Source organism: Variovorax sp. LjRoot175 (assembly GCF_964253805.1).
Taxonomy (GTDB): Bacteria; Pseudomonadota; Gammaproteobacteria; order Burkholderiales; family Burkholderiaceae_C; genus Variovorax.
In genome coordinates this window covers 1,527,514-1,744,018 of sequence record NZ_CAXURY020000001.1, presented here as the reverse complement: position 1 = coordinate 1,744,018, position 216,505 = coordinate 1,527,514, and the positions used below count along the sequence as shown (strand labels likewise).

At 67.0% G+C, this 216,505-nt stretch carries 227 protein-coding genes, 3 tRNA genes and 2 pseudogenes (2 of these 232 running past the window's edge); 98 read left to right on the top strand and 134 right to left on the bottom strand.

Annotation, left to right across the window (positions count from 1 at the left end):
* Nucleotides 1-469 carry the 3' end of a class 1 fructose-bisphosphatase gene (locus tag ACSQ89_RS08785; protein ID WP_436290766.1) on the top strand. The gene continues 545 nt to the left of window position 1, outside the view, so 469 of the gene's 1,014 nt are visible here — the last part of the coding sequence; the start codon falls outside the window, past its left edge; the stop codon is at nt 467-469.
* Nucleotides 470-480: 11 nt separating this feature from the next.
* Nucleotides 481-556 (top strand) — tRNA-Thr (locus tag ACSQ89_RS08780).
* Nucleotides 557-668: 112 nt separating this feature from the next.
* On the opposite strand, the gene ACSQ89_RS08775 is transcribed toward ACSQ89_RS08780, so the two are convergent.
* Complete coding sequence (locus ACSQ89_RS08775) at nt 669-935, bottom strand: hypothetical protein (protein WP_436290767.1); 267 nt, start codon at nt 933-935, stop codon at nt 669-671.
* 496 nt (nt 936-1,431) lie between these two features.
* On the opposite strand from ACSQ89_RS08775, the gene ACSQ89_RS08770 reads away from it, so the two are divergent.
* From ACSQ89_RS08770 to ACSQ89_RS08760, 3 genes are all read left to right on the top strand, one after another.
* Entirely contained in the window at nt 1,432-2,289 is an 858-nt protein-coding gene (locus tag ACSQ89_RS08770; RefSeq protein ID WP_436290768.1) for an SIR2 family NAD-dependent protein deacylase, read from the top strand.
* Between the two features lie 67 nt (nt 2,290-2,356).
* A complete protein-coding gene (locus tag ACSQ89_RS08765; RefSeq protein WP_436290769.1) occupies nt 2,357-3,169 on the top strand; it encodes an NYN domain-containing protein in 813 nt (270 codons plus the stop codon).
* Nucleotides 3,170-3,306: 137 nt separating this feature from the next.
* Entirely contained in the window at nt 3,307-3,618 is a 312-nt protein-coding gene (locus ACSQ89_RS08760) for a hypothetical protein (RefSeq protein ID WP_436290770.1), read from the top strand.
* A 40-nt stretch (nt 3,619-3,658) separates the two neighbouring features.
* On the opposite strand, the gene ACSQ89_RS08755 is transcribed toward ACSQ89_RS08760, so the two are convergent.
* Complete coding sequence (locus tag ACSQ89_RS08755) at nt 3,659-4,078, bottom strand: nuclear transport factor 2 family protein (protein ID WP_093102081.1); 420 nt, start codon at nt 4,076-4,078, stop codon at nt 3,659-3,661.
* 91 nt (nt 4,079-4,169) lie between these two features.
* Here ACSQ89_RS08755 and ACSQ89_RS08750 point away from each other — a divergent pair, with 91 nt between their 5' ends.
* Genes ACSQ89_RS08750 through ACSQ89_RS08740 form a run of 3 tightly spaced genes read left to right on the top strand, consistent with a single transcriptional unit; the run spans nt 4,170 to nt 5,645 of the window.
* The gene (locus ACSQ89_RS08750) at nt 4,170-5,108 is read left to right on the top strand and encodes a LysR family transcriptional regulator (protein WP_436290771.1); all 939 of its coding nucleotides are present in this window, start codon (nt 4,170-4,172) and stop codon (nt 5,106-5,108) included.
* 25 nt (nt 5,109-5,133) lie between these two features.
* The gene (locus ACSQ89_RS08745) at nt 5,134-5,358 is read left to right on the top strand and encodes a hypothetical protein (RefSeq protein WP_436290772.1); all 225 of its coding nucleotides are present in this window, start codon (nt 5,134-5,136) and stop codon (nt 5,356-5,358) included.
* A gap of 20 nt (nt 5,359-5,378) precedes the next feature.
* On the top strand, nt 5,379-5,645 hold the full coding sequence (locus ACSQ89_RS08740) for a glycine zipper domain-containing protein (RefSeq protein ID WP_093102660.1): 267 nt from the start codon (nt 5,379-5,381) through the stop codon (nt 5,643-5,645).
* 63 nt (nt 5,646-5,708) lie between these two features.
* Here the strand turns inward: ACSQ89_RS08740 and ACSQ89_RS08735 are convergent, their stop codons facing one another.
* The 3 genes from ACSQ89_RS08735 to ACSQ89_RS08725 form a co-directional block, all read right to left on the bottom strand.
* Nucleotides 5,709-5,867 carry a DUF3309 family protein gene (locus ACSQ89_RS08735; RefSeq protein ID WP_436290773.1) on the bottom strand — a complete coding sequence of 53 codons (159 nt, stop codon included), beginning with the start codon at nt 5,865-5,867 and terminating at the stop codon, nt 5,709-5,711.
* Nucleotides 5,864-7,063 carry a DesA family fatty acid desaturase gene (locus ACSQ89_RS08730; RefSeq protein WP_436290828.1) on the bottom strand — a complete coding sequence of 400 codons (1,200 nt, stop codon included), beginning with the start codon at nt 7,061-7,063 and terminating at the stop codon, nt 5,864-5,866. The genes ACSQ89_RS08735 and ACSQ89_RS08730 overlap by 4 nt, the downstream gene beginning before the upstream one ends.
* 103 nt (nt 7,064-7,166) lie before the next feature.
* A complete protein-coding gene (locus ACSQ89_RS08725; protein ID WP_436290774.1) occupies nt 7,167-7,841 on the bottom strand; it encodes a Crp/Fnr family transcriptional regulator in 675 nt (224 codons plus the stop codon).
* Between the two features lie 216 nt (nt 7,842-8,057).
* Between ACSQ89_RS08725 and ACSQ89_RS08720 the strand changes: the two genes are divergently transcribed.
* From ACSQ89_RS08720 to ACSQ89_RS08695, 6 genes are all read left to right on the top strand, one after another.
* Nucleotides 8,058-8,729: a protein-L-isoaspartate(D-aspartate) O-methyltransferase gene (locus ACSQ89_RS08720; RefSeq protein WP_093102073.1), complete on the top strand. Its 672-nt coding sequence runs from the start codon at nt 8,058-8,060 to the stop codon at nt 8,727-8,729.
* Between the two features lie 192 nt (nt 8,730-8,921).
* Nucleotides 8,922-9,383 (top strand): (2Fe-2S)-binding protein, encoded by a 462-nt coding sequence (locus tag ACSQ89_RS08715; protein WP_093102072.1) that lies wholly within the window; start codon nt 8,922-8,924, stop codon nt 9,381-9,383.
* Nucleotides 9,384-9,386: 3 nt separating this feature from the next.
* The gene (locus ACSQ89_RS08710) at nt 9,387-11,576 is read left to right on the top strand and encodes a molybdopterin cofactor-binding domain-containing protein (RefSeq protein ID WP_436290775.1); all 2,190 of its coding nucleotides are present in this window, start codon (nt 9,387-9,389) and stop codon (nt 11,574-11,576) included.
* Nucleotides 11,576-12,181, top strand: a complete 606-nt coding sequence (locus ACSQ89_RS08705; RefSeq protein WP_212733603.1) for an Isoquinoline 1-oxidoreductase subunit — start codon at nt 11,576-11,578, stop codon at nt 12,179-12,181. Before ACSQ89_RS08710 ends, ACSQ89_RS08705 begins: the two co-directional genes overlap by 1 nt.
* A 198-nt stretch (nt 12,182-12,379) precedes the next feature.
* On the top strand, nt 12,380-12,922 hold the full coding sequence (locus ACSQ89_RS08700; RefSeq protein WP_139191606.1) for a hypothetical protein: 543 nt from the start codon (nt 12,380-12,382) through the stop codon (nt 12,920-12,922).
* A gap of 31 nt (nt 12,923-12,953) precedes the next feature.
* Complete coding sequence (locus ACSQ89_RS08695; protein WP_436290776.1) at nt 12,954-13,325, top strand: hypothetical protein; 372 nt, start codon at nt 12,954-12,956, stop codon at nt 13,323-13,325.
* Between the two features lie 33 nt (nt 13,326-13,358).
* Here the strand turns inward: ACSQ89_RS08695 and ACSQ89_RS08690 are convergent, their stop codons facing one another.
* Entirely contained in the window at nt 13,359-15,047 is a 1,689-nt protein-coding gene (locus tag ACSQ89_RS08690) for a winged helix-turn-helix domain-containing protein (RefSeq protein WP_436296170.1), read from the bottom strand.
* Nucleotides 15,048-15,169: 122 nt separating this feature from the next.
* Here ACSQ89_RS08690 and ACSQ89_RS08685 point away from each other — a divergent pair, with 122 nt between their 5' ends.
* Entirely contained in the window at nt 15,170-15,556 is a 387-nt protein-coding gene (locus ACSQ89_RS08685; RefSeq protein ID WP_436290778.1) for a hypothetical protein, read from the top strand.
* A 140-nt stretch (nt 15,557-15,696) separates the two neighbouring features.
* Complete coding sequence (locus ACSQ89_RS08680; RefSeq protein ID WP_436290779.1) at nt 15,697-16,200, top strand: CDGSH iron-sulfur domain-containing protein; 504 nt, start codon at nt 15,697-15,699, stop codon at nt 16,198-16,200.
* 39 nt (nt 16,201-16,239) lie between these two features.
* Here ACSQ89_RS08680 and ACSQ89_RS08675 read toward each other — a convergent pair whose 3' ends face one another.
* The 4 genes from ACSQ89_RS08675 to ACSQ89_RS08660 all read right to left on the bottom strand — a co-directional run bounded on the left by ACSQ89_RS08675 (nt 16,240) and on the right by ACSQ89_RS08660 (nt 19,304).
* On the bottom strand, nt 16,240-16,581 hold the full coding sequence (locus ACSQ89_RS08675) for a hypothetical protein (protein ID WP_436290780.1): 342 nt from the start codon (nt 16,579-16,581) through the stop codon (nt 16,240-16,242).
* Nucleotides 16,582-16,789: 208 nt separating this feature from the next.
* Nucleotides 16,790-17,218, bottom strand: a complete 429-nt coding sequence (locus ACSQ89_RS08670) for an FHA domain-containing protein (RefSeq protein WP_436290781.1) — start codon at nt 17,216-17,218, stop codon at nt 16,790-16,792.
* A gap of 119 nt (nt 17,219-17,337) precedes the next feature.
* Entirely contained in the window at nt 17,338-18,132 is a 795-nt protein-coding gene (locus ACSQ89_RS08665; protein WP_170855456.1) for an alpha/beta hydrolase family protein, read from the bottom strand.
* Nucleotides 18,132-19,304, bottom strand: coding sequence for a DUF3182 family protein (locus ACSQ89_RS08660; RefSeq protein ID WP_436290782.1), 1,173 nt, complete (start codon nt 19,302-19,304; stop codon nt 18,132-18,134). Before ACSQ89_RS08660 ends, ACSQ89_RS08665 begins: the two co-directional genes overlap by 1 nt.
* A gap of 152 nt (nt 19,305-19,456) precedes the next feature.
* Here ACSQ89_RS08660 and ACSQ89_RS08655 point away from each other — a divergent pair, with 152 nt between their 5' ends.
* The gene (locus ACSQ89_RS08655; RefSeq protein ID WP_093102057.1) at nt 19,457-19,636 is read left to right on the top strand and encodes a hypothetical protein; all 180 of its coding nucleotides are present in this window, start codon (nt 19,457-19,459) and stop codon (nt 19,634-19,636) included.
* A gap of 3 nt (nt 19,637-19,639) precedes the next feature.
* On the opposite strand, the gene ACSQ89_RS08650 is transcribed toward ACSQ89_RS08655, so the two are convergent.
* The 24 genes from ACSQ89_RS08650 to fliE all read right to left on the bottom strand — a co-directional run bounded on the left by ACSQ89_RS08650 (nt 19,640) and on the right by fliE (nt 43,589).
* Nucleotides 19,640-20,374 (bottom strand): RNA polymerase sigma factor FliA, encoded by a 735-nt coding sequence (locus ACSQ89_RS08650; RefSeq protein ID WP_436290783.1) that lies wholly within the window; start codon nt 20,372-20,374, stop codon nt 19,640-19,642.
* A gap of 34 nt (nt 20,375-20,408) precedes the next feature.
* Nucleotides 20,409-21,248: a MinD/ParA family ATP-binding protein gene (locus tag ACSQ89_RS08645; RefSeq protein ID WP_244503694.1), complete on the bottom strand. Its 840-nt coding sequence runs from the start codon at nt 21,246-21,248 to the stop codon at nt 20,409-20,411.
* Nucleotides 21,245-23,647 (bottom strand): flagellar biosynthesis protein FlhF, encoded by a 2,403-nt coding sequence (flhF, locus tag ACSQ89_RS08640; RefSeq protein WP_436290785.1) that lies wholly within the window; start codon nt 23,645-23,647, stop codon nt 21,245-21,247. The genes ACSQ89_RS08645 and flhF overlap by 4 nt, the downstream gene beginning before the upstream one ends.
* Complete coding sequence (flhA, locus tag ACSQ89_RS08635; RefSeq protein ID WP_436290786.1) at nt 23,644-25,740, bottom strand: flagellar biosynthesis protein FlhA; 2,097 nt, start codon at nt 25,738-25,740, stop codon at nt 23,644-23,646. Before flhA ends, flhF begins: the two co-directional genes overlap by 4 nt.
* On the bottom strand, nt 25,737-26,879 hold the full coding sequence (flhB, locus tag ACSQ89_RS08630; RefSeq protein ID WP_093102050.1) for a flagellar biosynthesis protein FlhB: 1,143 nt from the start codon (nt 26,877-26,879) through the stop codon (nt 25,737-25,739). Before flhB ends, flhA begins: the two co-directional genes overlap by 4 nt.
* Nucleotides 26,880-26,990: 111 nt before the next feature.
* Nucleotides 26,991-27,644, bottom strand: a complete 654-nt coding sequence (cheZ, locus tag ACSQ89_RS08625; RefSeq protein ID WP_093102048.1) for a protein phosphatase CheZ — start codon at nt 27,642-27,644, stop codon at nt 26,991-26,993.
* 1 nt (nt 27,645) lies between these two features.
* Nucleotides 27,646-28,041, bottom strand: a complete 396-nt coding sequence (cheY, locus tag ACSQ89_RS08620) for a chemotaxis response regulator CheY (protein WP_170855469.1) — start codon at nt 28,039-28,041, stop codon at nt 27,646-27,648.
* Between the two features lie 31 nt (nt 28,042-28,072).
* A complete protein-coding gene (locus tag ACSQ89_RS08615; protein WP_436290787.1) occupies nt 28,073-29,158 on the bottom strand; it encodes a protein-glutamate methylesterase/protein-glutamine glutaminase in 1,086 nt (361 codons plus the stop codon).
* A complete protein-coding gene (cheD, locus tag ACSQ89_RS08610; protein WP_436290788.1) occupies nt 29,155-29,763 on the bottom strand; it encodes a chemoreceptor glutamine deamidase CheD in 609 nt (202 codons plus the stop codon). Before cheD ends, ACSQ89_RS08615 begins: the two co-directional genes overlap by 4 nt.
* Nucleotides 29,760-30,581, bottom strand: a complete 822-nt coding sequence (locus ACSQ89_RS08605) for a CheR family methyltransferase (RefSeq protein WP_093102041.1) — start codon at nt 30,579-30,581, stop codon at nt 29,760-29,762. Before ACSQ89_RS08605 ends, cheD begins: the two co-directional genes overlap by 4 nt.
* A gap of 99 nt (nt 30,582-30,680) precedes the next feature.
* Complete coding sequence (locus ACSQ89_RS08600) at nt 30,681-32,009, bottom strand: EAL and HDOD domain-containing protein (protein WP_436290789.1); 1,329 nt, start codon at nt 32,007-32,009, stop codon at nt 30,681-30,683.
* A gap of 25 nt (nt 32,010-32,034) precedes the next feature.
* Entirely contained in the window at nt 32,035-34,080 is a 2,046-nt protein-coding gene (cheA, locus tag ACSQ89_RS08595; protein ID WP_436290790.1) for a chemotaxis protein CheA, read from the bottom strand.
* Nucleotides 34,081-34,110: 30 nt separating this feature from the next.
* On the bottom strand, nt 34,111-35,049 hold the full coding sequence (gene motB, locus ACSQ89_RS08590) for a flagellar motor protein MotB (RefSeq protein WP_436290791.1): 939 nt from the start codon (nt 35,047-35,049) through the stop codon (nt 34,111-34,113).
* 19 nt (nt 35,050-35,068) lie between these two features.
* Entirely contained in the window at nt 35,069-35,929 is an 861-nt protein-coding gene (motA, locus tag ACSQ89_RS08585) for a flagellar motor stator protein MotA (protein ID WP_093102034.1), read from the bottom strand.
* Between the two features lie 81 nt (nt 35,930-36,010).
* Nucleotides 36,011-36,619: a flagellar transcriptional regulator FlhC gene (flhC, locus tag ACSQ89_RS08580; RefSeq protein WP_093102032.1), complete on the bottom strand. Its 609-nt coding sequence runs from the start codon at nt 36,617-36,619 to the stop codon at nt 36,011-36,013.
* A gap of 55 nt (nt 36,620-36,674) precedes the next feature.
* Nucleotides 36,675-37,028, bottom strand: coding sequence for a flagellar transcriptional regulator FlhD (gene flhD / locus ACSQ89_RS08575; RefSeq protein ID WP_093102030.1), 354 nt, complete (start codon nt 37,026-37,028; stop codon nt 36,675-36,677).
* Between the two features lie 257 nt (nt 37,029-37,285).
* On the bottom strand, nt 37,286-37,579 hold the full coding sequence (locus tag ACSQ89_RS08570; protein WP_436290793.1) for an EscU/YscU/HrcU family type III secretion system export apparatus switch protein: 294 nt from the start codon (nt 37,577-37,579) through the stop codon (nt 37,286-37,288).
* Between the two features lie 58 nt (nt 37,580-37,637).
* Nucleotides 37,638-38,879 carry a flagellar hook-length control protein FliK gene (gene fliK / locus ACSQ89_RS08565; RefSeq protein WP_436290794.1) on the bottom strand — a complete coding sequence of 414 codons (1,242 nt, stop codon included), beginning with the start codon at nt 38,877-38,879 and terminating at the stop codon, nt 37,638-37,640.
* 16 nt (nt 38,880-38,895) lie between these two features.
* Nucleotides 38,896-39,228, bottom strand: a complete 333-nt coding sequence (locus tag ACSQ89_RS08560) for a flagellar protein FliT (protein ID WP_093102025.1) — start codon at nt 39,226-39,228, stop codon at nt 38,896-38,898.
* A gap of 24 nt (nt 39,229-39,252) precedes the next feature.
* Nucleotides 39,253-39,675: a flagellar export chaperone FliS gene (fliS, locus tag ACSQ89_RS08555; RefSeq protein ID WP_093102023.1), complete on the bottom strand. Its 423-nt coding sequence runs from the start codon at nt 39,673-39,675 to the stop codon at nt 39,253-39,255.
* A 19-nt stretch (nt 39,676-39,694) separates the two neighbouring features.
* The gene (gene fliD / locus ACSQ89_RS08550; protein WP_436290795.1) at nt 39,695-41,140 is read right to left on the bottom strand and encodes a flagellar filament capping protein FliD; all 1,446 of its coding nucleotides are present in this window, start codon (nt 41,138-41,140) and stop codon (nt 39,695-39,697) included.
* A gap of 188 nt (nt 41,141-41,328) precedes the next feature.
* Nucleotides 41,329-41,688, bottom strand: a complete 360-nt coding sequence (locus tag ACSQ89_RS08545) for a flagellar protein FlaG (protein ID WP_436290796.1) — start codon at nt 41,686-41,688, stop codon at nt 41,329-41,331.
* Between the two features lie 121 nt (nt 41,689-41,809).
* Nucleotides 41,810-43,099, bottom strand: coding sequence for a FliC/FljB family flagellin (locus tag ACSQ89_RS08540; protein ID WP_093102020.1), 1,290 nt, complete (start codon nt 43,097-43,099; stop codon nt 41,810-41,812).
* A gap of 172 nt (nt 43,100-43,271) precedes the next feature.
* The gene (gene fliE, locus ACSQ89_RS08535) at nt 43,272-43,589 is read right to left on the bottom strand and encodes a flagellar hook-basal body complex protein FliE (protein ID WP_093102018.1); all 318 of its coding nucleotides are present in this window, start codon (nt 43,587-43,589) and stop codon (nt 43,272-43,274) included.
* A gap of 284 nt (nt 43,590-43,873) precedes the next feature.
* On the opposite strand from fliE, the gene fliF reads away from it, so the two are divergent.
* The 13 genes from fliF (at nt 43,874) to fliR (ending at nt 54,868) form a co-directional block, all read left to right on the top strand.
* A complete protein-coding gene (gene fliF, locus ACSQ89_RS08530) occupies nt 43,874-45,571 on the top strand; it encodes a flagellar basal-body MS-ring/collar protein FliF (protein ID WP_436290797.1) in 1,698 nt (565 codons plus the stop codon).
* The gene (gene fliG, locus ACSQ89_RS08525) at nt 45,568-46,569 is read left to right on the top strand and encodes a flagellar motor switch protein FliG (protein ID WP_093102016.1); all 1,002 of its coding nucleotides are present in this window, start codon (nt 45,568-45,570) and stop codon (nt 46,567-46,569) included. The genes fliF and fliG overlap by 4 nt, the downstream gene beginning before the upstream one ends.
* The gene (gene fliH, locus ACSQ89_RS08520; protein WP_436290798.1) at nt 46,556-47,317 is read left to right on the top strand and encodes a flagellar assembly protein FliH; all 762 of its coding nucleotides are present in this window, start codon (nt 46,556-46,558) and stop codon (nt 47,315-47,317) included. Before fliG ends, fliH begins: the two co-directional genes overlap by 14 nt.
* Complete coding sequence (gene fliI / locus ACSQ89_RS08515; RefSeq protein ID WP_093102013.1) at nt 47,317-48,726, top strand: flagellar protein export ATPase FliI; 1,410 nt, start codon at nt 47,317-47,319, stop codon at nt 48,724-48,726. The genes fliH and fliI overlap by 1 nt, the downstream gene beginning before the upstream one ends.
* A gap of 8 nt (nt 48,727-48,734) precedes the next feature.
* A complete protein-coding gene (fliJ, locus tag ACSQ89_RS08510) occupies nt 48,735-49,190 on the top strand; it encodes a flagellar export protein FliJ (protein WP_093102012.1) in 456 nt (151 codons plus the stop codon).
* Nucleotides 49,191-49,211: 21 nt separating this feature from the next.
* The gene (locus ACSQ89_RS08505) at nt 49,212-50,522 is read left to right on the top strand and encodes a flagellar hook-length control protein FliK (protein ID WP_436296169.1); all 1,311 of its coding nucleotides are present in this window, start codon (nt 49,212-49,214) and stop codon (nt 50,520-50,522) included.
* A 99-nt stretch (nt 50,523-50,621) separates the two neighbouring features.
* Nucleotides 50,622-51,104, top strand: coding sequence for a flagellar basal body-associated protein FliL (gene fliL, locus ACSQ89_RS08500; protein ID WP_436290800.1), 483 nt, complete (start codon nt 50,622-50,624; stop codon nt 51,102-51,104).
* 12 nt (nt 51,105-51,116) lie between these two features.
* Entirely contained in the window at nt 51,117-52,118 is a 1,002-nt protein-coding gene (gene fliM, locus ACSQ89_RS08495) for a flagellar motor switch protein FliM (RefSeq protein ID WP_093102008.1), read from the top strand.
* On the top strand, nt 52,111-52,554 hold the full coding sequence (gene fliN / locus ACSQ89_RS08490) for a flagellar motor switch protein FliN (protein WP_093102006.1): 444 nt from the start codon (nt 52,111-52,113) through the stop codon (nt 52,552-52,554). Before fliM ends, fliN begins: the two co-directional genes overlap by 8 nt.
* An 83-nt stretch (nt 52,555-52,637) precedes the next feature.
* On the top strand, nt 52,638-53,036 hold the full coding sequence (fliO, locus tag ACSQ89_RS08485; RefSeq protein ID WP_436290801.1) for a flagellar biosynthetic protein FliO: 399 nt from the start codon (nt 52,638-52,640) through the stop codon (nt 53,034-53,036).
* Entirely contained in the window at nt 53,033-53,800 is a 768-nt protein-coding gene (gene fliP / locus ACSQ89_RS08480) for a flagellar type III secretion system pore protein FliP (RefSeq protein WP_436290802.1), read from the top strand. Before fliO ends, fliP begins: the two co-directional genes overlap by 4 nt.
* Nucleotides 53,797-54,066, top strand: coding sequence for a flagellar biosynthesis protein FliQ (gene fliQ / locus ACSQ89_RS08475; RefSeq protein ID WP_093102001.1), 270 nt, complete (start codon nt 53,797-53,799; stop codon nt 54,064-54,066). Before fliP ends, fliQ begins: the two co-directional genes overlap by 4 nt.
* Before the next feature lie 7 nt (nt 54,067-54,073).
* Entirely contained in the window at nt 54,074-54,868 is a 795-nt protein-coding gene (gene fliR / locus ACSQ89_RS08470; RefSeq protein ID WP_093102000.1) for a flagellar biosynthetic protein FliR, read from the top strand.
* A gap of 18 nt (nt 54,869-54,886) precedes the next feature.
* Here the strand turns inward: fliR and deoA are convergent, their stop codons facing one another.
* The 9 genes from deoA to ACSQ89_RS08425 all read right to left on the bottom strand — a co-directional run bounded on the left by deoA (nt 54,887) and on the right by ACSQ89_RS08425 (nt 64,607).
* Nucleotides 54,887-56,227: a thymidine phosphorylase gene (gene deoA, locus ACSQ89_RS08465; RefSeq protein WP_436290803.1), complete on the bottom strand. Its 1,341-nt coding sequence runs from the start codon at nt 56,225-56,227 to the stop codon at nt 54,887-54,889.
* Entirely contained in the window at nt 56,227-56,988 is a 762-nt protein-coding gene (gene deoC / locus ACSQ89_RS08460; RefSeq protein ID WP_436290804.1) for a deoxyribose-phosphate aldolase, read from the bottom strand. Before deoC ends, deoA begins: the two co-directional genes overlap by 1 nt.
* A gap of 13 nt (nt 56,989-57,001) precedes the next feature.
* The gene (gene ushA / locus ACSQ89_RS08455; RefSeq protein ID WP_436290805.1) at nt 57,002-58,609 is read right to left on the bottom strand and encodes a bifunctional UDP-sugar hydrolase/5'-nucleotidase UshA; all 1,608 of its coding nucleotides are present in this window, start codon (nt 58,607-58,609) and stop codon (nt 57,002-57,004) included.
* Between the two features lie 22 nt (nt 58,610-58,631).
* Nucleotides 58,632-59,429 (bottom strand): purine-nucleoside phosphorylase, encoded by a 798-nt coding sequence (locus ACSQ89_RS08450; RefSeq protein WP_436290806.1) that lies wholly within the window; start codon nt 59,427-59,429, stop codon nt 58,632-58,634.
* Nucleotides 59,426-59,842 carry a cytidine deaminase gene (locus ACSQ89_RS08445; RefSeq protein WP_436290807.1) on the bottom strand — a complete coding sequence of 139 codons (417 nt, stop codon included), beginning with the start codon at nt 59,840-59,842 and terminating at the stop codon, nt 59,426-59,428. Before ACSQ89_RS08445 ends, ACSQ89_RS08450 begins: the two co-directional genes overlap by 4 nt.
* A complete protein-coding gene (locus ACSQ89_RS08440; protein WP_093101993.1) occupies nt 59,842-60,810 on the bottom strand; it encodes an ABC transporter permease in 969 nt (322 codons plus the stop codon). Before ACSQ89_RS08440 ends, ACSQ89_RS08445 begins: the two co-directional genes overlap by 1 nt.
* Nucleotides 60,803-61,945, bottom strand: a complete 1,143-nt coding sequence (locus tag ACSQ89_RS08435; RefSeq protein ID WP_436290808.1) for an ABC transporter permease — start codon at nt 61,943-61,945, stop codon at nt 60,803-60,805. The genes ACSQ89_RS08440 and ACSQ89_RS08435 overlap by 8 nt, the downstream gene beginning before the upstream one ends.
* The gene (locus ACSQ89_RS08430) at nt 61,942-63,492 is read right to left on the bottom strand and encodes an ABC transporter ATP-binding protein (RefSeq protein WP_093101990.1); all 1,551 of its coding nucleotides are present in this window, start codon (nt 63,490-63,492) and stop codon (nt 61,942-61,944) included. The genes ACSQ89_RS08435 and ACSQ89_RS08430 overlap by 4 nt, the downstream gene beginning before the upstream one ends.
* A 143-nt stretch (nt 63,493-63,635) precedes the next feature.
* The gene (locus ACSQ89_RS08425; RefSeq protein WP_093102651.1) at nt 63,636-64,607 is read right to left on the bottom strand and encodes a BMP family lipoprotein; all 972 of its coding nucleotides are present in this window, start codon (nt 64,605-64,607) and stop codon (nt 63,636-63,638) included.
* Between the two features lie 137 nt (nt 64,608-64,744).
* On the opposite strand from ACSQ89_RS08425, the gene ACSQ89_RS08420 reads away from it, so the two are divergent.
* From ACSQ89_RS08420 to ACSQ89_RS08395, 6 genes are read left to right on the top strand one after another with little or no spacing between them, the layout of a single operon-like run.
* Nucleotides 64,745-65,803 carry an adenosine deaminase family protein gene (locus ACSQ89_RS08420; protein WP_436290809.1) on the top strand — a complete coding sequence of 353 codons (1,059 nt, stop codon included), beginning with the start codon at nt 64,745-64,747 and terminating at the stop codon, nt 65,801-65,803.
* A 56-nt stretch (nt 65,804-65,859) separates the two neighbouring features.
* Nucleotides 65,860-66,498, top strand: a complete 639-nt coding sequence (locus ACSQ89_RS08415) for a LysE family translocator (protein ID WP_436290810.1) — start codon at nt 65,860-65,862, stop codon at nt 66,496-66,498.
* Nucleotides 66,499-66,505: 7 nt separating this feature from the next.
* On the top strand, nt 66,506-66,970 hold the full coding sequence (locus ACSQ89_RS08410; protein ID WP_093101986.1) for an EVE domain-containing protein: 465 nt from the start codon (nt 66,506-66,508) through the stop codon (nt 66,968-66,970).
* Nucleotides 66,971-67,007: 37 nt separating this feature from the next.
* Nucleotides 67,008-67,208: a hypothetical protein gene (locus ACSQ89_RS08405; RefSeq protein WP_093101984.1), complete on the top strand. Its 201-nt coding sequence runs from the start codon at nt 67,008-67,010 to the stop codon at nt 67,206-67,208.
* Complete coding sequence (locus ACSQ89_RS08400) at nt 67,205-67,471, top strand: hypothetical protein (protein WP_436290811.1); 267 nt, start codon at nt 67,205-67,207, stop codon at nt 67,469-67,471. Before ACSQ89_RS08405 ends, ACSQ89_RS08400 begins: the two co-directional genes overlap by 4 nt.
* Nucleotides 67,431-68,546 (top strand): cupin-like domain-containing protein, encoded by a 1,116-nt coding sequence (locus tag ACSQ89_RS08395; RefSeq protein WP_436290812.1) that lies wholly within the window; start codon nt 67,431-67,433, stop codon nt 68,544-68,546. The genes ACSQ89_RS08400 and ACSQ89_RS08395 overlap by 41 nt, the downstream gene beginning before the upstream one ends.
* Nucleotides 68,547-68,638: 92 nt before the next feature.
* Here the strand turns inward: ACSQ89_RS08395 and ACSQ89_RS08390 are convergent, their stop codons facing one another.
* On the bottom strand, nt 68,639-71,803 hold the full coding sequence (locus ACSQ89_RS08390; RefSeq protein WP_436296168.1) for a galactose oxidase-like domain-containing protein: 3,165 nt from the start codon (nt 71,801-71,803) through the stop codon (nt 68,639-68,641).
* A 203-nt stretch (nt 71,804-72,006) separates the two neighbouring features.
* On the opposite strand from ACSQ89_RS08390, the gene ACSQ89_RS08385 reads away from it, so the two are divergent.
* The 7 genes from ACSQ89_RS08385 to ACSQ89_RS08355 all read left to right on the top strand — a co-directional run bounded on the left by ACSQ89_RS08385 (nt 72,007) and on the right by ACSQ89_RS08355 (nt 78,824).
* Entirely contained in the window at nt 72,007-72,750 is a 744-nt protein-coding gene (locus ACSQ89_RS08385) for a protein-L-isoaspartate(D-aspartate) O-methyltransferase (protein ID WP_170855455.1), read from the top strand.
* A gap of 7 nt (nt 72,751-72,757) precedes the next feature.
* The gene (locus tag ACSQ89_RS08380; protein WP_436296167.1) at nt 72,758-75,157 is read left to right on the top strand and encodes a spermidine synthase; all 2,400 of its coding nucleotides are present in this window, start codon (nt 72,758-72,760) and stop codon (nt 75,155-75,157) included.
* Between the two features lie 12 nt (nt 75,158-75,169).
* Nucleotides 75,170-76,111 (top strand): aldo/keto reductase, encoded by a 942-nt coding sequence (locus ACSQ89_RS08375; protein ID WP_436290815.1) that lies wholly within the window; start codon nt 75,170-75,172, stop codon nt 76,109-76,111.
* On the top strand, nt 76,111-76,758 hold the full coding sequence (locus ACSQ89_RS08370; RefSeq protein ID WP_436290816.1) for a DUF6064 family protein: 648 nt from the start codon (nt 76,111-76,113) through the stop codon (nt 76,756-76,758). The genes ACSQ89_RS08375 and ACSQ89_RS08370 overlap by 1 nt, the downstream gene beginning before the upstream one ends.
* A 30-nt stretch (nt 76,759-76,788) precedes the next feature.
* Nucleotides 76,789-77,703, top strand: a complete 915-nt coding sequence (locus tag ACSQ89_RS08365; protein ID WP_436290817.1) for a protein NO VEIN domain-containing protein — start codon at nt 76,789-76,791, stop codon at nt 77,701-77,703.
* A gap of 377 nt (nt 77,704-78,080) precedes the next feature.
* Complete coding sequence (locus tag ACSQ89_RS08360) at nt 78,081-78,290, top strand: hypothetical protein (protein ID WP_139191603.1); 210 nt, start codon at nt 78,081-78,083, stop codon at nt 78,288-78,290.
* A gap of 51 nt (nt 78,291-78,341) precedes the next feature.
* A complete protein-coding gene (locus tag ACSQ89_RS08355; RefSeq protein ID WP_093101974.1) occupies nt 78,342-78,824 on the top strand; it encodes an adenosine-specific kinase in 483 nt (160 codons plus the stop codon).
* A 23-nt stretch (nt 78,825-78,847) separates the two neighbouring features.
* Here the strand turns inward: ACSQ89_RS08355 and ACSQ89_RS08350 are convergent, their stop codons facing one another.
* Nucleotides 78,848-79,633 carry a DUF899 domain-containing protein gene (locus tag ACSQ89_RS08350; RefSeq protein WP_436290818.1) on the bottom strand — a complete coding sequence of 262 codons (786 nt, stop codon included), beginning with the start codon at nt 79,631-79,633 and terminating at the stop codon, nt 78,848-78,850.
* A 231-nt stretch (nt 79,634-79,864) separates the two neighbouring features.
* Between ACSQ89_RS08350 and gcvA the strand changes: the two genes are divergently transcribed.
* Nucleotides 79,865-80,764 (top strand): transcriptional regulator GcvA, encoded by a 900-nt coding sequence (gcvA, locus tag ACSQ89_RS08345; protein ID WP_436290819.1) that lies wholly within the window; start codon nt 79,865-79,867, stop codon nt 80,762-80,764.
* On the opposite strand, the gene ACSQ89_RS08340 is transcribed toward gcvA, so the two are convergent.
* The 8 genes from ACSQ89_RS08340 to ACSQ89_RS08305 all read right to left on the bottom strand — a co-directional run bounded on the left by ACSQ89_RS08340 (nt 80,761) and on the right by ACSQ89_RS08305 (nt 87,427).
* Nucleotides 80,761-81,963, bottom strand: a complete 1,203-nt coding sequence (locus ACSQ89_RS08340) for a CaiB/BaiF CoA transferase family protein (RefSeq protein ID WP_436295810.1) — start codon at nt 81,961-81,963, stop codon at nt 80,761-80,763. The genes gcvA and ACSQ89_RS08340 overlap by 4 nt on opposite strands.
* A 20-nt stretch (nt 81,964-81,983) precedes the next feature.
* Complete coding sequence (locus ACSQ89_RS08335; protein WP_436295809.1) at nt 81,984-82,385, bottom strand: PaaI family thioesterase; 402 nt, start codon at nt 82,383-82,385, stop codon at nt 81,984-81,986.
* The gene (locus ACSQ89_RS08330; protein WP_093101967.1) at nt 82,382-83,377 is read right to left on the bottom strand and encodes a tripartite tricarboxylate transporter substrate binding protein; all 996 of its coding nucleotides are present in this window, start codon (nt 83,375-83,377) and stop codon (nt 82,382-82,384) included. The genes ACSQ89_RS08335 and ACSQ89_RS08330 overlap by 4 nt, the downstream gene beginning before the upstream one ends.
* A gap of 22 nt (nt 83,378-83,399) precedes the next feature.
* Nucleotides 83,400-84,206 (bottom strand): enoyl-CoA hydratase/isomerase family protein, encoded by an 807-nt coding sequence (locus ACSQ89_RS08325; protein ID WP_093101965.1) that lies wholly within the window; start codon nt 84,204-84,206, stop codon nt 83,400-83,402.
* A 9-nt stretch (nt 84,207-84,215) separates the two neighbouring features.
* Nucleotides 84,216-84,980 carry an SDR family NAD(P)-dependent oxidoreductase gene (locus ACSQ89_RS08320; RefSeq protein ID WP_436295808.1) on the bottom strand — a complete coding sequence of 255 codons (765 nt, stop codon included), beginning with the start codon at nt 84,978-84,980 and terminating at the stop codon, nt 84,216-84,218.
* 1 nt (nt 84,981) lies between these two features.
* The gene (locus ACSQ89_RS08315; protein WP_093101963.1) at nt 84,982-86,127 is read right to left on the bottom strand and encodes a thiolase family protein; all 1,146 of its coding nucleotides are present in this window, start codon (nt 86,125-86,127) and stop codon (nt 84,982-84,984) included.
* Nucleotides 86,124-86,486 (bottom strand): Zn-ribbon domain-containing OB-fold protein, encoded by a 363-nt coding sequence (locus tag ACSQ89_RS08310; protein WP_436295807.1) that lies wholly within the window; start codon nt 86,484-86,486, stop codon nt 86,124-86,126. Before ACSQ89_RS08310 ends, ACSQ89_RS08315 begins: the two co-directional genes overlap by 4 nt.
* A gap of 140 nt (nt 86,487-86,626) precedes the next feature.
* On the bottom strand, nt 86,627-87,427 hold the full coding sequence (locus tag ACSQ89_RS08305) for an alpha/beta hydrolase (protein ID WP_436295806.1): 801 nt from the start codon (nt 87,425-87,427) through the stop codon (nt 86,627-86,629).
* A gap of 163 nt (nt 87,428-87,590) precedes the next feature.
* Between ACSQ89_RS08305 and ACSQ89_RS08300 the strand changes: the two genes are divergently transcribed.
* Both ACSQ89_RS08300 and ACSQ89_RS08295 read left to right on the top strand, forming a co-directional pair.
* On the top strand, nt 87,591-87,788 hold the full coding sequence (locus ACSQ89_RS08300; protein ID WP_436295805.1) for a hypothetical protein: 198 nt from the start codon (nt 87,591-87,593) through the stop codon (nt 87,786-87,788).
* A 31-nt stretch (nt 87,789-87,819) separates the two neighbouring features.
* Nucleotides 87,820-90,021 (top strand): phosphocholine-specific phospholipase C, encoded by a 2,202-nt coding sequence (locus ACSQ89_RS08295; protein WP_436295804.1) that lies wholly within the window; start codon nt 87,820-87,822, stop codon nt 90,019-90,021.
* Nucleotides 90,022-90,081: 60 nt separating this feature from the next.
* Here the strand turns inward: ACSQ89_RS08295 and ACSQ89_RS08290 are convergent.
* Nucleotides 90,082-91,040: pseudogene (locus ACSQ89_RS08290) on the bottom strand (VC_2705 family sodium/solute symporter); the annotation flags it as partial.
* A gap of 63 nt (nt 91,041-91,103) precedes the next feature.
* Here ACSQ89_RS08290 and ACSQ89_RS08285 point away from each other — a divergent pair.
* The 3 genes from ACSQ89_RS08285 (at nt 91,104) to ACSQ89_RS08275 (ending at nt 92,426) form a co-directional block, all read left to right on the top strand.
* The gene (locus tag ACSQ89_RS08285; protein WP_436295803.1) at nt 91,104-91,388 is read left to right on the top strand and encodes an MJ0042-type zinc finger domain-containing protein; all 285 of its coding nucleotides are present in this window, start codon (nt 91,104-91,106) and stop codon (nt 91,386-91,388) included.
* 249 nt (nt 91,389-91,637) lie between these two features.
* Nucleotides 91,638-92,024 (top strand): hypothetical protein, encoded by a 387-nt coding sequence (locus ACSQ89_RS08280; protein ID WP_436295802.1) that lies wholly within the window; start codon nt 91,638-91,640, stop codon nt 92,022-92,024.
* A gap of 48 nt (nt 92,025-92,072) precedes the next feature.
* Nucleotides 92,073-92,426, top strand: a complete 354-nt coding sequence (locus ACSQ89_RS08275) for a DUF1161 domain-containing protein (RefSeq protein WP_436295801.1) — start codon at nt 92,073-92,075, stop codon at nt 92,424-92,426.
* A gap of 2 nt (nt 92,427-92,428) precedes the next feature.
* Here ACSQ89_RS08275 and ACSQ89_RS08270 read toward each other — a convergent pair whose 3' ends face one another.
* Complete coding sequence (locus tag ACSQ89_RS08270) at nt 92,429-92,839, bottom strand: VOC family protein (RefSeq protein WP_436295800.1); 411 nt, start codon at nt 92,837-92,839, stop codon at nt 92,429-92,431.
* Nucleotides 92,840-93,006: 167 nt separating this feature from the next.
* Here ACSQ89_RS08270 and ACSQ89_RS08265 point away from each other — a divergent pair, with 167 nt between their 5' ends.
* The 3 genes from ACSQ89_RS08265 to ACSQ89_RS08255 all read left to right on the top strand — a co-directional run bounded on the left by ACSQ89_RS08265 (nt 93,007) and on the right by ACSQ89_RS08255 (nt 94,741).
* Nucleotides 93,007-93,966 (top strand): LysR family transcriptional regulator, encoded by a 960-nt coding sequence (locus ACSQ89_RS08265; protein WP_436295799.1) that lies wholly within the window; start codon nt 93,007-93,009, stop codon nt 93,964-93,966.
* A 154-nt stretch (nt 93,967-94,120) separates the two neighbouring features.
* A complete protein-coding gene (locus ACSQ89_RS08260; RefSeq protein WP_436295798.1) occupies nt 94,121-94,246 on the top strand; it encodes a hypothetical protein in 126 nt (41 codons plus the stop codon).
* Between the two features lie 78 nt (nt 94,247-94,324).
* Nucleotides 94,325-94,741, top strand: a complete 417-nt coding sequence (locus ACSQ89_RS08255; protein ID WP_436295797.1) for a DUF6006 family protein — start codon at nt 94,325-94,327, stop codon at nt 94,739-94,741.
* 36 nt (nt 94,742-94,777) lie between these two features.
* Here ACSQ89_RS08255 and flgL read toward each other — a convergent pair whose 3' ends face one another.
* The 17 genes from flgL to flgB all read right to left on the bottom strand — a co-directional run bounded on the left by flgL (nt 94,778) and on the right by flgB (nt 113,305).
* Nucleotides 94,778-95,989 carry a flagellar hook-associated protein FlgL gene (gene flgL, locus ACSQ89_RS08250; RefSeq protein WP_436295796.1) on the bottom strand — a complete coding sequence of 404 codons (1,212 nt, stop codon included), beginning with the start codon at nt 95,987-95,989 and terminating at the stop codon, nt 94,778-94,780.
* Nucleotides 95,990-96,006: 17 nt separating this feature from the next.
* The gene (gene flgK, locus ACSQ89_RS08245) at nt 96,007-97,965 is read right to left on the bottom strand and encodes a flagellar hook-associated protein FlgK (protein ID WP_436295795.1); all 1,959 of its coding nucleotides are present in this window, start codon (nt 97,963-97,965) and stop codon (nt 96,007-96,009) included.
* 58 nt (nt 97,966-98,023) lie between these two features.
* Nucleotides 98,024-99,601 carry a methyl-accepting chemotaxis protein gene (locus tag ACSQ89_RS08240; RefSeq protein ID WP_436295794.1) on the bottom strand — a complete coding sequence of 526 codons (1,578 nt, stop codon included), beginning with the start codon at nt 99,599-99,601 and terminating at the stop codon, nt 98,024-98,026.
* A gap of 90 nt (nt 99,602-99,691) precedes the next feature.
* Nucleotides 99,692-101,428: a methyl-accepting chemotaxis protein gene (locus tag ACSQ89_RS08235; protein WP_436295793.1), complete on the bottom strand. Its 1,737-nt coding sequence runs from the start codon at nt 101,426-101,428 to the stop codon at nt 99,692-99,694.
* Nucleotides 101,429-101,431: 3 nt separating this feature from the next.
* Nucleotides 101,432-101,917: a chemotaxis protein CheW gene (locus ACSQ89_RS08230; protein WP_436296166.1), complete on the bottom strand. Its 486-nt coding sequence runs from the start codon at nt 101,915-101,917 to the stop codon at nt 101,432-101,434.
* A gap of 10 nt (nt 101,918-101,927) precedes the next feature.
* The gene (locus ACSQ89_RS08225) at nt 101,928-103,532 is read right to left on the bottom strand and encodes a methyl-accepting chemotaxis protein (protein WP_436296165.1); all 1,605 of its coding nucleotides are present in this window, start codon (nt 103,530-103,532) and stop codon (nt 101,928-101,930) included.
* Between the two features lie 37 nt (nt 103,533-103,569).
* Nucleotides 103,570-105,606: a methyl-accepting chemotaxis protein gene (locus ACSQ89_RS08220; RefSeq protein WP_436296164.1), complete on the bottom strand. Its 2,037-nt coding sequence runs from the start codon at nt 105,604-105,606 to the stop codon at nt 103,570-103,572.
* 15 nt (nt 105,607-105,621) lie between these two features.
* A complete protein-coding gene (locus tag ACSQ89_RS08215; protein ID WP_436296163.1) occupies nt 105,622-106,131 on the bottom strand; it encodes a chemotaxis protein CheW in 510 nt (169 codons plus the stop codon).
* Nucleotides 106,132-106,142: 11 nt separating this feature from the next.
* Nucleotides 106,143-107,111: a flagellar assembly peptidoglycan hydrolase FlgJ gene (gene flgJ / locus ACSQ89_RS08210; protein WP_093106190.1), complete on the bottom strand. Its 969-nt coding sequence runs from the start codon at nt 107,109-107,111 to the stop codon at nt 106,143-106,145.
* 1 nt (nt 107,112) lies between these two features.
* Complete coding sequence (locus ACSQ89_RS08205; RefSeq protein ID WP_436295948.1) at nt 107,113-108,222, bottom strand: flagellar basal body P-ring protein FlgI; 1,110 nt, start codon at nt 108,220-108,222, stop codon at nt 107,113-107,115.
* Nucleotides 108,223-108,224: 2 nt separating this feature from the next.
* A complete protein-coding gene (locus ACSQ89_RS08200) occupies nt 108,225-108,908 on the bottom strand; it encodes a flagellar basal body L-ring protein FlgH (protein WP_436295947.1) in 684 nt (227 codons plus the stop codon).
* Nucleotides 108,908-109,690 carry a flagellar basal-body rod protein FlgG gene (gene flgG / locus ACSQ89_RS08195; protein ID WP_436295946.1) on the bottom strand — a complete coding sequence of 261 codons (783 nt, stop codon included), beginning with the start codon at nt 109,688-109,690 and terminating at the stop codon, nt 108,908-108,910. The genes ACSQ89_RS08200 and flgG overlap by 1 nt, the downstream gene beginning before the upstream one ends.
* A gap of 28 nt (nt 109,691-109,718) precedes the next feature.
* On the bottom strand, nt 109,719-110,462 hold the full coding sequence (locus ACSQ89_RS08190; RefSeq protein WP_436295945.1) for a flagellar basal body rod protein FlgF: 744 nt from the start codon (nt 110,460-110,462) through the stop codon (nt 109,719-109,721).
* Between the two features lie 7 nt (nt 110,463-110,469).
* Nucleotides 110,470-111,684: a flagellar hook protein FlgE gene (gene flgE, locus ACSQ89_RS08185; RefSeq protein ID WP_436295944.1), complete on the bottom strand. Its 1,215-nt coding sequence runs from the start codon at nt 111,682-111,684 to the stop codon at nt 110,470-110,472.
* Between the two features lie 80 nt (nt 111,685-111,764).
* Nucleotides 111,765-112,451, bottom strand: a complete 687-nt coding sequence (locus tag ACSQ89_RS08180) for a flagellar hook assembly protein FlgD (protein WP_436295943.1) — start codon at nt 112,449-112,451, stop codon at nt 111,765-111,767.
* A 24-nt stretch (nt 112,452-112,475) separates the two neighbouring features.
* Nucleotides 112,476-112,871 carry a flagellar basal body rod protein FlgC gene (gene flgC / locus ACSQ89_RS08175; RefSeq protein WP_436295949.1) on the bottom strand — a complete coding sequence of 132 codons (396 nt, stop codon included), beginning with the start codon at nt 112,869-112,871 and terminating at the stop codon, nt 112,476-112,478.
* A 29-nt stretch (nt 112,872-112,900) separates the two neighbouring features.
* A complete protein-coding gene (flgB, locus tag ACSQ89_RS08170) occupies nt 112,901-113,305 on the bottom strand; it encodes a flagellar basal body rod protein FlgB (protein ID WP_093106211.1) in 405 nt (134 codons plus the stop codon).
* Between the two features lie 165 nt (nt 113,306-113,470).
* On the opposite strand from flgB, the gene flgA reads away from it, so the two are divergent.
* From flgA to ACSQ89_RS08150, 4 genes are all read left to right on the top strand, one after another.
* A complete protein-coding gene (flgA, locus tag ACSQ89_RS08165) occupies nt 113,471-114,160 on the top strand; it encodes a flagellar basal body P-ring formation chaperone FlgA (RefSeq protein ID WP_436296162.1) in 690 nt (229 codons plus the stop codon).
* A gap of 59 nt (nt 114,161-114,219) precedes the next feature.
* Nucleotides 114,220-114,516, top strand: a complete 297-nt coding sequence (gene flgM / locus ACSQ89_RS08160) for a flagellar biosynthesis anti-sigma factor FlgM (protein WP_436295941.1) — start codon at nt 114,220-114,222, stop codon at nt 114,514-114,516.
* Nucleotides 114,513-114,971 (top strand): flagella synthesis protein FlgN, encoded by a 459-nt coding sequence (locus ACSQ89_RS08155; RefSeq protein WP_436295940.1) that lies wholly within the window; start codon nt 114,513-114,515, stop codon nt 114,969-114,971. The genes flgM and ACSQ89_RS08155 overlap by 4 nt, the downstream gene beginning before the upstream one ends.
* Before the next feature lie 62 nt (nt 114,972-115,033).
* Nucleotides 115,034-115,267, top strand: a complete 234-nt coding sequence (locus ACSQ89_RS08150) for a ribbon-helix-helix domain-containing protein (RefSeq protein ID WP_436295939.1) — start codon at nt 115,034-115,036, stop codon at nt 115,265-115,267.
* 59 nt (nt 115,268-115,326) lie between these two features.
* Here the strand turns inward: ACSQ89_RS08150 and ACSQ89_RS08145 are convergent, their stop codons facing one another.
* Entirely contained in the window at nt 115,327-116,469 is a 1,143-nt protein-coding gene (locus ACSQ89_RS08145; RefSeq protein WP_436295938.1) for a zinc-binding dehydrogenase, read from the bottom strand.
* A gap of 226 nt (nt 116,470-116,695) precedes the next feature.
* On the opposite strand from ACSQ89_RS08145, the gene ACSQ89_RS08140 reads away from it, so the two are divergent.
* Both ACSQ89_RS08140 and ACSQ89_RS08135 read left to right on the top strand, forming a co-directional pair.
* Nucleotides 116,696-118,381 (top strand): sensor histidine kinase, encoded by a 1,686-nt coding sequence (locus tag ACSQ89_RS08140; RefSeq protein WP_436295937.1) that lies wholly within the window; start codon nt 116,696-116,698, stop codon nt 118,379-118,381.
* 10 nt (nt 118,382-118,391) lie between these two features.
* Nucleotides 118,392-119,078: a response regulator gene (locus ACSQ89_RS08135; protein ID WP_436296161.1), complete on the top strand. Its 687-nt coding sequence runs from the start codon at nt 118,392-118,394 to the stop codon at nt 119,076-119,078.
* Nucleotides 119,079-119,167: 89 nt separating this feature from the next.
* Here the strand turns inward: ACSQ89_RS08135 and ACSQ89_RS08130 are convergent, their stop codons facing one another.
* Entirely contained in the window at nt 119,168-120,202 is a 1,035-nt protein-coding gene (locus ACSQ89_RS08130) for an IS3 family transposase (protein WP_436296160.1), read from the bottom strand.
* A gap of 783 nt (nt 120,203-120,985) precedes the next feature.
* Here ACSQ89_RS08130 and istA point away from each other — a divergent pair.
* From istA to ACSQ89_RS08115, 3 genes are read left to right on the top strand one after another with little or no spacing between them, the layout of a single operon-like run.
* Nucleotides 120,986-122,491 carry an IS21 family transposase gene (gene istA, locus ACSQ89_RS08125; RefSeq protein ID WP_436296159.1) on the top strand — a complete coding sequence of 502 codons (1,506 nt, stop codon included), beginning with the start codon at nt 120,986-120,988 and terminating at the stop codon, nt 122,489-122,491.
* The gene (gene istB / locus ACSQ89_RS08120) at nt 122,484-123,311 is read left to right on the top strand and encodes an IS21-like element helper ATPase IstB (RefSeq protein WP_436296158.1); all 828 of its coding nucleotides are present in this window, start codon (nt 122,484-122,486) and stop codon (nt 123,309-123,311) included. The genes istA and istB overlap by 8 nt, the downstream gene beginning before the upstream one ends.
* Nucleotides 123,304-123,555 (top strand): hypothetical protein, encoded by a 252-nt coding sequence (locus ACSQ89_RS08115; protein WP_436296157.1) that lies wholly within the window; start codon nt 123,304-123,306, stop codon nt 123,553-123,555. Before istB ends, ACSQ89_RS08115 begins: the two co-directional genes overlap by 8 nt.
* 140 nt (nt 123,556-123,695) lie before the next feature.
* Here ACSQ89_RS08115 and ACSQ89_RS08110 read toward each other — a convergent pair.
* From ACSQ89_RS08110 to ACSQ89_RS08020, 19 genes and pseudogenes are all read right to left on the bottom strand, one after another.
* Nucleotides 123,696-124,323, bottom strand: a pseudogene (locus ACSQ89_RS08110) (IS3-like element ISAzo10 family transposase); the annotation flags it as partial.
* A 974-nt stretch (nt 124,324-125,297) separates the two neighbouring features.
* On the bottom strand, nt 125,298-125,912 hold the full coding sequence (locus ACSQ89_RS08105) for a methyltransferase family protein (protein WP_436292684.1): 615 nt from the start codon (nt 125,910-125,912) through the stop codon (nt 125,298-125,300).
* A gap of 116 nt (nt 125,913-126,028) precedes the next feature.
* Nucleotides 126,029-126,940: a type II secretion system F family protein gene (locus tag ACSQ89_RS08100; RefSeq protein WP_436292683.1), complete on the bottom strand. Its 912-nt coding sequence runs from the start codon at nt 126,938-126,940 to the stop codon at nt 126,029-126,031.
* A gap of 9 nt (nt 126,941-126,949) precedes the next feature.
* The gene (locus ACSQ89_RS08095) at nt 126,950-127,942 is read right to left on the bottom strand and encodes a type II secretion system F family protein (RefSeq protein ID WP_436292682.1); all 993 of its coding nucleotides are present in this window, start codon (nt 127,940-127,942) and stop codon (nt 126,950-126,952) included.
* Nucleotides 127,943-127,951: 9 nt separating this feature from the next.
* Nucleotides 127,952-129,322, bottom strand: coding sequence for a CpaF family protein (locus ACSQ89_RS08090; RefSeq protein WP_436292681.1), 1,371 nt, complete (start codon nt 129,320-129,322; stop codon nt 127,952-127,954).
* Between the two features lie 15 nt (nt 129,323-129,337).
* A complete protein-coding gene (locus tag ACSQ89_RS08085) occupies nt 129,338-130,489 on the bottom strand; it encodes an AAA family ATPase (RefSeq protein WP_436292680.1) in 1,152 nt (383 codons plus the stop codon).
* A gap of 16 nt (nt 130,490-130,505) precedes the next feature.
* Entirely contained in the window at nt 130,506-130,964 is a 459-nt protein-coding gene (locus ACSQ89_RS08080; protein ID WP_436292679.1) for a TadE/TadG family type IV pilus assembly protein, read from the bottom strand.
* Complete coding sequence (locus ACSQ89_RS08075; RefSeq protein ID WP_436292678.1) at nt 130,961-131,413, bottom strand: TadE/TadG family type IV pilus assembly protein; 453 nt, start codon at nt 131,411-131,413, stop codon at nt 130,961-130,963. The genes ACSQ89_RS08080 and ACSQ89_RS08075 overlap by 4 nt, the downstream gene beginning before the upstream one ends.
* A gap of 13 nt (nt 131,414-131,426) precedes the next feature.
* Nucleotides 131,427-132,698 (bottom strand): pilus assembly protein TadG-related protein, encoded by a 1,272-nt coding sequence (locus ACSQ89_RS08070; RefSeq protein WP_436292677.1) that lies wholly within the window; start codon nt 132,696-132,698, stop codon nt 131,427-131,429.
* Between the two features lie 72 nt (nt 132,699-132,770).
* The gene (locus ACSQ89_RS08065) at nt 132,771-132,980 is read right to left on the bottom strand and encodes a Flp family type IVb pilin (protein ID WP_436292676.1); all 210 of its coding nucleotides are present in this window, start codon (nt 132,978-132,980) and stop codon (nt 132,771-132,773) included.
* Nucleotides 132,981-133,093: 113 nt separating this feature from the next.
* Nucleotides 133,094-133,369, bottom strand: coding sequence for a hypothetical protein (locus ACSQ89_RS08060; protein ID WP_436292675.1), 276 nt, complete (start codon nt 133,367-133,369; stop codon nt 133,094-133,096).
* Between the two features lie 21 nt (nt 133,370-133,390).
* Nucleotides 133,391-134,902 carry a type II and III secretion system protein family protein gene (locus ACSQ89_RS08055; RefSeq protein WP_436296156.1) on the bottom strand — a complete coding sequence of 504 codons (1,512 nt, stop codon included), beginning with the start codon at nt 134,900-134,902 and terminating at the stop codon, nt 133,391-133,393.
* 26 nt (nt 134,903-134,928) lie between these two features.
* Complete coding sequence (cpaB, locus tag ACSQ89_RS08050) at nt 134,929-135,774, bottom strand: Flp pilus assembly protein CpaB (protein ID WP_436292674.1); 846 nt, start codon at nt 135,772-135,774, stop codon at nt 134,929-134,931.
* A gap of 44 nt (nt 135,775-135,818) precedes the next feature.
* A complete protein-coding gene (locus tag ACSQ89_RS08045) occupies nt 135,819-136,403 on the bottom strand; it encodes an A24 family peptidase (RefSeq protein ID WP_436292673.1) in 585 nt (194 codons plus the stop codon).
* Nucleotides 136,404-136,931: 528 nt separating this feature from the next.
* Nucleotides 136,932-137,120: a hypothetical protein gene (locus tag ACSQ89_RS08040; RefSeq protein ID WP_436292672.1), complete on the bottom strand. Its 189-nt coding sequence runs from the start codon at nt 137,118-137,120 to the stop codon at nt 136,932-136,934.
* Nucleotides 137,121-137,297: 177 nt separating this feature from the next.
* A complete protein-coding gene (locus ACSQ89_RS08035) occupies nt 137,298-138,983 on the bottom strand; it encodes an FxLYD domain-containing protein (RefSeq protein ID WP_436292671.1) in 1,686 nt (561 codons plus the stop codon).
* Nucleotides 138,984-139,009: 26 nt separating this feature from the next.
* Entirely contained in the window at nt 139,010-139,213 is a 204-nt protein-coding gene (locus ACSQ89_RS08030; RefSeq protein WP_436292670.1) for a 4-oxalocrotonate tautomerase, read from the bottom strand.
* 29 nt (nt 139,214-139,242) lie between these two features.
* Nucleotides 139,243-140,007: a class II aldolase/adducin family protein gene (locus ACSQ89_RS08025; RefSeq protein WP_436292669.1), complete on the bottom strand. Its 765-nt coding sequence runs from the start codon at nt 140,005-140,007 to the stop codon at nt 139,243-139,245.
* Between the two features lie 26 nt (nt 140,008-140,033).
* Nucleotides 140,034-141,245: a lanthionine synthetase C family protein gene (locus ACSQ89_RS08020; RefSeq protein WP_436296155.1), complete on the bottom strand. Its 1,212-nt coding sequence runs from the start codon at nt 141,243-141,245 to the stop codon at nt 140,034-140,036.
* Between the two features lie 48 nt (nt 141,246-141,293).
* Here ACSQ89_RS08020 and ACSQ89_RS08015 point away from each other — a divergent pair, with 48 nt between their 5' ends.
* From ACSQ89_RS08015 to ACSQ89_RS08005, 3 genes are all read left to right on the top strand, one after another.
* Complete coding sequence (locus ACSQ89_RS08015) at nt 141,294-142,061, top strand: class I SAM-dependent methyltransferase (RefSeq protein WP_436292667.1); 768 nt, start codon at nt 141,294-141,296, stop codon at nt 142,059-142,061.
* A 19-nt stretch (nt 142,062-142,080) separates the two neighbouring features.
* On the top strand, nt 142,081-142,935 hold the full coding sequence (locus ACSQ89_RS08010) for a methylglyoxal synthase (RefSeq protein WP_436292666.1): 855 nt from the start codon (nt 142,081-142,083) through the stop codon (nt 142,933-142,935).
* A gap of 65 nt (nt 142,936-143,000) precedes the next feature.
* Nucleotides 143,001-143,705 (top strand): glutathione S-transferase N-terminal domain-containing protein, encoded by a 705-nt coding sequence (locus ACSQ89_RS08005; protein WP_436292665.1) that lies wholly within the window; start codon nt 143,001-143,003, stop codon nt 143,703-143,705.
* 6 nt (nt 143,706-143,711) lie between these two features.
* Here ACSQ89_RS08005 and ACSQ89_RS08000 read toward each other — a convergent pair whose 3' ends face one another.
* Together ACSQ89_RS08000 and ACSQ89_RS07995 are read right to left on the bottom strand one after the other, a co-directional pair.
* A complete protein-coding gene (locus tag ACSQ89_RS08000) occupies nt 143,712-146,609 on the bottom strand; it encodes an adenosylcobalamin-dependent ribonucleoside-diphosphate reductase (protein ID WP_436292664.1) in 2,898 nt (965 codons plus the stop codon).
* A gap of 50 nt (nt 146,610-146,659) precedes the next feature.
* On the bottom strand, nt 146,660-147,631 hold the full coding sequence (locus ACSQ89_RS07995; protein WP_436292663.1) for a DHHA1 domain-containing protein: 972 nt from the start codon (nt 147,629-147,631) through the stop codon (nt 146,660-146,662).
* A 132-nt stretch (nt 147,632-147,763) separates the two neighbouring features.
* Between ACSQ89_RS07995 and ACSQ89_RS07990 the strand changes: the two genes are divergently transcribed.
* Complete coding sequence (locus tag ACSQ89_RS07990; RefSeq protein WP_436292662.1) at nt 147,764-148,186, top strand: Hsp20/alpha crystallin family protein; 423 nt, start codon at nt 147,764-147,766, stop codon at nt 148,184-148,186.
* 36 nt (nt 148,187-148,222) lie between these two features.
* Here the strand turns inward: ACSQ89_RS07990 and ACSQ89_RS07985 are convergent, their stop codons facing one another.
* Both ACSQ89_RS07985 and ACSQ89_RS07980 read right to left on the bottom strand, forming a co-directional pair.
* Nucleotides 148,223-148,885, bottom strand: a complete 663-nt coding sequence (locus ACSQ89_RS07985; RefSeq protein ID WP_139191675.1) for a hypothetical protein — start codon at nt 148,883-148,885, stop codon at nt 148,223-148,225.
* 249 nt (nt 148,886-149,134) lie between these two features.
* Nucleotides 149,135-150,448, bottom strand: coding sequence for a hemolysin family protein (locus ACSQ89_RS07980; RefSeq protein ID WP_436292661.1), 1,314 nt, complete (start codon nt 150,446-150,448; stop codon nt 149,135-149,137).
* A 22-nt stretch (nt 150,449-150,470) separates the two neighbouring features.
* On the opposite strand from ACSQ89_RS07980, the gene ACSQ89_RS07975 reads away from it, so the two are divergent.
* Nucleotides 150,471-151,313: a symmetrical bis(5'-nucleosyl)-tetraphosphatase gene (locus ACSQ89_RS07975; protein WP_093106288.1), complete on the top strand. Its 843-nt coding sequence runs from the start codon at nt 150,471-150,473 to the stop codon at nt 151,311-151,313.
* A 4-nt stretch (nt 151,314-151,317) separates the two neighbouring features.
* Here ACSQ89_RS07975 and ACSQ89_RS07970 read toward each other — a convergent pair whose 3' ends face one another.
* The 5 genes from ACSQ89_RS07970 to ACSQ89_RS07950 form a co-directional block, all read right to left on the bottom strand.
* Nucleotides 151,318-152,778: a DEAD/DEAH box helicase gene (locus ACSQ89_RS07970; protein ID WP_436292660.1), complete on the bottom strand. Its 1,461-nt coding sequence runs from the start codon at nt 152,776-152,778 to the stop codon at nt 151,318-151,320.
* A gap of 119 nt (nt 152,779-152,897) precedes the next feature.
* Nucleotides 152,898-153,782, bottom strand: a complete 885-nt coding sequence (ypfJ, locus tag ACSQ89_RS07965; RefSeq protein WP_436292659.1) for a KPN_02809 family neutral zinc metallopeptidase — start codon at nt 153,780-153,782, stop codon at nt 152,898-152,900.
* 13 nt (nt 153,783-153,795) lie between these two features.
* Nucleotides 153,796-154,362, bottom strand: a complete 567-nt coding sequence (gene dcd / locus ACSQ89_RS07960; RefSeq protein WP_093106295.1) for a dCTP deaminase — start codon at nt 154,360-154,362, stop codon at nt 153,796-153,798.
* Nucleotides 154,363-154,369: 7 nt separating this feature from the next.
* Nucleotides 154,370-155,026, bottom strand: coding sequence for a TetR/AcrR family transcriptional regulator (locus ACSQ89_RS07955; protein ID WP_093106297.1), 657 nt, complete (start codon nt 155,024-155,026; stop codon nt 154,370-154,372).
* Nucleotides 155,027-155,056: 30 nt separating this feature from the next.
* Nucleotides 155,057-156,349 carry an SUMF1/EgtB/PvdO family nonheme iron enzyme gene (locus tag ACSQ89_RS07950; protein ID WP_093106300.1) on the bottom strand — a complete coding sequence of 431 codons (1,293 nt, stop codon included), beginning with the start codon at nt 156,347-156,349 and terminating at the stop codon, nt 155,057-155,059.
* A 165-nt stretch (nt 156,350-156,514) separates the two neighbouring features.
* Here ACSQ89_RS07950 and ACSQ89_RS07945 point away from each other — a divergent pair, with 165 nt between their 5' ends.
* Genes ACSQ89_RS07945 through ACSQ89_RS07935 form a run of 3 tightly spaced genes read left to right on the top strand, consistent with a single transcriptional unit; the run spans nt 156,515 to nt 159,107 of the window.
* Complete coding sequence (locus ACSQ89_RS07945; RefSeq protein ID WP_093106303.1) at nt 156,515-157,054, top strand: TRAP transporter small permease subunit; 540 nt, start codon at nt 156,515-156,517, stop codon at nt 157,052-157,054.
* Between the two features lie 53 nt (nt 157,055-157,107).
* Nucleotides 157,108-158,649 (top strand): TRAP transporter large permease, encoded by a 1,542-nt coding sequence (locus ACSQ89_RS07940; RefSeq protein ID WP_436292658.1) that lies wholly within the window; start codon nt 157,108-157,110, stop codon nt 158,647-158,649.
* Nucleotides 158,646-159,107, top strand: a complete 462-nt coding sequence (locus ACSQ89_RS07935; RefSeq protein ID WP_436292657.1) for a hypothetical protein — start codon at nt 158,646-158,648, stop codon at nt 159,105-159,107. Before ACSQ89_RS07940 ends, ACSQ89_RS07935 begins: the two co-directional genes overlap by 4 nt.
* Before the next feature lie 34 nt (nt 159,108-159,141).
* Here ACSQ89_RS07935 and ACSQ89_RS07930 read toward each other — a convergent pair whose 3' ends face one another.
* The 4 genes from ACSQ89_RS07930 to xseB form a co-directional block, all read right to left on the bottom strand.
* Complete coding sequence (locus ACSQ89_RS07930; RefSeq protein WP_436292656.1) at nt 159,142-160,221, bottom strand: TRAP transporter substrate-binding protein; 1,080 nt, start codon at nt 160,219-160,221, stop codon at nt 159,142-159,144.
* Between the two features lie 89 nt (nt 160,222-160,310).
* Complete coding sequence (gene dxs, locus ACSQ89_RS07925) at nt 160,311-162,194, bottom strand: 1-deoxy-D-xylulose-5-phosphate synthase (RefSeq protein WP_436292655.1); 1,884 nt, start codon at nt 162,192-162,194, stop codon at nt 160,311-160,313.
* A 15-nt stretch (nt 162,195-162,209) separates the two neighbouring features.
* Nucleotides 162,210-163,127, bottom strand: a complete 918-nt coding sequence (locus ACSQ89_RS07920; protein ID WP_093106315.1) for a polyprenyl synthetase family protein — start codon at nt 163,125-163,127, stop codon at nt 162,210-162,212.
* Nucleotides 163,124-163,390: an exodeoxyribonuclease VII small subunit gene (gene xseB, locus ACSQ89_RS07915; protein ID WP_093106838.1), complete on the bottom strand. Its 267-nt coding sequence runs from the start codon at nt 163,388-163,390 to the stop codon at nt 163,124-163,126. Before xseB ends, ACSQ89_RS07920 begins: the two co-directional genes overlap by 4 nt.
* 182 nt (nt 163,391-163,572) lie before the next feature.
* On the opposite strand from xseB, the gene ACSQ89_RS07910 reads away from it, so the two are divergent.
* The 9 genes from ACSQ89_RS07910 to ACSQ89_RS07870 all read left to right on the top strand — a co-directional run bounded on the left by ACSQ89_RS07910 (nt 163,573) and on the right by ACSQ89_RS07870 (nt 170,617).
* Nucleotides 163,573-164,709, top strand: a complete 1,137-nt coding sequence (locus ACSQ89_RS07910; RefSeq protein ID WP_436292654.1) for an aromatic ring-hydroxylating oxygenase subunit alpha — start codon at nt 163,573-163,575, stop codon at nt 164,707-164,709.
* Between the two features lie 9 nt (nt 164,710-164,718).
* A complete protein-coding gene (locus tag ACSQ89_RS07905; protein WP_436292653.1) occupies nt 164,719-165,651 on the top strand; it encodes a DMT family transporter in 933 nt (310 codons plus the stop codon).
* 10 nt (nt 165,652-165,661) lie between these two features.
* Nucleotides 165,662-166,573, top strand: coding sequence for a sulfurtransferase (locus tag ACSQ89_RS07900; RefSeq protein WP_436292652.1), 912 nt, complete (start codon nt 165,662-165,664; stop codon nt 166,571-166,573).
* Nucleotides 166,570-167,124, top strand: coding sequence for a DUF2796 domain-containing protein (locus ACSQ89_RS07895; RefSeq protein ID WP_436292651.1), 555 nt, complete (start codon nt 166,570-166,572; stop codon nt 167,122-167,124). The genes ACSQ89_RS07900 and ACSQ89_RS07895 overlap by 4 nt, the downstream gene beginning before the upstream one ends.
* On the top strand, nt 167,121-167,828 hold the full coding sequence (locus ACSQ89_RS07890) for an ABC transporter ATP-binding protein (RefSeq protein ID WP_093106325.1): 708 nt from the start codon (nt 167,121-167,123) through the stop codon (nt 167,826-167,828). Before ACSQ89_RS07895 ends, ACSQ89_RS07890 begins: the two co-directional genes overlap by 4 nt.
* Nucleotides 167,825-169,087: an ABC transporter permease gene (locus ACSQ89_RS07885; RefSeq protein WP_436292650.1), complete on the top strand. Its 1,263-nt coding sequence runs from the start codon at nt 167,825-167,827 to the stop codon at nt 169,085-169,087. Before ACSQ89_RS07890 ends, ACSQ89_RS07885 begins: the two co-directional genes overlap by 4 nt.
* Nucleotides 169,088-169,089: 2 nt before the next feature.
* Complete coding sequence (locus ACSQ89_RS07880) at nt 169,090-169,695, top strand: DUF3299 domain-containing protein (RefSeq protein WP_436292649.1); 606 nt, start codon at nt 169,090-169,092, stop codon at nt 169,693-169,695.
* Nucleotides 169,696-169,858: 163 nt separating this feature from the next.
* Nucleotides 169,859-170,341: a hemerythrin domain-containing protein gene (locus ACSQ89_RS07875; RefSeq protein ID WP_093106333.1), complete on the top strand. Its 483-nt coding sequence runs from the start codon at nt 169,859-169,861 to the stop codon at nt 170,339-170,341.
* A 66-nt stretch (nt 170,342-170,407) separates the two neighbouring features.
* Nucleotides 170,408-170,617 (top strand): dodecin, encoded by a 210-nt coding sequence (locus tag ACSQ89_RS07870; RefSeq protein ID WP_093106336.1) that lies wholly within the window; start codon nt 170,408-170,410, stop codon nt 170,615-170,617.
* Nucleotides 170,618-170,632: 15 nt separating this feature from the next.
* Here the strand turns inward: ACSQ89_RS07870 and ACSQ89_RS07865 are convergent, their stop codons facing one another.
* From ACSQ89_RS07865 to ACSQ89_RS07845, 5 genes are all read right to left on the bottom strand, one after another.
* Nucleotides 170,633-171,181: a DUF421 domain-containing protein gene (locus ACSQ89_RS07865; RefSeq protein WP_093106338.1), complete on the bottom strand. Its 549-nt coding sequence runs from the start codon at nt 171,179-171,181 to the stop codon at nt 170,633-170,635.
* A gap of 22 nt (nt 171,182-171,203) precedes the next feature.
* Nucleotides 171,204-171,440 (bottom strand): hypothetical protein, encoded by a 237-nt coding sequence (locus ACSQ89_RS07860; protein ID WP_093106340.1) that lies wholly within the window; start codon nt 171,438-171,440, stop codon nt 171,204-171,206.
* A 129-nt stretch (nt 171,441-171,569) separates the two neighbouring features.
* Nucleotides 171,570-172,457 (bottom strand): ZIP family metal transporter, encoded by an 888-nt coding sequence (locus ACSQ89_RS07855; RefSeq protein WP_436292648.1) that lies wholly within the window; start codon nt 172,455-172,457, stop codon nt 171,570-171,572.
* A 72-nt stretch (nt 172,458-172,529) separates the two neighbouring features.
* Complete coding sequence (locus ACSQ89_RS07850; protein ID WP_436296154.1) at nt 172,530-173,438, bottom strand: dienelactone hydrolase family protein; 909 nt, start codon at nt 173,436-173,438, stop codon at nt 172,530-172,532.
* A 129-nt stretch (nt 173,439-173,567) separates the two neighbouring features.
* The gene (locus ACSQ89_RS07845; RefSeq protein WP_093106348.1) at nt 173,568-174,452 is read right to left on the bottom strand and encodes a transporter substrate-binding domain-containing protein; all 885 of its coding nucleotides are present in this window, start codon (nt 174,450-174,452) and stop codon (nt 173,568-173,570) included.
* Between the two features lie 224 nt (nt 174,453-174,676).
* On the opposite strand from ACSQ89_RS07845, the gene ACSQ89_RS07840 reads away from it, so the two are divergent.
* Nucleotides 174,677-175,885, top strand: a complete 1,209-nt coding sequence (locus ACSQ89_RS07840; protein ID WP_436292646.1) for a D-amino acid dehydrogenase — start codon at nt 174,677-174,679, stop codon at nt 175,883-175,885.
* Here ACSQ89_RS07840 and ACSQ89_RS07835 read toward each other — a convergent pair.
* The 3 genes from ACSQ89_RS07835 to polA are packed head-to-tail and all read right to left on the bottom strand — an operon-like array spanning nt 175,882 to nt 180,911.
* Nucleotides 175,882-176,784 (bottom strand): LysR family transcriptional regulator, encoded by a 903-nt coding sequence (locus ACSQ89_RS07835; RefSeq protein WP_093106353.1) that lies wholly within the window; start codon nt 176,782-176,784, stop codon nt 175,882-175,884. The two genes, ACSQ89_RS07840 and ACSQ89_RS07835, sit on opposite strands and share 4 nt — an antisense overlap.
* Before the next feature lie 22 nt (nt 176,785-176,806).
* On the bottom strand, nt 176,807-178,093 hold the full coding sequence (locus ACSQ89_RS07830; RefSeq protein WP_436292645.1) for a M20/M25/M40 family metallo-hydrolase: 1,287 nt from the start codon (nt 178,091-178,093) through the stop codon (nt 176,807-176,809).
* A 25-nt stretch (nt 178,094-178,118) separates the two neighbouring features.
* Complete coding sequence (gene polA, locus ACSQ89_RS07825) at nt 178,119-180,911, bottom strand: DNA polymerase I (protein ID WP_436292644.1); 2,793 nt, start codon at nt 180,909-180,911, stop codon at nt 178,119-178,121.
* Between the two features lie 97 nt (nt 180,912-181,008).
* Here polA and ACSQ89_RS07820 point away from each other — a divergent pair, with 97 nt between their 5' ends.
* The 3 genes from ACSQ89_RS07820 to ACSQ89_RS07810 are packed head-to-tail and all read left to right on the top strand — an operon-like array spanning nt 181,009 to nt 183,266.
* A complete protein-coding gene (locus ACSQ89_RS07820; protein WP_093106361.1) occupies nt 181,009-181,368 on the top strand; it encodes a hypothetical protein in 360 nt (119 codons plus the stop codon).
* Nucleotides 181,369-181,377: 9 nt separating this feature from the next.
* A complete protein-coding gene (locus tag ACSQ89_RS07815; protein ID WP_093106363.1) occupies nt 181,378-182,436 on the top strand; it encodes a homoserine kinase in 1,059 nt (352 codons plus the stop codon).
* A gap of 26 nt (nt 182,437-182,462) precedes the next feature.
* Nucleotides 182,463-183,266 (top strand): BPSS1780 family membrane protein, encoded by an 804-nt coding sequence (locus ACSQ89_RS07810; RefSeq protein ID WP_093106366.1) that lies wholly within the window; start codon nt 182,463-182,465, stop codon nt 183,264-183,266.
* 6 nt (nt 183,267-183,272) lie between these two features.
* Here ACSQ89_RS07810 and ACSQ89_RS07805 read toward each other — a convergent pair whose 3' ends face one another.
* Nucleotides 183,273-185,642, bottom strand: a complete 2,370-nt coding sequence (locus ACSQ89_RS07805) for a UvrD-helicase domain-containing protein (protein WP_093106369.1) — start codon at nt 185,640-185,642, stop codon at nt 183,273-183,275.
* A gap of 258 nt (nt 185,643-185,900) precedes the next feature.
* On the opposite strand from ACSQ89_RS07805, the gene ACSQ89_RS07800 reads away from it, so the two are divergent.
* On the top strand, nt 185,901-186,878 hold the full coding sequence (locus tag ACSQ89_RS07800) for a GMP reductase (protein WP_093106371.1): 978 nt from the start codon (nt 185,901-185,903) through the stop codon (nt 186,876-186,878).
* A gap of 21 nt (nt 186,879-186,899) precedes the next feature.
* Here the strand turns inward: ACSQ89_RS07800 and ACSQ89_RS07795 are convergent, their stop codons facing one another.
* Nucleotides 186,900-187,766: an alpha/beta hydrolase gene (locus ACSQ89_RS07795; RefSeq protein WP_436292643.1), complete on the bottom strand. Its 867-nt coding sequence runs from the start codon at nt 187,764-187,766 to the stop codon at nt 186,900-186,902.
* 58 nt (nt 187,767-187,824) lie between these two features.
* Here ACSQ89_RS07795 and ACSQ89_RS07790 point away from each other — a divergent pair.
* Nucleotides 187,825-187,900, top strand: a tRNA-Ala gene (locus ACSQ89_RS07790).
* A 44-nt stretch (nt 187,901-187,944) separates the two neighbouring features.
* On the opposite strand, the gene ACSQ89_RS07785 is transcribed toward ACSQ89_RS07790, so the two are convergent.
* Nucleotides 187,945-188,652 carry an SDR family NAD(P)-dependent oxidoreductase gene (locus ACSQ89_RS07785; protein ID WP_093106376.1) on the bottom strand — a complete coding sequence of 236 codons (708 nt, stop codon included), beginning with the start codon at nt 188,650-188,652 and terminating at the stop codon, nt 187,945-187,947.
* A 101-nt stretch (nt 188,653-188,753) separates the two neighbouring features.
* Between ACSQ89_RS07785 and bktB the strand changes: the two genes are divergently transcribed.
* From bktB to ACSQ89_RS07770, 3 genes are all read left to right on the top strand, one after another.
* Entirely contained in the window at nt 188,754-189,935 is a 1,182-nt protein-coding gene (gene bktB, locus ACSQ89_RS07780; protein WP_436292642.1) for a beta-ketothiolase BktB, read from the top strand.
* 64 nt (nt 189,936-189,999) lie between these two features.
* Nucleotides 190,000-190,075 (top strand) — tRNA-Lys (locus tag ACSQ89_RS07775).
* 164 nt (nt 190,076-190,239) lie between these two features.
* Nucleotides 190,240-191,289: an aldo/keto reductase gene (locus ACSQ89_RS07770; protein WP_436292641.1), complete on the top strand. Its 1,050-nt coding sequence runs from the start codon at nt 190,240-190,242 to the stop codon at nt 191,287-191,289.
* Between the two features lie 6 nt (nt 191,290-191,295).
* Here ACSQ89_RS07770 and ACSQ89_RS07765 read toward each other — a convergent pair whose 3' ends face one another.
* Together ACSQ89_RS07765 and ilvB are read right to left on the bottom strand one after the other, a co-directional pair.
* A complete protein-coding gene (locus ACSQ89_RS07765; protein ID WP_436292640.1) occupies nt 191,296-192,741 on the bottom strand; it encodes an NAD-dependent succinate-semialdehyde dehydrogenase in 1,446 nt (481 codons plus the stop codon).
* Between the two features lie 102 nt (nt 192,742-192,843).
* The gene (gene ilvB / locus ACSQ89_RS07760) at nt 192,844-194,598 is read right to left on the bottom strand and encodes a biosynthetic-type acetolactate synthase large subunit (protein WP_436292639.1); all 1,755 of its coding nucleotides are present in this window, start codon (nt 194,596-194,598) and stop codon (nt 192,844-192,846) included.
* Between the two features lie 64 nt (nt 194,599-194,662).
* On the opposite strand from ilvB, the gene ACSQ89_RS07755 reads away from it, so the two are divergent.
* Entirely contained in the window at nt 194,663-195,157 is a 495-nt protein-coding gene (locus ACSQ89_RS07755) for an Lrp/AsnC family transcriptional regulator (RefSeq protein ID WP_436292638.1), read from the top strand.
* Between the two features lie 58 nt (nt 195,158-195,215).
* Here ACSQ89_RS07755 and ACSQ89_RS07750 read toward each other — a convergent pair whose 3' ends face one another.
* The gene (locus tag ACSQ89_RS07750) at nt 195,216-197,006 is read right to left on the bottom strand and encodes a DEAD/DEAH box helicase (protein ID WP_093106387.1); all 1,791 of its coding nucleotides are present in this window, start codon (nt 197,004-197,006) and stop codon (nt 195,216-195,218) included.
* 212 nt (nt 197,007-197,218) lie between these two features.
* A complete protein-coding gene (orn, locus tag ACSQ89_RS07745; RefSeq protein WP_093106390.1) occupies nt 197,219-197,815 on the bottom strand; it encodes an oligoribonuclease in 597 nt (198 codons plus the stop codon).
* Nucleotides 197,816-197,879: 64 nt separating this feature from the next.
* Between orn and ACSQ89_RS07740 the strand changes: the two genes are divergently transcribed.
* The 4 genes from ACSQ89_RS07740 to ACSQ89_RS07725 are packed head-to-tail and all read left to right on the top strand — an operon-like array spanning nt 197,880 to nt 201,576.
* Nucleotides 197,880-199,139 carry a M48 family metallopeptidase gene (locus ACSQ89_RS07740; RefSeq protein ID WP_436292637.1) on the top strand — a complete coding sequence of 420 codons (1,260 nt, stop codon included), beginning with the start codon at nt 197,880-197,882 and terminating at the stop codon, nt 199,137-199,139.
* A gap of 17 nt (nt 199,140-199,156) precedes the next feature.
* Complete coding sequence (locus tag ACSQ89_RS07735; protein ID WP_093106395.1) at nt 199,157-199,498, top strand: 4a-hydroxytetrahydrobiopterin dehydratase; 342 nt, start codon at nt 199,157-199,159, stop codon at nt 199,496-199,498.
* 18 nt (nt 199,499-199,516) lie between these two features.
* Entirely contained in the window at nt 199,517-200,458 is a 942-nt protein-coding gene (gene rsgA / locus ACSQ89_RS07730) for a ribosome small subunit-dependent GTPase A (protein WP_436292636.1), read from the top strand.
* Nucleotides 200,455-201,576, top strand: coding sequence for a glycosyltransferase family 4 protein (locus ACSQ89_RS07725; protein WP_436292635.1), 1,122 nt, complete (start codon nt 200,455-200,457; stop codon nt 201,574-201,576). The genes rsgA and ACSQ89_RS07725 overlap by 4 nt, the downstream gene beginning before the upstream one ends.
* A 6-nt stretch (nt 201,577-201,582) precedes the next feature.
* On the opposite strand, the gene hisC is transcribed toward ACSQ89_RS07725, so the two are convergent.
* The 7 genes from hisC to rpsP all read right to left on the bottom strand — a co-directional run bounded on the left by hisC (nt 201,583) and on the right by rpsP (nt 206,699).
* Entirely contained in the window at nt 201,583-202,662 is a 1,080-nt protein-coding gene (gene hisC, locus ACSQ89_RS07720) for a histidinol-phosphate transaminase (protein ID WP_436292634.1), read from the bottom strand.
* 16 nt (nt 202,663-202,678) lie between these two features.
* A complete protein-coding gene (locus tag ACSQ89_RS07715; protein WP_093106405.1) occupies nt 202,679-203,680 on the bottom strand; it encodes a CobD/CbiB family protein in 1,002 nt (333 codons plus the stop codon).
* Between the two features lie 52 nt (nt 203,681-203,732).
* Nucleotides 203,733-204,449: a CoA pyrophosphatase gene (locus ACSQ89_RS07710; protein WP_436292633.1), complete on the bottom strand. Its 717-nt coding sequence runs from the start codon at nt 204,447-204,449 to the stop codon at nt 203,733-203,735.
* 168 nt (nt 204,450-204,617) lie between these two features.
* Nucleotides 204,618-204,998 carry a 50S ribosomal protein L19 gene (gene rplS, locus ACSQ89_RS07705; RefSeq protein ID WP_093106411.1) on the bottom strand — a complete coding sequence of 127 codons (381 nt, stop codon included), beginning with the start codon at nt 204,996-204,998 and terminating at the stop codon, nt 204,618-204,620.
* A gap of 98 nt (nt 204,999-205,096) precedes the next feature.
* Nucleotides 205,097-205,843, bottom strand: coding sequence for a tRNA (guanosine(37)-N1)-methyltransferase TrmD (gene trmD / locus ACSQ89_RS07700; RefSeq protein ID WP_093106413.1), 747 nt, complete (start codon nt 205,841-205,843; stop codon nt 205,097-205,099).
* A gap of 22 nt (nt 205,844-205,865) precedes the next feature.
* Nucleotides 205,866-206,420 (bottom strand): ribosome maturation factor RimM, encoded by a 555-nt coding sequence (gene rimM, locus ACSQ89_RS07695; protein ID WP_093106416.1) that lies wholly within the window; start codon nt 206,418-206,420, stop codon nt 205,866-205,868.
* 15 nt (nt 206,421-206,435) lie between these two features.
* Nucleotides 206,436-206,699, bottom strand: coding sequence for a 30S ribosomal protein S16 (gene rpsP, locus ACSQ89_RS07690; protein WP_093106418.1), 264 nt, complete (start codon nt 206,697-206,699; stop codon nt 206,436-206,438).
* A 166-nt stretch (nt 206,700-206,865) separates the two neighbouring features.
* Between rpsP and ACSQ89_RS07685 the strand changes: the two genes are divergently transcribed.
* Both ACSQ89_RS07685 and ACSQ89_RS07680 read left to right on the top strand, forming a co-directional pair.
* Nucleotides 206,866-207,387 (top strand): GNAT family N-acetyltransferase, encoded by a 522-nt coding sequence (locus ACSQ89_RS07685; RefSeq protein ID WP_093106421.1) that lies wholly within the window; start codon nt 206,866-206,868, stop codon nt 207,385-207,387.
* Nucleotides 207,384-207,830 carry a hypothetical protein gene (locus tag ACSQ89_RS07680; RefSeq protein ID WP_093106423.1) on the top strand — a complete coding sequence of 149 codons (447 nt, stop codon included), beginning with the start codon at nt 207,384-207,386 and terminating at the stop codon, nt 207,828-207,830. The genes ACSQ89_RS07685 and ACSQ89_RS07680 overlap by 4 nt, the downstream gene beginning before the upstream one ends.
* A 157-nt stretch (nt 207,831-207,987) precedes the next feature.
* Here ACSQ89_RS07680 and ACSQ89_RS07675 read toward each other — a convergent pair whose 3' ends face one another.
* From ACSQ89_RS07675 to hda, 5 genes are all read right to left on the bottom strand, one after another.
* The gene (locus tag ACSQ89_RS07675) at nt 207,988-208,998 is read right to left on the bottom strand and encodes an anion permease (protein ID WP_436292632.1); all 1,011 of its coding nucleotides are present in this window, start codon (nt 208,996-208,998) and stop codon (nt 207,988-207,990) included.
* A gap of 13 nt (nt 208,999-209,011) precedes the next feature.
* Nucleotides 209,012-209,656 carry a DUF47 domain-containing protein gene (locus ACSQ89_RS07670; protein ID WP_093106846.1) on the bottom strand — a complete coding sequence of 215 codons (645 nt, stop codon included), beginning with the start codon at nt 209,654-209,656 and terminating at the stop codon, nt 209,012-209,014.
* A 90-nt stretch (nt 209,657-209,746) separates the two neighbouring features.
* Nucleotides 209,747-210,208: a 2-amino-4-hydroxy-6-hydroxymethyldihydropteridine diphosphokinase gene (gene folK / locus ACSQ89_RS07665; RefSeq protein ID WP_436292631.1), complete on the bottom strand. Its 462-nt coding sequence runs from the start codon at nt 210,206-210,208 to the stop codon at nt 209,747-209,749.
* Nucleotides 210,205-211,761 carry a polynucleotide adenylyltransferase PcnB gene (gene pcnB / locus ACSQ89_RS07660; protein ID WP_093106431.1) on the bottom strand — a complete coding sequence of 519 codons (1,557 nt, stop codon included), beginning with the start codon at nt 211,759-211,761 and terminating at the stop codon, nt 210,205-210,207. Before pcnB ends, folK begins: the two co-directional genes overlap by 4 nt.
* Before the next feature lie 27 nt (nt 211,762-211,788).
* The gene (gene hda, locus ACSQ89_RS07655) at nt 211,789-212,475 is read right to left on the bottom strand and encodes a DnaA regulatory inactivator Hda (protein ID WP_093106434.1); all 687 of its coding nucleotides are present in this window, start codon (nt 212,473-212,475) and stop codon (nt 211,789-211,791) included.
* 173 nt (nt 212,476-212,648) lie between these two features.
* On the opposite strand from hda, the gene purM reads away from it, so the two are divergent.
* The 4 genes from purM (at nt 212,649) to ACSQ89_RS07635 (ending at nt 216,470) form a co-directional block, all read left to right on the top strand.
* Complete coding sequence (purM, locus tag ACSQ89_RS07650) at nt 212,649-213,713, top strand: phosphoribosylformylglycinamidine cyclo-ligase (RefSeq protein ID WP_093106437.1); 1,065 nt, start codon at nt 212,649-212,651, stop codon at nt 213,711-213,713.
* Nucleotides 213,714-213,811: 98 nt separating this feature from the next.
* A complete protein-coding gene (locus ACSQ89_RS07645; protein ID WP_139191678.1) occupies nt 213,812-214,786 on the top strand; it encodes an AI-2E family transporter in 975 nt (324 codons plus the stop codon).
* Nucleotides 214,787-214,894: 108 nt separating this feature from the next.
* Nucleotides 214,895-215,467 (top strand): isochorismatase family protein, encoded by a 573-nt coding sequence (locus tag ACSQ89_RS07640; protein WP_093106440.1) that lies wholly within the window; start codon nt 214,895-214,897, stop codon nt 215,465-215,467.
* Nucleotides 215,468-215,480: 13 nt separating this feature from the next.
* Nucleotides 215,481-216,470, top strand: coding sequence for a GlxA family transcriptional regulator (locus ACSQ89_RS07635; protein WP_093106442.1), 990 nt, complete (start codon nt 215,481-215,483; stop codon nt 216,468-216,470).
* Here the strand turns inward: ACSQ89_RS07635 and yccS are convergent.
* Nucleotides 216,459-216,505, bottom strand: partial view of a YccS family putative transporter gene (yccS, locus tag ACSQ89_RS07630; protein WP_436292629.1) — the 3' end only. The gene runs 2,209 nt beyond the window's last position; the window shows 47 of its 2,256 coding nt (coding positions 2,210-2,256); the start codon falls outside the window, past its right edge; its stop codon occupies nt 216,459-216,461. The two genes, ACSQ89_RS07635 and yccS, sit on opposite strands and share 12 nt — an antisense overlap.

Here is a 216,505-nt window from a genome sequence, read left to right as displayed (position 1 = left end):
GTTCACGCTCGACCGCGAACAGGGCTCCTTCATGCTCACGCAGGAGGACATCCAGATCCCGGCCGACACCAAGGAATTTGCCGTCAACATGAGCAACATGCGCCACTGGGACGCCCCGGTGAAGCGCTACATCGACGAATGCCTGGCCGGCAAGGAAGGCCCGCGCGGCAAGGACTTCAACATGCGCTGGATTGCCAGCATGGTGGCCGACGTGCACCGCATCCTGATGCGCGGCGGCGTCTTCATGTACCCCTGGGACAAGCGCGAGCCCGAGAAGGCCGGCAAGCTGCGCCTCATGTACGAGGCCAACCCGATGAGCTGGCTGGTCGAACAGGCCGGCGGCGCCGCCACCAATGGCAAGAAGCGCATCCTCGACCTGGAGCCCACCAAGCTGCACGAGCGCGTGGCTGTTGTGTTGGGGTCAAAGAACGAGGTCGAGCGGCTGACCGGGTATCACGAACCGCTATAATCGCGGGCTTAGCCGGTGTAGCTCAGTCGGTAGAGCAGCTCATTCGTAATGAGAAGGTCGGGTGTTCGATTCATCTCTCCGGCACCAATACAGATAAGGCCTCGTTGCTATCAGCTCGATAGCAACGAGGCCTTTTCCGTGGGCGGCCGACCTAAGAGGATTTCGAGCGGCGGGGCTTGTACAAACCCAGGCTCGTAGATCAGTTGGAAAGCATCGCTTGGTACGCCGCCCAGGCCTTGAACCCCACAGGATTGGCGTCCTCCCATTCCTTCTTGTATCGAACGCGTGATTCGAACTTTTTCTGCAGGCTCATAAAGCCATGCGTGAGGCGCTCTACCTCGCCGACAAGACGCCTGAAGTCCTCCAAAGCGACCTTGACCGCAGGTTTCATCTTGGCGGGATCGCTCTCCCAAGACAGTTCCACAAACTCGAGTGCAACTGCTGATGCTCTGCTGGTATTCAGCACACACCGTAGTTCTTCCGCCCACTCGCCGTGATCGTGTAAGTACCCCCGCGCGGACCGACGTAGCAGGTCGGTCCTTCGCTTGAGCGCGTCGTCGCACTGGTCGCGGGCGCATAGCGACTGGGGGCTGCGGGAGGCGGCACCGCATATGCCGGTTGCGACTTGTTGGACACACCGCCGTACGACCCGCTCGAGTCCGAGCGCACCCCGTTCGCCGCGCGCAAACATTCCAGGCGTTTGCTTGCCGGCTCCATCGCATTGCAGGCCTCGAGCAAGATGGCCGGCGTCTGAGCAATCGCAGGCCAGCAGAAGGCTGACAGCAACGCCGTCAGCAGCAGAAGTCTCTTCATGTCCCCGGTCCGATCAACCGCGAGCGTCCACGCTCATCTGTTGGTCTCCCCGTGGGATTGTGGAAGCTCAGGGTTGATAGGCCTCGTGACTATTTCACGCGCAGACCCGCTATCGTCTGCTGACCGCGGACATTCGCGTCATAACACCGATGACTCAGCCCTTCCCCAGCGAAACGCCAGCCGACCGCGCCGCCGCCTTGCTCGATCGAGCCGGCGCCCTCGTCATCGCAGCAGGCGCCGGCATGGGCGTCGACTCCGGCCTTCCCGACTTCCGCGGCACGGCCGGTTTCTGGAACGCCTACCCTGCGCTCGCCCGCGCACAGATCGACTTCCACCGCATTGCCTCACCCTCCGCGTTCGAGGCCCAGTCGACGCTGGCCTGGGGCTTCTACGGCCATCGCCTGAACCTGTACCGCCGCACCACGCCGCACGCCGGCTTCGCGCTGCTCAAGCATTGGGGCGAGAAGATGGCTCACGGCTACGCCGTCTTCACCAGCAATGTCGACGGGCAGTTCCAGAAGGCGGGCTTCGATCCGGCGCTGATCCACGAATGCCATGGGTCCATCCACCACCTGCAGTGCCTGGCTCCGTGCAGCGATGACATCTGGAGCGCGGACGGCTTCACGCCGGACGTGGACGAATACGCATGTCGGCTGCGCGATGCGCCGCCCGTGTGTCCTCGTTGCGGCGGCCTTGCGCGGCCGAACGTGCTGATGTTCGGCGACTACGAGTGGATCGAAGCGCGCGAGCAGGCGCAGGCTGAGCGCCTCGAACGGTGGCTATCGTCGGTGAGCCGGCCGGTGGTGATCGAGATCGGCGCGGGCACGGCGATCCCTTCGGTGCGCTACTTCGGCCAGCGCGTCGTCCAGCAGTTCGGCGGTCGGCTGATTCGCATCAACCCCCGCGAGCCCGAAGTGCGGAGCTCGCACGACGTGGGGCTGGCCATGGGAGCCGTCGAAGGCTTGAACGCAATCGCCGACGTGCTGGGCGCCGACTGGCTGTTGTAGCCCAACGCCCGAAGTAGCATCCGCCTCGTACGCACGACGCTGACGAACCAACCTCCAGGAGTTGCCGATGAGCCGAAACGACAATGAAGAAAACAGCTCGGTCGCCCTCTACTGGGACTTCGAGAACCTGCACGCGAGCCTCTGCGAAGCGAAGTTCGGCGAGGGCAGCTACAGCAAACCGGACGCTCGCTTCAAGGTGCAGGAGCCGCTGATCGATGTCCAGGCCATCGTCGAACTGGCATCGTCGTTCGGCCCCATCGCGATCAACCGCGCGTACTGCAACTGGCAGTACTACGGCCGCTATCGTGATGCGCTGCTTCAGAGTGCGGTCGAGTTGATCCAGCTCTTCCCGCCGGGCGCATCCGCCAAGAACGGCGCAGACATCAAGCTGTGCCTGGACGCCACGGAAGACATCGCCCGTTTCTCGCACCTCGGCACGATCATCATCGTCGGCGGCGACAGCGATTTCATGCCGGTCGCGCAGAAGATCAAGGCCGCGGGCCGGACGCTCATCGGCTTGGGCACGCGCAAGTCGACCAATCGGCACTGGGCCAAGAGCTGCCACGAGTTCCGCTACTACGAGAACCTGGCCGAAGAGCCTGCGGTACCTGAAGATCAACCCGATGAAGCGGCGCCGATCGAGGCACCGCCTGTGAATCCTGCCGCCGATGTCCTCAAACGCGCCATCAAACTCCTTGCCGAAACCAAGGGCGACCCGTGGGTCAACAAAGGCTCGATCTGGCACATGATCAAGCGGCTCGACCCGACCTTCGACACCAAGGAATACGGCTACCCCAACTTCCCCGCGATGGTGAAGGCGCTGGACGACATCGTCGAGGTCAGGAAGGGTGATTCGGACCAGGTGGTGCGCCTGCGTTGAAGGGGCCCCTGCCCTCACCCTGGCCCTCTCCCGGAGGGAGAGGGGACAAGACCGGGCCCGTACCCACGGCCGCAGTAGGCAGACTGACAAGAGCAGCAGCCGCAGCCATACTGGGCTCTCCACAAACGGAGGTCACCATGGCCCAGCACGCAATCACCGCTGTTCACTACGGGGGCGGGAAGATCGATCTCGTCGCGCTTCACCCGGTTGTGGACAAGGAATTCGGTTCGACAGAACTGGCGCTCGGCGCGGCACGGCGCGTCAAGGTCGGCGAATGCGTCAATCTGCTTGCCGCCGGCGAGGAGGTCTGCATCGCGCGGCGCACCGAAGACCATGCCTGGGAGATCGTTTGCGACGTCAAGGCGCTGACGGGCGGCAACGGCATCACCGGCGTCGACATCGTCGACCAGCCCAACGACGCTTTGCAGAACCTTCCAAAGTGGGACTAGTGCGGGGCGCTCATGCTGACCTTGCTGTCCGCCGCCCCGCTCAGCCGTTCAACACAGGGTTTGGCGCGTACTTGTCACCCACGCCCTCGCGCAGCGGATGCGTGTCGTAGACGATGTGCATGCTATCGATGCGGTCGCTGTCCGGGCGGAAGCCGAACACGTCCACGCAGGTGAAGTCGACCAGCCTTCCGTCGCTCAGCGTCCAGTCATAGCGGAAGTAGGCCGCCACGCGTACCGTGGCGTCTACAGGCTGTACCGACGCGAACAGATCGATCAGCGTGATCACACTCTGGCGCGATGCCTGCGCCAACCTGGGGAAGAAGTCGCGCGCCTTCATGGTGCCGAGAAACGGGGAATGCACGACGCCGTTGTTCTCGAAAGTGGAAATCAACCCCGCCGTATCGCTTGCGTGCAGGTATTGCAGGTAGCTGCGCACCGTATCCAGTTGGCTTTGACTCATGTGTGGGCTCCTTGTCGGTTAACGGCTGAATCGTTCCAGACACGGCGCTCGCCGACAAGTCAGAATGGCCGTCAATCCATAAGAGTCGTTTATGAATTTGCGCTACCTGCAGTACCTCAGGCTGGTGATCGAACATGGCAGCTTCGCTGCTGCGGCGCGGGCCGGTGGTGTGTCGCAGCCGGCGATCAGTCACGGCATGAGGCAGCTGCAGCGACAGTTCGACACACCGCTTTTCGTTGCGTCCGGGCGCAGGCTGCTGCCCACCGAGGCAGCGTTGCAAGCGGCGTTGAAGAGCACGGATCTCGCAGAGCGGATCGAAGCACTTGGAATGGCGAGTGCCACTCCGGCCCATCGCGACACGCTGCGCGTTGGGGTGACGCCATCCGCCGCGCTGGTCTGCGGCCCGGCCTTGCACTTCGGTTGGTGTCATGGCCACCCTCGCCGTCGCCTCGACATGTCGAGCGCCGACGAAGGCCGCATGCTTGCGAAGTTGCAGGGCGGCGAACTTGACCTCGTGATTTCACCGCTGCCTCGTGGGTACCCTGCCGCCGGCCTGGCCTGTCAGCCGCTGTACCAGCTCACGCCGCTGGCCTACGCCAGCCGCGCGCACCCCTTGGCCAAAGTGCAATCACTGGAGGAACTGCAGGGAGCGTCATGGGCGATCGTCGGGCCCAGCGTGAGCGGGCCCGTAGACGTGCTGCATGAGGCATTTGCCGTCCGCCGGATGCGGGCGCCACGTGTGGTGGCGTCGTGCCCCGACTACGCCAGCCTTCTGCATCTGATGGCCGACAGCGACTTGCTGGGCGTGCTCCCTCACCCGGCGCTGCTGGAGAGTGCAGCGAAGGGCCAGGTTGTGCCGCTGCGTCTGCGTGAGGCCCTTCCGCGCTACGAGATGCATCTGTTCACGCCGACGCGATCGCGCCGACTGCTGGGGCCTGTCATCGCGAGTTTGCGGCAGCGTGCACACACACCACCTATGCGCGACGCCGTACAGACGGAGTACGCGCATCCGGTCACAGTGACCGGATGACCCCTCCGAATTCACTGCCGACGCCATGGTTCGTGTCTACCTGCGTGGACGTACCTTGCCAGAAGTCTTGCACGCTGCGGTTGTGTGGGTGGCCGAAGCACGGCTGAGCAGCGGCAGGATGCCGGTGCTCGACCAGACCCTGCGCACAGACATCGACAACCAGGCCATCGCGCCGCCGACAGGCATCGGAGTCGCCGCGGCGGCTGAGCGGCCGGCCGTGTGTGCCTTGCTCCAACCAGCTCCTGCATAACTCACTGAAAGGTGGACATCATGAAAACAACATCCTGGATGACGGCAGCGGCCATCAGTTCGCTCCTGACTTTGGCCGGATGCGCGACCGGTCCCAACCAGCAGCTCGGTATCGCCGGTGGCGCCGTCGGCGGAGCGGTGCTTGGCAACGCGATCGGCGGCAACGCGGCTTCTACAGTGGGAGGGGCCGCCATCGGCGGCCTGATCGGCAACGAAGTGGGGCGGAACGCGGACCAGCGCAACTACAACAACCGTGGCTACTACCCCTACAACGGCCCCCGCTACTGAGCGCTCCCGCTTTCACAGACGTGCCATGAGGCACGTTTTTTTTGCCCCGTTCGAGGCAACTCGCTATATCTTGCCGGCCAACAGCAGAACCACCAGGACCACCAGCACCAGCCCGATGCCACCGCTGGGACCGTAGCCCCATCCCCGACTGTGGGGCCAGCTTGGAATCGCGCCGATGAGCAGCAGGACCACGATGATCAACAGAATTGTTCCCAATGTCATGGCATGTCTCCTATCAGTGAGTCGTAGCGGCGCAGCGCTCGAGAAAACTCGCGCAGCGCACCAATCCCGCTTTCCTCGGCGCGCCGGCACCAGTCTTCCAGCTGTTTCACCAGCTGCTCCTTCGAGGCTGCGGATCGGCTCCATACGGCAGTGAGATCCTGCCGCATCGAGTAAATGGTGCTCAGCACCGTGCTGGAATGCAGAGCCTGTTGCAGGACTGCGCGCTCCTTCTCCGGCAATTCCCTCGCATCCCTTTGCAGCAGGTAGTTGACCGGCTCCAGCGCCTTGGTGTCCCTCGAGCCCGGGATCGCGCCGGCCCGCAGGCTGAGGATCTCCGCCACGGCAGTCGGGCGCACGGACCTGGCGAACTTGGCCAGCACGTCGTAGCGGTGAGTAATGACAGCCTGCAGGGTCCCCACGTCGCAACGGGTCTTGGATGTGTTGTAGCGAATCCTGGGCGCAACCTTGCGCACCTTCGCCAGGTGAATCATTTCCAGGATGCGGATGTACATCCAGCCGATGTCGAATTCCCACCACTTGCTGGACAGCCTGGCAGAAGTGACATAGGCGTGATGGTTGTTGTGCAGCTCTTCGCCGCCGATCAGGATGCCCCACGGCACGACATTGCTGGAGCTGTCGTTCGGCGCGAAATTGCGGTAGCCCCAATAGTGGCCGACGCCGTTGATGACGCCCGCGGCGAAGAACGGAATCCACAGCATCTGAACCGCCCACATGCTGAGTCCGATCGGGCCGAACAGGACGATGTCGATGCCCAGCACGAGGCCGATGCCTAGTCGGGTGTGCCTCGCGTACAGCTTGCGCTCGATCCAGTCGTCAGGGGTGCCGTGGCCGTATTTTTCGAGCGTTGCGGCGTTTCTGGCTTCCATGCGATAGAGCTCGGTGCCTTCGAACAGCACTTTCCTGATGCCATGGATCTGCGGGCTGTGGGGGTCTTCGGAGCTTTCGCAGTTGGCGTGGTGCTTGCGGTGGATCGCCGTCCATTCCCTGGTCACCATTCCGGTGGTGAGCCACAACCAGAAACGGAATAAGTGGCTGGCGACGGGATGCAGTTCCAGCGCGCGATGCGCCTGATGCCGATGCAGAAAAATGGTGACCGCGGCGATGGTGACGTGGGTCGAGCCCAGCGTGACCAGCACAAGACCCCACCAGGGCAGATCGAGCAGGTTAAGTTGCATCACAAGGTCCGTTGCGGGGCTGCGCAATGCCCCCACTTGCAATGCTAGTCAAACGAAGGCGATCGTCTGTACGCTACCGCACGGTGAAGCCGATGTCGCCGGATCAGGTCGCTGTTTCATGGGGCAGCAAGCGATCGGTCTCGCGCTTTACCACTTCATAGCATTCGCACACGTGCCGTTCGAGACCTGGACGGTCCAGCACCGTGATGTGACCCCGGGCATACTGGATCAGGTTCAGGCGCTGCAGCTTGCCGGCCGCCTCCGTCACGCCTTCGCGCCGCACGCCGAGCATGTTGGCGATCAGCTCCTGCGTCATCACCAGGTCGCTGCCCGGCAGCCTGTCGAGGCTCAGCAGGAGCCAGCGACACAGCTGTTGCTCGAGCGAATGGTGTCGATTGCATACGGCCGTCTGCGACATCTGCGTGATGAGCGCCTGGGTATAGCGCAGCAGGAGATGGAGCAACGGCCCTCCCTGCTCGACCAATTGTTTGATATGGCTGGCGCCCAGCCGAAACGCATGCCCTGCGCTTTGCACCACCGCGCGGTTCGGCGTGCTGCCTCCGCCCATCAGGAGCGAGACGCCGACCATGCCCTCGAACCCGACGACCGCGATCTCGGCGGATTGCCCGTTCTCGAGCACATACAGCAGCGAAACGATGCAGTCGGTCGGGAAGTACACGTGCTCCTGAACTACCCCCGACTCGTAAAGAACATCGCCCAAGTTGAGCGTAACCAGTTCGAGAAGCGGCTCCAAGCCGACCCGCACATCCAGGGGCATCACCTCCAGGAGGTCGTTGTGCGCTGAAGCAGAGCGCGGTGAAGTCGCAGTCGATGCCATGACGAGCCGAAGTCCCGAAATTGAACACCACGTGCGGGGAATGTAGCGCCGTTTTTGCGCTGTTGCAGCGGTTTGTCAGCGGCTGATTCGGCTCTTGCTTTCATCCGGAAAGCGTAGGATGGTTGGCGTCTCAGTCCCCGCCTTCGAGCAGCCACCATGAGCGACCCGGACTTCACGGCCCTGCAGCAGCACATGCTCGCGGAAATCGCTGCGAAGACGATTTTCTCGACCTCGTACCTGGGCAAAGCTGCGCTCGATCCGCGGGTCATGGATGCCATGGCCAAGGTGCCGCGCCATGAGTTCGTGCCGCTCGAGCTGCGGCCCTTTGCCTACGTCGACACGCCCTTGCCCATCGGCTACGGCAAGACGATCTCACAGCCTTTCATCGTCGCCGTGATGACCGATCTGCTCGACGTGCAGCCGACCGACACGGTGCTGGAAATCGGCACCGGGCTGGGCTACCAGTCGGCGATCCTGGCGGAGCTCGCGCTGCGGGTCTTCAGCATCGAGCTGATCGAAGAGCTGGCCACGCGGGCGATGCACCGGCTGGCGCGGCAGGGCCATCTCAACGTCGACATCAAGATCGGCAACGGCTGCCATGGCTGGCCCGAATACGCGCCCTTCGACAAGGTGATCGTGACGGCGGCGCCCGAGTTGATTCCGCCGGCGCTCATTTACCAGTTGAAACCCGGCGGCAAGATGGTGATCCCCGCCGGCCTGCCCGAGTCGCAGCAGCTCATGCTGGCTGAGAAGGATCTCGACGGTTCGGTATCGACGAAGGACATCTTTCCGGTGCTGTTCTCTTCGCTCGAGGACGAAGACGCCTAATCTGGCTGAGCGCGATGGCGAAGGCCCATGCCCTCACCCTAGCCCTCTCCCGGAGGGAGAGGGAACAAGATCGTGTCGGCCGGCGCCTCTATCTTCAGGCCAACGATCGCGCTACATTGATTCCGCAGTCGTAGTTCACCCATGAAGCGCCCACCCGGCGCTTTTTCCATTCAGCCACCCTGAGGGGAAGCCATGATTTACGTCATCAAAGTGAACGGCAAGGAACGGCGCGTCGACGCCGACGACGACACCCCCCTCCTGTGGGCCCTGCGTGACAACCTGAAACTGACCGGCACCAAGTTCGGCTGCGGCATCGCGCAGTGCGGGGCCTGCACCGTCTACATGGAAGGCCAGCCACTGCGCTCCTGTTCGATCCCGATCGCGGCGGTCGGCAAGCGGGCCATCACGACCATCGAAGGTCTCACGGGCCGCGAAGCCAAGGCGGTGCAGGCCGCGTGGGTGGCGCGCGACGTGCCGCAGTGCGGCTACTGCCAGTCGGGCCAGGTGATGAGCGCGGTGGCGCTGCTCAGACAGATCAAGAAGCCGACAGACCGCGACATCGACCTGGCGATGAACGGCAACATCTGCCGCTGTGCGACCTACGACCGCATCCGCGCCGCCATCCACGACGCGGCGCGCACGCTGGGAGCCTGAGCCATGGAAAGCACAGCCACATCGAAGCTCTCGCGCCGCACGGTGCTGAAGAGCACGACCGGCCTGTTCGTCGCCGCCTACCTCGCGCCCTTCGCCGGCAGCGCGCTGGCGGCCACCAAGGCCAAGGCGGCCCAGAGCGTCTTCGCGCCCAACGCCTTCATTCGCGTGGGCACCGACAGCACGGTCACGGTGCTGGTCAAGCACATCGAGTTCGGCCAGGGGCCCTTCACCGGTCTCGCGACGATCGTGGCCGAGGAGATGGATGCCGACTGGGCGCAGATGCGCGCCGAGCATGCGCCGGCCGATGCCAAGCTCTACAACAACCTCGCTTTCGGTCCGGTGCAGGGCACGGGCGGCTCGACGGCGATTGCCAATTCCTACGACCAGCTGCGCCAGGCTGGCGCCACCGCGCGGGCGCTGCTGGTGCAGGCGGCGGCCAACAGCTGGCGCGTGCCGGCAAAGGACATCACGGTCGAACGCGGCGTGTTGCGGCATGCGGCGTCGGGCAAGCAGGGCCGCTTCGGCGAATTCGCGCTCGCCGCATCGCGATTGCCCGCACCCGCGCCCACCGAAGTGCGGCTGAAAGACCCCTCCGAGTTCCGCCTGATCGGGCGCGAAGGCGCGGTGCGCAAGCTCGACGTGCCGGCCAAGACCAACGGCACGGCGCAGTTCACCATCGACATCCACGAGCCGAACATGCTCACCGTGGTGGTCGCGCATCCGCCGCTCTTCGGCGCCAAGGTCGCTTCTTTCGACGCGATCGAGGCGCTGGCGGTCAAGGGCGTGGTGGAGGTGAAGCAGGTGCCGACCGGCGTGGCCGTCTACGCGGAGAGCACCTGGCCGGCCATCAAGGGGCGCGAGAAGCTGCGCATCACCTGGGACGAGTCGGCGGCCGAGAAGCGCGGCAGCGAACAGATCCTCGCCGAATACCGCGCCGCCGCCCGCTCGCCGGGTGCCGTCGCCGACGCGCACGGCAATGTCGACACGAGCCTGGCCTCGGCCGAGCGGGTGATCGAAACCGAGTACGCCTTCCCCTACCTGGCCCATTCGCCGATGGAGCCGCTGGACGGCTTCCTGCGCTGGAACGACAAGGGCGCCACCGCGCGCTTCGGCTCGCAGATCCAGACCCTCGACCAGGCCGTCATCGCCGGCGTGCTGGGGCTCAAGCCCGAACAGGTGGCGGTCGAGACCATGCTGGCCGGCGGCAGCTTCGGCCGCCGCGGCGAGATGGGCTCTGACTTCGCAGCCGAGCTGGCCCAGGTCGCCAAGGCCATCGGCCCCGCGCGCCCCGTCAAGCTGATGTGGACGCGCGACGACGACGTGCAGGGCGGGCGCTACCGGCCGCTCTTCGTGCACCGCATGCGCGGGGGCTTGCGCGGCGGCAAGGTCGTGGCCTGGTCCGACACCATCGTGGGCCAGTCCTTCATCCAGGGCACGATGTTCGAATCCATGCTGTTCAAGAACGGCATCGACGCCACCATGGTCGAAGGCGCGAACGAGATCCCCTACAAGATCGAGAACTTCCGCTGCGACCTGCACATCCAGAAGGTCGGCGTGCCCACGCTGTCGTGGCGCTCGGTGGGCTCCACGCACACCGGCTACGCGGTGGAGTGCTTCGTCGACCAGCTGCTGCAGACCGCGGGGCAGGACCCGGTCGAAGGCCGCATGGCCCTCTTCGGCGACGACCCGCGCTTCAAGGCCACGCTGCGCGCCGTGGCCGATCTCGCGAAGTGGTCAGGGCCGGCCGCGGGCAGCGGGCGCGCACGCGGCGTCTCGATCGTCAAGGCCTTCGGCACCTATGTCGCGCACATCGCCGAGGTGTCGATGGGCGAGAACGGCGAGCCGCGCGTGCACAAGGTGTGGTGCGCGGTGGACTGCGGCCGCGTGGTCAACCCCGACATCGTGCGCGCGCAGATGGAAGGCGGCATCGGCTTCGGCCTGGGCCACATCCTCTACGGCGAGATCCGGCTCGAAGGCGGGCGCCGCGTGCAGCGCAACTTCGACACCTACCGTTCGCTGCGCATCCACGAGATGCCGGCGATCGAAGTGAAGATCGTCGACTCGACCGAGAAGCCGACGGGCGTCGGCGAACCGGGCGTTCCGCCGATCGGGCCGGCGGTGGCCAATGCGCTCGCGCGGCTCGCGGGCGGCGAACGGCCGCGGCAGTTGCCCATGGTCAGGGAGGCCGCGTGATGATGATGAATAAGAAGCTCTTTCTTGCCGCCCTGCTCGCCCTCGGTGGCATCGCGGCCGCGCAGCAGCAGGGCAGCAACAACACGCTCAAGCCCGTGTCCGAGTTCGACAAGATCGCCGACAAGCAGGAGCGCGCCATCGCCCTCTTCACCGAGGCCGGCAAGGTCATCAACAGCCCACGCTGCCTCAACTGCCATCCGTCGGGCGACCGGCCGACGCAGAGCAATGCGCTGAATCCGCACCAGCCCTGGGTGGTGCGCGGCGCCGACGGCTTCGGCGCGGCGGCGATGCGCTGCGCCACCTGCCACCAGGCCGCCAACTACGACAACGCGCGCATGCCGGGCCATCCCAAGTGGCACCTGGCGCCGGCCTCGATGGCCTGGCAGGGCCGCACGCTGGGCCAGATCTGCGAGCAGATCAAGGACAAGTCGCGCAACGACAACATGGACATGGCCAAGCTGGTGCACCACATGGCCGAAGACTCGCTGGTCGGCTGGGCCTGGAACCCGGGCGCGTGGCGCACGCCGGCGCCGGGAACGCAGAAGGAGTTCGGGGCGCTGATCAAGGCCTGGGCCGAGGCCGGGGCTTTCTGCCCGCGCTCCTGAGCTGTTCGGCTGAGCTCTGGGTAGCCGACGGCGCGACGCCGCTCTCGCTCAGCAACGATAGGCCATTCGTTGTATGGAGAAAGGTCTCTTTGGGGCGTACAACAATTGCGCCCGATGGGCCTGTGCGTCCGTTTGTTCATCCTGAAGTGAATGCTTTGGCCCTGGTATCACCGCCCGTGGCGGGGCAAAGGGAAGATCATGAACAGACCTTGCGGTAAAGCCGTGCTCTGCGGTGCCGCGGCAGCGGCGGCGATGATGGTTGGCTCGGCTTGGGCTCATGAACCCGGCCGGATGACCGGTGGCGGAAGCTTTTTCTGCAGCGAACTCGCTACTGGGCAGCAGAGGGTGACGCACGGGTTCGAGTTGCACTGCGGACAGGGCACTCAATTCGAAGGATCCGACCCCGCGGAGCCGAACAATCTGGAAATCAATTTTTCCGGTGGCGACAATTTCCATCTGACCACTTTGTCGAAGGGCCTGTGCACCAACGACCCGAATATCGAACCACAACCTCCGACTGCGCCCTTCGACACCTTCGAGGGAGCGGGCACCGGCACGTTCAATGGTCAGCCTGCGTCGATAACATTCACGTTCACCGACGGCGGAGAGCCTGGCACCAAAGACACTGCCCTGGTCATCATCACCCTGGCGGGGTCGGCGACTCCCGCGCTCAAGTGCGATACGGCCACGCCGCTGACCTTCGGCAATCATCAGGCGCACAAGGCGACTGGCAGCAACTAGTAACGGCGGTCTCGGCAAACCGAAGTGCACCGTGTCGAAAAACAAACGTGGAATATGCCGGGCGTTGGCAGGCTTTTGCCTGGCAGCGCTGTCGGCGCTCCCAGGTGAACTGCTGTTGGCAGCCGAAGCTGAAAAGGCCTCCTCCATCAAAGCTGGCGTGATCGAGCAATCAGCGGGTGTTGATGTTCAAGACGATGGATCTGGCCCGGAAAGCCTCGGCGGGGCGCTCTATAGCCCGTTCAGCACCGCTTTCGACACGGCTGCGGCGAAACCCTACGCCTACGCCACGCCGGCGCAGCAAAAAGAGGACGACGGAACGTCTGGCCTGGTGACGACGACCGTCGCAGCGTTCATCGCTGCGGGGTTCCTCGTCGTTCTTGTCCGCGTTCTCATTGCGGGTTAGAGGGGCCCACGAGCCGCCCGTGGGCGTGCAATGTCACGACTCGGGCAACCCGGCTTTCCTCAACCCCTCGTCGAACCGTTCCCTGCCAGCCTGAAGCCGGGGATGCACCGGCGCGGTCCCGATTCGCCACAAGTGGATGGTCCAGTACGGCCGCAGGCGAAGTACCTGAGCGGCATGTTGCCGAGCCTCTTGTCCCCGCCCGTGCAGCGCATCGAGCGAGGCCAGCCAGAGGAACGCGGCGTATTGCGCCGGATGCGGGCCGACCGCGGCTGACTGGCGCATGCGCTCGTAGGCCGCGTCCTCGCGGCCGAGGTAGTACTCGGCGGCGCCGGCATGGAAGTGGCTATAGCCGACCAGCGAAGTCTCGAACGGGCTCAGCCGCATCGCTGCGTCGGTATGGGCCGCAACCTCCTCGGCTCGGCCGAGGCGCAGCTTCATCGCGCCGATGCGTGCATGGCTCCATGCCTCGCTGGGATTGGCGGCCACGACTTTCTGGTACACCCGCAGCGCGCCTTCCGGGTCGCCTCGCTCGCGCAGCACGTGACCCGTGAGGCATTGCGCCGGCAAATAGTCCGGAGCCGCCGCCAGCGCCCGGGCGATCGCCTGTTCGGCGAGTGCGACCGACTGGACGCCGAGGCCCAGCCCGGCTTCCATTTCGCTCAGGTACGACTGCGCCAATCCGGTCAGTGCAATGGCGGAGTCGGACTCGATGGCCAACGCATTCTCGAAATGCGCGCGGGCCCGCAGCAGATCGGCGCGGCCGACAAAATTGCGCAAAGCGTGCTGCCCCTGGAGCGTCGCATCGATCGCGTCGAGCCGCTTGCCGCTGTGCGCTGCCGACTGGCCTGCGGCTGCCGCCGTCATCCGCACGTCGAGCACGCGCGCGATGCGAGTGCCGATGTCGCGTTGCCATGCCCAGTCAGCGAGATCGGGATATTCGAAGCGCTCAGACCATAGCACTGCACCGTTGTCGCTCGAGGCGAACTGCACGTTGATCTGCACCACGGCGCCGTCGCGCCGCACGCTGCCATTGAGCACATGGCGCACGCGGAGCTCGCGCCCGATCCTCACGATGTCGGCCTCGCGCACAGCAACCGCGGCGGCGGAAGCCCGTGCCACCACCAGCGTGTCGGGCAGCTTGGCGAGGTCGGTGATCAGATCTTCGGTGATCGCTTCGGCGAAATAGCCGCGGCCGTCGGTGCCGAGCTCGCTGAATGGCATCACCGCGATCGAGCGGCGCGCCTTGAGTGCCTGGTCGACGCCAACCGGAGGATCGGTCCGTTGCACGGCGAGCGTCAATCCGGCGAGCAGCACCGCGCCGGCAATCGCCCATCCTGCCCGGTGGCGGTCGTGCTGCGGCGAGGCGGCGTCTGCCACCGGTGGCGCCGGCGCCTCGACGGCCGTGTCGAACAGATAGCCGCGACGCGCGACGGTCCTGATCAGCTGCTGCCCCTCGTCGCCCAGCGCGGCGCGCAATTCGCGCACGCACTGCGACAGCGACTCTTCATTGACGACGACGCCGGGCCAGACCGCTGCCAGCAACTCGTCCTTGCCGACCACGCGGCCGGGATGTGCGGCCAAGTACGACAGCTGCGCAAAGGTCTTCGGACGCAAGGCCACGCGTGCGCCGCCACGGGTCAGCGCCGCCCGGCCCGCGTCCAGCGCGAACGGCCCAAACAGTGACACCGAACCGGGCTCGATGCCCACAGAGCTCGCCAACATCGCCTGCCCTCCTGCTCGGTGGGCTCTTGCGGCGAAGCTTCGACGAAGGTTCGGCCGAGTTTCGACGCGAGGCCGCAGCGGGTCGCCTAGATTACTCCGGAACCCCTCACGGAGGCATCCCCATGAAATCGGAACATCGACGCAGTTCGACCGCCATGGCCTGCGCGCTGCTGTCCGCGGCGGCGCTTGGCCAGAACCTGCCCGGAGCGCCCGCGCCGGGTGATCGCGAACGCCTCCTGGCGCATTTCGAGCGCGTCGCCGAGGCCGATCTCAAGGCGCTGTATCTGCTCTGCGCCCGCGTATCGAGCCACCGCATGCTCGCTTTTGATGAAGCCGCCCATTGCTCGATCGCGGCCGACGTTCTGAAAGCGCGCAGTTTCGCCGGCGACTTTGACGCCCTGCTCGCATGGTGGCGGCTGCACCGCGATGACCGGCTCACCGATTCGAGGGATAGCTCGGTCCACCGGGATCTCTTGCCTGCCGGTCGTGAGTCGTCGTCGCCTCGCTGACCAAGGCCCGCGCGCGGCGGTCGCCAGGCAGGCGAGCTTCGTCTTCAAGGGGCCGAAGCTTTTTCATCGCTCATCAGGTGTACGCTCGGCTGGCGTTCGCTCATATTTGCCGCAAGCGTTGGGCTCGAAGGAGTTGCAAGATGAAGCAGGAACCAGTCGCGCCGTTCTCGCATGCAGTCGTGGGTCAATCCCCTCCAGACAAGCAAAGACCTCGCATCAGGCTGTCGCGCAATGGCCCCTATCTGGTCACCGTCGATGATCTGACAAACTCAAAGGGCGAGCGGCTCCAGGGGTGGAACGGCGTCGCGTTGTGTCGCTGCGGCGCGTCGCACAGGAAGCCGTTTTGTGACAGCTCCCATATTCGGATCGGGTTTTCGGACGACCCGCGCCCGGACCGCACGCCTTGCGAGGTCGTGGACGATCGGGGCGCCGCCCAACCCGGATCCAGCGACCAGACTGCTCCGAGCATTCGCATCGCACGAAACGGCCCCTATGAGGTTCAGGGCTTCGATCTCGACACCGACAACTGGAGCGAAGGCGCCTCGCGCGAGCGCTATTCCCTCTGTCGGTGCGGCGGATCGAAGAACAAGCCGTTTTGCGATGGCACGCACCGGAGCATCAACTTTCAGGACGACAACAACTGAATCACAGGACGGGCGACACGCACGCGCGCAACACGTCCTTCAGTTGCAGTCGAAAAGTACTGGATCTCCCAGCGCCCTACTCATGCGCTGAACAATGCCTTTGGCGTCTTGCAGGCTTCCATCGCTCGTGGCAATGAACACGGCAGTCGCGCCGTCGGCATTGCAAGGTCCCGCACGCGGCAATCGCACGCATCGAATGGTGCCGCGGACCGAAGCCGTCGTCCCGCCGGCACCCTCCGCATCCTTGTTGGCCTCGCGCAATCCGGCCTTCTTGACAGCCTCGAACGCCGCACCAGCACAATGCCCCATCGGGATGCGCAACTGCTTTCTGTCCAACCAAAGCGCCGGAAAGGCATTGGCGGTTTCAAACGGAACGGTCATGCCCGTGCAATGCCTGCAACGGCGAGGACGATTGCCAGCTTGCTCATCGAATTGCTCCTTCGAGGTGTTGCGTCATCGGTTTCTGCCGACCGAACAACTGTGTCCCCTTCGAGCAGGTAGCGCATCCTCAAATCCGACGAGATGCTGGAGGGTCACGGTCAACAGCCATGACTCCTCGCATCCCATCGCGCACCCGCGAGTTCCACCCTCAGCGCAGCCTGGCCGACACGCTGCTTTCGCTGCGGCGGAAGAAGGCAGCCCAGTCGCTCTTCGCGCGCGCGGCGTCGATGTCGATCGGTTCGTCGGACTGCGTCACCAGGCGCAGCGCGTCTTCGCTCGGCAGCGCCTTCGAGGTGTAGAGAAAGCGCAGCTGGCACGCCCCCATCGTGATCGCGTCGCCGTTCTTCAGCGCATGTTCGAAGATGCGGTGCCGGTTGACGAAGGTGCCGTTGAAGCTCGCCATGTCGGTCAGCACGAAGCGGTCGCCCGTCCAGTGGATGGTGGCATGGCGGCGGCTGACGCCGATGCTGTCGATCTGCACCTCGCAAGCCTGGTCGCGGCCGATGGTCGTGATCGGCCCGGTGATGTTGAACTGCCTGACGCTGCCATGTCGGGCGAGAACGATGAGTCTGGACATTTTCTTTCTGCTCGCTGTTTGAATTGCACCTGCATGACATTTCGGCGTCCGGGTGCAATTTCTGAAGTCGCAAGCACTACAAGTGCGGTAATTTTTTGCACTTCCGTCTACTAAGGTGACTAAGGTTCGACCCAAGACTCATAGCGCTTTGGATGCTGCGGTGGTAGGGCTTTTTCTTCGGTCTTCGCAGACCGCCTCACGTCGTTCATCCAGGCCAGGAGGATCTGCGTGTACTCCTGCCGCCAAGCCTTCTTCGAGAGCGCGTGGTCGGCGCCCATCTGCACGCGGTAGGTCATCGAGCGCACGTGCTTGAAGGCGGCCAGGTAGTTCTCGATGACCGGGTGCGGCACGATGGTGTCGTGCTCGGACTCGACGACCAGCACGTCGCCGATGAAGTCCTCGCAGGCGGCCAGCGCACGGTTCTTCTCGGGCTCGATCGCGGTCTGGCGGTAGAGCGTGAGGTCGTCGCCGTTGAGGCGCCGCTTCGGGTGCTCCCAGTTCTCGTCGCGGTAGATGGCCGGCACGCGCAGCGCCAGCCATCGCACGGGGCGCAGCGAGCTCAGCACCGCCGCCAGGTAGCCGCCGTAGCTGGCACCGACGACGGCGACCGCGCTCGGGTCCACAGCCGGATGGCCCACCAGCACGTCGTAGGCGGCCAGCACGTCGCGCAGGTTGTCTTCGCGCGTGACGGCCTCGCGCTGCGCCAGGTGCCGCGCATGGCCGCGCAGGTCGAAGGTCAGGCAGATGCAGCCCAGCGCCGCGAGCTCGTGGGCGCGCGTGATGTCCTGCTGCTGGCTGCCGTCCCAGCCGTGCACCAGCAGCACGCCCGGCACCACGGTCGATGGTGCGATGAGCGTTCCGGCGATGTGCACGCCGTCGACCGGGATGTCGATGAGGGCATGACGGGTGGGCATCAGGGCTCGGCCACGGTGTACTTCGTGAGCGGGCCGGCGATTGCATCGACGCCGCTGAAATACACGGTGGCGTTCGGCGGCGGCACCACGTCCTCGCCGTAGACCTCGAAGCACGACGCATTGACCACGGCGCGCTCGGGCTGCTCTTCGAAGATTTCGAGCGCGGCGATCTCGGCGCCGCTCGCCCCGCCGACGCGCCACGACTGCTCGAGCACGCCCGAGCACCACCGGCCGGCGCTGTTGGGCCCCTGCGCCACGTCGTAGTTGATGCGCGAGGCGAAGAAGCCGGGGAACGAAGCCTCGACGGCGCGATGGAAAACACGCGCCTGCTCGACGGCCAGCCTGATCTCGGCGGGAAAGCTCAAGGCCAGCAGCGCATCGAAGCCGCCTTGCGCTACCGTGAGGTCCGAGCCGCCGTAGACCTGGTGGCCATGGTTGTCGGACGTGAGCCGCTGCCAGCCGTAGTAGCTGGCGATCATCCGGCCCACGTGCACCTGGCCGACGCTGATGGTGACCGGCTGCTGGAGGTTCTCCTCCAGCACCAGGCCATGGGCCGCGATCTCGGCGGCATCCATGTCGTCCAGGCAGCGCGCCAATGCGCGCTTGTCGCGCACGACCTGCTGGCCGCGGCCGCCGGTCGCACGCACCGGTTTGATGCGCACCGCGCCGTGCTCCAGCAGGCGCAGGCCGGCGCGATCGGCGTCGTCGCGCCGGAAGACCGCGATGCCCTCCAGCACCGCACTGGCCACCCGACGGGCGAAACCGGGCTTCCAGCCCTCGGGCGCGGCGGCGCCGGTGTCGATCAGCGGATGGGTGATCACCTTGGTCAGCACGAAGGGATGCGGCACAACCCCGCCGAACAGGCCGTGGTGGCTGGCGATGCCCAAGGCGCCGATCAGCTCGTCGCCGACCAGCGTGTCGCTCGGGACGAAATAGACCGGCGCGGCATAGCTGCGGGACTTGTCGTACTCGCCCTGGAAGCTGGACTTCTTGAGCCGCGCGAGCCGCCATGCGATCTGCGTGCGGGTCGCGCGCTCATGCTCGCTGCAGTAGGCGTGGTGGTCCGCGGTCAGCGCGACCACGGTGCCCTCCAGCCCCGGCTCGACGAGCACGGCCTGGTCGCCGGGAAGCATCTCGGAAGTGCCTGGCAGCGCGCTGATGAGCATGTCCATGGCTGGCAATGTGGGCGATTGCGCAGCGGAGATCAACCATTGCCACGATGCTCGCGACGTTTTCCTACACGCGGGGCCGGCACCGGTCCGGTGCAAGCGGAAATCGCCTGGGGCTACATGGGCTCATGTCCATGCAGAAGCAAGGAGCTGCCATGTCGAATTCGCAGAACGATCGCAAGGGCCACACCGAACACAACAAGGGCGGCCACCAGCCCGTGACGCAGAGGAACGAACCGAAGCGCACGCCCGAAAGCCGGCACGACCGCGAGAGCCAGGTCGGCGGCAGCAACCAGACACAGGTACGCAAGGGCGCGACACCCACGGGGCATTGAACGCTACAGAATCTCTTTCAGCGCCACCCGCAGCCGCGTGATCGCCTGGCTGTGGAGCTGGCACACACGCGACTGGCTCACTTCGAGGATGGCGCCGATCTCGCGCAGGTTGAGCTCTTCCTCGTAGTAGAGGTTGAGCAGCAGCTGGTCGCGCTCGGGCAGCGTTCCGATGGCATCCACCAGCTGGTGGCGAAAACCGCTCTCGAGCAGTTGCTCCAGCGGGTCGTCGCTGCCGCCGCGCTCGCTGCGCGCACCGCGCGCGTTCTGGTCGAGAAAGGGGCTGTCGCTTTCGCCCTGCGTGAAGTCCTCGACGTACAGCAGCTGGCAGCCCTGGATCTCCTGCAGCTGGGCCTGGTAGGCGTCCAGGCTCATCTTCAGTTCCTTGGCGATCTCGCCTTCGGAAGGCGCGCGGCCCAGCCGGTGCTCGAGCGCATGGATGGCCGCCTCCACCTTGCGCGCCGACTGGCGCAGCCCGCGCGAGCCCCAGTCGTTGGCGCGCAGCTCGTCGAGCATGGCGCCGCGGATGCGCTGGCTGGCAAAGGTCTCAAACTGCGCGCCGCGGTTGTCCTCGTAGCGGCTCGACGCGTCCAGGAGGCCGATCATGCCGGCCTGGATCAGGTCGTCGAGCTCGACGCTGGCGGGCAGCTTGGCGATCATCTGCAGCGCCATGCGGCGCACCATCGGCTGGTGTTGCTTCAGCAGATGGGACTTCTCGATGGTTCCCTGTGCGGTGTACACGGCCGTTCTTTTCCTTCTCCAAGTTGCCGCGGCCTCAGGAGGCCGCGGCGATGTTCGAGCCCAGCGTCTCGCGCGCGGGCGGCACGGCGAGGCTGGCGCCCGGGCGCCAGGGCCACTGCCCCATGTCGGCCGCGATGCGCCGGAAATCCACCGCCGCCGGGCTGGCCGGAAAGGCTTCGACCACGGTGCGGCAGAGGCGCCTGGCGTCGCGCAGGTGCGGATCGGCACGCACCCATCCGGCCGGCTGCAGCGACACGGCCAGGTAGCGGCTGCCGGTCTGGACCAGGTTGGCCATGATCTGCTGCGCCGCCTCGGGATCGGCGACGCCGTTGACCAGCAAACGCAGCTGCTTCAGCGCATGCGCGTAGTGCAGCCGCTTGATGCCCGAGTAGGTGGAGGTGATGGACGCCGCATGGGGCTGCAGCACCAGCACCAGTTCGTCGGCCATCTGCGCCAGCTCCGACAGCCGGCCCTCACCGTCGAACACGGCGTCGATCAGGATCACGTCGCCCTGCCACAGCCGGCGCGGGTCCGCGCTCGGGTCCTGCGCGCCGGGCAGTGCCGGCAGCACGCTGACGCCGCAGCTCGCGCGCGCAGCGGCGCCTTCGCAGGTCAGCCGCCGCAAGGCCACGTCGGCCAGCGTGCCGAGCGGATCGAGCGACCAAAGGGCGCAGGCGGAGTCCACCGCCATCCCGTGCTCGTCGAGCAGCAGCACGTCCTTGCCCTGCAGCACCAGGGCCGCCCCCAGGTTCATCGCCGCCGTGGTGGCGCCCAGTTCGCGCGCCATGCCGGCCACGGCGACGACGCGCGTCGGCGTGTGCGCCAGCAGGCGCCGCAGGCCGTCGGCTTGATCGGCAACCATCTTGTTGCTCACGTGCCCAGGGCTTCCAGCAGCAGGAACAGCTTGCCCACGCCGACGTAGAGCGCATTGCCCGAGGGCGCGCGGTCGGGCCGTGCCGGCCGGCCGGTCAATTGGTTCAGCAGCGCGCGCGTGCGCTCGGTCCAGTCGCCGCGCGCATGCAGCAGGCGCCAGACGGTGGTCGTCACCTGGCCTGCGACGAGGAGCCGCTTCATCATGTGCGGATCGCCGAGCTCGCCCATGCCGCCGAGCAGCTGCAAACCCTGGCGGATCAGCCGGAAGCAGGGCTCGGCCTCCGCGGCCCAGGCCTGCCACTGCGCGAGCTGCCGCACCGTGACCTCGCTGCCGACGTTTGCGAGCGCATAGCTCTGCGCGAGGATCTTGCGCGTCTTCGCATCCGTCACGCGCGTCGCGACGCAGCGCAGCGGCGGCAGATCTCCGTCGCCGCGCAGCAGCACGTCGGCATGCGCCTCGGATTGCAGCGCCGCCTTGCCCTTGAAGCGCACGGGCCGCGTTTCGCCGAACACGAGCGCCAGTCGCGCCAGGGTGCCGGCCTTGCCGGAGCGCGGATCGCTCACCGCCGTGGAGCCCGGCGCGCGCGCCAGCCAGAGCTGGCCCTGCGCCATGAATTCGCTGCCGGGCAGCCGGGGCAGCACGTGCACCACCGTCTTGCCGAAATCCTGCTGGCGCAGCCACTGGGCCTGACGCATGCCGGGCTTGCGCGCGGCATCGCCGGCGCCGCCAGCGCCTCGCAATGCCGCGGTCGACAACCACTGGTTCGGCGCCGCCAGCGGCAGGCCGCTCCTGTCGGACAAGAGCAGGCTGCTCTGGCATTCGTAGGCGTCGCCGCCTTCGTTCGACTTGAGGCCGACCTGGCCGCTGAGCGCAAGCACGTGGGTGTCGCAGCCGGCGGCGATCTCGCTCTTCGCATGCGTCATGAGCGACTGCAGCACCGCCTTGTGGAGCACGTCCTCGCCGACGGCCTGGCGCCAGAGCTCGCGCGCATGTTCGAAGCCCAGCTCGGCGCCGGTGAGCGCCGTGGCGGCCGCAGCGACTTCCTGCGCATCGTGGGCCATGGCCTGGATCAGCCGCTGGTACTGCATGCGCAGCCGGTCGGTCTCGGCCTGCGCCTGCTCGACTTCCGCTCCGGCGGGCTTATCCTGCAGATCGCTTTCGCCGGGCACGAAGAGCGCGCTGTGGCTCCTGGCCTGGAACACACTGTCCACCAGCTGGGCGCGCTCGGCCGGCATCAGGTTCTCCGGCACCTTCTGGCCGCTGGAGATGTAGTGCACCGCCAGCCGATGGCGGATCACGGTGTCGATCAGCGCGCCCGGATGGGTGGCCTCGTCGACCTTGGTGAAGATGCAGCCGGCCAGCTCGTTGCCGGCGCCGCCGTGGCGGTAGGCATGCACAACTTCGTTGAGGGTGTCGCCATGGCTGGCGGCGTTGAGCAGCAGCAGCCGCTTCACCGGCCGGTGGCTGCTGCACAGCATCGCGATCTGGTCGGACACCGCGCGGTCGCGCTGGCTCATGCCGACGGTGTCGATCAGCACCATGTGCTTGTCGCGCAGGTCTTCCAGCACCAGGTGCAGATCGGCCGCGTCCTTCACCGCATAGACCGGCACATTGAGGATCTGGCCGTAGATGCGCAGCTGCTCGTAGGCGCCGATCCGGTAGCTGTCGGTGGTCACCAGCGCCAGCTTGTCGGCGCCGAAGCGCATCACGCAGCGCGCCGCGAGCTTGGCGGTGGTGGTGGTCTTGCCGACGCCGGTCGGCCCCATCAGCGCATAGACGCCGCCCTGGGCCAAGAGCGCGTCTTCGTTCTCGAGAATGGGCAGCGTGCGCATCAGCTCGGAGCGCACGAAGGCCATGCCCTGCGCGTAGCTCTGGTTCGCGGGGAGATGCTCCAGCATCGCCTTCGAAAGCCGCGCGCTGAAGCCGGCGCCGAGCAGGGTGCGCAGGAGGCGGCCGCGCATCGGATCGCGGCGCTGCTTGTCGTTCCAGACCACGCTGGCGAGCTGCTCTTCGATCATGCCGCGCATCGAATGCAATTCGCTGAGCACGCTGTCGGTGGGGGCCGCTGGCGCGGGTGCCGGCTGGGGCGCGGGGGTGGGCACAGGCGCGGCGACCGGGGCCGCGGGCTGCTCGCGCATCGCGGGCATTTCAGGCGCGGGAGGCAAGGCCGGTGCAACCGGCGCAAGCGATGCGACAGGCGCCTCGGGCGCGGCCTGCTCCAGCACCTGCTCCACTTCGTCCGGCGCCATGGCGACGATCTCGACGCCGTCGGCCAGCACGCGGTTGGTCAGCACCATCGCCTCGCTGCCCAGGGCTTCGCGCGCCAGGCGCAGCGCTTCGCGGCTGGTGGTGGCAATGAACTTACGTGCGGTGGTCCGCACATCCGTGATGATGTTCAAACTCTTCCTCCAATGGTGGCGGTGATCTTGATGTGGCGGGAATCAGGAATCTCGGCGTGCGAGAGAACCTTGAGCTGCGGCAGGCTGCGCCGCAGGAAGCGCGAGAGCAGCACGCGCAATGCGTGCTGCACGACCAGTACCGGCGCCAGGCCCATCTGCTCCTGGCGCGCGATGGCGGCCTGGGCCTGCGTCAGCAGGCTGTCGGCCAGGCCCGGCTCGATGCCGCTGTTGCTGGTGAGGGCCTGCTGCAGCACGCCGTCGAGCGTGCCGTCGAGGCCGATCACCTGCATCTCCGTGTCGCCCGGGAACAGCTGCTGCACGATCGCGCGGCCCAGGGCCAGGCGCGTCAGCGTGGTCAGCTCGGTCGCGTCCTTGATGGTCGGCGCATGCTCGGCCATCACGTCGAGGATGGTGCGCATATCGCGGATCGGCACCTCTTCCTCCAGCAGGTTCTGCAGCACCTTGTGCAGCGTGCTCAGCGTCAGCACCTTGGGCACCAGGTCCTCGGTCAGTTTCGGCGCGGTCTTGCCGACCTGGTCGAGCAGCTGCTGCACTTCCTGGCGGCCCAGCAGCTCGGCGGCGTGGGTCTGGATCAGGTGGTTGAGATGGGTGGCCATCACCGTGCAGGCATCGACCACCGTGTAGCCGAAGACCTGCGCCTGCTGGCGCTGGCTGGCGTCGATCCAGACCGCGGGCAGGCCGAAGGCCGGGTCCTGCGTCGGCGTGCCGGGCAGCGTGCCCGTCACCTGCCCCGGGTTGATCGCCATCCACTGGTTGGGGAAGGCTTCGCCGCGGCCGATCTCGACGCCCTTGAGGCTGATGATGTAGGTGTTGGGCTGGATCTCGAGGTTGTCGCGGATGTGCACCACCGGCACCAGGAAGCCGAGCTCCTGCGCGATCTTCTTGCGGATGCTCTTGATACGGCCCAAGAGCTCGCCGTTCTGCGACTGGTCCACCAGCGGAATCAGGCGGTAGCCCACTTCCATGCCCAGCGGGTCGACCAGCGCCACGTCGTCCCAGGTCGCTTCGGCCGATTCGGCCGCCGGCATCGCCGTCGCCTGCGCCGCCGCGGCGGCCTGTTCGGCGGCCTTCTGCGGTGCGCGCAGCAGCAGGCGCCGGCCGAGCCAGACCAGGCCGCCCGCGATCAGCAGGAAGGCCACGTTCGGCATGCCGGGGATCATCCCCATCAGGCCGATGATGGCCGCCGTCAGGAACAGCACCTGCGGGTTCGAGAACAGCTGGCCGGTCAGCTGGCGGCCGACGTCTTCCTCGGTGGTCACGCGCGAGACGATCACGCCGGCTGCGGTCGAGATCACGAGCGCCGGGATCTGCGCCACCAGGCCGTCACCGATGGCCAGCAGCGTGTAGGTCTTGCCGGCGGTGGAGAAGTCCAGCCCGTGCTGCACCATGCCGACCACCAGGCCGCCGATGATGTTGATGACCATGATGAGCAGGCCGGCCACGGCGTCGCCGCGCACGAACTTGCTGGCGCCGTCCATCGAGCCGTAGAAGTCGGCTTCCTGCGCCACCTCGGTACGGCGCTTGCGCGCCACGTCCTCGCCGATCAGCCCGGCGTTGAGATCGGCGTCGATCGCCATCTGCTTGCCGGGCATGGCGTCGAGCATGAAGCGCGCGCCGACCTCGGCGATGCGGCCCGCGCCCTTGGTGATGACCATGAAGTTGATCAGCACCAGGATGATGAACACCATCACGCCGACCGCGAAGTTGCCGCCGACCAGGAAGTGGCCGAAGGCCTCGATCACCTTGCCCGCCGCATCGGTCCCAGTGTGGCCCTGCATCAGCACCACACGCGTCGAGGCCACGTTGAGCGACAGGCGCAGCAGCGTGGAGAACAGCAGCACCGCCGGGAAGGCCGCGAAGTCCAGCGCCTTCATGGTGTACATGCTCACCAGCAGCACCATCACCGACATCGCGATGTTGAAGGTGAACAGCAGGTCCAGTAGGAAGGGCGGCAGCGGCAGCACCATCATGCTCAAAATCATGATGATGAGGATCGGGCCGGCCAGTCCCTTGAACTGGCTGCCGGAAAAGAGCTGCGCCGGTTGACGCATCAGGCTTGCGAGGGCGTTCATGCAGCTTTCACGTTGTATGCGAGGGCCTCGGGAACCGGCAGGTCGGCCGGCGTGCGCGGCGCTTCGCCGCCTTCGCTTTGCCAGCGCTTCAGCTGGTAGACCCAGGCCAGCACCTCGGCCACGGCGGTGTAGAGGCCGGTGGGAATCTCGTCCCCCAGCCTGGTGTGCTTGTAGAGCGCGCGCGTGAGCGGCGGCGCCTCGAGGATCGCGACCTTGTTCTCGCGCGCGATCTCGCGGATGCGCTCGGCCACGGCGTCCACGCCCTTGGCCACCACGCGCGGCGCGCGCATGTCGTTGTCGACGTACTTGAGCGCGACGGCGAAGTGCGTCGGGTTGGTGACCACGATGTCGGCCTTGGGCACCTCGGACATCATGCGGCGGCGCGCCATCTGCTGCTGCTGCCGGCGGATCTGCGCCTTGATGTGCGGATCGCCTTCGCTTTCCTTGTGCTCCTGGCGCAGGTCCTCGCGCGACATGCGCAGCTTGCGGTAGTAGCTCCAGAGCTGGAAGGGCACGTCGACCAGCGCGATGAGCAGCAGCGCGGCCGTGATCAGCGCGCAGTTGCGCCCCACCAGCCGAATCGTCTGCGGCAGCGCGGCGCGCTCCGACTGCGCCATCAGCGCCGTGACCTCGTCCATGTTGTCCATGATCACCAGCCAGGCGACGCCGCCGATCAGGAGCGACTTGGCCAGCGCCTTCAGCAGCTCGGCCAGCGACTGCGCGGAGAACAGGCGCTTCACGCCGGCGATCGGATCGAGCTTGTCGAACTTGGGGCCGATGGCCTTGGCAGAGAACAGCCAGCCGCCGAGCATCAGCGGCGCGACCAGCGCGGCGAGCACGATCATGCCGGCGAGCGGCGCCAGCGCGATCAGCGACTGCATCGCCATCAGCCCGGTCTGGGCCAGCATGTAGGAGGGATCGAAGGCGGCCGTGCGATCGAAGTGCAGGCCGTGGCGCAGCGCGCCGCGCATGGTGTTGCCGACCGATTCCGCCGTGAGCCACAGGCCGGCGACGGCGGTGGCGAGCAGAACGAAAGTGACCAGTTCGCGCGAACGGGCCACATTGCCTTCTTCGCGCGCCTTCTCCAGGCGCCGCGGCGAGGCAGGTTCCGTTTTCTCGAGATCGCTTTCTTCAGCCATTCATGCTCCGAAAGAGCATCGGCGAAGACCTCAGCTCATGGCTGAATTATTGGATTCGGTGCCTTGGAACAATCGTTCGATCAAGGCCCGGATTGCCCTCCAACTCGGGCCTTAGAACCCCAGGCTTTCCAGCAAATCGTCGACTTGTGCCTGGTCGGTCACCGCCTCGGGATTGGCGGTGTTGATCTGCGGGCCGTTGAGCAGGTTGTTCTGCGCGCTCGGTGCCGGCTCGTGGCGCTTCTCCATCGGCGTGTTGTCGATCAGCACCTGCAACAGCTGCGTCTCGACGTCGTTGACCACTTCCATCATCTTCTTGATGACCTGGCCGGTCAGGTCCTGGAAATCCTGCGCCATCATGATTTCCATCAACTGCGTGTTGATGGCGCTTGCCTGCTGCGGCACGTGTTGCAGATAGCCGCGCGTGTCCATCACGAGCTCGCGCGCATGGTCCAGTTCGATCGGGTTCTCGAACCACTGGTCCCAGCGCTTCGTGAGGCCCTTGGCCCGGTCGGCCAGTTCCTCCTGCAGCGGCTGCGCGAGCTCGATCGCGTTGAGCGCCCGGTGCGCCGCCCGCTCGGTCATGCTGGCGACGTAGTTGAGGCGGTCGCGCGCGTCGGGAATGGCTTGCGCGGCGCGGGCGACCTGCTTGTCCAGGCCCAGCTCGCGCAGGCCCTCGCGCAGCTGTCGCGTCAACTGCCCGATGCGTCCCAGCAGTTCCTCGTGAGTGTTGGTCTGCCCACCGGCATCGGGCACGTTGTGCGTCATGTCATGCCCCTTCTTTCTGGAGCTTCTCGAAAATCTTGACGATCTTTTCCTCGAGCGTCGCAGCCGTGAAGGGCTTGACCACGTAGCCGTTGGCGCCGGCCTGTGCGGCGGCGATGATGTTTTCCTTCTTGGCTTCGGCGGTGACCATCAGCACCGGCAGCTTGGCCAGTTCCGGGTCGGCGCGGATGGTCTGCAGCATGGTCAGGCCGTCCATGTTGGGCATGTTCCAGTCCGAGACCACGAAGCCGAAGTTGCCGCCGCGCAGCTTCTCGATGCCGGCCGCGCCGTCCTCGGCCTCGTCGACGTTGAGGAACTCCAGCTCCTTCAACAGATTGCGCACGATGCGGCGCATGGTCGGGAAGTCGTCCACGACCAAAATTTTGATGCTCTTATCGATCACGATTTCTCCACTGACAGTTCAAAAAGGTTCAAACCCGGTTCGCGCGCTCGCCGAAGGTGCGCAGGTGCGCCAGCACGCGGCGGCTGATCTCGTTCAACGGCGACACCTCGTCCACCGCGCCCAGCGCGACCGCCTCGCGCGGCATGCCGTAGACCACGCAGCTCGCCTCGTCCTGCGCCAGGGTGTGGGCGCCGGCCCGCTTCATGCGCAGCAGGCCTTCGGCGCCGTCCTTGCCCATGCCGGTGAGGATCATTCCGATCGCGTTCTTGCCGGCGTGCTTGGCCGCCGAATCGAACAGCACGTCGATCGAAGGCCGATGCCGGTTCACCAGCGGCTCCTGGTCCAGATGCGCGACGTAGTTGGCACCGCTGCGGGCAAGCGACAGGTGGTAGCCGCCGGGCGCGATGTAGGCATAGCCCGGCAGCACGCGCTCGCCGTGCTCGGCCTCCTTCACGTGGATGCGGCACAGGCCGTCCAGCCGCTGGGCGAAGGAGCGCGTGAAGCCGGGCGGCATGTGCTGGGCGATCAGCACCGCCGGCGCGTCGGGCGGCAGCGGCTGCAGCACCTCGCGGATCGCTTCAGTCCCGCCGGTCGAGGCGCCGATGATGATGAGCTTCTCGGTGGAGAGCAGCGGGCTGCGCAGCAGCGGCTCCTGCGCATGATCCGCCGCGGGCCGCTGCGCGCTCGCATGCCGGCTCGGCAGCAGGCGCGCGCTGGCGGCGACGCGGATCTTGCCGGCGATGAGCTCGGTGTAGTTGAGCAGGCCGTCGCGCACGCCGAGCCGCGGCTTGGTGACGAAATCGATCGCGCCGAGCTCCAGCGCGCGCAGCGCGATCTCGGAGCCGCGCTCGGTCAGCGAGGACACCATGACCACCGGCATGGGCCGCAGGCGCATGAGCTTCTCGAGGAACTCCAGCCCGTCCATGCGCGGCATCTCGACGTCGAGCGTGAGCACGTCGGGGTTGGTCTGCTTGATGAGGTCGCGCGCCACCAGAGGGTCCGCCGCCGTGCCGACCACGCTCATGTCGCTCTGGCTGTTGATGATCTCGGTCATCACGCTGCGGATCAGCGCCGAATCGTCGACGCAGAGCACCTTGATCTTGTTGCCGCTCATGCCACCCAACTCCCTTTGTCATTGGCGACGGAGAGCCGGCACAGCAGCTCGCCCTCCTCGCGCTGAATCGACTGCACGTCGATCCGCGTGCGCAGCTTGCGCACCACGGCCTTGCCGCTGCGCGGCAGCAGGCACACGCGGCGCGCATGCTGGCCGCGCAGGTCCTGCGCCGCGACGGCGATGCGCTCGGCCTTCAGGTAGCGCAGCACGAAGTCGGCATTGCGGTCGCCGATGTTGAGCGTGGTCATGTTGGCGAGCACCGCGGCGCCGCCGAAGACCTTGGCCTGCAGCCGATCGCGGCGCGCGCCGGCGCGCAGCATCTCGCCGATCAGCACCTCCATCGCATAGGCGCCGTAGCGCATCGACTCGACCTGGCCGCGCGTTCCGGGCTCGCCGTCTTCCGGCAGCATGAAGTGGTTCATGCCCGCGACGCCGGCGTCCAGGTCCACGATGCAGGCCGCCACGCAGGAGCCCAGCACCGTGGTCAGCGCGATGTCGGTGGTGGTGACGTAGTACTCGGAAGGCAGCAGCTTGACCGCCATGCAGTCGAGGTCGCGGTCGAAGTAGTGATGGCTGGCCACCGAGCCCGGGACCGCTGCGCTCATGACTTGCCCTTGCTGAGCTCGTACACGGTCTGACCCACGGCCTTGAAGCTCGGGCTGACCAGCGAGGCGTTCTCCGAATGGCCGGCGAACAGCAGGCCCTCGGGCTTGAGCAGCGGCGCGAAGCGGTCGAGCACCTTCTTCTGCGTCGGCTTGTCGAAATAGATCATCACGTTGCGGCAGAAGATCGCGTCCACCGGCTCCTTCACAGGCCAGGTCGGATCGAGCAGGTTGAGCCGCCCGAACTTGACCATTGCTGCGACTTCGGGACGCACGCGCACCTTGCCGGCGTTGCTGCCGGTGCCCTTGCTGAAGAAGCGCCGCAGCCGCTCGGTGGACAGCCGGTTGACCTGCTCCAGCGTGAAGACGCCGGCCGAAGCCTTGGCCAGCACCGCGGTGTCGATGTCGGTGGCGATCACGCGGGCCGTGCTCGCGCGCTCGCCGAGCGCCTCGATCAGGGTGATGGCGATCGAATAGGGTTCCTCGCCGGTAGATGCGGCCGCGCACCAGATCGTGACCGGCTGCTTGCTCTTGCGCACGTGCGCGGCGAGCACCGGGAAATGGTGCGCCTCACGAAAGAAGGACGTGAGGTTGGTGGTCAGCGAGTTGATGAAGGCCTGCCACTCCTCGCCGTCGCGGCTGGCTTCGAGCAGCTCCAGGTAGGTCGAGAACTCGGGCAGGCGCAGCTCGCGCAGGCGGCGCGAAAGCCGGCTGTAGACCATCTGGCGCTTCTGCTCGCCCAGGGCGATGCCGGCGCGGTGATGGATCAGCGTCCGGATCCTGGAAAAGTCGCTATCGGTAAAGAGGAATTCGGAGTTCACAGTCAGCGCCGGTACATGACTTTCAATGTACACAGCACTCACCTTTTCCTATGGCCCGATCAAGGGTGCAAAAGTCCTGCATCTCGGGCCACGCCTTCATCAGTACGTCGCTTCGGCGGGGCTCACGTCCTGCGCCCAGACGAGCGCGGAGAGATGCGCTGCATTGACTTGTTCGGTGCTCATGAACAGCGCCTCCGACAGCTGCGCGGCCCGGACACCGTCCTCGTCGCAGCTCTCCGCGAGCGCGAGGAAGGGGCCGTACATGCCCTCGCGCGCGAGGATGGCCTGCTGCACCGATTCGCTGAGCTGCACCTTGCCCAGCACCTCCTGCATGGTGACGCCCAGCAGCTGGTCGATCATCGAGAACATGCCGACCACGAACAGGTTGTCGGCCTCGCCGGACGGCAGCATCCCCTCGCCCATCAACTCGACGAAGCGGCCGCGGATGATCGCCTTCTTCATCAGGAAGGGCGGGCTGGCCCTGGCGTTGCTGGTCGCCAACAGCAGCGACAGCCAGCGGAACAGGGGCGAGTAGCCGAGCATCGTCACCGCGTGGCGCAGCGAATGGATCTCCACCCCCACGCCGATGGCGGGCGAATTCATGTGGCGCAGGAGCCTGTAGGTCAGCGCGGCGTCGTGCTTGAGGGCCGCCTCGATCTCGCGCAGGTCCTCGTTGCGCTGGATCATCTGCATCAGCCGCACGATCAGCATCGACTCGGGCTGCAGGGTGCGGCCGGCCTCCTCCTTCTCCGGCTGCATGCCGGTCCCGTCCAGGAACACATCGACGCGGCGCGCCGCGCAGGCGTCGAAATCCTTCCAGGTGGCGATGCGCGTGGCGATGAGGTGCAGCGGCTCGCCCGGCGGCTCCTCGCGCCGCAGCTTGGCCACCAGGTCGAGATGGCCGGTGCCGACATCGAAGTGGGTGACGAGGCCGCGCAGCTCGGGATCTTCAGGCAGCGCCTCGGCGCCGCACAGCATGAAACGAAAGCCCTGCTCGCGCAGGAACAGCAGGATGGGCCGCACGTCCGCATCCATGAGCGCATCTGGCCCCAGGCACAGCACCACGTTGTCCGGCGGCAGCCCCTGCAGCTCGCTGGCCGCCAGCGTCTCGGCCGTCACGTCGAAGAAGAGCACGGTATGGCCGAGCCGCCATCCGGTCTTGGGCGGATTGAGGTGCCTGGCCACGCAGCTCACGAAGGCCTTGAACAGCTCGGCCGCGCCCGCGGCGTTGTATTGCGCCGCCGGTTGCCATGCGAGCCTGTAGCCCGCAACGCGCTTCTGCGTGTCCAGCAGCAGGGCGTAGGTCAGATAGCCGTCGACGCTGCGCTCCTGCGCAGCCGGCAGTTGCGCGGCGGAGGCCTCTTCCGTCGCTGCGTCACCGACCGAAGCGTTGTCGGAATCGTGACGCCGGAAAAAATCGAAGCGCATGTTCTTGTCTCCGTCTGTGTCTCGCTCAGTGGGCGGTGGCGGCGGCGTCGATCCTGGAGGCACCGGCCAGCGCGGCGGCGCTTGCCGCCTGCGCACGCTGGATGCGCGGCATGGCGCCGACGTCGATGATGAAGGCCACGCTGCCGTCGCCCAGGATGGTCGCGGCCGAGATGCCTGGCACCTTGCGGTAGTTGGTCTCGAGGTTCTTGACCACGACCTGGTGCTGTCCGAGCAGCTCGTCGACCAGCAGCGCGAAGCGCGCATCGTCGGCCTGCACGATCACCAGGATGCCCTGCGTCGGTTGCGTCTGCGCACCGGCCACGTCGAAGACGCGGTGCAGTTCGATCAGCGGCAGGTACTCGCCGCGCACCTTGATGACGTGGCCGTCGGCGGTGATCGAATGCAGATGCTCCGGCAGCGGCTGCAGCGACTCGATCACATAGCTGAGCGGCAGGATGTAGGCCTCCTCGCCGACCTTGACCGACATGCCGTTCAGGATGGCCAGCGTCAGCGGCAGCACGATGCGCGTGGTGGTGCCGCGGCCTTCGCGCGAGCTGATCTCCACATGGCCGCCCATCTCCTGGATGTTGCGCTTGACCACGTCCATGCCCACGCCGCGCCCGGAGATGTCGGTGACCTGTTCCGCCGTCGAGAAGCCGGGCGCGAAGATCAGCTGCCACACCTCCTCGTCGGGCATCGCGTCGCTCACGGCCAGCCCTTGCTGCTGCGCCTTGGCGAGGATCTTCTCGCGGTTGAGACCGGCGCCGTCGTCGCTGACCTCGATCACGATGTTGCCGCCATGGTGCTGGGCCGACAGCAGCAGCTGGCCGGTGGCCTCCTTGCCCTTGGCGAGGCGCTGCTCGGGCGTCTCGATGCCGTGGTCCAGGCTGTTGCGCACCAGGTGCGTGAGCGGATCCACGATGCGTTCGATGAGCCCCTTGTCGAGCTCGGTTTCGCGGCCGTAGGTGTCGAGGCGAACCTGCTTGCCGAGTTTGGCGCTGACATCGCGGATCACGCGCGGGAAGCGGCTGAACACGTAGTCCATCGGCATCATGCGGATCGACATCACGGACTCCTGCAGATCGCGCGCATTGCGTTCGAGGTGGCCGAGGCCGCTCAGGAAGCGCTCGTAGGCCACCGGGTCGAGCATCGTCGCCGCCTGCGTCAGCATCGACTGCGTGATCACCAGCTCGCCCACCAGGTTGATGAGCTGGTCGACCTTCTCCACGTCGACGCGGATCGAGCTGGACTCCTTGGCGTTCGCGGCTGCAGCCACCGGTGCGGCGGATGCGCTCGCCGGCTTCGGCGCAGCGACGGCCGGGCTCGCTGCCGCCGGCGCCGCTTCCGGCGCGATCGCTGCTGCCGCCTCCTCGGGCTGCGCCGCCTCGCGCGTGATCTCGATCTGCGATTCGTCGATGACGAAGCAGCACACGGCGACGATGTCGTCGGGCGCGCAGGTGGTCTCGAGCATCACGGTCAACTGGTCATTGCTGCGCGTGCGCGAGAGCACGCGGCCGAGGTTGCCCAGTTCGTCGGCGAGCAGATCGCACTCGCTGTCGGAGAGACGCGCGAAGCGGATGCGCAGCGCGCCCTCCGCTGCTGGGGCGGCCGCCGCAACCGGCGCGGCAACCACCGGGGCGGGCGCGGGCGCAGCCGGCAGTGACGCCGGAGCGGCCTCGGCGGCGCCGTTTTCGCGCGCCAGCTGCTGCAGCACCGCACAGATGTGCGCGACCGTTTCGGTTTCAGGCTCTTTGCCCGCCTGGTAAGCAGTGAGTTGTTCTTGCAAGGCGTCCTTCGTTTCCAAAAAGGCGTCGATCATCGGACCGCTCAGGCTCAGCTGGCCATGGCGTGCCCGGTCCAAAAGGGTCTCCAGCAGGTGCGTCGTATCCGTCAGCGCCGTGAAGCCGAAAGTGGCCGCGCCGCCCTTGATCGAATGCGCGGCGCGGAAGATGGCGTTGAGCTGCTCGCTGTCCGGCGACTCGACGTCGAGTTCGAGAAGCAGCTGCTCCATCTCCGCCAGAAGCTCGATGGCTTCGACGAAAAAGGCCTGGGTAAACTGACTGAGGTCCATCGTTGCTCCGAAACCGGATTTCTTTTTTCGCTAGGGGTGTGCAGGTGTTGGCGGCCTGTAGGCCGTCACCTTGACGTTGTCGACCGGGAGAATGCGCACCGGCGGCTTGCCGGCCCGCGTGGGCGCGGCACCGTCGCCGCTGTTCTCGCGCTCGATCTGCTGCTGCGTGCGGTGATTGAGCAGGATGATGCTGATGCGGCGGTTGATCGGGTTGCGCGGCTCGGCCTTGTCCAGGTGCATGCTGTCGGCCAGGCCGACGACGCGCAGCACCTTGTCTTCGGCCATGCCTCCCATCACCACCTCGCGCCGCGAAGCGTTGGCCCGGTCGGCCGACAGCTCCCAGTTGCCGTAGGACTTGTCGCCGTTGGTGTAGACGATCGCATCGGTGTGGCCCGAGAGCGTGATCTTGTTCGGCAGCTCGTTGAGCGCCGGTCCGATCTCGCGCAGGATGGCGCGCATGTGCGGCACCAGCCGCGCGCTGGCCAGGTCGAACATGGGACGGTTCTCGTTGTCCACGATCTGCAGGCGCAGCCCCTCGGTCGTGATGTCGATCAGGATCTGCGAGCGGAACTGCTTGAAGACCGGGCTGTTCTCGATCAGCGCGTCGAGCCGCTTCTTCATGCTCTCCAGGCGGTTCGCATCGGCTTCGTCGTCGGCATCGGCGTTGACGCGCCGCATCTCGCCGTCGATGTTCGACGTCGGGTCGGTGCCGCCGCCCGGAATCACGCTGTCGCTGGTGCTGCTCTTCTCGCCGCCGTTGATGGCCACCTTCAGCGGCATGCGGAAGTGTTCCGCGATGCCTTCGCGCTGCTTCGGGCTCGCATTGGAGAGCAGCCACATCACGAGGAAGAAGGCCATCATGGCCGTCATGAAGTCGGCATAGGCGATCTTCCACCCGCCGCCGCCGTGCCCGCCGCCGCCGGCCGCGGCAACGCGTCTGACGACGATCCGGCCCTTTTCTGCGCTCATGGTGCTGCTCTCGTCCGGATCACCGGGCCTTGACTTCGCGGACGTGGCTGTCCAGCTCGGTGAAGGAGGGCCGCTCCGTGGAGAACAAAACCTTGCGGCCGAACTCCACCGCCAGCTGCGGCGCATAGCCGTTGAGGCTGGCGAGCAGGGTCACCTTGGCGCACTGGTACAGCTTCATGCCGTCCGACACCTTCTGCTCGATCAGCGAGGCCAGCGGCGAGACGAAGCCGTAGGCCAGCAGCACGCCGAGGAAGGTGCCGACCATGGCGTGCGCGATCAGCGCGCCCATCTCGGAGGGCGGCAGGTCGGCCGAGCCGAGCGCATGGACCACGCCCATCACGGCCGCGACGATGCCCAGCGCGGGCAGCGCATCGCTGACCCGCGTCAGGCTGTGCACCGGCATCTCGGCCTCGTGCTTGATGGTCTCGATCTCGTGGTCCATCAGCGCCTCGATCTCGAAGGCGTCGGTGTTGCCGCTGATCACCAGCCGCAGGTAGTCGCAGAGGAACTCCATGACGCTGGCGTCGGCCAGGATGGTGGGATAGCGCGTGAAGATCTGGCTCTGGGCCGGGTCCTCGACGTCGGTCTCCAGCTTCATCATCCCTTCCTTGCGCGCCTTGGCCAGCAGCTCGTAGAGCAGCGCCAGCAGGTCCATGTAGAGCTGGCGGTTGTGCTTGGACGAGCGCAGCAGGAGCGGCAGCTCCTTGAGCGTGGCCTTGATGGTCTTGCCGTTGTTGCCCGCCACGAAGGCGCCCACCGCGGCGCCGCCGATCATCAACAGCTCCACCGGCTGGAACAGGACGCCGAAGTGCCCGCCCATCAGGGCGTAGCCGCCGAACACGGCCCCCAGGACCACCAGATAACCAACCAGAACGAGCACGCGCTTCCCCTAATGCCGCTTCCGGCGTCGAATCAAAAAACCTCGCCTCCCAAACCGAACGCCGGGGAATCAAGGACCCTTTCAGTGCAATCCGCCGGCCTCCAGCGTCGATTCCACGGCAAACCCAGCGTGTCCCACTGCGAGCGCCTCGGCCGGGTGTTCGCCGGCGCGCTTCGCGCCGCGCACCTTGCCCGCGCGCGAAGGCGGCCGGCACAGAACGCACACGTAGCCGTTCTTGCTGTCGTGCGCGTGCGCCACGAACTTGCCGCCGCACCGGCAACACGCACTCAACTGCAGCATGTCGCTGTCGAAAAATCGCACCATCGTGTAGGCGCGTGTGAAATCCAGCACAATTTCGCCGCCCTGCGATTCAATTTGCTCCAGATATAGCCGGTAGCTTTTGATCAGTGCCTGCAAACCGTTCTCGTTTGCGTGCGTCAACATGAATTGATACATGTTGTAAAACATCGACGAATGGATATTGGCCAGCCAGGTCATGTACCAGTCCGTCGAAAAGGGCAGCAAACCCTTGGGCGGCGAAACGCCCTTGAGCTCCTTGTAGAGACGGATCAGGCGCTCGCGGCTCAAGCTCACCTCGGCCTCGAGGAACTGGAGGCGTGCGCCGAGCCCAATCAGCTCGATCGCGAGCTGGACCTCGCGCACTTCTCCGAGGACGCTTTTAGTCGTCATTCGGCAACCTCCGCGCTGCGCGCTGCGGTATTCGCCTTGGGAACGGCCCTGCGGCTCATGCAGCCACGCCTTCAAGCATCGACAGCCGTCGCGCCGACATCAGGATCGACATGTGCGCCTGCTGCAGGGTCGTGTCCTTCCCCTCGCCGACCACGGCCGACATCGACGGATGGTCGTCGAGGCGGAAGCTGCACAGCAGGAAGTTCGATGCCGCCAGTTTGAGGATCTGGGCCAGCGACATGTTGGCGAGCATGTCCGCCAGTTCGCGGCTCACCCCGAGCCTGAACATGGCGGCCGCGCGGTCCTGTTTGACGAGCTTCTGGGCCAGCAGCATGTAGGCGAGGTTGAGGTCGCCGATTTCCTTGGAAATCTCGCCGCTCGCGGCGTTCTTCACGTTATCCGGTTCCACTTTTGCACTCCGTTCAATCAAGGCTTCAGTCTATCCAGAGTTATTTACAAATGTAACTTCTTCAGATTTATGTATCTGAAAGTGAGAAATAAATTACGCCTTGTCTCCGCCCTCCGTGCGATACCCGGTTTTGTGTGATTTATTTCGTAGACCAAATTCATTCACTTTAATAACGATCAGCCTCGCTTAATTCGGAAGAAAAAAGTTCTAATTCACCAAGACAAAAATATGCCAATGAATATGAATAATAAAAAGTATTAATTTCCATGCCCTGAACCTCCGGACTCGGTCTCCTCCAGCCGGTGGATCCAGGCCATGACTTCGGCCACCGCCAGGTACAGCTGCGGCGGGATCTGCTGGTCGAGATCGACCTGCATCAGCAGCTTGTTCAGGGCCGGCGAGGCATGGACGTAGAGGCCGTTCTCGCGCGCCTCGCGCATGATCGATTCCGCCGCCACGCCGTAGCCCTTGGCCACGACCACGGGGGCCCGGGTCTTGTCCAGATAGGACAGGGCCACCGCGCTCTGGCGTTCGTCGGTGCCGGGAGTCATTGAGCAACCTCCGCGCGATGCGCTGCGGTGCTATTCGACTTGGGAGCGGCCCGGCGTCTCATGCCTTGTCCTTCGCGGCGATCTGCAGTTCCTGCAGCCGCAGGCCCGCGGCCTCGAAACGCTGCACCAGCCGGTTGCTGTCGGCGCGCAGGCGCGCTGCGGTGCTCGCCTCGCCGGCCGCCAACTGCGCCTGGATCTGGGAGCCGGTGAGGCTCAGGCGCAAGTCCACGGCGCCCAGCCGGGGCAAGCCCAGCGAGACCGTGGTGGTCCAGCTTCGCGCAGCGGGTTCATGAGGCGCATCGCCCTGCGGCTTTGCATCCTCTTCCTGGATCGACCACGTCATCGGGACCTCCGGCCACGCCTGACCGCTCCAGCGGAACACCGCCGTGGCCAGCAGGTCGAGCTGCTGGTGCACCACGGTCGCGGCTTGCGGGTGGATCACTTCGCCGGCAGGCAGCGCCTGAACCGGTGCCGCGGCGGCATGGCGCAGCGTCGCCTCTTCCGCACGCGGCACAGGCGGCGCCTCCGGTGGTGCGGCGGACGGTGCCGCCTCGCCCCGGCGATAGGCCGCCTGCACGCGCGCGGCATCGGCCGCAGGCGCGACGGTCTCGGCGTGAACCTGAGGCGCCGGTGCGCGCGGCGGCAGCGCACCATCGCTCGCGCCGGCCTCGGCGGGCGAGCGCGACGCACCGGGCGCGCCGGCCGCCGGCAGCACCGGCTTCAGCGTCTCGGCCGCGATGGCTGTGGCGGTAGCAAGGGGTTGGGCGGCGGTCTCGGGCCCCGCGCTCCTTACAGGCGCCCAGCGCGCTTGCGGCTCCTGCGCCAGCTGCGCCAGCGTGCGGGTGCCGACTGCGAACTCGCGCAAATGCGATTCGTAGAACAGGCCGCTCGCGTTCACGGTCTGCGCCAGCGTGCCGGCGAGCGCGGCGGCCGAAGGCTGCTGCTGCGAGGACGGCCACATCGGCGATGCCCCCCGCAGCGGGCCGGCGTCGGCAAACTCCGCCAGCAAGGCGCCGATGACGCGCGCCGCCACCGACAACCGCGCGGCGGCCGGCCCGGCCGCATCGGGCTGGCCTGGAGCGGACTGGCCTGGCACTGCCGCTGCGCCCGCGGTCGGCGCGTGCCGGCCCAGGGCCATCTCGGGCGGCAGGCGAATGTCGTTGACGACCTCCCGCACCCCCACCACGGGCCCCGTGGCCGCATCCGTCCCGACCTGGCTCTGCTGCAGCGCGAGCAGTTCCAGCCGCGGCGCGAGCTTTGCGCTCAGCAGCGTATCGACCAGGCCGGAAAGTCTGTTCATGGCAGCGATATACCGTTCAGCGCGGCAGCCCGTAGGCTTTGTCAAGCTCGCCCTGCTTCTGCAGCCGGGCCATCGTGGCGACGAGGCGTTCGAGCTGCGGCTTGACCAGCCGACGCACTTCATCCTGGTCGGCGCGGATGCGCTCCATCAGGCGCTGCGCCTGGTCGAGCTGCGCGGGTTCCAGCGCTTCCGTGGGGCCGATCTGCTTCAATCGCTCGACCACCGTCGCGCACTGCTCTTCCAGGGCCGGAAGGCGGTCCCACTCCTTGGCCCGCGCCAGCGCCGCCATCAGCGACGTGGTCGAGGCGAGTTGCACGTAGCAATGGACGATTTCACTGCGGGCGGCCATGTCTCTTCTTTCTTCGATTCGTATTCAGTGGCCGGCGGCAACGCCATCGATCTCGCGCCATGCGGAGGCGATGTTCTCGAGCAGCGCCTCGGCTTCGTCGAGCGCTTGCGCATCGTTGTGCAGGTTGGCCTGCAGCAGGCGCCGGATGACGTAGTCGTAGAGCGCCGACAGATTGGCGACCAGGCCCTCGCCGGCCGCCCCGGCCGCCTTGGCGTCGAGGCTGGCCTTGAGGCCGTTGTCGACGATGCCGACCGCCTTGGAGATCGCGTTGCCCTTGGCCGCGACATCGCCGCTCGCCATGTGGTGCCGCGCCATGCCGATGGCCGTGACGGCGCCGTCGAACAACATGCAGATGAGCTGGTGCGGCGACGCGCTCATCGCTTGCGTTTCCACGCCGAGGCGTGCATAGGCGTTGGCGCCGGTTCTGAAGGTGTGGGGTGTGTACATGCGCTGCTCCGCGTGGGGCTTAGTTGTCGCTGCTCATGCTCGCGAACTGCTGCGTGAGGTAGCTGCTGGTGCTGTTCATCTTGCTGACCAGCAGATCCAGTTGGGTGAACTGCGCGCGGTAGTACTCGACCTTGGCATCCACGCGCGCCTGCATGTCGGTGTACTGCTCGTCGAGCTGCTTGAGCGAGGTGTTGATGCCGTCGGTCGCCACCTTGAGCACGCCGCCGGTGGAAGTGGCCTTGGTCACCAGCGCGTCGAGCTGCTTGCCGTAGCCGGTGGTGCTGCTGGTCGCGCTCGAGAAGAGCTTGGAGACGCCGTCCAGGTTGGTGGCGAGCGCGCTCTTGAGCTTGTCCGAGTCGACGCTCATGGTGCCGTCCTTCTGGAAGCTCACGCCGATCTGCGACAGCATCGTCAGGTCGCCCGTACCGCCGGCCTGCGGCGAGGTGAGCGTGTTGCGGATGCTGGTCTGGAGATTGCGCAAGGTCGAATCGCCGACCAATGCTGCGGCCGTCTTCTTGTCGGTGTCGAAGGTGGTCAGCGTGCTGGCCGTGCTCTGCAGGGCGTTGTAGGCCTTGACGAAATCGTTGATCGCCGTCTCGACCGAGGCCGTGTCGCGCGCCACGCTCAGCGTGCTGGTGCCGGTCTTCAGCACGGTCAGCGTCGTGCCCTGGATCGACTCCTTCACGGTGTTGCTCGCGCTCGTGACGGCGATGCCGTTGACCGTGAGCTCGGCGTTCTGCGCCTGCACCGTCTGCTGCAGGTTCTGCGTGCCTGCCGGATCATGGTTCAGCAGGTTCGCCAGCGCCGCGTCGCCGGCCACGGAGACGCGCATGCTCGAGGCCTTGCCGGTCTCGGTCGATGTCAGCACCAGCCGGTTGGGCGTGCCGCTGCCGTCGTTCACGATGCTCGCCGTCACGCCGGCCTTGGCGGCGTTGACCGCGTCGCGGATGCCCTCGAGCGTGTTGTGCGCCGCATCGATGGTGATCGGCACTGCCGTGCGGCTCGCGTCCGGCGTGAAGCCCGCGCCCGTGTACTTGCCGCTCGCCGCGTCGTAGCTGCCGCCGGCGATGGTGCCGAAGTCGATCGTGATGGTGCCGGTGCCGATGGCCGTCTTGGCGCTCGCCTGCCCGGCCGCCACCACCGACTGCGCCTGCGCGAGCTGGGTGACGTTGATGTTGTAGATGCCGGCCGCTGCCGTGTTGCCGGCACTCGCGGACATCACGTCAGTGGCGCTGGAGGTGGCTTTCACGCCCAGGAAGAAGGCCGGGTCCGACAGCTTCTTGGCCGCCGTCTGCAGCGTGCCGAGCGCGCTCTGCAGCTGGCCGTAGGCCGACAGCTTGCTCGTGTAGCTGACCTGGCGCTGCTGCAGCAGCACCAGCGGCTGGCTCTCCGCCGTTTCGAGGTTGGTGAGCAGGCTGCTCAGTTCGAGGTTGGAGCCGATGCCGAGACTGCTGATCGATGCCATGAATGAATTCCTGTTTCTAGTGAGTGCGACAAACGCATGCCTGTGGCCCACGATGGCCGAACCCGCGGCCGGCGAAGCCAGGCCCCTTCGGGGAACACCGCGGAACCGGCTTTGCCGGGCCGCTGGTGTTGCCCCCGGTGAGGGGGTTGGAGGCCACACGAAGTGGGCAAGCCTGGGGGTGGTTCATATCAAGCCGACTGGCTCACCAGCAGGCCGGGCGCCTTGCCCAGCGCCTTGGCGATGCGCACCACTTCCTCGGTCGGGATCTGGCGAATGACTTCGCCGCTCGCCCGGTCGACCACCTTGACGATGACCTTGTCGGTGTCCTGGTCCACCTCGAACTGCAGGCCGACCGAGCGGCTCTGCAGCGAGGCATTGACCTCGCGCACCGCCTGTTCGACCTGCGTCGGCGTCGCGGCCTCCACGGCATCGGCCGCGGTGGTCGCGCCCTCCGGCGATGCCGCTGCGCCCGCGCCGATCGGCCGGCCCGAGAGCATCTGCACCCACCACTGGCCGTTGTCTGCTGCCGGAGCTACGGGGATCGACATGGTCTTCACCTTTGGTTGCTTGCTTCGCTGTCGTCTGCGGCCTGGCCAGGACCAGGCCGCAGAGAGCAGCGCAGGCGCTGTCGGGCTTTCGCCCGGACGCCTGCGATGGTTCCTTCTTCGATTAACGCAGGAGGGACAGCACGTTTTGCGTGGTCTGGTTGGCCTGGGCCAGCACCGAGGTACCGGCTTGCTGGAGGATCTGCGCGCGGGTCATGTTCGACACTTCGGTCGCGTAGTCGGCGTCTTCGATGCGCGAACGCGAAGAAGACAGGTTGGTCACCGTGGTGCCGAGGTTGGCGATCGTCGAGTCGAAACGGTTCTGCACCGCACCCAGCGAGCTGCGCAGGTCGTCGACCATCTTGAGCGCTGCGTCGAGCTTCTTCATCGGGTCGACCGAAGCCGCACCCGTGAATTCGGCCGTGGCGCCGGCGCCGCTCAGCACGATGTCGGTGGCGGTGTTGTCGAAGTCGGTCCCGCCTGCACCGCCGTTGGCCAGCGCGCCTGCGCCGACGCTGAAGTTCTTGCCTTGCACGGCCACGTAGGCGGTGGTGGCGCCGGTGGAATCGACACCGACCTTGACGAGCTGGTCGGCCAGCGTCACGGCAGCGGTCACGCCGTTGGACGGATCGGTGAAGTCGATGTCGGCGACGTTCAGCGTCACGGCGCCGGTGGCGTCGGCGACCGAGGCGGCATAGAAGCTGTCACCCGACTTGACCACGAAGTTGGCCGTGGCGGCGCCGGTGGCGTCCTTCACGTTGTGCAGGCTCAACGAGCTCGCAGCGACGCCCAGGGACGTGGCAGCAGCGCTCAGATCGACAGCGGCAGGCGTGGCAGCCAGGTTGGTCTGCGTGATGGCCTCGCTCACGGGGAGAGCGTTGTTGCTCACCGAGAAGCCGCCGAGGCCGAGCGTCGTCGAGTCGATCTGCTTGAGGTCGATCTTGATGGTTTCGCCGTCGTTGGCACCGACTTGCACGGTCAGCGGCTTCGCGCCGGCCGACAGAACCTTCACGCCGTTGAAATCGGTCTGTGCCGAGACACGGTCGATTTCGCTCATGCGCTGGGTGATTTCGTCCTGGATCGACTTCAGGTCGCTGGCCGAGTTGCTGCCGTTGGCGGCTTGCACGGCGAGTTCGCGAACGCGCTGCAGGTTGTTGTTCACTTCCTTCAGTGCGCCTTCCGTCGTTTGCGCCAGCGAGATGCCGTCGTTGGCATTGCGCTGGGCTTGCGACAGGCCCTTGATGTTCGCCGTGAAGCGGTTGGCGATCGCCTGGCCGGCCGCGTCGTCCTTGGCACCGTTGATCCGCAGGCCCGAAGACAGGCGCTGGATCGCGGTGTTCAACGACGACTGCGACGCGTTGAGGTTGTTCTGCGTGAGCAGCGAGAGACTATTGGTGTTGATGACTTGCGCCATGTTCGACTCCTGTAGACAAAGGTTGTGGACTTCGGCCAATGGCCGCAACGCTGGACCCGCTTCCCACCGTGAGACTCAAGCCATCGTTGGATTAGTTATCGGCAGGGCTTTCCAAACATTTAGGCCGGTGCGCCAAAAAGATGCGCGCGGCCCTTTCCACAACCTTCAGGGCTCAAGCGGGCAGGTTCATCACTTCCTGATAGGCGGCCACCAGCCGGTTGCGCACCTGCAGCCCGGTCTGGAAAGCCACGTTGGCCTTCTGCAGGTCGACCATGACATCGTTGAGCGCCACGCCCGGACGCCCCAGCTCGAAGGCCTCGGCCTGGCCGTAAGCCTTGGTCTGCGCCGTGCTGATGTTGTCGAGCGAGCGCCGGAGTTCGGCTGCGAAGCCGCCCGGCTGGGCCGCCTCGGCGGCGGGCGGCGTGAAGCCGGACTGGAGCGCGGTGACCCGCATCTGCTGCAGGACGGACTCGATGGCGGCAATCGACATGAGCAAACCTTTTCTCTTCTAGAACTTCCGTATTGACAAAGAAAGCGCCAAGGCACTCCCGCGTGTTTTCAGCGTATCAGCCAAGGCTGCCGGCAGATGCGCCCAACTGACGGCAAAACCCGCGGTTGTTCGACCAATCGAATCCGCACCGGCTGCCGAGAATCGACTGCGAACAAGAAAGCCTGCTGACGACATCAACGGCCCTGCGGCATGACTCCTCCACATCGACGACTCTCTTTCCTCTCCATGAATCCGGCGCGGCCGGCCGCGCCGGAGGCGCGCACATGAGTGCGACGGCGCCCGCGGGCGCCGCGCCAACGGCGCCGGCCCTCCCGCCTCTCATGGAACGGATGCGCGCGCAGCCGAAGCTGCCGCTGATCGTCGGCGCCGCCGCGGTGGTCGCGGCCGCCGCGGCCTTCATGCTCTGGAGCCGCGCACCCGACTACAAGGTGCTCTACACCAACGTCTCGGACCGCGACGGCGGCGCGATCATCGCGTCGCTCACGCAGATGAACGTGCCCTACAAGTTCGCCGAAGGCGGCGGCGCGATCCTGATCGCCGGCGACAAGGTGCCTGAAGTGCGCCTCAAGCTCGCGGCCCAGGGCCTGCCCAAGGGCGGCGGCGTCGGCTTCGAACTGATGGACAACCAGAAGTTCGGCACCAGCCAGTTCGCCGAACAGGTCAACTACCAGCGCGGGCTCGAAGGCGAGCTCGCGCGCTCGATCGAGTCGATAGCCACGGTCGAGTCGGCGCGCGTGCACCTGGCGCTGCCCAAGCCCTCGCTCTTCGTGCGCGACCAGAAGAAGCCTTCCGCCTCGGTGGTGCTTAGCCTGCACCGCGGCCGCAGCATCGACGAAGGCCAGGTCAGCGCCATCGTCCACATGATCTCCAGCAGCGTGCCTGAGCTCGACGCCAAGAGTGTGACGGTGGTCGACCAGCGCGGCAACCTGCTGTCGGCGGCCAATGCCGGCGCGCGCGGCCTGGACGTGAGCCAGCTCAAGTACGCGCAGGAGATCGAGCAGGGCTACATCCGCCGCATCGAGGCCATCCTGCAGCCCATCGTCGGCGCGAGCAATGTGCGGGCGCAGGTCGCGGCCGACATCGACTTCTCGGTGGTCGAACGCACCGACGAGAAATACAGCCCCAACCAGGATCCGCGCAATGCCGCGGTCCGCAGCCAGCAATCGAGCGAATCGAGCCAGCACGGCGCGACGCCCCCGGGCGGCGTGCCGGGCGCGCTGTCGAACCAGCCGCCGACTACGCCGAACGCGCCGATCACAGCGCCGCGGCCCGGCATCGCCGCGACGCCGCCCGCGGCCGCATCGACGACCACGACGGCCACCAGCACGGCGCCCGGCGCGCCCTCCAGCCTGCGCAAGGACACGACGACCAACTACGAGCTCGACCGCTCGATCCGCCATGTGCAGCAGGGCGCGGGCGCGGTCAAGCGCCTGTCGGTGGCGGTGGTCGTGAACAACCGCGAGGGCGCGGACGGCAAGGCCGGCGCGCGCGCGCTCGCGCCGGCAGAGATCGAGCAGATCCGCAACCTGGTCAAGGAAGCCATGGGCTACAGCCACGAGCGCGGCGACTCGCTCAACGTGGTCAACAGCGCCTTCGCCCGCGAGGGCCACGATGAAGCGGCACGGGACGTGCCGAACTGGCGCGACCCCGAGAACATCGAGCTCGCCAAGACCGTCGGGCAGTACCTGCTGCTCGCCGCCCTCGCCCTCTTCGCCTGGTTCGCCGTGCTGCGGCCGCTGCTGCGCAAGCACCTGGCACCGCCGGCAGCGCCCGCTTCCGCCGAACCGGCACAGAAGGCCATGGCCGCCGGCGGCGATCCCGACGACGCCGGCTCCGCGCAGGAAAGCGCACGCCAGCGCGAAGCCGAGCGCCAGAAGGCCGACCTCGACTACGCCCACCAGACCGCCGACAGCGATCCGCGGCTGGTGGCCACGCTGATCAAGCATTGGATGAACCCATGAGCAATATCAACTTGGGAACCCGCAAGGCCGCGATCCTGCTGATGTCGCTGGGCGAGGACCGTGCCGCCGCCACGCTGCACCACCTGCCCACCACCGAGGTACAGGCGCTGGGCGTCGCGATGGCCAAGCTGAGCCAGGTGTCCAAGGAAGAGCTGGCGGCCGTGCTGTCCGAGTTCCGCATGGAGACCGAGCAGCTCTCGGCCCTGCACCTGGGTTCGGGCAGCTACATCCGCGCAGTGCTGCGCAAGGCGCTGGGCGACGACCGCGCCAGCAACCTGCTCGAAGACATCCTGCAGCCCGACGAGCCGCACGGCGGCATCGAACGGCTCAACGATCTCGAGGCCGGCGAAGTGGTGGAACTGATCCGCGACGAGCATCCGCAGATCCTCGCCACGCTCTTGGTGCACCTGGACCGCAAGAAAGCTTCGGAAGTGCTGGAGAAGCTGCCCGTGCGCCTGCGCCACGACGTGATCATGCGCGTGGCCACCTTCGGCGGCGTGCAGCCGGCGGCGCTGGCCGAGCTGACCGACGTGCTGACCGAGATGCTCTCCGGCGAAGGCCTGAAGCGCAGCCGCCTTGGCGGTGTGCGCACCGCCGCCGAGATCGTCAACCTCATGAACAGCGCGCAGGAAGACGAGGCCATCGCCCACGTGCGCGAGCACGACGAGGCCCTCGCGCAGCGCATCCTCGAAGAGATGTTCGTGTTCGAGAACCTGCTCGATCTCGAGGACCGCTTCATCCAGCGCCTGCTCAAGGACATCGAATCCGATTCGCTCATCGTCGCGCTCAAGGGCTCGGCGCAGGAGCTGCGCGACAAGTTCCTGCGGAACATGTCGCAGCGCGCCGCCGAGACGCTGCGCGAGGACATCGAGCTGCGCGGCCCGGTGCGGGTCTCGCAGGTCGAAGCCGAGCAGAAGGCCATCCTGCAGGTGGTGCGCCGCCTCGCCGATTCGGGCGAGATCACAGTCGCTGCGCCGGGAACCGATGACTTCGTCTAGCCACTCCTCCTTCGGCGCCCGTGCACGGCTGTCCGCAGCCTATGCGCCAACGCGGCCGGCCACGCCGTCCAAGCCGGTGCTCTCCGCCTGGCAGCGCTGGGAAATGGGCACGCTGGATGAAGACGCTGCGCCGCCGCAGCACGTTGTCGAAGCCGCCAACGCGCAGCGCATCGATCCCGCGGCGCTGGCGCGCGACGCCGAACTCGAACGCCTGCGCCTCGAAGCGCGCGCCGCGGGCGAAGCCGAAGGCCGCCGCGAAGGCTGGGCACAGGGCCATGCCGAGGGCCGCACTGCCGGCCTGGCCTCGGGCCTGGCCGCCGCCAGCGCGCATGCCGAGCAGCTGCGCGCGCTGGCCGCCACGCTGCCGGACGCACTGCGCCGCGCCGAGAGCGAACTGGCCGATGCCATTCTCACGCTCGCGCTCGACGTGGCCCGCCAGGTGGTGCACCGCACCTTGCGCGCCGAGCCCGAATGGGTGCTGCCGCTGGTGCAGGACCTGCTGCATGCCGAGCCTGCGCTGCAGGGCGAGCCGCGCCTGCTGCTGCATCCCGAGGACGTGGCGCTGGTCAAGAACAGCCTGGGCAACGAACTGCAGATCGCCGGCTGGCAGGTGCGCGCCGACGACACGCTGGCGCGCGGCGGCTGCCGCGTCCAGTCCGCCAGCGGCGAGATGGATGCCAGCCTCGAAACCCGCTGGAAGAGCGTGACTGCCGCATTGCACCGCGATGTGGATGCGCTGGACATCTGATGTCGACGCTCGCACCCAACCCCCATCTGCAATCCTGGCGCGGCATGCTGGCCCAGGCTCGCAGCGAGGTCAGCCACTGCACGACCACCACCCACTCGGGCCGACTGACCCGCGCGGTGGGCCTGGTGCTCGAAGCCGTGGGCCTGCAGCTGCCCGTGGGCAGCGACTGCCTAATCGAGCTGCCGCCCGGCTATCCGCAGCGCCATGCCGAAGCCGAGGTGGTGGGCTTCGCCGGCGATCGCCTGTTCCTGATGCCGCAGAGCGAAGTGGCGGGCCTCTTGCCCGGTGCGCGCGTCTTCGCGCGGCCCGGCACGGGCGGGCCCGGCGCCGGCGGCGATTCGCACACCAAGCGGCTGCCGGTCGGCGAAGGCATGCTCGGCCGCGTGGTCGATGCGGCCGGTCGCCCGCTCGACGGGCTCGGCCCGCTCGACATCGCCCGCAAGGTGCCGCTCTCCTCGCCGCCGGTCAATCCGCTCTCGCGCGCGCCCATCGACTCGGTGCTCGACGTCGGCGTGCGCGCCATCAACGCCATGCTCACCGTCGGCCGCGGCCAGCGCATGGGCCTGTTCGCGGGCTCCGGTGTGGGCAAGAGCGTGCTGCTCGGGATGATGGCGCGCTACACCAGCGCCGAGGTGATCGTGGTCGGCCTGATCGGCGAACGCGGCCGCGAGGTGAAGGACTTCATCGAGAACACGCTGGGCGAGGAAGGCCTGGCCCGCGCGGTGGTGGTCGCCGCGCCGGCCGACAACTCGCCGCTCTTGCGCCTGCAGGGCGCGGCCTATGCGACCTGCCTGGCCGAGTACTTCCGCGACCAGGGCAAGGACGTGCTCTTGATCATGGATTCGCTCACCCGCTACGCGATGGCGCAGCGCGAGATCGCGCTGGCCGTGGGCGAGCCGCCGGCCACCAAGGGCTACCCGCCTTCGGTGTTCGCGAAGCTGCCTGCGCTGGTGGAGCGTGCCGGCAACGGCGCGCGCGATGCACAAGGCCGCGGCGGATCCATCACCGCCTTCTACACCGTGCTGTCCGAAGGCGACGACCAGCAGGACCCGATCGCCGATTCGGCGCGCGCCATCCTCGACGGCCACGTGGTGCTCTCGCGCACGCTGGCCGAGGCCGGCCACTACCCGGCCATCGACATCGAGGCTTCCATCAGCCGCGCGATGACCGCGCTGATTCCGCCCTCGCAGTTCGAGACCGTGCGCCGCTTCAAGCAGATGCTCTCGCGCTACCAGCGCAACCGCGACCTGATCAGCGTCGGCGCCTATGCGGCCGGCCACGACCTGCAGCTGGACCAGGCGATCGCGATGTATCCCAAGATCGAAGCCTTCCTGCAGCAGGCGATGCACGAGCGCGCCGACTACGCGGGCTCGATCGCGCACATCACCGGTTTGTTCGAAAGCAAATAGGACCTGTTATGTCCAAGAAGCTCCCCCTCGACACCCTGACCGAACTGGCCCGCACGCAGAAGGAAGAGGCCGCGCGGCGCCTGGGTGCCTTGCAGAGCGCGCAGGTCAGCGCGCACCAGAAGCTGGACCTGCTGCTGCAATACCGCCAGGACTACAGCCACCAGCTTCAGCTGCTGATGGAGAGCGGCCTGCCCGCCTCGCAGTGGCGCAACTACCGCAACTTCCTCAGCACGCTCGACGGCGCCATCGAGCAGCAACGCGCCATCGCCGTCCAGACGAATGTCCGGCTCGACCATGGCCGCGGCGACTGGCAGCACCATGCGCGCCGCCTCAACTCCTTCGACACCCTGGCCGACCGCCTGCGTCGCCAGGAAGCGATGGTGCAGGCCAAGCGCGAACAGCGCGACAGCGACGAGCGCGCGGCGCGCAAGTTCATCGACCGCGCGGCGCATTCGAGCCCCTGATCTCATCTACCTGGAACCGCCATGTCCACCTTCATCGCTCCCTCTGCCGGCCCGGCCGCGCCCAGCCAGCCGCTCACATCCTCCGGCCCGCGCGGCCGCCCGGCCGACGAGCCGCAGGGACAGCGCTTCGGCGAGGTGCTCGAGCGCTCGCGCGCCGCCGGTGCGCGGAAGTCCGAGGCATCGCCGGACGCAGCGCCTGCCGAGGCGGCCGCTGCGCTTCCGAAGCCGGAGCGCGGCGCGGACAAGAAGGACGAGCTCGTCTCCGATCTGCTGGCCTTCGCGCTGTTCGCGCCCGCGCCGGTCGCGGCTCAACCGACGGCCGTGGCGACGCCCGCCGCCGGCCTGCCGAGCGAAGCCAAGGCAGAGGTGTCGATGGCAACGGATGTTGCCCAAGACCCCTTGCTTGCGCAGACGCCGCCGGCGACCGCCCTGACCGAAGCCGGCACCGAAGCAGCAGCCAAGACCCTCCCCGCAACGCAAGACGCAGGCCCGGAGGCGAAAACGCTTCCTGCACAAGCGGCTGCGGCACAGGCCAACACCGCCAAGTCGGTGCCCGTGGCAGCGGATGCGAGCGTTGCCGACGCCGCCGCGCCGGCAGCCGTCGCTGCAACACCGCCGCCGCAGGCCGCAAGCGCCCTCCCCTCGGCGAAAGCCCCGGCCGCCGGCACGGCCGCGCAACAGCAGGCCAAGGCATCGCCCGCGCTGCCCTCCATCGACGAGACGAAGACGGTGCCGGCTGCCGCGACGAGCACCGAGCGTGCCGATGCAGCCGCAGCGCAGAGCCCGGCGTCCCCGACTGTGGTCCCCACATCGACGTCTTTCATGCCGCAGGCGGTGGAGCGCGCCAGCGCACCCGCCAGCCCCACACCCGTGTTGACCGTCGCACCGCCGGTCGGCAGCGACGAATGGGGCCCGGCCATCGGCCAGCAGATGCTGCGCATGAGCACCGGCGGCCATCAGGTGGCCGAGCTCAACCTCAACCCGGCCGGCCTCGGCCCGCTCAAGGTCACGCTCAGTCTCGGCGACAACCAGGCGCAGGCCATGTTCGTGTCGGCCCATGAATCCGTTCGCAAGGCCGTCGAGGCCGCGCTGCCGCAATTGCGCAGCACGCTCGCCGAGCAGGGCATCAGCCTGGGCCAGACCTCGGTCGGTGCCGAGTCGCGGCCCTGGGCCGGACAAGGCGACGGCTTCGGCCAGCCGCAGCAGCAGCCCTCGTCCTCGCGGCAGGCGGCGTATCCCGGGCGCGCGGACACGGGCACCGATGCCGTTGCGCCTCGCATGCCTGTGGCCGCGCGCAGTACCGGCAGCGCCGGACTCGATACCTTCGCCTGAAACGCGAGATCTGAGGCCCTTTCCCCCGCTTGATCGGCGCTTCGCTTGCGCGTGCGCCGGCCAAGAATAGACCGAATCGTTTTGCAGCAGCTCCCACCCATGGCCACCAGTCCCTCACTCACCCAAGTCGCTCCCTCCGCGCCGCGCTCGTCGAAGCTGCTGATCGGGCTGCTGATCGCCGTCGGCCTGTGCGCCCTCGGCGGCGGCGGTTATGCCTTGAGCCGCAGCAACCTCTTCGCACGCGAAGCCGCCGCGCCGGTGCCGCAGAAGCCCATCTTCGTCACGCTCGAACCGCTGACCGTCAACGTGCAGTCCGAAGGCCGCGGGCGCTTCCTGCACATCGGCATGGCGCTCAAGGTGCGCGACGAGCAGGCCAAGACGCAGATCGTCGAATCCATGCCCGAGCTGCGCAGCCGGCTGCTGCTGCTGCTGTCGAACCGCCAGCCCGAATCGCTGCTGTCCACGCAGGACAAGGCCCGGCTGGCCGAAGAGATCCGCGCCGAGCTCAACAAGCCGCTCGGTCCCAACCTGCCCGCGCAGGACATCTCCAGCGTTTCCTTCAACACCTTCGTGGTGCAGTAAGGGTCTCCTGGCATGGCCTATGAACAGGTGCTCTCGCAGGACGAGGTCGATGCGCTGCTGCAAGGCGTCACCGGCGGAGCCGTCGACCAGACCCGCGCGCCCACGCCGGCCACCGACGGCCTGCCGGCCTACGACCTCGGTGCGCCCGACCGCGTGGTGCGCAGCCGCATGCACACGCTGGAGGTCATCAACGAGCGTTTCGCGCGCCATCTGCGCAGCTCCTTGCTGAACTTCATGCGGCGCAGCGCCGACATCTCGGTCGGGCCGGTGCAGATCCAGCAGTACGGCGAGTTCGTGCGCCACCTGCCGGTGCCGACCAACATCAACATGCTGCACTTCAAGCCGCTGCGCGGCACGGCACTGATCGTGTTCGATCCGAAGCTGGTGTTCCTGGTGGTGGACAACCTGTTCGGCAGCGATGGCCGCTACCACGTGCGCGTGGAAGGGCGCGACTTCACGCGCACCGAGCAGCGCATCATCAAGCGCCTGCTGAACCTCACGCTGCAGTGCTACGGCGACGCCTGGCAGCCGGTATTTCCGCTCGCCTTCGACTACGTGCGCGCCGAGATGCACGGCAAGCTGGCCAACATCGTCGCGCCCAACGAGGTGGTGATCACCACCACGCTGCAGGTCGAGTTCGGCCCGGTCGGCGGCTTCGTGCACGTGTGCATCCCCTACTCGATGATCGAGCCGATCCGCGACCTGCTGTCCAACCCGGTGCAGGACGAGATCGAGGTCGACAAGCGCTGGGTCAAGCAGATGTCGCAGCAGATGCAGAGCGCCGACGTCGAGCTCAGCGCCGACTTCGTGACCATCCCCTCGACCATCGGCGAGCTGATGAAGCTGCAGGTCGGCGACGTGCTGCCGATCGAGCTGCCGAGCTCTGTCGTCGCGCGCGTCGACGGCATTCCGGTGATGGAGTGCGGCTTCGGCGTCTCGAATGAACGCTATGCGCTGCGCGTGCAACAGATGATCTCCCACCAAGACAGCGATCTGAAGAACGACCATGACTGACAACACTCCTTCCAGCAGCGATGCGGACGACTGGGCCAGCGCGCTGGCCGAGCAGACCGCGGCCTCCGCGCCCGCGCCCCTGCAGGCCGCCGCACCCGCACCCGTGGCGGCGCCGGCCGGCGCACAGGTCTTCCAGCCGATCCAGAACGCGCCGACGGCCCACAGCTCGCCGGTCGACATCGAACGCATCCTCGATGTGCCGGTGCAGCTCACGGCCGAGATCGGCCGCACGCGCATCACCATCAAGAACCTGCTGCAGCTCTCGCAGGGTTCGGTGGTCGAGCTCGACGGCCTGGCCGGCCAGCCGCTGGACGTGCTGATCAACGGCTACCTGATCGCGCAGGGCGAGGTGGTGGTGGTGAACGAGAAGTACGGCATCCGTCTGACCGACATCGTCACGCCCTCCGAGCGCATGCAGAAGCTCAGCCGCTCATGATTCCTTGCAGGCGACCGCTGCGGGCCGCGGCCTCTCTTCTTGCGTGGGCATGCACGCTGCCGGCGCGCGCGGCGCTGCCCACCGTGCCGACACCCGCCGCCGAGGCCGCGCCGGCAGTCGGCACCTCCGGCCTGCTGCAGGCCGGCTTCGGCATGCTGGTGGTGCTCGCGCTGATTTTTGCGTGCGCATGGATGGCACGCCGCTTCGGCCTGCAGCGCTTCGGCGGCGGCAATCTCGTGAAGGTGGTGTCGAGCTCCATGGTCGGCCAGCGCGAGCGCGTGGTGGTGGTGGAAGTGGGTGCGACCTGGCTCGTGCTGGGCGTCACGGCCAGCCAGATCAACACCCTGCACACGCTGCCGGCGCAAGCCGTGGCCTCGGCGCCGGCGGCCACGCCGCTGGATGCGAGAACCTCCCAGGCGCTCGGCCTGTTCGCGCAGAAGCTGCGCGAATCGCTCGGCGTCAGGCCGCGGCCGGGCGAATGATGCAGGGCCACCGTCGTCGCTGCCTGCGCCGCGCGGGCCTGCTGCTGGCGCTCGTGCTGCCTGCACTGCCGATCGCCGCCTGGGCGCAGGGCCTGCCCGGCCTCGTGAGCACGCCCGGCCCGGGCGGCAGCCAGACCTGGTCGCTGAGCGTGCAGACGCTGGTGCTGCTGACCTCGCTGTCCTTCCTGCCGGCGCTCTTGCTGTGCATGACCAGCTTCACGCGCATCCTCATCGTGCTGGGCTTGCTGCGCACCGCCATCGGCACGCAATCGTCGCCGCCCAACCAGATCCTGGTGGGCCTGTCGCTCTTCCTGACCTTCTTCGTGATGTCGCCGGTCTTCGACAAGGTCTACAACGAGGCCTACAAGCCCTTCTCCGAAAACAAGATCAGCGCCGAGCGCGCGCTCGAACGCGGCATCGGCCCCTTCAAGACCTTCATGCTGAAGCAGACCCGCGAGAACGACCTCGCGCTCTTCGCGCAGCTGGCCAAGGTGCCGGCGATGGAAGGGCCTGAGGAAGTGCCGCTGCGCATCCTCTTGCCCTCCTTCGTGATCAGCGAGCTGAAGACCGCGTTCCAGATCGGCTTCACCATCTTCATCCCCTTCCTCATCATCGACCTCGTGGTGGCCAGCGTGCTGATGTCGATGGGCATGATGATGGTGCCACCCGCCTCCATCGCGCTGCCCTTCAAGCTGATGCTCTTCGTCATGGCCGACGGCTGGCAGTTGCTGATCGGTGCGCTGGCCGAGAGTTTCTATCTATGACGCCCGAATCCGTCATGGCCATCGGCAGCCAGGCGATCCATGTGTCGCTGCTGCTCGGCGCGCCGCTGCTGCTGGTGGCGCTGGTGGTCGGCCTGGTCATCAGCATCTTCCAGGCCGCCACGCAGATCAACGAAGCCACGCTGTCCTTCATCCCGAAGCTGCTGGCGGTGTTCGCTGTGCTGGTGATCGCCGGGCCCTGGATGCTGGGCCAGATCGTGGACTACATGCGCACGCTGTTCTCGAGCATTCCGCAGCTCGTGACCTAGAGGCGCAATGCCACCGGTCTTTTCGGTCACCTCGGGGGAACTCAACGCCTGGATGGTGGCCTTCCTCTGGCCCTTCGTGCGCATGCTGGCGCTGGTCAGCACCGCGCCGATCTTCGGGGAGCCGGGCGTGCCGCGGCAGATCAAGGTCGCGATCGCGGCCCTGCTCGCGGTGGCCGTCGCGCCCACCATCGGGCCGATGCCGCCGGTGCCGGTGGTGTCCGCGGGCGGCGTCTGGATCCTGGTGCAGCAGGTGCTCATCGGCGGCGCCATCGGCTTCGCGATGCGGCTGGTGTTCGCCGCCGTGCTGGCGGCGGGCGAGTACATCGGCCTGCAGATGGGCCTGTCCTTCGCGTCCTTCTTCGATCCGATGAGCGGCGGCGCCACCATGGTGGTCGCGCGCCTGCTGCACATGCTGGCGATGCTGATCTTCCTCGCGCTCGACGGCCACCTGCTGCTGATCGCCGCGCTCGCCGAGAGCTTCCAGACCCTGCCGATTGCCGACGCGCCGCTGGCCGCGCGCGGCTGGATGTTCCTCGTCGCGGGCGCCGGCCAGATCTTCGCCAACGGCCTGATGCTGGCGCTGCCGCTGGTCACGGCGCTGCTCACGCTCAACCTGGCGATGGGCATCCTGAACCGCGCCTCGCCGCAGTTCAGCATCTTCGCGGTGGGCTTTCCGCTGACGCTGCTCGCGGGCATCGGCATGCTGCAACTGCTGATACCGCAGATGGGCGCCTTCCTCGCGCCGCGCATCGCGGCGGGCTTGTCGTCGGTGATGGAGTTGACGCAGGCTTTGCGGCCTTGAGTCCAGGCATGGGGCGCGCTACGGCGCCCGCGTGATCTCCGCGCAGATCACCGGGGCCGGCACATCAGACGCTGCCGACCCTTGCGTGCCGTCTTCTTCGATGCGCATGGCCGCCTGCAGCGCCGCGATCGCCGCTTCGGCATCGGCCTGGCTGGCCGCATGCACGCGCGCCAGCGGCTCGCCCTTGCGTACCTTGCTGCCCAGCGGCAGCACCTGCGTGAGCCCGACGCGCGGATCGATGCGGTCTTCGGCGCGGCGCCGGCCGCCGCCCAGGGCAACGATGGCCAGGCCGATGGCGCGCACGTCCGCCGCCACCAGTACGCCGTCTTGCGGTGCCGGCAGATCGCATTGCACCGGCGCCTCCGGCAGTTGGCGCACTGCTTGCCCGAGGTCGCTCGCACCACCCAGGCCCGACACCATGCGCGCGAAACGCTCGGCGGCCGCGCCGCTGTCGAGCGCGCGCATGGCGTGGGCCCTGGCCTCGGGCAGGTCGGCCGCGAGGCCGCCCAGGCGCAGCAGCCGCGCCGCGAGCGCCAGGGTCACTTCGAGCAGCCGCGGCTCGCGCTCGTCGCCCATCAGGAAATCAATCGCTTCGCGCACTTCGAGCGCATTGCCCGCGCTGCGGCCCAGCACCTGGTTCATGTCGGTGATCAGCGCCTCCGCGCGCAAGCCGGCGCCGGCCGCCACGTCGACCAGGCTCTTGGCCAGCGCCCGCGCGCCGTCCAGGCGCGGCATGAAGGCGCCGTTGCCCACCTTCACGTCGAGCACCAGTCCCTCGAGCCCGGCCGCGAGCTTCTTGGAGAGGATGCTGGCGGTGATCAAGGGCAGCGATTCGACCGTGGCCGTCACGTCGCGAATCGCGTAGAGCCGCTTGTCGGCGGGTGCCAGCGTGGGGCCGGCGCCGACGATGGCGCAGCCGGCATCGCGCAGAACGGCGAGCAGCGCATCAAGCGACGGCTCGACGCGGTAGCCCGCCAGCGATTCGAGCTTGTCCAGCGTGCCGCCGGTGTGGCCCAGGCCGCGGCCGGAGATCATCGGCACCACGCCGCCGCAGGCCGCGACGATCGGCGCCAGCATGAGGCTCACCTTGTCGCCCACACCGCCGGTGGAATGCTTGTCGAGCACCGGGCCCGGCACATCTGGCCATTGCAGCACTTCGCCGGAATGCGTCATGCCGCGGGTCAGTGCCACGCATTCGCCATCGTCCATGCCGTTGAGCAGGATCGCCATCGCCAGCGCGGCGATCTGGCCTTCGCTCCAGCTGCCGTCGGTGAGGCCGCGCACGAAAGCTTCGATCTGCGCCGGCGAGAGCGCATGGCGATCGCGCTTGGCGCGGATGACCTCGGCCGGCAGCAGCATCAATAGTCTCCGGGAACGGATGGCTTGCCGGCGCCTTTCTGCAACAACACCGACTCGATGTCGGCCAGCAGGCCGCTGGCGCCGAAGCGCAGCCGCTTCGGTCCGATGGCCGACTCGCCCAGCATCTCGCGCGCCAGCGCGATGTAGATCGCCGCATCGGCCACCGTGCGCACGCCGCCCGAGGCCTTGAAGCCGACCTCATCTTTTCGCGCGTGGCCGGCGATGGTCTCGAGCATCGCGCGCGCGGCATCGGGCGTCGCGCCCGTGGCCGTCTTGCCGGTGCTGGTCTTGAGGAAGTCAACTCCGGCATCGAGCCCGATGCGGCAGGCCTGGCGGATCAGTTCTGGCGACTGAAGTTCGCCGGATTCGATGATGAGCTTGAGCGTCTTGCCCGCGCAGGCCGCGCGCACCTGCGCGACCAGGGCCGCCGCGCTGTCCGCATTACCCGCGGCGAGAGCGCGCCAGGGTAGGACCAGGTCCACTTCGTCGCCGCCGGCCGCGAGGATGGCCTGCGTCTCGCGCAAGGCGCGTTCGCTGTCGAGCGCGCCGTCGGGGAAGTTGGCCACGGCCGCGACGCGGATCGATGCCGGCAGCGCGGCCCTGGCCTGCGCCACGAAGCGCGGCCACACGCACAGCGCCGCCGGCGGGCCGGCCGGCCCTTGCGCCTTGGCGCACAAGGCATCGATGGCGGCCGCGTCGTCGCCGTCGTTGAGGCTGGTCAGGTCCAGGCAGGCCAGCGCAATGCGCGCGTCGCGTGTCATGTCGGTTTCCACATCATCTCCTTAACACCTCGTCGCCCGGTGCGTAGTCGGCGGCCTTGAGCGGGCTGCGGCCGGCGATGTAGGCGCGCAGCACCTCGGCATCGACGAAGCCGGTGTTGAGGTAGCCCGGATGCGTCGCCAGCTTGGGATAGCCGTCGCCGCCGGTGGCAGTGAAGTTGTTGATCGCCAGCCGGTACGCGCGCCGCGGGTCGATGGGCTGGCCGTTGACCTTGGCATCCTTCAGCTGTCCGCCTTCGATCAGCATCTGCACGCCCGCCGTCTGCGGGAAGCCGCCCGAGCCCGGTGTCATCCTGGCCGCGGCTTCGAGGTAGCCCAGCAGCTCGGCGCCCGTGAGCTGTACCACGGTCACCTGATTGCCGAAAGGCTGGACCTTGAGCACGTCGCGGTAGGTGATGCGGCCGTCGGGCAGCGAATCGCGCACCCCGCCCGAATTCATGAGCGCGACATCGGCGTCCGTCTTGTCGCGCATGGCCTGGGCGATCAGCCGGCCGAGATTGGTGGCTTGCCTGCGCACCCGTTCGCGATCACCGTCGAACACGCCGGCCGCTTCGCCCACCGGCACCGTCAGCTGCGCCTGCCCGTTGTCCTGGAAGGGCCGCAGGAAGGCGCGCACGCCGGCGTCCTCGGGAATGGTCTCTTCATACGCGACCTTCTTGCCGTCCACAGTGCGCTTGAGGTTGACCGGAATCAGCTGGTACTTGATCAACTCGATCCGGCCCGGGCGCACCTCGAAGTCGGCCCGGCCCACGTACTTGCCCCATTCGTGCGCCTGCACGATCCAGGTGCCGTTCTGACGGTCGGGCGCGCAGGGCGTGCCGGGCACGTAGGCGTCGTTGCGCAGGTTTTCCTGCAGCATGCAGACCGGGTTCTGGCTGTGGCCGCCGACGATCAGGTCGAGCCCGCGGGTGGCGCGCGCCATCTCCACATCGCCCGGCGCGTTGACGCCGCGCCGGCCGTCGGTGTAGTGGCCCATGTGGGTGGCGGCGATCACCATGTCGGCCTTGGCGCGCAGCTCGGGCAGCAGTTGGGCCGCCTCGTCGATGGGCTTGCGGAATTCGATGCCCGCGATGTTGGCGGGCATCACCATCCTGGCCGTGTCGTCGGTGGTCAGGCCCAGCACCGCGATCCGCAAGCCGCCGCGCTCGAACACGCGGTAGGGCTCGAACATGCGCTGGCCGTTCTTGTAGATGTTGGCCGAGAGCAGCGGAAAGCCGGCCCACTGGCGCTGCTTGTCCAGCACCGCGGGCGGCTTGTCGAACTCGTGGTTGCCGACCGCCGAGGCGTCGTAGCCGAGCAGCTTCATTCCCTTGAAGTCGGGCTCGGCGTCCTGCAGGTCGGACTCGGGCACGCCGGTGTTGATGTCGCCGCCGTCGAGCAGCAGCGTGTAGCCGCCGCTGGCCCGCACCTCGGCGCGCAGGCGGTCGATGAGCGTCTTGCGCGCGGCCATGCCGTATTCGCCGTCGGCATTGGTCCAGAAGCGGCCGTGGTGGTCGTTGGTGTGCAGCACGGTCAGCTTGATCGGCGCGCGCTCGCCCGGCGCCGTGGCGCAGCCGGCCAGCAGGGCCAGCGCGGCGGCGACGACGATGAATGGCATGCGCATGGGTCGAATCCTCTAGAGCAGATCAGATCGCTGCAATGACCGCTGCGAGCAGGCGCGATGCGTCCTGGTCGGCGGCGCGCGCGTTGCGCAGGGTGTGGGCGTGGCTCAGGCTTTCATCGGAGAGCCCCGCAGCCATGTTGGTGAGCATCGAGAAGGCCAGCACCTTCAGGCCCGCGTGGCGGGCCAGGATGGCTTCGGGCACGGTGCTCATGCCCACGGCCTGCGCGCCCAGCAGGCGCAGCATGCGGATCTCGGCCGGGGTCTCGAACTGCGGGCCCAGCACCCAGGCATAGACGCCTTCGTGCAGCGCGATGCCCGCCTGCGCGGCCGCGGCGCGGACCTGCGCGCGCAAGGCCGGATCGTAGGCATCGCTCATGTCGACGAAGCGGTCCGAGCCGGGCTCGTCGTGCAGCGGCGTGCGCTGGGCCATGTTGAGATGATCGGCGATCAGCATCAGCGAGCCCGGGCCCATGTTCGCGTCCAGGCTGCCGGCGGCATTGGTCAGCACGAGGATGCGGCAGCCGGCGGCGGCCAGGCTGCGGATTGGGCCCTTCATGGCCGCCGCGTCGCCGCTTTCGTAGACGTGCTTGCGGCCGCGCAAGAGCGCGACCGCGCGGCCGCCGATGCGGCCCAGCCGCAGGATGCCGGCATGGCCGGCGACGTTCAGCGCCGGGAAGGCGGGCAGCTCGGGATAGGGGATGTCTTCCGGCGCCTCGACGAGTTCGGCCGCGCGGTCCCAGCCGGAGCCGAGCACGACGGCCAGCTCGGGCGCGAGGCCCTTGGCGCGGATGCGCGCAGCACTGGCTTCGATGGCGTTCATGGCGACGGAAGATGCGCCGGACCAAAGCTCGCCGGCAGCAGTTCGCCCAGCGTGTAGCGGCCGCGCACCTCGCGCAGGTCGGCACACCATACCGGCGTGTCGTCGTCGGCGAACTCGCGCAGCTTCTGGCGACAGCCGCCGCACGGCGTGACGGGCGCCTTGGCCACACCGACCACCACCGCCGCCAGCACCCGCGTGCCGCCGGCCAGCACCAGGTGCGCGAGCGCCGAGGCCTCGGCGCACTGGCCCTGCGGATAGGCGGCGTTCTCGATGTTGCAACCCGCATGGACCTGGCCGCGTTCGTCGAGCAGCGCGGCGCCGACCGCGAACTTCGAATAGGGTGCATAGGCGCGCTCGCGGGCGGCGCGGGCGGCATCGATCAACTGCGTCATCTGGGTCTGCGAAACGGCCATCATCGCTCCTTCACGTACGGGATGCCGAGCGCCTTGGGCGCACGCGCCTTGCCCACGAAGCCGGCCAACAGCACCACCGTCATCAGGTAGGGCAAGGCCTGGACCGCCTGCACCGGCACGGCGCCGACCAAGGGCAGCACCGTGCCCTGCAAGCGGATCGACACCGCATCGAGAAAGCCGAACAACAGGCAGGCGAAAAAGGCGCCGACCGGATGCCACTTGCCGAAGATCATGGCGGCCAGGGCCATGTAGCCGCGGCCGGCCGTCATGTTCGGCATGAACGACGGATTCTGCGCCAGCACCAGGTAGCTGCCGGCCAGGGAGCACAGCACGCCGTTGAGCATGAGCGCCCGGTAGCGCAGCGCGGTGATGGAAACGCCCGCCGCATCCACCATGGCCGGGTTCTCGCCGGTGGCGCGCAGGCGCAGGCCGAAGCGGGTGCGAAACAGCAGCCACCAGACGGCCGGCACCAGCGCGATGGCGAGATACACCAGCGCGTTGTGGCCGAACAGGCCCAGCCCCAGCACCGTGCCCACCCAGGGCAGCGCGCGCAGCGCCTCGCCGGCGCCCGCCCCCCACGGCGCGAGGCGCACCGTGTCGGGCAGCGGGGGCGTCTGGCCGCCCTGCTGGAACCACGCGATGCCCAGCACCACCGTCAGCCCGGCGGCCGTCATGGTGATGGCCATGCCCATCACCACCTGGTCGCCGCGATGGGTCACGCAGCCGAAGCCCTGCAGCAGCGAGAGCGCGACGCCGACGATGAGCGACACGGCCAGGGCCAGGGCCAAGGAGCCGCTCAGCGCAGCGACGCTGCCGGCGGCGAAAGCGCAGGACAGCATCTTGCCTTCGAGGCCCAGATCGATCACGCCCGAGCGCTCGGCCAGCGCACCGGCCAGCGCGCACAGGATCAGCGGCGTCGCCACGCGCAGGGTCGAGGCCAGCAAGGTGCCGAGCGCGACTTCATCCATCGACGGTGCTCCCTGCTGCCGCCGCGGCGCGCGGCGCACGGCGCGTCGCGCGCCACAGCCGTGCCAGCGTCGGCGCCGCCACATGCGCCAGCGCGCCGGAGAACAGCACGATCAGGCCCTGCAGCGTGTACACCATGTCGCGGCTGAAACCGGGAATCTCGAAGGCCAGTTCGGAGCCGCCCTGGTACAGCGCGCCGAAGAGCAGCGCTGCCAGCACGATGCCCACCGGGTGGTTGCGCCCGATCAGCGAGACTGCGATGCCGGCGAAGCCGGCGCCCACCACATACTCGAGCAGCAAGCGCCCGTGCACGCCCGCGATCTCGTTGATGCCCACCAGCCCGGCCAGCGCGCCGGACAACGCCATCGACACCATGATCTGCACGCGCGGCCGCATGCCACCGTAGTGCGCCGCCTCCGGCGCATGGCCGACCGCGCGGATGGCGTAGCCCGGCTGCGAGCGCCACAGCAGCAGGTACACGGCCACGGCCGCGGCCAGCGCCAGCAGCACGCTCAGGTTGAGCGGCGAGGCCGGCCATTCGATGCCGAGGCCGGCGAGCGCTTCGTGCACGCCGGGCAGGTGCGCCGACGGCGCGAAGGCGCGGCTCTCCACCGTCATGTTGCCGGGCTCCTTGAGCACGTCGACCAGCAGATAGGCCAGGAGCGCCGAGGCGATGAAGTTGAACATGATGGTGGTGATCACCACATGGCTGCCGCGCCAGGCCTGCAGCGCCGCCGGCACCGCGGCCCAGCACATGCCGAACAGCATGGCGGCGCCGATCATCAGCGGCAGCATGGCCCAGCGCGGCAGGTGTTCGCCCAGCGCCAGGGCCGCCAGCGCGGTGCCCAGCCCGCCCATCATGGCCTGGCCTTCGCCGCCGATGTTGAACAGGCCCGCATGGAAAGCGACCGCCACCGCCAGGCCGGTGAAGACGAAGGTGGTGGCGTAGTACAGCGTGTAGCTCAGGCCCATGCGGCTGCCGAAGGCACCCTGGATCAGCAGCGTGAGCACCTGCCAGGGGTTGTGGCCGACCACGGCGACGACGATGCCGCAGGCCAGGAGGGCCAGCGCGAGGTTGACGAGCGGCAGGACCAAGAGGTCGATCCATCGCGGCAGATCGGTGCCTTGAGGATTCACGACTTCGCGACCTCGTCGCCCGCGCCGCACATCAGGCGGCCCAGCGTGGTCTCGTCGCACTGGGCAACCGGGCGCTCGCCGACGATGCGTCCGCCGGCCATCACGAGCACGCGGTCGGCCAGCGCCAGGATCTCGTCGAGCTCGGACGAGACGACGAGCACCGCACCGCCGCCGGCCGCCATCGCGCGCAGGCGACCGTGGATGAACTCGATGGCGCCGATATCGACCCCGCGCGTCGGCTGGCCCACCAGCAGCACCCGCGGCTTCGGCGCGGCTTCGCGCGCCAGCACCAGCTTCTGCTGGTTGCCGCCGGAGAACTTGGCGCTCGTCAGGCGCACATTGCGCGGCCTCACGTCGTACTCGTCCATCATCCGCGCGGTGTCGGCCTGCATGGCCGACTGCCTCATCCAGCCGTGCCGGCTGTAGCGCGGGCGCCGCTGATAGCCGAGCACGGCCGATTCCCAGGCCGCGAAGGGCAGCACCAGGCCGCGCCGGTGCCGATCTTCCGGCACATGGGCGAGCCCTGCTTCGCGCGCGGCTTCAGGGTCGAGCCAATGCTCGCGCGTGAAGGAGCGCGAGCCCAGCGTGAGCGTGCCGGCCTGCGGCGCCAGCATGCCCGAGAGCACCTCCAGCAGCTCGCTCTGGCCGTTGCCCGAGACGCCCGCGATGCCGACGATCTCGCCCGCACGCAACTGCAGCGACACGTCGACCAGGCGCGGCGTGCCCTGCGCGTCGCGCCAGTTCAGGCCGCGCGCTTCGAGCAGCGGCGCGGCGCTCGCGGCGCGCGCGGCGCTGTCCACGCGCCCCATCTGCACGCGGCGTCCGACCATGGCCTGCGCGAGCGCGTCGACGCTGGTGTCGGCCGTGGCGCAGGCCAGCACCACGGCGCCCGCGCGCATCACCGTCACCGCGTCGCACAGCGCCATGATTTCCTTGAGCTTGTGCGTGATCAGCAGCACCGTGGTGCCGCGCGCGCGCAAGGCCCGCAGCGTGTCGAACAGCTGCTCGGTCTCCTGCGGCGTGAGCACCGCCGTCGGCTCGTCGAGGATCAGGATGCGCGCGCCGCGAAACAGCGCCTTGAGGATCTCCAAGCGCTGGCGTTCGCCAACCGGCAGCTGTTCGACCGGCAGGTCCAGGCGCACTTGCAGGCCGCTGTCGCGCATCAGCGCCTCGAGGCGCGTGCGCACCTGCGCGCGCGCGTTCGGCAGCCGCCAGTGCGGCTCGGCGCCGAGCAGGATGTTGTCGAGCGCGGAAAACGTCTCGACCAGCATGAAGTGCTGGTGCACCATGCCGATGCCCAGGGCAATGGCTTCGTGCGCGCCGCGAATCTGCGCAGCCTTGCCTTCGATCTCGATCTCGCCGCTGTCGGCCTGGTAGAAGCCGTACAGGATCGACATCAGCGTGCTCTTGCCGGCGCCGTTCTCGCCCACCACGCCATGCACCGTGCCGGCCGGCACCGTGAGCGTGACTTCGCGATTCGCGTGGACGGCGCCGAAGTGCTTGTCGATGCGCGTCATGCGCACCGCGGGCGCGGGGCTCTCGTTCATGGAATTTCAGCGCGCCCCACGCAAGGCGAATGCCCCCACGCGATACCAGGAACACCGCGGAACCGGCTTTGCCGGGCCGCTGGTGTTGCCCCCGGTGAGGGGGTTGGCGTAGCGACACGAAGTGCGCGAAGCCTGGGGGAGAGTCACAGTTTGCAGGCGTTGTCGGCCATGTAGTCGGCCACCTTGATCTTGCCCGCAATGATGTCGGCCTTGGCCGCGTCGACCTTCGCCTTCATGTCGGCGCTCACCAGCTTGGCGTTGTGCTCGTCCAGCGCGTAGTCGACCCCGCCTTCCTTCAGGCCCAGCGAGGTGACGCCCGGGGTCGGCTTCTTCGCGGCGTTGAGCACCGCCACGTCGACGCGCTTGACCATCGAGGTCAGCATGGTGCCCGGCTGCAGGTGGTTCTGGTTGCTGTCGACGCCGATGGCCAGCTTGCCCGCATCCTTGGCGGCCTGGTAGACGCCCGAGCCGGTGCCGCCGGCGGCGGCGAACACCACGTCGACACCCTTGGCGAACTGCGCCTTGGCGAGTTCGCTGCCGCGCGTCGGGTCGCTCCAGGCGGCGGGCGTGGTGCCGGTCATGACCGAGCTCACCTCGACCTTCGGGTTGGCGTACTTGGCGCCCTGCTCGTAGCCGCACTGGAACTTGCGGATCAACGGAATGTCCATGCCGCCGACGAAGCCGACCTTGCCGCTCTTGCTGGCCAGCGCCGCCATCATGCCGACCAGGAAGCTTCCCTCCTGCTCCTTGAACACGATCGATTCGACATTGGGCAGCTTGACCACCGAGTCGATGATCGCGAAGTTGAGCTTGGGGAATTCCTTGGCCACCTTCTCGATGCTGCTGCCCTGCGAGAAGCCGATGCCGATCACCGGGTTGGCGCCGCGCGCGGCCATGCGGCGCATGGCCTGCTCCCGCTGCGCCTCGTTGGCGATCTCGAAGTCGAGGTAGGGCTTGCCGCTTTCCTTCTTCCACATCTCTGCGCCGCGGTAGGCCGCTTCGTTGAAGGACTTGTCGAACTTGCCGCCCATGTCGTAGACGATGGCCGGCTCGGCACCTGCCACCAGCGTGGCGCCGGCGGCGAAAGCGAGGACGAGGGCCTTGTTGAGTTTCATGTGCGCATCCTTGGTGTTGGCGATCCGGCTGTAAGACTTCTTGCTGCGTTGCAGGGCTTGCGAGAGCCTCGGGTCAGGATAGCAAGACTTGCGCCGCATCAACCCCGGGGCACCACTAGCTCCACTACCATGCCGCGATGGCCGCTCCGCTCTCTCTCGCGCTCGCGCAACACCTGCAGGCGTTGCCGAAGGTGCTGCTGCACGAGCATCTCGATGGCGGCCTGCGACCGGCCACCCTGCTCGAACTGCTGCGCGCACGCGGCCTGGCCGCGCCGGCGCCGAACGCCGCAGCGCTGGCGGCCTGGTTCGACGCGCGCGCCCATGCCGGCAGCCTCGCCGAGTACCTGCGCGGCTTCGCCCTCACGGTCGCGGCCATGGCCAGCCCCGCCGCGCTCGCGCGCGTGGCCTTCGAGGCGGCCGAGGACGCGCGGCTCGACGGCTGCGTGCTGGCCGAGTTCCGCATCGCGCCGCTGCTGTTCGAGCCGATGGGCGTGCCGCCCGAGGCCGCGGTCGAGGCGCTCTTGGCCGGCTTGCGCCAGAGCCCGCTCCCGAGCGGGCTGATCCTGTGCGCCATGCGCGAGCAGCCCAGCGCGCACAGCGAGCGCGTGATGCGCCTGGCGCTGCGCTACCGCGCCGAGGGCGTGATCGGCTTCGACCTGGCGGGCGCCGAACGGGGCCATCCGCCGTCGCGCCATGCCGCCGCCTTCGCCATTGCGCGCGAGGCCGGCCTGCCGATCACCTGCCATGCTGGCGAGGCCGACGCGGCCGAGCGCGTGCTGGAAGCGGCGCGCCTGGGTGCGCGCCGCATCGGGCACGGCGTGCGGCTGGCCGATGCGCTGGACGCGGAGGCCGGCAGCGCGGCCCGCGCGATGCTCGACGAAGTGCGCGCCAGCGGCGTGCACCTGGAGCTGTGCCCCACCAGCAACGTCCACACCGGCGCTGCCGCATCGCTGGCGGCCCACCCGATCCGGCGACTCTGGCAGGCCGGCCTGAGCCTGTCCTTCCATACCGACAACCGGCTGATCTCGATGGTCAGCATGAGCGGAGAAGCGATGGGCCTGGTGCGCGACAACGGCCTGGGCCTGCGCGACCTCGCGGCGATGGGCCTGCAAGCGGCCGAGCATTCCTTCCTTCCCGCGCCGGCGCGCCTGCAGGCGCAGGCTGCGCTGCAAGCCTGGCAGGACCGCACCGGGTGAGTTGCAATCAGCGATGGTGCGGGGATACTTGCCGGTCTGAGAATTCTGGAGTTCACATGCTTCCCGACACGCCCCTCCTCCTGGCTTTCGTGGCCGCAAGCCTGGTGCTTGCCCTCACGCCCGGCCCCGCCGTCGTCTACATCGTCGCCCGCACTCTGGCGCAGGGCCGCGCCTGCGGCCTGGCTTCCGTGCTGGGCGTGGCACTTGGCAACCTCGCCAACGCCGTGGGCGCCGCGCTCGGCCTGGCTGCCTTGTTCGCCGTGTCGTCGACCGCTTTCACCGTGGTCAAGTGGGCCGGCGCCGCCTACCTCGTGTATCTCGGCATCCGGATGTGGCGGACGGCGCCGGCCATCGCAATCACCACGCCGCAGGCGCCGCGCAAGCCCTTGCGGCGCGTCTTCCGCGACGGCTTCGTGGTGGCGCTGCTGAACCCGAAGACCACCCTGTTCTTCGCCGCCTTCCTGCCGCAGTTCATGGACGCGCACGCCAGCCCGCTGATGCAGACCCTGGCGCTGGGCGGCGTCTTCATAGCCGTCGCCGGCTGCACCGACCTGGTCTATGTGCTGACGGCCAGTCTCGTCGCACCGCGCCTCGGCCGCGCGGCGCGGCATGCGGTCTGGGGCAACCGGCTCGCAGGCACCTCCTTCATCGGCCTGGGCGTGCTCACGGCCATGGGCACGCGGCCCACGCGCTGAGCCTGCGATGTCTCGCCACTGGCTGATGAAATCCGAGCCCGACGAGTGCTCGATCGACGACGCGTTGGCCGCGCCCGATGCGACCGTGCCATGGACCGGCGTGCGCGGTTGGCAGGCGCGCAACCTCATGCGCAGCGAGATGCAGATCGGCGACGGCGTGCTGTTCTACCACTCGAGCTGCCCCCAACCGGGCATCGTGGGCATCGCTCGCGTGGCTTCCGGCACACGGCCCGATCCGACGCAGTTCGATGCGAAGTCGCCCTACTACGACCCGGCCTCCAAGCCGGAACACCCGCGCTGGCTGCTGCTGGACGTGCAGGCGCTGCGCAAGACCCGGCTGCTGGGCCTGCCCGAGATGCGTGCGACGCCCGCGCTGGCCGACATGGTGGTGCTGCGCAAGGGCAATCGCCTGTCGATCACACCCGTCGATGCCACGCACTGGCACCTCATCGTCGACAAGATGCTGGCTTGAAAAAAACCGGTCCCTACAGACCTCACACAAGAATCGAATGAACTTGCGCACCCTGCTCCCGCTCGTCCTGGCCATCGCCGGCTGCTCCACGCCCAACGAGGTCGTCCGCGTTCGCGAAGGCGTGCTACGCGCCCCCACATCCGCCGACGCATCGAACTACTGCCGAGAAAAAGCCTCGACCGCGCGGATGCTCGGCAAGGCCCAGGCCGAAGCCGGCATTCTGTTTCGTTGCGAGTGACGGCTCAGGCCACCCTGCACGATTTCACCACCTACGGCGCCGGGTCGGTGCCAAAGCAGGCGTTGGTGCATTGGGCCGTGCCGGTGACGGTCTTTTCCACCCAGCGCGTATCGGCACCGTCCCTCACCAGGGTCGGGCTCGAGACGGTGAAGCTCTGTCCGGCCACTATCTCGGCCGGGTTCGGCACACAATGGACAGGCAGAGAACGCAGGAGATCGCCGCATGAATCCAGCTATGCCGCCTGCTCCGCCGCGGCCGCCTGAGAGTCAGGCCGAGAGCCAGGCCGAGAAGGCATCCCCGGCTCCAGCGGGCGGACCGCTGACCCCCGAGTGGGTGCGCTGGGTCACCGAGCAGCTGCTGCGCGGCTGCACGCCGGAATCGATGCTGGCGGTCATGACCGCTGCCGGCGTCGACGCGCGAGCCAGCGCGGAGCTGATCGAGCTGGTGCCCGCCAACGCGGTCTACATCGCGGCCGAGGGTCGGGCGCAGCAACTTCGCAAGCTCGAGTCGACGCTGGCCAACCTGCAGCTGCTCTGGGAGATCGACCCGATGTACGGCATCGTGGACAAGCGCGTGTCGGTCAGCGAGGACGAATTCATCGATCGCTACGTGCGGGGCTGCCGGCCCCTGGTGCTCACGGGCCATACGCGGGACTGGCCGGCGATGCGGCGGTGGTCGCCGGCCGACCTGAAGATGCGGTTCGGCCATGTCGATGTCGAGGTCCAGGCCGAACGCCAGGCGAATCCACGCTACGAAGAAGACAAGGCCTCGCATCGGCGGACTCTCCGCCTGGGCGATTTCGTCGACCAGGTGCTCGCCGGCGGCGAAAGCAACGACTACTACCTCACCGCCAACAACGAAGCGTTGCGGCGGCCCGACTTCGCGCCGCTGCTGGATGACATCGGCAGCCTGCCGCCGTGCTGCGATCGCGCGGAACTGGCCGGGCGTTCCTCGTTCTGGTTCGGGCCGGGAGGCACCGTCACCCCCTTGCACCACGACACGATCATGCTGTTCCACACGCAGGTCGTCGGGCGCAAGCGCTGGCGCCTCGTCTCGCCGCTGCAGGGGCAGCGCCTGTACAACACGAACGGCGTCTTCAGCCCCATCGACCTGGATGCGGTCGACCTGAGACAGTTTCCCTTGTTCGAGGGCGTGCGCGTGCTCGAAGTCGTGGTCTGGCCGGGCGAGACCATGTTCCTGCCGCTGGGCTGGTGGCACCAGGTGCGCGCGCTGGACGTCAGCGTGTCTTTCTCGTACTCGAATCTGGCCTTGCCGATCCCGAACCAGTTCACCTACTTCGACCCGGTGCCGCGTGCCGTCCCGTCCACGGATGTTTGATGAAGCACGCGCCCTGCCGTGTGCTCGGCGCTGTTCCGCCGCACGCCCTGCGGCTGGCGCAGGGCGTGCGCTTCGACGTCTGAAGCCTCGGCTCAGGCGACGCGGCAGGACTTGACGACGAAGGGCGCCGGGTCGGTGCCGAAGAACGCGTTGGTGCAGGGCACCGTGCCGTTGACCGTCTTCTCCACCCAGCGCGTATCGGCGCCATACCTCACCACGGTCGGCGCCGACACGGTGAAGCTTTGTCCCTCGTTGGCCAGGAATGCGCCCGAGGGTGGCGGCGCTGGCGCTGGCGCTGGCGCTGGGGCCGGTGCCGGTGCAGGTGCAGGTGCAGGTGCAGGTGCAGGTGCAGGCGCAGGCGCAGGCGCAGGCGCAGGCGCAGGCGCAGGTGCGGGTGCGGGTGCGGGTGCGGGTGCAGGTGCAGGCGCGGGTGCGGGCGCAGGCGGTGGCGGCGGCGGGGACGCGGTCACCAGCCTGCAGGACTTCACCACGAAGGGCGCCGGGTCGGTGCCGAAGAACTGGTTGGTGCAAGGCACCGTGCCGCTGACGGTCTTCTGCACCCAGCGCGTGTCGGCGCCATAGGCCACCAGCGTCGGGCTCGACACCGTGAAGGTGCCGCCCTCCATGGCCAGCGTCGCCCCGGACGGCGGCGGCGCAGGCGCAGGCGCAGGTGCGGGCGCAGGCGCAGGCGCAGGTGCGGGCGCAGGTGCGGGCGCAGGTGCGGGCGCAGGTGCGGGCGCAGGCGCAGGCGCAGGCGCAGGCGCAGGCGCAGGCGCAGGCGCAGGCGCAGGCGCAGGTGCAGGTGCAGGCGCAGGCGCAGGCGCAGGCGCAGGCGCAGGTGCAGGCGCAGGTGCAGGCGGCGGCGGGGCCGTGGCCGTCACGCAGGACTTCACCACGAAGGGCGCCGGGTCAGTGCCGAAGAACTCGTTGGTGCAGGGCACCGTGCCGTTGACCGTCTTCTCCACCCAACGCGTGTCGGCGCCATAGCGCACCAGGGTCGGGCTCGACACGGTGAAGGTGCCGCCTTCGGTGGCCAGCGTCGTCCCCGATGGCGGCGGCGCTGGTGGCGGCGGTGGCGGCGGTGGCGGTGGCGGTGGCGGTGGCGGGGGTGGCGGCGGGGGCGATCCCGTGACGCCCGAATCCGCCACGCAGGACTTCGCCACCGACGGCGCCGGGTCGCTGCCGAAGAAGGAGACGGTGCAGGTGGCGGCGCCGGTCACGACCTTGTGCACCCAGCGGTTGTCGGCGCCGTAGCTCACCAGCGTCGCGCTCGACATGTTGAAGCTGCCGCCTTGCGCGGCGACGGTGCGGTCGGTGGTCGTCTGCGTGCTGCCCAGGGTCACGCCGGAGGCCTTGGTCGTGAGCACGTGGCAGCTCTTCGTGACGGTGGGGGAAGGATTGATGCCGAAGAAATCGCTCTTGCAGCTGACGTTGCCGGTGACGGTCTTCGGGGTCCAGTTCCCGCCCACGCCGAACTGCACGACGGTGGGCGCAGGCAGGGTGAAGGTCTGGCCCTGGTCGGCGACCTTCGTCACGCTGCCATCCACCTTGAGGATCTTCCCGATCGAGGGCACGCCCGCGTCGTCGATCACGTACAGCAGGTAGTGCCCGATGGGCACGACGTTCGGGCTCTCGTTGAAGGTGATATCGACGTTCGCGCTTCCCGTGGCCTGGGTGAAGGGCAGCTCGAGGAAGCGCTGCCCGAAATCGGTGGAATGCGTGACCGCGCCGGTGCGAATCAGCGTGACGCGCCCGATCGGCCGCGAGGACGCGACGGTGACGCGGAAGTCGGTGCCGAGCGTCAGCTGGGCCGGTGTCTGGTCGATGATGGGGCGTGGCCGGCGCTGGCCGTTGCTGTCGAACAGGTAGGGCGGCGAGTAGATCTCGGCATTGAGGTTCACCACCGGCCCGGGCGAGCCGCCGCCGGCCGACAGCACCGTGCCGTCCGGCAGCAGCATCGCCGTCGAGTGGTAGAGGCGTGCCTTCGTCGCCGCCGCACCGGTGGTCCACTGCCCGTTCGCCGGGTTCCAGATCATCGCGGTGAAGGCGGTGTCGACCAGCTCGTTGTAGCTCGCCGAGCCGCCGGTGACCAGCACCTTGCCGTCCGCCATCACGGTCGCCGTGGCCCAGATGCGGTCGGCCCCGGGCCCCGGGATGGAGGTCACGACGGGGGTGGCACCATTGAAATCCACCACCATCGCGCTGCCGTCCTCGGCGATCAGCAGGACCTTGCCGCGGTCGAACATGGTCCAGGGCATGGCCCAATTCGCCGTCTTGGGCAGCGTCCCGATCTGCATGATGAACGGGGCCTCGGTGTTCATGCTGAACAGGCGGTTGCCGCTGGTCACCAGCACGCGCCCGTTGGGCGCTAGCACGGCGCGTGGGTAGAACCAGTCGGCCGGCCAGTCCTGCATGTTGAGGGTCTGCCAGCCGAGCGTGGGCCGGTAGATCTCGGGCACCCCGGAGCCCGCACCCCCGCCGTCGATGCCGGCCAGGACGAGCTGGCGCCCGTCGGCCAGCGGCACCAGCGTGCCGTACCAGCGCGCATAGGCCATCGGCGGCCCCGGCGAGATGGTGGCCGCGGCCGGGTCGTACAGGTTGACGTCGCGCACGCCCCCGTTGACCTGATTCGGCGTCACCCCGCGCGTGTCGCCGCCGGCCAGCAGCACGAGCCCGGAGGGCAGCGTGGACTGGGCGGTGCAGAAGAGATCAGTGCGCGTGGTGTGCTGCAGCAGGCTGTGGGCGTTGGTGGCGGGCGTCCACACGTCGTAGTAGAGCTGGGCGCCCTGGGCGCCGCTCGGGTCGGTGCCGTAGCTCATGACCTTGCCGTCGGGCGTCAGCACGGCGTGGATGGCATTGATCGGCCAGGTGATCGGGGCGGCCCATTGACCGCCCGTGCTGGGCGCCACCGGGGCTGCTGCCGGTGCCGCAGCGGCGGCGGCGATGGTCTGGTCGGGCGCGCCCGGGCCACGGTCGATGGGCGCGGTGCGATCCCGCTCCAGCTGCCGCAGCCGGGCGATGTCGTCCAGCGATCTGACGGCCTTGCTGATGGGCGAGGGTGGAGACGGCGGCTTGGGCATCGCTCCAGCGGCCGGCGCTGGCGCTGGTGCCGGTGCATCGCCGGCACCGGTGGGCATGCCGGCGATGCCGGTGCCTGCACTGTCCCCGCCGCCACCGCAAGCGGTGATCACGAACGGGGCGCACAAGGCGATCCATGCGAAGCCCGAAGCACGCGGATCCGGCGAGGCAGTTGCCATATCCCTCCCCAGAAGTGAGAACTTTGCGGTTATACATCGGCCGTTCTCGGACCGCGTCCTCCAATCTGGGTAGAGCCAAAGACCTAAGGCAAAGCCCTAGGCCGGCACCGAAGAGGCGCCATGCAAGCCCAGCGGCAGGGCACGGGGCAGCACGGCCTGGAGGGGTGGACCTCACTCCCGCGCAGGGCCATGATCGGCAAACGATGGCCGCACTCACCGTCCGCCTCGTTGTCGTTGCCGCCGCGCTCCTGTTGGCCGTGACAGGGGGCCGGTCCGCCGCGGCCGACGCGTTCGCGGCCGAGCGCCAGCGCATGGCGCAACAGATCGCGGCACACGCGCGCGAGACCCACGCCGACACCGGCAAGCGCGCCTTCGACGCGCGCGTGATGGAGGTCATGGCGAAGGTGCCGCGGCATGCCTTCGTTCCCGCCGACCAGCTTCCCTACGCCTACCTGAACCGGCCGCTGCCGATCGGCCACGGACAGACCATCTCGCAGCCCTACATCGTCGCCTTGATGACCGACCTGGCCCGCGCGGAGCCCGGCCACAAGGTGCTCGAGGTCGGCACCGGCTCCGGCTACCAGGCCGCGGTGATGGCGCAGCTGGCCGGCGCGGTCTACAGCATCGAGATCGTCGAGCCGCTCGGTCTGGCGGCCAGGGAGCGGCTGCAGGCGCTGGGCTATCGCAATGTCGAGGTGCGCCTGGGCGACGGCTACCACGGGTGGGAAGAGCATGCGCCCTACGACGCCATCCTCGTCACCGCCGCGGCCAGCCACATCCCGCCGCCGCTCATCCGCCAGCTCAGGGCCGGCGGCCGGATGGTGATTCCGGTGGGCGCGGCCTTCATGGTCCAGCAACTGATGCTGGTCGAGAAGAACGCGGACGGGACGGTCTCGACGCGGCAGATCCTGCCGGTGGCCTTCGTGCCGCTGACCGGCAAGCGTTGAGCCGGCCATGGCCGCGACACGCGCGCCGCTGATCGCCGTGGCGCTGATCTCGGCCGCCGCGCTGGCCTACGAGATCGTGCTGATGCGGCTGTTCTCGATCATGCTGTGGCATCACTTCGCCTACATGATCATCAGCCTCGCGCTGCTGGGCTGGGGCGCCAGCGGCGCCGTGCTGACGCTGGCGCAGCATGCGGTGCAGCGGCACTTCGCGCCGCTGTTCTGCGCATCCGCCGCGGCTTTCGGGGCCGGCGCCGTCGGCTGCTTCCTGCTCGCGCAGCGCGTGCCCTTCAATCCGCTGGAACTGCTCTGGGATCCGCGCCAGCCCGCGAACCTGCTGGCGATCTACCTGCTGCTCCTGCTGCCCTTCCTGTGCGCCGGCGCCTGCGTGTGCATGGCCCTGTCGCGCTTTCGCGGCAAGCTGGCGCGCATCTACAGTTTCGACATCCTGGGTGCGGGGGCGGGCAGCCTGGGCATCGTGGCCTTGCTGTTCGTGCTCTCGCCGGCCGAGGCCTTGAAGCTGATCGGCGCGCTGGGATTCGCTGCCGCGGCGGTGGCATGGCTCGAATGCGGCCGTCCCAGGCGTTGGCCGGCGCTGCTGCCGATGCTGCCGGCTGCCTTGCTCCTGCTGCTGCCCGCAGTCTGGATCGCGCCCGCCATGTCGCCGTACAAGGAGCTGTCGCAGACCTTGCGCATTCCCGAAGCCCGCGTGATCGAGGAGCGATCGAGCCCCCTCGGGCTGGTCAGCGTGCTCGAGAGCCCGCGCATTCCGCTGCGGCACGCGCCGGGCTTGAGCCTCAACGCGACGGCGGAACCGCCGCCGCAGCTCGCGGTCTTCGTCGACGGCGAGGGACTCAACGCGCTGACCCGATTCGACGGGCGGCGCGAGAGCCTGGCCCATCTGGACCAGATCAGCTCGGCACTGCCCTACCACCTGCTGCGCCGTCCGCACGTGCTGGTGCTGGGGGCCGGCGCCGGGGCCGACGTGCTGCAGGCCCACTACCACGGCGCGAGCCGGATCGACGCGGTGGAGCTCAATCCGCAAGTGGTCGAGCTGGTGCGGGACCGCTTCGCGGAGCATGCGGGCGGCCTCTACGGGCACATCGCGCGCGTGCATGTGGCCGAAGCGCGTGCCTTCGTCGCGGCCAGCGACGAACGCTACGACCTGATCCAGGTGGCGCTGCTCGATTCCTTCAGCGCTTCGTCGGCCGGCCTCTACGCGCTGGCCGAGAACCATCTCTACACGGTCGAAGCGCTGCAGGACCAGTTGCGGCACCTGCAGCCCGGCGGCCTGCTCGCGATCACGCGCTGGGTCACGCTGCCGCCGCGCGATGCGTTGAAGCTCTTCGCCGCCGCCGTGGCGGCGCTGGAGCGCTCGGGCGCCACCGATCCCGGATCGCAACTCGCGCTGGTGCGCAGCTGGAAGACCAGCACGCTGCTGGTGAAGAACGGCGTGTTCGGCAGCGAGGACATCGCGTCGATCAAGGCCTTCTGCGCCGCCCGCTCCTTCGACCTCGGCTTCTATCCCGGCATGCGCCCGGAGGAGGCGAACCGCTACAACGTGGTCGAAGGTCCCGACCTATTCGATGGCGCGACGGCGCTGCTCGGTCCGGGCCGGGACGCGTTTCTCGAGGACTACAAGTTCCACATCGCGCCGGCAACCGACGACAGGCCGCACTTCTTCCACTTCTTCAAGTGGCGCTCGCTGCCCGAACTGCTGTCGCTCAAGGAGCAAGGCGGCCTGCCGCTTCTGGAATGGGGCTACCCGGTGCTCGTGGCGACGCTCGCTCAAGCGGCGATCGCGAGCCTGCTTCTCATCGGCCTGCCGCTGGCCTGGGTCGGCATCCGGCAGAGCGCCAGGCGCATGCCACCGCTCGCCGGATCGCGCGGCCGCGTGTTGGTCTACTTCATGGCGATCGGCTTCGGCTTCATGTTCATCGAGATCGCGTTCATCCAGAAGCTCGTTCTGTTCCTCGGCCATCCGCTCTATGCGGTGGCGGTGGTGCTGTTCGCCTTCTTGTTGTTCGCGGGCATCGGCAGCCGCGTCGCCGCGCGTGCCGTGCCGGTGGCGGCGGTGGCCGGCGCCATCGCGCTCGCGGCAGTGCTGTGCCTGCTGCTGCTTCCCTTGCTCTTCCGCCACGCGATGGGGTGGCCGGAGGCGGCGCGCATCCTGCTCTCTGTCGCGCTCATCGCGCCGCTGGCTTTCTTCATGGGCATGCCCTTCCCGCTCGGCCTGGCGCGCGTGGAGGCCGCGGATGTCCGGCTCGTTCCCTGGGCCTGGGGCATCAACGGCTGCGCGTCGGTCACCGGCGCGGTGCTGGCCACGCTGCTCGCGATCCATCTCGGGTTCACGGCCGTGGTGCTGGCCGCGCTGCTGCTCTACGGGCTTGCGGCTGCGGCGCGTCCTTGACACCATGCACGCATGCCCACCGGTCATTGCCACGCTTCGATGCGCCGCGAGTTCCTGAAGAAGGGGCTCGCGGTACTGGCGCCGGCCCTGCTGTGGCCGGCGCGCGGCCGCGCCCAGCCGACGGCCGCCCCCGCGACCCGGCCGATCCCTTCGACCGGCGAGCAGTTGCCCGTGGTGGGCCTGGGCAGTTGGATCACCTTCAACGTCGGCAACGACCGCGTCGCGCGCGATGCCTGCACCGAGGTCATGCGCGCCTTCTTCGAAGCCGGCGGACGCATGATCGATTCATCGCCGATGTACGGCTCCTCGCAGGCCGTCATCGGCGAAGGCCTGGGCCGCATCGGCAGCGCGGCGCGCGTGTTCGCGGCCGACAAGGTCTGGATCGGCTCGCGCGCGCGCGGGCCGGGCCAGATCGAGGAATCGCGCCGTCTGTGGAGGCTTTCGCGCTTCGACCTGCTGCAGGTGCACAACCTGCTCGCCTGGGAAGAGCACCTGACTACGCTGTTCGCGATGAAGGCGGCCGGCCGGCTGCGCTACGTCGGCATCACCACCTCGGAAGGCCGGCGCCATCGCGAGATCGAATCGATCATGCGCAGCCAGGCTATCGACTTCGTGCAGATCAGCTACAACCTGCTCGACCGCGAGGTCGAGGAGCGCATCCTGCCGCTGGCGCGCGAGCGCGGCATCGCGGTGATCGCCAACCGGCCTTTCCGCGAAGGTGCGCTGCTGCGCGGGTTGCAGCGCCATCCGCTGCCGCCCTGGGCGGCCGAGATCGGCTGCGACGGCTGGGCGCAGTTCGCGCTCAAGTTCATCGTCTCGCATCCGGCCGTGACCTGCGCCATTCCCGCCACCAGCAGCGTGGCGCACGTGCGGCAGAACATGGGCACCGCCCTCGGCCGCATGCCCGATGCCGCGATGCGCCGGCGCATGGCGGCCTATGTCGAGGCGCTGTAGTGTCCGAGTGGTGGAGCTACCGGCCGTCGGATTTCCTGCTGTTCTCGGCGCGCACCTACCATCGGCTCTTCGAGCTCTACAACGCCGAGCTCTGGCCGGCGCACCTCCTCGCCCTGGTGATCGGGTTGGCGGTGCTGTACACAGCGCTGCAAGGCGGGGTGCAGGCGGCGCGGGTGGCCTGCCTGCTGCTCGCGGCCTGCTGGCTGTGGGTGGCCTGGGCCTTCCATCTGCAGCGCTACGCCGCCATCAACTGGGCGGCGACGGGGTTCGCCGCGGCCTTCGCGATCGAGGGCCTGCTGCTGCTCCTGTTCGGCGTGTTCGGCGCACGCATTCACATCCGGACGCAGCGCGGCTGGAGCGGCAATCTCGGCCTCGGCCTGCTCGTCTTTGCGCTCGTCATCCAGCCCTGGCTCGGCATGCTGCTCTTCGGCAGGCCGTGGCGCGAGGCCGAGCTGTTCGGCATGGCGCCGGACCCGACCGCGCTCGCGACACTGGGCCTGCTGCTCCTCTTGCGGCCGCTCGCACCGTTGGCATGGATGCTGTGGCCGATCCCGCTGCTGTGGTGCCTGATCGGCGCGACGACCCAGTGCACGCTTGCGGGAGTCATGGCTATTTCCAGCATCGACCACGGTCCGCGGCATACTTGAACCGGTCACAACTCGCCTGAATCCTACCGAATGGACAAAGAAGTCGACCCCGCGGTACTTGCGGTCATCAATGAAAAGCGCCTGTTAGGCGAGAAGCGCACCCCCGTCGACATCATCGCCAAGATGGGTGTGTTCGATGCGAGGCAGAAAGCGTCCGACCACGCCTGGCTGGCGACGGGCGACAACGTCATCGCAACCATTTGGGCCGAGTTCGTGAGCATCGGAGCCGGCGGGCGGTGGTTCTATCTCGAGTCTCTGGATACGCAGCATCGGATTGGCGGCGGAGAGCGCACCGCTCTGCAAATTCAGCGCGCCGAAGACAGACTCAAATTGCTCAAGCGCTCGCTGGACGCAGCTCAGGGGTTCCGGGCCGTACTGCAGACGAACCGGGTACCCATCCTCGATCTGGAAAACGACAAAGCCGCCAAGGTTTCGATGCGGGTGGCGGATGACGAAGAATGGCACGTCGCCGCGTGGGATGCCGATCAAAAAGTTGCACTGCTGGTTCGCGGCCGACGTGGGTGGCTACCGACCGAGGAAGACTTGCAAGCTGCCCGGGCGCGGGGTGGCGTGCCGGCTGTGGCGCCGGAGGGCCCATCGGGCCAGGCATCTCGAGAAGAGGTCCAGGCAGCCGCGATTGCCTACCTGACGCGTCACTTCGCGGGCTACGGGTACAAGACCGAGAACGTGGCAGGCCAGAACCTTGGCTACGACATCGAGGTGTCGGACAAGAAGGGCGTCACTTTGCTCAAGCTCGCGGTGAAGGGCACCTCGGCTGGGATGGCCGGCTTCCAGCTCACGGGTGAGGAGCGCGCGTGCGCAAAGCGGGGGGATCCCTGGCGGCTTGCGGTGGTCACGGACGCGCTCGGCCCCACGGCGCAGCACAAACTCTACAAGCCCTCCGAGGTTGACAAAGCACCCGGCCTCGAACCGCTGCTTGAATAGCAAGCGTTGACGTCGCCCACGGAAGGCGTCGACGTGAGTGGAATCGCTCCGGACTTCAACCGCATGTTGGCGACTTACGAAGAAACCCGCCATCGGGGCGGGTTTCAGGGCGATGCGGGAGGAAGGGGCGAACCCCTTGGAGCAAAGCTCCCGTGGCGGGATGAGCCACTGAGTCCACCGTTGCATCACCAAGGTCTGATCGGCCCCTGCACAGGAAGTTCCGCGCCATTTCGCCGTCGGTGCGGCGTCGCGGGGAAACGCGCTGCGCAGGCGTACAGTCGCGTGTCGGCATGTCGTTTCTGTGCGCGTCTCGGCTACTGATGGAGACCTTACCCGCCCGTCGGGTATGTCACCAACCCTTTCATCGGAGGGTGCCCATGAGCGAAAGATCCCAAATCGACGAAGCACGCTTTGCGCAAGCCGTGCATCTCGTTGCCGCAGCCGTGTCCGCCAGTTCGCTGAGCAGCGATCGGAGCTTTGATGCGCAAACTCACCAAGACGTCCTTCGAGTGGCGCTGATTCGCGCGTACCAGACGCTTGGGGATGCGCGTGACGAGATTGAGGGTCATTTGCGAGGTCCGGATTGACCTGGTGGACCAGACCCTCCCGACAGGGGTCGCAATGCAAAGGAGACTGCCATGGAACTGACAACCGTCCCGATCGACAAGCCGACGGACCTCAACTTCATCCTCGGCCAGTCGCACTTCATCAAGACGATCGAGGACCTGCATGAGGCGATCGTGCAGACAGCGCCCCAGATGAAGTTCGGCATCGCGTTTTGCGAGTCAAGCGGGCCCGCCCTGGTGCGTCGGAGCGGGAATGACGCGGAACTCATCGAGTTGGCGCAAAAAAATGCCCTGGCGCTGAGTTGCGGACATTGCTTCATCGTCTTCATGACCGGCGGATTTCCGATCAATATCCTCAACACGATCAAAGCGGTGCCGGAGGTTTGCGCCATCTACTGCGCGACGGCCAATCCGGTGGAGGTCATCGTGGCCGACACCGGGAACGGGCGAGGAATTCTCGGTGTTGTCGATGGCGCCACGAGCAAGGGAATCGAAACCGAGGCCGACGTCGAAGCGCGCAAGAAGATGCTGCGCCAGTTCGGCTACAAGCTCTGAGCGGTGAGCAGGCGCGGTCCAGCTCAGCTCGGGTGTTGGTTCCGGAACGCCGCCTCTCCGGCGTCCGACACCTCGACCCACTTCTTGTCGGGCGCTGCGTCTGCGATGTAGTTGTCGTGCCAGTTCCACCACTTGTAGGTCGGAGTCTGAGGATAGCCCTCGGGCGAGTCTTCCCAGACCTCCTGCCGGCCCAGCGGCGTGATGTCGAGGTAGTTCCAGGTGCTCCCCATCTGCTCGTCGCCGCGGTTGTTGATGAAGTAGGTGCGGAACACGCGGTCGCCGTCGCGGTAGAACACGTTCGTGCCGTGCCACTCGTCCACGCCGAAGTTGGCGTCGAAGCTGTCGGTGAGGGTGAACCACGGCATCTCCCAGCCCATCCGCGCCTTCAGCCGCGCAATGTCCGGCTGAGGCGCACGCGAGACGAAGACGAGGGTGGTGTCACGGGCGTTCAGGTGGGCGACGTGGGCGACCTGGTCGGCCACCATGGAGCAACCCCTGCACGCGTGGTCGGGCCAGCCGAACACTCCCGGCTCGAAGAAGGCGCGGTAGACGATCAACTGGCGCCGACCCTCGAACAGGTCGAGCAGGCTGGCCTTGCCCGCAGGCCCCTCGAATGCATACGCCGTCTCCACGGCCATCCATGGCATTCGCCGGCGCTCGGCGGCCAGGGCGTCACGCGCGCGGGTCTGGGCCTTTTCCTTCAAGAGCAGCTGCTCGCGGGCCGCCTCCCACGCCTGCGATGATACGACCGGTGGTGTGTGCATGGCGGGCTGGCCGCCTTTCCGTCCGTTCTCGGTTGGCGTAGTCATGGCAGAAATCTCCTGATTGGCCGAACTCCCGCGCCTCGTGGCTGAAGCGCGATTCCATTCGCTGCTCATCGCTCGTTGGTCGTGGGACAGTTTGGCACCGGAAATCGAACGCTGGGAGTAACAAGTGTGGCGGGATTCCGATGGAGTAGTTGGATGGCTCGGCGACCCACTCCGGTCTTCGACAGCCTGCTTCGTATTTGAGATTTTCGCAATCGAGGCTAGGCTGGCGGCATGGACCGCCTGCCCCCGCTGAATGCCTTGCGCGCCTTCGAGGCCGCGGCGCGGCACCTGAGCATCACCGTCGCTGCGGGCGAACTGCACGTCACGCCCGGCGCGGTGAGCCGCCAGATCAAGCTGCTGGAGGACACGCTGGGCCTGCAGCTGTTGCACCGCGGGCACCGGCAGATCTCGCTGACGCGGGCCGGCGCGGACTACTTCCGTGCCGTGACCAAGGCCGTCGATGCGTTGCGCGAGGCCACCCGGCGGCTCACGCGACGCACGCAGCGCAAGCAGCTCAAGGTGCGCTCGTACACGACCTTCGCGATGCGCTGGCTCATTCCGCGGCTTTCCGGATTCCACCAGGCCCATCCGGACATCGAGGTGCTCCTGACCGCCTCGCTGGACGAAGTCGACTTCCGCAAGGAGGATCTCGACGCGGCGATCCGCCTGGGCGACGGCAAGTGGCCCGGCGCGAACAGCCACATGCTGGTTGCCAACATCCTCGCGCCGGTGTGCAGCCCCGAACTCCTCAAAGGCCGCACCAAGCTGCGCAAGCCAGTGGATTTGCGCCACTTCACCTTGCTGCACTCGATCGCCCGGCCCGATGACTGGGGCTACTGGCTGGACGCCAACGGCGTGGCGCCGCAGGTCGACAGCGCTGCGGGCATGACCTACCAAAGCTCCGCGATGGCCTATGCTGCCGCCATCGAAGGACAAGGACTGGCCATGGCACAGCTTTTCCTGGTCGAGGACGACCTGCGCGAGGGCAAGCTGGTCATGCCCCTCAAGAAGACGCTCGACATGGGCAGCTATACCTACTATCTGCTGACGCCGGCCGGGCGGCCGGAGAGCGCATCCATGAAGCAGTTCCGGACCTGGATGCTCGCGCAGTTCGCGCTGCCAGAGGCCTAGGACGCCGGGCAGGACACGACGCGATGCGCGAGCAGTCGCTCGATGTGCATCGCGTCGTAACCCGCCGCCGCCAGGATCTCGCGCGTGTGCTGCCCTCGGCGCGGCGCCGGCGCGTGCGGCAGGCGGTTGGTCTCGGCGCTGTTGATCGGGAAACCCGGCGTCCGGACCGCGCCTGCGGCCGGATCGTCGAGCGTGGCGATCATCTGGTTGGCGGCCACCTGCGGATGCCGCTCGACATCGCCGTAGTTCGCGACGCGCGCACACAGGATGTCGGCGGCGTTGAGTTCTGCCAGCCAATGGTCGGTCGAGCGGGCGCGGAATGCCTCGGCCAGGGCGGCACGCATCGCACCGCGGTGGGCCACGCGCAGGGGCGAGCTGGCGAAGCGTTCGTCGCCGATCAGTTGCGGAAGTGCCAGCGCTTCGCACAGCCGGTCCCAGCGCCCGCCGTTGTACGCGGCCACCATGATCCAGCCGTCGGCGGTTTCGAAAGCCTCGTTGGGAGCCGAGTACGGCGCCGCGCTGCCCATGCGCTGCGGGAGCTCGCCATCCGAGAGATAGCTGGTGAACGAAGACTGCTGCAATGCAAGGGCCGCATTCATCAGGTTCACGTCGAGATAGCCGCCCTGCCCGCTTTCCGTGCGCTGCTGCAGCTGGGCCAGCACGCCCACGCAGGCCACATAGCCCGTGACGACGTCGACCACCGGCGCCTGCACCTTGCCCGGCTCGGCGCCCGGCGATCCGATCAGGCTCATCAGGCCGCTGTCGGCCTGCAGGATGCCGTCGACGCCGGCGCGGTCGGCATACGGGCCGCTCTGTCCGTAGGCGGAGATGGAGCAGTACACCAGGCGCGGATGGTCGGCCGCGAGCTGCGTGTAGCCGAGGCCGAGCCGCTCCATGACGCCGGGCCGCATGCTTTCGATCACGACGTCGGCTTGCGCGATCAGCGTGCGAGCGACGGCCATGCCTTCGGGGGCCTTGAGGTCCAGGCACAGCCCGAGCTTGTTGCGGTTGAAGGCGTGGAACAGCGCGCTGTCGTCGCCGATCCACGGCGGGCCGAGCGTGCGACCGAGTTCGCCCTCGGGCGCCTCGACCTTGATCACGCGGGCGCCCATGTCGGCCAGCAGCATCGAGCAGGTGGGCCCGGCGCCGATCTGCGTGAAGTCGATGACCTTCAGGCTCTCGAGTGCAGTGCGCAGCATGGCGATGTCTCCTTCATGGTTCAGTTCGGCTGGCGCCTGAAAGCCCCTTGGGCCGTGGCGACGACGGTGCCGTCGTCGGCGACCAGCTCGGCACTCGCGAAGTAGACGCGTCTGCCGCCGCCTGTCACGCGCCCGCGCGCCTGGACTTCGCCCCGGTTCGCACGGGCGAGATAGCTGATCGACAGCGTCAAGGTCAGCGCATTGACCGGCGCCGCTTCGCCGTGCGCCATGAGTCCGGCGTAGCCGCAGGCCGCATCGAGCAGCGTGGCGGTCACGCCGCCCTGAAGACTGGCCTGGCGGTTGAGATGCCGGCCCTCGAGCGCGAGCGCCAGGCTGCATCGGCCGGAACTCCATTCGACGAGCCGGATGCCCAGGTGCTCGAGCAGCGGGTTGTCGAGCTGCAACGCAGGACCGGCGCTCATTGCTCGATCTTCAGCTTGAGTTCGCTGACCAGGCGTGCCCAGCGAAGCAGGTCCTTGTCGAGCAGCTGCCTGGCCTCTGCGGGACTGGAAGAGCGGGTCTCGAAACCCTGCTTGGCCAGGCGCGCCTGGACCTCGGGGGTCTTGAGCGCTTCCACCACCGCGGCATTGAGCTTGTCGATGACCGGCTTCGGGGTCTGCGCCGGAGCGAGCAGGCTGTACCAGAGCGAGGCCTCGTAGTTCTTGAAACCGACCTCGCCGAAGGTCGGAAGCTGCGGCAACGCGGCCGATTTGGCCTGTCCCGCGATGCCGAGCGCGCGCAGCTTGCCGCTCTCGATGAAGGGGAGCACCGAGGCCATGGTGCCGAAAGCCAGCTGCACCTGCCCACCGATCACGTCGGCGATGGCAGGCGCGGTGCCGCGGTAAGGCACGTGAACCAGTTGCGTCTTCGCCATGTTGGCGAATACCTCGCCCGCCAGGTGCTGCGGCGTGCCGTTGCCGGGGCTGCTGTACGCCAGCTTGCCGCTGTGGGCCTTGGCGTACTGCACGAATTCGGCAAGCGTCCGGTAGGGCTCGGCCGGGTTGGCCACCAGCACGATCGGCACCGAGGCCAGCAGGCTGACCGGCGCGAAGTCTTTCTCCAGCTTGAACGGCGTCTTGACACCGATGGCGGGGTTGATGGTCACCTGGTTGGAAGCCAGTAGCAAGGTATACCCATCGGCCGGCGCACGCGCCACGATGTCGGTGCCGAGGTTGCCGCCCGCCCCCGGCCGGTTGTCGACCACCACGGCCTGACCGAGGATTTCCGTGAGGCGCGGAGCGATGGCGCGCGCCAGGATGTCGTTGCCGCCGCCGGGCGCGAACGGCACCACGAGCGTGATCGCCTTCGCCGGATACGGTGGCTGCTGCGCATGGCCGAGCGGCCAGGTGCAGAGCGCCGCGGCCGCGGCCGCGAGCGCCAGCAACGAACGGCGGTGTGTGGGATGGGTGTTCATGCGTGTCTCCTTGGATCGATGTTCAGCGGCCCACATAGCGGGGCGTGCGTTTCTCGGTGAAGGCCCTGCGGCCCTCGATGCGGTCTTGCGTATCTCGCAGCACGCCCCAGTACAGCTCGGTGAGCTGCTGCGCGTCGGCTTCGCCGAGGTGTGCCGTCTGGCGCGACAGCTTCTTCACGGCCTGCACCGCCAGCGGCGCGTTGCCGGCGATGCGCCGCGCCAGCGCGAAGGCGCGGTCGAGCAGCGCGACGGGCTCTTCCACCAGCTCCGACACCAGCCCGATGCGCTGCGCGGTGCTCGCATCGATGCGCTCCGCCGTCAGCACCATCTGCATCGCATGCGCCGACGGCACGGCCTTGAGCAGGCGGTGCAGGCCGGACACCGCCGGAATCGAGCCGACGGCCGTCTCCGGCAAGCCGAAGCTCGCGCCGGCCGAGGCAATGCGCAGGTCGCACTGGAGCGCCAGCTCCAGCCCGGCGCCGAGGCAATGGCCGTTGACGGCCGCGATGAGCGGCTTGAACACGCAGAGGTCGCTCAGGTCCATGAGCCGGATGTACAGGCCCATGTCGGCTGCCGGCGCGGACGCGCGGAACAATGCTTCGGCATACGGTGCAGGCGATGTCTGCGTGCCCTTGAGATCGGCGCCGGCGCAGAAGGCCTTGCTCCCTGCGCCGGTGAGGATCGCGACGCGCAGGTCGTCGCGATCGCGGACCTCGACCAGGCACCGGCGCAGGTCTCTCAACGCAGCCAGGTCCAGCGCATTCAACGCTTCGGGCCGGTCCAGCGTGATCAGCGCGACCTGGTCTTTGACATCCAGACGAACGGTCATGAGGAGCTCCTAGACGCTGGGCGATGACAGGCTGCGGCCGCCGCAGACATAGAGGGTCTGCCCGGTCACGTAGGACGCCACCGGATCGAGGAAGAACTCGACCGCCAGCGCGATGTCGTCCGCCGTGCCGATGCGGCGCACCGGCACCGAGTCCTTGAGCCGCGCCTGCACATCCGGCGCGAAGTTGCGAAACAGCGGGGTGTCGACGATGCCGGGCGCCACCGCGTTGACGGTCACGCCCTTGGCGGCGAACTCGATGGCCAGGCTCCGCGTCAGGCTCACCACGCCGCCCTTGGCCGCCGAATAGTTGGCCTGGCCGAAGCCGCCGAGCCATGCGCGCGAGGAGAGGTTGACGATGCGGCCGAAGCCGCGCTCCACCATGCCCGGCAGCGCCGCGCGGCAGCAGACGAACTGCGACCGCAGGTTGGAGTCGATGACGATGTCCCAGTCCTCGTCGGTCATCTTCAGGAAGCGCGTATCGCGCACCGCACCCGCGTTGTTGACGAGAAAGTCGACGCGGCCTGCGCTTGCAAGAACGCTGGCGAAGGCCGCATCGACGGCCTTGGAGTCGGTCAGGTCCACGGCAACGCCCATGGCCTTGTGCCCGTCTTGTTGCAAGGCGGCCACAGCAGCGTCGAGCGCCGCACCATCGCGGTCGAGCAAGGCGACGGTAAGGTCCTGCGCAGCGAGCCGGCTCGCGATGCCGAGGCCAATGCCTCGGGCAGCGCCGGTGACCACCGCCACGTGTTCGGGGTTGAATCTTCTTTCGCCCATCTCACACTCCCAGCAGGTGAACGGATGACGCGGCATGGTCGACGCCGGCAATGCCGCCGCCGGTGCATTGGGTCAGGCCGACCTTCGCGCCCTCGACCTGGCGTGCGCCGGCCCGGCCTTGCAGCTGCCACATCAGCTCGACCATCTGCGCGACGCCGGTGGCGCCGAGCGGGTGGCCCTTGGCGAGCAGCCCGCCGCTGGGGTTCACCGGCACGCGACCGCCCAATCGCGTGGCGCCGGATTGCAGCAAGGCAACAGCCTCTCCGCGCGGCGCGAGACCCAAGGCCTCGTAGTACAGCAGTTCGGCGATGGTGAAGGCGTCGTGCAGCTCCACCACGTCGAGGTCCTGCGGGCCGAGGCCGGCTTGTTCGTAGGCCTGGCGTGCCGCACGGGCCGTGATTTCGGCATCGAGGATGTCGTCGTCGGCCCGTTCGCGAATGCCCGACACCACCACGGAAGACAGCAGCTTCACAGGCGTGCGCCCTGCCGGGCGGCGCGTGCGCAGCACCACGGCGGCCGCGCCATCGACCTGCGAAGGGCAGCACTGCAGCAGCGTCAGCGGATCGGCGATCATGCGCGAGGCCAGCACCTCCTCGACCGTGGTCTCGGTGCGCTGCTGGGCGTATTCGTTCAGAGAACCGTGGTGACGGTTCTTCACCGCGACGGCCGCCAGGTCGGCCGGCGTGGCAGATCGCTCGTGCAGGAAGCGCGTGCCGCGCATCGCGTACACGGCCGGCAGCACCATGCCCGCCTTTGCATAGAGCTCGGTCTTGTGGTCGTTGCGCTGCAGCGGGATGGTGCCGCCGCCGAGCGCGGTGAGCTGCTCGATGCCGAACACCAGCACCGTGTCGTACTGCTCGGCCAGCATCGCGTGCCGTGCCAAGTGGACCGCCGTGGCGCCGCTGGCGCAGGCGTTCTCGACGTTGTAGACCGGAATTCCGCCGAAGCCGAGATCGCGGACGATGAGCTGGCCCAGGATCATGCCGCCGAGCACGTTGGCGCAGTAGATGGCCTGGATGTCGCGCGCCTCGACGCCCGCGTCGTCCATTGCCTTCAGGATGGCGCGCTGCGCGAGCTCGGGAGCGAGCACGCCGCTGTGGCGGCCGAAGGGCGTCATGGCGCCGCCGGTGATGAAGATGTCTTTCATGCCGATGCTCCTTCGACCGCCTCGAACACGTAGCCGAACTGCTCGTCTGGCACTGCGCGATAGCGCTCGCCGATGGCCGGGCGCGCCTTGCCTTGCAGCCGGCCGAAGATGCGCACCGGGCCGGGCAGGTCCACATAGCCGAGCGCGTAAGGCGCCAGCCCGCTCTTGGCCGCCGGATGGATGACCGTGAAGCTGTAGACCTCGCCGATCGAGGGCAGTGCGACCGGCGCGTGCCGCGCGGCCAGCGGCGAAGCATCGGTAAAGGCGGGAAAAATCAGCTCGCCGGTATCGGCGGCGCGCGAGGCGAGCAGGCCGGCGTCGGGCTCAGGGCTCCACAGCGGGTAGGGTGCGACGTACATAGGTCTCCTTGTGGCCGACACCGCGAAGATGGCATCGGATGGAGCTATGGTTGTCCTTCCGGCGCTCGCCGACAAACGACTTCTGTGGCTCTGTCGCTTGAGGAAATCTCAACTGAGCAAGCGCAAACACCGCTGCGCGCTCAGCGCGCAGTGGCGGCGTCGAGCACGAAGGACGTGGCCTTGCGCCACCATGCATCGTCGACGCGCCCCGGCCAGTCGTTGTGGCCGGCCGCCTCGATCACCACCAGCCGCCTGGGCTCGGGAAGCGCGTCGTAAAGCGCGCGGCCGAAGCGCGCCGGCACGATGTTGTCGCGCTCGGCGATGGCGACCAGAACCGGGCGGCCGAAGGAGGCGAGATGCGCGGCGCTGTCGTAGCGATCGCGCAGCAGCCAGCTCACCGGCAGCCATGGGTAGTGATGGCCCGCGACGTTCTCGAGCCGGTCCCACGGCGTGATCAGCAGCAGGCCCACCACCTTGTCCCGCTGCCGTGCGGCCGCCGCGGCCGCGACACCCGCGCCCAGCGATTCGCCGACCACGAGCAGCGGCGCACCATGCGCTCGATGCGCCTGCACGATGCTTTGTTCGGCATCGTCGACCAGATGGCGTTCGCCCATCTCTCCGCCGCGCGGGCCGTAGCCAGGGTACTCGGCCAGGATCACGCGCAGCCCCAGGCCCGTGAGCGCACGGGCGTAGTACGCGCGATGCCCGGCATGCCCCGCGTTGCCGTGAAAGACGATGGCGGTGCCGCGCGCCACGCCCGCCGGCTCCGCGACCAGGCCGCGGAAGGCCTCTGCCGAAGGCCAGGCCTTCAGTCCGCCGGACACCATGTCCGCGACCGTGGCCTTGGCCGGGAAGTAGAGCAGGCGGTCCTGGAACATGGCGACTCCTGCCAGCCCGATCAGGCAGGCGATGGCGAGCTTCAAGAGCAGTTTCATCGGCATCGCGTTCACTCCGCGCCGCGCGCGAATGGCACAGGGTACCAGGGCGTCATGCACACGTCGCACAAGCGTCATGGCCGGTTCATGGCGATGACACGGCCGCTGCCTAGTCTTGGCCGCGCCGCTTGCGAACCCGATCCCCGACAACGCCAAAAAGGAACTCCCCATGCACACAGATGTTTACCTGGCGCGCCTCGCGTGCGCCCTGACCCTGGCCTGCGCGCTGGCCGCCTGCGGCGGCGGCAGCAGCGGCGGCGGCTTCAGCGGCACCGCCGCGGGCAGCACGGCCACCGGCAGCGAAAAGACCGAGGCCCCGGTGCAGCCCGCGGCGAGCGACAACGCCGACGTGCGCTACGCGCCCTGAGCCCCCTACAACAACATCCAGAGGACCCCACATGAACTCGCGCCGCAAGTTCCTCCAGGGCACCGCCACCACCGGCATCGCCGCCGCCACCCTCGCCGCCTTTCCGCCCAGCATCCGCAAAGCACTCGCGATTCCCGCGCACAACGAAACCGGCACCATCAAGGACGTCAAGCACGTCGTGATCCTGATGCAGGAGAACCGCTCCTTCGACCAGTACTTCGGCACGCTGCGCGGCGTGCGCGGCTTCGGCGACCGCTTCACCATTCCGCTGCCGCAAGGCCGCAACGTCTGGCAGCAGAACAATGCCGCCGGCCAGCCGGTGCTGCCCTACCACCTCGACTTCACCAAGGGCAATGCACAGCGCGTGAGCGGCACGCCGCACAGCTGGGTCGACGGCCAGGACGCCTGGGACGGCGGCCGCATCGAGCAATGGGTGCGCTACAAGACGCCCGCTTCGATGGGTTACTACAAGGAAGCCGAGTTGCCCTTCCAGTTCGCGCTGGCCAATGCCTTCACGCTGTGCGACGCCTACCACTGCTCGATGCACACCGGCACCAACTCGAACCGCATGTTCATGTGGACCGGCACCAACGGCCCCACCGCCGCCGGCGTGGCCTCGCTGAACAACGAGTGGGACTCCATCGACTCCTCCGCCCTCGGCTACGAATGGAAGACCTACCCCGAGCGGCTGCAGGAAGCCAAGGTGAGCTGGATGGTCTACCAGAACATGCCCGACAACTTCGGCGACAACCCGCTGGCGGGCTTCAAGCAGTACCGCAAGGCCAACGAGGCCTCGGGCAAGCCGGTGAGCAACGAAGCGATCTCGCCCGCCTACGACCCGGCCAGCGACGATGCCGGCAATCCGCTGTACAAGGGCATCGCCAACACCATGCCAGGCCCGCTCGGCGACGTGAACGCGTATTTCGAGACCTTCCGCCAGGACATCAAGAACGGCAAGCTGGCGCAGGTGTCTTTCGTCATCGCGCCGGCCACCTACTCCGAGCATCCCGGCCCATCGAGCCCGGTGCAGGGCGCCTGGTACATCCAGGAGACGCTGGACGCGCTCACCGCCGTGCCCGATGTGTGGAGCAAGACCGTGCTGCTGGTCAACTTCGACGAGAACGACGGCTACTTCGACCATGTGCCCTCGCCCTCGGCGCCCTCGCTCAACCCCGACGGCACGCCGGCCGGCAAGACGACGCTGCGCGAGTCCGACGTCGCCTTCGAGCGCTTCACGCACCCGAACCCGCCCGGCACCACCAGCCAGCCGCAGCCCGACGGCCGGGTCTACGGCCCGGGCGTGCGCGTGCCCCTGTACGTGATCTCGCCCTGGAGCCGCGGCGGCTGGGTCAACTCGCAGGTGTTCGACCACACCTCGATCATCCGTTTCCTCGAGCAGCGCTTCGGCGTCAAGGAGCCCAACATCAGCCGCTACCGCCGCGCCGTGTGCGGCGACCTGACGAGCGGCTTCAACTTCAAGAATCCCAACAACGAGCCGCTGCCCTCGCTGCCGGGACGCAAGACGCTGGCCCAGGCCGACGCACTGCGTGCCGCACAGCAGCAACTGCCCCAGATCGTGCCGCCGGCCGACCCGATGCTGCCGGTGCAGGCCACCGGCACGCGGCCCTCGCGCGCGCTGCCCTACGAGCTGCACGCGAGCGCGCGCAGCAACGCGCTGCACGGCAAGGTCAAGCTCGTCTTCGCGAACAGCGGCGAGGCCGCGGCCGTGTTCCACGTCTACGACAAGCTGAACCTCGACCGGCTGCCGCGCCGCTACATGGTGGAGCCCAACGAGCGCCTCGACGACGAGTGGGCCGCGGCGACCGACAACGCCGGCCTCTACGACCTGTGGGTGCTCGGGCCCAACGGCTTCCACCGCCACTTCAAGGGCGACCTGAACCGCCTGCGCTCGCGCGGCGCACCCGACCCCGAGATCCGCGTCGGCTACAACGTGCGCCGCGGCGACCTGCACCTGAAGCTGCGCAACGAGGGCGAGCGGGACTGCGTCTTCACCATCAAGCCCCTGGCCTACCGCAACGACGGCCCGTGGACCGTGCGCGTCAAGGGCGGCGACGACGTTGAGAAGCAGTGGGACCTCGAGGACAGCGGCTTCTGGTACGACTTCGAAGTGCGCTGCGACGCCGACCCGGTCTACTTGCGCCGCATCGCCGGCCGCGTCGAGACCGGCCGGCATTCGGTGAGCGATCCGGCGATGGGCAAACCGAACGCCTGAGGACGAGCGACGCGCGCGGCGCCGTGCGTTGCATGGCGCCGCGCCTCGCGGGCCTTCAGCTCAGGCCCGCTTGAGGTCGGGGTAGCGCACGTGCTCCACGAGTTCCTGCGTATCCTTCCTCGGCTGGCCGGTGAGCAGGCTGACGATGAGGATCACCGCAAAGCCGACCGGCACACCGAACAGGCCGGCCGAGATCGGCAGGATGCCCCACCACAGCTCGATCGGGCTCGTCACGCCGAAGACGCTGCGCATCCAGGGCTGGGTCACGGCCATATAGTAGAAGGTCACGCCCAGGCCGGCCGCCATGCCCAGCGATGCGCCCCACTTGTTGGCGCGCTTCCAGAAGATGCCGAGCACCAGCGCCGGGAGGAAGGCCGCCGCCGCGAACGAGAAGGCCGCCGAAACCAGGAACAGGATATCGGCCGGTTTCTGCGCTGCGACCGCGGCAGCCGCCAGGGCCACCACCAGCAGCAGGGCTTTGGAAAGAGCCACCCGGCGCGAGGTCGGTGCGTTCGGATCGATCATCTTGTAGTACAGGTCGTGCGACAGCGCGTTGGCGATGGTCAGCAGGAGGCCGTCGGCCGTGGACAGCGCGGCCGCCAGGCCGCCGGCTGCCACCATGCCTGAGATCACGTAGGGCAGGCCGCCGATCTCTGGCGTGGCCAGCACGATGATGTCGCCGCCGATCTTCATCTCGGTTAGCTGGAAGATGCCGTCCTTGTTGACGTCCGACACGGACAGCAAGGACGGGTCGACCTTGGACCAATTGGCGATCCAGGCGGGCAGCTCGTTGAACGGCGTTCCCACCAGCAGGTTGAAGACCTCGAACTTCACCAGCACCGCGAGCGCAGGCGCCGTGAAGTACAGCAGGAAGATGAAGAACAGCGACCAGGCCACCGACTCGCGCGCCTCCCTGACCGAGGGCGTGGTGTAGTAGCGCATCAGGATGTGCGGCAGCGCGGCCGTCCCCACCATCAGGCGCAGAAGACCAGCGCGAGGAAATTGCGCCTCGATTCGTCGAAGGCCTCTTCGCCGCGGCATCGCCGTTCGGATCACCCGCATAGATCTACGCATGGGCCGGCATGCCGGCCAGGGGCTTGGCCCGGCCGTCGGCTGCGGTCTTCGCGGTCGTCCACGCCTTCCTGGCTTCAGCCTCGTCCTTGATTGCCAGCGCGCTCATCGGTTTCTGGGCGCTGCGACGCTACCTCTACCTGCTCAACCATGCCGAGTTCGTCGCCGATCTGGCGGTGTGCCGCGCTTGCGATACCTGGGAGATCCTGAATCCGAACGACGCGGGACAGCCTGCGCAGGATCGCCTGCGCGTTCGCTGCAAGCGCTGCGGCCACGTGTGGTTCATCGAGCTTTGAACGCCTCTTCGACCTGCGCGGCCCAAGCATCGCGGAACGTGAACTTTTGCCCGACTTGCCGTGTAGGACTACACCTACTAATCTTCGGCCATGGTTTCTCCCGGGTGGGCATCAAGGACCAACCCCTTCAGGCCCGCCTCGTGCGGGCCTTCTTTTGCAGACTGCGTCCGACAGGCATCGGGCATCCGTCCCACAGCCCAGCCGCCATCCTGCGGTCACATTGCAGGCTCCCTTCAAAAAAGGAGCCCCATGAAAAAGAAACCCGCTCTGGCCAGCCTTTGGCTGATCGCACTGCTCGGCGCCGGCGCCGCGCTCGCCCAGTCGGCGCCGCCCGGCTCCGATGCCCGCACGGCGAGCGAACGCGCGGCCTGCGATGGCGTGCAGCAGGACAAGGCGGCGTGCCTTCGCGAAGCCGGTGCCGCGCGACAGGAGGCCCGGCGCAACGGCCTCACCGGCTCGAGCGCCACCGGCTACGACGCCAATGCGATGGCCCGATGCAAGCTGCAGCCCGCTGCCGACCAGGCGGACTGCGAGGCGCGCGTGCGAGGCGGCGCGGGCAGTTCTTCCGGGGGCAGCGTCATGGGCGGCGGCGTGATTCGCGAGACGGTGACTCCGGTGCCGGCGCCTTCGCGCTGATCGCTGGACGGGTCCGCCCGGGAAGACTCTCGTTGGAGGCAAGCACCGATGCCAAGACTATCTCTGGCTTTCATCGCACTGGTCTTCGCCGGTTCTGCGAGCGGCGCCAGCAACTGCGATGCCATCCTGTCCCAGATCGATACCAAGATCAGAGCCTCCGGCGTCTCTCGCTTCACGCTCACCACGGTAGACGCCGATACACCGGTCACCGACAAGGTCGTGGGCACCTGCGATCTTGGAACGAAGAAGATCGTGTATGCGCAGGGCGATTTGCCGGCTTCGCCGCCCAATGACGGCTCGGCATCCAACGCGCGTCCATCGCCGCCGCACCCTCGCAGTGAGCCCATCCTGACCGAATGCAAGGACGGTTCGGTATCGGTCGGCGGCGACTGCAAGCAGTAGGCTCAGCTTTCCTTCGTTTTGTGGACCGGCTGCAAGAGGTCCCAGAGATTGCCGTAGAGGTCCTGAAACACGGCCACCGTGCCGTAGCTCTCTTCCCTTGGCTCGCGAACGAAAGTCACATCCTTCGCCTTGTACGAACGGAAATCCCGCCAGAAATCGTCGGTGAACAAGAACAGGAAAACGCGGCCTCCCGTCTGGTTGCCAACTCGAGACGCCTGCTCGACATTCGCCGCCCGGGCAAGCAGGAGCCGCGATTCGACGGCTCCCGGCGGAGCCACCACAACCCAGCGCTTGTCCTGTTCCGGCACATACGAATCTTCGACCAGGGAGAAGCCGAGGGTCCCGACGTAGAAGTCGAGAGCCTCGTCGTAGTCGCGGACCACGATGGCAACTTGAGCTATCGACTGTTTCATTTGCGAATCTTGAAGCGTGGCAGAGATGTGGTCCGCATTCTGCGCGTGGCGGAAGTACGAAGCTTCGGGCCAGCGTTTCCTGCGGCGGTAGTCGCACTTGCCCTAGTCTTCGGCGCCGAAAGGCGGTTCACCATCCTCTTCTCGATCTCGTGCGAGCGAGGGCGGCTATGCGCTTCAACAAGCTTGACCTGAATCTGCTGGTGGCACTGGACGCGCTTCTCACCGAGTGCAGCATCAGCCGGGCGGCAGCGCGCGTGCATCTGAGCCAGTCCGCCATGAGTAACGCGCTGGCTCGGCTGCGGGCCTATTTCGACGACGAGTTGCTGGTGCAGGTGGGCCGCACGCTGGAGCTCACGCCCCGGGCCCAGACGATGAAGGAACCCGTGCGCGACGTGCTGATGCGCGTCGACACCGCGATCGCCGCGCAGCCGCAGTTCGATCCCTCACGCTCGGACCGCACCTTCCAGCTGCTGGTCTCCGACTACACCACGGTCACCCTGATGCCGCACCTGCTTGCGCTGGCACGCCGGCAGTCGAGCACGGTGCGCTTCCTGCTCTCGCCGCTGCCGCAACTGGACCAGCCGCAGCGCGCGCTGGGGCGCGGCGAAGCGGACCTGCTGGTGATCCCGCGCAACTATTGCTCGCCCGACCATCCGATCGAAACGCTGTTCGAGGAAGAGTACGTGTGCATGGTGTGGAACGACAGCCGCTTCGCGCGCGCCGGCACCCTCAGATACGAGGAGTACGTGGCCGCAGACCACGTCGAGGTGCAGCCCGCCAGCATCGGCCAGCCCACGCTCGAGAGCTGGTTCATGCAGCGTCGCGGCATCGAGCGGCGCATCGAGGTCTGCACCTTCAGCTTCGTCGCGGCGCCCTTCCTGGTTCTGGGCACCGACCGGGTCGCCACGGTGCAGCGTCGCTTGGCGCGCATGGCGCAGCAATTCCTGCCGCTGACAGTGCTGCCGGTGCCCTTGCCGCTGCCTCGGATGGAGCAGTCCATGCAATGGCACAAGTACCGCACCCACGACCCGGCGCTGGTCTGGCTTCGCGGCCTTCTGCATGAGGCCGTCGTGCAGATGGAGGCGCAGCAGCAGGCGGCGGCGCCTGCTGGCGAGGTGCCTGAGTAGCCGCCCGGCCGAACCGGAGCCTGCAATCACTTCGGGGAACGGTGAACCAATCCACGAATCGCCCGCCGAGTGCGGCCCATCGTTGCGATTTGGCCATGTGCATGGCCGGCGCTCGCCCCTAGGATGACAGCGAGTCGTCCGAAAGGAGTTCGCCATGGATACAACGCACGCCAAGCTGCAACCCCGAGACCCGGTGGCAGCCCGGTTGGGGGTCTACATGACCCGGGTCGGCATCGTGATGGTCGCGGTCGTCATCGCGGTCTCGTTCCTGCGCGGGTAGCGCCTTCACGGGATTTCTCGTTCGACAGCGGCTCGGTACGCTGCCTCCAGCCTCATCGAGGCGACAAGGAGCAGCAGCATGACTTCGAACACGACGCGGCGGTCGCTCACGACCTTCTCCCGCGGCCTTGCCCTTTGCTTCGCCCTCTCCGGTCCGGCCCTCGCCAGCACGGTCGGCGGCTGGTGGGGCGGCGCCTGGAACTGCAGCATCGACGGCCGGCCGGCACGCATGACCTGGGTCCCGGTCAACGACACCCAAACCAGTTGCGACGGCGACACCTGCAGCAGCAGCGCCGGCGCGCGCTGGAAGGGAAAGTTCTCGGACAACAACTCGCGCTGGGTGGCGCTGACGCATCCCAACGAAGGCGACCGCGGTGGCCTGTACTTCCGCCATGCCGACGGCAACCGCTGGTATCTGGCCAGGCCCTCGGGCAACCGAACCGCGGGCTGGACGACCTGGAACGGCCAGCGCTACCCGCTCTCGTGCTGGCGCTGATCGGGCGCCGCCGCGAAGACCGGCCGGCCTGCCGGCCTACAGGTAGTTGAACAGCGCGATGCTGTGCAGCCGCGCGAAGGTCTCCTGCGAGGCCTTCAGCGCGGTTTCGCGCTGAAGGTATTCGGAGATCGCGCTCGCCATGTCCAGGTCTTCCAGCTCAGACAGGTAGCTCTTGTCGATCAGGCCGCGCGAGGAACCCGACGCGTTGAGCGCATCGAGTTCGTTCATGCGCGAGCCGACCGAGGAGCGGATGGTCAGCACGTTGTCGTGCGCGTTCGTGATCTTGACGTTGGCCGTGGAGAGCGCGTTCAACAGTTCGGCCTGCGCGGCCGCACCGCCACCGGCGAGCGGCTTCTTCAGCGATGCCACGAGGTCGCCGATGGCGGCGAACACGTCGGTGCCGGCGTTCTTGGCGGTAAAGACCTGGAAGCTGTCGCCGTCGGCCGGCGTGCCGCTCATGCTGATCTGCACGCCGCCGAAGGAAATCGGCGTGTCCGCCACGAAGGGGCCGGTGGCCGCGACCACCGGCGGCGTGTCGTTGGTGGTCACCGTGTAGTTGCCGCCCGCGAAGCTGATCGTGAAGTCGCGGCCGTAGTTGGGCGCCGTGGCATCGGTCACGCCGACCGCGCCGAACACGCCCGAGCCGGTGTTGGCGACATTCGCCGTGGTCACGTAGCCCGCGCCGCCCTGCACCGACTGGAACACGCTGCGTCCGTCGTCGGTGGCCGACATCTGGCGCGACACGTCGATCTGCATCAGGCGCTGGCCCTGGTCGCCCATGTACTGCACGCCGCCCCCGGCCTGCGCCACGAAAGGCGGGTTGGCGCTCTTGAAGCCGGCGAACAGGAACTGGCCGTTGCCATCGTCGGCGTTGGCCACGTTCACCAGCTGGTCGAGGTTGCTCTGGATGGTGGTGGCGAGCGATTCGCGGTCGGCGTCCGACAGCGTGCCGTTGCCGGCCTGCACCGTGAGCGTCTTGATGTTCTGCAGGATGGTGGTGGCCGATTGCAGCGCGGCCTCTTCGTGCGAGAGCGAAAGCACCGCGCGGCCGCGGCTGGCGGCGTACTGCGAGCTCTCCGCGATCGACTGGGAGACGACCAGCGAACGCGCCGCGCCCACCGGATCGTCCGCCGGCGTCAGAAACTTGGATTCCGAAGACAGTTGCTGCTGGATCCGGAACAGCTGCTGCTGCTGCGAGCCGATCCCTTTCAGGCTCTGTGCGTAGAAGGTCTGGGTGCTGATGCGCATGACGATTCCCGATGTTCTTAGTTGCTGATGCCGAGGATCGAGTCGAACATCGTCGACGCGGTCTCGATCACCTTGGCGTTGGCCTGATACATCTGCTGGAACATCAGCAGGTTGGCGGTTTCCTCGTCCTGGTTCACACCGGAGATCGAATCGCGGGTGGCGCGGATCTGGTCCGTCACGCTGGTCTGCGTAGTCTCGGCCACGCGAATCTCCATCGTGCGGTTGCCCACCGAGCTCACCAGCTGCGCGTAGGCACTGTTGAAGGTCGAGCTGCCGCCGCCCATGGTGTTCTTCTTCTGCAGCGCCGTCAGCAGCAGCGCATTGCTGCCGTCCGACACGCCGCCCACGTTTTTCTTGATCGTGAAGGTATCGCCCTGGGCCGGCGCGCCGGTCATGCTGAGCTTGATGCCGTCGAAGCTGATCGAGGCACCTGCCGTGTAGGGTACGGGCGTGCCGGCCGCGTAGCTGGTCGAGGTGCCGTCGGCGAGCGTCACGGTGACGGCCGAGGTCGCCGGAAAGCCCGACAGCGTGTTGGTCCCGGCGTCGTAGGCGAGCGTGACCGTTGCCGCCAGCGGCGTGGCCAGGTAGCCGGCATCGACGGTGGCGGCGCTCAGCGCGCCGCTGCCCTGGTTGCCGCTGGTGTTGCCGGTGACCAGCGGCGAGGCCGCGGCCGCCTTGGCCGGGTCGAGCACCAGCACTTCGAGATCGCGCGCGCCGGTGCGCGTCGGCTGGACCAGGAAGGTGTCGCCCGCCTGGGCCGTGCCGCTGGCAGCGGTCAAGCTCACGCCGTCGAAGTCGATCGGGAAGGTGGTGAAGTCGCCGATGGGCTGCTTGTCCGAAAGGCGCGTCACCGAATAGGTGAGCGTGCCCGCCACGTCCTTCACTTCCACCGAATAGTCGCTGGTCGTGAGCTGCGAGGTGTCGGTCACGCTGGCGCCGAGCACCATGGTGCCGGTGTTGCGCGCATTCGAGAACACGCCGGCCTGGGCCTCGGAGAAGAAGTCGGTGCCCAGCACGCCGTTCAGGTCGACGCCCAGCTTGTGCTGGTCGTTGAAGCTGCTGCCGAGCGCCATGGCGAGGCGGCCGATCGCGTTCTGCGTGGTGCTCAGCGTCTCGGCGCGGAAGGCCATCAGCCCGCCCAGCGTGCCGCCGGTGAAGATGTTGTCCTTGAGCTCGGACGCGGTGCCGTTCATGCCGACCAGCGCCATCGCCTTGCGCGTGGGGTCGGCCGCGGAGTCGACCGCCTTCATGGTCGCGGCCCGGTCGCCCAGCACCAGCGTCTGGCCGTTGCCGATGAAGACGTTGTACTTACCGCCGTCCTGCTCCAGCACCTTGACATCCACGATCTTGCCGAGTTCGGCCACCAGCTGGTCGCGCTGGTCCATGAGGTCATTCGGCGGCTGGCCGCCGGCCATCGCCTGGAGCTGACCGATCTGCTGGTTGAGGCTCGCGATCTGCGTCGCATAGGTGTTGATCTGCTCGGCGCTGCCCACGATCTGGTCGTTGACCGAGGTGTTGAGGTCGGTGAGGTACTGGTCGGTGGCGCGGAACTTGTTGGCCAGGGCCTGCGCCGCGCTGATGAGCTGCTGGCGCGCGGCCGGGTCGGCCGGCGTGTTGGCCACGCCTTGCATGCCGGCGAAGAAGCTCTGCATCAGGGGCGTGAGGCCCGAGGTCTTGTCGGCGAGCAGCGAGTCGATGCGGCTGATCTGCGAGTTGTAGCTCGCGAGCGCCGCGCCCATGGCCTCGGCGCCGTTGAGCTGGGCGGTGAGGTAGCGGTCGTAGCTGCGCGCCACGGTCGTGACGCGGGCGCCGGTGCCCATGAAGCCGGCGCCGGTCGAGATCGCGCCGTTGGTGGCGACGATCGAGGTCTGGCGGCTGTAGCCGGCGGTGTACACGTTGGCCGTGTTGTGCGCCGTGGTCATGAGCGCGCTGCGCGCCACGGCCAGGCCGCTCAGGCCCGTATGGAACATCGACATTTGGCTTTACCTGTAAGTATGTTTGCTTGTTTGTTTATCGGCAGCGCGGGCGAAACATTCAGTCCGCGAGCCTGAACACGCTGACTACTTCCACGAGGTTGCCGGCCTGCTCCTGCATCGATTGCGCCGCAGCAGCCGCCTCTTCCACCAGCGCCGCGTTCTGCTGCGTCACCTGGTCCATCTGCGTGATCGCCTGGTTGATCTGCTCGATGCCCTGCGTCTGCTCATGGCTCGCCGCCGTGATCTCGCCGATGATGTCCGTCACCCGCTTCACGCTGCCCACGATCTCTTCCATGGTCCTGCCGGCTTCGCCGACCAGTTGGCTGCCCGCATCGACCTTGCCGACCGAATCGTCGATCAGGCCCTTGATTTCCTTGGCGGCGGCGGCCGAGCGCTGCGCGAGGTTGCGCACTTCGGCAGCCACGACTGCGAAGCCTCGGCCCTGCTCGCCGGCACGCGCGGCTTCGACCGCTGCGTTCAACGCGAGGATGTTGGTCTGGAAGGCAATGCCGTCGATCACGCCGATGATGTCGACGATCTTCTTGGAGGAGGCATTGATCGAGGCCATGGTGTGGACCACCTGGCTGACCACGTCGCCGCCCTTGACCGCCACTTCGGAGGCAGAGAGCGCCAGCTGATTGGCCTGGCGCGCGTTGTCGGCGTTCTGCTTCACCGTGCTGGTGAGTTCTTCCATCGACGCCGCGGTCTGCTCCAGCGAGCTGGCCTGCTCCTCGGTGCGCGACGAAAGATCCTGGTTGCCCGAAGCGATCTGCCCCGAGGCCGTGGCGATCGCATCGGTCGACAGCTTGATCCTGCCGACCACATGGGTCAGCTGGTCCTGCATCTGCTTGATCGAATGCAGCACGCTGCCGTCGTCGGCCGAGCGCGCCTCGACGCCCACCGTCAGGTCGCCGCTGGCGATGCGGCCGACAACGTCCGCCGCGTAGCCGGGTTCGCCGCCCAGCTGGCGCGCCAGCAGGCGGGCCACCACCACGCCCAACCCCAAGCTCGCGAGGATGCCGATCAGGGCCATCGCCAGCAGCAGCAAGCGCGAGGTCTTGTAGGTCTGGCCGGCATGGTCCATGCTCGCCTTGGCCTGCATGTCGCTGTGCGCCACCATCTTCTCGAGCACTTCCTCGAGCGCGCGCGAATCCTTCAGCAGCTGCGCGCTGTCCTCGGCCACGCGGCCATCGAACTGCGAGCTGTCCAGCGATTGCGCGGAAAGCAGCGTGACGAAATCGCCCATGCGCTTCTTCAGCGTCGGCAGCAGGGCCTCGTATTGCTCGTTGAGCTTGCGCCCCTCTTCGCTTTCGAGCAGCACGGGCTTGACCTCGGTCATCCGCGCTTCGAGTCCGGCGCCGGCCTTCTTGAGTTCCGCGATGCCGGCATTGCGCTCGCCCTTGGTGGAGGCCGACAGCAGGCCCATCTGGGCCCGGCTCGCATAGAGCAGGTGGATATTGGCGGCCTGCACCGCCTTCAGCGTCTGCAGCTCGTGGTTGTAGAGCCTCTCGGTCGAGGCGCTGATGCGCCCCATTTGAAAGATGCCGAGCGCACTGACGACGGCGCCGATGGCGGCGACGATCAGAAAGCTGAGGATCAGCTTGACGGTGACACGAAGCTCCTGGAACCACTGCATTTTTTTCTTCCTGCGAAGGCCGTCGATAGAGGCCCGGTTATGAGAGATATCGGCAGTCCGGCCCGAAACTTGAGGGCCGGGACTTCTTCTTCAGAACTCCGTCCACTCGCCCGAGGCCGTGTGGCCCACGGCAAGCTGCGGCGCGCGCCGGTGCGCCACCGCCTTGCGCGGAGCGGCCGCCGGCTTGGCCGGCGCCTTCAGCGCCGGCGCCACGCGCCTCGGCGGCAATGTCGGCTGGCTGCGGGCCTGGATCTGCGCGAGCACCACGGCCGCTTCTTCCTGGCTCAGCTTGAAGATGCTGACGGTCTGCGAGAGGCTGCCGGCCTGCTCCTGGAGCGATTGCGCCGCAGCAGCCGCCTCTTCCACCAGCGCCGCGTTCTGCTGCGTCACCTGGTCCATCTGCGTGATCGCCTGGTTGATCTGCTCGATGCCCTGGGTCTGCTCGTGGCTCGCCGCCGTGATCTCGCCCATGATGTCGGTCACCCGCTTCACGCTGTCGACGATCTCGTCCATCGTGCGGCCCGCTTCGGCCACTTGCTTGCTGCCCTCCTCGACCTTCTCCACCGAGTCGCCGATCAGCGTCTTGATTTCCTTGGCCGCGGCGGCCGAGCGCTGCGCGAGGTTGCGCACTTCGGAGGCCACGACTGCAAAGCCACGGCCCTGCTCGCCGGCACGCGCGGCTTCGACCGCTGCGTTCAAGGCCAGGATGTTGGTCTGGAAGGCAATGCCATCGATGACGCCGATGATGTCGACGATCTTCCTGGACGAGGCGTTGATCGAGCCCATGGTGTCGACCACCTGGCTGACGACACTGCCGCCCTTCACGGCCACCGCGGAGGCCGAGACGGCCAGTTGATTTGCCTGCCGCGCGTTGTCCGCGTTCTGCTTGACGGTGGAGGTCAGCTCTTCCATCGACGCCGCGGTCTGCTCCAGCGAGCTGGCTTGCTCTTCGGTGCGCGAGGAGAGGTCGTGGTTGCCCGCCGCGATCTGGCCCGAGGCCGTGGCAATGGTGTCGGTGCCGGAACGCACTTCGCCCACCACCTTGGCCAGGCTCTCGTTCATGTTCTTCAGCGCATGCATCAGCTGGCCCGTCTCGTCGCGCGAGTCGACTTCGATGCGCGATGTGAGGTCACCGCTGGCCACGGTCTCCGCCACCTGGACGGCACGGTCGATGGGCCGGGTGATGCTGCGGGCGATCAGGAAGGCGCAGACCCCTCCCAGCAACAGCGTGAGCGCAGTGAGCGCGATGCGGAGATTGAAGCTCTGCGCGTTCGCCTCGTCGATCGCGCGGCTCATGTCGTCGATCGTCTTGCGCTCCAGCGCCAGTAGTTCGAGCACGCGGCTTTCATAAGCCTTGGCGGCCGGCTGGAAGGTGTCCTTGAAGACGGTCTCCGTCTCCGCCGCGTTGCCGCCCGCCTTCGCCTTCTGCACCGCCTCCTTGGCCGCCTGGTACTTGGCTCGCAACTCGACAATGGACTTGAAGGTCGACTTCTCGAGATCGGTCACCAGCAGGGCCTCGACCTTGGCCATGGTCTCCCCGCCCTTCTTGACGCTGTCGGAGATGACATCGGCAAAGGTGACGGGAAGCGTTTCGTCAGTGGTCCTGGCGATCATCGCCGTGCGCGCGATGGCCGAGTAGGTCAGCACGTACCAGTCCGAGATGAGCCGTTCCTTCGCGAGCGGACTCTGCATCATCTGGCGGGTGGCCTCGGCGTTGCTGCTGGCGCTCATCAGGGCAAAGACGGCCGAGGCCAGGGTCAGGGCCAGGACCATGCCGAAGCCGATGGCCAGGCGCGTTCCGATGCGTACGTTGGAGAGGAAGTTCATGGTTCAGGCCGCCATCTTTTCAATGAGGCCCATCTCTTCGCTCGACATCAGCCGGTCGATGTCCACCAGGATCAGCATCCGCTCCTCCAGCGTCCCCAGCCCGATCAGGTAGTCCGTGTCCAGCACCGAGCCCATCTCCGGCGCCGGCTTGATCTGCTCTGGCGACAGCGTGGTCACGTCCGACACGCTGTCCACCACCATCCCCACCACGCGCCCGCTGATGTTCAGCACGATCACCACCGTGAACTGGTCGTAGCTCGGCGTGCCCAGCTTGAACTTGATGCGCATGTCGATGATCGGAACGATGATCCCGCGCAGGTTCACCACCCCCTTGATGTACTCCGGCGCGTTCGCAATGCGCGTCACCGCGTCGTAGCCGCGCAGCTCCTGCACCTTCTGGATGTCGATGCCGTATTCCTCCTCGCCCAGCGTGAAGGAAAGGAATTCCAGCGGCTTCGCGGCCTGCTTCGATGTGTCTGTTGCGTTCATCTGCGTCTCTTCATGAGGTTTGAAACTTGGGGAGCGCGGGCCGGGTGCCGGCATCCAGCCTGAACACGCTCACCGCTTCCACGAGGTTGCCGGCCTGCTCCTGCATCGATTGGGCTGCAGCCGAGGCCTCTTCGACCAGCGCCGCGTTCTGCTGCGTCACCTGATCCATCTGCGTGATCGCCTGGTTGATCTGCTCGATGCCTTGCGTCTGCTCGTGGCTCGCGGCCGTGATCTCGCCGATGATGTCCGTCACCCGTTTCACACTGCCCACGATCTCTTCCATGGTCCTGCCGGCTTCGCCGACCAGTTGGCTGCCGGCATCGACCTTGCCCACCGAATCGTCGATCAGGCCCTTGATTTCCTTGGCGGCGGCGGCCGAGCGCTGCGCGAGGTTGCGCACTTCGGAAGCCACCACGGCAAAGCCTCTGCCCTGCTCGCCGGCACGCGCGGCTTCGACCGCCGCGTTCAAAGCGAGGATGTTGGTCTGGAAGGCAATGCCGTCGATCACGCCGATGATGTCGACGATCTTCTTGGACGAGGCATTGATCGAGGCCATGGTGTTCACCACCTGAGACACCACGTCGCCGCCCTTGACCGCCACTTCGGAGGCCGAGAGCGCCAGCTGATTCGCCTGGCGCGCGTTGTCGGCGTTCTGCTTGACGGTGGAGGTCAGTTCTTCCATCGAGGCCGCGGTCTGCTCCAGCGAGCTGGCTTGCTCTTCGGTGCGCGACGAGAGATTCTGGTTGCCCGCCGCGATCTGGCCCGAGACCGTGGCCATGGTGTCGGTGCCGGCACGCACTTCGCCCACCACGCGGGCCAGGCTGTCGCGCATGCCCTTGATCGAGTGAAGCAGGCTCGCGCTGTCGTCCTTCCTGAGATCGATCGGCACCGTCAGATCGCCCTGCGCGATGCGCAGCGTGATGCTGGCCGTCTGCGCCGGCTCGCCGCCCAGCTGCTTCAGCAGCCCACGCGAGATCACCCAGCCGATCGCCAGCAGGATGGCCGCCAGGACCAATGCGCAGATCGAAAAGCCGATCAGCCGGTTCATGATGGTCGTGTGGACCGTGTCCACGTACACGCCCGAACCGATGATCCAGCCCCAGGGCTTGAAGCCCTTGACGTAGGACACCTTGGGCACCGGCTTGTCGCTGCCCGGCTTGGCCCACTGGTAGGCAACGAATCCGGCTTCATGGGCCTTGACGGTGCTCACGAACTCGACGAAGAGCAGCTTGCCGGTCGGATCCTTGTTGGCCGACAGGTCCTTGTTGTCCAGCGCCGGGTTGATCGGATGCATGAGCATGCGCGGCTGCATGTCGTTGATCCAGAAATACTCGCTGCCGCTGTAGCGCAGGCTGCGGATCGCCTGCATGGCCTGCTGCTTCGCCTGCTCTTCGCTCAGCGTGCCGTTGGCCGCCAGCGCGTGGTAGTGCACCAGCAGGCCGTGCGCGCTTTCCACCACCTGGCGCACGCTGCTCTGCCGCTCGTCCATGATGAGCTTGCGCTCGGAAGCCAGGAACAAGGCCGTCAGCACGACCACGCCCGCAATGGCGCTGAAGGTGAGCAGGCCAAGCTTCTTGGCGATGCTCAGGGAGCGGAGGTTCAGGAAGTCGGGCATGGGCGTGTCTCCAAGGTCTGTGCTTGCGCGGTACTGCCTATGGCTTATCGGCAGCTTCCCGCCAGTCTTGAAGGCGCGACTCGAAATCGGATGAATGCAGCCTGCGGGCATCGGTGTCGAGCCTGAACACGCTGACCGCTTCCACGAGGTTGCCGGCCTGCTCCTGCATCGATTGCGCCGCAGCAGCCGCCTCTTCCACCAGCGCCGCGTTCTGCTGCGTCACCTGGTCCATCTGCGTGATCGCCTGGTTGATCTGCTCGATGCCTTGCGTCTGCTCGTGGCTCGCGGCCGTGATCTCGCCGATGATGTCCGTCACCCGTTTCACACTGCCCACGATCTCTTCCATGGTCTTGCCGGCTTCGCCGACCAGTTGGCTACCGGCATCGACCTTGCCCACCGAGTCGTCGATCAGGCCCTTGATTTCCTTGGCCGCGGCGGCCGAGCGTTGCGCCAGGTTGCGCACTTCGGAAGCCACCACGGCAAAGCCTCTGCCCTGCTCGCCGGCACGCGCGGCTTCGACCGCCGCGTTCAAAGCGAGGATGTTGGTCTGGAAGGCAATGCCGTCGATCACGCCGATGATGTCGACGATCTTCTTGGACGAAGCATTGATCGAGGCCATGGTGTTCACCACCTGAGACACCACGTCGCCGCCCTTGACCGCCACTTCGGAGGCCGAGAGCGCCAGCTGATTCGCCTGGCGCGCGTTGTCGGCGTTCTGCTTGACGGTGGAGGTCAGTTCTTCCATCGAGGCCGCGGTCTGCTCCAGCGAGCTCGCCTGCTCTTCGGTGCGAGACGAGAGATTCTGATTGCCGGCAGAGATCTGGCTGGATGCCGTCGCGATCGCATCGGTGCCCTCGCGCACGCCGCTCACCACGCGCGCCAGGCCGTCCCGCATGGATTCGACGGACCGGGTGATGACGCCCATCTCGTCGCGGCGATCCGATGCCAGCTGCCGCGACAGGTCGCCTCCGCCGATGGCCTGCACATGCTCGCTCAGCAGGCTCAGCGGCCGCACGGTGCGGCGAATGAAGACGACCAGGGCGATGCCCAGCAGCACGGCGGCCAGGGCAATGGCACCGGCGAGCCAGGCCATCTGGCGGTACAGCTCGGCCATCACCTCCGAGGCGGGAACCTCGGCCACCGCCAGCCAGCCGTTCGCTTCGCTCTTGGCCACGGAGGCATAGCGCCGTCCTTCGATCGCCTGCCCCAGCACGGCAGGCGCGTTGTCGATCCATGTGCCGTCGCCGCTGCCCAGGCGCGCGAGCCAGTCCGCCGCGTCGCCGCCCGGAGGAAGAACTTCGGCCAGCTTCTTGCCGGCAGTCGTCGGGTGGAACACCAGCGTCGCCGCCGCGGCACCGCCGCTCGGATTGACGACGTAGAGCCCGCCGCTTTCGAAGATGCGGGTCTTGTTCACCGCCTCGCCGAAGGACGCCTGCTGCCGCGAAATGTCCAGGCCGATGTAGAGCACGGCGACGACCTGGCCGGCAGCATCGCGCACCGGTTCATAGACCGTCATGTAGGGACGGCCGAACAGGATGACGCGCCCGACGAACTTCTTGCCGGCGCGCAGCACCGGATAGGCGCCGCTCTTGCGGTCGAGCAGGGTCCCGATGGCCCGCTCGCCGTTCTCCTTCTTGACCGAGGTGGTGATCCGCCGGAAGTCCTCGCCCTGCACCACGAACACCGTGGCGTTGGCGCCGGGAAAGTCGCGCGCAAAGGCATCCACTTCGGCGGTGGCGCTGCCATCGAGCGCAACGCCGTGGTTCGTCAACCTGCCCTGCGCGGCGTCCTCGAGGACGAAGGTGGCTGCGAACTGGCGCCGGAACACGCCGTAGGCGTTCTCCGCGTTCAGCTGCATGGTCTGGTCGAAGATGTCCAGCGACCGGGCAATGGCCTCGGCCTTGGCATTCGCGTACTGCGCGGCGCTGCGCTGCTGCTGCGCAGAGGCCAGCGCATAGAAAACCGCCAGGATGAGCACCGTGAGTGCCAGCATGGCCACGCCGGCCCGGATGGTCAGGGTGCGCGCCAGCGAAACGAAGGAAGGCGCTCGCCTCGACGGATTCGTTGCTTTCATGTGGGGGCCCTTGGCTCAAGCGGCCATTTTTTCGATCAAGCCCATCTCTTCGCTCGACATCAGCCGGTCGATGTCCACCAGGATCAGCATCCGCTCCTCCAGCGTCCCCAGCCCGATCAGGTAGTCCGTGTCCAGCACCGAGCCCATCTCCGGCGCCGGCTTGATCTGCTCTGGCGACAGCGTGGTCACGTCCGACACGCTGTCCACCACCATCCCCACCACGCGCCCGCTGATGTTCAGCACGATCACCACCGTGAACTGGTCGTAGCTCGGCGTGCCCAGCTTGAACTTGATGCGCATGTCGATGATCGGAACGATGATCCCGCGCAGGTTCACCACCCCCTTGATGTACTCCGGCGCGTTCGCAATGCGCGTCACCGCGTCGTAGCCGCGCAGCTCCTGCACCTTCTGGATGTCGATGCCGTATTCCTCCTCGCCCAGCGTGAAGGTGACCACCTCGAGGCGTTTGGCGTTGGCGAGAACGGGGGCGCTCGCGTGCTGATGAAGGCTGGTGATCTCTGCCATGGTCGTGGGTCCTATGTGAATTTCTGCATGATCCGAACGAGCTTCTGCCCGTACTGCGGATCGGTCGCGTAGCCCGCCTTCTGCAGGCCGTGCGCGGCCTCGGCCGGGTCGTCGGTGGCCAGCACGTTGGCGTAGCGCGGATTGCGGGTGATGAACTTCGCGTAGTCGGTGAAGGCTTCGTCGTAGGAACCGTAGGCCCTGAACCTGGCGCGCACTTTCTGCGGCTCGCCGTCGACGTATTCGGTGGTGGTGGTTTCCACCACCGGGCCCTTCCAGCCACGGTCGGCCTTGATGCCGAACAGGTTGAAGCTCTGCGTGCCGTCGTCGGCGCGGATCTCGCGCTTGCCCCAGCCCGATTCGAGCGCGGCCTGCGCCAGGATCAGGGGCGCGGGCACGCCGCTGGCCTCGCTCGCGGCCTGGGCGGAGCCGCCCATGCTCTTCACGAAGCTGTCGACGTGGCCTTGCAGCGAAGCCACCGCGGCCGGCGAAGGACGCTCGCCGTTGTTCTGGTAGACGCTCAGGTCCACCGGCATCGAGCGCCGGGTGGCCGGTGCGCCCTCCGGCGGCGAGGAGCCGAGCGGAATGCCGGCCTGCGGCTTCAACGGGAAGCCCGACGGCCCGTCGAGCGACATGGCCCCGGCTTCGCCGTCGGCCGCGCCCGAGGCCGCGCTGCGGCTCAGCTGCGCCAGCATCGCTTCGGCCAGCCCCACGCCGCGCCCCGAGAGGTTCTGCGAGAGCTGCTGGTCGAGCATGGACATGTAGACCTTCTCGTTCCGGCTCTCGAGCAGGCCGCTGGAGGGCGTGGCCTCGCGCATGCTCTTCAGCACCATGTTCATGAACAGGGCTTCGAACTGCCGCGACACCTGCTTCAAGCCCTCTTCGGGCGAGGTACGCACGGTGCGCCGCAGCGCATCGACGCCCTGCACGTCCAACGCAAAGCGCTGGTCCAGCGCGCCGCTTCGGTTTTCCAGGATCGCCATGTCAGATGATCTCGAGCTCGGCGCGCAAGGCGCCGGCGGTCTTCATGGCCTGCAGGATTGACACCAGGTCCTGCGGATTGGCGCCCAGGCTGTTGAGTCCCTTGATCACATCCGAGAGCGATGCCCCGCCGCGCACCATCTGCAGCGCGCCGCCGCCCTGGGCGATCGAGATCTGCGAGGTCTGCGTGGCCACCGTGCTGCCGCCCGAGAAGGGGCCGGGCTGGCTGATCACCGGCTCCGTGTTGATGACCACCGAGAGATTGCCGTGCGCCACCGCGCAGTCGTTGACGCGCACCGCCTGGTTCATGACCACCGAGCCGGTGCGCGCATTGATCACCACGCGCGCCACCGCCTGGGTCGGCGTGACTTCGAGCCCTTCGAGGCGCGCGAGGAAGCCGACGCGCTCCTGCGGCTCGGGGGCGCGCACGCGGATCACGCGCGCGTCCATCGCGTCGGCGGTGCCGGGGCCGAACTGGCGATTGATGGCCTCGACCGCACGCTGCGCGGTGCCGAAGTCGGAGCGGTTGAGCTCCAGCGTGAACATGCCTTCGCCGCCGACCGGCGCCTCGACGCTGCGCTCGACCAGCGCGCCGCCGGGAATGCGGCCCGAGCCGAGCTGGTTGATCTGCACCTTGCTGCCGCTGGCCGAGGCGCCCGCGCCGCCCACCACCATGTTGCCCTGCGCGATGGCGTAGGTCGCGCCGTCGACGCCCTTGAGCGGCGTCATCAGCAAGGTGCCGCCGCGCAGGCTCTTGGCATTGCCCATCGAGGACACCGTCACGTCGATGTTCTGGCCGGGCCGCGCGAAGGAAGGCAGCGTGGCCGTGACCATCACGGCCGCCACGTTCTTGAGCTGCATGTTGACGCCGGCCGGAATGGTGATGCCGAGCTGCTGCAGCATGTTGTTCAGGCTCTGCGTGGTGAACGGCGTCTGCATGGTCTGGTCGCCGGTGCCGTCGAGGCCCACCATCAGGCCGTAGCCGATCAGCGGGTTGTCGCGCACGCCCTGGATGCTGGCCAGTTCCTTGAGCCGCTCGGCCTGTGCCGGAGACGACAACGCGACGGCGCACAAGGCCCAGAAGATGCAGCGCCGGAGAAATTTGAAGTTCATGATCAGAACGGCATCACATTGAGGAAGAAGCGCTGCATCCAGCCCATGTGCTGGGCCTCGTCGATGTAGCCCTTGGCCGTGTATTCGATGCGCGCATCGGCCACCAGGGTCGAGGGCACGGTGTTGCTGCCGGAGACGGTGCGCGGGTTCACCACGCCCGAGAAGCGGATGTATTCGGTGCCCTGATTGATGCCCATCTGCTTCTCGCCGGAAACCAGCAGGTTGCCGTTCCCCATGACGTCGACCACGGTCACGGTGATCACGCCGTTGAAGGTGTTGTTGGCGTTGGCGCCGCCCTTGGCATTGAGGATGTTGTTGCCGGAGAGCTTCGCGTCCTGCTCGTCCAGCAGACCGCCCAGCAGCTTCGGGATGGTCGGGAAGGCAGCCGTCAGGCTGCCGCTGCGGCTGGCATTGGCGCCCGAGTTCTTGCTCGCGTTGACCTTCTCGCTGATCACGATGGTCAGGATGTCGCCGACATTGCGCGGACGGCGGTCCTCGAACAGCGCATTGGCGCCGGGCCCGTCGCGAAAGATCGCGCCGTTGGCGCGCGGCGCCGGCAGCGCCGCGTAGGTGTTGGCGCGCGCCGTCATCGGCTGGTGCACCAGCGGCTCGCGCGGGATCTGCGCGCAGCCGGTGGCGAGCACCAGCGTGCAGACGGCAAGATGATGAAGACGCGCGCTCTGCATCACAGTTGCGCGAGGCGCTGCAGCATCTGGTCGGAGGTTTGCACGGCCTTGCTGTTGATTTCGTAAGCGCGCTGGGTCGCGATCATGTTGACGAGCTCCTCCACCACGTTGACGTTCGATGCCTCGACGTAGCCCTGGCTCAGGATGCCGGCACCTTCGAGGCCCGGGTTCAGCTGGTTGGGCGCGCCCGAGGAATCGGTCTCCGCATAGAGGTTCTCGCCCATGCTCTGCAAGCCGGCCGGATTCAGGAAGGTGGCCAGCTGCAGTTGGCCGACCTGCACCGTGGTGGTGCTGCCGGCCTGCGTGACCGAGACCATGCCGTCGCGGCCGATGGTCATGCTGGTGGCGTTCTGCGGAATGGTGATGGCCGGCTGCACCGGGAAGCCGCTGGCGGTGACGAGCTGGCCGTCGCGGTCGGTCTGGAAGGAGCCGTCGCGCGTGTACGAGGTGGTGCCGTCGGGCATCAGCACCTGGAAGAAGCCGGCGCCGTTGATCGCGACATCCTTCGGGTTGTCGGTCTTGGTCATGTTGCCCTGCGCATGGATGCGCTCGGTGGCGACCACGTGCACGCCGGTGCCGACCTGCAGGCCCGAAGGCAGCCGCGTCTGGTCCGAGGTCTGGCCGCCGACCTGGCGCAGGTTCTGGTACATCAGGTCCTCGAACACGGCGCGGCTGCGCTTGAAGCCGGTGGTGCCGACGTTGGCGAGGTTGTTCGACACCACGTCGAGCTGGGTTTGCTGGGCGTCGAGGCCGGTCTTGGCGATGTAGAGCGAGCGCATCATGGGAGAAATTCCTTCAGGGGTTGGTGGGCTAGCCGTACGCCAGCAACTTGTTGGCCGACTGCGCGTTGGTGTCCGCGGTCTGCATCGACTTCATCTGCATCTCGAAGCTGCGGGCCTGGGCAATCATCGAAACCATGGCTTCGACCGCGTTGACGTTGCTGCCCTCGACCACGCCGCTGGCGACAGTCACGGCCGCGTCGGCCTCGGCCGGCGGCAGGCCCGCGCGCATGCGAAAGAGCCCGTCGTCGCCGCGCACCAGGTCGGCGGTCGGCGGATTGACCAGCTTCAGGCGCCCCACTTCGGCCACGCCGACCAGCGCATCGCCGGCGCCGCGGGCCGTGACGGCGCCGTTGGGCGCGATCTGCACCGTGGAGCCCGGCGGCACCACCAGCGCGCCGCCCTCGCCGACCACCGGGCGCGCGCCCATGGTCAGCAGTTGGCCGTCGGCGCCGACCTGCAGGTTGCCCACACGCGTGTAGGCCTCGCCGCCATCGGGCGTCTGCACCACGAGCCAGCCATCGCCGTGCACCGCGACGTCGAGGGCGCGGCCGGTCTCGGTCAGCGGACCGTGGCTGAAGTCGGCGCCCGGCGTGATGGCGGCGACGAAGGCGCGCGTCTGCGCTTCTTCGCCGACCACCGGCACCGCGCGAAAGCTGTTGACCTGCGCGCGAAAGCCCGGCGTCGAGACGTTCGCCATGTTGTTGGCGACCGAGGCCTGCTGCTCCATGGCCTGCTTGGCGCCGCTCATGGCGACATACAGCATGCGGTCCATCGGGATCTCAGCGGATGTTGATCAGCGTCTGCACGACCTGATCCTGCGTCTTCACCGTCTGCGCGTTGGCCTGGTAGCTGCGCTGGGCCACGATCAGGTTGACGAGCTCGGAAGTGAGGTCGACGTTGGAGGCCTCCAGCGCGCCCGAGGCGAGCGAGCCCTGCTTGGTGCCCGCGCCCGGCGTGCCGGTGAGCGCCTGGCCCGAGGCCTGGGTCTCGGCCCAGACGTTGTTGCCCTTGGGCTCCAGGCCGTTGGGGTTGGCGAAGCTCGACAGCACCACCTGGCCCAGCAGCTGGGTCTGCTCGTTGGAGAACTTGCCGGTGATGGTGCCGTCGGGGTTGATCGAGTAGGCGGTCAGCGAGCCCGAGGTGTAGCCGTCCTGGTTGAGCTTGTTGATGGCGTTGGCATTGCCGAACTGCGTAGTGCCCGAGAGGTCGACCGTGACGTTCATCGCCGCCGAACCGTTGGGGAAGGTCATCGCCGGCAGGGTGATGGTGCCGCCGGCGGGCGTCAGCAGCTTGCCGTTGGCGTCGAAGGTCATGGTGGAGATCGGCGCGCCGGCGTTGAGCACGGCACCGTCGGCCGCGCCGTAGACGCTCCAGGCATTGGCGCCGGTCTTCACGAAGAAGACGCCCAGCTCGTGCGGATTGCCCAGCGAGTCGTAGACCGGCCCGAGCGCGTTGGAGTAGTTGTAGGTGTCCGAGTCGGCCACGTTGAAGGGCGTCTTGGTGGGCGTCACGCTGCGCGAGTCGAGGTTGAACTCAGCCTGCACGCCGCTGGTGGCCTTCGGGTCCATGGCGGTGGTCGGGATGCGGATCGCCGAGGGCGTGCCGCCTTCGATGCCGCCGGTGGCCGAGACGCCGAAGCCGGTCAGCCGCAGGCCGGCGGCGTTGACGATGTAGCCGTCCTGGTCCTTGGTGAACTGGCCATTGCGCGAGTACATGATCTCGCCGCTCGGGCTCGAGAGGCGGAAGAAGCCGTCGCCGTTGAGGATGGCCACGTCCAGCGGGCGGCTGCTGGTCTGGGTCACGCCCTGCGTGAAGTTCTGCGTCACGCCGGCCACCGAGGCGCCGAGGCCGATGCGCGATCCGGCATACACGTCCTGGAAGGTCGCGGCGGCCGACTTGAAGCCCACGGTGCCCGAGTTGGCAATGTTGTTGCCGATGACGTCGAGGTTGGCGGCGGCGACAGACAGGCCGCTGATGCCCTGGGAAAAACTCATGATCGATCCTTGTTTCGAGGCGATGAAAAAACGGCTTGCAGCCGGGCGGCGGCCGCCGAGGGGAAAGGCATGCGAAGGACTCAGAGGAACATGCGAACGTCGGACAGGCCGATGCTGCGCCCCGAAGCCAGCTCGAGCGTGACGCCGCTCGTGCCCTGCTTGACGGCGGCCACCTGCGAGAAGGTGAGCGCGGTCGCCTCGACCGTGGTGCCGTTGTTGTCGGCGGCCACCGTGAAGGTGTAGCTGCCGGCCGGTGCGACGGTGCCGTCGTCGGCCTTGCCGTCCCAGGTGACGGCGTTGACGCCTTCGGGCAACGAGCCGAGGTTGAGGGTGCGCACCGTCTTGCCCGCGGCGTCGACGATCTTCACCTCGACGTCGCCGGCCGAGCCCGGCAGCTGCACCGCGAAGGGCACGACCGCCGGGTCCTTGCCCGCTTCCGGCGCCTTGGTGGCGATCTCGTTGCCGGGCGACAGCACGTTGTAGCCGATCAGCGATGCCGCCTGCAGCACCTGGTTGGCGCCGGTCTGGTTCACCAGGCCGGAGAGCGTGCCGTTGAGCTTCTCGATGCCGCTCACGGTGCTCATCTGCGCGAGCTGCGAGGTGAGCTCGGCGTTCTGCATCGGGTTGAGCGGATCCTGGTTGTTGAGCTGCGTCACCAGCAGCTTGAGAAAGCGCTGCTCGCTGTCGGCGCCGCTCACACTGTTGTTGCTCTGCGCCGAGCTGGTGGTGTTCGTGCCGGTGATGGCGAGGGAGTCGTCGATGGCCATGGGTTCGCTTCTTGTGGTTGGGATTTACTGGCCGATCGTCAGCGTCTTGACCATCAGCGTCTTGGCGGTGTTGAGCACCTCGACGTTGGCCTGGTAGCTGCGCGAGGCGGAAATCATGTTGGTCATCTCTTCGACCACGTTGACGTTGGACATGGTCACGTAGCCCGCGGGATTGGCATGCGGGTTCTTCGGGTCGTAGACCATCTTCATGGGCGACTGGTCTTCCACCACGCCCGCGACCTTGACGCCGCCGATGTCCTGCTGCCCCGAGGCCGCGACCTCGAAGACGACCTGCTTGGCGCGGTAGGGCTGGCCGTCCGGACCGGCCACGCTCTCGGCATTGGCCAGGTTGCTCGCGGTCACATTCATGCGCTGCGACTGCGCGGCCATGGCGGAGCCCGCCACATTGAAGATGTTCATGGAAGCGCTGGGCAAGGGCATGGTGGTTCCTACTGCACTGCCGACAGCAGCGACTTGATCCTGGCGCTGAGCACCGTGAGGTTGGCCTCGTAGCGCAGCGCGTTGTCGGCGAAGTTGATGCGCTCGGCATCCATCTCGACGGTGTTGCCGTCGATGCTGGATTGGCTTGGCACGCGATAGAGCAGGTCGGCATCGGGCATTGCCGATGCTTCGGCCTGCAGGTGGCGCGCGGAGGTGGTGGAAAGCGTCACCGACTGCGCGGCGCGGCCCTGCTCCACGGCCTGCGAGAGCCGGCTCGCGAAATCGAAGTCACGCGCCTTGTAGTTGGGCGTGTCGGCATGGGCGATGTTGGCCGCCAGCACCTCCTGGCGCTGCGCCCGGAGATTGAGTGCTTCGCGGTTGAAGCGAAGCGCCGCATCCAGCTTGTCGATCATGTTGTTCCATCAGTTGGAGGTGTCGCGTCCCAGGCGGGCATGGCGACTGATGGAAAGCGAGTCTATGCACGGGTCGTGTTTGCAATGGGCCGAACAAAGGGGCATTTGGGGTGCACTTCGCACCTTCAGGCTGAGCCACGCATTCCTAGAATCGCTGGACCGATGATGGAAACAACCCGCTCCTTTCGCCGTCTCCTCCTGCTGCTGCTCGCGGCGCTGGCCGCAGCGCCGGCCGCGGCTGCGCCAGGGGATGCGCTCGCCGTCATCGAACAGTTTCTGCAAGCGCAGACCGCCGGCCTCCCGGGCAAGGTGCGCATCGACGTGAGCATGCCGGCTTCGGGCGCGCTGCCTCCCTGCGAATCGCTCCAGGCTTTCCTGCCCAGGGGCGCCGCGCCCTCGGGCCGGGTATCGGTGGGCCTGCGCTGCGCCGGCGACAAGCCCTGGACGCGTTTCGTGCAGGCGCGCGTCGCCATCGAGGGCCGCTACTTCGTGGCCGCGCGCGCCATCGAGGCCGGCCAGGCCCTGGGCGCCGGCGACCTGGCCGAACGCACGGGCGATCTCAGCGCGCTGCCGCGCTCGGTCATGACCGATGCCGCCGAACTCAGGGGCGTGGTGGCCGTCAACCGCATCGCCGCCGGCGCGCCCGTGCGGCGCGAACTGGTGCGCGGCGTGGTCGTGATCCAGCAGGGCCAGACGGTGCAGGTGGTGGCCGTTGGGCCGGGCTTCACCGTCAGCACCGAGGCCCGGGCCATCACCCGCGCCGAGATCGGCGCGACCGTGCAGGCCAAGACGCGCGACGGCCGCCTGGTCAGCGGCGTGGCGGGCGAAGGCGGCCAGATCCGACTCTCGCAATAGGTGACCCTAAAGTTCCGCCCTAAACTGCCGATAAACGGGTCAGCCCCTGAGGAACCATCTTGAAAATCGATCAATCCGCCCCGTCGGCCACACCGCTCTCCCGCACCGCCAAGGGCGGCAAGGCCCTGCCGGCGACCGGCGCCGATGCCGCCGAAGGCGCCAAGGAATCGGTGCAGGTTTCCACGGGCCAGGTTCATTCGCTGCCCAGCTCGCCCAGCACCGACTTCGATGCCGCGCGCGTCGCCTCGATCCGCGAGGACATCCGCGCCGGCCGCTACGAAATCCATCCCGAGCGGATCGCCAAGGGCCTCCTGGCCAGCGTGCGCGACCTGCTCGGCGCCAAGAAAGACCTGTGAACGTGATCCTGCTGCCTCATTTGCTGGCCGAGAAGTCCTGCGTCGAAGAATTCCTTGCGGTTCTGGACCTGGAGGCGCAGGCCATGAAGAACAATCTCTTCGCCGACCTCGGCCCGCTCACCGAACAGAAGGCCGCCCTGCTCGACCGCCTGGCCGCGCTCGACCAGGCGCGCGAATCGGCCCAGGTGGCGCTGGGCTTCGAACCCGGCCGTGCCGGTGCCGATGAAGCGGCAGCCGCCGCCGGCGAAGCATCGCAAGAGGCCTGGACGGCGCTGCTGGAACTTGCGGACCGCGCCAAGGCCGACAACCGCCACATCGGATCGATGGTCTACGGCCATCTGGACTTCACCCAGAACGCGCTCGACTATCTGCAGGCGAGCAAGCAGCCCTTCTACGGGCCGGACGGGATCCGCAAGGCGGCGGGCGCTTCGGGGACGCGGCTGGCGCTGGGGTAGGCCGCGGTCCTTCGCAGAGGTTCTGACTTGCCAAGTCATGCCGTACGGCTTAGCTTGTCGTGATGAGAACGATGAATATTTCCCTGTCCGACGCCCTAAAGGCATTCGTCGACGAGCAGGTCAACTGGCATGGGTACGGCAGCAGCAGCGACTACGTATGCGAGCTTATCCGCAAGGAGGAGGAACGCTTGCGTCTGCGGGGGCTGTTGACTAGCGGCGCAGCATCCGCGCCGACGGTGCCGGCCGATGCCAGTTACTTCGAAGGCTTGCGTGAGAGGGTGGCTGAGAAGAGTTAAAGCCTGCCGAGCTTCCGCTCCTAGCCGTAGATGCGCTATCCCCGTCTGGTGTTCGGCGCTCAGGCCTTGCTCGGATTGAGCAAATACTTCTCCCCGGTCGCATGCTTGGCATAGACCGCGATCTCCTCCGGCCGCAGCGCCTCGGACATCGACACCTCCTTGGTATAGCGGCTCGCAAAAGTGGTCTTCAATTCGGCCGCCACGCGCTCCTTGAGCTTCTTCGCGCCCTCCGGGCCGATCTTCTGCAGGAAGGGAAAGAGCAGCCAGCCGCCCATGCCCCAGGCCATGCCGAAATTTCGCACGAACTCGGTGGGGCCGCGGTCGAGGCCGCCGTAGATGTAGACCTGCTTGTGGGTGGTGGAGCCGTAGCGGCTGTATTCGGTGGCGCTCTTGTTCAAGGCCGCTTCCATGCAGCTCAGGATCTGCCCGGCCAGCTCGCCGCCGCCGATGGCATCGAAGGCCAGCGTGGCGCCGGTGGCGACCAGGGCGTCGGTCAGATCCTGCATGAAGGTGGGCGCACTCGCATTGCACACGTACCTGGCGCCGATCGCGCGCAGGATCTCTTCCTGCTCCTTCTTGCGCACGATGTTCACCAGGCCGATGCCGTCCTGGATGCAGATGCGGTTGAGCATCTGGCCGAGGTTGGAGGCCGCGGCCGTGTGCACCAGCGCCTTGTGGCCCTCGCGCCGCATGGTCTCGACCATGCCGAGCGCGGTGAGCGGGTTGACGAAGGACGATGCGCCCTCGGCCGGCGTCGTGCCCTCGGGCAGCAGCATGCACTGGGCGACGGGGATGCAGCGGTACTGCGCGTACATTGCGCCGCCGATCAGCGCGACCGTCTTGCCCAGAAGCGCCTGCGCCGCGGGTGAGGAGCCCGCCGCCGCGACCACCCCCGCGCCTTCGTTGCCCACGGGCATAGACGCGTCCAGGCGCGCGGCCATGCTCTTCATCGCGGCCTCGGGGACGCTGGCCGTCACCACCGGCCGCGACGGCGTGCCCGAGGCCTTGGCCGTGGCCATGTCGGCGGCGCCGAACAGGAGGCCGAGGTCCGAAGGGTTCATGGGCGCGGCCTCGACGCGCACGATGACTTCGTCGGGTTGGGGCTCGGGAACCGGCTCTTCGGCCAGCGAGAGTTCGAGCTCGCCGCTGCGCCTGATCAGGGAGCGGAGTTGCAGGGTGGTGCGGGGTATCTGGGCGGGCATGGCGTGTCTCCAGGCTGGGGCCGGCCAGTATAGGAAGGCTCGGCGCCCGGTGCGCCTCCCCGGTGGCGCGTGACTTCTTGCGCAGAACGACTGACAAATCCTTTCAAAAGTATTACTTCTGTTTACCTAAGTAGTAATATGTGACTTCTTCACATACGCGTTCCAACGCGCAGGAACTGGTTGCAGAAAGCCCACGATTTCTCATCGTGGGAGGAGGAGACGCCCGATGCTGGTGCATAGGCTGGACAGGAAAAACGAGTTCGATGCGAGCCTTGCCGCCGACGCCGCCGATGCGCGGATGGTGGCCAGGATGCGGCTCGTGCTGTCCGTCTCCGCCCTGCTCGCGATTTTTGTCGATCCTGCGGGCTTGAGGGGCATCGGGGGCTTCACCTGGCTGCTGTTCTTCGGCTACATCCTGCACAGTTTGGCCGTTTATCTCTATACGCAGCTCGATGCCCCGTTCTCGCAGAGCAAGCTGATTCACTGGCTGGATGTCTTCTGGTATGGGCTGATCGTTCTTTTCACGGACGGCATCCACAGCTTCTTCTTCCTGTTCTTCTTCTTCGCCATCCTCACCTCGTCCTTCCGATGGGGCTTCAACGAGGGCGCGCGCGTCACCCTCGCTTCGGTGGCCTTGTTCGCCGCCTGCGGCCTGGGATCGACGACCGAGCAGGACCTCCCCCGCCTGCTGCTGCGTGCCACCTTCCTGCTTGCATTCGGCTATATGAGCATCCATTGGGGCGGCTCGAAGGTCGAGCTGAAACGGCGGCTCGCGCTGCTGCGCGACGTCAGCCGCGTATCGAACCCGCGCTTCGGCGTCGATCACACCGTCACCAGCATCCTGGAGAAGACGCAGCTGTTCTTCCAGGGAAGCTGCTGCCTGCTGATCGTTCGGGACAAGGAGTCGGGCGCCTACTTCCTGCGCACCGTCAGGGAGGGCGACGCGAAGCGTTCGATCAATGCCGAACGGATCAGCGTGGACGCGGCGGCGCCTCTCGTGGCGCTCCCGCAGGATCGCATCGTGGCCTACAACCGCCCGATCTGGCCGGCCCTGTTCTCGTTCACCGGTGCCGCGGCATACGACAGCGCCAAGGGAAGATGGAACAGGCACGAGGAAGCAGCCTGCAGCAGCCTGGCCGAGCTGCTGGACGCCGGTGCGTTCATCAGCGCGCCGGTGTCGCTCCGAAAGAGCGAAGGCCGCATCTATGTGTTCTCCCGCCAGGCCGGGTTCAGAAAGGCCGACGCGCTCTTCCTGAGCCATATCGCAGCCCAGGCCTTCCCCGTGATCGAGAACATCGAACTGCTGGACCGGATGGCCTCGGACGCCGCTTCGCAGGAGCGCCAGAAGATCGCGCTGGATCTTCACGACACGGCCATCCAGCCCTACATCGGACTGAAGATGGGCCTCAGTGCTCTGCGCAACAAGGCGGCCGCCGACAACCCGCTGATCGACGATCTCGACAAGCTGGCGGACATGGCCGCCAAGGTCATCGGCGACTTGCGCCGCTACGCCGGCACGGTCAAGAACGGCGTGGGCAAGACGGAACAAGTCTTCCTCATGGTCTTGCGCCAGCAGGCGGCGCAGGCCAGGGATTTCTACGGCATCGACATCGCCGTCTGCGTGCAGGGCGAGCTCAACGTGAGCGATCGCCTGACCGCGGAGATATTGCAGATCGTGCGCGAGGGCTTGAGCAACATCTGCAAGCACACCTTCGCGCATCACGGCGCCGTCAGGCTGGAATGCGTGGACGGCTTGCTCAGGATCCAGATCGAGAACGAATGCGACGGAACACAGGCGGTCGCATTCCAGCCGAGGTCGATCACGGAACGCGCGACCGCGCTCGGCGGCAACGCGCAAGTGGTGCGGGGAACGAGCGGCGGCACTTCCGTGCACGTCGAGATACCCATCTAGGAGGTGGAACATGCAGCCAGTTGAAAAGCCCATCGGTGTCATGCTTGTCGATGATCACCAGACGATGCTGTGGGGATTGTCCAGACTGATCGATGGCGAGAAGCCGCGAATGCAGGTGGTCGGGACGGCGAGAAACTGCGAAGAAGCGCTCGAGCAGGTCGACCAGGTGATTCCCGACGTCATCCTGTTGGATCTCGATCTGGGCGGCAAATGCGCGCTGGACATTCTTCCGGGCCTGCTGTCCAACTCGGTCTCCCGCGTAATGATCCTGACCGGCGAGCGCCAGCAAAAAACCCTCGACCTGGCGGTCCTCGGCGGCGCCCGGGGTGTGTTGCGCAAGGACGCAGCCGCGGACCAGGTGCTCCAGGCGATCGAAAGAATGCACAAGGGCGAACTGTGCGTGGACAACGAAACGATGGGCCGCGTCTTCGCGGAGTTCGTCGACGCGAAGCGCACGCACAAGGTCGACCCCGAGGCGGAGAAGCAGGCGGCCCTGACCTGCAAGGAACGCAAGATCATCCACACCGTGGTAGACGGCAACGGCGCATCGAACAAGGCGCTGGCCGAACGGCTCTTCATCACCGAGCACACCCTGCGCAACCACCTGACTTCGATCTACCAGAAGCTGGGGGTGAGCAATCGGCTGGAGCTGTATGTCTACGCGGTGAAGCACCATCTGGACAAGCTGCCGTCCTGAGGGCGGCACCGGGACGAACCCTCGCTATCCTCGCCCGCCCAACATCGGCATGAGGGTTCCGGCGCGCGTCAAGGTAGTTGTCGCCTCTTTCATGCAGCCAGCGGCTGTATGTCTGATGCCCGCGAATGTGTCTGAACGACGCAGTCACGTTCGGGGTTGAGGGTCACCGCGCCGATGGGCGCCCAGTTGCGAGTAGGTCCAGACCAGCGCGCCGGGTTGAGCGCCCGGGCACGGGTGTACAACTCGTGGCGAGCAGCCAGGACTGCGCAGTCTTCACCGGTGTGGCGCTGAGCGGGACTGACGTAGCGAATGCCGCTGTGTCGATGGTCATGGTTGTACCAACGCACGAAGGCGCCCGCCCAGGAGCGCACGTGCCCGAGATCGGCGAAGCCCTTGGTGGGGAACTCCGGGCGGTACTTGGCCGTGCGGAACAGCGACTCTGCGTAGGCGTTGTCGTCGCTCACGCGGGGCCGCGAGTACGACGGCTTCACGCCCAGCCAGTTGAGCATCGCCAACACCGTCGTTGCCTTCAGCGTGGAGCCGTTGTCGCCATGCAGCACCGGCTTGGCGTCGAGCGTGGCGATGCTCTCGGCGAGCGCCGTGCGGCGCACCAGATGCGCAGCATGGTCGGAGTCGTCCGTGTCATGCACTTCCCAACCCACGATCTTGCGGCTGTACAAGTCCAGGATCAGATAGAGGTGGGACCAGCGCCCGAGCACCTGCGCCGGCAGGTAGGTCATGTCCCAACACCACACCTGCCGAGGTGCTGCGGCGACGTGCGTGGTGGGCGGGCGCACGACCTTGGGTGCCTTGGCCCGGCCTCGGTGAGCAGTCTGCCCCCGAGCGCGCAGCACGCGGCTGAAGCTGGACTCACTGGCCAGGTAGATGCCCTCGTCAGCCAGCATGGGCACGATGCGCGCCGGCGGCACGGCGGCAAACCGCGGCTCGTTGGCCACGGCCAGCAGCTGTGCGCGCTCGTGCGGGTGTGAACGCTGGTCGAGATCCGCTTGTATTCGACGGTGAGGTGGCGTTTTTGAGTCTGGCCATGTTCCGAGCTTCGGCTCGTTGACGCCGAACGAGCGCGCATGAGGTATTCGCCTGCATGGCCGCCCGAGGGCGGCCATGCAGGCGAAGGCGATTCTCTTGAGCAGGTCTTGATCCCGGGCGCCGTTGCCAGCCCGTGGGGCGGCGGCTGCACGCGCCGCCCGTGACACACGCGGGTACTGCGAGGTACAACGTCGACGATGCCGAAGTAGGCGGGTGCGGCAGCGGTCACTAATGCCTGGCAGCCTGGAGACCGCGCCGCGCCCTACACCGTGCCGATGAAGGTGGTGCTGCAGCAGTGTTGCACCCTGGGACGAGTCCGTCCAGCACCTTTGGCTGATCGCCGAGGATGGACATGGACCGTGCGGCCCGCCTGTTCCTGTGCGCGCGTTGCCGCGACCAGGTGCTGTTGTGTTCACACTGCGACCGCGGTCAGCAGTATTGCAGTCGGGCGTGCTCGAGCCTGAGTCGGCGTGAGCGGCGACGCGAGACTGCCGAGCGCTACCAGAGCAGTCGCAGCGGTCGCCTCAAGCATGCCGCGCGCTCCGCGTGCTGGCGGGAACGGCAACGTTCGCTGCGTCAGGCCGGCGCGGGCGACGCCATCGATAAAGAAGTGACGCACCAGGGTTGCCCGCACGCGGGGGCCGATGCTTCACTGCTTGCATGCGACCCACCCAGCGAACCACCCAGCGCGTGCGAGTTCACCGTCCTCACCGAATCGCCATCGGCCCACGACGCTGCGCGGGTGAGCGCCGGCGCGGTCCCCTTCGCTGCACTCGGATGCCGGCGTTGCGGTCACGAGCTGCGGCCCCATGTGCGCCTGGGCTCCCTGCGCACGAACGGCCTTCGACAGCGCGGCGGTCATGACCATCCCTCTTGATCTGGCCGCACGCATCGAGCGTCTGTTCACGGTCGAGCGCTGGCGCGTGGGGACCATCGCGCGCCAATTGCACGTGCACCGCGACACGGTGCGCCGTGTGCTGCGTGAACACGACGTGGCACCGCCAGGCGTGCCGCTGCGCCCGAGCCTCATCGATCCTTACCGGGCCTTCATCCGAGAGACGCTGGAGAAGTACCCGACGCTGACGGCCAGCCGGTTGCATGACATGGTGTGCGAGCGCGGCTATGCGGGGCAGGCCAGCCACTTCCGACACCTGGTGAGCACGATGCGTCCCCGGCCGTCGGCCGAAGCCTACCTGCGCCTGCGCACGCTGCCGGGTGAACAAATGCAATGTGACTGGGCTCACTTCGATCACTTGCAGATCGGCCGTGCGCGGCGCCCGCTCATGGGCTTCGTGATGGTGCTGAGCTACTCGCGGCGCATCTTCCTGCGCTTCTGCCTCAATGCCCAGATGGACAGCTTCCTGCGTGGCCACGTCGAGGCGTTTGATGCGCTAGGCGGGAGCGTCAGAACGGTCCTCTATGACAATCTCAAGAGCGTCGTGCTCGAACGCGTGGGCGATGCGATTCGCTTCAATCCCGAATTCCTGGCCTTCGCCAAACACTACCGCTTCGAGCCGCGTCCGGTGGCGGTCGCACGAGGAAATCAGAAGGGACGGGTTGAAAGGCAAATCGATTTCATCCGCAAATCCTTCTTCGCCGGGCGCGAGTTCACCGATGTGGCCGACCTGAACGCCCAGGCGCGCCGGTGGTGCGAGGGCAAGGCGTTCGATCGGCCCTGGCCCCAGGATGACTCGTTAACCGTGCGCCAGGCCTTCGCTGTCGAGCAGCCACGCCTGCTCGGGCTGCCCGCCACCGGCTACGCCCTGGGCCAGCGCCTGGATGTCGAGGTGGCCAAGACGCCTTACGTGCGCTTCGATCTGAACGACTACACGGTGCCGCATACCCACGTGCGGCGCACCCTGTCGGTGCTGGCCGATGAACAGCGCGTGCGCATCTTCGACGGCGTCACCGAACTGGCCAACCATCCCCGCAGCTTCGAGCGTCATCAGACGATCGAGGACCCAACCCATTTGCAGGCCCTGGTGCAGCACAAACGCAATGCGCGCTCGCACCGCGGCTGCGACGTGCTGGCCCAGGTCGCCCCCGCCAGCACCGAGCTGCTGCAAATGGCCGCCGAGCGCGGTCACAACTTGGGGTCAATCACCGCCGCGCTACTGCGACTGCTGGACCAGTACGGCGCGCCGTCGCTGCAGGCGGCCATCCTGGAGGCCATCGAGCGCAAGGTGCCCCATCCCAACGCCGTGCGCCTGGCGCTGGAGCGCGCGCGCGAGCGCACCGGGCGGCCTCCAACGCTGGCTCTCGCGCTGCCCGAGCACGTGGCGCGACGCGACGCGCCGATGGCCACGCATTCGCTCGCTTCCTACGACCGCCGCTACGACCCACCCAAGGACGCCAACGATGAATGAGCCAATCCCTCCTGTCCACCCAGGGGCCTCTCACGCCGAGTTGCGGGCGCAGGCCGCCGAGCTGCGCCTGCACGGCCTGCTGGCCCACTGGGACGAGTTGATGGGTCAGCCCGAGAGCGAACACCGCGTGCGCCAGTGGCTGGGCTGGGAGAGCGCCGAGCGAGCTCACCGCAGCCTCGAGCGGCGTCTGCGCGAGGCGCACATCGGCCGCTTCAAGCCTCTGGCCGACTTCGACTGGAGTTGGCCCAAGGAGTGCGACCGCACCGCCATCGAAGAGTTGATGAGCCTGCAGTTCCTCGCCGACGCCAGCAGCGTCGTGCTGTTCGGCCCCAACGGGGTGGGCAAGACGATGGTGGCGGCCAACATCGCGCACCAGGCGGTGCTCCAGGGGCATACGGCGCTGTTCACCACCGCCGGTCAGATGCTCAGCGAGCTCGCCTCGCTGGACAGCGATTCGGCCCTGCGCCGGCGGCTGCAACACTACGCCGCACCGGACCTGCTCCTGGTCGATGAGGTCGGCTACCTCTCGTACTCCAATCGTCATGCCGACATGCTCTTCGAGCTGGTCAGCCGACGCTACCTGCACAAGAGCACGATCGTGACAACGAACAGACGATTCGCTGACTGGGGCGAGGTCTTCCCCAACGCCGCCTGCGTGGTCTCCCTGGTCGACCGGCTGATGCACCGCGCCGAGGTCGTTCGCATCGAGGGCGAGTCGTACCGCCAGAAAGAAGCCGAGGAACGCGCCACGCAACGCATGGCCGCCCGCACCGCCGCGACGCGCTCGAAGCCAGCGTCCACGCGCAAGCCGCGTGCGTGACGCCCGCCAGGCCATGGCCGCCTCGATGAGAACGCCGCGGCGCAAGCGCCCCTCCCGAGCGACTGCCGCCTTCGCGCTGCCGTCGCACTGGTCGCCCAGGCAGGCCCTGGCCGTCTTCGAGTGCCTCGAGCTGATGCGCGAGCAGCTCTGGCTCGCCTACGGCCCCGAGATCCAACGCGCCTGGCGCGATCAACTCGTGCCCGATCGCACCCCACCCGACTTCGATCCCGACTCGCCGTTCTGACTGCACAGCGGCATCGCCCAACGAGCAGATGGCCCCTTGCGGGGCCATCTGCTCTTCGTCACGTCAATCCCAACCGGGGCAAACCAAACCCGCGTCCTCACCAGCGTATAGCAGCGGATCTATACCGTCGCCAACAGCGGGCTCAAGGCATGGCCAGGCATGGGGCGCACGGCCTGCGGCCTGCGATCGCCCGCCGTGAGCCCCTTGTGGGCCAGCCAACGCTGCAAGGTGCGCGCATCGATGCCGGCGGTCTCGCAGGCCGGGCGCAGCCGCGCTCCGGCGGCGTGTGCAACATCGATGTCTCGGGCCAAGGCTTGGCGATCTTCGAGGCCGATCATTCGTCCTCGCCTTTGTTGAAGATCGCCGCCACTTTTTTTGACAAGACCAAGAGAGCCGCAGTCTCTGCCAGCGCCCGGTCCTTGCGCAGCAGGTCGCGCTCTAGTTCCTTGATGCGCTTGGCGGAGGCTCGCGTGGCCTGGGGGCTGGCCCGGGCCTCCTCGGGTTCGGCCAGCGCGGCTGTCGCGCTCGAGTGCCCATTGTCCAGTTCGGCGGGGTACACGCCGTGCTCGCGGCACCACGCGCTCTTCGCGACCTCGGCCATCGCCGCCGTCGTGATCACCGCCTCAAGCCGGGCGCATCCTCGCGCCAACGCTCCAGTGTTTCCACTCCAATGCCAACTTCGCGCGCCACCACCTCCAGCGCCGAACTCTCCGGCGGCAGCAACCTCGCTACCGCTCGGTCTTTGAATGCTTGTCCGTATCGAGCCACTCTCATCCTTCATCGCCGCCCCCGGGTTCTTGGTTCTATGGAGGCGACAACTATTCTGACGCGGGGGGTTCGGATGATCTGAATGGCTGCGGGCCCGAGGATCACCATCAGGATGGATGGAAAGATGCATAGGACCAGCTGATGAGCATCTTGGTCGACGTTACGAAACCATTTGACATCGATCTTCCATAAACTCGGTCTTGCCAATCGGTTTGAGCTATACGTATATGCAGTCAAGCACCAGATTGGTCATCCTTCGGCTAATGCCCGCGAAGAATCGCTATCTAGACGAGCTGCGTGATTGGTCATTCAGCTTTTGAGTTATCCAAAGCGCTGACCTTATCGCTAGGGCTCAGGTGTTCAGCGGATCGCACGAGAAAGGGAGAAATCGACCCTACGCTGACTCTCTTCTTCGGGTCTACAGAAGAACACGGGACGCAGCCGCGGACCAAGTGCTCCATGCGATCGAAAGAATCCACAAGGGCGAGCTTGTGCCCGGACAACGAGACGATGAGCCGCGTGTTCACGGATCCTGTCGACCAAAAGAGGACGCACAAAATCAACCCTGAGGCTGAGAAGCAGCGGCACTGACCTGTAAGGAAACGAAGATCACCCACACGGTGGTCCGCGGCAACGGCGCATCGAACAAGGCGCTGGCGGAACGGCTGTTCATCACTGAGCACACCTGCGCAACCATCTGAGCTCGATCTATCAGAAGCTCGAGGTTGCCAATCGGCTGGACCTGAATGTGTATGCGGTGAAGCATCAGCTCGACAGAGCGCCGAGCTGAGCCGCACGGCCCCCTATGCTCTTCCGGCAATCAGCAGCAGGATGGTTCGGATGACCTGGATCGCCGCCGGGCCCCAGGAAGACCATCAGGATGTACGGGAGTATGCATAGGCCAGCGGGATGAGCATCTTGGTTGCACTATCACAAGCTGGAGCTGACGAGTCCTGAACGCGGGGATCCGGCTCTCACGCAAGGAATGGAATAAACCTCTTTGACACCCGCGCCATGTACTCGCGGTACGCGGCCGACTGCATCAAGACCTTTTCCTCGTTGATCATCCGAATAAATTGAAAGATGTACAGCAGCGTCAGTATGGACAGGTTCCAGATTGAGAAGACATTAAGCAGATAGCCCACATGGGTGATGAAGTATCCCAAGTAAATGGGATGCCGCACCAATCGATAGGGTCCGTTTGTCACGACACCGCGAAGCGCTGGCAACAGGCCAAAGTTTCGTCCGAGGCAGACCTTCGCGGCGATCTGAAGGCCGATCCCACTCAAGATGAGCGCCTCTGAAATCCATTTGGGCACCAGCTGAGTGCCACCTTCGAGTTGAATGAACAAGAAGTAGAAGGTGGCGGCAAAAGTCGATGTTACCGCGGAGAGGGAGTAGACGCGGGTGGCCGTTCCTTTGCTGAAGAGGATGAGTCCCAGCGCCAACGTTTCGGCAATGAGCAATGTCGTCAGGATGATGTTCGGCGCCTGAAGCTGGGCCGATACGATGCGAAACACGAACAGAGAATAGCCCAGTGCCGCAGCAATCCGCAATAACGCGTCCAGCACTATGTCTCGCTTAGTCATGGGTCAGCTTTCGTATCTTCGAGGCATTCAATAATGATCACCGCGCGCTCTGCTGGGTCGAGAGTGAAGTGATGTATCTAGCGGCAATCATCTACCCAGCAATAGTCAAATAGCTTTTAGTTCGTACCCGTCATCATCGGCATCATTGTCCGGATCACTTGGATCACCGCCGGGCCAATGATTACCGCGAGGATCGATGGAAAAATAAACAGGACGAGCGGGAAGAGCATCTTGGTCGGGATCTTCGCCGCCAACTCTTCGGCACGTACTTGGCGCTTGTGCCGCAAGTCGTCGGAAAACACCCGCAGCGAGTCGCCGATGCTGGTGCCGAACCGGTCCGCCTGCGTCAGCATCGTGGCAAACGTCGCAATCTCTTCGACGCCCGTGCGCAGCGCGAGATTGCGCAGCGACTTGTCCCTTTCGCTTCCTGCTCGCATCTCCAGGTTTGTCCAGTGCAACTCCTGAGCCAGCGCTTCACTCTTGATGCGAATTTCCTCCGTCACCTTCGTGAGTGCTGCGTCGAGACCCAATCCGGCCTCGACACAGACCAGCATCAGGTCTGCAGCGTCCGGAAAGTTCTCGAAGATCTCGCGCTTGCGGGCCTTCGAGCGCAAGCGGAGATAAGCGTTGGGCAGATAGCAGGCAATGAGGGCGGCCATCATGGGCCAGAAAACCAAGGTCATTCCCTCGGCCTGCTTGGTTGCGCGAACGACGACGAACGCCACCGCCGCAAAAAAAACCGGTAGCAAGCTCTTCAAGCCGAAATAGATCAAGCTCGCATCCCGATGCCGGATTCCGGCATTGAGGAACTTGAGCCGCAGCGGGGTCGCTTCCTCTTCGCCCGTCGGCGAGGAGAGCTGCGCGAAGGGCCCAACGAGTTTCACGACCGTCTGGGTCCATGAAGTGTTGTCGGGCGCCGAGGCCAGTGCCTGCAGCCGCCGCTCGGCCGCCGACGGCATCCACCACAAGTACAGGCCTGCAAGGCCGAGTGTGACGGCCAGGAAGACCAGCGCGGACATGATCATCATGAGACGCTCCTAGACGCGAATGCGAACAATGTGCCGGAGGATGAGCGCGCCGATCGCCATCATCGTCAGCATGTACTTGATGATCGTGATGCCGATCGGGTCCGTCCACAGGGTGGACATGAACTTTGGATTGAGCAGATTCAGCCCACCGGCGAGTGCGAACGGCAGCAGCCCGATGATCCAACCAGAGAGCCGTCCATCGGCCGAGAGCACGCGTACTTTGGCGTGCAGCTTGAGGCGCTCTCGAATGAGGCGGCTCAGATTGCCGAGTACCTCGGTTAAGTTGCCGCCGGAATCGCGTTGAATCATTACGGCAACAACAAAGTAGCGTAGATCCGTGATGGGAATGCGTTCGCTCAGGTTCGTCAATGCCTGCGTCAGAGAGACACCAAAGTTGACCTCATCGTGCACGGTGCGAAACTCCGCCGCGATCGGATCCACCATTTCCTCGCCGATCATCTGCAGGCCCGACGAGAAGGCATGCCCGGAGCGCAGCGCACGCGTCAGTAGGTCAAGCGCGTCCGGCAACTGCACTTCAAGGCGCCGTAAGCGGCGTGAGCGGCACTGGTTCACATACGCGAGCGGCATCAAGGCGAACGCCACACCCGCCACCAGCCCGAACGCTTCAGGCTGATGCGCCATTCTCACGACAACAGCAAACCCGATCACGCTCAGCGCGGCACAGCCGAGTAGCAGCTTTGAGACTGTCCATTCGAGGCCTGACTGCAGGATCAGCCGGTCCAGCTCCCGCGCGCGGGGCATGCGCAGCAGCCAGCGCTCCAGCGCCGGCACCTCGCTGAGCATGCGCTCCTTGAGGATCTTCGCCTGCTGCGTCGTGTCGCGCGAGCCGGACAGGGCCTGCAGGCGCTTTTCGAGCTGTCGGGCTTCGGGGCCCTTGTACGACTTCCACATCAGGTACAGGCCTTCGAGCAGCAGCAGCACCGCTACGAAGACCAGCACCGCGATCATGATGAACGAATTGCCTGCGATGGACTGCTGCATGGCCTGGCCTCACTGGTACTGCTTGGTCGGATCGAACAACGCATCGGGCAGCGCCACGCCGAAGGTGCGCAGCCGCTCGGTGAACTTCGGCCGCACGCCGGTCGCATGGAAATAGCCTTCCACCTGGCCGTCTGCGCCGACACCGGTCTGACGATAGGCGAAGATTTCCTGCATGCTGATGATCTCGCCCTCCATCCCGGTGATCTCCTGGATGCTCGTGATCTTGCGCTTGCCGTCCGTCATCCGCAGCGCCTGGATGACCACGGTGATGGCCGAGGCGATCTGCTGGCGAGCGGCCTTGTGCGGCAGGTTGAGGTTTGCCATGCCGATCATGTTCTCGAGCCGCGAGAGTGCGTCCCGCGGCGTATTCGCATGGATGGTGGTCAGCGAGCCTTCGTGGCCAGTGTTCATGGCCTGCAGCATGTCGACCGCCTCGGCGCCGCGCACCTCGCCGATCACGATGCGGTCGGGCCGCATGCGCAGCGCGTTGCGCACGAGCGCGCGCTGCGTGATCTCGCCACGGCCCTCGATGTTCGCCGGCCGGGTCTCCATGCGCACCACATGCGGCTGCTGCATCTGCAGCTCGGCCGCGTCCTCGATCGTTACGACCCGTTCCGATTCCGGGATGTAGCCCGAGAGGATGTTGAGCAATGTCGTCTTGCCGGCGCCGGTGCCGCCCGAGATGATCGTGTTGACCTTGGCCTTGCTCAGCCCTTCGAGCATCGAGGCCATCGCCGGCGTGAGGCTCTTGAGGTCCTGCACCAGGTTGCTCATCTTGAGTGGCTTGTGGGCGAAGCGCCGGATCGACATCATTGGCCCATCGAGTGCCACGGGCGGGATCACCGCGTTCACGCGCGAGCCGTCGGGCAGTCGCGCATCCACCATGGGGCTCGATTCGTCGATGCGCCGCCCCACGAAAGACACGATCTTGTCGATGATCCGCAGCAGGTGCTTCTCGTCGGTGAAGCTGATCGGGGTCAGCTCCAGCCGCCCGAGGCGTTCGACATAGATCTGGTCGAACCTGTTCACGAGGATATCGGACACCGTCGGATCGACCATCAGCAATTCAATCGGCCCGAAGCCGAGCATCTCATGCTGGATATCGCGGATCAGCGTACGCCGCTCGGCCTCGTTGACCGCGGCCTGATCTTCCTGCAGCAAGCGACCGACCATCGTCGCGATCTCCTGGCGCAAGGCATCGGGTGCCAGCGTATCGAGCGAGGCAAGGTCGAACTTCTCCAGCAGCTTCAGGTGCAGCCGGCCCTTGAGCACCTTGTAGGCATCCGAGGTGCCGGCCAGGCCGGGATCGGCAGCGAGGTGCAATGTGGAACTCGCGGCCGTCTCGGCCGCGACCACGTTAAGTTTTTCGCGCAAGGACATGGTGTGCTTTCGAGGTCAGGCCCGGCCGAACAGCCGGTGGAAGAAACTGGGGCTGTCCTCATCCCGAGGCGCCAGCGCCGACGCCATCTCGGCGAGGCTTTTCACGACCGGGTTCGTGCGGGACAACTGCGCGAGCGGAGCGCCGCGATTGATCGCGGCGGTGACTTCCTTCGGCGAGTCCGGAATCGTGCGCTGCGCGATGCCGCCGAGCGACCGGCGCACCTCTTTCGAACCTATCTCGCCGCTCTTCTCGAAGCGATTGACGATCAGTTCGATCTTGTCCGGTGGATAGCCGAGGGACTTGAAGACGCCGAGCAGCTTGGCCGCATTTCTCAGGTCCGGCAGGTCGGCCTGCAGCACCGGGTAGATGCGGTGCGCGCGGTCGAGCGCGCGGATCGACAGCGTGTCGAGCGTCCGCGGCATGTCGAGCAGCACGAAGTCGTGTCGCAGAACGGCGAGGTTCAAGATCGCATCGATGTGCTCCGGCTTCACTTCCATGGCATTCGACGGATCCTCGGGCGCCGCCAGCAGGCGGAAGTTGGGCGTGATTGCGACGGCGCTCGCCGTGAGGAACGAGGCATCGAGGCGGCCGATGTCGCGTGCGACGTCAGCGAGTGTCGAGTTCGGCCTCTCGTCACTCACGAAAGCCAGCGCGTCGCCGAACTGCAGGTTCAGGTCGATGAGCAGCACCGAGCTGTGTTCGCTCAGCTGAAAGGCCAGGTTGGTTGCGAGGAAAGTCGCGCCGCTGCCGCCCTTACACGGCATGAGGGCGAGAATCTTGCCGGCCGACTGCCCCGGCACACCTGCAAGCTTGGCAGCCACGCGATCGATCGCGGCTTCGAGGGCGCCCGCGGTCGCAGGCGACGGCAGCACCTCACGCACACCCGCGCGCATCGAATTGAGCAGGAACTCTGGCGTGTGGCTTGCACAAAGCAGCACGACCGCGGTACGCGGGTGGTGCGTCGTGACGTACTCGACCATCGTCAGTTCATTGGGATCGCAGCACATGCCGTCGACCAGCAAGAGGTCGGGCCGATCCTGCTCCGCGACAGTCCGCATCCGGCTCTTGCCGCCATCGAACAGCAACACGGTGTGGGCGCGGGCCCGGAGCACGCGGTCCATCTCGTCTAGATGGGTCCGATTGGGCGAGATGATGGCAATCTTCATGTTTGGTCCTTGTGATTCAGGAGCAGACGGCCGCACTGCCCGGATCCTGGCCCATGATTTCGCGCGGCAGATAGGTGGAGAAGCCTGGCATCGGGATCGGTGCCCTCGCCGCCGCCGCTCCGGCGATCGGCGACACCCATTGGTAGTCGAGGTTCACGATGCGGACGTTCACCGCGCTGCAGTTTGCGAAGGTGCAAGCGGCGCTGACATTGCCGGCAGTGTCGTACCAGTCGATAACGACATTGGCTGCCGTCAATTGCGGAAGGAAGGTCTGCATCTTTGAAAGCACTACGCCCGCGCCGCGGTCGCAAACCACGGCGACTCGCGCGCCCCAGCGGGTGGCTTCATTGGCGGCGTTCCAGGTCCAGAGCATGCGCGAAAAATCAATGATTCCAAGCACGAAGGTCAGGTAGATCACGAGGATCAGCGCAAACTCCACTATCGTTGCGCCCTCTTGTTTCTTGCGTGTCGTCATAGCGGTGCCCGCATCGTGGCGGTGATGTCGGCAAAGTTAATTTCACCAAAGGTCAAGCCGGACGCGCTGATGACCAGTGGCACGAACTTGTAGCAGGGCGGCGCCGAAGTGCCGCAACCCGCAATGCGAACGGTAACGGTGTTGATCACGGGACTGGCGCCGGCCAATTTCCACTCGGGATCCTTCACCTGGTCCACAGCGAGCCCGAAGGCGAGCGGGCTGCCAGTGTTCGTGAGGCTGCCGTAGACCACGAGATTCTTGGATTGGGCGATGCCGCTGCCCGGGTTCTGGACCGACAGATAACGAACGGCGTCGCGCGCACCCTTGACCAGGATGTTGTACTGGTACAGCGCACGGCCAAATTCGGTCACAGTGAAGGTCAGGATTAGCAGCAGCGGCAGCACAAGTGCGAACTCGATCAATGCCACGCCTTTTTGTGCGTTCTTCATTTCGTGTTCACTCCTACTGCACCAGGACCGGCACCAGCGGACCGCTGGCACCACCGGCCAGTCCGCCGCTGCTGCAGGGGCTGCTGGGATCGCCGGCATTGCCGACGTATTCGAGGTACACGGTGGTCTGAACACTGTCGATCGGGTGCAGCATCAACACGCAAGCCCAGCTGTCAATCGGCCCCGACGACGCCTCCATGACGGGCGCCATGACCAGTCGGCGACTGCCGCCATAGGTGGCGAGGGCCCTCGGCCCGGCCGAGTAGGTTCCCATGTTGTTGTCCTGGTAGCCGCCCTTGATGTTCAGGCCCGTGATTGTGTCGCCAGCATCCACTGTGTCGACGGTGTTTCCGTACGAGCGATGGGTCGCGCGCTTGGCGAGGAAATCGGATGCCGCTCCGGATTGGCTCGGCCAATTCGTGGCCGTGTAGGAATAGCCAGTCAGATCCGGCGCTGCGTCTGTGATCTTCGGGCTGCCGGCGCCATTCTTGTAAAGGCCGAAGCGGGAATTCCACTCGAGTGCCGCGGAGAATTTCGCACCTGTGGTGCTGAGACCGGCATCCGTCTGAATGCAGGCGCCGTTACCCAGAAGTTGATTTCTGATGGCTTGGGCACTGGAACTGACGCCCGGATCTAGATTGACCCATCCGAAGTGGCCTGGCTCAACAGTCGTGCTGTCGCTCTTTTCATCGTAGAGGGTAGAAATCCACTCGCCCGGCGTGAAGCCGAAGTTTGTCTTGTCGCTGGCGTCCCTTGGTCTGATCCGAACTGGAATGGCGCAGGCACTCTGGGCTGAACTTCGTGTAGCAACTCCGACGGCGAAGGCACCCCGGGTAGCTCCGTAGGACGAATCCCCACTGAATGCTGTCAAGGTCTGCAGCAGCCAGGGCGCGACACCGGCTCGAGTATGGAGGCATTTGGCGTACTTGGCATTGGCGATGGGAGCAAACGTCTTGCTGTACGTTCCGTTCAGGGAATCACTGAACGTAACCTCCGCGTCTGCCACGGCAGCGGCCTCGCCTTGGAAGTTGATCTTGTTGAGATTACCTGCGACCAAGCCTGCGTTGGTTGCGCGTGTCAGGGCGTCCGACGCGCCATCGAGTTCCTGTACCGCGGCCAGTGCGCAGCTGTCAATCGAGGTCTGCAGTTCAGTCTTCAGGATAAAAAGACGGCCGAAGTCCAGAGCCAGCCCCATGAACCCAAGCAAGAAGAGAAGCAGGAGTGCCGTGGTGATGAGCACCGCGCCACCTTGGCGAGCCTTCATCGGATTGCGCGTGGACAACATGAGCGTATCCTTCGATGCAAAGTGAAGGCGATGTCGATTGCTATGGTCTGGTCAACATCGCCTTCTGTTACTTCAGCCGCCGGCGGGGCACGTTCCGGTAGTAAGGCAAGTGCCGACGTTGGCAAGCCATGTGGTGAAAGCGCCTCCATTTGCAAGGAGGCCGGTTTGAACCAGCAAAATGAGGCCGAGCGAAACTACCGCGACGATGAGCGCGTATTCAATGATTTGTGCGCCGTCTTCTTCAATCGCCAAACCGCGGAGGAAATTGCCAAAGGATTTCATATATTCACCTATAAAAACGGTTAATTGAGGGTAATGAATGGTTGTTTGCGAATTCTGTCCTCGATAATCCAGACTCCTTTCGGTAGATGTTTGATGAATCAACGAGCTCGGGGCTAGCGGCCGCCTCCGATGGCCCCGCCGATGTTGATAACATTCACCGCGGGCGGCGGCTCCTTGAAGCTGTCCTGGTAGCGGATGACCGTCTGGCGGCTCGCCCGCCCGTCCATCCCGAGTGCCATGTCGGGGTTCTTCTTCCCGGCATCCGGATCGATGGTCATCTTTCGCTTCGCGTCGCGCACGGCATCACCGAAGCGCGCGTCGTAATGGGGAGTCACCGATGAACAGCCCGCTATCAGGCCGATGAGCAGTGCAATGGCAATCTTGGTCATGACGTTTCTCCTTAATTGGTTTCAATAACCGGGAGGGAAAGGAGCCGGCTGGGAGCTTTCCAGGGCACCGTTGAAATAAACCTCGGCGCGGCTGGGCACGACGTGGTTGTCCGTGGGCAGCCTGGGCGTTTCGGACAGCGGCTTGACCAGGCGCGGCGTGATCACGAACAGCAATTCCGTCTGGTCGTTCTGGAACTCGGTGCTGCGAGCGAGCGCGCCCACCACCGGCACCTCGCCGAGTCCCGGAAAGCGCTTGATCGTTTCGGTGACGTTGTTCTTGATCAGGCCGGCAATGACGAAGCTCTGACCGTCATTGAGCTGCACGGTGGTGTCGGCCCGGCGCACGGTGAGCGACGGCAATACCGAGGTCACCCCGCTGACTGTCGTGAAGGGCGAACCGGTCTGCGACAGGTCCGAGACCTCGGACACCATCTTCAGATTGATCCGGCCGCCGTTCAGCACGGTGGGCGTGAATTTCACGCCGATGCCGAATTCCTTTTCTTCCAGCGTGATGGTGGGGATGCCGCCGCTCTGGGTCTGAGAGACCGGGATGAAGATCTTGCCGCCCGACAAGAAGCTGGCCTGCTGGCCGCTTATGGCCATGATGTTGGGCTCGGCCAGGACCCGCACCAGGCCATCGTCTTTCTGGCCGTCGAGCGAGATCGCCGTCTTGCCGACCCGGAGCGCCTCCGCAAATGCACCACCACCGCTCAGGAAACTGGAGATCAGCGTATAGGTGTTGGTGGCGCCATTGGTGAATCTGCGCGCAGCGATGCTCGACCCGAGCCTATCGAGCAAGGTCTTGCTGACTTCAGCGATCTTGACTTCGAGCATCACCTGCTGCGGCGACGTGATGCGCAGCAGGTTCACCACCTTCTTGCCGTCGCCGTAGGAGCTGGCCAGGCTCATCACGTCGTCAAGCTTCAGCGCATCGCTGACTTCACCCGTGAGCACGATGGACCTTTCGGCGCCGCGTACCTTGATGCGGTTTTCCTCAGGCATCAATTCGGTCAGCTTCGCCTGCAAGGCGCTCGAATCGACTGTGACGATGATGTCCTTGATGAAGCAAGCACCCTGCGCGTTCTGCAGGATCACATTCATAGATCCCGCGACCTTTCCCCTGAAGAACAGGTCGGTTGGGCTGAGCAGCATGACTTCCATGTCGGCCACGCCGTCGTTTGCATTCGCTTGGGCCGCAGGGGCGGGGCGCGCAGGCGCCGGCGCGGGTGCCTGTCCAGGCGCGGCCGTCGCGACGGCACTCTGTGCAGGGGCTCTGGTCGGCGGCTGGCCGCTCACGACGATACGGGCGACCCGCACATCGAGCGGTATGACAGTCGATTTCCCGAGGGTCACGTAGGTCGGGCGGTCGTCGTGGACCACGGAGGTGCAACGCTTGGTGCCGCCGGAACTTGCAGGACTGGCAGGAGCTGCACTGGGAACCGCCGAAGTGACGGGAGGGTCGTCGGCCGCAAAAGATGGGCCAGTCAACGCCAGCGCCGCGAGCAGCACCAGGGACTTGTGGTTGTTGTGCACTTGAACTTCTCCTCTGTGTTCTTCGATCAGAAGCAATTGAGGGCTCGACCGGAGCTCTGAATGACTTCCACGCATTCCATGGCGGGTGCCATCACGGGCTTGCTGATGAATGCCCTGGGCTTGGCCGTGGCAAGGGCGGCGGCGGCAACCGGCACGGGCAGGATTTCTTTCTCGCCAAAAAGCTGGCTCTTGGTGATCCCGGTCGTCACGACCTTTGCCTTGTCGACCTGGTTGCGCAGCACCAGGGACAGCGTGCCGACGCTGCGTGCGAGATCGAGCTTTTCGGAGTCCTCGATCGACAACTCGAGCGTCACCGCGCTGACCACCTTGGGCTTGGTGTCGTCGCGACCTGCCTCCTGTGCGACCGCCAGTACAAGAACATGCTCCAGCACTGTCTTGCTGATCTGCTTTCCTTCTTCGCCCTTGGCCTTGTCCTGCTGGGCGTTCACCATCACATCGACGTAATTCCCGGGGAGCGCGAAGCCGGCGACCCCTACGACATCGTTGACTCGCACGGTCATGGCGCGCTTCCCATCGGCAATCACCGCCGACAGCCCGCCTTGTGTCCCGACCGGCGCGAGCTTGCCTTCGAGAATCGCCTCGCCGCGCAGGACGCTGACCCTTGCGACGCGATCCTGAACTTCCTTGAGATCGTGGAAGGCCCCATCCGGCATCGACCCGGTGGGCCAATCGACGGTTGCCAGCATTTGTGAATTGATCCTGCTGCCCAGTTCGATATCGACGACGGCGACCACAACTTTGTCGGAAGAAATGCTTCCTTGTCGCGCCACCCAGCCTGACGCATAGACGGCGGCGGCCAGGCCGGCCAGCAGTGCCAGAATCAAAAGACCCATTGCCTTGATATTTCTCATTTACTGCCCCAGTAATTAATTTCTGCTGCGACCTGCGCCTCAGCTTATGCGTAACCTAGTTGCCGGCTCAGCACATAACCCATCGTTCCGATGCTGATGCAAATGCCGTATGGGAGTTTTCCGATCGATTGACTTGCTTCTATTCGAGCCTCGGGCCTGATGCCGGCAATCGCTGATGCCGCGATGCCGTACGCCGCGCCTTTTGCGTTGCGCAGCATGCGCGCCAGCTTGCCCTTGAGAAATGCAAATCCCAGCGCAGCTATTCCACCCACGATGAAAGCAAAAAGGACAGCTTGGAGCGTTTCGTGGACTCCCAGGAATGCACCGACCATCGCCATCAGCTTCACGTCGCCTGCGCCCATGGCGCCCAACACGTAGAGCGGCAGCATCATTAGGAAGCCGAGGAAGAGTCCCCCGAACGCCAGCAGAAAAGCCGATGGCGGCGACACGGCAATGACGGTCTTGTAGACCAGCGCAAAAGCAGCGCCACCGAATGTCAGCCAATTGGGAATTCTGTAGGTGCGGTAATCGCTGATTGAGGCGACGACGAGCAGCACGAACAACACCACGACGCGTGGGTCGGTTGCCAGCATGGCCAGAAGTTCGAGCAACGCGTGAAATTCCTGCATGTTCAATTTCCTTCAGTTCTGTTTGTGCCAAGCGAGCAATAAAAGCATGCAAACGACCAGAATCAGCGAACCCACGAGCGCATATTCCATGAGCGAGGCGCCCGCCTCTTCTTTCAATAGATCGGCGAACGTATGCGACAGATTCCTCGCAAATCGCATGCATCTCTCCGAGTTGCTCTTTCGTTGGAGGACTTGATCGGAATCACCGGCCAAGCGTTTGGCTGGGCTCCAATGTAGAGATGAAAACAAATGGGTACATGAGCGTTGCGCCCTCATTTGGGCGGGACAGACCGCCTCTTTCGATCCGGGTTGGCACATGACAAAACGCCTACGAAAGTACTCACCTTCGAGGCCGGCCGAAGAGGCGCCCAGGCGTGGCTGCGCCGACCAGCGGTTGCGGTCGGCGAGATGAAACGGGGGTGTCGGAAAGGGTGAGAGAGACGTCGCTCGCAGGCACCGTGGCCGGTTACCTGATTTCGATCGCCACGAGCCTCAGCGAATGCTCGTCGAGCGGAAGCGCGATGCCGGCTACCGGCGTGACGAACGGCCCTGGTGATCGCACTCCAGCGCCGCCAGCAGCGTCGTGGTCTGCTTGACCCGGTCGGTCATCCTCTTGTTCAACGGTTTCCAGCCGCGGTACATCGGCACCACCACCAGCCAGCCGATGCCGATCACGCCGCCCAAGGCGCCTATGTATTCCCAATGCATCGGTTCCATCGCGTTCCCTCTGTCGATTTGGAGTGGCTGTCCGCGGACAAGGGCGCGAGTGTGCCGAGTGCGAGATCGAAATAACTACGACTTTGGTCGAAGTCGGGGGTCTTTCTACCTACAAAGCCGCGCATTTCGAGAAGCTTTGCACGGTGGGGGTCGACGCCGGCCTTGGGCCGTCCCGAGCTACTCGCTCTGGTACAGCGTCTCGACCCGTGCGAAATCGCGGCCGAACTGATTGACCTTGGCCTGGAAGGGCACGCTCTCGCCGGGCGCGATGGCCGGCAGGTTGTCGAGCAGCGTGAAGCCGGCCAGCTTGCCTTCGCCGTCGCGCAGGCTCACCCACAGCCGCGACTTGCGAACGATGGCCTGGCCCGGGTTGGTCACCGTGCCGCTGACGTCGACGTACTTGTAGGTGTAGCGCCGGCTGAAGTTGACCAGCACGCTGCTCGTCGCCGCACGGGTGTCTTCGACGCGCACCTGCAGCGGCATGCGAGGCCCCGGCATGGCGGCGCGGCGCGTCGGCTTCCATTCCACGCGCGTGGCCGAGATGCGGTCCGCGTCGCGCGGCTCCAGCAGAACGGGAAAGCGCTCGCCCGGGTAGAGGTAGGCCGGGCCGGCGACGGCCGTGGTACCGTCGAGCCGGTTGCCGTCGTAGCGCGAGATCACCGCGCCCGGCGCCAGGGCGATGGCCTCGCTGCTGCGGTTGACCACCTCGGCCAGGTACACCGGCCGCTGCGTGACGTTGCGCGCGGGCACCAGCGGCAGCAGCTCGAGCTGCGCGAGATCGAAGCGCTCGGCCTCATCCGCCAGCAAGTCCTCGCTGCCGAGGCGCAGCGACGGATGAAAGACCTCCGGCGCTCCGGCCGTGCGGATCACGCGGTTGCTGCTCAGCACCCGCTTGCGGCCCTGCTGGTCTCCTTCGGTCAGGTTGTAGTCGATGCGGTAATCCCATGCCGCGATCGGCACCTGGCGGTTGCCGAGGCGCTCGACGGGCACTTCCGCCGCGCTGCGCTCGCCCGGCTTGATCTCGTTGGCCTGCGAGAAGCCGCGGCCGAAACCGATGACGGCGCCGGCGTCGTCGTAGAGCGTGACCAGCACTTCGACGCCGGTCAGCGCCGCGGTGTCCTTGCGCGCGTTGACGATGCGGCCGACCAGTCGCACCTCGCCTTCCTGCTGCACCAGGCGCACGCGCGTGAACTGCAGCCGCGGCCCTTCAACCCTCCAGTACGGCGCCGACAGCGAGGCCACCTGAAGCTCCTGGCGAGTGACGGTCCTGTCGCTCGGCAGGTCGATCAGGAGCGGCGCAGATTCGCCCGGCATCAGCGTGCCGATCGGCACCGATTCGCCGTGCTCGCCGATCCGGCTTTCGCCGTCGTAGAAAACGGCCTTGATGCTCGGCCGCTCGAGAGCCGTGCCGGTTTCGTTGCGCGCCATCACCAGCAACCTGGGCCGGGCCGAGCTGCCGGTGCCCACCAGCACCTGGCGCGGCGGATCGAGCTTGAGCCCGTCGGTCGGGATCGTGCGCGGCGCCATCGTGGCCACGGCTGGCCGGTACGTGCCGGCCGGTGGGTTGCGGTCCGCGAGAAAAGCCGTAACCGCGGCAACGACCATGACCAGCACCACGACAGCCGCGGCGGCGATGCCCACCGACTGGACCACTTTCCTGCTGCGCGCCGACTGCTCGGCCGCCAGCCTTCGTCCGGCTTCGTCCTTGACCTGTTCGAGCACCCGTTCCAGCCGGTCGGAGACGTCATCCTCGACGATCGACATCGACCCGCAATGCGCGCAGGTGTACTGGTTGAGCCCGGAGCGCTCGAGCACGCCGCTGCCGCATTCGCCGCACTTGAGCGTTTGCAGATTGATGGTCACTGGGGTTCCTTGGTGGCCGCTCACGTTCACCCGGCCGGCGGCGGCGCAGGCTCGCTCCAGAGCTTGCCGCCGGTGGCCCAATCGTGCTTCGCGATGTCGTAGAACAGGATGTCGACGGCGTCGGGGGAGCCGCCGAGCGTGCGCACGGTAGCTTCGGTCAGAGCCTGCGCGAGTGCGCGCTTCTGCTCGACGGTACGGCCCTCGAACATTTCGACGCGGATGGTTGGCATGCTTGTTCTCCAGATGAATCGTTCAGTAATCAATCACGATAGCCGGGCGAGGCGCGGTCGAGCCGTCGCAGCAGGGCCGGCCACTCCACGTCGCCGTCCCACTCGCTGCCGTCGCCGACCCATTCGCCATGGGTGCGTGCGGCGAGTTCGTCGCTGACCACGCGCACCGCGCCGCCGGTGGCCGCCATCGCGCGCAGTTGCGCCTGTGCGGCGCGCTCGAGCAAGTGCATCAGCATCCAGGCCTCGGCCACGGTGCGGCCCACGACCAGCGTGCCGTGGTTGTCGAGGATCAGGCCGTCGAGTGCACCGAGGTCCGCAACGAGCCGCTGCTGCTCGTCGGCACCGAGCGCCAGCCCTTCATAGGCATGGCGGCCGAGCCGCTGGTGCAGCCGCATCGCGTACTGCGAAGTCGGCTGCAAGCCGTTGGGCAGCATCGACAAGGCCACGCCCCAGGGCGTGTGCAGGTGGATCACGCATTCGACCTCGGGCCGGGCCGCATGCACGGCGCCGTGGATCGCGAAGCCACTCGGGTTGATGCGGGCGTCCGAACCGTCGACCACCTCGCCGCGCACATTCACCTTGACCAGGCTCGATGCGGTGATCTCGTCGAAGGTCGCACCAAACGGGTTCAGCAGGTAGTGGCCCGGCTCGCCGGGCACGCTGGCCGACAGGTGGGTGTAGACGGTGTCGTCCCAGCCGTTCTGCGCGGCCATGCGATAGGCGGCGGCAAGGTCGACGCGGACTTCTCGCTCGGTGCGTGCCGGGCGTCGGCCGGCTTTGACGGACTGGTTCATGCAATGACAGGATGCCACATGGCCGCTCACGCGCCCGCGAAGAACACGTCCAAGGTGGGAAAGCGATCGGTCCCGTGGATGCAATCCCATAGATAGATCGCAAACCCCAGGTCGCCGGTCCAGAGCGAGTAGCGCAGGTCGCCGAACTTTGCGAGGTCGTCGTCGGTCTGCCGGATGCCGTGCATGGCGAATGCGCGTGCGCGCTCCAGCAATCGCGCATCGCCGAAGCGGCGATGGAGCTTGAGAAAGGCATAGCCGTTGCCGCCTGTTCCATGGCAAAGATTGGAGCCCTTGCGCAGCGGACCGGCGGCCCATGTCGTTTCGCCGCCGGCCAGGAGCAGGTCGTCCAACGAGGCATCGGGGAAGTCCGCGAGGCAGATGACGAAGCCGGGCGCACCGTGGCAGAACTGGACGAGCTTGGTCGCCGAGTCCCTGACCGGCGTGGAGTCCAGCTTCGGCCGCCAGTTGACATGCTGGCCGTCCCATTCCGCGGTCTGCCGAACGGTGTCGGCGATGCACTGCTGCCACGCGGCCCATTCGGCGCCGTCCAGCAGATGCCTCCCCCGGATAAGCACCGCCGCGGTCGCCACGAAGCCATGCACCGCATCCAGGAAGGTGTGTGTGTTCCCGTACAGGTCCTGAGTCCAGTAGCTGCACGCAAACACCGACGACCATTCGAGCTGCGACCAGAGCTTGCGTGCGGTCGCCTGATAAAGCCGGGCCCACCGCGGGTCGCCCGTCCGCTCCTGAAGAAAAAGAGCGGCGAGCAGCGTGCCCGGCGAACCCCACATGAGTTCGCGCGCGGGATGGTCCATCGTCGCCTCGATGAGCACGGCCAACTCGGCCGCCGTTTCTTCCGAAGGATCGTTCCAATGGCGTAGGAGCTGAATGCCGCTATCGCCCATCAGATAGCTGCCGAAGGCCGATGGGCCGCGGTGCCCCATCGCCTTCCGGTTCGGCTTCAGCAGTGAATGAACGAAGGGGGCGTAGTCACACTGCAGCCGGCACGCGCCGCGTGCCTCCAGGTAGCGAAGCGCCCAGAACACGCCGCAGGCGCCCCAATAGAGCATGCAGGAAGGCGCGGGATCGGCGCTGTCGTTGGGATGCGTCGGCCACAGCAGCTCGGGAGAGAAGCGGGCTTCCGTCTGCCGCACGATCCGCTCGATCGTCTCGCGGGCAAGCGCTTCATCCCAGGCGACCGGGCTCAGTGGTTCATGGCGGTCCGTCGAAAAGAGCATGGCGGTGTCGGCGAGGATGACGAGGTGGAGCTCACGATAATGGCTTCGATGCAGAAACCAAGCCCGCCGATCGCTCCCATCGAGGTTTTGCCGCCGCACGCACCGCTGCCAGCCTACTACGGCGACGAGGTCGAGCACGACCGGTTCCTGCGCCGCATCTTCGACGACACCGCGCCCGACTACGAGCGCATCGAGCGGCTGCTCGCGCTCGGCTCGGGGCCGCGCTACCGGCGCGCCGCGCTGCTGCGAGCCGGGCTCGCAGCCGGCGCGCAGGTGCTCGACGTCGGCATCGGCACCGGCCTGGTCGCGCGCGAGGCGCTCGCCCTGATCGGCCCGCACGGCCGGCTGGTGGGCATCGACCCCAGTCCGGGCATGATGCGCGAGGTGGCACTGCCTGGGGTCGAGCTGATCCGCGGCCGGGCCGAAGCGCTGCCGCTGCCGGAGGCCGGCAGCGACTTCCTCAGCATGGGCTATGCGCTGCGCCACATCGCCGACGTGAATGCGGCCTTTGCCGAATTCTTCCGGGTGCTGCGCCCGGGCGGCCGGCTGCTCGTGCTCGAGATCACCAAGCCTGCGGGACCGATCGGCACGGCCTTGCTGAAGACCTACATGCGCACTGTCGTGCCGGTGATCGCGCGGATCGTGGCGCGCCGGCGCGACACCGCCGAGCTTTGGCGTTACTACTGGGACACGATCGAGGCCTGCATTCCCCCGGAATCGGTGCTGGCCGCGCTGCGCGCCGCCGGCTTCGAGGACGCGCATCGCCATGTCGAACTCGGCATCTTCTCCGAGTACACGGCTGTCAAACCGACTTGATCAAACAGGAGTGACTGCCATGCGTTTCGGACTGATCGCCAGCAGGCTACATCGCCAGGACGCGAGCGGTGGGCTGGCCCACTGGGCCGCTGTTTGCGACGACGGCATCCGCGCGCTGCAACTCGAGCTTCACGCGGTCGGCGGCACCTACGATGCGCTGATGCGGCAAGGCCTGCTCGCGGGCTACGACCGCCTGGTGCGCTATCCCGACGGCCGGGACGGCGGCGTGATGCGGCTGGTGTCGCACATCGCGGGCGGTCTTGCCACCGCCAATGAACTCGATGGCGTGATCTACCTGATCGATCCTGTGGATCCGTCCTCGCTGTATCCGGAAGCGCTGGCGCTCAAGCGCCAGTGCGTGGTCCACGGCAAGCCCTTCGTCTCCACGGTTGCAGGTGCCGCCGATTGGGTGGCGGTGGAGCTCGCGCATGCGGGCCTGGCTCCGGAAGAGAAAACCCGGCTCTCGGCGATCGACTCGCAGACGATCGCCCTGATCGCGCACGACGCCTTGAAGGACCGCATGGTCGAGTTCGCGGCGGCCCACTTCGACCTGCTGTCGAGGTTCAAGGCGCGCGTCGGCACGGGCACGACGGGCGGCCGACTCAACGACATGGCCTGGTCGCGCGGCTGGCCCAAGGACCAGCCCTGGGTCCGGCGCTATCTCAGCGGCCCGCTGGGCGGCGATGCGCAGATCGCCGAGCTGGTGCTCGACCGCCGCTGCCAGAAAGCCATCTTCTTCGAGGACCCGCATGTCGCGCGCCAGCACGAGGCCGACATCCAGCTGCTCGAACGCGCGGTATGCAGCACGACGCGGGACACCACCTGCTTCAACTCCCCGGCGATGGCCGAGCGCTGGGCTTCAACCTTCTCCTGAACCGCCGGCCGAAGGCAGAATCCCCGCCTTCAGCCGTTTCCGCGGCATCAAGGACACGCAACACCATGAACGATCTACCGGCTTTTCCAATCACCAAGAAATGGCCCGCCCGGCATCCCGATCGGCTGCAGCTCTATTCCCTGCCGACGCCCAACGGTGTCAAGGTCTCGATCATGCTCGAAGAGACCGGCCTGCCCTACGAGCCGCATCTGGTCAGCTTCTCGACGAACGACCAGATGTCGCCCGAGTTCCTCTCGCTCAATCCCAACAACAAGATCCCGGCCATCCTCGATCCCGACGGTCCGGGCGGCAAGCCGCTGCCCTTGTTCGAATCGGGCGCGATCCTTCTCTACCTCGCAGACAAGACCGGCCAGCTCATGCCGAAGGACGCGGCCGGCCGCTGGGAAACCATCCAGTGGCTGATGTTCCAGATGGGCGGCATCGGTCCGATGTTCGGCCAGCTCGGCTTCTTCAACAAGTTCGCCGGCAAGGACTACGAAGACAAGCGCCCGCGCGACCGCTACGTCGAGGAGGCCAAGCGCCTGCTCGACGTGCTCGAAGGGCGGCTCGCGGGCCGCAGCTGGATCATGGGCGATGCCTACAGCATCGCCGACATCGCCACCTTTCCCTGGGTGCGCAATTTGATCGGTTTCTACGAAGCGGCGGACCTGGTCGAGATCCGGAACTTCCCGCAGGTCACGCGGGCGCTGGAGATGTTTCTCGCGCGTCCGGCCGTCGCGCGAGGCCTGGGCATTCCCCAGCGGGACTGAACCCCGCTAGCCGCAACTGCCGATGTGTCCGCAGGCGGTGCAGAAGTCGCAGCCGTCCTTCTGGATCATCGTCGCGTTGCCGCACTCCGGGCAGCGCGCGCCGGCCATCGGCTCCGCCTGCATGGGCGTGGATGCCGGCAGCTGCAGGATGCCCATCTCCTGCAGCGGGTAGCCCTCTTCGTCCAGCACGCCGAGCATCGCGTAGCGGTGGATGATCAGGCGGGCCAGGTACGCCACCGTCGAGGGCCAGGTCTGCTGCCGCTGCTGGCCGTGCGGCAAGCCCGGCACGAATGCCATGAAGTGACCGAGCGGCTCGGCGTAGTTCAAGAGCTTGCGCAGCTTCATGCCGATCCATGCCGGGTCGAGCACGCGCATGTCGAGCGAGAGCACGCGCGCGAGCCCGTCCATCGCGCGCGGGCAGTTGCCCGAAAGCCCCAGCGCGCAAGGCCGGGTGACCGTGCCGCCCTGCCCGTCCGGCACCAGCACCTCCTTGAGCGTCAGCGCGAAGGCCTCGTCGCTGGCCGGGTTGTGCACGTCCACCGACCAGGCGAGCGTTCCGTTCGGGCCGGTCTGCGGCTCCTCGCGGCTGAACATCGCGTCGATCACCGGCGTGGGCGCGGATTCGCCCTCCGCCCACAGCCCCAACTGCTCGCAACGCCAGCGGATCACGGCGGCCGTGGCGGCCACCACGCCGGGAAAACGGCGCATCTCCCCATGGGGCGGAAAGGGCATCTCGAACGCGCGCTCCTCCTGCACGGTGGCCAGCGCATCGAGCTTCAGGCGCACCCAGGCCGCGTCCTTGGCGCGCAGGTCCATCGACAAGGTCTTGGCCAGCGCGCCGAGCCCGCGCGGCTGTTCGGCACCGTTGATCCACACCTCGAAGGGCGCGGGCTTGCCGTCCTCGGGCAGCTCGCCGATGAAGAGCGCGAATTCGCCGAAGGGATGCCGGACCATGTAGGTCCAGGCCGCGTTGCCGCCGGGCAGCTCCGGGCGCCCGGGCCAGCGCAGCGAGGCCAGCACCGGCCGCGGCATGCGTTCGAGCGCGAGGCGCTGGTTCAGGTGCGGGGCGTCGAGCGTTGCCGGCGCCTGCGCCTTCGCCGCGGCGGCTGCATCGACGCTGAGCACCGCGCCGAGCACCGTGTTGGGCCGGTACGTCGCGAGTCCCTTCAGGCCGGACTTCCATGCCCGCAGGTACAGGTCCTGGAAATCCGCATACGGGTAGTCGGCCGGCACGTTGACGGTCTTCGAGATGCCGGTATCGACGTAAGGCGCCACCGCCGCGACCATCTCCTCGTGCGCCTGCGCGCTCATCTGCAGCGCGGTGACGAAGGCCCCGGTGAGCGGCGCCTGCTCGCCCTTCAGATGCCGGTACAGCCGCCAGGCATGGTCTTCGACCACGTGTTCTTCGAAAGTGCCCTCGGCGCTGCGCTTGCGGCGCGTGTAGGTCCACGAGAACGCCGGCTCGACGCCGTTGCTCGCGTTGTCGGCAAAGGCCAGGCTGATGGTGCCGGTCGGCGCGATGGAAAGCAGGTGCGAATTGCGCAGGCCTACAGCGCGGATGCGCTCCTTCAACGGCGCTGGCAGGCGCGAAGCGAAGGTGCCGCGGCGCAAGTAGAGGTCGGCGTTGAAGAGCGGGAAGGCGCCGCGCTCGGCCGCCAGGTCCGCGGACGCACCGTAGGCCGCATCGCGCAGCACTTCGGCAATGCGGCGCGCCGCGGCGCGCGCGGCGGCGCTGTCGTAGCGCAGGTTCAGCATGACGAGCGCATCGCCCAGGCCGGTGAAGCCGAGGCCGATGCGGCGCTTGTTGCGCGCGTCTTCGCGCTGGCGCTCCAGCGGCCAGACGCTGATGTCGAGCACGTTGTCGAGCATGCGCACGGCCATGCGGGCCAGGCGCGCGAAGGCCTCCTCGTCGAAGCGCGCGGCCGGCTCGAAGGGATCGCGCACGAAGCGCGTCAGGTCGATCGAGCCGAGGCAGCAGCAACCGTAGGGCGGCAAAGGCTGCTCGCCGCAGGGGTTGGTGGCGGCGATGGTCTCGCAGTACGAGAGGTTGTTGTCGGCGTTGATGCGGTCGAGGAACAGCACGCCGGGCTCGGCATGGTCGTAGGTCGAACGCATGATCTGCTCCCACAGCGCGCGCGCCGGCAGCGTGCGATAGACCCACAGGCCGTCGTCGCGCTGGTAGGCGCCGCCGGCCTTCTGCCGCGGGCCCGGCGCCGCGCGGTGCACCAGATCGACCGGCCGGTCCTCCTGCACGGCCTGCATGAAGGCGTCGGTCAGTCCCACCGAGATGTTGAAGTTGGCCAGGTCGCCCTGGTCCTTGGCATGCACGAACTCGTCGATGTCCGGATGATCGCAGCGCAGCACGCCCATCTGCGCGCCGCGGCGCGCGCCGGCGGATTCGACCGTCTCGCAGGAGCGGTCGAACACCCGCATGTACGACACCGGTCCCGAGGCGCTCGACTGCGTGCTGCCGACCCAGGCGCCGCGCGGCCGGATGCGCGAGAAGTCGTAGCCCACGCCACCGCCGCGGCGCATGGTCTCGGCGGCCTCGGTGAGCGCGGTGTAGATGCCCGGATGGCCTTCTTCCTCCTGCGCGATCGAGTCGCCGACCGGCTGCACGAAGCAGTTGATCAGCGTGGCGGATAACGCCGTGCCGGCCGCCGAATTGATGCGCCCCGCGGGCAGGAAGCCGTCCTGCAAGGCCTGCAGGAAGCGCGCTTCCCACTGCGCGCGTGCCTCGGGCGGCTCGGCCTGCGCCAATGCGCGCGCGACACGGCGGCGAACGTCGTCGATGCTGCGTTCATTGCCCTTGGCGTACTTCTCGAGCAGCACTTCCTCGCTGATCGGCTGCAGCGGCAGCGCGGGCGCACTGATCGAACTCGTCGAGTTGGCCTGAGGATCCATGGTTTCGCTCCTGATGCGTCCTGCATCTTCGTCGAGGCGACCGATGTGCGTCAGGGGCCGGGCGGCTCGCCCCAGCGTGCGTTCGCGAAGGCGCAGATAAAGCGCTCCAGCTCATCCTGCGCAAGCCCGTCGATGCCGGCGGCCCGAGCCCGCCCGCCGCCGCCGAAGCGGCTGCACAGCGCGTGGGCGCCCGACGGCGACGCCAGCGGCGCGCGCACGCTGACGGCATAGCCCTTGCCCTGCTGCTTGAGCACCGCATGGGCGCGTTGCGGCTCGGCGTTCGCGAGCTCGTTGGCGATGCAACCGAGCACGCGGCGGCTCCATGGCGCATCCGGCAGCACGCGCACGCTGGCGCCCGCATCCTGCCAGAGCGGGGCAACGGCAAGCGCCTGCTGCAGATCGCTGTGGCGCTGCGCATCGATCTCGTCGACCACGGGCTCGTAGGCCAGCATGTCGCGCGGGTCGCGGTAGCGCAGCATGATGGCGTGCAAGTCGCGCGGCGCGATGTGCACGTCGCGCTCCTCGTCGCCGTAGGCGTTGTAGTTGATCGCTTCCCCGAGCCGCCGCAGCAGCGCGCAGTCGCCGGCGTCGACGTTCGAATCGAGCGCCAGCCGGTCGGCGACCGCGGCCAGGTTGTCGCCGTAGATGCCCACCAGCGCCCAGGCGCGAAAGGTGCCGCCGAGATGGCGGTCGACGAGCAGGCTGGTGCAGACGTCAGTGGCGGTGTCGACGTGCGACTCGAGCAGCGGGTGCGCGGGCATGTCCTCCACCACGTGATGGTCGAAATAGCGCACGCGCACGCCGGCGTCGAGCAGGCGCTGCAAGGCCCCCCGGTTGGGCCGCATCGACAGGTCGAAGACATTGAGCTCGTCGCCGGCCTTCGCGGGCACGCGCCCGACGAGCGCGATCTCGCGCTTCAGGCCTGTCAGCAGCGCCGCGGGCGCGGGCTCGTGCAGCCGCCATTGCACGGCAGCGCACAAGCCGTCGGCATCGCCGTTGCAGATATCGAATCGTTGGGCCATCTCTCTTCCACTAGCCGAATTCCGCGGGCACGCCAGGGGCTTGGCAAGGGTCGACCATATTCCTTGGGTGTCGCCGTTCATGAATCATGGAACGGAGCGACGTGTTGTTCAACCTACCTGGAGCCATTCACCATGAATGCCTTTAACCGTCTCGAGCGCATCGACAACCTGTTCCCCGAAATGATGCGCCGCTGGGCGCGGCCGATGCAGATGCTGGATGAGGTGGACGTGCCGTCCGACATTCGCGTCGACATCAACGAGAACGACAAGGAATACCTGGTCAGCGCGGAGATCCCGGGCGCGAAGAAGGAGGACATCCGCGTCTCGATCGACGGCAACTACGTCTCCATCGCCGCCGAGATCAAGAAGGAGCTGGAAGAAAAGCACGGCCGCACGCTGACGAAAGAAACCTATCACGGCAGCGTGTCGCGCGGCTTCACGCTCGGCAGCGACGTGGACGAAAAGACCGCCGTCGCCAAGCTGGAGGACGGCGTGCTGCGCCTCACGCTGCCCAAGCGGCAGGGGAGCTCCAGCCGCGTGCTGAAGATCGACTAGGGGGCCCGCTCTACAAGCGGTATTGGCTGCTGGCGACTAGCTGCGCAGCGCCGTCATCTGGCTCACCCGGCATTGGCCGAACTCGCAGCGCACCGCCATGACCTGGCCGTTGGTGCAGGCCACGGTGTGGCGCTCGAAGCCCGGCCCCTTCTCCACCAGCGTCGCCTGCGGCGTGGCATTGCAACGCTGCGCCTTGGCGAGCTGCTCCACGTTGTAGGTGTCCCGGCCCGTGGGCCGGATGCTTTCCACCGCCCGCAGTGCAGGCGGCACCCAGGTGACGCGCACGCTAGGGTCGGTGTTGATGTAGCCCTTTTGCGCCATGCAGTTGGCCATCACGGTTTCCTGCTTGGTCTTCCAGGCGCGCCGCTCGGGCGTGTAGACCCAGTGATTGAAGCCGACCAGCCCGCCGATCACCACGCCGCCGACGAGCGTCGGCCATCCTTGCAGGATGCCGACGCCGATCACGCCCCCGTCGACCACGACCAGCGCATCGTCGTGCTGGCTGGCGTTGAAAGGCACGTTCTTCGCGTTCGCGCGGCACTTGGCCACGTCCTGCTCGTAGACCGAGCTTTCGACCGCCGACGGCGCCACCATGGGCACGTAGTCCGCGCCGGAACCCGAACCGGGGCCCTCCTGGGGCCGGGTTGCGCATCCACAGACCAAGGCTGTCGCGCACACGATGCTCAGCAGTTTCTTCATGAAATCCCTCGACTGGTCCTCACTCCGGGGGTCGATTGAATCACACAAATAGTTACTTTCCAAAGCGACTTTTGAGGAATTCGCATGCAAACCTCGCCATTCGGGGCTTTGAGGCCACAGGCCGACCGGCGTGCAAGGCTGATTCTCACAACGCGACCCCGTACCGCCCCTGGAAATGGCGGCCGGCGCATCCGTACCCCCGGTGAAATGAGGCTCGGCGGATAGGCTTTTGCCCGACGCCGCCGGCGATCAGCTCGCGGCGTGCGCGGCCACGCCGAGCGGACGCGCCAGCACGCGGTCGATGCGCCTGCCGTCGATCGCAGTGATCTCGAAGTTCCAGTCCTCGCAATCGATGCGCTCGCCGAGCTCGGGCAGATGGCCGGAGACGAAGATCAGCAAACCCGCCACGGTGTTGTAGCGCCCGCGCTCCTCCTCGGGCAGCTCGCGGATGCCGAGCCGCGCGCGCAGTTCGGACACCGGCATCAGGCCGTCGAGCTCCCACACGCCGTCGGGCCGTTCGTGGGCCCAGGCATCGCCCTGGGTGGCGGTCTGCAGCTCGCCGGTGATCGCTTCCAGCAAGTCGCGCGGCGTCATGAGGCCCTGCACCACGCCGTATTCGTCGACCACGAACACCAGCCGGCCGGCGCGCGTGCGGAACTGCTCCAGCAGTTCCATGCCGGTGAGCGTCTCGGGCACGAACACCGCGGGCTGCGCCACCGACTCGATGGTGCCCTCGTGCGTCGGGCTCAGCGTCAACAGGTGCGCCACGCTGATCACGCCCACCACATCGTCCAGCGAGGTGCGGCACACCGGGTACCAGGAGTGGACCAGGTTGAGCGCGCTCGCAGCAGACACCTTCTGCAGGCTCTGCGCGACGGTGAAAGAGGCCTCCAGCCATTCGATGTCGGCGCGCGGCACCATCAGCGAGCTCAGCCGGCGATCATCGAGATGGAACACATTGCGCACCATCTGGTGCTCGTGCATTTCGATCACGCCGGCATCGACGCCTTCCTCGAGGCTGGCGGAAATCTCCTCCTCGGTCATCATGCGGGCCGCGCTCGAATCGATGCGCAGCAACTTGAGCATGGCGGCCGTGGCGCCCGACAGCAAGAGCACGAAGGGCTTGGCGGCGGTGGCCAGCGCGCGCATCGGCCGCGCCACGTAGCGCGCCACCGGCTCGGGGTAGAGCTGGCCGATGCGCTTGGGCACCAGCTCGCCGAAGACGATCGTGAAGAAGGTGATGCAGGTCACCACGACGGCCGTCGACATGAAGCTCGCACCACCCGCACCCAGACCCAGCCCTTCCATCCAGTACGCGAGCGGCGCCGCGAAGGCCGCCTCGCCGACGATGCCGCTCAACATGCCGATCGAGGTGATGCCGATCTGCACGCTGGAGAGAAACTGCGTCGGATCCTCCATCAGCTTGAGCGCAGCCTCCGCCCCCGTATCCCCCGCTTCGGCCAGCGCCGCGAGCCGCGCTCGACGACTGGTGGAAAGGGCCATTTCGGACATTGCGAACAACGCGTTGAGCGTGGTCAGCAAGGCCAGCAGAAAAACATCCATGTATGCGGGAGAGAATGGGGAGATGGCACTCTACCTGATCGGCGATGTGCAGGGCTGCGACGAGCCCCTGCAGCGCCTGCTCGACGACATCGCTTTCTCTCCCAGCCGCGACACCCTGGTGCTCCTGGGCGACCTGGTCAACCGCGGCCCCGCGTCGGCCGAGGTGCTGCGGCGCGTGCAGCGCTACGGCGGCGCGGCGAAGACCGTGCTCGGCAACCACGACTTGCACCTGCTCGGCGTCGCACAGGGCGCGCGCAAGCTCGGGCGCAAGGACACGCTGCACGGCGTGCTCGAAGCGCCCGACCGCGAGGCCCTGCTCGACTGGCTGCGCCAGCAGCCCATGGCGCTGCACCGCTCGGTGGGCGGCGGCGACCTGCTGATGGTGCATGCGGGCGTGCTGCCGCAGTGGAGCGTGGCCGATACGCTGGTCTACGCGGCCGAGGTCGAGTCGGTGCTGCGCGGTTCCGCATCCGGCGAATTCCTGCACGAGATGTACGGCAACGAGCCCGCGCAGTGGAGCGACACGCTCAGTGGCCATGCGCGGCTGCGCGCGATCGTCAATGCGCTCACGCGGCTGCGTTTCTGTACGACGGATGGCCTGATGGAATTCGAAACCAAGGACGGGACCGCGTCCGCGCCCGCGGGTTTCATGCCATGGTTCGACGTGCCTGGCCGCAGGACGCAAGCCGCCACCATCGCCTGCGGGCACTGGTCGACGCTGGGCTGGCTCTCTCGGCCCGACCTGTTGTCGACCGATACCGGTTGCGTCTGGGGCGGCTGCCTGAGCGCGGTGCGCATGGGCGCGACGCTCGAGGAGCGCGAACTGATCCAGGCCCGCTGCCCGGCAGCGCAGAAGCCGGGCTGAGCCCCTAATTCGGCTGTGCTGTGGTCTTGAACAGCGCCGCGACCTTGCGCTTGCTCTTGATGTTGCTCGAGATGCCGCGCGAAGGCGTGGTCTTGGCGGCCGCTTCCCAGGCCGGCGCGGCTTCGCGCTCCGGCGTTTCGTAGGGCTGCTCGAAGAAGGGATCGCGCGGTGCCGCGGGTGCGCGGTGCGGCCGGCCACTGCGCACAGGACGGGCTTCGCTGCGTTCGCGCGGCTGGTCGAGCACGTCGCGCGCATCGCCGGCCTCGCCTTCGTCGCGCCAGTGGCGGCGGCCGTCGTTGATGCGGCCGCGCGGGCGGTCTTCCTCGAACTCGATCGGTTCCAGCTCGATCTTCTTCTTGATCAGCTTCTCGATGTCGGCCACCAGGCGCACGTCGTTGCCGCCGCTCGCGAAGCTCACCGCCAGGCCGGAGGCGCCGGCGCGGCCGGTGCGGCCGATGCGGTGCACGTAGTCTTCGGCGTTGAACGGAATGTCGAAGTTGAAGACCGCCGGCACGTCCTTGATGTCGAGGCCGCGGGCCGCGACGTCGGTGGCCACCAGCAGGTCGACCTCGCCGGCCTTGAAGGCCGCGAGCGCCTTCAGGCGCTCGTCCTGGCTCTTGTCGCCGTGCAGGGCGGTGGTATTCAAGCCTTCGCGTTCGAGCGAACGCGCAAGCCGCGCGCAGCCCAGCTTGCTGTTGACAAAGACGAAGGCTTGCTTGAGGCCGCGCTGCTTCAGGATCTGCTTGAGCGCGCGGCGCTTGTCGTCGTCGCTCACGCTGTAGAAATGCTGTTCGACGGTGGAAGCGGTTTCGTTCGGCCGCGCCACCTCGATGGTGACCGGGTTCTGCAGGTAGCTGCCCGCGAGACGCTTGATCTCGGGCGAGAAGGTGGCCGAGAACAGCAAAGTGGTGCGCTGCTTGGGCAGGAACGAGAGGATGCGCTGCAGGTCGGGCAGGAAGCCGATGTCGAGCATGCGGTCGGCCTCGTCGAGCACCACGTATTCGACCTGGTTGAGCACCGCGTTCTTGGCTTCGATATGGTCCAGCAGCCGGCCCGGCGTGGCGACCAGCACCTCGACGCCCTTCTTGAGTTCCAGCGTCTGCGGCTTCATGTCGATGCCGCCGAACACCACCGCGCTGCGCAACTGGGTGTGCTTGGCGTAGAGCTTGACCTGCTGCGCCACCTGGTCCGCCAGCTCGCGCGTGGGCAGGAGCACCAGGGCACGCACCGGATGGCGCGCCGGCGAGGTCGAGCTGTTCTCATGCTTGAGCATGCGCTGCAAAAGCGGCAGCGAGAAGGCAGCGGTTTTCCCGGTGCCGGTCTGCGCCGCGCCCATCACGTCCTGGCCCGCGAGGACCACCGGAATGGCCTGCTCCTGGATCGGCGTCATGGTTTCGTAGCCCATTTCGGCCACGGCGCGCGCCAGCGGTTCGGCCAGGGAAAGATTGGAGAAGGAGCTTGTCATGAAGCCGGGTATTGTCGCACTGCGGCAAAAGACGGCGATGACAGTGCGGTGACTGCGCGGCCTGCTATCTTTTCGATAGCATGCATCGCAGTAAAAACGGGCCATCGAGCCCCTGCGCCTCAAAGATTGCGGGTATTGAAAGTGTCGCAGGCCTTCATCGAACCACTCTTCAGCCCGGTCGTGAACCAGCGCTGGCGCTGGGCGCTGGTGCCGTGGGTGAAGCTGTCGGGCACCACCGCCCGGCCTGCCGAACGCTGCAGCGCGTCGTCGCCGATCTTCGCGGCGGCGTTCATCGCCGACTCCACGTCGCCCTGCTCGAGGATCTGGCGCGCGTTCTGCGCCTTGTTGGCCCAGACGCCGGCGAAACAGTCGGCTTGCAGTTCGACGCGCACGCTCAGCGCATTGCTGTCGGCCTGGCTGATGCGGCCGCGCATCGAATCGACCTTGCCCGTGATGCCGAGCTGGTTCTGCACATGGTGGCCGACCTCGTGCGCGATCACGTAGGCCTGCGCGAACTCGCCCGGGGCGCCGAGTTCGCGCTTCAGGGTGTCGAAGAAGCCGAGATCGATGTAGACCTTCTGGTCACCCGGACAGTAGAAGGGACCCATGGCGCTCTGGCCGGTGCCGCAGGCCGTGGGCGTGGCGCCGCGGAACAACACCAGCCTGGGCTGGCGGTAGGTCGAACCGGCCTGCTGGAAGATCGGGGTCCAGACGTCCTCGGTGTCGGCCAGCACGACCGAGACGAAGCGTGCCGCCTCGTCGTTGGCCGGCGGCGCCGGAGCCCGCTGCTGCTGTTGCTGGACGATCGGCGCTTCGCCGCCGCCGGCGAACATGCTGAGCAGCGTGAGCGGATTGATGCCGAAGATCCAGCCCGCAAGCAGTGCCACGACGATGGTGCCGATGCCGACACTCCGCCCGCCGATCGGCAAGCCGCCGAAGCCGCCGCCGCCTTCGTCCCGGCGGTCTTCCACGTTGTCGGATTCGCGGTTGCCTTCCCACTTCATGACGCTCTCCTGCTCAGGCCTTCGGCAGTGTCACACCCCGCTGGCCCTGGTACTTGCCGCCGCGGTCTTTGTAGCTCGTTTCGCAGACCTCGTCACTCTCGAAGAACAGCACCTGCGCGCAACCCTCGCCGGCATAGATCTTGGCCGGCAGCGGCGTGGTGTTGCTGAATTCCAGCGTCACGTAGCCTTCCCATTCGGGCTCGAAGGGCGTGACGTTGACGATGATGCCGCAGCGCGCATAGGTGCTCTTGCCCAGGCAGATGGTCAGCACGTTGCGCGGGATGCGGAAGTACTCCATCGTGCGTGCCAGCGCGAAGCTGTTGGGCGGGATGATGCAGCTGTCGCCATGGAAATCGACGAAGCTCTTCTCGTCGAAGTTCTTCGGATCGACCACCGTGCTGTGGATGTTGGTGAAGACCTTGAACTCGGGCGCGCAGCGGATGTCGTAGCCGTAGCTCGAGGTGCCGTAGCTGATGATGCGATGGCCGTCCTGCTCGCGGATCTGGCCTGGTTCGAAGGGCTCGATCATGCCGTTCTTCTCGGCCATGCGCCGGATCCATTTGTCGCTCTTGATGCTCATGTGAGGTCTACGCTGCGGGGGTGCCGCGGATTGTGGCATGCCGCTGATCGGCCGCGAGCGCCTCCGGAAGCGTCACGGCCCGAACGCCGCCGAAGAAGAGTTCGGACACCATCGCGCCGATCGCGTCGTGATCGAGTTCGCGCCCCGGCTTGAGCCAGGTGAACATCCAGTTGATCATGCCGAACAGCAGCATCGCCATCGGCTTGCCGAGCTTGCTTTGCGGATCCTCGCCGCGCACCTCGGCGATGGTGCGCGCGAAGGCCGCGACCACGCGCCGCTCCACGTTCAAGATGCGCTCCTGGTCCTCTTCGCGCAGGAAGCGCACGTCTTCGGTCAGCACGCGCTGGGCGTTCTGGGCAATCGCGTACTCCGCCACGAAGCGCCGGATGAGTTCGGCGAGCCGGGCCTCGGGCGCCTGGTGCTCGCGCAGCACCTCCTGCACCACCGACTCGAGCCTCTGCACGTGCTCCTCGGCGATGCGCACCGCCAGGTCGTGCTTGTCGCGCACGTAGTGATAGAGCGTGGCCTTCGACACGCCGCAGGCTGCGGCCACCTCGTTCATCGAAGTACCCGCAAAGCCGCGCTGCGCGAACAGCTGCGCCGCATTGGAAAGAATCATTTCTCGCTGGCCGTCGTAGCCGGCCGGGTCACGCACGCGAGCCATTCGGCAGCGCCCTTTCCGTTGATGTTGTTGTCAATATGCGCAAGTGCGGAACCCGAAGAAACCGTCGTCGCGCTGCGGCATCGCAAAGCCGCGGCGCTTCGGCGAGCGCAGGCGCGCGCGCGTGGCGAGCGATGCGCCGCGCAGCACGTGGGCCTGGCCGAAGACCGGCTGCGGATCGAACTCGGTGCCGCCGCTCCAGGGATCGGCACGGAAGCCCGGCCAGGGCTTCAGCGTGCCCGCGGTCCATTCATGGACGTCGGCCCAGCGGAAGCCGCGGCGCGCGGCGGTGTGGGCCGCGATTTCCCACTCCACCTCGGTCGCAAGACGGCGCCCGGCCCAGCGCGCCCAGGCATCGGCCTCCCACCAGGCCACGTGCACCGCGCTCTGGTTGCCCGCCGCGCGCACCGTGCGGCCGAAACGCTGCTGCAGCACGGAACCGCCGGCGCCATGGCGCGCGGCGCCGATCTGGGCCACATGGCGCGGGCCGCGCCGCCCTTCGGCCTGCCGCTCGAGCCACAGGAGTCCTTCGGGATGCCACAAGTCCTCGCGGTCGTAGCCGCCGTCGTCGACGAATTCCACGTACTGGCTCCAGGTGACGGGCTGGGCGTCGATCTCGAACTCCGGCACTTCGACCTGGAGCACGCCTCGCTCCTGCGCGAACGCGAAGCCGGCGTCGGCCACGCCCAGCTCCCAGGCGGTGGCCGGCATGAGGAGCGGCTCGCGCTCGACCGCGGCCGGCTCCTGCTCGATGCCCAGCGGCAAACCCAGCGTCTGGGCCATCACCACCAGTTGCTCACCGCGCAAGTCTTCGTGGAACAGCGCGAGCCGGTAGAAGTAAAGACCGGTATCGGTCTCGACTGCATGTTCGAGCAGTTCGAGCGTGCTTTCCAGCGTGTCGAGCAGATAGGCCTTGGTCTGCGCGAGATCGGGCAGCTGGGGCGACCAGCGGTCCACCCAGGCGATCTGCGCCGGATTCCAGCACGCGTCGGCCTGCGGTTCGATCGCAGCCAGCCGCGTCGGACGCACCGGGCAGTCGACGCCGAAGGCGCGCTGGGTATTGCGCCCGATCCACCATTCCGCGAACCAGCCGATGTGGCCGGCCAACCACACCGGCGGCTCGACCCCGTCCTGGCGGGGAACGGCCAACGCAGCAGAACCCAGCGCCTGTTCGTAAAGCGAAAGCAGATGCAGCGTGTGATTGCGCGCATCGATCAGCGCCAGCGAGAGCAGTTCGCGGCCCGCACGACGCATGTCGGGCGAATCGATCGAAAAAGGCAGGCTGGGGGTGCCGAAGGGCGTGCTGGACGGCGGGCTCGAAGGCATGGGCCATTATGGCCACCTGCCTTGCGGCTCGCTACGGCCATGGAACTCCACGGGTAAACCCGTCGCTCGCGCCCTGTCGAGGCCTTGCAGCACGGCGTTACCATTGCGGGCTTTGCGCCGACCTCCCCGACTGGCGCCAGAATTTTTCCCGCAGGGAGACAAGCCTTGTCCGCATTCCTCAAATTCGCGCTGGCCATGGACTGGATCAGTGCCCAGTTCGGCAAGGTGGCGGCGTGGGCCGTCCTCGCCGCCTCGGTGATCTCCGCCGGCAACGCCTTCGTGCGCTACGGCCTGGACTTCAGCTCCAATGCGTGGCTCGAGATCCAGTGGTACCTGTTCGCCGCCACCGTGATGCTCGGCGCGCCGCTCGTGCTCAAGCTCAACGAACACGTGCGCGTGGACATCATCTACGGCAAGCTCAGGCGCAACGGCCCGGTGTACGTCGACCTCTTCGGCCTGGTCTTCTTCCTGCTGCCGGTGATGGGCCTGCTCTTCTGGCTGACCCTCCCCTTCTTCCTCGGCATGCTCAGGAGCGGCGAGATGTCGGGCAACATCGGCGGCCTCATCCGCTGGCCCGCGGCCTTGATGATGCCGCTGGGCTTCGGCGCCATGTTCCTGCAGGGCGTGGCGGAAATCATCAAGCGCGTCGCCTACCTGCGCGGCCTGATCGAGATGGACACGCACTACGAGAAGCCGGTGCAGTGAGCACCGCCGCCACGAGTCCCCGCTGTCCCACGCACCGCTTCGCAGGATAAGAAATGCAGATGGAAAATTTCGCCCCGATCATGTTCGCGGGGCTGATCGTGATCATGCTGATCGGTTTTCCGGTCGCGTTTTCGCTCTCGGCGCTGGGCCTGCTCAGCGGCTTCATCGCGATCGAGATGGGCTGGTTCCCGGCCGGCTTCATGGCCAACCTGCCGCTCAACGTGTTCGGCATCCTGTCCAACGAGACGTTGCTGGCAATCCCCTTCTTCACGCTGATGGGCTCCGTGCTCGAGAAGTGCGGCCTGGCCGAGGACATGCTCGACTCGATGGGCCAGCTCTTCGGCCCGGTGCGCGGCGGCCTCGGCTACTCGGTGATCATCGTCGGCTTCATCCTCGGCGCCATCACCGGCACCGTGGCCGGCCAGGTGATCGCGATGGCGATGATCTCGCTGCCGGTGATGATGCGCTACGGCTACAACATGCGCTACTCCACCGGCGTGCTGGCGGCCTCGGGCACCATCACGCAGCTGGTGCCGCCTTCCCTCGTGCTGATCGTCATGGCCGACCAGCTCGGCACCGACGTCGGCCAGATGTACAAGGGCGCGTGGGGGCCCTCGATCCTGCAGGTGCTGATCTTCGCGCTCTACACCTTCCTGGTTTCGCGCATCCGCCCGAGCTACGTGCCCGGCGTGCCGGTCACCGCACGCACGCTCGTCGGCTGGGCGCTGTGGGGCAAGTGCCTGCGCGGCATCATCCCTTCGGCCATCCTGATCTTCGCCGTGCTCGGCTCGATGGGCGGCCTGCCCTTCATGGAGCATGCGATCGCGACGCCGACCGAGGCCGGCGCGATGGGCGCCGTCGGCTCGCTGCTGCTGGCCGCGCTCCACCGGCGGCTCAACTGGCCGATGCTCAAGGAAGCGATGAACGGCACCATGCGCCTCACCGCCATGGTGATCTTCATCCTGATCGGCTCGCGCGTGTTCTCGCTCGTGTTCCAGGGCGTGGACGGCGCGAAGTGGATCGAGCACATGCTCTCGGGCCTGCCCGGCGGACAGATCGGCTTCCTGATCGTCGTCAACATCTTCGTCTTCTTCCTGGCCTTCTTCCTCGACTTCTTCGAGATCGCCTTCATCATCTTGCCGATGCTCGGGCCGGTCGCGGCCAAGCTCGGCATCGACATGGTGTGGTTCGGCGTGCTCTTGTGCGTGAACATGCAGACCTCCTTCATGCATCCGCCCTTCGGCTTCGCGCTGTTCTACCTGCGCGGCATCGCCGACACGCTGTTCAAGAACAACGCGCTGCCGCGCAAGATCGATTCGCGCGACATCTACCTGGGCGCGATCCCGTGGGTCGGGCTGCAGCTGCTGCTGGTGGCGATCGTGATCTTCTTCCCGCAGGCCGTTACCGTGTTCCTCGACAAGAAGATCGAGGTCGACGTCGACAAGGTGCAGCTCGAGATGCCGGCCGACTCGCAGGGGCCGGGCAGCAGCATCAACATGGAAGATCCGTTCGGCACCCAGAAGCCGGCCGAGCCCGACGCCCTACCGATGCCGGAGCCCGAGCCCCCGAGCCCTGGCGCCGACAAGAAGCAGTGAGCGACGCAGTCGACGCCCCTGTCGCGCTGGAGAGCCCGGCCTACCCGCCTTTCGTGCGAACGCTGGCGGTCGTTCTGGTGATCGACCTGATCGGCTTCGGCCTCTGGAGCCTGCCGTCGCTGCGGAGCGTCGACTGGTCCACGCCCAGCCTCCTGGTTTTTGGAGTGGCGGCCATGTGCATCCTCTGGGTCGGCTACTGGATCGTCTACAGCCGCACGCGCCTCGAAGGCGATGTGCTCACGCAGACCTGGCTCTGGACCAAGCGCGAGCATGCGGCCGACGTGGCGCAACTCAAGCTCGTGCACTGGCGCTGGCTCGAGCGTGTCATTGCGCCGCGCCTGCTGGTGCGCCGCCGCAATGGCGCCGTCACCTGGTTCCATTCGGCCGACGCGCGGCTGCTCACGGGCTTTGCCGAACGCGTCGCCGAGCGCATCGCCATGAAAAAAGCCCCGCCGTAACCGGCGGGGCTTTTTGTCTTGAAGTGAAGCGCGCTCAGAGCTTCTGCTGCTGCATGAAGCGATCGTAGGTGCCTTCGGTGAAGCGGAACCAGGCATTCTGGTCGGCCAGGAACTTGGCGTAGTCGGTGTAGACCTTCTTCCACTCCGGGTTGCTGTTGTTCAGGTCCGCGTAGATCTGCTGGGCCGACTTGAAGGCTGCGTTCATCACGTCCTGCGTGAAGGGGCGCAGCTTGGTGCCGGAACCGACCAGCTGCTTGAGCGCGATCGGGTTCTTGGCATCGTACTTGGCCGTCATCGTGACGTGGGCATGCGCAGCAGCCACCTCGACCACCGCCTTGTATTCGGCCGGCAGGCCTTCCCATGCCTTGCTATTGATATAGAAGTCCAGCTGCGGGCCGCCTTCCCACCAGCCGGGGTAGTAGTAGAACGGCGCGACCTTGTTGAAGCCGAGCTTCTGATCGTCGTACGGGCCGACCCACTCGAGCGCGTCGATCGTGCCCTTCTCGAGCGCGGGATACAGGTCGGCGCCCGGGATCGATTGCGGGATCATGCCGAAGGGCTCGAGCACCTTGCCCGCGATCGGGTTGGTACGGAACTTCAAGCCCTTCAGGTCGGCGACCGACTTGATTTCCTTGCGGAACCAGCCGCCCATCTGCGCGCCCGTATTGCCGCCCGGCAGACTGAAGACGTTGTACTTGGCGTAGAACTCGCGCATCAGCTTCAGGCCGTTGCCTTCGTACATCCATGCGTTCATCTGGCGCGTGTTCATGCCGAAGGGCACCGCACAGCCCAACGCGAAGGTCGGGTCCTTGCCGTAGAAGTAGTACGGCGCGGTGTGCGCCATCTCGACCGAAGCGTTCTGCACGCCGTCGAGCACACCCAAGGCCGGCATCAGCTCACCACTGGCATGCACCGAGATCTGGAACTTGCCGCCCGTAATGTCGCTCACCTTTTTCGAGAACGTCTCGGCCGTTCCGAAGATGGTGTCCAGCGACTTCGGGAAGCTGGATGCCAGACGCCAGCGAACCGCGGCCTGCGCATGGACTGCCGGCGCGATGCCGGCAGCGAGGACGCCGGCGATGCCTGCGTTTTTGATGAGGGAACGACGATCCATTGAATTCACTCCGAGTGCATTGAAAAACGAGAACGCGGCTTGTGGCCGCGTTGCTGACTTGTTGAGTCGAGCGCGATTGTAAAAAGTGCTTACACCGTGCCGGGGGGGGTTTTCCCTGCGGCAGACGCATCGCCGAAGCGCTGCCGGATCGATTGCTCGATGCCCGCCGCATCGAGGCCGATGCTGGCCAGCAGCTTGGCCGGGTCGCCATGCTCGATGAAGCGATCGGGCAGGCCGAGTTGCAGCACGGGCTTGTCCACCTGCGCGGCCTGCAAGGCTTCCAGCACGGCGCTGCCCGCGCCGCCCATGACGGCACCCTCCTCGATCGTCACGATGGCATCGTGCGTGCCGGCCACCTGCAGCAGCAGCTCGACGTCGAGCGGCTTGGCCCAGCGCATGTTGAGCACCGTGGCATCGAGCGCCTCTGCGGCCTTCAGCGCCGGATAGAGCAAGGTGCCGAAAGCGAGGATGGCGATGCGCTTGCCTTCGCGGCGGACTTCGCCCTTGCCGAAGGGCAGCGCGTCGAGCGTGAGACCGGGCGTGACGCCGGCGCCAGCGCCGCGCGGATAGCGCACCGCCACCGGATGGTTCTGCGCGAAGGCGCTGGAGAGCAGCTGCCGGCACTCGGCCTCGTCCGCCGGGCAGGCCAGGCTCATGTTGGGAATGCAGCGGATGAAGGCGATGTCGTAGGCGCCCGCATGCGTGGCGCCGTCGGCACCCACCAGGCCGGCGCGGTCGAGCGCGAACACCACCGGCAGGTTCTGGATCGCAACGTCGTGGATCAGCTGGTCGTAGGCGCGCTGCAGGAAGGTCGAATAGATCGCGACCACCGGCTTGAGCCCTTCGCAGGCCAGGCCGGCCGCGAAGGTGACCGCATGCTGCTCGGCGATGCCGACGTCGTAGTAGCGCTCGGGAAAGCGCTGCTCGAACTCGACCAGCCCCGAGCCCTCGCGCATCGCGGGCGTGATGCCGACCAGCCGGCCGTCCTGCGCGGCCATGTCGCACAGCCAGCTGCCGAAGACCTGCGTGAAGGTCTGCTTAGGCGCCGTGGCGGGCTTGACGAGGCCGACCGCCGGATCGAACTTGGAAGGCCCGTGGTAGGCCACCGGATCGGCCTCGGCCAGCTTGTAGCCCTGGCCCTTCTTGGTGACCACGTGCAGGAACTGCGGGCCTTCGAGATGCTTGAGATTCTCGAGCGTCGGCACCAGCGAATCGATGTCGTGGCCGTCGATCGGGCCGACGTAGTTGAAGCCGAATTGCTCGAACAGCGTGGCCGGCACCACCATGCCCTTGGCATGCTGCTCGAAGCGCTTGGCCAGCTCGAACAGCGGCGGCGCGGCGCGCAGCACGGTCTTGCCGACGTTCTTGGCCGCGGCGTAGAAGTTGCCGCTCATGAGCTGCGCGAGGTAGCGGTTGAGCGCGCCGACCGGCGGGCTGATCGACATGTCGTTGTCGTTCAGGATCACCAGCAGCTTGCAGTGGCAGACCCCCGCGTTGTTGAGCGCCTCGAAGGCCATGCCGGCGGTCAGCGCGCCGTCGCCGATGATCGCGACCGCGTGGCGGTCCTCGCCCTTCTGCTTGGCCGCCATCGCCATGCCGAGCGCGGCCGAGATGCTGGTCGACGAATGCGCGGTGCCGAAGGTGTCGTACTCGCTCTCGGTGCGTTGCGGAAAGCCGGAGATGCCGCCGATCTGGCGCAGCGTGGGCATGCGCTCGCGCCGGCCGGTCAGGATCTTGTGCGGATAGGTCTGGTGGCCCACGTCCCACACCAGCCGGTCGTGCGGCGTGTTGAACACATGGTGCAGCGCGACCGTGAGCTCGACCGTGCCGAGGTTGGAGCTCAGGTGCCCGCCGGTGCGCGACACGTTGTCGAGCACGCAGCTGCGCACTTCGTCGGCCAGCTGCTTGAGCTGCGCGCGGTCGAACTGCCGCAGGACGGAAGGATCGTGGATCGTGGGGAGCAACGGAGCCATGGGGAGACTTTTTTGTTATCGGTCGCGGTCCACGACCATGTGGGCCAGCGCGCGCAGCGCGCCGGTATCGGCCAGCGTGCTGCGATCGAGCGCGGCCAGCGCCTGGGCCAGCAGTTCGCGGGCCTGGGCCCGCGCGCCGTCGAGGCCGAGCAGGGACACGTAGGTGGGCTTGTCGCTCGCGGCGTCCTTGCCGGCGGTCTTGCCCAGGGTCTGCGAATCGGCGACGACGTCGAGGATGTCATCCACCACCTGGAAGGCGAGGCCGATGGCCGCACCGTAGTCGCGCAGCGCCGCGAGCGCATCGGCCGCGATGGTGCCGCCGCAAGCCGCGCCCATCTCGACGCTGCCCTGCAGCAGGGCGCCGGTCTTGAGCCGATGCATCTCGCGCAGCTGCGCCTCGTCGAGCGCCACGCCGACGCTCGCGAGATCGATGGCTTGGCCGCCGGCCATGCCCTGGCTGCCGGCCGCACGGGCCAACAGGCGGCACAGGGTCGCCTGCACCACGGGCGCGATGCCGTCGCCATCGGGCGTGAGCAATTCGAAGGCTAGCGCCTGCAAGGCATCGCCGGCCAGGAGTGCATCGGCTTCGCCGAACTTCACGTGCACGGTCGGCTTGCCGCGGCGCAGCACGTCGTTGTCCATGCACGGCAGGTCGTCGTGCACCAGCGAATAGGCATGGATCAGCTCGACCGCGCAGGCAGCGCGCAGCGCGGCCTCGGCCTGGCCGCCGACGGCCTCGCTGGCCGCGAACACCAGCAAGGGACGCAGCCGCTTGCCGCCGTCGAGCACGGCATAGCGCATCGCGTCGCCGAGCAGCACCGGCGCGTCGATGCCGACCCATTGCGACAGCGCGGCCTCGACGCGCGCCAGCTGCGGATCGCTCCACGCGGCAAGGCGTCGGGCATCCCAGCGCAAGGCATCCGCGACCGTCATTCGCCGGTCCAGACCTTGAGGCCGCCCGCGTCGAGCACCTTGATCTGGTCTTCGACCGCCTGCAGCTTGTCGCGGCAGAACGCGAGCAGCACCGCACCGCGCTGGTAGCTGCCGAGCAGCTGGTCGAGCGGCAACTGGCCCGATTCGAGTTCGGTCACCAGCTGTTCGAGTTCCTGGAGCCCGGCTTCGTAGCTTGCGGGCAGTGCACCGGTGTCGGGCGAGGCAGGCGGGGCCGGCGGAGAAATGGGAGGCACCTTGGGCATGCGGCGATCGGGGATGAAACCGGGCATTTTAGGGCGGGGGGCGTGAACCTATGCCCACGGGTACAATCCCAGGTCTCCCAAGCCGGCACCCGCCGGCATTTTTCACCGAGCCGTCGCACCCCTCTTCGACGGCAGCCTTCCGTTCTCTTTCTCTCCCTGTGGGGAGCTTGGTCAGGTCACCCATGTCTGATTTAAGTCTTCAACTGCAGCAGGCTTCGAGCCAACTCCCGGTTTCCGCGTACTTCGACGAGGCGCTCTATGCCCGCGAGCTGCAAACGCTTTTCGCCGCCGGCCCGCGCTACGTCGGCCACCGGCTCGCCGTGCCCGAGCCGGGCAACTACCACACCCTGCCGCAGGAGCAGCAGGGCCGCGCGCTGGTGCACACGCCCAAGGGCGTGGAGCTGGTTTCCAACGTGTGCCGCCACCGCCAGGCGCTGATTCTGCAGGGCCGCGGCGAGCTCGATGCCCAGACCGGCGGCAACATCGTCTGTCCGCTGCACCGCTGGACCTATGCGGCGGCCGACCCGCGCACCACCGGCCAGCTGATCGGCGCACCGCATTTCGAGCAGGACCCCTGCCTCAACCTGCACAACTACCCGCTGACCGAGTGGAACGGCCTCCTGTTCGAGAAGAACGCCACGGGCAGGAAGCGCGACATCGCGGCCGAACTCGCGAGCCTCGGCCCGCGCGCCGACCTCGACTTCGAGGGCTATGCGCTCGACCGCGTCGAGCTGCACGAGTGCAACTACAACTGGAAGACCTTCATCGAGGTCTATCTCGAGGACTACCATGTCGGCCCCTTTCATCCGGGCCTCGGCAGCTTCGTCACCTGCGACGACCTGCGCTGGGAATTCAATCGCTACTACTCGGTGCAGACGGTCGGCGTCGCCAACCGGCTCGGCCGCGCCGGCAGCCCGGTCTATCAGAAGTGGCAGGAGCAGCTGCTCAAGTACCGCGAGGGCAAGCCGCCCAAGTACGGCGCGATCTGGCTCACCTACTACCCGCACGTGATGATCGAGTGGTACCCGCACGTGCTCACGGTCTCGACCCTGCATCCGGTGGGCCCGCAGAAGACGCTCAACATGGTCGAGTTCTTCTATCCCGAGGAGATCGTCGCCTTCGAGCGCGAGTTCGTCGAGGCGCAGCAGGCCGCCTACATGGAGACCTGCGTGGAAGACGACGAGATCGCGGAGCGCATGGACGCCGGCCGCCGCGCGCTGATGCAGCGCGGCGACGACGAGAGCGGTCCCTACCAGAGCCCGATGGAAGACGGCATGCTGCAGTTCCATGAGTGGTACCGCCACGAGATGAAGGCTTAAGACCCCGCGATGCAGGCGCTCTGGATGGTGCTGGGCGCACTGATCTTCGCCACCATGGGCGTGTGCGTGAAGATCGCCTCGGCCTGGTTCACGAGCGCCGAGCTGGTGCTTTACCGCGGGCTGATCGGCATCGTCTTCCTCTGGGTGCTGGCGAGAAGCCGCGGCGTCACGCTGGCCACGCGCTACCCCGGCATGCACGCATGGCGCAGTTTGATCGGCGTGTTCTCGCTCGGCGCCTGGTTCTACGCGATCGCGCACATGCCGCTCGCCACCGCGATGACGCTCAACTACATGAGCAGCGTCTGGATCGCCGCCTTCCTGGTCGGGGGCGCCCTGCTCGCCTGGGTGCCGGTACCGGGCCGCGACGGACGCATACCGCGGCCGCCGCTGCAGGGCCCGCTGGTGCTCACCGTGCTCGCGGGCTTCGGCGGCGTGGTGCTGATGCTCAAGCCCACGGTGGGCGACAACCAGGGTTTTGCGGGGCTCATAGGGCTCTTGTCCGGGCTGACCGCCGCCTTCGCCTACATGCAGGTGGTGGCGCTCTCGCGGGCCGGCGAGCCCGAGGCGCGCACGGTGTTCTACTTCGCGCTCGGCTCCGCGGTGGCGGGCGGGCTGGCCGCCCTGCTGGGCGGCTTCACACCCTGGGCCGCATGGACCTGGCGCCATGCGCTGTGGCTGGTGCCGGTGGGCGTGTTGGCGGCGCTGGGACAGCTTTGCATGACGCGCGCCTATTCCAGTGCCAAGACCGAAAGCGGTACGCTGGTGGTCGCGAACCTGCAGTATTCGGGCATCGTCTTCGCGGCGATCTACAGCGTGCTGCTGTTCGGCGACCGCATCGACGCGGCCGGCTGGGCCGGCATGGCATTGATTGTCGTGAGCGGCATCGCCGCCACCGTGTTGCGCCAGCGCTCGCTGCCCAAGGCGCCTGCGGAAGAGCATTGAAGGAGCTCATATGTACACGACCCTGATTTCCGTCGACCAGCTCATGGCGCTGCAGGACAGCGGCGCTCCGCTGATGGTGTTCGACTGCAGCTTCGACCTGATGAAGCCCGAAGCCGGCGGCGAGCAGTACCGCGCGGCCCACATTCCCGGCGCGGTCTACGCCAATCTCGACACCGACCTGAGCGCGAAGCACGGCCTGCCCGGCGCGCGCGGCGAGGTGGTAATCGTGACGACGGACGAGGGCCCGCCGGCCTCGGGCGGGCGCCACCCGCTGCCCAGCCGCGAGAAGTTCGCGGCCTGGCTGTCCGGCGTCGGCTTTGGCAACAACATGCAGGCCGTGGTCTACGACCGCAACGGCGCCAACTACTGCGGCCGGCTCTGGTGGATGCTCAAGTGGATGGGGCACGAGGCCGTGGCCGTGCTCGACGGCGGGCTGCAGGCCTGGCAGGCGGCGGGCGGCGCAGTGACCGCCCGCGAAGAGCCGGCGCGCTTCCAGTCGAACTTCGTCGCCGGCACGCCCTTGCTCGCGCTCGCCGACACGCAGACCGTCGCCTCGCGGCTCGAGAAAGCTGACCAGACGCTGATCGATGCGCGCGCCGCAGCACGTTATCGCGGCGAGGTGGAACCTCTGGACCCGATCGCGGGTCACATCCCCGGGGCCCTGAACCGGCCTTTCACCGAAAACCTCGGTCCCGACGGCAAGTTCAAGCCGGCCGCCCAGTTGCGCGCCGAGTTCGAAGCGCTGCTGGCGGGGCGGGATCCCGCAACGGTCGTCCATCACTGCGGCAGCGGCGTGAGCGCCGTGCCCAACCTGCTCGCGATGCAGATCGCCGGGCTGGGGCCGACCGCGCTCTATGCCGGCAGCTGGAGCGAGTGGAGCAACACGCCGGGGCTGCCGACCCGGCAAGGTGCGAAAGCATGAATTTCCAACGCGCTTTTTCCGGTCTCGCGCTGGCGTCCCTGCTCGCGGCGGCGCCCTGGGCCACCATGGCGCAGACACAGCAACGCGCGCATGTGCACGGCCAGGTCAAGCTCGACGTCGCGATCGACGGGCCGGCGATCGTGATTGCGATGGAGTCGCCGCTCGAGAATTTCGTCGGCTTCGAGCATGCGCCGAAGACCGATGCCGAGAAGAAGACCGCGGAGGCTGCGGTCGCCCAGTTGCGCGCGGCCGACCAACTGTTCAAGATCGATCCGGCAGCCAACTGCAAGCTCGGCCCGATCGCACTGCAATCGACGGCGCTGGGCCTGGGCAAGGCCGAGGCCGGCACCGGCGCCGCCGAAGGCCATGCCGACCTGGACGGCACCTTTGCCTTCAACTGCACCAATGCGGCAGCGGCGAAATTCATCGACATCGGCCTGTTCACCGCCTTCAAGGGCATGCGCCAGATCGATGCCCAGATCGTTTCACGCGAAGGCCAGTTCAAGCGCACGCTGAAACGACCGAATTCACGGCTGGCCTGGGGCAAGTGACTCCGGTTCTCAGCGTCGAGTCGCTGCGCTTCGCCTGGCCCGGCGCCGGCGCACCCTGCGTCGACATCGAGCGGCTCGAGATCGCGGCCGGCGAGGCCGTGTTCCTGCACGGTCCCAGCGGCTGCGGCAAGAGCACGCTGCTGTCGTTGCTGGCCGGCGTGCTGGTGGCCGGTGCAGGCCGCGTCACGCTGCTGGGCCGCGACTGGGCCGCGCTCTCGGGCAGCGCGCGCGACCGCAACCGGGTTGCGCATGTGGGCTACATCTTCCAGCAGTTCAACCTGCTGCCCTACCTCAGCGTGCTCGACAACGTGCTCCTGCCTTGCCGCTTCTCGGCCCGCCGCATGGCGCAGGCCTCGCGCGCGGGTTCGGCGCGGGTGCAGGCACAGCAGCTTCTGGAACGGATGGGTCTGGACGCCAGCCTGTGGCAGCGCCAGGCCATGCTGCTCTCGGTGGGCCAGCAGCAGCGCGTGGCGGCGGCGCGCGCGCTGATCGGCCAGCCGGAGGTCGTGATCGCCGACGAGCCGACCTCGGCGCTGGACGAAGACCGGCGCGAGGCTTTTCTCGACGTGCTGGTCGCGGCCTGCCAGGCCAGTCACAGCGCATTGGTGTTCGTGAGCCATGACCAGCGCATCGCGGCGCGCTTCGGCCGCCACATCCTCTTGCCCGATATCAATCGCGCCGCGGCCGTGGGAGCCGCTGCATGAAGGCCTTGTTCGGCATCGCCTGGAAGAGCGCCTGGAACCGCCGCTTCACGCTCGCGCTCACGGTGCTGTCGATCGCGCTGTCGACCTTCCTGCTGCTCGGCGTCGAACGCATCCGCACCGAGCTGCGCGAGAACTTCTCGTCCTCCGTCTCGGGCACCGACCTGATCGTGGGCGCGCGCACGGGGTCTTCGCAGCTCCTGCTCTACTCGGTGTTCCGCATCGGCGCCGCCACCAACAACATGCAGTGGAAGAGCGTGCAGGCGCTGGCCCAGCACCCGGGCGTGGACTGGGTCCTGCCGCTCTCGCTCGGGGATTCGCACCGCGGCTTTGCGGTGCTCGCGACCACGCCCGAGTACTTCCAGCACTTCCGCTACGGCGAGCGCCGGCCGCTGCAGCTGCGCGAAGGCACGGCCCTAGCCGAGCTCTTCGATGCGGTCGTCGGCGCCGAGGTGGCCGACCGGCTGGGCTACCACGTGGGCCAGAAGATCACGCTCGCGCACGGCAGCGGCGAGCTCAACGTGGCCGAGCACGCGGACAAGCCCTTCACGGTGGTGGGCGTGCTGGCGCGCACCGGCACGCCGGTCGACCGCACGGTGCACATCGGCCTGCCGGCGATGGAAGCCATCCATCTCGAATGGGCCGGCGGCGCGCCGCTGCCGGGCGTTCGGATTCCGGCCGAGCAGGTGCGCAAGTTCGATCTCACGCCCAAGAACGTGACCGCAGTGCTGGTCGGCCTCAAGAACCGCGCGGCGGTGTTCGGCGTGCAGCGCTGGGTCTCGACCTACCCCGCCGAAGCGCTGATGGCCATCCTGCCGGGCGTGGCGCTCGACGAGCTCTGGAGCGTGGTCGGCATCGGCGAGAACGCACTCCTGCTGATGTCGGCGCTGGTCGCGCTGGTCAGCCTCGCCGGCCTGGTGTCGGTGGTGATGGCCGGCCTCAACGAACGCCGCCGCGAGCTCGCGGTGCTGCGCGCGGTAGGTGCCAGCCTGCGCCACGTGCTGGCGCTGCTGGCGCTCGAAGGCGCACTGGTCACGCTGCTGGGCGTGGCGATCGGCGTGGTCTTGGCGGTGCTCGGCATCGCCCTGCTCGCGCCATGGCTGCAGGCCCAGTTCGGCCTCGCGCTTCGCCTCAGCGAACCTACACTGAACGAATGGATACTGCTCGCCAGCCTGCTCGCAGCCGGCTGGCTGGCCAGCCTGCTGCCGGGCGTGCGCGCCTACAGACTCTCGCTGGCCGATGGACTCTCCCCGAGGATTTGAAGATGAAGAAGACGATGCTGCGCCCCCTGCTCATGGCCCTGTGCACCGCCGCTGCAACCGCGGCCTTCGCGGCCGACCCCGCGCCGCAGGCGACCTCGCCGACCAATCCGATCGGCGGCAAGGCCGCTGCCGCCAAGCCCGCGGCGGGCCAGCCCCGGCTCATCTCGTGGGAAGAGCTGGTGCCCAAGGACTGGGACCCGATGAAGGAATTCAAGGGCATGGACCTGAGCAAGCTCGAAGACGGCGATCCGCGCGCCAACGACCTGCTGCTGAAGATGCAGGAGGTCTCGAACAACGCGCCGACCAATCCGGCGATGAACGGCGTCGAGGTGAAGATCCCGGGCTTCATCGTGCCGCTCGAGGAAAACAAGGGTGAGGTCACCGAGTTCCTGCTGGTGCCCTACTTCGGCGCCTGCATCCACACGCCGCCGCCGCCGGCCAATCAGATCCTGCACGTGCGCCCGCGCCAGGGTGCGAAGTTCCGCGCCATGGACACGGTGTGGGTCACCGGCAAGCTGCAGACCCTGCGCAACGACTCGATGATGGGCGTGAGCGGCTATCACGTCACGGCCGAGAGCGTGACCAAGTACACGGGCGGCGCCAAGTAGCTGCCAGCGCTGTCGCGCGGGGATCGCGTTCGTCCTACGCGCATGTCATGCAGACCCTCACAGGGTCGGCACGGTGCGATTTCTAGTGTGGCCCCTGGCGCAGGCACGCGGCTGCGCCGCCCACGAAATCCACCCACGACATCCCACCAAAGGAATCAGCATCATGAGCAAAGCACCTCCCAAGAAGAACGACGCCGTCGATCTACTGGACGCGGACCACATCGCCGTGAAAAAACTGTTCCAGGAATTCAGCAAGCTGGCCGAAGCCAAGGCGCCCGCCGATCAGCGCGAGGCCTTGGCCGACCAGATCTGCCGCGAGCTGAGCGTGCATGCGCAGATCGAGGAAGAGATCTTCTACCCGGCGGCGCGCGCCGCCATCCACGACGATGCGCTGCTCGACGAAGCCACCGTGGAGCATTCGACGGCCAAGGAACTGATCGCGCAGATCGAATCCATGGGCCCCGAGGAGGCGCTGTTCGATGCCAAGGTGATCGTGCTCGGCGAATACATCGATCACCATGTGAAGGAAGAGCGCGAACAGATCTTCGACAAGGCGCGCAAGTCCAAGATGGATCTGGTCGCGCTGAAGGAGCAGCTGGCGGCGCGCAAGGAGGAGCTGATGCAGCACCAGGAAGCGATGGCCTGAAGCCTATGATGGACAGGCCGGTGCCATCCGCGGCATCGCCCCTGTTCCATCGTCAAGGAGCGCTCCATGTCCAACCACGTCTACAAACTCCTCGAACTCACCGGCTCCTCGCCCACGAGCAGCGACGACGCCGTGCTGCGCGCGATCTCGAAGGCCAGCGAGTCGGTGCGCAACATCCAGTGGTTCGAGGTCACCGAGACCCGCGGCCATGTGCAGGACGGCAAGGTGGCGCACTGGCAGGTGACGCTGAAGGTGGGCTTCACGCTCGAAGACTGAAAGCCCGCGCGCGGCTCAGCCTGCGCCCGGACGCCGCGGCGCAGGCTGGTCGTGCTGCTTGCCAGCGCCGCTCTGAGGCCCGGCGCGCTCGAGCACGCTGATCTGGCCGTCGCTTTCGAGGTAGGCGAGCCGGATGGCGTCCATCGCTTCGATCCCCTTTTCGCGCAGCTTGGACTTCAGTTCGTCCTCGGTGATCAGGTTGCGCTTGAGCGCCTTCCAGACCATCTTGCCGTCGCGGATCAGCGGTTCGGGCGGCGGCTCCATCAGGCGCTTGATCGCTTTGCTGCGGTAGCTGGCCCAGTCGAGCATGTAGTTCCAGGCCGCCAGCGTGGCGAGCAGTACGAAGCCCTCGGCGATCGAGCGGTATTCGCCCTGCATCGCGTTGCTCGATGCGTCGGCGATGAGCACGACGAACAGCAGATCGGCGATGCCCAGCGATCCGGCATCGCGCCGCAGGATGAAGCGGAACAGCAGCAGCAGGAACCAGTAGATCGCGCTGCCGCGCAGGATGATCTCCCACACCGGTATGTGGAAGGCGAACAGCTCGGCCAATTCACCGTCCATGCGCCGACCTCGACCTGGAGTTTCAATCCGGCGCTTGCATCACGCGGTCGAACTCCTCGTCGGCCGGCACGTTGTCGGCATCGAGTTCGCTGGCGTCGGTCAGATCGATGCCGGTCTCCTCCGACAACTCGTCAGCAGCTTCGGCCTCTTCTTCTTCCTCGGCCTCGGCCTCGTCTTCGGGCAGCTCGTCGTCGAGTTCGTCGTCCGTCGGGTTGTCGCTTGTAACAGCGGAACGCAGCGGGGGATCGGCGCTGGTCATGATCGGCTCCTTGACTGATGGATCGCGTTGGGCAGCCCCCAAGTGTGAGCCTCCTCGGTCGCGTTGAACAGCCCCGAGTGTGGACCTACGGCGCAGGCCGGTGTGTCGGAGAGCGCCCCATCTGCGCCTTCAGTGCTTGCGGCCGTGCTCTTCGTGCGCGTGCGCCGGATCGGTGTGTTCGTGGTCGCCGTGGGCCAGCCGGCTCACCCCCATGACCAGCAGGATGCCGACCGCGAGCCAGGCGATCTGCAAGGCGGTCTGGCGCGCGGCCAGGCGCTTCTGCAGTTGCGGGATCAGGTCGGCCAGCGCGACGTAGACGAAGCTGCTGGAGGCCAGCACCAGGAAGTACGGCAGCCAGCCGTGCAGCCGATCGACCAGCCACCAGCCGGCCAGCCCGCCCAGCGCGGTCATGGTGCCGGCGAGCGAGACCTTGATCAGCGCGGCGCGCGGATTGGGCGAACTCTGGCGCAGCACGACCAAATCGCCGATGTGGTGCGGCACCTCGTGCGCCAGCACCGCGAGCGCCGCCACCAGGCCCAGGCGCAGGTCGGCGATGAAGGCCGACGCGATCAGGATGCCGTCACCGAAGCAGTGCACGCTGTCGCCGGTGAGCACGGCCCAGCCGCCACCCTTGGAAGTGTGGCCATGAGGATCCGAATGGGCGTGCGCATGGTCGTGTCGATCGTGGTGGTCATGCCCGTACGCTTCGCGGGCCTCACCATCGTGGTGATGCTCGTGGCCGTGGTGCCACAGCTCGGCCTTGTCGAGCAGGAAGAAGAAGACCAGGCCGAACAGCAGCACGCCGAACAGCAGGCCGGGCTCGATGCGGCTCTCGAAAGCCTCGGGCAGGAGATGCATGAAAGCGGTGGCCAGCAGCGCGCCGGCGGCCAGGCTCAGCAGATGCTGCGGATTCACGCCGCCGCCGCTCTTCACGCCCACGCGCAGCAGCAGCGCGGCGATCCAGACACTTCCGATGCCGGCGACCAGGGTCGCGGCGATGATGGCTAACAGGTTCATGACTGCTTCATAAAAAATAAAAGCCGCCCATCGGACGGCTTTCGGTGGAAAGCGGCTGGCGAATGCCGCTCTCTAGGCGACACCGTTGGCTTGGAACCAGGCCAGGGTGCGCTTCCAGCCGTCTTCGGCAGGGCCGGCAACGTAGCTCGGCCGGTAGTCGGCATGGAAGGCATGGCCCGCTTCGGGGTACACGACGAACTGGGAGGCCTTGGCCGCCGGAGTGCCGGTTGCCAGAGCCGCTTTCATCTTATCAACCGTGTCAAGGGGGATGCCCTGGTCCTTGCCGCCATAGAGGCCGAGCACCGGCGCCTTGAGGGTGGCGGCGATGTCGATCGGATGCCTGGGCGTGAGTTCGCTGGGCTGGCCGACCAGGCGGCCGTACCAGGCCACGCCGGCCTTGACCTTGCCGGTGGCTGCATAGAGCCAGACGATGCGGCCGCCCCAGCAGAAGCCGGTGATCGCGGCCTCGTCCACGTCGCCGCCGTTGGCGGCCGCGTATTTCAGCGCGCCGTCGAGGTCGGCCATGACCTGGGCATCGGGCACCTTGCTGACCACCTCGGCCTGCAACTTCGGAATGTCGGTGTAGGTCCTCGGGTCGCCCTGCCGCGCATAAAGCTCGGGCGCGATCGCCAGGTAGCCGGCCTTGGCGAAGCGCCGGCAGGTGTCGGCGATGTACTCGTGCACGCCGAAGATCTCCTGGATCACGAGCACCACCGGCAGACCGGTCTTGCCGGCCGGTGCAGCCGCATAGCCCGGTACGTCGAAGCCGTTGACGTTGTACTTGATGGGGCCGGCCTTGAGGCCGTCGGCCGGAGTCTTGATCGCGGTCTGCGCAGCGATGGGCAGCGTGGCGGCCGCGTAGCCGACGCCGATCGCAGCTTTCAGCGCAGTGCGGCGCGTGGCGCCCTGTTCCGTGCTTTCGCCGGGGCGAAGCGAATCGAATTCGGCTTTCAGCTCGGAACCCGTATCGAATTGAGGCATGTCGTATTACTCCAGTTGATCGACGGACAAAGAAGGCGCAGCTGCGAAGCGCACGCCGCAATGTAGGCGATCAGAGCGGAGAATGCGCCCGCGAGGTTGCGTGCTCCGCCGGAGGCGCGCGTCAACCCGTCAGGTCGCTGGCTTGTCGCTCGGAGTTTTGATGTTGTCGCGCAGCTGCGGGCTCATCGGCAGGTTGAGCGGCGCGTTCTTCGGCGCGATCGGCGACATGAACCACTTGTTGTACATCTTCTCGAACTCGCCGCTCTTCATGAGGCCGACGATGGTGTCGTCCACCACCTTCTTGAAGGCCGCGTCGTCCTTGGGCAGCATGCAGGCGTAGGGCTCGACCTGCAGCGCATCGCCGACCACTTCGAATTCGGCCGGGTTCTTGGCGTTGGCGATCAGGCCGAAGAGCAGGATGTCGTCCATCGCGAAAGCCACCGCGCGGTCGCTCTCGACCAGCAGGAAAGCGTCGGCATGGTCCTTGCCGAGCACGATGTCCATGTCGAGACTCTTCTCGGTGTTGTACTTGCGCATGACCAGCGCGTTGGTGGTGCCGGTGGTGCTGGCCACCGTCTTCTTCGCGAGGTCGGCGTAGTTCTTGATCTTGGACGACTTCTTCGTCAGCAGGCGCGTGCCGGTGTAGAAGTGGTTGATGGCGAAGGACACGTCCTTGCCGCGCGCGCTGTTGTTGGTGGTCGAGCCGCACTCCAGGTCGATGGTGCCGTTCTGGATCAGCGGGATCCGGTTCTGCGAGGTCACCGGCATCAGCGCCACCTGCAGGTTCGGCTTGTTGAGCTTCTTCTTCACCGCCTCGACCACCGCGTTGGACAGCTCGACCGAGAAGCCGATCGGCTTGTTCGGGCCGTCGAGATAGCTGAAGGGCACCGAAGACTCGCGGTAGGCCAGCGTGATCTTGCCGGACTCGGCGATCTTGGCCAGGGTGTCGGCGGCTTGCGCGCCCGTCGCGGCAACGGTGAGCAGAACGGCGGCCATCAATGCGGAAAGTTTCATGCGAGCCCTTTCGGTGGATTTGGAATGTGTTGCGGAGTGTAGGAACGATTCATGCGCCGGTCACAATTCCTTTTGCGCCCATGGCCATGACCAAAAGTTATGGGCAGCCACCGGAGGGCATGAGCTTTGGCTATGGCCCGCGGCGGTTTTGGCATTTCACGCTCGAACGATGCGGCTCTAGAGTCGCTCGCATCCAACAACAAGCAGCGACAGGAAGGAGCGTCATGCATGTGTGCGTGCTGGGTGCCGGCATCGTGGGCCTGGCCACGGCCTGGCAATTGAACCGGCAGGGCTTCGAGGTGAGCGTGATCGATCGCGCCGCGCCGGGCGCCGGTGCGAGCGGCGGCAACGGCGCCCAGCTGAGCTATTCGTATGTGCAGCCGCTGGCCGATCCCTCGATCTGGAAGCAGCTGCCCAAGCTCCTGCTCTCGCCCTCCTCCCCGCTCAAGCTGCGGCCGCAGCTCGACCCGCTGCAGTGGCGCTGGGGCCTGGCCTTCCTGGCGGCCTGCAACGCCCGGACCTCGCGCGACACGACGATGCGCCTGCTCGCGCTCGCCGCGGAGAGCCGCCGCGCCTTCGAGCAGATGCTGGCCGACGTGGCGCCCGACTGCGACTTCTCCGCCACCGGCAAGCTGGTGCTCTACGCGAGCGCCGGCGCGCTCGAAGGCGCGCGCCGGCAACTCGAACTGCAGCAGGCGATGGGCAGCGAACAGCGCCTCGTCACGCCCGAGGAGTGCATCGCGATCGAGCCCGCGCTGGCCGGCTACCGCGCCCGGATGGCCGGCGCCATCCACACGCCGAGCGAGTGCGCCGCGGACTGCCTCAAGATCTGCATCGCACTCGAGCGCGCGCTGCGCGTGCGCGGCGTGCGCTTCGTGCTCGATTGCGAAGTGCGCGGCTTCGATGTCCGCAACGACCGCGTGACCGCGGTGCAGACCGGCGCCGGCGACGTGGAAGCCGATGCCTTCGTCATGGCACTGGGCGCGGCATCGCACCGGCTTGGGCGCCAGTTGGGCGCCTACCTGCCGGTCTACCCGCTCAAGGGCTACAGCATCACGGTCGACGTCGATCCGGCGCCCGGCGCCGCGCCGCGGGTGAGCGTGACCGACAGCGCACGCAAGGTGGTGTTCGCGCGCATCGGGTCGCGCCTGCGGGTGGCTGGCATGGCCGAGCTCGTGGGGCACAATGCGAGCATCCCCGCCACGCGCATCGAGACGCTGGCCGAGGCGACGCGCGCCGTGTTCCCGCAGGCGAGCCGCTTCGAGGTACTGCATCCCTGGACCGGCATGCGCCCGGCCACGCCGACCGGCGTTCCGATCATCGGCCGCCTGGCAGGCGCCCCGTCCAACATGCTGTTCAACACCGGGCACGGGGCGCTGGGCTTCACGCTGGCTTTCGGTTCGGCGCAGCGCGTCGCGCAAAGCCTCGTCTAAGCCATTCCTTCGATCGCCTCGCGCATGCAGCGCGTGATGCCGCGCACCGCCACCGAGTCGGGCTTGCCGGCAAAGCGCAGCGCGCGAATCGGCACCGGGATGTGCGGCTCCAGCGTCAGCACGTCGACCTTGGTGCGATCGGCCGAGTTCGCCGTGCAGCCGTCGACCAGCGCGACCCCGAGCCCGTGGTGCGCCATCGCCAGCGCCGCGTGGTAGGTCTGCACCGTGACCACCGCCTGCTGGAAGCCCACGCCGGCCTGCCGGCAGGCCTGGCTCAGGCTGGTGCCGACGGGATCGCGGCTGTCCAGGCCGACCACCGGCAGGTTCACCAGGTCGTGCAGCGCCGCCGAGCCGTTGCGCACCAGCGCGCGCGGCAGCATGCCCTTGGGCGCGATGCACACCATGCGGCTGTCTGCCAGCGTCTCCTGCGTGAGCGAGGGATGGACCGCGGGACTGAAGGCGAAGCCCACGTCGGCCTCCTGCAGCAGCAGGGCCGACATGATCTGCGGCGAATGCAGCGACTCCACCGTGACGGCGATGCCTGGGTGCTTCTGGCGGAAGCTCTTGAGCGCGCGCGGCAGCACCTCGTAGCTGAGCGCGAGCACGGTGAGGATGCGCAGCTCGCCCACGTCGCTGGCGCTGCGCAGGTTGGCGGCCAGCCGCTGTACCTCGTCGAGCTGCGCGAACAGGCGCTCGATGTGCGGATAGAGCGCCAGCGCCTCGGTGGTCGGCGTGAGCCGCCCCTTGGCGCGCTGGAAGAGCGAGAAGCCGAGCTGGATCTCGGCATGCTGCAGCGTGCGGCTGACCGCCGGCTGCGTGATGTTGATGAGCCGCGCCGCCGCGCTCACGCTGCCGGTGAGCATGATGGCGTTGAAGACTTCGATATGGCGCAGGCGCATCGCGGGACGCAATAGCCGGCCGTTAGTGGTCGACCTTGCCGCGCGAGATGTCCATGATCATGCGTGCCGCGAGGTAGAGCCGCGGCTCGATCGAATCGATCAGCACGTATTCGGCATCGGCCGAGTGCGCGCCGAAGCCCTGCAGGCCGAAGCGCTCGACCACCGGCGCCTTCGTCTTCAGCGCGGCGAAGGCGGCATCGGTGCCGCCGCCGGCCACCTTGTCGTCGGCGCCCAGCTCGCGGCCGAGCTCCTTGTAGACCTGCTGCGCATGGCCGGCCAGCCCACGCGAGGCGTCGGTGGCCTCCAGCGGCGGGCGGCGGCGCTCGAACTTCATCTCGACCTTGGCTTCGGGAATGAGCTGCTTCTTCACGCGCTCCTGCACCTGCTTTTCGATGCGGTCGTAGTCGCCGACCTTCAGCACGCGCACGTCGGCACCGGCGCTGGCCGCGGCCGGGATCACGTTGCGGTTGCTGCCCGACTTGGAGATGGTCCAGTTCATCTTGAGGCCGGTGGCCGGGTCGGACAGGTCACGCATCTGCAGGATCTGGTGCGAGAGCTCGTAGAGCGCGTTCACGCCGAGCTCGGGCGCCGAGCCCGCGTGCGAAGCCTTGCCCGTGACGTTGAGCGAGACCGAGGCGATGCCCGCGGTGGCGAGCGAGAGCTTGTCTTCCTTGACGGAGGCGCCTTCGTAGGACATCACCACGTCGTGCTCGCCGCCCAATCGGGTGATGAGGTTGCGCGAACCGGGCGAGCTGATCTCCTCGTCGCCATTGATCAGCACGGTGAGCGTGCCGTACTCCTTGAAGTCCAGCGCCTTGAGCAGGGCGACGGTGTGCGTGATGACTGCCACGCCCTGCTTGTCGTCGGCAATGCCGAGGCCGTAGGCCTTGTCGCCTTCGATGCGGAAGGGCTGCTTGGCGAGCATGCCGATCTGGTAGACCGTGTCCATGTGCGCGATCAGCATGATCTTCTTGCTGCCGGTGCCCTTCCAGGTGGCGCGCACGACCTTGCCAATCTTCTCGGGCGTGTCTTCCATGCGGTAGGCATCGGCCGTCGGGTCGATCAGCTCGACCTGGCCGCCGAGCGCCTTGAACTTGTCGGCGATCAGGTTGGCGATCTTGTCCAGGCCTTCGAGGTCGCGGCTGCCGGACTCGATCGAGACCAGCTGCTTCAGCGTTTCGAGCAGAGCGGGTTTTTCCTTGGCCGCCAGCGCGGCGATGCGCTCGTCGGGTGCGGCCGAGGCGACACCGAACCAAGCGGCACAGACGGTGCCGATGACGAAGGCATGCAGATGACGCGGGAGTTTCATTCTTCTTTCCTTGGGTTGTCGTTCGTCAATGCGCCTTGTCCCAGTTGGGACCAAAGCCGATTTCGGCCAGCAACGGGACCTTGAGCTCCGCCACGCCGGCCATGAGTCGCGGGATCTCGGTGCGGACCCACTCGACTTCGTCTTCGGGCACTTCGAACACCAGTTCGTCGTGCACCTGCATGATCATCTTCGTGCGGCGCTTTTCGGCATCGAGCACCTCCTGCACCTTCACCATGCTGAGCTTGATCAGGTCGGCCGCGGTGCCCTGCATCGGCGCGTTGATCGCCGCGCGCTCCGCCCCGCCGCGCCGCGGGCCGTTGGGCGAATTGATCTCGGGCAGATAAAGGCGGCGGCCGAACACAGTCTCGACATAGCCCTTCTGCTTGGCCAGCGCCTTGGTCTCGTCCATGTAGATCTTCACGCCGGGATAACGCGCGAAATAGCGGTCGATGTAGGAGGCCGCGGCCTTGGTCTCGATGCCCAGATTGCGCGCGAGGCCGAAGCTGCTCATGCCGTAGATCAGCCCGAAGTTGATGACCTTCGCATAGCGGCGCTGCTCGCTCGAAACCTGCTCCACCGCCACGCCGAAGACTTCGGCCGCGGTCGCGCGGTGCACGTCGATGCCTTCGGTGAAGGCGCGCAAGAGCGACTCGTCGCCACTGATGTGAGCCATGATGCGCAGCTCGATCTGCGAATAGTCGGAGCTCGCGATCACGCTGCCGGCAGGCGCCACGAAGGCCTCGCGCACGCGGCGGCCCTCGGCGGTGCGGATCGGGATGTTCTGCAGGTTGGGGTCGTTGCTCGACAGCCGCCCGGTCACCGCGACCGCCTGCGCATAGTGCGTGTGGACGCGGCCCGAGCGCGGGTTCGCCAGTTGCCCGAGCTTGTCGGTGTAGGTGCCCTTGAGCTTCGAGAGGCCGCGGTGCTCCAGGATCTTGGCCGGCAGCGGGAAGTCTTCGGCCAGTTTTTCGAGCACCTCTTCGTCGGTGCTCGGTGCGCCGCTCGGCGTCTTCTTGACCACCGGCAGACCCAGCTTGGTGAAGAAGACCTCGCCGATCTGCTTGGGCGAACCGAGGTTGAAGGGCTGGCCCGCAAGCTCGTAGGCCTCCTGCTCCAGCGCCATGATCCGCTTGCCGAGCTCGTTGCTCTGCGCGGCCAGCGTGGGTGCGTCGATCAGCACGCCGTTGCGCTCGACACGGTAGAGCGCTTCGCTGGACGCCATCTCCAGCTCGTAGATGTAGCGCAGCTTCTCGTCGGCCTCGAGCTTGGGCCACAGCGCGAGGTGCACGTCCAGCGTCTGGTCGGAGTCTTCGCACGAGTACTCGGCGGCCTTCTCGATCGAAACCTGGCTGAACGGGATCTGGTGCGCGCCCTTGCCGCAGAGGTCTTCGTAGTCGATGCCAGTGCGGCCCAGGTGCCGCTCGGCCAGGCTGGCCAGGCCGTGCGGCTTGTGCACTTCGAGCACGTAGCTCTGCAGCATGGTGTCGTGCGCGTAGCCCTGCACCTCGATGCCGTGGTTGGCGAACACGTGGCGGTCGTACTTGACGTGCTGCCCGAGCTTCTTCTTCGTGCCGTCCTCGAGCCAGGGCTTGAGCTTCGCGAGCACCTCGTCGCGCGGCAGCTGGGCCGGCGCATCGGGGTAGTTGTGGGCCACCGGAATATAGGCCGCCTCGCCGGGCTTCACGCTGAAGCTGATGCCGACGATCTCGGCGCGCATCTCGTCGAGCGAGTTGGTTTCAGTGTCGATCGCGACCAACTCGGCCGCCTGGAGCTTCGCGAGCCAGGCGTCGAAGGCCTCCCAGTTCATGACCGTGTCGTAGGCCAGGTTGGTGGCCTTCGCCGCGGCCTCGAAGCCCGGTTCGTCGAACAGGCCGGTGCCGCCTTCGGGGCCTTTTTTCTTCTTGTTCTCCTCGATCAGCTCGGGCGAGACCTCGTGCGCTTCCAGCGTCTTCACCAGGCTCTTGAAACCGTACTTCTCGTAGAAGCCCTTCAGCTCGTCGATCTGCTGGGGGCCGATGGCGATGCCGGCCAGCGAAGGCAGGCCGCTCACGTGGCCATCGAGCTCGCAGTCGGTACGGATGGTCACGAGGCGCTTACCTTGCGGAAGCCAGTCGAGCGCCTTGCGCAGGTTCTCGCCGGCCTGGCCCTTCACCTCGCCGGCGCGGGCGATCAGCGCATCGAGCGAGCCGTATTCGAGCAGCCATTTGGCGGCAGTCTTCGGGCCGACCTTCTCCACGCCGGGCACGTTGTCGACGCTGTCGCCCACCAGGGTCTGGTAGTCGATCATCAGGGTCGGCGGCACGCCGAATTCGGCCGTCACGCCCGCCACGTCGCGCTTCTTGCCGTTCATGGTGTCGATGATGGTGACGTGCTCGTCGACCAGCTGGCTCAGGTCCTTGTCGCCGCTGGAGACGATCACCTCGATGCCCTGGTTGGCCGCGGTGCGGGCCAGGGTGCCGATCACGTCGTCGGCCTCGATGTCGGGCACGCACAGCACCGGCCAGCCGAGCAGCTTGACCACCTGGTGGATCGGCTCGACCTGACTGCGCAGGTCGTCGGGCATCGGCGAGCGGTTCGCCTTGTATTGCGGATACCAGTCGTCGCGAAAGGTCTTTCCCGGCGCGTCGAACACGCACGCTGCGTAGTCGGCCCGCACCTCGCGGCGCAGCGCCTGCATCATGTTGATCATTCCGCGGATGGCGCCCGTGGCCGGGCTGCCGGCATCGCCCGGCACGGCGCGCAAATCGGGCATCGCGTGGAAGGCGCGGTAGAGGTAGCTCGAACCATCGACGAGCAGCAACGTTTTCTTGTCGGTCATCGGAGCATTTTGCCGTGCCGCGCTCGGGCTTCCGCACGACGGCGAAGATCGCCGCCGGCTGACACCTGCCGCGAGGCCGGCGCCTACAATCCTCATCATGTCCTCCCCAACCCTTCTGCTCGTTCGCGGCGCCCTGACGGCCGCCCTGGCCTGCGCCGCACCGCTGGCCGCCGTTCACGCCCAAAGCGCGCCGCCGCCCGGCGCCCCGCAGGGCCAGGAACAGGCAGCATCGCCGCGCCAGAACCAGAAGATCGAGCACATCCACGTCGAAGACAGCGGCGCCGCGGTCGACGAAGTGCGCTACGGCGGACAGACCCAGAGCATCACGGTGACGCCGAAGGCCAACGTGCCCTCCTACGAGGTGTTGCCGAACTACGGCGGGCGCGACCGCCAGGGCCAGTCCGAAACCGGCACCGGCGGCAACGGCCCGCGGGTCTGGAACGTGCTCAAGTTCTGAGCCCGGGCGGTGGCGGTCTTCACTGAAGTCGGGTTCGACGAAGCCGATGCGCTGGTGCAGCGCCTCGGCCTGGGCCCGCTCGCCTCGCTCAGAGGCATCGAGGGCGGCATCGAGAACACCAATTACTTCGCGAGCACCGCGTCGGGCGAGTTCGTCCTGACGCTGTTCGAGCGCCTGGGCGCCGAACAACTGCCTTACTACCTCTGCCTGATGAAGCATCTGGCGGCGCGCGGCATTCCGGTGCCGGAGCCGGTGGCCGACCCGGCCGTGGCGCCGCCCGACGGCCACGCGCTTTCCATCCCCGCCAATGCGCCCTGCGAGTTCCTGCACAAAGTGGCCGGCAAGCCGGCGGCTCTGGTGCAGCGGCTGCAGGGAAAGAGCGAGCTGGCACCGACGGCCGCGCATTGCGCCGAGCTGGGCCGCCTGCTGGCGCGCATGCATTTTGCGGGTCGCGACTTTCCGCGCATGCAGCCCAACCTGCGCGGCCTGCCCTGGTGGAACGACACCGCGCCGGTGGTCCTGCCCTACCTCGACGCTCCGCAAGCCGCGTTGCTGCAAAGCGAACTCGCGTACCAGAACCACGTCGCCCAATCCTCGGCCTACGCGGCCCTGCCGCGCGGGCCGGTGCATGCCGACCTGTTCCGCGACAACGCGATGTTCGACACCGAAAGCGAGACGCCGCGCCTGACCGGCGTGTTCGACTTCTATTTCGCCGGCACCGACAGCTGGCTGTTCGACCTCGCCGTGTGCCTGAACGACTGGGCCATCGACCTGCAGAGCGGCCGCCACGATGCGGCCCATGCCGACGCCCTGCTGGCTGCCTACGGCAGCGTGCGGCCGCTGACCGGAGCCGAGCGCGCCCTGCTGCCCGCCATGCTGCGCGCCGCGGCGCTGCGCTTCTGGATTTCGCGGCTGTGGGACTTCCACCTGCCACGGGAAGCGAGCATGCTCAAGGCCCATGACCCGACCCATTTCGAGCGTGTGCTGCGCGAACGCGTCCGTGCGCCGGCGGCACTGTTCTCCTCTTTCGAAGGCACGCGTCCGACTGCCGAGCCGCTGGCCGCCTGAGGGGCCTGTGTACGGGCCCTAATCCCATGAAACTGAACCTCGTGCCGGCGCGCACCGGCGCCGAATGGGTCCGCCTCGGACTCAAGACCTTCTGGCGGCAGCCGCTCGCCTTCATCTCGCTGTTCTTCCTGTTCATGGCGGCGATCTCGATCGCTTCGCAACTGCCCTTCCTCGGCAGCGTGCTGGCACCGATCCTGCTGCCCTTCATGACGCTCGGACTGATGGTCGCCACCTCGGTCGCGTATGCCAACGACACCCAGAAGCCGGCCGCCCCGGCCATGTTCATCGCCGCAGTGGGCGCCGTGCGTGCCGAATGGCGGCGAATGGTCGTGCTGGGCATCATTTCGGCGGTCTATTTCGTCGCCGCCGTGGGGGTTTCGGCCCTGATCGACGGCGGCCAGCTGGCGCGCGCCTACCTGCTGGACGAAACGCTCACGCCCGAGGTGATCGCAAGCAGTGACTTCCAGACCGCGCGCCTGTTCGTCATGGTCCTCAATCTGCCGCTGTCGCTCGCGATGTGGCACGCGCCGGCACTCGTGCATTGGCACCAGGTCGAGCCGGTGAAGAGTCTGTTCTTCAGCCTGGTCGCGCTGTTCCGCAACTTCGGCGCCTATGCGATGTTCTGCCTGTCGTGGTTCGGCGTGTTCCTCGCTGCGGGCATCGGCATCGGCCTCGTGGCCACGGTGCTGGTGGGCGTCGGCGCGATCGGCATGGGCGACGGCGCCTCGGCCATCGGCGGCGCGCTGATGATCGGCAGCGCGCTGGTTCTGGCGGCGATGTCGCTGAGCTCGACCTGGTTCACCTTCCGGGACAGCTTCCGGGCTGATTAGCAGTCTTTATACGGGCGTCAACTTGGCGACCGACAGCGCCAGCCACTTGACCCCGTGGCGGGGAAAGTTGATCTGCGCACGCGCATCGTCGCCGCTGCCTTCCAGTGCCAGCACCGTGCCTTCGCCGAACTTGTTGTGGAACACCTGCATTCCGGAGCGCAGGCCGTGCGAAGGCGCGCTCTTCTGCGGCGGCACCGGCGGGCTGGCGAATGTGTCCTTGCCGTATCCGCCGGCCCCGCCGCGCGTGGTCGCGTAACCGCCGCCGTAGCCGAAGGCCGAGGGTGCAAAGCCCTGGTTCTTGGGCGTCAGCCACTTGAGTGCGCCTTCGGGCAGCTCGTCGAAGAAGCGGCTCTTCACGTTGTAGCGCGTCTGGCCGTGCAGCATGCGCGTCTGAGAATGGCTGAGATACAGGCGCCGGCGCGCGCGGGTGATGGCCACGTACATCAGCCGGCGCTCCTCCTCGAGGCTCTCGTAGTCGCTCATCGAGTTCTCGTGCGGGAACAGGCCCTCTTCCATGCCGGTGATGAACACGCAGTCGAATTCGAGGCCCTTGGCCGCATGCACGGTCATCAGCTGCACCGCATCCTGGCCGGCTTGCGCCTGGTTGTCGCCCGACTCCAGCGCGGCATGGGTCAGGAAAGCCGCCAGCGGGCTCATGGTTTCGCCGGTTTCGGCATCCGGCGCCAGCGGCTCGTCGATGACGGGGCGGTTCGGGTCGAGGCCCTGGCTGGCCGGCGACTGCCGCAGCTCGTCGACCGGCATCGCCACCGCGTCGCGGCCGAAGCCTTCCTGCGTGACGAAGCTCTCGGCCGCATTGACCAGTTCTTCCAGGTTCTCGATGCGGTCGGCGCCTTCGCGGTCGGCCTTGTAGTGCTCGATCAGGCCGCTGTGGTCGAGCACCAGCTCGATGATCTCGCGCAACGACATGCCTTGCGTCTGCTCGCGCAGCACGTCGATCTTGGCGACGAAAGCCGACAGGTTGGAGCCGGCCTTGCCGCCCACCGCGTTGACCGCGTCGTGCAGCGAGCGGCCGGCCGCGCGGGCCGCGTCCTGCAGCTGCTCGATGCTGCGCGCGCCGATGCCGCGCGGCGGGAAGTTGACGATGCGCAGGAAACTGGTGTCGTCGTCCTTGTTCTCAAGCAGGCGCAGGTAGGCCAGCGCATGCTTGATCTCGGCGCGTTCGAAGAAGCGCAGGCCGCCGTAGACGCGGTACGGCACGGCCGCGTTGAAGAGCGCCGTTTCGATCACCCGGCTTTGCGCATTGCTGCGGTAGAGCACCGCCATTTCCTTGCGTTCGATGCCGTCGCGCACCAGCTGGCGCATCTCCTCGACCATCCATTGCGCCTCGGCGAAGTCGCTGGTCGATTCGTAGACGCGCACCGGCTCGCCCGGGCCTTGGTCGGTGCGCAGGTTCTTGCCCAGCCGCTTCTTGTTGTGGCTGATCAGCTCGTTGGCCGAATCGAGGATGTTGCTGAAGCTGCGGTAGTTCTGTTCGAGCTTGATCTGGTGCGAGACGTCGAACTCGCGCACGAAATCGGCCATGTTGCCCACCCGCGCGCCGCGGAAGGCGTAGATGCTCTGGTCGTCGTCGCCGACCGCGATCACGCTGTTGTCGCCGGGCACGAAACGGCCTTCGACGGTGCTGCCAGAAAGCATCTTGATCCATGCGTACTGCAGACGATTGGTGTCCTGGAATTCGTCGATCAGGATGTGGCGGAAGCGCCGCTGGTAGTGCTCGCGCACCGGGTCGTTGTCGCGCAGCAGTTCGTAGCTGCGCAGCATGAGCTCGCCGAAATCGACCACGCCTTCGCGCTGGCACTGCTCTTCGTAGAGCTGGTAGAGCTCGACCTTCTTGCGGTCGTCCTCGCTGCGGATCTCCACATCGCGCGGGCGCAGGCCGTCTTCCTTGGCGCCGGCGATGAACCACTGGGTCTGCTTGGCCGGGAAGCGCTCGTCGTCGACGTTGTACTGCTTCATCAGGCGCTTGATGGCCGAGAGCTGGTCCTGCGTGTCGAGGATCTGGAAGGTGGACGGCAGGTCGGCGAGCTTCCAGTGCGCGCGCAGGAATCGGTTGCAAAGGCCGTGGAAGGTGCCGATCCACATGCCGCGCACGTTGACCGGCAGCATCGCGGTCAGCCGCGTCATCATTTCCTTCGCCGCCTTGTTGGTGAAGGTCACGGCCAGGATGCCGCCGGGCGACACCTGGCCGGTCTGCAGCAGCCAGGCGATGCGGGTGGTGAGCACCCGCGTCTTGCCCGAGCCGGCGCCGGCGAGGATCAGCGCGTTGCCGGCCGGCAAGGCGACCGCGGCCCGCTGCTCGGCGTTGAGGTTGTGCAGCAGGGGCGAATCTGCGGTGGCCGCGAGGTCGGTGAACATCCGTCGATTGTAGAAAGCACGGCGTATGCGGGTTATACGAAGTCCCTGAGCACGCGTTTCCGATCGGGCGCGTAAAATCAGTTACCGGGCCCAAGTTTCTTGCGCCCGGTTTTTCGTTTGCGAAAGCCGGCCGGACCAAGCGCTCAATTCCCGGACGCCGCCGGGCCGCCCCAAGGCGGCCGAGCCTCCCCCTCGGGGGGTGGCGAAGCACACGAAGTGGCGAGCCGGGGGGCAGTCATTTCACAGGAGCTTGGTTTTATGCAGATTTTCGACTACGACAACATCCTCTTGCTGCCCCGCAAATGCGTGGTCGAGAGCAGATCCGAATGCGACGCCAGCGTCACCCTCGGCGGCCGCAGCTTCCGCATCCCGACGGTGCCCGCAAACATGAAGACGGTGGTCGACGAGACCATCTGCACCTGGCTGGCGCAGAACGGCTACTTCTACGTGATGCACCGCTTCGACCTCGACAACCTGCAGTTCGTGAAGGACATGCATGCCAAGGGCGTGTTCGCATCCATCTCGCTGGGCGTGAAGAAGCCGGACTACCAGACGGTGGACCAGCTGGCCGCCGCCGGCCTCACACCCGAATACATCACGATCGACATCGCGCACGGCCATGCCGACAGCGTGAAGAACATGATCGCGTACCTCAAGAAGAAGCTGCCGAAGGCCTTCGTGATCGCAGGCAACGTCGGCACGCCCGAGGCCGTGATCGACCTGGAGAACTGGGGTGCGGATGCAACCAAGGTCGGCGTCGGTCCGGGCAAGGTGTGCATCACCAAGCTCAAGACCGGTTTCGGCACCGGCGGCTGGCAACTGTCGGCGCTCAAGTGGTGCGCACGCGTCGCCACCAAGCCGATCATTGCCGACGGGGGCATCCGCGACCATGGCGACATCGCCAAGAGCATCCGCTTCGGCGCCTCGATGGTGATGATCGGCTCGCTCTTCGCCGGCCACGAGGACTCGCCGGGCCAGACGGTGGAAGTCGACGGCGTGCTCTTCAAGGAGTACTACGGCTCGGCCAGCGACTTCAACAAGGGCGAGTACAAGCACGTCGAGGGCAAGCGCATCCTCGAGCCGATCAAGGGCAAGCTGGCCGACACGCTGGTCGAAATGGAGCAGGACATCCAGAGCTCCATCAGCTATGCGGGCGGGCGCAAGCTCATGGACATCCGCAAGGTCAACTACGTCATGCTCGGCGGCGACAACGCGGGCGAACACCTGCTGATGTAGGCCGCCCTTCGGGGCCTGCGATCAGGCCTCGAGCAGCTGCGCCGCATGCCGGTGCAGCCTGTGCGCCGGATCGGCGAAGGCATCGACGATGCTGAAGTGGTGCAGGCCTGGCAGCACCTCGCAAACGGGCACCGTGTTGCGGCCCCAGGCCGCGCGAATCGCCGCGTTGTGGCGGATGAACTCCTCGCTCTCGTCGCCGCCCGCGACCGCATAGAGCTGGCCGCGCGCGGGTGCCGGCCACAGCACGGGGCTGGCGCGCAGCACATCCGCATCGCTCAAGCGCAGCACGTGTTCCAGGAAGGGCGTGCGCTGCAGCGGCCGCAGGTCGTAGAGGCCCGAGATCGAGAGCGCGTTGCGCACCAGCTGCGCCGGCAGATCGGGCGCGACCGCCTTCCAGTCGCAGGCCAGCAGCGCCGCCGCCATGTGGCCGCCTGCCGAATGGCCGGCGACGGTGATGCGCTCAGGGTCGCCGCCGTAGGCCGCGATGTGGCGCCAGGTCCATTCGAGCGCGCGCACCATCTGCAACAGGATATCCGGCACGGTCACGGGCCGATTGGCCGGCCCGGGGCACAGCGCATAGTTCGGCACGACCACGCACACGCCTCGGTCGTTGAACGCGGGCGCGACGAAGGAATGGTCGCTCTTGTCGAGCGCGCGCCAGTAGCCGCCGTGGATGAACACCAGCACGGGCGCATCGGGCACCGGAGCGGGAAAAACGTCGAGCATTTCGTTGGGCCCCTGGCCATAGGACAAGTCGAGCCGGCCGGGCAAGGCGTCGCGCGCGGCGGCGGAATCGCGGGCCCAGCGCTCGAGGTACGCGGGATGGTCCTTCACCCGCGCCAGGTTGTTGTACATGCCCTCCAGCCAGGCGGGGTCGTCGAAGGCCATGCGATTCGTGCTCCTTGTGCGTTGGGGCGTCGGTTCTGGTTAAAATTCGCTTTGCGTTGGGGGGGTAGCTCAGCTGGGAGAGCGCCGCGTTCGCAATGCGGAGGTCGGGAGTTCGATCCTCCTCCTCTCCACCAACATCTCTCGAAGGCCTCGGCGCATCGCCGGGGCCTTTTTGTTTTCAGGCGTCCAATGTCAGGTGCTGGCCGTGCAGCGCGGCGGCCGCCGGCGAGGCCAGGAAGCCGATGGTCTGCGCGGCCACCGCGGTCGACACCCAGTTGTCGGGCTTGGCGTCGGGCATGGCCTGGCGATTGGCCGGCGTGTCGAGCACGCTGGGCGCGATGCTGTTGACCTGGATACCGTGCGGCGCCAGCTCGGCCGCCGCCGCCTCGACCAAGCGTTGCAGCGCACTCTTCGACGCGATGTAGGCCGCCATCCCGGCCGCGCCGCGCGCCGCGGTCTTGGCGCTGACGGCGATCACGCTGCCGGCCTTGCGCTCGATCATCGAGGGCACCAGCGCCTGCGAGACGGCCACGAAGGACCAAGCGTTCAGGTTCATCATCCGGTCCCAGGCCGCGCGGCTCAGCGCATGCACCGGCTCGCCCATCTCGAAGCCGCCGGCGATGTGGACCAGCGCGTCGACCTGCTTGAAGGCCGCGAGGATCTGCGTCGCGGCGTCGGCCATGGCCGACGCCGAAGTCACGTCAGCCTGCAGCAACAGGTGTTGCGAGTTGTCGAGCCCCGGAAACGCGTCGGTCAGATGCTCCATGCGGTGGTCGAGCAGCGCCACGCGGGCGCCCTGGTCGAGAAAATGCTGCACGACGGCGCGGCCGAGCGCGCCGGCGGCGCCGGTCACCACGATGTGGCGGATGGTGTTGGCTTCGATCATTTGGCGGCTCCTTGTTCGGGCAGGCATGGTAACGCCGGCGTCAGTACGGGAAGCGCTCGGCTGGCATCATTGACCCTTCCTTTTTGCACCGGAGAATCGTCATGAAAGAAGTGGTCGTCGTGAGCGGTGTACGCACCGCAATCGGTACTTTCGGCGGAAGCCTCAAGGATGTGCCGCCCACGCGGCTGGCGGCGCTGGTGACCAGGGAGGCGCTCGCGCGCGCCAAGGTCGACGGCAAGGACGTGGAGCACGTGGTGTTCGGCCACGTGGTCAACACCGAGCCGCGCGACATGTACATGGCGCGCGTGGCCGCCATCGAGGGCGGCTGCGCCCAGGAGACCCCTGCCCTCACCGTGAACCGGCTGTGCGGATCGGGCCTGCAGGCGATCGTGAGCGCGGCGCAAAGCATCCAGCTCGGCGACGCCAAGGTGGCCGTCGGCGGCGGCGCGGAAAGCATGAGCCGCGCCCCGCTCTCTTCGCTCACCGCGCGCTGGGGCGTGCGCATGGGCGATGCCAAGCTGGTCGACATGATGATCGGCGCGCTGCACGACCCGTTCGAGAACATCCACATGGGCGTGACGGCGGAGAACGTCGCGAAAAAGTGGGGCATCAGCCGCGAAACGCAGGACCAGACCGCGCTCGCCAGCCACCAGCGCGCGCAGAAGGCCATCGAGAACGGCTACTTCAAGACGCAGATCGTCCCGGTGCCGCTGGAGAGCCGCAAAGGCACGACGCTGTTCGATACCGACGAGCACGTGCGCTTCGACGCCAAGATCGAGGACATGGCGAAGCTCAAGCCCGCCTTCCTGAAGGAAAACGGCACGGTGACCGCCGGCAATGCCTCGGGCATCAACGACGCGGCAGCGGCGGTGGTGCTGATGGAGAAAGAAGAGGCGGCGCGCCGCGGCCTCAAGCCGATGGCGCGCGTCGTGGCCTATGCCTTCGCCGGCGTCGACCCGGCCTACATGGGCATCGGCCCGGTGCCGGCCTCGCGCAAAGCACTGGACAAAGCGGGCCTCAAGGCATCGGACATGGATGTGGTCGAGGCCAACGAAGCCTTCGCGGCGCAGGCCTGCGCGGTGAGCAAGGACCTCGGGCTGGATGCCGCCAAGGTGAACCCGAACGGCTCGGGCATCTCGCTTGGCCACCCGATCGGCGCCACCGGCGCACTGATCACCGTGAAGGCGCTGTACGAGCTCGAACGCATCCAGGGCCGCTACGCATTGGTGACGATGTGCATCGGCGGCGGCCAGGGCATCGCGTGCATTTTCGAGCGCGCTTGAGCGAGGCCGCCTCGCGATATGGCTATAATCGTGGGATTGCCTGAATGACAGCAATGTCGATCAGGGGCTCTTAGCTCAGTTGGTAGAGCAGCGGACTCTTAATCCGTAGGTCGAGTGTTCGAGTCACTCAGGGCCCACCAAACCATATAAAAGCCCGCCATCAGATCGATGGCGGGCTTTTTTCATGCCTGCACCAGCAGGATCGGGCAAGAGAGAAGCAGGATTGGGCTATCGCGAACCTTCCTGCCGGAAGGACACTCGCAAAACTGCACGCTCGCAGCACGCAACCCAAGGAGTTCCTCATATGCGCTACAGAAGATTCGGCCGTACCGGCTTGTTCATTTCCGAGCTCTGTCTCGGCACGATGACTTTCGGCGGCGGAGGCGGCATCTGGGGGCAGATCGGCGACCTGCAGCAGGCCGAGGCCGAGCGCCTGATCGGCCGCTCGCTCGATGCCGGGATCAACTTCATCGACACGGCCGACGTCTACTCCGACGGCCGCTCGGAAATCATCACCGGGCAGGCGCTGCGAAACCTGCAGGTGCCGCGCGAGAACGTGGTTGTCGCCACCAAGGTGTTCGGCGAGGCCGGCACGAAAAGCATCAATTCGCGCGGCATGTCGCGCCATCACATCATGGACGGTGTGAAGGCGAGCCTGAAGCGCCTGCAGCTGGACCATATCGACCTGTACCAGATCCATGGCTTCGATCCGGCAACGCCGATCGAGGAGACCGTGCGCGCACTCGACAACCTCGTTCAGCACGGCCACGTGCGCTATGTCGGCGTGTCGAACTGGGCCGCCTGGCAGATCATGAAGGCACTCGGCATCTCCGAACGGCTGGGGCTGGCGCGCTTCGAATCGCTGCAGGCGTACTACACGATCGCCGGCCGCGATCTCGAGCGCGAACTGGTTCCGCTGCTCAAGAGCGAAAGCGTCGGGCTGATGGTCTGGAGCCCGCTCGCCGGCGGCCTGCTGAGCGGCAAGTACGGCCGCGACGTCAAGGCGGAGGCAGGCAGCCGACGCACCACCTTCGACTTTCCGCCGGTGAACGTCGAGCGCGCCTACGACTGCATCGACGTGATGCGTGGCATCGCGCAGGCGAAGGACGTTTCCGTGGCGCAGATCGCCCTGGCCTGGCTGCTGCACCAGGCGGCGGTGACGAGCGTGATCATCGGCGCCAAGCGCGCAGAGCAGCTCGACGACAACATCGCGGCGACCGCCATCGCCTTGAGCGGCGAGGAACTCGCCGCGCTCGACAAGGTCAGCGCGCTGCCGGCCGAATATCCGGGCTGGATGCTCGAGCGCCAGGGCGGACCCCGGCTCCAGCAGCTCGCGGAATCCGCCGGCGCCTGAGAACGGCTACACCGCCATGATCGAGACGGCCTTGGTGTTCAAGTACGCCTCCATCGCCTCCGGACCACCCTCGGAGCCGTAGCCCGAGTCCTTGATGCCGCCGAAGGGCATCTCCGGCGTGGGCGCGGCCGGCTGGTTGATCCACAGCATGCCGACTTCCATCTGCTGCGACAGCAGGTGCGCGTTCTTGATCGACTTCGTGAACGCGTAGCCCGCAAGGCCGAAAGGCAGGCGGTTGGCTTCGGCGATCGCTTCTTCGAGCGTGTCGAAGCCGCGGATGGCGGCGATCGGGCCGAAAGGTTCGTTGTTGAACACGTCGGCTTCGAGCGAGACGTCCGTCAGCACGGTGGGCGCGAAGAAGTTGCCGGAGGAGCCCACGCGTTCGCCGCCGGTGGCGACCTTGGCGCCCGTGGCGCGCGCGTCGTCGAGCACCTTCGCCATCGCAGTGAGCCGGCGCGCGTTCGCGAGCGGCCCAAGAGTCGTGCCTTCGGCCAGGCCGTCGCCGAGCTTGAGGCTCTCGGCATGCTTCACCATCGCTTCGGCGAAGGCTTGCTTGATGCTGTTGTGCACGAGGAAGCGCGTCGGCGAGATGCACACCTGCCCCGCGTTGCGGAACTTGGCACCGCCCGAGGCCTTCACGGCCAGCGCGACGTCGGCGTCCTCGGCCACGATCACGGGGGCGTGACCGCCCAGCTCCATGGTGGCGCGCTTCATGTGCGCGCCGGCCAGGGCCGCGAGCTGCTTGCCCACCGGCGTCGAGCCGGTGAAAGTGACCTTGCGGATGATGGGGTGCGGAATCAGGTAGCTCGAGACCTCGGCCGGATCGCCGAACACCAGGCCGACCGTGCCCGCGGGCACGCCCGCATCCACGAAGGCCTGCAGCAGCGCCGCCGGAGAGGCCGGCGTTTCTTCCGGCGCCTTGACGAGGAAGGAGCAACCGCTCGCGAGCGCAGCGCCGAGCTTGCGCACGATCTGGTTGATCGGGAAGTTCCAAGGCGTGAACGCGGCCACGGGGCCGAGCGGCTCCTTGATCACCAGCTGCTGCGCCGCGAGGTTGCGCGACGGCACGATGCGGCCATAGACGCGCCGGCCTTCGTCGGCGAACCATTCGATGATGTCGGCGCCGGCGAGTACCTCGCCACGCGCTTCGACGAAGGGCTTGCCCTGCTCCTGCGTGAGCAGGCGGGCGATGTCGGCGGCGCGTTCGCGCACCAGGCCTGCGGCCTTGCGCATCGTCGCTGCGCGTTCGTTGGCCGGGATCTTGCGCCAGGCTTCGAAGCCGCGCTGCGCGGCGGCCAGTGCCCGGTCCAGGTCGGGAATGCCGGCGTGGGCGACCTTGCCGATGGGCTTGCCCGTGGCAGGGTTGATCACGTCCAGGGTCTTGCCGCTCGCGGCGTCGCACCATTCATTCTCGATCAGCAGTCGGGTGTCGGTGTAGCTTGCTGTGCTCATGTCGGTCCTTGGGGTTCTTTCCGAGTATTGATGCTGGTGCGCGATATCCGATCGCGCGGCCAGCCGCCATTGTCACCCGTGACGGTTTTCCGGCCCGCGCAGTCAGTCTTCCACGTACCACCGGTCCTTGGTGAGCATCACGCGATGGTGGCCCTGGCCGGCCGGCATCATCGGAAAGCAGTTCTCCTGCGGGGCCACTTGTGCGTCGAGGAAGAAGGGGCCCTCGTACCCTATGCACTCGGCCAGCGCGGCCTGCAGTTCGGCAGGGTCCGACACGCGCCGCGCACCCCAGCCGAAAGCCCTGGCCAGCGCCACGAAATCGGGCAGCGCCTCGTTCCAGCTGTGGCTCAGCCGGTTGCCGTGGTTCAGTTCCTGCCACTGGCGCACCATGCCCATGTAGCCGTTGTTGCACAACACGAGCTTCACGGGCGTTCGGTGCTGCATGGCCGTGGAAAGCTCCTGGATATTCATGAGTACCGAGGCGTCGCCGCTCACGCAGACGACGAGCTCCTCGGGGTGCGCGATCTGCGCGCCGATGGCCGCCGGCAGGCCATAGCCCATGGTGCCGGCCCCGCCCGATGTCAGCCAGCAGCGCGGGCGCTCGAAGCGCAGGTACTGTGCGGCCCACATCTGGTGCTGGCCGACATCGGTGGAGACGATGGCGTCGCGGCCTTCTATGGCCTGCTGCAGCGAGCGCATCAGCTGCTGCGGCAGGATGGCGTCGCTGCGCGCAGCGAAGTCCAGGCAGCGTTGCGCGCGCCAGCGCTCGATGCGCTGCCACCAGGGCGCGAGCCGCTCCGGCGCGAGGCCGTCGAGCGCGGGCAGCGCAAGCAGTGCATCCAGCACCGCGCCGCAATCGCCGACCAATGGAGCGTCAACCCGCACCACCTTGTTGATGCTGCTGGGATCGATGTCGATGTGAATCTTGCGCGCATGCGGACAGAACTCGTCGAGCTTGCCGGTCACTCGGTCATCGAAACGCGCGCCGACGCAGACCACGAGATCGGCCTCGTGCATCGCAAGGTTGGCCTCCAGCGTGCCGTGCATGCCCAGCATGCCGAGAAAGCGCGGGTCGGAGGCCGGGAAGGCGCCGAGTCCCATCAAGGTCAGCGTGCAGGGTGCGTCGAGGCGATGCACCAGGCGCGTGAAGGCTTCGCATGCGCCGGGACCGGCGTTGACGAGCCCACCGCCACCGTAGAGGACGGGCCGGCGGGCGGTCGAGAGAAGATCCGCCGCGCGCTGCAGGCTGGCGTACGGCGGCAGTCGTGCATCGGGGCGGCCGGGCCGCCGCGGCGTCGAGGCCGGCTGGCCGGTCAGCGGCGCGAGCTGAACATCCTTCGGCACGTCGAGCAGCACCGGCCCCGGGCGCCCGGAGGCGGCGATGCGCAGCGCACGCCGCACCACGGCCGGGATCTCGTCGGCGATGCGGGTCTGGTGATTCCACTTCGTCACCGGCCGCGACATGCCGAGTGCATCGCTTTCCTGAAACGCGTTGGTGCCGATCACGCCGGTTGCAACCTGGCCGCTGATGCACAGCACGGGCACCGAGTCGCTGATCGCATCGAGCAGGCCGGTGATGGTGTTGCCGACACCCGGCCCCGAGGTCACGAGCACCACGCCCACGCGGCCGGTGCTGCGCGCGTAGCCTTCGGCCGCATGGACCGCCGCCTGCTCGTGCCGCACCAGCACATGCCGCAGCCGAGGCTCGCCGTGCAGTGCGTCGTAGAGCGGCAGCGCGGCGCCGCCGGGATAGCCGAAGATGGTGTCGATGCCGCATTCGATCAGGGTGTCGAGCAGGGCTTCGGCGCCGTTGCGCAGCGTGACAGTCGGGACGGAGGAGGCGATGGTGGCGTGCATGCACCGATTCTTCCGGTTTCGATGCAGAATTTGCTTCATTCTTTCAAGCAATTCTGCTGATTTCATGAAGATCAATCGCCAAAACAAGAAAACAAGCGAAGAATCATTCGACAGATTCGATATGGCGATCCTGCGTGCGCTTCTGCACGACTCGCGCAAGACGCTGCAGGAAATCGGCGCCGAGGTCGGGCTGTCGCCGACGAGCTGCTGGAGCCGCATCAAGAAGCTCGAAGCGCAGGAAGTGATCAAGCGCTACACGGTCGACCTCGATGCCGCCAAGCTCGGCTACCACGACTCCGTGATCGTGCAACTCACGCTGGAAAGCCACAGCGACGAGACGCTCTACGAGTTCGGCCGCGTGCTCGCCACCATTCCCGAAGTCCAGGAGGCCTACCTGGTCTCAGGCGACTACGACTACTACATCCGCATCGCGGTGCGCGACACGCGCGACTACGAGCGGCTGCTGCGCGAGAAGCTCTACAAGATTCCGGGCATCCGCCACAGCCAGTCGCACTTCGTGCTGCGCGTGCTCAAGGAAGCGAGCGTGCCGCTGGCCTGATCGCGCCCCAAAGGAAAAGCCCGCCGAAGGCGGGCTTTGTCATGTGCGCAGCAGGCGCTCAGCGCGTGGGCTTGAAGGCGCGCCGTTGGGCGTCGCGAGGCACGAACACCTTGCCGCCGCCGTTGTTGCCGCGCGGTGCGAAACCATCGCCGCGGCCTGCGCCGGCTGCGCCGCCGCGGGGCGCGCTATCGCCCCAGCCGGGCTTGCGGCCATAGCCGGCAGCGTCGTCGCGACCGCCGCCGAAGCCCGCATTGCCCTTGTGCTGGAAGCCACGCGGTGCCGGTGCACCCGGGCCGCGTGCAGGACCGCGATCATTGAAACCGCTGGCGCCCGCATAGCCGCCTGCGGGGCCGCCACGATGACCGCCGCCGCCGCCGAACTTGCGATCGCGCGAGTGGTTGTCACGGCTGTCGCGGCCACGGCCACCGAAGTCGCCTCCCGGGCGCGACTGCGGCGAGCGCTGCTGCGGCTCGAGACCGGGGACCACCTCGGCCTTGAACTGCTGGCGGCTGTACGACTCGATGTCGAAGATCTTGCGGCGATCGCGGAACTCGGCGAAGGTCACGGCCAGGCCGTCGCGCCCTGCCCGGCCGGTGCGGCCGATGCGGTGGGTGTAGTCCTCGGCCTTCATCGGCAGGCCGAAGTTGAAGACGTGCGTGATGGTCGGCACGTCGATGCCGCGGGCGGCCACGTCGGTGGCCACGAGGATCTGCACCTGGCCCTGGCGCAGCGCCATCAGCCGGCGATTGCGCAGGCCTTGGCTCAGCGCGCCGTGCAGCGCCACGGCACTGAAGCCGTCCTGCTGCAGGTCGTTGGCGAGGCCGTCGCATTCGACCTGCGTGCTCGCGAACACGATGGCTTGGTTGATGGTGGTGTCGCGCAGCCAGTGGTCGAGCAGCTTGCGCTTGTGCTGGGAGTGATCGGCCCAGAACAGCACCTGCTTGATGTTGGCGTGCTTCTCCTGCGGGCTGTCGATGGTCACGCGCTGCGGCTCGCGCATCACGCGCTGCGCCAGCTGCTGGATGCGCGGCGCGAAGGTGGCGCTGAACATCATGGTCTGCTGGCGCTCGATGGTCAGCTGGTTGACTTCGGCGAGGTCGTCCGCAAAGCCGAGGTCGAGCATGCGATCGGCCTCGTCGACGACCAGGAACTTGACCTGGTCGAGCTTGATCTGCATCGAGCGCTGCAGGTCGAGCAGACGGCCGGGCGTGGCGACCACGAGGTCTGCGTTCTGCAGCCGGGCGATCTGCAACTGGTAGGGCATGCCGCCCACCACGTTGGCGATGCGCAGGCCGCGGCAATGGCGGACCAGGTCGATCGCGTCATGCGCCACCTGTTGGGCGAGTTCGCGCGTGGGGCACAGGATCAGAGCGCCGGGCGTGGCCGCCTTGAAATGGCGCGCGTTGGTCGGGTCCTTGCGCTTTGGCTTCTTCGGCAGAGCTTCGCCGCGCGCGGCGGCTTCGGCGGCCAGGCGCTGGAATTCGGCCTTGGCCGCAGCCTCGGCTTCGGCCTGGCGCTGCAGCAGGGTGTGCAGCACGGGCAGCAGGAAGGCGGCGGTCTTGCCGCTACCGGTCTGGCTCGACACCATCAGGTCGACGAAGCGCGTGGCGCCGTCGGCCTGGCCGCTGGCGGTCATGGCGCGCGGAATCACTTGTTCCTGCACGGTGGTCGGCTGGGTGAAGCCCAGGTCTTCGACCGCGGCGATCAGCTCGGGCGCGAGGCCGAGCTTGATGAAGCCGTTGGGCAGCTTCGGCTCGGTGGCTTCGACGGCGTCGAGCGCCTCGAAGGAAGTCGTTTCATCGGATTGCACAGGCGCAAAGTCGCCCTGCGCTTCAAAAGCGTCGGTCATTCAGAAATCTCATACGCGAGCGCTGCCGTGGGCGGCGCTCCGTTGGGTGGTGAAAAACATCAACCATCCAACGACATTCAGCAAGGACTTTCGTCTTTGCTGCGGCCCATTCAACGGGGCGCGGTGTGCAAGATAGGGAGATGCAAGAAAACGCCGCCTGAAGGGTCCCCGGCAGCGAAGCCGACGATTATCGCATGGCTTCGGGTTTTTACCTAATCCGCAATGCGCAAGAAGGTATCGCGGTAGTGCGCGAGCTCCTCGATCGACTCGTGGACATCGGCCAGCGCGGTATGCGCCTGCTGCTTCTTGAAGGCGTTGTAGGCGGCCGGCTTCCAGCGCTTGGCCAGTTCCTTGAGCGTGCTGACGTCGAGGTTGCGGTAATGGAAATAGGCTTCCAGCTTCGGCATGTACTTGACCAGGAAGCGCCGGTCCTGGCCTATGGTGTTGCCGCACATCGGCGAGCCGTTCTTCGGGATGTAGCGCGCGACGAACTCGAGCAGTTGCTGCTCGGCCGCGGCCTCGTCCAACGTGGAGGCCTTGACCTTGTCGATCAGCCCGCTGCGGCCATGCGTTCCCTTGTTCCAGGAATCCATGCCGTCGAGCACCTCGTCGCTCTGGTGGATGACGAGCACGGGGCCGTCGATGCGCGGCACCAGATCGGGGCCGGTCACGACGACGGCGATCTCGAGCAGGCGCTCTTTTTCGGGGTCGAGGCCGCTCATCTCGCAGTCCAGCCAGACGAGGTTCTGGTCGCTCTTCTTGAGGGTGGTGGCGGGCACGGGCGCGGTCGGGGCGGTGGATTCTGACATCGGGTGATTGTCGTCGATGACCCTGTGCGCGAGCGGCTGGCGTGCGGGCTAAACTCGCCTCGCCATGTCCGCCGCCCTCCTCTTCACTTTTGCGTTCGCCCTCGCGCTGGCTGCAGGCCTCGTCGTCAAACTCTGGCTCGCCACGCGGCAGGTGCGTCATGTGGCGCGCCATCGCGATGCAGTGCCTGCGGCCTTCGCGCAGGCCATCGCGCTCGCAGCGCACCAGAAGGCCGCCGACTACACGGTGGCCAAGACCCGATTCGGCCTGCTCGAAATGGCATGGGGCACGGCGCTGCTTTTGGGCTGGACCCTGCTGGGCGGGCTCGACCTCCTCAACAAATTGCTGATGGACTGGATGGGCGGCGGCATGCTGCAGCAGCTCGCGCTGCTCTCTGCCTTCGCGCTGATCAGCGGCCTGCTCGACCTCCCATTCACGCTCTGGCAGACCTTCAGGCTCGAGGAACGCTTCGGCTTCAACAAGATGACCTGGCGGCTGTGGCTCCTCGACGGCGCCAAGTCGCTGCTGCTGGGCGCGCTCATCGGCCTGCCCATCGCGGCGTTGATGCTCTGGCTCATGGGCGCGGCCGGCAACCTGTGGTGGCTGTGGGCCTGGGGCGCCTGGATGGCATTCAATCTGCTGCTGATGCTGGTCTATCCGACCTTCATTGCGCCGCTCTTCAACAAGTTCCAGCCGCTGGACGACGCCACGCTCAAGGCGCGCGTCAACGCCCTGATGAAGCGCTGCGGCTTTGCCGCCAAGGGCCTGTTCGTGATGGACGGCAGCAAGCGCAGCGCGCATGCCAACGCCTATTTCACCGGCTTCGGCGCCAGCAAGCGCGTCGTCTTCTACGACACGCTGCTGCGCCAGCTCAGCGCCGGCGAAGTGGAGGCCGTGCTCGCGCACGAACTGGGCCACTTCAAGCACCGGCACGTCGTGAAGCGCATGGCCGCGATGTTCGCGCTGAGCCTGGCCGGCTTCGCGCTGCTGGGCTGGCTGTCGGTCCATTCGTGGTTCTATGTCGGCCTCGGCGTACAGCCCAACATGGCAGCGCCCAACGATGCACTCGCCATCCTGCTCTTCATGCTCGCGGTGCCGGTCTTCGGCTTCTTCGTCGCGCCGCTGCCGGTGCGCATTTCCCGCAAGCACGAGTTCGAGGCCGACGCCTATGCGATCGCGCAAACCAGCGGCGCCGACCTCTCGGCGGCGCTGCTCAAGCTCTACCAGGACAACGCCTCGACGCTGACACCCGACCCGGTGTTCGTCAAGTTCTACTACTCGCACCCGCCCGCATCCGAGCGCCTTGCGCGCATGGTCGCGGGTTGAACCTGAGAAAGCCGACCATGAGCAGCATGTTCAAACCCAAGGACTGGAAGCAGCACGCACGCCGCGCACTGAGCGCCACCGAGATCGTCGCCGGCCTGGCGCGGCTCGACGGCTGGAAGCTGACCGGCGACGGCGCCGATGTCGCGATCGAGAAGACTTTCAGCTTCGCGAACTACTTCGAGACCATCGCCTTCGTGAACGCACTGGCCTTCATTGCACACACGCAAGACCACCACCCCGACCTTTCGGTGCACTACAACCGCTGCGTCGTACGCTTCAACACGCACGACGTGGGCGGCATCTCGGCCACGGATTTCGAGTGCGCGACGCAGGCGGATGCCCTGCTGGCAACGGCCTGAGCCCGATGGAACGCGCCCTTGGCTAAGCAACGCAGCGGCGCCGAGGGTGCCGCATTGCGCGACGGACTCGTCATTGCCAGCCATGGCCGCCACTGCCTCGTCGAAACACCCGAGGGCGAACGACTGATTTGCCATCCGCGCGGCAAGAAGAGCCAGGCCGTGGTGGGCGACCGGGTACGCTGGCAGGCCAGCGAGGACGAGGGCACCATCGAGCAGGTACAGCAGAGGAAGAACCTGTTCTACCGGCAGGACGAGATTCGCACCAAGTCCTTCGCGGCCAATCTCGACCAGGTACTCATCCTGATCGCGGCCGAGCCCGAGTTCTCCGAAACCCAGTTGGCGCGTGCGCTGATCGCGGCCGCGGCCGAACGCATCGCGCCGATCATCGCGCTCAACAAGAGCGATGTCGTCGCCCCCTTCGAACGGGCCTGGGCCAGGCTGGCGCCCTACCGCCGGATGCACCATGGCGTGTTGCCGCTGTCGCTCAAGGCCTCGCCGGAGGCCGATCGCGCAACCTTGATGAAGCTGCTGGCGGGCAAGACCACCCTGGTGCTCGGTCCGTCGGGCGCCGGCAAGAGCACGCTCACCAACCTGCTGGTGCCGGCCGCGCTGGCCTCGACGGCAGAGATTTCGCAGGCGCTCAATTCGGGCAAGCACACCACGACCAGCACCACCTGGTACTGGGTGGACGACGCGCGGACCACGGCGCTGATCGATTCGCCGGGCTTCCAGGAATTCGGACTGAATCACATCGAAGCGATGCAACTCGCGCACCTGATGCCCGACATCGCCGAACACGCCGCGGCATGCAAGTTCTACAACTGCACGCATCTGCACGAGCCGGGCTGCGGTGTGATCGCGCAGGTGGAGTCGCCCGGCCATCCGGGTGCGATCAGCCCCTCGCGCTATCGGATCTATGGCGAGCTGTTCGCCGAACTGAGCCAATCCCGCTACAAATGAAGGTGCTGCTGTATTCCCATGTGTTCCATCCGTCGGTGGGCGGCGTCGAGACCGTATCGCGCGCACTCGTCGAGGGCTTCGTGGCGAAAGGCATCGACTGCAAGGTGGTGACCCAGACGCCCGAGGGGGACGGCGCGCAGTTCCCCTTCGAGGTGATCCGCCAACCGGCTAGCGCGCGCGTGCGCGAGCTTCTGCGCTGGGCGGACGTGGTCCTCTTCAATGGCGCGAGCCTGGCGCTTCAGCCCTGGGTTCTGGCCTATCGCAAGCCCTTCGTCTGGGTGCATGTGGGCTACCAGGCCTCGTGCATCGACGGCGCCGGCTGGGTCGACAACGCCCCGGCGCCGCTCGAGCCCGTGGCGTCTTTTCTCTTTCATGCGCGCAGAAGCGGCTACGTACGCGGCTTGAAGGATGGCGTGAAACTGCTGCTGCGGCGCGGTATCGCCAAGTTCGCCGTTACCCGGAATGTCGCCATCACCCAGTGGATGAACAAGACGCTGCCGCTGCCGCGGCAGGTGCAGATCTACAACCCCTTTCCGATCGAGCGCTTCCAGGCAGCGGACCGCGGCGAGCCCGAGTACGAGTTCTTCTACATGGGAAGGATCGTGCAGGAGAAGGGCGTCGACACCTTGATCCGCGCCTTCGCGAAGGTTGTCCAACGCAGCCGGGAAGCGCCGCGGCTGCTGCTCATCGGGGATGGGAGCGCACGGCCGGAGATCGAGCGGCTGGTGGCCGCATCCGGCCTCTCGGCTTCCGTCGTCTTCGCCGGCTCGCAATCGGGCCCTGCGCTCGTCGAATGGGTCTCGAAGGGCATGATCGGCGTGATCCCATCCGCGTGGTACGAGCCGATGGGCGGGGTCGCGGTCGAGCTCCTGGCAGCAGGCAAGAGCCTCATCGTCTCGGCCAAGGGCGGACTTTCGGAGTGCGTCGGCGATGCCGGTCTCGTCTTCCCGAACGGCGACGATGAAGCGCTGGCCGCGCAGATGCAGCGGGTGCTGGGCGATCCGGTCCTCCGGGCCGCGCAGACGGCAAAGGCCCGCGAACGCGCGCAAGCCTTCATGCCCGCGCGCTTCGTCGATCAGTACATCGGCCTGCTCAAGGAAGTGACGGGCCGCGCCTGAGGCGATTCAATCGAGGACCTGCGCCAGCGCATCGACCAGCGCACTGCACTGCTCCCGCGTGCCGATGCTGATGCGCAGGTACTGCGCGATGCGCGGCTGTCCGAAGTGCCGCACCAGCACCGCGCGCGCCCGCAGCGCCGCCGCCAGTGCGGCGGCATCGTGCGCGGGATGGCGCACGAATACGAAGTTGGCCTGCGAGGGCAATACCTCGAAGCCCAGATCCTCCAACTGCAGCGTCAGTCCCTCGCGGGTGTCGACGACGGCGTCGCGCGTCTTCGAGAACCAGGCCTCGTCAGCGAGCGCGGCAATGGCGCCCGCCGTCGCCAAGCGGTCGAGCGGATAGGAGTTGAAGCTGTTCTTGACCCGTTGCAGCGCATCGATCAGCTGCGCCTGCCCGCAGGCAAAGCCCACGCGCAAGCCGGCGAGCGAACGCGATTTCGACAGCGTCTGCACGACCAGCAGGTTCGGATAGCGCGCGATCAGGGGCAGCGCGCTTTCGCCGCCGAAATCCACATAGGCCTCGTCCACCAGCACCACGCGCTGCGGGCAGGCCTGGAGCAGGCGCTCGATGCATGCGAGCGGCATCCCGATACCGGTCGGCGCATTGGGATTCGCGATCACGATGCCGCCGCAGCCGGCCGCGGCACGCGCCGCCAGCGCATCGGCATCGATGCGAAGTCCCTCATCCACCGGCTGCAGCTCGCATGCGATCGCATAGAGCTGCGCGTAGACGCGGTAGAAGCTGTAGGTAACGTCCGGAATCAGCAAAGGCTCGGCTTGCTGGAAAAAGGCGAAGAAGGCGTGGGCCAGCACTTCGTCGGAGCCATTGCCCGCAAACACCTGCGCGCTGTGCAGGCCGTGGCGCACAGCGATCGCTTCGCGCAGCGCGATCGATTCGGGATCGGGGTAGCGTTCGAGTCCCTTCTCTGCCGCCTCCTGAATGGCATCGAGCACTCGCGGCGAGGGCGGATAGGGGTTCTCGTTGGTATTGAGCTTGACCAGATTCGCGATGCGCGGCTGCTCGCCCGGCACATAGGGCTCCAGCGCCGCAATGCGCGGACTCCAGAAGCTTGGAGCGGTGCTCAAGGCCGACACACCCGGCTCAGCCCAGCAGGCGCGCCAGCGTGAGCAGCGCGAGCAGCACCATCCACATCACGACCGAACGCCAGACCAGGCCGACGACGCTGCGCAGGTGCGCTGGTTCAGGTTCGCGCCCCGGGGTGCTGCCGCTATCGGGGCCACGCCCGCCGGCGAGCGGATCGCCCGCCTGCGCCCTCGACAACGGATCGGTCAGCGGGACCGGACTCAGGGTGCCGCCACCGAGCCGCACGTTGACGGCACCCGAGGTCGCGGCCAGGATCACGCCGTCGTTCTCGTTGGGAAAGCGCCGGGCGTCGTTGCGCCAGCAGTCGATCGCTTCTTCGAAACTGCCGACCACCGCGAAACCGAGCGCCGTGATGCGCGCCGGCAGCCAGTCGATCAGGCCCCAGGCCCGATCGGCCGCATGCTGGACCCACGTGCTGGACGGCTGGATCGAAGCGCCGTTCTTGTGCGCCCAATAGCGCGAGACGAATTCGCTCATCCGATAGAACACCGCGCCGGCAGGCCCCAATCCGGCGGCGGCGAGGATGGAGAACCAGGCGAGCACACCGAACACGTGCCGATGCGCCGCGATCACCGAGTGCTCGATCACGTGCCGCACGATCTCGCTGCGCGGCAGGTCGGCCGCATCGACGCGCTGCCAATGCGCGAGCAGCGAGCGCGCGAGCGCTTCGTCGCCCTCGTCGAGCGCATCGCGGATGCCGGTGAAATGGTGGCTGAACTGCCGAAAGCCCAGCGTGACGTAGAGCACCGCGACGCTCCACAGCACCGCGAAGGGCAGCCCGAGCGTGAGCACCAGCAGCCAGTGCACGCCCAATGCGAGCACCGTCGGCACGAGCACCGCAAGCCCCCAGGCCACCCAGCCATGGTGCGGTTTGCCGGCGTCGAAATTGCGGCTGGTCCAACGCGTCCATGCGAGCACGCTGCCGTACACGGGGTTGTGGTACGCAAGCGGCCGCACCTGCTCGATCAGCAACGCGCACAGGATCGCAAAGAAGCTCATCCGTCGATGATAGCGAGTGCCTCCATGGCACCCGGACGGGACGCGGCGTGGTTCAGGCCGAGAGGAAGCGGTAGAGGTTGCGCAGCATGCCCGCCGTCGCACCCCATACGTAACGCTCGTCAGGACCGTCCTGGTAGGGCATCGAAAACCACTCGCGCGACTTGAGGTCTTCGCCGACGAGCGCGTGCCGCCGGTGGTTCGCCGGATTCATCAGGTAAGCGAGCGGCACTTCGAAAGCCGCCGCCACCTCATAAGGATTGATGTTCAGCTCGAAGTCCGGGCGCACCAGCGCGACCACCGGCGTCACGATGAAGGACGTGACGGTGGTGTAGGTCGGCAGGCAGCCCAGCACCTCGATGTACGCCGCGGACAAGCCGACCTCTTCCCACGCTTCGCGCAGGGCGGCCGCTGCAATATTGGCGTCTTCGGGGTCGACCCGGCCGCCCGGAAAGGCGACCTGGCCCGAGTGGGTCGACAGATGCGTCGTCCGCTCGGTCAGCAGCACCGTGGGTTCGTCCCTCATCACGATCGGCACCAGCACCGCCGCCTGGGCGGGTACGCGATCCGTCAGCCGCGGCTCGCGCCGCAACTCGGGCACCCAGGCCGGCGGCGTGGCGAAGCGTGCGCGCAAGGCGCGCGCATCGAAGCGGGAGGGCGCCACCGCGGGCAACCCGACGTCGATACCGACCACCGGCACCTGGCGCGGGTCCAAGGACCGCAGCGCCGACGGCAGGACGGCGTTGACGGATTCGACGGAAGCAGCGCGCATGGTGGACGGTGGTGGTGTGGTCAAGAAAGGACTTGCTGAGTAAAACGCAAAAACTGAGCCAGCGTGACACGTGGCACAACAACAAAAATCACGAACGCTGGATGCATCGAAGCACAAATGCAAAAAGCCGCCTTGATCGGCGGCTTTTTGCACGACGGGAGGCCCTCTTTATTGAGCAGCCGCTGCCGACGACTTGCCCGGCAGCTTTTCCTTGATGCGTGCCGAACGGCCGCTGCGTTCGCGCAGATAGTAGAGCTTGGCGCGGCGCACATCGCCGCGACGCTTGACTTCGATGCCGGCGATCAACGGGCTGTAGGTCTGGAACGTACGTTCCACGCCTTCGCCGCTGGAGATCTTGCGCACCGTGAAGCCGCTGTTGAGGCCGCGATTGCGCTTGGCGATCACGACGCCTTCGTAGGCCTGCACGCGCTTGCGGTTGCCTTCGACGACGTTCACGCTGACGATGACCGTGTCACCGGGCATGAAATCGGGGATCTTCTTGCCGAGCCGGGCGATTTCTTCCTGCTCGAGGGTCTGGATGAGGTTCATTTGTTTCCTGGATTCGATCGTGCTCGCGCTACACAAAAGGCGTCTTGAGGCCTGAAGGCCAAGGCGACGCGGCCGGCAGAGGATCGGGGAACCAAAGATTATAGCTTTTTTTGGAGCACTTTCTCGTCCACCGGGCTGAGCCGTCCGGCTGCGCGTGCCGCCTCGATCAGCTCCGGCCGTTTTTGCAGGGTGATCGCGAGCCGCTGATCGCGTCGCCAGCGCTCGATCTGCACGTGATGCCCCGAGAGCAGGACCGGAGGCACGCCCTCGCCCTTCCATTGCTCCGGCCGGGTGTAGTGGGGGCAGTCGAGCAGGCCGTCGAGCGCCGGATTGAAGCTGTCCTGCACATGGCTGTCCTCATCGCCCAGCACGCCGGGCTGGAGCCGCGCGACGGCGTCGAGCAAGGCCATGGCGGGAATCTCGCCGCCCGAAAGCACGAAATCGCCGATGCTCAGCTGGTGCGTGACCCTCGCATCGATGAAGCGCTGGTCGATGCCTTCATAGCGCCCGCACACCAGCACTGCGCCTTCGGTGGCGGACCATTGCTCCACCACCGCGTGCCTCAAGGTCTCGCCGATCGGCGAGAAGAGAAGCACCGGCGCCGCCGCGCCCCGGGCCGCCAGCGCCGCATCGAGGCAGGCCGACAACGGCTCGGCCATCATGACCATACCTGGGCCGCCGCCGAAAGGCCGGTCGTCGACGCGCCGGTAGTTGCCGTCGGCGAAATCGCGCGGGTTCCACAGCACGACCTCGACCTGCTTCGACTCGTAGGCACGGCGCGTCACGCCGCTCGCGAGAAAGGGCGCGAACAGCTCGGGAAAGAGGGTGATGACGTCGAAGCGCATGGCGGCGCCGGAGCCGGGCGGCTCAGTAATCAGGCTGCCAGTCGACCGTGATCAGCCGGCCCGGCAGATCCACTTTGTCGACGAAGGCCGAGACGAAGGGAACCATGCGCTCGATCGGCTTGCCGCCCTCCTGGGCGTCCAACACCAGCGTGGTCTGCGGCCCGCTGGCGAGAAGTTCGCGCACCGTGCCGAGCGCGACGCCTTCGCGGTTCACGACGGCAAGCCCGATCAGATCGACCCAGTAGTACTCGTCGTCGCCGGCGGTCGGAAAGCTCGAACGCGGCACGAACACGCGCGCACCGCGCAAGGCTTCGGCCGCGTTGCGGTCAGGCACGTCCTCGGACGAGGCGACGATGCAGTCGGAGTGTTCCTTGGCTTCGCGGATCGCGAGCCGGAAAGCGCCGGCGGTCTTTGCGCCGGGCGGCTGCAGAAACCAGCGCTTGGATGAAAAAAGCGCCTCGGGCTGGGCGCTGTGGGGCAGGACCTTGAACCAGCCCTTGATGCCCCAGGCGTCGGCGATGCGCGCCACCTCGATCGCGTCCGCCGGCAGTTCGGCGGCTTCGAGTGTGGGCAGCATCGCCTTGCCGGCCGCTTAAGCAGCGGCCTTCGGAGCCGCGGCGGCGGCTTGCTTGATCAGGCGATGGACCGTGGGCGAGGCTTGCGCGCCGACGCTCTTCCAATAGGCCAAGCGATCCTGCGCGATGCGGATGCTTTCTTCGTTTTCCTTGGCGGTCGGGTTATAGAAACCCAGGCGCTCGATGAAACGGCCATCGCGGCGAACGCGCTTGTCCGACACGACGATGTTGAAAAACGGACGGCCTTTGGCGCCGCCGCGGGAGAGTCGAATGACGACCATGATTTATCCTTCGGGTGGTGCAGCAAACCCGAATAGGTTCGCCCACGGTGTTCTTCCAGCGTCGAGACACGCGACATGGCCACCCGGCCAGCGACACGCTGAAAAGCCCACGATTATAGCCCGAGCGACTTTTTTCAACACCCTTGGCATTGCCAATCGTCTCAGAATGACCACCATCCGCCCCAGCCGCGACGAGGACATCGCGGCAATCACCGCCATTTATGCCCATCACGTGCTGCACGGCACAGGCACCTTCGAGACCGAGCCGCCCTCATCCGCCGACATGGCTGCCCGACGCGCCGACGTGCTGTCGAAGAACCTGCCCTATCTGGTGGCCGAGCAGGACGGCGAACTGCTCGGCTTTGCGTACTGCAGCTGGTTCAAGCCCCGTCCCGCCTACCGCTTTTCGGCCGAGGATTCCATCTACCTGGCCGACGCCGCGCGGGGCCAGGGCCTAGGTGCACGACTGCTGGCCGCGCTGACGCAGGCCGCCGAATCCGTCGGCGTGCGAAAGCTGATCGCGGTGATCGGTGACTCGGCCAACGCCGGATCGATCGGCGTGCACCGCGGCCAGGGCTTCGCCCATGTGGGCGTGCTCAAGGACTGCGGCTGGAAGTTCGGCCAGTGGCGCGACGTGGTCTTGATGGAAAAGGTGCTGGGCGAAGGCAGCTCGACGAGCCCCGAATGAAGAACAAGACCGTGGCCGCCTGGCTCGCCTTCCTCGGCGGGCCTCTGGGGCTGCACTGCTTCTATCTGCGCGGCTTCGGCAGCACGCTGGGCTGGCTGCTGCCGATCCCGACGGCGCTCGGCCTGTACGGCATCGAACGCCTGCGCCTCTATGGCGTGGACGACGGCTGGAGCTGGCTGCTGCTCCCGCTGCTCGGCTTCACGATTGCGGGCTGCGCGCTCACCGCTATCGTCTATGGCCTGATGACGCCGGAGAAATGGAACGCCCGCTACAACGCCGGCGCCGCGCCCGAGGCTCCCGCCGGGCGCACCAACTGGCTCACCATCGGCGCTGTCGTGCTGGCCCTGTTCTTCGGCAGCACGATCCTCATGGCCAGCATCGCCTTCAGCTTCCAGCGCTTCTTCGAGCACCAGATCGAAGAAGGCCGGAAGATTTCTCAGTAATCGCCGCTGCGCAAGGCTTCGACAAGCTCAGCCCGAGCGGACAGGGGCGAGGCCTGCCATTTCAGAGGGCCGCCGCGCCCGGCCGCCCGAAGCGGCCGGCCCGCCCCCGGTAGGGGGTTGGCGAAGCGACACGAAGTGCGCGCAGCCTGGGGGCGAGCTAAAACACCTGCAGGCCGATCCAGTAGGCGATCGCGGCCACGAAGGCCGAGGCCGGGATCGTGAAGATCCAGGCCCACACGATGTTGCCGGCCACGCCCCAGCGCACGGCGCTCGCGCGCTGTGCCGAACCCACGCCGACGATCGCACCCGTGATGGTGTGCGTGGTCGAGACCGGAATGCCCAGCGCCGTCGCGAGGAACAGGGTCAGCGCCCCGCCCGTCTCGGCGCAGAAGCCGCCGACCGGTTTGAGCTTGGTGATCTTCTGGCCCATGGTCTTGACGATGCGCCAGCCGCCGAACATGGTGCCGAGCGCGATCGCCGCATAGCAGCTGCCGACGGTCCAGGCCGGCGGCGCCTCCGCGTTGCCAGCCGAATAGCCGGTCGCGATCAACAGCATCCAGATGATGCCGATGGTCTTCTGCGCATCGTTGCCGCCGTGGCCCAGGCTGTAGGCGCCGGCCGAAACCAGCTGCAGCGTGCGGAACCACCGGTCCACGCGCGACGGCGTCGAACGCCGGAACGCCCAGGCGACCACGATCATCATCAGCGAGCCGAGCAGAAAACCCAGGAGCGGCGAAACGAAGATGAAGGCCACAGTCTTCCAGATCCCGGCAGCGATCAAGGCGCCCGAGCCGGCCTTGGCGATCACCGCGCCCACGATGCCGCCGATCAACGCGTGCGATGAGCTGCTGGGAATGCCGTAGTACCAGGTGAGGAAGTTCCAGCTGATGGCGCCGACGAGGGCGCCGAACACCACGTGCACATCGACGATGCCCGGCTGCACGATGCCCTTGCCGATGGTCGCCGCCACGCTCAGGTGGAAGACGAAGATCGCGATCAGGTTGAAGAAGGCCGCGAACACCACGGCGTGGCCGGGCTTGAGCACGCCGGTCGACACCACCGTGGCGATCGAGTTCGCCGCGTCGTGAAAGCCGTTCATGAAGTCGAATGCGATGGCCAGCGCGACCAGCACCACCACCACCCACAGGGCGACCTGCACCGTTGTCATTCGGAGCCCGCGCTCAGGAGTTCTCGAGGACGATGCCCTCGATCACGTTGGCGACGTCTTCGCATTTGTCGGTAATCGTCTCCAGCAGCTCGTAGATGGCCTTGAGCTTGATGACTTCGCGCACGTCCGGCTCTTCGCGGAACAGCTTGCTCATCGCGCTGCGCATCACGCGGTCGGCGTCGGACTCGAGCCGGTCGATTTCCTCGCAGGTCTTGAGCGTGGCCTCGGCGGTGGCCGGGTCGGTGATCTTGCCGAGGAACTTGACCGCGTCCTTCACTCGCTCGCAGCACTTCACGCTGAGCGTGGTCAGGCGCGTGATCTCCTCCGTCATGTGGCGCACGTCGTAGAGCGCCATGGTCTCGGCCGAGTCCTGGATCAGGTCGGCCACGTCGTCCATCGTGTTGATCAGCTTGTGGATCTGCTCGCGGTCGATCGGCGTGATGAAGGTCTTGTGGATCAACCGGTTGACGTCATGCGTCACGCGGTCGGCAGCGCGCTCGGCATTGTCGACATCGCGGTTGTACTGCTCGCGCAGATGCAGGTCGTTGTAGTTGGCGACGAGTTGCTCGAAGGCGCGCGCGGCTTCGACGATGCGGTCGGCGTGCTGATTGAACATCTCGAAAAAATTCCCCTCGCGGGGCAGCAGCTTGCCGAACATGGCGCTCTCCTGGATCTCGGCCACCACACTCATGTGACGCCATCGTGAAAAAAACCGCGCAAGTGTACTGGTCGGGCGCGCAGACGAAGGTCAGAGGCGCTCGATGCGCTGGTCGGCCACCTGGGCGAGCTGGGCCGGCGTAACCTGCTCCGGCGCGATCTCCGCCAGCGGCACGAGCACGAAGGCGCGCTCGCCCATGCGCGGATGCGGCAGCGTCAGCACCGCCGTGTCCATCACCACCTCGCCATGGCGCAGCAGATCGAGATCAAGGGTGCGCGGCGCATTGCGGTAGGGACGCTCGCGGCCCGCGCCGCTCTCGAGGCGCTGGAGCTCGGCCAGCAGCGCCGTCGGATCGAGTTCGGTCTCGAGTTCGACCACCGCATTGATGAAATCGGGCCCCAGGGCATCGACAGGCGCGCTGCGATAGAGCGAAGAGCGTGCCCCGACGCGCGTGCCGGGCAGCGCCGCCAGATCGTCCATCGCCTGCCTCACCGTCGCGCGCGCGTCGCCCAGGTTGGCGCCGATTGCGACGTAGGCCCGGCTCGCCGTCATTCGGCCGCGACGCTGCTGCCGGCTTCGCCGCCGCTGCGCGGCTTGCGCCTGCGGCGGCGCTTGCGCGGCGCGGCGGCAGCGACTTCACCGTCGGGCGGAAGCTGAGCCTCGTCGGCGGCGGCCGCCGGCGCACGCGCGGCAGGCACGCGCTGGCGGGGTCTCTTGTGCTGCTCGTCGCGCACCTGGTCCAAGAGGTCTTGGCGGCGCACCTCGTCGGCCGTGCTGAACTCCTGCCACCACTCGGCGATCGCTTCGCTGACCTCGCCGACGTCGGCGCGCAAGCGCATGAAGTCGAAGGCCGCACGAAAGCGCGCCTGCTCGACCAGGCTGTAGGGCGTGGCGCCCGTGCGCTTGTCGAAGCGCGGCTGCATCATCCAGATTTCGCGCATGTCGGCGGCCAGCTTGCCGCGGCCCGAGACGTCGCCGATGCGCGCATTGAACACGTCGTCGATCGCATCCTGCAGCGCCGGGAACGCGGCTTGCGCGCGCTGGCCGTGGCGGCCCTCGACGCGCTGGGCCCAGCCGTCGCGCACATCGGCCCACAGCACGCAGGCCAAGAGGAAGCTCGGCGCCACCGGCTTGCCTTCGCCGACGCGGCGGTCGGTGTCCTGCAGGGCGGCCTTCACGAAGGGCAGATCGGCACGCTCGACCACGACGTCGAGCAAGGGGTAGATGCCGGTCGTCAGCTCGAGCTTGCGCAACTGCGCGACGGTGGCGACGGCATGGCCGGTCTGCAGCAGCTTGAGCATCTCGTCGAACAGGCGGCTTTGCGGCACGTCGGCCAGGAGCTTGCTGGATTCGACCAGCGGCGCCGCCGTCTTGGGCTCGAGCTTGAAGCCGAGTGCAGCCAGCTTGGCCGAGAAGCGGATCGCGCGAATGATGCGCACCGGGTCTTCGCGGTAGCGCGTGATCGGGTCGCCGATCATGCGCAGCGTGAGCTTCTTCGAGTCCTTGATGCCGTTGTGATAGTCGACCACGATCTCGCTCGCCGGGTCGTAGTACATCGCATTGACCGTGAAGTCGCGCCGCGCGGCGTCTTCTTCCTGCGGGCCCCAGACGTTGTCGCGCAGCACGCGGCCGCTGGCATCGACCGCGTGCTTCATGCCCGCGAGCTCGCCCTTGCTGGTGCGTTCGTTGCCAGCCACCTGCTCGGCACCGTTGCTGTCCATGTAGGCACGAAAGGTCGAGACCTCGATCACCTCGTGCTCGCGCCCGCGGCCGTACACCACGTGCACGATGCGAAAGCGCCGGCCGATGATGAAGGCGCGGCGAAACAGGCTTTTCACCTGCTCCGGCGTCGCGTTGGTCGCGACGTCGAAGTCCTTGGGGCGCAGGCCGAGCAGCAGGTCGCGCACCGCGCCGCCGACGACGTAGGCCTCATAGCCGGCATCCTGCAGCGTGGTGACGACGTTCTTGGCGCGCTCGTCGACCAGCGCCGGGTCGATGCCGTGCACCGAGGCGGGCACCTCCTGGCGCTTGCCGAAACGGGCCTTGCCGCCCTGTGCGGCATCGCCGGATTTGCCGAGGAGTTTGTCGATGAATTTCTTGATCATTGGAAAGCTTCGGCGCCTCTGGCGCCCTCATTCATTTTCGAGCATCGACCGGATCAGCGGGATCGTGATCGCGCGCTGGGTCTGCAAGGCATAGCCGTCGAGCTGCGCGAGCAGTTCCATCAGGCTGCCGAGATCGCGGCTGAAACGATGCAGCATGTAGTCGAGCACTTCGTCCGACAGCATCACGCCGCGGCTGTCCGCGGCCTGGCGCAGCACGGCGCGCCGCTCCGACTCGCCGAGCACCTGCAAGTGGAACACATGGCCCCAACCCAGGCGCGTGCGGAGGTCCTCGCGCAGCGGCAGATCGGCCGGCGGCACGGTGCCCGCCGCCACCACGCCCCGCTGCAGGCTCTGCGCATTGACGAACCAATTGAAGGCGGCGTGCTGCTGGACCGCAGTGTAGAGATGCACGTCGTCGAACAGCACGGCACCCCAGCGTTCGTCGAACTCGGGCGGGTCCAGCAGCCCCGGATGCAGCCAGCCCACGCTCGCACCCTGCTCGCGCAAGGCGCCGCGCACGGCTTCGAGCAGATGCGTCTTGCCGCAGCCGCCCTCGCCCCACAGGTAGGTCGGCACCGGAGAATGCAGCGTGGTCGAGCGCGCGTCGCCGACCCACAGCGCCAGGTGCCGCAGCGCCGGCTCGTTCGGCCCGGCGAAGAAGCCCGCGAGCGTCGGACCGGTCGCAATGCCGATGTCGAGCGCGAGCTGCTTCATGCCATGGCCGCCGAGAGCGGCTGGGGTGGCGCGGATGACGCGAAAGAAGGGTTCATGGGACAGGGCATGGCGGCCCTTAAAATCGTGGCGAATTCTATCGGCCCGACTGCTTCGGTTGCCGGCGTCATTGTCCTCCTTCCTTTCGCCCCTCCCTTCCTTCGTCCGGCCAGCCCATGAACTCCACCCCGCCCACCCCGCTCAGTTACAAGGATGCCGGCGTCGACATCGATGCCGGCGACGCGCTGGTCGACCGCATCAAGCCGCTGGCCAAAAAGACGATGCGCGAGGGCGTGCTGGCCGGCATCGGCGGTTTCGGCGCGCTGTTCGAGGTGCCCAAGCGCTACAAGGAGCCGGTGCTGGTGAGCGGCACCGACGGCGTGGGCACCAAGCTCAAGCTCGCCTTCGAATGGAACATGCACGACACCGTCGGCATCGACCTGGTGGCCATGAGCGTCAATGACGTGCTCGTCCAGGGTGCCGAGCCGCTCTTCTTCCTCGACTACTTCGCCTGCGGCAAGCTCGACGTCGACACCGCGGCCGCCGTGGTGGGCGGCATCGCCCGCGGATGCGAACTGAGCGGCTGCGCGCTGATCGGCGGCGAGACCGCCGAGATGCCCGGCATGTACCCGGCCGGCGAATACGATCTCGCAGGCTTCGCGGTCGGGGCGGTCGAGAAATCGTTGATCCTCACCGGCCAGAACGTGAAACCCGGCGACGTGGTGCTGGGCCTGGCGTCGGCAGGCGTGCACTCCAACGGCTTCAGCCTGGTGCGCAAGGTGATCGAGCGCGCAGGCACCGATCTGCCCGCAACGCTCGACGGCCAGCCCTTCCGCGAAGCCGTGATGGCGCCGACGCGGCTGTACGTGAAGCCGGTGCTGGCGGCACTGGCCAAGCATCCCGCTTCGACAGGCTCAGCACAGGGCATCAAAGCGCTGGCCCATATCACCGGCGGCGGCCTGCTCGAGAACATCCCGCGCGTGCTGCCCGATGGCACGGCGGCCCACCTCAGGAAAGGCAGCTGGCCGCAGACCGAGCTCTTCGCCTGGCTGCAGAAGGTGGCCGGCATCGACGACATCGAGATGAACCGCACCTTCAACAACGGCATCGGCATGGTGGTCGTGATCGATGCGGCCGAGGCCTCCGCCTGCGCGGCGACGCTGCGCGCCGCGGGCGAGACGGTGCACGAGATCGGCGTCATTGCCGAGCGTGGTACCGGCGCGGCCGTGGTCGTGGCCTGAGCGGCCTGCACCGCGTGAGCGATATTCCCTCCACGCCGTCATCGCGCGCGCTGCTGACGGCGAGCTACCTGCTGATCGCGGGCGCATTGCTGCTGATCATGTGGCAGGGCCTGCTGCCCGGCCTGCTGTGCGTGTGCATCGGTTTTCTGGGCACACGCTGGATCGCTCGCGTGCTGGATGCCGGCCGGCGACGCTTCGTGCCCCTGCGGCCGCAGGGCCTGGCATCCGCCGTTCCCTCGTGGTCGCGCGTCATCGCCGCCACGCTGGTGATGCTGGCGCCGATCGGCCTGCTGAGCGTGGCTTTCTCCGAGGCGCGCGACTTTGTCCTCAACGCGCCGGAGCAGTACCAGGAACTGCTCGACTACATCGCGCGCACGGTGCTGGAGCTGCGCCTCAAGCTGCCGCCCGACATCGGCGCCTACCTGCCGGAAGGCGCGGCGGAGGTGCAGCGCGTCGTCGCCGGCTACCTGCGCGCGCAGGCCGGCGCGCTCGCGCTGACCGGCCGCGCCTGGCTGGGCGGGCTGCTCTTCGCCTACGTCGGCCTGATCGTCGGCGCGCTGGCTGCCGTTGCCGCCCATCCGCCCACGCGGCGCCCGCTGGCCGAGCAGTTGAGGCAGCGCATCACTCTTTTCGGCGAGGCCTTCGGCCAGATCGTGGCCGCGCAGTTCTGGATCGCGGCCTTCAACACCTTCCTGACCGCCCTCTTCCTGCTGTTCGTGCTGCCGACATGGGACCTGCGCCTGCCGTACACGCCGGCCTTGATCACGCTGACCTTCGTCGCCGGCCTGGTGCCGATCGTGGGCAACCTGCTGTGCAACGCGGTGATCACCGTGGTCGGTCTGTCGGTATCGCCGATCACCGCACTGGCCTGCCTGGCCTTCCTGATCCTGATCCACAAGGCCGAGTACTTCATCAATGCCAAGGTGGTGGGCGCCCGCACGCAGATGGGCGTGTGGGAACTGCTGGCCGTGATGTTCGCGGCCGAGGCGGTGTTCGGCCCGGCCGGACTGGTGGCGGCGCCGCTGTTCTATGCCTACCTCAAGAAGGAATTGCAGGCCGCCCGGCTCGTCTGAGTCGCATGTCCTGATTTGATCGATTCTTGTCTGGCGCAGCGCGGACGGAATGTCGGCAACGGAGAAGAATAAGGCGCATCATCCACCCGTCTCCAGGAGATTGCCGCCATGAAAAGTTGTCTGATAGTGATCGATGCCCAGGAATCGTTTCGCCATCGCCCTTACTTCGCGCAACGCGACTATGTCCCCTACGTCGCGGCGCAGAACGCGTTGATCGAAGGCTGCACGGCGGCCGGCATCCCGATCGTTCGCATCTTCCACGTCGACGGCCCGGCCAGCGCAGGCAACCCCTTCGCGGTCGAATCGGGCCATGTGCGGCCGCTCACGGAACTGGCCGGCTTCGATGCCGCGGCGACCTTCACCAAGCACCGCCACAGCGCCCTGGTCAACAGCGGGCTCGACGTCTGGCTCACCGAGAACGGCATAGGCCGGCTGATCGTGAGCGGCATCCGCACCGAACAATGCTGCGAGACCACGACGCGCCACGCCTCCGACCTGGGCTGGTCGGTCGACTACGTGCTCGATGCCACGCTGACTTTCGACATGGCCCAGCCCGACGGCCGTCCGCTGTCCGCAGCCGACATCAAGGCACGCACGGCGACCGTGCTCGAAGGCCGTTTTGCCAAGATCTGCAGCGTCGAACAGGCGCTGGAGCGCGCGGGCGCCCTGGCCGTGGCCTGAGGCCGCGCGCACGATGAGCTTGCCCTCGATCCGGGTTGTCTTCGTGCTGCTGCCCCACAGCCTCGTGCTGGACTGGGCCGGCCCGGCCGAGGCCTTGCGCATCGCCAACCAGCAATTGCGCGCCAGCGGCCAGCCGGAGCGCTTCAAGATCGAATTCGCCTCTCCGGACCCGGCGGCGATCGGCTCGGTCGGCGTGACCCTCGCCGGCCTGTCGCCGCTGCCGGCGCAGTGGGACGGCCCGGCGTGGATCGTGCTCGTGGGACTGCCGGGCAACACGATCTCGACGGCGGGCCCGCAGGCGCAAGCCTTGCTGCAGTGGTTGCGCGGCCTGCGCTTCGAGCGCGGCCGGCTCGAGCTCGTCACGATCTGCGCCGGTGCCCTGCTCGCGGCCCACGCGGGTGCGCTCGCGGGCCGGCGCGCCACCACCCACCATCACCATCTGGACGAATTGCGCCAGGTGGAGCCGCGCTGCGAGGTGGTTGCCAACCGCGTGTTCGTGATCGACCCGCCGCTCTACAGCAGCGCCGGCGTGACGACCGGCATCGACCTGATGCTGCACCGGATCGCCGAAAGCTGCGGCGAAGCGCTCGCGGCGCAGGTCGCGCAGACCATGGTGGTGGCGCTGCGGCGCGGCCCGCACGATCCCGAGCTCTCGCCCTTCCTGGCCTACCGCAACCATCTGCATCCCGCGCTGCATCGCGTGCAGGATGCGGTGAGCGAGGAGCCGCAGGCAGATTGGAGCGTGCCGCGCATGGCCGACGTGGCTCACACCTCGGCGCGCCATCTCACGCGCCTGTTCGTGGAGCACGCGGGCGTGGCGCCGCTGGCCTATCTGCGCCGCCTGCGACTCGCGACGGCGCAGCTCGCGCTGCAGTCGGGCGCCAACGTCACGCGCGCGGCCGAACTCTCGGGCTTCGGCTCCGACACGCAACTGCGCCGGGCCTGGCGCCAGTTCGGTCTGGTGGGCTCGCCGTCGGAAGCACATCTGCTATCAAGACGATAGCGGCGTGCACTCATCCTGCGGGGTTTCGGCCGCCC

What these genes read in the sequence shown, in the direction of transcription:
- ACSQ89_RS07635 (WP_093106442.1), top strand. Translation starts at nt 215,481, where the DNA reads ATGAGCTTGCCCTCGATCCGGGTTGTCTTCGTGCTGCTGCCCCACAGC.
- ACSQ89_RS08075 (WP_436292678.1), bottom strand. Translation starts at nt 131,413, where the DNA reads ATGAAGAACGCACAAAAAGGCGTGGCATTGATCGAGTTCGCACTTGTG.
- ACSQ89_RS07750 (WP_093106387.1), bottom strand. Translation starts at nt 197,006, where the DNA reads ATGACCGACGCTTTTGAAGCGCAGGGCGACTTTGCGCCTGTGCAATCC.
- bktB (WP_436292642.1), top strand. Translation starts at nt 188,754, where the DNA reads ATGAAAGAAGTGGTCGTCGTGAGCGGTGTACGCACCGCAATCGGTACT.
- ACSQ89_RS08100 (WP_436292683.1), bottom strand. Translation starts at nt 126,940, where the DNA reads ATGATGATCATGTCCGCGCTGGTCTTCCTGGCCGTCACACTCGGCCTT.
- fliG (WP_093102016.1), top strand. Translation starts at nt 45,568, where the DNA reads ATGAGCAATATCAACTTGGGAACCCGCAAGGCCGCGATCCTGCTGATG.
- ACSQ89_RS07930 (WP_436292656.1), bottom strand. Translation starts at nt 160,221, where the DNA reads ATGGATCGTCGTTCCCTCATCAAAAACGCAGGCATCGCCGGCGTCCTC.
- ACSQ89_RS07970 (WP_436292660.1), bottom strand. Translation starts at nt 152,778, where the DNA reads ATGACAAGCTCCTTCTCCAATCTTTCCCTGGCCGAACCGCTGGCGCGC.
- ACSQ89_RS07640 (WP_093106440.1), top strand. Translation starts at nt 214,895, where the DNA reads ATGAAAAGTTGTCTGATAGTGATCGATGCCCAGGAATCGTTTCGCCAT.
- ushA (WP_436290805.1), bottom strand. Translation starts at nt 58,609, where the DNA reads ATGCGCATGCCATTCATCGTCGTCGCCGCCGCGCTGGCCCTGCTGGCC.
- ACSQ89_RS08040 (WP_436292672.1), bottom strand. Translation starts at nt 137,120, where the DNA reads ATGGAACCGATGCATTGGGAATACATAGGCGCCTTGGGCGGCGTGATC.
- fliJ (WP_093102012.1), top strand. Translation starts at nt 48,735, where the DNA reads ATGTCCAAGAAGCTCCCCCTCGACACCCTGACCGAACTGGCCCGCACG.
- ACSQ89_RS07810 (WP_093106366.1), top strand. Translation starts at nt 182,463, where the DNA reads ATGAAACTGAACCTCGTGCCGGCGCGCACCGGCGCCGAATGGGTCCGC.
- ACSQ89_RS08440 (WP_093101993.1), bottom strand. Translation starts at nt 60,810, where the DNA reads ATGGATGAAGTCGCGCTCGGCACCTTGCTGGCCTCGACCCTGCGCGTG.
- ACSQ89_RS08085 (WP_436292680.1), bottom strand. Translation starts at nt 130,489, where the DNA reads ATGAAGATTGCCATCATCTCGCCCAATCGGACCCATCTAGACGAGATG.
- ACSQ89_RS08720 (WP_093102073.1), top strand. Translation starts at nt 8,058, where the DNA reads ATGAGCGACCCGGACTTCACGGCCCTGCAGCAGCACATGCTCGCGGAA.
- fliK (WP_436290794.1), bottom strand. Translation starts at nt 38,879, where the DNA reads ATGAACAGACTTTCCGGCCTGGTCGATACGCTGCTGAGCGCAAAGCTC.
- gcvA (WP_436290819.1), top strand. Translation starts at nt 79,865, where the DNA reads ATGGACCGCCTGCCCCCGCTGAATGCCTTGCGCGCCTTCGAGGCCGCG.
- ACSQ89_RS08735 (WP_436290773.1), bottom strand. Translation starts at nt 5,867, where the DNA reads ATGACATTGGGAACAATTCTGTTGATCATCGTGGTCCTGCTGCTCATC.
- ACSQ89_RS08025 (WP_436292669.1), bottom strand. Translation starts at nt 140,007, where the DNA reads ATGAACCAGTCCGTCAAAGCCGGCCGACGCCCGGCACGCACCGAGCGA.
- ACSQ89_RS08270 (WP_436295800.1), bottom strand. Translation starts at nt 92,839, where the DNA reads ATGAAACAGTCGATAGCTCAAGTTGCCATCGTGGTCCGCGACTACGAC.
- ACSQ89_RS07880 (WP_436292649.1), top strand. Translation starts at nt 169,090, where the DNA reads ATGAAGAAGACGATGCTGCGCCCCCTGCTCATGGCCCTGTGCACCGCC.
- ACSQ89_RS08330 (WP_093101967.1), bottom strand. Translation starts at nt 83,377, where the DNA reads ATGAACACCCATCCCACACACCGCCGTTCGTTGCTGGCGCTCGCGGCC.
- flgE (WP_436295944.1), bottom strand. Translation starts at nt 111,684, where the DNA reads ATGAGTTTTTCCCAGGGCATCAGCGGCCTGTCTGTCGCCGCCGCCAAC.
- ACSQ89_RS08030 (WP_436292670.1), bottom strand. Translation starts at nt 139,213, where the DNA reads ATGCCAACCATCCGCGTCGAAATGTTCGAGGGCCGTACCGTCGAGCAG.
- fliP (WP_436290802.1), top strand. Translation starts at nt 53,033, where the DNA reads ATGATGCAGGGCCACCGTCGTCGCTGCCTGCGCCGCGCGGGCCTGCTG.
- ACSQ89_RS08255 (WP_436295797.1), top strand. Translation starts at nt 94,325, where the DNA reads ATGACTTCGAACACGACGCGGCGGTCGCTCACGACCTTCTCCCGCGGC.
- ACSQ89_RS08425 (WP_093102651.1), bottom strand. Translation starts at nt 64,607, where the DNA reads ATGAAACTCAACAAGGCCCTCGTCCTCGCTTTCGCCGCCGGCGCCACG.
- ACSQ89_RS08135 (WP_436296161.1), top strand. Translation starts at nt 118,392, where the DNA reads ATGCAGCCAGTTGAAAAGCCCATCGGTGTCATGCTTGTCGATGATCAC.
- ACSQ89_RS08200 (WP_436295947.1), bottom strand. Translation starts at nt 108,908, where the DNA reads ATGCAGAGCGCGCGTCTTCATCATCTTGCCGTCTGCACGCTGGTGCTC.
- ACSQ89_RS08655 (WP_093102057.1), top strand. Translation starts at nt 19,457, where the DNA reads ATGTCGAATTCGCAGAACGATCGCAAGGGCCACACCGAACACAACAAG.
- ACSQ89_RS07680 (WP_093106423.1), top strand. Translation starts at nt 207,384, where the DNA reads ATGAAGAACAAGACCGTGGCCGCCTGGCTCGCCTTCCTCGGCGGGCCT.
- motB (WP_436290791.1), bottom strand. Translation starts at nt 35,049, where the DNA reads ATGAGCGCAGAAAAGGGCCGGATCGTCGTCAGACGCGTTGCCGCGGCC.
- ACSQ89_RS08150 (WP_436295939.1), top strand. Translation starts at nt 115,034, where the DNA reads ATGAGAACGATGAATATTTCCCTGTCCGACGCCCTAAAGGCATTCGTC.
- ACSQ89_RS08755 (WP_093102081.1), bottom strand. Translation starts at nt 4,078, where the DNA reads ATGAGTCAAAGCCAACTGGATACGGTGCGCAGCTACCTGCAATACCTG.
- rpsP (WP_093106418.1), bottom strand. Translation starts at nt 206,699, where the DNA reads ATGGTCGTCATTCGACTCTCCCGCGGCGGCGCCAAAGGCCGTCCGTTT.
- ACSQ89_RS08145 (WP_436295938.1), bottom strand. Translation starts at nt 116,469, where the DNA reads ATGCCCGCCCAGATACCCCGCACCACCCTGCAACTCCGCTCCCTGATC.
- ACSQ89_RS07670 (WP_093106846.1), bottom strand. Translation starts at nt 209,656, where the DNA reads ATGTTCGGCAAGCTGCTGCCCCGCGAGGGGAATTTTTTCGAGATGTTC.
- ACSQ89_RS08090 (WP_436292681.1), bottom strand. Translation starts at nt 129,322, where the DNA reads ATGTCCTTGCGCGAAAAACTTAACGTGGTCGCGGCCGAGACGGCCGCG.
- cheD (WP_436290788.1), bottom strand. Translation starts at nt 29,763, where the DNA reads ATGAGCGCAGCGGTCCCGGGCTCGGTGGCCAGCCATCACTACTTCGAC.
- polA (WP_436292644.1), bottom strand. Translation starts at nt 180,911, where the DNA reads ATGACCGACAAGAAAACGTTGCTGCTCGTCGATGGTTCGAGCTACCTC.
- dcd (WP_093106295.1), bottom strand. Translation starts at nt 154,362, where the DNA reads ATGAGCATCAAGAGCGACAAATGGATCCGGCGCATGGCCGAGAAGAAC.
- fliN (WP_093102006.1), top strand. Translation starts at nt 52,111, where the DNA reads ATGACTGACAACACTCCTTCCAGCAGCGATGCGGACGACTGGGCCAGC.
- rimM (WP_093106416.1), bottom strand. Translation starts at nt 206,420, where the DNA reads ATGCTGCCCACACTCGAAGCCGCCGAACTGCCGGCGGACGCGATCGAG.
- ACSQ89_RS08745 (WP_436290772.1), top strand. Translation starts at nt 5,134, where the DNA reads ATGGTTCGTGTCTACCTGCGTGGACGTACCTTGCCAGAAGTCTTGCAC.
- ACSQ89_RS07805 (WP_093106369.1), bottom strand. Translation starts at nt 185,642, where the DNA reads ATGTTCACCGACCTCGCGGCCACCGCAGATTCGCCCCTGCTGCACAAC.
- ACSQ89_RS08390 (WP_436296168.1), bottom strand. Translation starts at nt 71,803, where the DNA reads ATGGCAACTGCCTCGCCGGATCCGCGTGCTTCGGGCTTCGCATGGATC.
- ACSQ89_RS08340 (WP_436295810.1), bottom strand. Translation starts at nt 81,963, where the DNA reads ATGCTGCGCACTGCACTCGAGAGCCTGAAGGTCATCGACTTCACGCAG.
- flgJ (WP_093106190.1), bottom strand. Translation starts at nt 107,111, where the DNA reads ATGGCGATCCTGGAAAACCGAAGCGGCGCGCTGGACCAGCGCTTTGCG.
- ACSQ89_RS08225 (WP_436296165.1), bottom strand. Translation starts at nt 103,532, where the DNA reads ATGCCCGACTTCCTGAACCTCCGCTCCCTGAGCATCGCCAAGAAGCTT.
- ACSQ89_RS08430 (WP_093101990.1), bottom strand. Translation starts at nt 63,492, where the DNA reads ATGAACGAGAGCCCCGCGCCCGCGGTGCGCATGACGCGCATCGACAAG.
- ACSQ89_RS07735 (WP_093106395.1), top strand. Translation starts at nt 199,157, where the DNA reads ATGAGCAGCATGTTCAAACCCAAGGACTGGAAGCAGCACGCACGCCGC.
- ACSQ89_RS08180 (WP_436295943.1), bottom strand. Translation starts at nt 112,451, where the DNA reads ATGGCCATCGACGACTCCCTCGCCATCACCGGCACGAACACCACCAGC.
- ACSQ89_RS07795 (WP_436292643.1), bottom strand. Translation starts at nt 187,766, where the DNA reads ATGGCCTTCGACGACCCCGCCTGGCTGGAGGGCATGTACAACAACCTG.
- dxs (WP_436292655.1), bottom strand. Translation starts at nt 162,194, where the DNA reads ATGGCTCCGTTGCTCCCCACGATCCACGATCCTTCCGTCCTGCGGCAG.
- fliQ (WP_093102001.1), top strand. Translation starts at nt 53,797, where the DNA reads ATGACGCCCGAATCCGTCATGGCCATCGGCAGCCAGGCGATCCATGTG.
- ACSQ89_RS07785 (WP_093106376.1), bottom strand. Translation starts at nt 188,652, where the DNA reads ATGATCGAAGCCAACACCATCCGCCACATCGTGGTGACCGGCGCCGCC.
- fliF (WP_436290797.1), top strand. Translation starts at nt 43,874, where the DNA reads ATGAGTGCGACGGCGCCCGCGGGCGCCGCGCCAACGGCGCCGGCCCTC.
- ACSQ89_RS07725 (WP_436292635.1), top strand. Translation starts at nt 200,455, where the DNA reads ATGAAGGTGCTGCTGTATTCCCATGTGTTCCATCCGTCGGTGGGCGGC.
- ACSQ89_RS07875 (WP_093106333.1), top strand. Translation starts at nt 169,859, where the DNA reads ATGAGCAAAGCACCTCCCAAGAAGAACGACGCCGTCGATCTACTGGAC.
- ACSQ89_RS08310 (WP_436295807.1), bottom strand. Translation starts at nt 86,486, where the DNA reads ATGTACGTCGCACCCTACCCGCTGTGGAGCCCTGAGCCCGACGCCGGC.
- ACSQ89_RS08700 (WP_139191606.1), top strand. Translation starts at nt 12,380, where the DNA reads ATGAACAGACCTTGCGGTAAAGCCGTGCTCTGCGGTGCCGCGGCAGCG.
- ACSQ89_RS08065 (WP_436292676.1), bottom strand. Translation starts at nt 132,980, where the DNA reads ATGAAATCCTTTGGCAATTTCCTCCGCGGTTTGGCGATTGAAGAAGAC.
- ACSQ89_RS08715 (WP_093102072.1), top strand. Translation starts at nt 8,922, where the DNA reads ATGATTTACGTCATCAAAGTGAACGGCAAGGAACGGCGCGTCGACGCC.
- ACSQ89_RS08545 (WP_436290796.1), bottom strand. Translation starts at nt 41,688, where the DNA reads ATGTCGATCCCCGTAGCTCCGGCAGCAGACAACGGCCAGTGGTGGGTG.
- ACSQ89_RS07740 (WP_436292637.1), top strand. Translation starts at nt 197,880, where the DNA reads ATGTCCGCCGCCCTCCTCTTCACTTTTGCGTTCGCCCTCGCGCTGGCT.
- ACSQ89_RS07955 (WP_093106297.1), bottom strand. Translation starts at nt 155,026, where the DNA reads ATGGCTCGCGTGCGTGACCCGGCCGGCTACGACGGCCAGCGAGAAATG.
- cheA (WP_436290790.1), bottom strand. Translation starts at nt 34,080, where the DNA reads ATGGACCTCAGTCAGTTTACCCAGGCCTTTTTCGTCGAAGCCATCGAG.
- ACSQ89_RS08380 (WP_436296167.1), top strand. Translation starts at nt 72,758, where the DNA reads ATGGCCGCGACACGCGCGCCGCTGATCGCCGTGGCGCTGATCTCGGCC.
- fliE (WP_093102018.1), bottom strand. Translation starts at nt 43,589, where the DNA reads ATGTCGATTGCCGCCATCGAGTCCGTCCTGCAGCAGATGCGGGTCACC.
- ACSQ89_RS07675 (WP_436292632.1), bottom strand. Translation starts at nt 208,998, where the DNA reads ATGACAACGGTGCAGGTCGCCCTGTGGGTGGTGGTGGTGCTGGTCGCG.
- ACSQ89_RS07885 (WP_436292650.1), top strand. Translation starts at nt 167,825, where the DNA reads ATGAAGGCCTTGTTCGGCATCGCCTGGAAGAGCGCCTGGAACCGCCGC.
- ACSQ89_RS08680 (WP_436290779.1), top strand. Translation starts at nt 15,697, where the DNA reads ATGAAGCAGGAACCAGTCGCGCCGTTCTCGCATGCAGTCGTGGGTCAA.
- ACSQ89_RS07685 (WP_093106421.1), top strand. Translation starts at nt 206,866, where the DNA reads ATGACCACCATCCGCCCCAGCCGCGACGAGGACATCGCGGCAATCACC.
- ilvB (WP_436292639.1), bottom strand. Translation starts at nt 194,598, where the DNA reads ATGCACGCCACCATCGCCTCCTCCGTCCCGACTGTCACGCTGCGCAAC.
- ACSQ89_RS07905 (WP_436292653.1), top strand. Translation starts at nt 164,719, where the DNA reads ATGCAGGCGCTCTGGATGGTGCTGGGCGCACTGATCTTCGCCACCATG.
- fliH (WP_436290798.1), top strand. Translation starts at nt 46,556, where the DNA reads ATGACTTCGTCTAGCCACTCCTCCTTCGGCGCCCGTGCACGGCTGTCC.
- folK (WP_436292631.1), bottom strand. Translation starts at nt 210,208, where the DNA reads ATGACGGCGAGCCGGGCCTACGTCGCAATCGGCGCCAACCTGGGCGAC.
- ACSQ89_RS07800 (WP_093106371.1), top strand. Translation starts at nt 185,901, where the DNA reads ATGCAGATTTTCGACTACGACAACATCCTCTTGCTGCCCCGCAAATGC.
- ACSQ89_RS07900 (WP_436292652.1), top strand. Translation starts at nt 165,662, where the DNA reads ATGTACACGACCCTGATTTCCGTCGACCAGCTCATGGCGCTGCAGGAC.
- ACSQ89_RS08220 (WP_436296164.1), bottom strand. Translation starts at nt 105,606, where the DNA reads ATGAAAGCAACGAATCCGTCGAGGCGAGCGCCTTCCTTCGTTTCGCTG.
- ACSQ89_RS08000 (WP_436292664.1), bottom strand. Translation starts at nt 146,609, where the DNA reads ATGGATCCTCAGGCCAACTCGACGAGTTCGATCAGTGCGCCCGCGCTG.
- ACSQ89_RS08240 (WP_436295794.1), bottom strand. Translation starts at nt 99,601, where the DNA reads ATGCAGTGGTTCCAGGAGCTTCGTGTCACCGTCAAGCTGATCCTCAGC.
- ACSQ89_RS08705 (WP_212733603.1), top strand. Translation starts at nt 11,576, where the DNA reads ATGATGATGAATAAGAAGCTCTTTCTTGCCGCCCTGCTCGCCCTCGGT.
- ACSQ89_RS08410 (WP_093101986.1), top strand. Translation starts at nt 66,506, where the DNA reads ATGTCTCGCCACTGGCTGATGAAATCCGAGCCCGACGAGTGCTCGATC.
- ACSQ89_RS08335 (WP_436295809.1), bottom strand. Translation starts at nt 82,385, where the DNA reads ATGAGCGCCGGTCCTGCGTTGCAGCTCGACAACCCGCTGCTCGAGCAC.
- ACSQ89_RS08020 (WP_436296155.1), bottom strand. Translation starts at nt 141,245, where the DNA reads ATGCTCTTTTCGACGGACCGCCATGAACCACTGAGCCCGGTCGCCTGG.
- ACSQ89_RS08505 (WP_436296169.1), top strand. Translation starts at nt 49,212, where the DNA reads ATGTCCACCTTCATCGCTCCCTCTGCCGGCCCGGCCGCGCCCAGCCAG.
- flhC (WP_093102032.1), bottom strand. Translation starts at nt 36,619, where the DNA reads ATGACGACTAAAAGCGTCCTCGGAGAAGTGCGCGAGGTCCAGCTCGCG.
- ACSQ89_RS07850 (WP_436296154.1), bottom strand. Translation starts at nt 173,438, where the DNA reads ATGCCTCAATTCGATACGGGTTCCGAGCTGAAAGCCGAATTCGATTCG.
- ACSQ89_RS08690 (WP_436296170.1), bottom strand. Translation starts at nt 15,047, where the DNA reads ATGTTGGCGAGCTCTGTGGGCATCGAGCCCGGTTCGGTGTCACTGTTT.
- ACSQ89_RS07910 (WP_436292654.1), top strand. Translation starts at nt 163,573, where the DNA reads ATGTCTGATTTAAGTCTTCAACTGCAGCAGGCTTCGAGCCAACTCCCG.
- purM (WP_093106437.1), top strand. Translation starts at nt 212,649, where the DNA reads ATGAACTCCACCCCGCCCACCCCGCTCAGTTACAAGGATGCCGGCGTC.
- ACSQ89_RS07975 (WP_093106288.1), top strand. Translation starts at nt 150,471, where the DNA reads ATGGCACTCTACCTGATCGGCGATGTGCAGGGCTGCGACGAGCCCCTG.
- ACSQ89_RS08395 (WP_436290812.1), top strand. Translation starts at nt 67,431, where the DNA reads ATGAATCCAGCTATGCCGCCTGCTCCGCCGCGGCCGCCTGAGAGTCAG.
- ACSQ89_RS07870 (WP_093106336.1), top strand. Translation starts at nt 170,408, where the DNA reads ATGTCCAACCACGTCTACAAACTCCTCGAACTCACCGGCTCCTCGCCC.
- ACSQ89_RS08130 (WP_436296160.1), bottom strand. Translation starts at nt 120,202, where the DNA reads ATGGCCGCCCTCGGGCGGCCATGCAGGCGAATACCTCATGCGCGCTCG.
- deoA (WP_436290803.1), bottom strand. Translation starts at nt 56,227, where the DNA reads ATGCTGCTGCCGGCCGAGGTCATCCGCGCCAAGCGCGATCGCCATGCG.
- ACSQ89_RS08365 (WP_436290817.1), top strand. Translation starts at nt 76,789, where the DNA reads ATGGACAAAGAAGTCGACCCCGCGGTACTTGCGGTCATCAATGAAAAG.
- ACSQ89_RS08105 (WP_436292684.1), bottom strand. Translation starts at nt 125,912, where the DNA reads ATGACTAAGCGAGACATAGTGCTGGACGCGTTATTGCGGATTGCTGCG.
- ACSQ89_RS08375 (WP_436290815.1), top strand. Translation starts at nt 75,170, where the DNA reads ATGCCCACCGGTCATTGCCACGCTTCGATGCGCCGCGAGTTCCTGAAG.
- ACSQ89_RS08275 (WP_436295801.1), top strand. Translation starts at nt 92,073, where the DNA reads ATGCCAAGACTATCTCTGGCTTTCATCGCACTGGTCTTCGCCGGTTCT.
- ACSQ89_RS08300 (WP_436295805.1), top strand. Translation starts at nt 87,591, where the DNA reads ATGCACACAGATGTTTACCTGGCGCGCCTCGCGTGCGCCCTGACCCTG.
- cpaB (WP_436292674.1), bottom strand. Translation starts at nt 135,774, where the DNA reads ATGAGAAATATCAAGGCAATGGGTCTTTTGATTCTGGCACTGCTGGCC.
- ACSQ89_RS07860 (WP_093106340.1), bottom strand. Translation starts at nt 171,440, where the DNA reads ATGACCAGCGCCGATCCCCCGCTGCGTTCCGCTGTTACAAGCGACAAC.
- ACSQ89_RS08205 (WP_436295948.1), bottom strand. Translation starts at nt 108,222, where the DNA reads ATGAACTTCAAATTTCTCCGGCGCTGCATCTTCTGGGCCTTGTGCGCC.
- ACSQ89_RS07985 (WP_139191675.1), bottom strand. Translation starts at nt 148,885, where the DNA reads ATGAAGAAACTGCTGAGCATCGTGTGCGCGACAGCCTTGGTCTGTGGA.
- ACSQ89_RS08060 (WP_436292675.1), bottom strand. Translation starts at nt 133,369, where the DNA reads ATGACCAAGATTGCCATTGCACTGCTCATCGGCCTGATAGCGGGCTGT.
- flgB (WP_093106211.1), bottom strand. Translation starts at nt 113,305, where the DNA reads ATGATCGACAAGCTGGATGCGGCGCTTCGCTTCAACCGCGAAGCACTC.
- ACSQ89_RS08280 (WP_436295802.1), top strand. Translation starts at nt 91,638, where the DNA reads ATGAAAAAGAAACCCGCTCTGGCCAGCCTTTGGCTGATCGCACTGCTC.
- ACSQ89_RS08015 (WP_436292667.1), top strand. Translation starts at nt 141,294, where the DNA reads ATGCAGAAACCAAGCCCGCCGATCGCTCCCATCGAGGTTTTGCCGCCG.
- ACSQ89_RS08190 (WP_436295945.1), bottom strand. Translation starts at nt 110,462, where the DNA reads ATGGACCGCATGCTGTATGTCGCCATGAGCGGCGCCAAGCAGGCCATG.
- ACSQ89_RS08665 (WP_170855456.1), bottom strand. Translation starts at nt 18,132, where the DNA reads ATGCCCACCCGTCATGCCCTCATCGACATCCCGGTCGACGGCGTGCAC.
- ACSQ89_RS08600 (WP_436290789.1), bottom strand. Translation starts at nt 32,009, where the DNA reads ATGCGCTTCGATTTTTTCCGGCGTCACGATTCCGACAACGCTTCGGTC.
- ACSQ89_RS07865 (WP_093106338.1), bottom strand. Translation starts at nt 171,181, where the DNA reads ATGGACGGTGAATTGGCCGAGCTGTTCGCCTTCCACATACCGGTGTGG.
- ACSQ89_RS08295 (WP_436295804.1), top strand. Translation starts at nt 87,820, where the DNA reads ATGAACTCGCGCCGCAAGTTCCTCCAGGGCACCGCCACCACCGGCATC.
- ACSQ89_RS07980 (WP_436292661.1), bottom strand. Translation starts at nt 150,448, where the DNA reads ATGGATGTTTTTCTGCTGGCCTTGCTGACCACGCTCAACGCGTTGTTC.
- ACSQ89_RS08685 (WP_436290778.1), top strand. Translation starts at nt 15,170, where the DNA reads ATGAAATCGGAACATCGACGCAGTTCGACCGCCATGGCCTGCGCGCTG.
- ACSQ89_RS08710 (WP_436290775.1), top strand. Translation starts at nt 9,387, where the DNA reads ATGGAAAGCACAGCCACATCGAAGCTCTCGCGCCGCACGGTGCTGAAG.
- ACSQ89_RS08540 (WP_093102020.1), bottom strand. Translation starts at nt 43,099, where the DNA reads ATGGCGCAAGTCATCAACACCAATAGTCTCTCGCTGCTCACGCAGAAC.
- ACSQ89_RS07835 (WP_093106353.1), bottom strand. Translation starts at nt 176,784, where the DNA reads ATGCGCCTGCGCCATATCGAAGTCTTCAACGCCATCATGCTCACCGGC.
- fliI (WP_093102013.1), top strand. Translation starts at nt 47,317, where the DNA reads ATGTCGACGCTCGCACCCAACCCCCATCTGCAATCCTGGCGCGGCATG.
- flhA (WP_436290786.1), bottom strand. Translation starts at nt 25,740, where the DNA reads ATGAACGCCCTCGCAAGCCTGATGCGTCAACCGGCGCAGCTCTTTTCC.
- istB (WP_436296158.1), top strand. Translation starts at nt 122,484, where the DNA reads ATGAATGAGCCAATCCCTCCTGTCCACCCAGGGGCCTCTCACGCCGAG.
- ACSQ89_RS07895 (WP_436292651.1), top strand. Translation starts at nt 166,570, where the DNA reads ATGAATTTCCAACGCGCTTTTTCCGGTCTCGCGCTGGCGTCCCTGCTC.
- fliD (WP_436290795.1), bottom strand. Translation starts at nt 41,140, where the DNA reads ATGGCATCGATCAGCAGTCTCGGCATCGGCTCCAACCTCGAACTGAGC.
- ACSQ89_RS08420 (WP_436290809.1), top strand. Translation starts at nt 64,745, where the DNA reads ATGGCCGCTCCGCTCTCTCTCGCGCTCGCGCAACACCTGCAGGCGTTG.
- ACSQ89_RS07845 (WP_093106348.1), bottom strand. Translation starts at nt 174,452, where the DNA reads ATGAAACTTTCCGCATTGATGGCCGCCGTTCTGCTCACCGTTGCCGCG.
- ACSQ89_RS08080 (WP_436292679.1), bottom strand. Translation starts at nt 130,964, where the DNA reads ATGACGACACGCAAGAAACAAGAGGGCGCAACGATAGTGGAGTTTGCG.
- ACSQ89_RS08215 (WP_436296163.1), bottom strand. Translation starts at nt 106,131, where the DNA reads ATGGCAGAGATCACCAGCCTTCATCAGCACGCGAGCGCCCCCGTTCTC.
- ACSQ89_RS08725 (WP_436290774.1), bottom strand. Translation starts at nt 7,841, where the DNA reads ATGCCCCTGGATGTGCGGGTCGGCTTGGAGCCGCTTCTCGAACTGGTT.
- ACSQ89_RS08230 (WP_436296166.1), bottom strand. Translation starts at nt 101,917, where the DNA reads ATGAACGCAACAGACACATCGAAGCAGGCCGCGAAGCCGCTGGAATTC.
- fliL (WP_436290800.1), top strand. Translation starts at nt 50,622, where the DNA reads ATGGCCACCAGTCCCTCACTCACCCAAGTCGCTCCCTCCGCGCCGCGC.
- flgC (WP_436295949.1), bottom strand. Translation starts at nt 112,871, where the DNA reads ATGAACATCTTCAATGTGGCGGGCTCCGCCATGGCCGCGCAGTCGCAG.
- ACSQ89_RS08265 (WP_436295799.1), top strand. Translation starts at nt 93,007, where the DNA reads ATGCGCTTCAACAAGCTTGACCTGAATCTGCTGGTGGCACTGGACGCG.
- ACSQ89_RS08740 (WP_093102660.1), top strand. Translation starts at nt 5,379, where the DNA reads ATGAAAACAACATCCTGGATGACGGCAGCGGCCATCAGTTCGCTCCTG.
- ACSQ89_RS08350 (WP_436290818.1), bottom strand. Translation starts at nt 79,633, where the DNA reads ATGACTACGCCAACCGAGAACGGACGGAAAGGCGGCCAGCCCGCCATG.
- ACSQ89_RS07765 (WP_436292640.1), bottom strand. Translation starts at nt 192,741, where the DNA reads ATGAGCACAGCAAGCTACACCGACACCCGACTGCTGATCGAGAATGAA.
- ACSQ89_RS08675 (WP_436290780.1), bottom strand. Translation starts at nt 16,581, where the DNA reads ATGACCGTTCCGTTTGAAACCGCCAATGCCTTTCCGGCGCTTTGGTTG.
- flgA (WP_436296162.1), top strand. Translation starts at nt 113,471, where the DNA reads ATGGAAACAACCCGCTCCTTTCGCCGTCTCCTCCTGCTGCTGCTCGCG.
- flgG (WP_436295946.1), bottom strand. Translation starts at nt 109,690, where the DNA reads ATGATGCGCTCGCTCTACATCGCCAAGACCGGCCTCGACGCCCAGCAA.
- ACSQ89_RS07755 (WP_436292638.1), top strand. Translation starts at nt 194,663, where the DNA reads ATGAAGATCAATCGCCAAAACAAGAAAACAAGCGAAGAATCATTCGAC.
- pcnB (WP_093106431.1), bottom strand. Translation starts at nt 211,761, where the DNA reads ATGATCAAGAAATTCATCGACAAACTCCTCGGCAAATCCGGCGATGCC.
- ACSQ89_RS08235 (WP_436295793.1), bottom strand. Translation starts at nt 101,428, where the DNA reads ATGAACTTCCTCTCCAACGTACGCATCGGAACGCGCCTGGCCATCGGC.
- ACSQ89_RS07715 (WP_093106405.1), bottom strand. Translation starts at nt 203,680, where the DNA reads ATGAGCTTCTTTGCGATCCTGTGCGCGTTGCTGATCGAGCAGGTGCGG.
- ACSQ89_RS07855 (WP_436292648.1), bottom strand. Translation starts at nt 172,457, where the DNA reads ATGAACCTGTTAGCCATCATCGCCGCGACCCTGGTCGCCGGCATCGGA.
- ACSQ89_RS08560 (WP_093102025.1), bottom strand. Translation starts at nt 39,228, where the DNA reads ATGGCCGCCCGCAGTGAAATCGTCCATTGCTACGTGCAACTCGCCTCG.
- ACSQ89_RS08615 (WP_436290787.1), bottom strand. Translation starts at nt 29,158, where the DNA reads ATGAGCGGCAACAAGATCAAGGTGCTCTGCGTCGACGATTCGGCGCTG.
- ACSQ89_RS08730 (WP_436290828.1), bottom strand. Translation starts at nt 7,063, where the DNA reads ATGCAACTTAACCTGCTCGATCTGCCCTGGTGGGGTCTTGTGCTGGTC.
- ACSQ89_RS08325 (WP_093101965.1), bottom strand. Translation starts at nt 84,206, where the DNA reads ATGACCGTTCGTCTGGATGTCAAAGACCAGGTCGCGCTGATCACGCTG.
- ACSQ89_RS08670 (WP_436290781.1), bottom strand. Translation starts at nt 17,218, where the DNA reads ATGTCCAGACTCATCGTTCTCGCCCGACATGGCAGCGTCAGGCAGTTC.
- ACSQ89_RS07710 (WP_436292633.1), bottom strand. Translation starts at nt 204,449, where the DNA reads ATGCGCGCTGCTTCCGTCGAATCCGTCAACGCCGTCCTGCCGTCGGCG.
- ACSQ89_RS08450 (WP_436290806.1), bottom strand. Translation starts at nt 59,429, where the DNA reads ATGAACGCCATCGAAGCCAGTGCTGCGCGCATCCGCGCCAAGGGCCTC.
- ACSQ89_RS07950 (WP_093106300.1), bottom strand. Translation starts at nt 156,349, where the DNA reads ATGCCTTCGAGCCCGCCGTCCAGCACGCCCTTCGGCACCCCCAGCCTG.
- ACSQ89_RS08320 (WP_436295808.1), bottom strand. Translation starts at nt 84,980, where the DNA reads ATGGGCGAAAGAAGATTCAACCCCGAACACGTGGCGGTGGTCACCGGC.
- ACSQ89_RS08005 (WP_436292665.1), top strand. Translation starts at nt 143,001, where the DNA reads ATGAACGATCTACCGGCTTTTCCAATCACCAAGAAATGGCCCGCCCGG.
- ACSQ89_RS08445 (WP_436290807.1), bottom strand. Translation starts at nt 59,842, where the DNA reads ATGGCCGTTTCGCAGACCCAGATGACGCAGTTGATCGATGCCGCCCGC.
- ACSQ89_RS08260 (WP_436295798.1), top strand. Translation starts at nt 94,121, where the DNA reads ATGGATACAACGCACGCCAAGCTGCAACCCCGAGACCCGGTGGCAGCC.
- ACSQ89_RS08385 (WP_170855455.1), top strand. Translation starts at nt 72,007, where the DNA reads ATGGCCGCACTCACCGTCCGCCTCGTTGTCGTTGCCGCCGCGCTCCTG.
- ACSQ89_RS08045 (WP_436292673.1), bottom strand. Translation starts at nt 136,403, where the DNA reads ATGCAGGAATTTCACGCGTTGCTCGAACTTCTGGCCATGCTGGCAACC.
- ACSQ89_RS08285 (WP_436295803.1), top strand. Translation starts at nt 91,104, where the DNA reads ATGCCGGCCAGGGGCTTGGCCCGGCCGTCGGCTGCGGTCTTCGCGGTC.
- ACSQ89_RS08765 (WP_436290769.1), top strand. Translation starts at nt 2,357, where the DNA reads ATGAGCCGAAACGACAATGAAGAAAACAGCTCGGTCGCCCTCTACTGG.
- flhB (WP_093102050.1), bottom strand. Translation starts at nt 26,879, where the DNA reads ATGGCTGAAGAAAGCGATCTCGAGAAAACGGAACCTGCCTCGCCGCGG.
- ACSQ89_RS08360 (WP_139191603.1), top strand. Translation starts at nt 78,081, where the DNA reads ATGAGCGAAAGATCCCAAATCGACGAAGCACGCTTTGCGCAAGCCGTG.
- ACSQ89_RS07840 (WP_436292646.1), top strand. Translation starts at nt 174,677, where the DNA reads ATGCATGTGTGCGTGCTGGGTGCCGGCATCGTGGGCCTGGCCACGGCC.
- flgK (WP_436295795.1), bottom strand. Translation starts at nt 97,965, where the DNA reads ATGTCGATGTTCCATACGGGCCTGAGCGGCCTGGCCGTGGCGCGCAGC.
- hda (WP_093106434.1), bottom strand. Translation starts at nt 212,475, where the DNA reads ATGAAGCAGCTCGCGCTCGACATCGGCATTGCGACCGGTCCGACGCTC.
- ACSQ89_RS08760 (WP_436290770.1), top strand. Translation starts at nt 3,307, where the DNA reads ATGGCCCAGCACGCAATCACCGCTGTTCACTACGGGGGCGGGAAGATC.
- ACSQ89_RS08415 (WP_436290810.1), top strand. Translation starts at nt 65,860, where the DNA reads ATGCTTCCCGACACGCCCCTCCTCCTGGCTTTCGTGGCCGCAAGCCTG.
- deoC (WP_436290804.1), bottom strand. Translation starts at nt 56,988, where the DNA reads ATGACACGCGACGCGCGCATTGCGCTGGCCTGCCTGGACCTGACCAGC.
- ypfJ (WP_436292659.1), bottom strand. Translation starts at nt 153,782, where the DNA reads ATGAAGTGGGAAGGCAACCGCGAATCCGACAACGTGGAAGACCGCCGG.
- ACSQ89_RS08095 (WP_436292682.1), bottom strand. Translation starts at nt 127,942, where the DNA reads ATGCAGCAGTCCATCGCAGGCAATTCGTTCATCATGATCGCGGTGCTG.
- ACSQ89_RS08405 (WP_093101984.1), top strand. Translation starts at nt 67,008, where the DNA reads ATGAACTTGCGCACCCTGCTCCCGCTCGTCCTGGCCATCGCCGGCTGC.
- ACSQ89_RS07940 (WP_436292658.1), top strand. Translation starts at nt 157,108, where the DNA reads ATGCAGATGGAAAATTTCGCCCCGATCATGTTCGCGGGGCTGATCGTG.
- ACSQ89_RS08750 (WP_436290771.1), top strand. Translation starts at nt 4,170, where the DNA reads ATGAATTTGCGCTACCTGCAGTACCTCAGGCTGGTGATCGAACATGGC.
- cheZ (WP_093102048.1), bottom strand. Translation starts at nt 27,644, where the DNA reads ATGACGCACAACGTGCCCGATGCCGGTGGGCAGACCAACACTCACGAG.
- ACSQ89_RS07770 (WP_436292641.1), top strand. Translation starts at nt 190,240, where the DNA reads ATGCGCTACAGAAGATTCGGCCGTACCGGCTTGTTCATTTCCGAGCTC.
- flgL (WP_436295796.1), bottom strand. Translation starts at nt 95,989, where the DNA reads ATGCGCATCAGCACCCAGACCTTCTACGCACAGAGCCTGAAAGGGATC.
- ACSQ89_RS08355 (WP_093101974.1), top strand. Translation starts at nt 78,342, where the DNA reads ATGGAACTGACAACCGTCCCGATCGACAAGCCGACGGACCTCAACTTC.
- ACSQ89_RS08070 (WP_436292677.1), bottom strand. Translation starts at nt 132,698, where the DNA reads ATGTTGTCCACGCGCAATCCGATGAAGGCTCGCCAAGGTGGCGCGGTG.
- ACSQ89_RS07995 (WP_436292663.1), bottom strand. Translation starts at nt 147,631, where the DNA reads ATGGCCCAACGATTCGATATCTGCAACGGCGATGCCGACGGCTTGTGC.
- ACSQ89_RS07645 (WP_139191678.1), top strand. Translation starts at nt 213,812, where the DNA reads ATGTGGCAGGGCCTGCTGCCCGGCCTGCTGTGCGTGTGCATCGGTTTT.
- ACSQ89_RS08140 (WP_436295937.1), top strand. Translation starts at nt 116,696, where the DNA reads ATGCTGGTGCATAGGCTGGACAGGAAAAACGAGTTCGATGCGAGCCTT.
- ACSQ89_RS07830 (WP_436292645.1), bottom strand. Translation starts at nt 178,093, where the DNA reads ATGAAACTCCCGCGTCATCTGCATGCCTTCGTCATCGGCACCGTCTGT.
- ACSQ89_RS08305 (WP_436295806.1), bottom strand. Translation starts at nt 87,427, where the DNA reads ATGCCGATGAAACTGCTCTTGAAGCTCGCCATCGCCTGCCTGATCGGG.
- ACSQ89_RS07920 (WP_093106315.1), bottom strand. Translation starts at nt 163,127, where the DNA reads ATGACGGTCGCGGATGCCTTGCGCTGGGATGCCCGACGCCTTGCCGCG.
- trmD (WP_093106413.1), bottom strand. Translation starts at nt 205,843, where the DNA reads ATGCGCTTCGACGTCATCACCCTCTTTCCCGAGCTGTTCGCGCCCTTT.
- ACSQ89_RS08570 (WP_436290793.1), bottom strand. Translation starts at nt 37,579, where the DNA reads ATGACTCCCGGCACCGACGAACGCCAGAGCGCGGTGGCCCTGTCCTAT.
- fliR (WP_093102000.1), top strand. Translation starts at nt 54,074, where the DNA reads ATGCCACCGGTCTTTTCGGTCACCTCGGGGGAACTCAACGCCTGGATG.
- ACSQ89_RS07820 (WP_093106361.1), top strand. Translation starts at nt 181,009, where the DNA reads ATGTCCTCCCCAACCCTTCTGCTCGTTCGCGGCGCCCTGACGGCCGCC.
- ACSQ89_RS08660 (WP_436290782.1), bottom strand. Translation starts at nt 19,304, where the DNA reads ATGGACATGCTCATCAGCGCGCTGCCAGGCACTTCCGAGATGCTTCCC.
- xseB (WP_093106838.1), bottom strand. Translation starts at nt 163,390, where the DNA reads ATGCCCAAGGTGCCTCCCATTTCTCCGCCGGCCCCGCCTGCCTCGCCC.
- ACSQ89_RS08315 (WP_093101963.1), bottom strand. Translation starts at nt 86,127, where the DNA reads ATGAAAGACATCTTCATCACCGGCGGCGCCATGACGCCCTTCGGCCGC.
- orn (WP_093106390.1), bottom strand. Translation starts at nt 197,815, where the DNA reads ATGTCAGAATCCACCGCCCCGACCGCGCCCGTGCCCGCCACCACCCTC.
- fliM (WP_093102008.1), top strand. Translation starts at nt 51,117, where the DNA reads ATGGCCTATGAACAGGTGCTCTCGCAGGACGAGGTCGATGCGCTGCTG.
- ACSQ89_RS08770 (WP_436290768.1), top strand. Translation starts at nt 1,432, where the DNA reads ATGACTCAGCCCTTCCCCAGCGAAACGCCAGCCGACCGCGCCGCCGCC.
- ACSQ89_RS08010 (WP_436292666.1), top strand. Translation starts at nt 142,081, where the DNA reads ATGCGTTTCGGACTGATCGCCAGCAGGCTACATCGCCAGGACGCGAGC.
- istA (WP_436296159.1), top strand. Translation starts at nt 120,986, where the DNA reads ATGACCATCCCTCTTGATCTGGCCGCACGCATCGAGCGTCTGTTCACG.
- rplS (WP_093106411.1), bottom strand. Translation starts at nt 204,998, where the DNA reads ATGAACCTCATCCAGACCCTCGAGCAGGAAGAAATCGCCCGGCTCGGC.
- fliS (WP_093102023.1), bottom strand. Translation starts at nt 39,675, where the DNA reads ATGTACACACCCCACACCTTCAGAACCGGCGCCAACGCCTATGCACGC.
- ACSQ89_RS07990 (WP_436292662.1), top strand. Translation starts at nt 147,764, where the DNA reads ATGAATGCCTTTAACCGTCTCGAGCGCATCGACAACCTGTTCCCCGAA.